Annotated in this window: 212 protein-coding genes, 3 tRNA genes, 1 other RNA gene and 1 CRISPR repeat array (1 of these 217 only partly in view); of the genes, 116 read left to right on the top strand and 100 right to left on the bottom strand. The window is 61.6% G+C overall.

Features of this window, described 5'->3' with window-relative positions:
* Positions 1-174 precede the first annotated feature (174 nt).
* Entirely contained in the window at positions 175-837 is a 663-nt protein-coding gene (locus ATY02_RS04920; protein WP_228022307.1) for a histidine phosphatase family protein, read from the top strand.
* A 98-nt stretch (positions 838-935) separates the two neighbouring features.
* Here ATY02_RS04920 and ATY02_RS04925 read toward each other — a convergent pair whose 3' ends face one another.
* Positions 936-1,319 carry a transcriptional regulator gene (locus ATY02_RS04925; protein ID WP_068577444.1) on the bottom strand — a complete coding sequence of 128 codons (384 nt, stop codon included), beginning with the start codon at positions 1,317-1,319 and terminating at the stop codon, positions 936-938.
* Positions 1,320-1,636: 317 nt separating this feature from the next.
* Here ATY02_RS04925 and ATY02_RS04930 point away from each other — a divergent pair, with 317 nt between their 5' ends.
* Complete coding sequence (locus tag ATY02_RS04930; RefSeq protein WP_068577446.1) at positions 1,637-1,969, top strand: hypothetical protein; 333 nt, start codon at positions 1,637-1,639, stop codon at positions 1,967-1,969.
* Between the two features lie 57 nt (positions 1,970-2,026).
* On the opposite strand, the gene ATY02_RS04935 is transcribed toward ATY02_RS04930, so the two are convergent.
* The 3 genes from ATY02_RS04935 to ATY02_RS04945 all read right to left on the bottom strand — a co-directional run bounded on the left by ATY02_RS04935 (position 2,027) and on the right by ATY02_RS04945 (position 4,362).
* Entirely contained in the window at positions 2,027-3,493 is a 1,467-nt protein-coding gene (locus ATY02_RS04935; protein ID WP_068577449.1) for an ArnT family glycosyltransferase, read from the bottom strand.
* 135 nt (positions 3,494-3,628) lie between these two features.
* On the bottom strand, positions 3,629-3,997 hold the full coding sequence (locus ATY02_RS04940; RefSeq protein ID WP_176719756.1) for a hypothetical protein: 369 nt from the start codon (positions 3,995-3,997) through the stop codon (positions 3,629-3,631).
* Positions 3,998-4,011: 14 nt separating this feature from the next.
* The gene (locus ATY02_RS04945; protein ID WP_068577450.1) at positions 4,012-4,362 is read right to left on the bottom strand and encodes a winged helix-turn-helix transcriptional regulator; all 351 of its coding nucleotides are present in this window, start codon (positions 4,360-4,362) and stop codon (positions 4,012-4,014) included.
* A 106-nt stretch (positions 4,363-4,468) separates the two neighbouring features.
* Between ATY02_RS04945 and ATY02_RS04950 the strand changes: the two genes are divergently transcribed.
* Positions 4,469-5,503, top strand: a complete 1,035-nt coding sequence (locus ATY02_RS04950; RefSeq protein ID WP_068577452.1) for a zinc-binding alcohol dehydrogenase family protein — start codon at positions 4,469-4,471, stop codon at positions 5,501-5,503.
* 4 nt (positions 5,504-5,507) lie between these two features.
* Here ATY02_RS04950 and ATY02_RS04955 read toward each other — a convergent pair whose 3' ends face one another.
* Positions 5,508-5,996, bottom strand: a complete 489-nt coding sequence (locus ATY02_RS04955) for a hypothetical protein (protein WP_068577454.1) — start codon at positions 5,994-5,996, stop codon at positions 5,508-5,510.
* A gap of 196 nt (positions 5,997-6,192) precedes the next feature.
* On the opposite strand from ATY02_RS04955, the gene ATY02_RS04960 reads away from it, so the two are divergent.
* Complete coding sequence (locus ATY02_RS04960; protein WP_022638972.1) at positions 6,193-6,354, top strand: hypothetical protein; 162 nt, start codon at positions 6,193-6,195, stop codon at positions 6,352-6,354.
* Positions 6,355-6,359: 5 nt separating this feature from the next.
* Positions 6,360-6,677 carry a hypothetical protein gene (locus ATY02_RS04965; RefSeq protein ID WP_068577456.1) on the top strand — a complete coding sequence of 106 codons (318 nt, stop codon included), beginning with the start codon at positions 6,360-6,362 and terminating at the stop codon, positions 6,675-6,677.
* Positions 6,678-6,728: 51 nt separating this feature from the next.
* Here the strand turns inward: ATY02_RS04965 and ATY02_RS04970 are convergent, their stop codons facing one another.
* Positions 6,729-7,511 carry an AraC family transcriptional regulator gene (locus tag ATY02_RS04970; protein WP_068577458.1) on the bottom strand — a complete coding sequence of 261 codons (783 nt, stop codon included), beginning with the start codon at positions 7,509-7,511 and terminating at the stop codon, positions 6,729-6,731.
* Between the two features lie 115 nt (positions 7,512-7,626).
* Between ATY02_RS04970 and ATY02_RS04975 the strand changes: the two genes are divergently transcribed.
* The 3 genes from ATY02_RS04975 (at position 7,627) to ATY02_RS04985 (ending at position 10,768) form a co-directional block, all read left to right on the top strand.
* Positions 7,627-8,499, top strand: coding sequence for an EamA family transporter (locus ATY02_RS04975; RefSeq protein WP_068577461.1), 873 nt, complete (start codon positions 7,627-7,629; stop codon positions 8,497-8,499).
* A gap of 112 nt (positions 8,500-8,611) precedes the next feature.
* Positions 8,612-10,252, top strand: coding sequence for an ArnT family glycosyltransferase (locus tag ATY02_RS04980; protein WP_068577463.1), 1,641 nt, complete (start codon positions 8,612-8,614; stop codon positions 10,250-10,252).
* 66 nt (positions 10,253-10,318) lie between these two features.
* On the top strand, positions 10,319-10,768 hold the full coding sequence (locus tag ATY02_RS04985; RefSeq protein WP_068577465.1) for a GNAT family N-acetyltransferase: 450 nt from the start codon (positions 10,319-10,321) through the stop codon (positions 10,766-10,768).
* Between the two features lie 68 nt (positions 10,769-10,836).
* Here the strand turns inward: ATY02_RS04985 and ATY02_RS04990 are convergent, their stop codons facing one another.
* Positions 10,837-11,775 (bottom strand): cyclase family protein, encoded by a 939-nt coding sequence (locus tag ATY02_RS04990; RefSeq protein ID WP_068577466.1) that lies wholly within the window; start codon positions 11,773-11,775, stop codon positions 10,837-10,839.
* A gap of 238 nt (positions 11,776-12,013) precedes the next feature.
* Here ATY02_RS04990 and ATY02_RS04995 point away from each other — a divergent pair, with 238 nt between their 5' ends.
* Positions 12,014-12,265, top strand: coding sequence for a helix-turn-helix transcriptional regulator (locus ATY02_RS04995; protein ID WP_022638979.1), 252 nt, complete (start codon positions 12,014-12,016; stop codon positions 12,263-12,265).
* On the top strand, positions 12,265-13,461 hold the full coding sequence (locus ATY02_RS05000; protein WP_068577469.1) for a type II toxin-antitoxin system HipA family toxin: 1,197 nt from the start codon (positions 12,265-12,267) through the stop codon (positions 13,459-13,461). The genes ATY02_RS04995 and ATY02_RS05000 overlap by 1 nt, the downstream gene beginning before the upstream one ends.
* A 48-nt stretch (positions 13,462-13,509) precedes the next feature.
* Here the strand turns inward: ATY02_RS05000 and soxR are convergent, their stop codons facing one another.
* On the bottom strand, positions 13,510-13,995 hold the full coding sequence (soxR, locus tag ATY02_RS05005; RefSeq protein ID WP_068577471.1) for a redox-sensitive transcriptional activator SoxR: 486 nt from the start codon (positions 13,993-13,995) through the stop codon (positions 13,510-13,512).
* An 87-nt stretch (positions 13,996-14,082) separates the two neighbouring features.
* Between soxR and ATY02_RS05010 the strand changes: the two genes are divergently transcribed.
* The gene (locus ATY02_RS05010) at positions 14,083-15,288 is read left to right on the top strand and encodes an efflux RND transporter periplasmic adaptor subunit (protein ID WP_068577474.1); all 1,206 of its coding nucleotides are present in this window, start codon (positions 14,083-14,085) and stop codon (positions 15,286-15,288) included.
* Between the two features lie 12 nt (positions 15,289-15,300).
* Complete coding sequence (locus ATY02_RS05015) at positions 15,301-18,459, top strand: efflux RND transporter permease subunit (RefSeq protein ID WP_068577476.1); 3,159 nt, start codon at positions 15,301-15,303, stop codon at positions 18,457-18,459.
* A 49-nt stretch (positions 18,460-18,508) separates the two neighbouring features.
* Here ATY02_RS05015 and ATY02_RS05020 read toward each other — a convergent pair whose 3' ends face one another.
* Complete coding sequence (locus tag ATY02_RS05020) at positions 18,509-18,661, bottom strand: hypothetical protein (RefSeq protein ID WP_164823610.1); 153 nt, start codon at positions 18,659-18,661, stop codon at positions 18,509-18,511.
* Between the two features lie 29 nt (positions 18,662-18,690).
* Here ATY02_RS05020 and ATY02_RS05025 point away from each other — a divergent pair, with 29 nt between their 5' ends.
* Positions 18,691-19,401, top strand: coding sequence for a hypothetical protein (locus ATY02_RS05025; RefSeq protein ID WP_068577477.1), 711 nt, complete (start codon positions 18,691-18,693; stop codon positions 19,399-19,401).
* 244 nt (positions 19,402-19,645) lie between these two features.
* Here ATY02_RS05025 and ATY02_RS05030 read toward each other — a convergent pair whose 3' ends face one another.
* From ATY02_RS05030 to ATY02_RS05040, 3 genes are all read right to left on the bottom strand, one after another.
* On the bottom strand, positions 19,646-20,701 hold the full coding sequence (locus tag ATY02_RS05030; protein WP_068577480.1) for a hypothetical protein: 1,056 nt from the start codon (positions 20,699-20,701) through the stop codon (positions 19,646-19,648).
* A 101-nt stretch (positions 20,702-20,802) separates the two neighbouring features.
* A complete protein-coding gene (locus tag ATY02_RS05035) occupies positions 20,803-21,180 on the bottom strand; it encodes a RidA family protein (RefSeq protein ID WP_068577482.1) in 378 nt (125 codons plus the stop codon).
* Positions 21,181-21,207: 27 nt separating this feature from the next.
* The gene (locus tag ATY02_RS05040; protein WP_068577483.1) at positions 21,208-22,344 is read right to left on the bottom strand and encodes an NAD(P)/FAD-dependent oxidoreductase; all 1,137 of its coding nucleotides are present in this window, start codon (positions 22,342-22,344) and stop codon (positions 21,208-21,210) included.
* Between the two features lie 164 nt (positions 22,345-22,508).
* On the opposite strand from ATY02_RS05040, the gene ATY02_RS05045 reads away from it, so the two are divergent.
* Positions 22,509-23,126 carry a helix-turn-helix domain-containing protein gene (locus tag ATY02_RS05045; protein WP_068577485.1) on the top strand — a complete coding sequence of 206 codons (618 nt, stop codon included), beginning with the start codon at positions 22,509-22,511 and terminating at the stop codon, positions 23,124-23,126.
* Between the two features lie 51 nt (positions 23,127-23,177).
* On the opposite strand, the gene ATY02_RS05050 is transcribed toward ATY02_RS05045, so the two are convergent.
* Together ATY02_RS05050 and ATY02_RS05055 are read right to left on the bottom strand one after the other, a co-directional pair.
* Positions 23,178-24,083, bottom strand: a complete 906-nt coding sequence (locus ATY02_RS05050; RefSeq protein WP_068577487.1) for a proline iminopeptidase-family hydrolase — start codon at positions 24,081-24,083, stop codon at positions 23,178-23,180.
* Positions 24,084-24,173: 90 nt separating this feature from the next.
* A complete protein-coding gene (locus ATY02_RS05055) occupies positions 24,174-24,935 on the bottom strand; it encodes a LuxR family transcriptional regulator (protein WP_068577489.1) in 762 nt (253 codons plus the stop codon).
* 164 nt (positions 24,936-25,099) lie between these two features.
* Here ATY02_RS05055 and ATY02_RS05060 point away from each other — a divergent pair, with 164 nt between their 5' ends.
* From ATY02_RS05060 to ATY02_RS05085, 6 genes are read left to right on the top strand one after another with little or no spacing between them, the layout of a single operon-like run.
* Positions 25,100-25,987 (top strand): proline iminopeptidase-family hydrolase, encoded by an 888-nt coding sequence (locus ATY02_RS05060; protein ID WP_068577491.1) that lies wholly within the window; start codon positions 25,100-25,102, stop codon positions 25,985-25,987.
* A 3-nt stretch (positions 25,988-25,990) separates the two neighbouring features.
* A complete protein-coding gene (locus ATY02_RS05065) occupies positions 25,991-26,938 on the top strand; it encodes an ABC transporter permease (RefSeq protein ID WP_068577493.1) in 948 nt (315 codons plus the stop codon).
* Positions 26,935-27,786, top strand: a complete 852-nt coding sequence (locus tag ATY02_RS05070) for an ABC transporter permease (RefSeq protein ID WP_068577495.1) — start codon at positions 26,935-26,937, stop codon at positions 27,784-27,786. Before ATY02_RS05065 ends, ATY02_RS05070 begins: the two co-directional genes overlap by 4 nt.
* The gene (locus tag ATY02_RS05075) at positions 27,783-28,769 is read left to right on the top strand and encodes an ABC transporter ATP-binding protein (protein ID WP_068577497.1); all 987 of its coding nucleotides are present in this window, start codon (positions 27,783-27,785) and stop codon (positions 28,767-28,769) included. Before ATY02_RS05070 ends, ATY02_RS05075 begins: the two co-directional genes overlap by 4 nt.
* Positions 28,766-29,737, top strand: a complete 972-nt coding sequence (locus ATY02_RS05080; RefSeq protein ID WP_068577499.1) for an ABC transporter ATP-binding protein — start codon at positions 28,766-28,768, stop codon at positions 29,735-29,737. Before ATY02_RS05075 ends, ATY02_RS05080 begins: the two co-directional genes overlap by 4 nt.
* A gap of 28 nt (positions 29,738-29,765) precedes the next feature.
* Positions 29,766-31,280, top strand: coding sequence for an ABC transporter substrate-binding protein (locus ATY02_RS05085; RefSeq protein ID WP_068577501.1), 1,515 nt, complete (start codon positions 29,766-29,768; stop codon positions 31,278-31,280).
* A gap of 185 nt (positions 31,281-31,465) precedes the next feature.
* On the opposite strand, the gene ATY02_RS05090 is transcribed toward ATY02_RS05085, so the two are convergent.
* The 4 genes from ATY02_RS05090 to ATY02_RS35890 form a co-directional block, all read right to left on the bottom strand.
* Positions 31,466-32,035: a hypothetical protein gene (locus ATY02_RS05090; protein WP_068577503.1), complete on the bottom strand. Its 570-nt coding sequence runs from the start codon at positions 32,033-32,035 to the stop codon at positions 31,466-31,468.
* Between the two features lie 540 nt (positions 32,036-32,575).
* The gene (locus ATY02_RS05095; protein ID WP_060764093.1) at positions 32,576-33,511 is read right to left on the bottom strand and encodes a restriction endonuclease; all 936 of its coding nucleotides are present in this window, start codon (positions 33,509-33,511) and stop codon (positions 32,576-32,578) included.
* 26 nt (positions 33,512-33,537) lie between these two features.
* Entirely contained in the window at positions 33,538-34,041 is a 504-nt protein-coding gene (locus tag ATY02_RS05100) for a restriction endonuclease subunit S (protein WP_164823623.1), read from the bottom strand.
* Positions 34,042-34,094: 53 nt separating this feature from the next.
* Positions 34,095-34,547 (bottom strand): hypothetical protein, encoded by a 453-nt coding sequence (locus tag ATY02_RS35890; protein ID WP_068577507.1) that lies wholly within the window; start codon positions 34,545-34,547, stop codon positions 34,095-34,097.
* A gap of 49 nt (positions 34,548-34,596) precedes the next feature.
* Between ATY02_RS35890 and ATY02_RS05110 the strand changes: the two genes are divergently transcribed.
* Positions 34,597-35,634 (top strand): IS630-like element ISPa47 family transposase, encoded by a 1,038-nt coding sequence (locus tag ATY02_RS05110; protein ID WP_011911785.1) that lies wholly within the window; start codon positions 34,597-34,599, stop codon positions 35,632-35,634.
* A gap of 22 nt (positions 35,635-35,656) precedes the next feature.
* Here ATY02_RS05110 and ATY02_RS05115 read toward each other — a convergent pair whose 3' ends face one another.
* The 14 genes from ATY02_RS05115 to ATY02_RS05185 all read right to left on the bottom strand — a co-directional run bounded on the left by ATY02_RS05115 (position 35,657) and on the right by ATY02_RS05185 (position 55,130).
* The gene (locus ATY02_RS05115) at positions 35,657-36,013 is read right to left on the bottom strand and encodes a hypothetical protein (protein WP_164823624.1); all 357 of its coding nucleotides are present in this window, start codon (positions 36,011-36,013) and stop codon (positions 35,657-35,659) included.
* Positions 36,010-37,566 carry an N-6 DNA methylase gene (locus ATY02_RS05120; protein ID WP_060764091.1) on the bottom strand — a complete coding sequence of 519 codons (1,557 nt, stop codon included), beginning with the start codon at positions 37,564-37,566 and terminating at the stop codon, positions 36,010-36,012. Before ATY02_RS05120 ends, ATY02_RS05115 begins: the two co-directional genes overlap by 4 nt.
* 66 nt (positions 37,567-37,632) lie before the next feature.
* The gene (locus ATY02_RS05125) at positions 37,633-39,144 is read right to left on the bottom strand and encodes an RNA-binding domain-containing protein (protein ID WP_060764090.1); all 1,512 of its coding nucleotides are present in this window, start codon (positions 39,142-39,144) and stop codon (positions 37,633-37,635) included.
* A 94-nt stretch (positions 39,145-39,238) separates the two neighbouring features.
* Positions 39,239-42,703: a type I restriction-modification system endonuclease gene (gene hsdR / locus ATY02_RS05130; RefSeq protein ID WP_060765271.1), complete on the bottom strand. Its 3,465-nt coding sequence runs from the start codon at positions 42,701-42,703 to the stop codon at positions 39,239-39,241.
* Positions 42,704-42,992: 289 nt separating this feature from the next.
* A complete protein-coding gene (locus ATY02_RS05135; protein WP_081095874.1) occupies positions 42,993-43,268 on the bottom strand; it encodes a hypothetical protein in 276 nt (91 codons plus the stop codon).
* Positions 43,265-44,245 carry an integrase domain-containing protein gene (locus tag ATY02_RS05140; protein ID WP_060765272.1) on the bottom strand — a complete coding sequence of 327 codons (981 nt, stop codon included), beginning with the start codon at positions 44,243-44,245 and terminating at the stop codon, positions 43,265-43,267. Before ATY02_RS05140 ends, ATY02_RS05135 begins: the two co-directional genes overlap by 4 nt.
* A gap of 954 nt (positions 44,246-45,199) precedes the next feature.
* Positions 45,200-46,456, bottom strand: a complete 1,257-nt coding sequence (locus ATY02_RS05150) for an integrase domain-containing protein (protein ID WP_032895260.1) — start codon at positions 46,454-46,456, stop codon at positions 45,200-45,202.
* A 187-nt stretch (positions 46,457-46,643) separates the two neighbouring features.
* Positions 46,644-47,037, bottom strand: a transfer-messenger RNA (tmRNA) gene (gene ssrA, locus ATY02_RS05155).
* Between the two features lie 87 nt (positions 47,038-47,124).
* Positions 47,125-47,412, bottom strand: coding sequence for a hypothetical protein (locus ATY02_RS05160; RefSeq protein ID WP_068577741.1), 288 nt, complete (start codon positions 47,410-47,412; stop codon positions 47,125-47,127).
* Between the two features lie 134 nt (positions 47,413-47,546).
* A complete protein-coding gene (locus ATY02_RS05165; protein ID WP_068577746.1) occupies positions 47,547-50,357 on the bottom strand; it encodes an FAD-binding and (Fe-S)-binding domain-containing protein in 2,811 nt (936 codons plus the stop codon).
* Complete coding sequence (locus ATY02_RS05170) at positions 50,354-51,025, bottom strand: LutC/YkgG family protein (RefSeq protein WP_068577748.1); 672 nt, start codon at positions 51,023-51,025, stop codon at positions 50,354-50,356. Before ATY02_RS05170 ends, ATY02_RS05165 begins: the two co-directional genes overlap by 4 nt.
* Positions 51,025-52,479 (bottom strand): LutB/LldF family L-lactate oxidation iron-sulfur protein, encoded by a 1,455-nt coding sequence (locus ATY02_RS05175; RefSeq protein ID WP_068577750.1) that lies wholly within the window; start codon positions 52,477-52,479, stop codon positions 51,025-51,027. Before ATY02_RS05175 ends, ATY02_RS05170 begins: the two co-directional genes overlap by 1 nt.
* Complete coding sequence (locus tag ATY02_RS05180; protein WP_068577753.1) at positions 52,476-53,300, bottom strand: (Fe-S)-binding protein; 825 nt, start codon at positions 53,298-53,300, stop codon at positions 52,476-52,478. Before ATY02_RS05180 ends, ATY02_RS05175 begins: the two co-directional genes overlap by 4 nt.
* A 135-nt stretch (positions 53,301-53,435) precedes the next feature.
* Complete coding sequence (locus ATY02_RS05185; RefSeq protein WP_068577755.1) at positions 53,436-55,130, bottom strand: lactate permease LctP family transporter; 1,695 nt, start codon at positions 55,128-55,130, stop codon at positions 53,436-53,438.
* A 260-nt stretch (positions 55,131-55,390) separates the two neighbouring features.
* Here ATY02_RS05185 and ATY02_RS05190 point away from each other — a divergent pair, with 260 nt between their 5' ends.
* A complete protein-coding gene (locus tag ATY02_RS05190; RefSeq protein WP_068577757.1) occupies positions 55,391-56,158 on the top strand; it encodes a GntR family transcriptional regulator in 768 nt (255 codons plus the stop codon).
* Between the two features lie 81 nt (positions 56,159-56,239).
* Here the strand turns inward: ATY02_RS05190 and smpB are convergent, their stop codons facing one another.
* On the bottom strand, positions 56,240-56,722 hold the full coding sequence (gene smpB / locus ATY02_RS05195; protein ID WP_022642145.1) for an SsrA-binding protein SmpB: 483 nt from the start codon (positions 56,720-56,722) through the stop codon (positions 56,240-56,242).
* Between the two features lie 117 nt (positions 56,723-56,839).
* On the opposite strand from smpB, the gene ATY02_RS05200 reads away from it, so the two are divergent.
* The 3 genes from ATY02_RS05200 to ATY02_RS05210 are packed head-to-tail and all read left to right on the top strand — an operon-like array spanning position 56,840 to position 58,995.
* Positions 56,840-58,243, top strand: coding sequence for a sodium-dependent transporter (locus tag ATY02_RS05200; protein ID WP_068577759.1), 1,404 nt, complete (start codon positions 56,840-56,842; stop codon positions 58,241-58,243).
* A 7-nt stretch (positions 58,244-58,250) separates the two neighbouring features.
* Positions 58,251-58,685, top strand: a complete 435-nt coding sequence (locus ATY02_RS05205) for a type II toxin-antitoxin system RatA family toxin (RefSeq protein ID WP_068577761.1) — start codon at positions 58,251-58,253, stop codon at positions 58,683-58,685.
* Entirely contained in the window at positions 58,678-58,995 is a 318-nt protein-coding gene (locus ATY02_RS05210; protein ID WP_068577763.1) for an RnfH family protein, read from the top strand. Before ATY02_RS05205 ends, ATY02_RS05210 begins: the two co-directional genes overlap by 8 nt.
* A gap of 61 nt (positions 58,996-59,056) precedes the next feature.
* Here ATY02_RS05210 and ATY02_RS05215 read toward each other — a convergent pair whose 3' ends face one another.
* Entirely contained in the window at positions 59,057-59,581 is a 525-nt protein-coding gene (locus ATY02_RS05215) for an outer membrane protein assembly factor BamE (protein WP_068577765.1), read from the bottom strand.
* Between the two features lie 98 nt (positions 59,582-59,679).
* On the opposite strand from ATY02_RS05215, the gene fur reads away from it, so the two are divergent.
* Positions 59,680-60,084, top strand: coding sequence for a ferric iron uptake transcriptional regulator (fur, locus tag ATY02_RS05220; RefSeq protein WP_011059185.1), 405 nt, complete (start codon positions 59,680-59,682; stop codon positions 60,082-60,084).
* Between the two features lie 99 nt (positions 60,085-60,183).
* On the opposite strand, the gene recN is transcribed toward fur, so the two are convergent.
* The gene (gene recN / locus ATY02_RS05225) at positions 60,184-61,857 is read right to left on the bottom strand and encodes a DNA repair protein RecN (RefSeq protein WP_068577769.1); all 1,674 of its coding nucleotides are present in this window, start codon (positions 61,855-61,857) and stop codon (positions 60,184-60,186) included.
* 250 nt (positions 61,858-62,107) lie between these two features.
* Between recN and grpE the strand changes: the two genes are divergently transcribed.
* The 8 genes from grpE (at position 62,108) to ATY02_RS05265 (ending at position 72,606) form a co-directional block, all read left to right on the top strand.
* Positions 62,108-62,674 carry a nucleotide exchange factor GrpE gene (gene grpE, locus ATY02_RS05230; RefSeq protein WP_068577771.1) on the top strand — a complete coding sequence of 189 codons (567 nt, stop codon included), beginning with the start codon at positions 62,108-62,110 and terminating at the stop codon, positions 62,672-62,674.
* A 102-nt stretch (positions 62,675-62,776) separates the two neighbouring features.
* Positions 62,777-64,693 (top strand): molecular chaperone DnaK, encoded by a 1,917-nt coding sequence (dnaK, locus tag ATY02_RS05235; RefSeq protein ID WP_068577772.1) that lies wholly within the window; start codon positions 62,777-62,779, stop codon positions 64,691-64,693.
* Between the two features lie 321 nt (positions 64,694-65,014).
* Complete coding sequence (gene dnaJ / locus ATY02_RS05240) at positions 65,015-66,139, top strand: molecular chaperone DnaJ (RefSeq protein WP_068577773.1); 1,125 nt, start codon at positions 65,015-65,017, stop codon at positions 66,137-66,139.
* Positions 66,140-66,149: 10 nt separating this feature from the next.
* Positions 66,150-66,956: a 4-hydroxy-tetrahydrodipicolinate reductase gene (gene dapB, locus ATY02_RS05245; RefSeq protein WP_068577774.1), complete on the top strand. Its 807-nt coding sequence runs from the start codon at positions 66,150-66,152 to the stop codon at positions 66,954-66,956.
* A gap of 256 nt (positions 66,957-67,212) precedes the next feature.
* On the top strand, positions 67,213-68,349 hold the full coding sequence (gene carA, locus ATY02_RS05250; protein ID WP_068577776.1) for a glutamine-hydrolyzing carbamoyl-phosphate synthase small subunit: 1,137 nt from the start codon (positions 67,213-67,215) through the stop codon (positions 68,347-68,349).
* 129 nt (positions 68,350-68,478) lie between these two features.
* Positions 68,479-71,700 carry a carbamoyl-phosphate synthase large subunit gene (carB, locus tag ATY02_RS05255; RefSeq protein WP_068577778.1) on the top strand — a complete coding sequence of 1,074 codons (3,222 nt, stop codon included), beginning with the start codon at positions 68,479-68,481 and terminating at the stop codon, positions 71,698-71,700.
* Positions 71,697-72,173, top strand: a complete 477-nt coding sequence (gene greA, locus ATY02_RS05260; RefSeq protein ID WP_068577785.1) for a transcription elongation factor GreA — start codon at positions 71,697-71,699, stop codon at positions 72,171-72,173. Before carB ends, greA begins: the two co-directional genes overlap by 4 nt.
* Before the next feature lie 28 nt (positions 72,174-72,201).
* Entirely contained in the window at positions 72,202-72,606 is a 405-nt protein-coding gene (locus ATY02_RS05265) for an MFS transporter (protein WP_068577787.1), read from the top strand.
* Positions 72,607-72,618: 12 nt separating this feature from the next.
* Here ATY02_RS05265 and ATY02_RS05270 read toward each other — a convergent pair whose 3' ends face one another.
* Positions 72,619-72,927, bottom strand: coding sequence for a YhbY family RNA-binding protein (locus ATY02_RS05270; RefSeq protein ID WP_068577789.1), 309 nt, complete (start codon positions 72,925-72,927; stop codon positions 72,619-72,621).
* 105 nt (positions 72,928-73,032) lie between these two features.
* On the opposite strand from ATY02_RS05270, the gene rlmE reads away from it, so the two are divergent.
* From rlmE to pnp, 15 genes are all read left to right on the top strand, one after another.
* Positions 73,033-73,662 (top strand): 23S rRNA (uridine(2552)-2'-O)-methyltransferase RlmE, encoded by a 630-nt coding sequence (gene rlmE / locus ATY02_RS05275; RefSeq protein ID WP_068577791.1) that lies wholly within the window; start codon positions 73,033-73,035, stop codon positions 73,660-73,662.
* Between the two features lie 202 nt (positions 73,663-73,864).
* On the top strand, positions 73,865-75,769 hold the full coding sequence (gene ftsH, locus ATY02_RS05280; protein ID WP_068577793.1) for an ATP-dependent zinc metalloprotease FtsH: 1,905 nt from the start codon (positions 73,865-73,867) through the stop codon (positions 75,767-75,769).
* Positions 75,770-75,777: 8 nt separating this feature from the next.
* Entirely contained in the window at positions 75,778-76,629 is an 852-nt protein-coding gene (gene folP / locus ATY02_RS05285; RefSeq protein ID WP_068577795.1) for a dihydropteroate synthase, read from the top strand.
* A 16-nt stretch (positions 76,630-76,645) separates the two neighbouring features.
* Complete coding sequence (glmM, locus tag ATY02_RS05290) at positions 76,646-77,983, top strand: phosphoglucosamine mutase (RefSeq protein WP_068577797.1); 1,338 nt, start codon at positions 76,646-76,648, stop codon at positions 77,981-77,983.
* Positions 77,984-78,049: 66 nt separating this feature from the next.
* On the top strand, positions 78,050-78,805 hold the full coding sequence (gene tpiA / locus ATY02_RS05295) for a triose-phosphate isomerase (protein ID WP_068577799.1): 756 nt from the start codon (positions 78,050-78,052) through the stop codon (positions 78,803-78,805).
* A 4-nt stretch (positions 78,806-78,809) separates the two neighbouring features.
* Positions 78,810-79,193 carry a preprotein translocase subunit SecG gene (gene secG / locus ATY02_RS05300; RefSeq protein ID WP_083235775.1) on the top strand — a complete coding sequence of 128 codons (384 nt, stop codon included), beginning with the start codon at positions 78,810-78,812 and terminating at the stop codon, positions 79,191-79,193.
* 29 nt (positions 79,194-79,222) lie between these two features.
* A tRNA-Leu gene (locus ATY02_RS05305) sits at positions 79,223-79,308 on the top strand.
* A 96-nt stretch (positions 79,309-79,404) separates the two neighbouring features.
* Positions 79,405-79,481, top strand: a tRNA-Met gene (locus ATY02_RS05310).
* A gap of 130 nt (positions 79,482-79,611) precedes the next feature.
* Positions 79,612-80,070 (top strand): ribosome maturation factor RimP, encoded by a 459-nt coding sequence (gene rimP / locus ATY02_RS05315; RefSeq protein WP_068581161.1) that lies wholly within the window; start codon positions 79,612-79,614, stop codon positions 80,068-80,070.
* Between the two features lie 47 nt (positions 80,071-80,117).
* Positions 80,118-81,599 (top strand): transcription termination factor NusA, encoded by a 1,482-nt coding sequence (gene nusA, locus ATY02_RS05320; protein ID WP_068581166.1) that lies wholly within the window; start codon positions 80,118-80,120, stop codon positions 81,597-81,599.
* Between the two features lie 26 nt (positions 81,600-81,625).
* Entirely contained in the window at positions 81,626-84,139 is a 2,514-nt protein-coding gene (gene infB, locus ATY02_RS05325) for a translation initiation factor IF-2 (RefSeq protein WP_068581169.1), read from the top strand.
* A 159-nt stretch (positions 84,140-84,298) separates the two neighbouring features.
* Positions 84,299-84,700 carry a 30S ribosome-binding factor RbfA gene (gene rbfA / locus ATY02_RS05330; protein ID WP_068581172.1) on the top strand — a complete coding sequence of 134 codons (402 nt, stop codon included), beginning with the start codon at positions 84,299-84,301 and terminating at the stop codon, positions 84,698-84,700.
* A 3-nt stretch (positions 84,701-84,703) separates the two neighbouring features.
* Complete coding sequence (gene truB, locus ATY02_RS05335; protein ID WP_068581174.1) at positions 84,704-85,621, top strand: tRNA pseudouridine(55) synthase TruB; 918 nt, start codon at positions 84,704-84,706, stop codon at positions 85,619-85,621.
* Between the two features lie 140 nt (positions 85,622-85,761).
* Positions 85,762-86,031 (top strand): 30S ribosomal protein S15, encoded by a 270-nt coding sequence (gene rpsO / locus ATY02_RS05340; RefSeq protein WP_060837491.1) that lies wholly within the window; start codon positions 85,762-85,764, stop codon positions 86,029-86,031.
* Positions 86,032-86,229: 198 nt separating this feature from the next.
* Positions 86,230-88,335, top strand: a complete 2,106-nt coding sequence (gene pnp / locus ATY02_RS05345; protein ID WP_068581177.1) for a polyribonucleotide nucleotidyltransferase — start codon at positions 86,230-86,232, stop codon at positions 88,333-88,335.
* Between the two features lie 262 nt (positions 88,336-88,597).
* Here pnp and ATY02_RS05350 read toward each other — a convergent pair whose 3' ends face one another.
* Complete coding sequence (locus tag ATY02_RS05350; RefSeq protein ID WP_010466230.1) at positions 88,598-89,578, bottom strand: IS5-like element IS1384 family transposase; 981 nt, start codon at positions 89,576-89,578, stop codon at positions 88,598-88,600.
* Positions 89,579-89,657: 79 nt separating this feature from the next.
* Between ATY02_RS05350 and ATY02_RS05355 the strand changes: the two genes are divergently transcribed.
* The 3 genes from ATY02_RS05355 to ATY02_RS05365 all read left to right on the top strand — a co-directional run bounded on the left by ATY02_RS05355 (position 89,658) and on the right by ATY02_RS05365 (position 91,440).
* Positions 89,658-89,733 (top strand) — tRNA-Thr (locus ATY02_RS05355).
* 454 nt (positions 89,734-90,187) lie between these two features.
* Positions 90,188-90,709 carry a hypothetical protein gene (locus ATY02_RS05360; protein ID WP_068585434.1) on the top strand — a complete coding sequence of 174 codons (522 nt, stop codon included), beginning with the start codon at positions 90,188-90,190 and terminating at the stop codon, positions 90,707-90,709.
* Between the two features lie 434 nt (positions 90,710-91,143).
* A complete protein-coding gene (locus tag ATY02_RS05365; RefSeq protein ID WP_031320853.1) occupies positions 91,144-91,440 on the top strand; it encodes a DUF6388 family protein in 297 nt (98 codons plus the stop codon).
* A gap of 63 nt (positions 91,441-91,503) precedes the next feature.
* Here ATY02_RS05365 and nadC read toward each other — a convergent pair whose 3' ends face one another.
* On the bottom strand, positions 91,504-92,352 hold the full coding sequence (nadC, locus tag ATY02_RS05370) for a carboxylating nicotinate-nucleotide diphosphorylase (RefSeq protein ID WP_068585431.1): 849 nt from the start codon (positions 92,350-92,352) through the stop codon (positions 91,504-91,506).
* Between the two features lie 363 nt (positions 92,353-92,715).
* Here nadC and ATY02_RS05375 point away from each other — a divergent pair, with 363 nt between their 5' ends.
* The 5 genes from ATY02_RS05375 (at position 92,716) to ATY02_RS05395 (ending at position 99,145) form a co-directional block, all read left to right on the top strand.
* Positions 92,716-94,944, top strand: a complete 2,229-nt coding sequence (locus ATY02_RS05375) for a DUF1631 domain-containing protein (RefSeq protein WP_068585428.1) — start codon at positions 92,716-92,718, stop codon at positions 94,942-94,944.
* Positions 94,945-95,007: 63 nt separating this feature from the next.
* The gene (gene ampD, locus ATY02_RS05380) at positions 95,008-95,568 is read left to right on the top strand and encodes a 1,6-anhydro-N-acetylmuramyl-L-alanine amidase AmpD (RefSeq protein WP_068585425.1); all 561 of its coding nucleotides are present in this window, start codon (positions 95,008-95,010) and stop codon (positions 95,566-95,568) included.
* Positions 95,565-96,401: a regulatory signaling modulator protein AmpE gene (ampE, locus tag ATY02_RS05385; protein ID WP_068585424.1), complete on the top strand. Its 837-nt coding sequence runs from the start codon at positions 95,565-95,567 to the stop codon at positions 96,399-96,401. The genes ampD and ampE overlap by 4 nt, the downstream gene beginning before the upstream one ends.
* Positions 96,402-97,903: 1,502 nt before the next feature.
* Positions 97,904-98,608 (top strand): methyl-accepting chemotaxis protein, encoded by a 705-nt coding sequence (locus ATY02_RS36520; protein ID WP_416220674.1) that lies wholly within the window; start codon positions 97,904-97,906, stop codon positions 98,606-98,608.
* Between the two features lie 165 nt (positions 98,609-98,773).
* Entirely contained in the window at positions 98,774-99,145 is a 372-nt protein-coding gene (locus ATY02_RS05395) for a hypothetical protein (protein WP_068585417.1), read from the top strand.
* Here ATY02_RS05395 and ATY02_RS05400 read toward each other — a convergent pair.
* Together ATY02_RS05400 and cra are read right to left on the bottom strand one after the other, a co-directional pair.
* Positions 99,131-99,922: a TatD family hydrolase gene (locus ATY02_RS05400; RefSeq protein ID WP_068585414.1), complete on the bottom strand. Its 792-nt coding sequence runs from the start codon at positions 99,920-99,922 to the stop codon at positions 99,131-99,133. The genes ATY02_RS05395 and ATY02_RS05400 overlap by 15 nt on opposite strands.
* Before the next feature lie 3 nt (positions 99,923-99,925).
* Positions 99,926-100,921 carry a catabolite repressor/activator gene (gene cra / locus ATY02_RS05405; RefSeq protein ID WP_068585411.1) on the bottom strand — a complete coding sequence of 332 codons (996 nt, stop codon included), beginning with the start codon at positions 100,919-100,921 and terminating at the stop codon, positions 99,926-99,928.
* 298 nt (positions 100,922-101,219) lie between these two features.
* Here cra and ptsP point away from each other — a divergent pair, with 298 nt between their 5' ends.
* The 5 genes from ptsP (at position 101,220) to ATY02_RS05430 (ending at position 110,471) form a co-directional block, all read left to right on the top strand.
* Positions 101,220-104,081 (top strand): phosphoenolpyruvate--protein phosphotransferase, encoded by a 2,862-nt coding sequence (gene ptsP / locus ATY02_RS05410; protein WP_068585408.1) that lies wholly within the window; start codon positions 101,220-101,222, stop codon positions 104,079-104,081.
* Complete coding sequence (gene pfkB / locus ATY02_RS05415; protein WP_068585406.1) at positions 104,081-105,022, top strand: 1-phosphofructokinase; 942 nt, start codon at positions 104,081-104,083, stop codon at positions 105,020-105,022. Before ptsP ends, pfkB begins: the two co-directional genes overlap by 1 nt.
* 11 nt (positions 105,023-105,033) lie before the next feature.
* Entirely contained in the window at positions 105,034-106,791 is a 1,758-nt protein-coding gene (locus tag ATY02_RS05420) for a PTS fructose-like transporter subunit IIB (RefSeq protein WP_164823625.1), read from the top strand.
* An 897-nt stretch (positions 106,792-107,688) separates the two neighbouring features.
* Entirely contained in the window at positions 107,689-108,066 is a 378-nt protein-coding gene (locus ATY02_RS05425; protein ID WP_068575715.1) for a DUF6124 family protein, read from the top strand.
* A 364-nt stretch (positions 108,067-108,430) separates the two neighbouring features.
* Positions 108,431-108,699: a CRISPR direct-repeat array (repeat unit 28 nt; unit sequence GTTCACTGCCGTATAGGCAGCTAAGAAA).
* Positions 108,700-108,929: 230 nt separating this feature from the next.
* On the top strand, positions 108,930-110,471 hold the full coding sequence (locus ATY02_RS05430; RefSeq protein WP_068575717.1) for an alkaline phosphatase D family protein: 1,542 nt from the start codon (positions 108,930-108,932) through the stop codon (positions 110,469-110,471).
* Positions 110,472-110,582: 111 nt separating this feature from the next.
* On the opposite strand, the gene ATY02_RS05435 is transcribed toward ATY02_RS05430, so the two are convergent.
* Entirely contained in the window at positions 110,583-113,114 is a 2,532-nt protein-coding gene (locus ATY02_RS05435; RefSeq protein WP_068575719.1) for a sulfite reductase flavoprotein subunit alpha, read from the bottom strand.
* A gap of 152 nt (positions 113,115-113,266) precedes the next feature.
* Positions 113,267-115,570, bottom strand: a complete 2,304-nt coding sequence (locus tag ATY02_RS05440; RefSeq protein ID WP_068575721.1) for a TonB-dependent receptor — start codon at positions 115,568-115,570, stop codon at positions 113,267-113,269.
* A gap of 208 nt (positions 115,571-115,778) precedes the next feature.
* Between ATY02_RS05440 and ATY02_RS05445 the strand changes: the two genes are divergently transcribed.
* From ATY02_RS05445 to ATY02_RS05460, 4 genes are read left to right on the top strand one after another with little or no spacing between them, the layout of a single operon-like run.
* Positions 115,779-116,459: a Fe2+-dependent dioxygenase gene (locus tag ATY02_RS05445; RefSeq protein ID WP_068575723.1), complete on the top strand. Its 681-nt coding sequence runs from the start codon at positions 115,779-115,781 to the stop codon at positions 116,457-116,459.
* A gap of 3 nt (positions 116,460-116,462) precedes the next feature.
* On the top strand, positions 116,463-117,248 hold the full coding sequence (locus ATY02_RS05450) for a tetratricopeptide repeat protein (protein WP_068575724.1): 786 nt from the start codon (positions 116,463-116,465) through the stop codon (positions 117,246-117,248).
* 54 nt (positions 117,249-117,302) lie between these two features.
* Entirely contained in the window at positions 117,303-117,566 is a 264-nt protein-coding gene (locus ATY02_RS05455) for a CopG family ribbon-helix-helix protein (protein WP_083236103.1), read from the top strand.
* Entirely contained in the window at positions 117,563-117,841 is a 279-nt protein-coding gene (locus ATY02_RS05460) for a type II toxin-antitoxin system RelE/ParE family toxin (protein ID WP_068575728.1), read from the top strand. The genes ATY02_RS05455 and ATY02_RS05460 overlap by 4 nt, the downstream gene beginning before the upstream one ends.
* A gap of 77 nt (positions 117,842-117,918) precedes the next feature.
* Here the strand turns inward: ATY02_RS05460 and ATY02_RS05465 are convergent, their stop codons facing one another.
* The 5 genes from ATY02_RS05465 to ATY02_RS05485 all read right to left on the bottom strand — a co-directional run bounded on the left by ATY02_RS05465 (position 117,919) and on the right by ATY02_RS05485 (position 123,228).
* Positions 117,919-119,082, bottom strand: coding sequence for a type III PLP-dependent enzyme (locus ATY02_RS05465; protein ID WP_068575730.1), 1,164 nt, complete (start codon positions 119,080-119,082; stop codon positions 117,919-117,921).
* A 677-nt stretch (positions 119,083-119,759) separates the two neighbouring features.
* Positions 119,760-120,917: a betaine/proline/choline family ABC transporter ATP-binding protein gene (locus tag ATY02_RS05470; protein ID WP_068575732.1), complete on the bottom strand. Its 1,158-nt coding sequence runs from the start codon at positions 120,915-120,917 to the stop codon at positions 119,760-119,762.
* Entirely contained in the window at positions 120,914-121,582 is a 669-nt protein-coding gene (locus ATY02_RS05475; protein ID WP_068575734.1) for an ABC transporter permease, read from the bottom strand. Before ATY02_RS05475 ends, ATY02_RS05470 begins: the two co-directional genes overlap by 4 nt.
* A gap of 12 nt (positions 121,583-121,594) precedes the next feature.
* On the bottom strand, positions 121,595-122,488 hold the full coding sequence (locus ATY02_RS05480; protein WP_068575736.1) for a glycine betaine ABC transporter substrate-binding protein: 894 nt from the start codon (positions 122,486-122,488) through the stop codon (positions 121,595-121,597).
* 23 nt (positions 122,489-122,511) lie between these two features.
* Entirely contained in the window at positions 122,512-123,228 is a 717-nt protein-coding gene (locus tag ATY02_RS05485; RefSeq protein WP_068575738.1) for an ABC transporter permease, read from the bottom strand.
* 444 nt (positions 123,229-123,672) lie between these two features.
* Here ATY02_RS05485 and ATY02_RS05490 point away from each other — a divergent pair, with 444 nt between their 5' ends.
* Together ATY02_RS05490 and ATY02_RS05495 are read left to right on the top strand one after the other, a co-directional pair.
* Positions 123,673-125,256 (top strand): peptide chain release factor 3, encoded by a 1,584-nt coding sequence (locus tag ATY02_RS05490; RefSeq protein ID WP_068575740.1) that lies wholly within the window; start codon positions 123,673-123,675, stop codon positions 125,254-125,256.
* 235 nt (positions 125,257-125,491) lie between these two features.
* The gene (locus ATY02_RS05495) at positions 125,492-125,731 is read left to right on the top strand and encodes a hypothetical protein (RefSeq protein ID WP_068575742.1); all 240 of its coding nucleotides are present in this window, start codon (positions 125,492-125,494) and stop codon (positions 125,729-125,731) included.
* A gap of 105 nt (positions 125,732-125,836) precedes the next feature.
* On the opposite strand, the gene ATY02_RS05500 is transcribed toward ATY02_RS05495, so the two are convergent.
* From ATY02_RS05500 to ATY02_RS05545, 10 genes are all read right to left on the bottom strand, one after another.
* Positions 125,837-126,805, bottom strand: a complete 969-nt coding sequence (locus ATY02_RS05500) for a peptide ABC transporter ATP-binding protein (RefSeq protein ID WP_068575744.1) — start codon at positions 126,803-126,805, stop codon at positions 125,837-125,839.
* The gene (locus ATY02_RS05505) at positions 126,805-127,773 is read right to left on the bottom strand and encodes an ABC transporter ATP-binding protein (RefSeq protein ID WP_068575745.1); all 969 of its coding nucleotides are present in this window, start codon (positions 127,771-127,773) and stop codon (positions 126,805-126,807) included. The genes ATY02_RS05500 and ATY02_RS05505 overlap by 1 nt, the downstream gene beginning before the upstream one ends.
* Before the next feature lie 10 nt (positions 127,774-127,783).
* Positions 127,784-128,695, bottom strand: coding sequence for an ABC transporter permease subunit (locus tag ATY02_RS05510; RefSeq protein WP_068575747.1), 912 nt, complete (start codon positions 128,693-128,695; stop codon positions 127,784-127,786).
* 11 nt (positions 128,696-128,706) lie between these two features.
* Positions 128,707-129,717, bottom strand: coding sequence for an ABC transporter permease subunit (locus ATY02_RS05515; protein WP_068575749.1), 1,011 nt, complete (start codon positions 129,715-129,717; stop codon positions 128,707-128,709).
* 72 nt (positions 129,718-129,789) lie between these two features.
* Positions 129,790-131,385: an ABC transporter substrate-binding protein gene (locus tag ATY02_RS05520; RefSeq protein ID WP_068575750.1), complete on the bottom strand. Its 1,596-nt coding sequence runs from the start codon at positions 131,383-131,385 to the stop codon at positions 129,790-129,792.
* 78 nt (positions 131,386-131,463) lie between these two features.
* Positions 131,464-132,840 (bottom strand): OprD family porin, encoded by a 1,377-nt coding sequence (locus tag ATY02_RS05525; protein WP_068575752.1) that lies wholly within the window; start codon positions 132,838-132,840, stop codon positions 131,464-131,466.
* 168 nt (positions 132,841-133,008) lie between these two features.
* Positions 133,009-134,610 carry an ABC transporter substrate-binding protein gene (locus tag ATY02_RS05530; protein WP_068575753.1) on the bottom strand — a complete coding sequence of 534 codons (1,602 nt, stop codon included), beginning with the start codon at positions 134,608-134,610 and terminating at the stop codon, positions 133,009-133,011.
* A 304-nt stretch (positions 134,611-134,914) separates the two neighbouring features.
* On the bottom strand, positions 134,915-136,540 hold the full coding sequence (locus tag ATY02_RS05535; RefSeq protein WP_068575754.1) for an ABC transporter substrate-binding protein: 1,626 nt from the start codon (positions 136,538-136,540) through the stop codon (positions 134,915-134,917).
* 672 nt (positions 136,541-137,212) lie between these two features.
* Positions 137,213-137,776 carry a helix-turn-helix domain-containing protein gene (locus tag ATY02_RS05540; RefSeq protein ID WP_068575755.1) on the bottom strand — a complete coding sequence of 188 codons (564 nt, stop codon included), beginning with the start codon at positions 137,774-137,776 and terminating at the stop codon, positions 137,213-137,215.
* 218 nt (positions 137,777-137,994) lie between these two features.
* Complete coding sequence (locus tag ATY02_RS05545) at positions 137,995-138,714, bottom strand: SIMPL domain-containing protein (RefSeq protein ID WP_068575756.1); 720 nt, start codon at positions 138,712-138,714, stop codon at positions 137,995-137,997.
* Between the two features lie 259 nt (positions 138,715-138,973).
* Between ATY02_RS05545 and ATY02_RS05550 the strand changes: the two genes are divergently transcribed.
* The 3 genes from ATY02_RS05550 to ATY02_RS05560 all read left to right on the top strand — a co-directional run bounded on the left by ATY02_RS05550 (position 138,974) and on the right by ATY02_RS05560 (position 142,612).
* Entirely contained in the window at positions 138,974-140,236 is a 1,263-nt protein-coding gene (locus ATY02_RS05550; RefSeq protein ID WP_068575758.1) for an ATP-binding protein, read from the top strand.
* Positions 140,229-140,789, top strand: coding sequence for a response regulator transcription factor (locus tag ATY02_RS05555; RefSeq protein WP_068575759.1), 561 nt, complete (start codon positions 140,229-140,231; stop codon positions 140,787-140,789). The genes ATY02_RS05550 and ATY02_RS05555 overlap by 8 nt, the downstream gene beginning before the upstream one ends.
* A gap of 95 nt (positions 140,790-140,884) precedes the next feature.
* The gene (locus ATY02_RS05560; RefSeq protein ID WP_068575760.1) at positions 140,885-142,612 is read left to right on the top strand and encodes an ABC transporter ATP-binding protein/permease; all 1,728 of its coding nucleotides are present in this window, start codon (positions 140,885-140,887) and stop codon (positions 142,610-142,612) included.
* A gap of 67 nt (positions 142,613-142,679) precedes the next feature.
* Here ATY02_RS05560 and ATY02_RS05565 read toward each other — a convergent pair whose 3' ends face one another.
* Both ATY02_RS05565 and ATY02_RS05570 read right to left on the bottom strand, forming a co-directional pair.
* Positions 142,680-142,871 (bottom strand): hypothetical protein, encoded by a 192-nt coding sequence (locus ATY02_RS05565; RefSeq protein WP_068575762.1) that lies wholly within the window; start codon positions 142,869-142,871, stop codon positions 142,680-142,682.
* A gap of 13 nt (positions 142,872-142,884) precedes the next feature.
* Positions 142,885-144,525 carry a phospholipase gene (locus ATY02_RS05570; protein ID WP_068575764.1) on the bottom strand — a complete coding sequence of 547 codons (1,641 nt, stop codon included), beginning with the start codon at positions 144,523-144,525 and terminating at the stop codon, positions 142,885-142,887.
* A 214-nt stretch (positions 144,526-144,739) separates the two neighbouring features.
* Between ATY02_RS05570 and ATY02_RS05575 the strand changes: the two genes are divergently transcribed.
* Positions 144,740-145,681: an AEC family transporter gene (locus ATY02_RS05575; RefSeq protein ID WP_068575765.1), complete on the top strand. Its 942-nt coding sequence runs from the start codon at positions 144,740-144,742 to the stop codon at positions 145,679-145,681.
* A 35-nt stretch (positions 145,682-145,716) separates the two neighbouring features.
* Here the strand turns inward: ATY02_RS05575 and ATY02_RS05580 are convergent, their stop codons facing one another.
* From ATY02_RS05580 to gatC, 6 genes are all read right to left on the bottom strand, one after another.
* On the bottom strand, positions 145,717-146,097 hold the full coding sequence (locus ATY02_RS05580; RefSeq protein WP_068575767.1) for a carboxymuconolactone decarboxylase family protein: 381 nt from the start codon (positions 146,095-146,097) through the stop codon (positions 145,717-145,719).
* A complete protein-coding gene (locus tag ATY02_RS05585) occupies positions 146,094-147,158 on the bottom strand; it encodes a calcium/sodium antiporter (RefSeq protein WP_083235806.1) in 1,065 nt (354 codons plus the stop codon). The genes ATY02_RS05580 and ATY02_RS05585 overlap by 4 nt, the downstream gene beginning before the upstream one ends.
* A gap of 51 nt (positions 147,159-147,209) precedes the next feature.
* The gene (locus ATY02_RS05590; RefSeq protein ID WP_068575772.1) at positions 147,210-147,617 is read right to left on the bottom strand and encodes a septal ring lytic transglycosylase RlpA family protein; all 408 of its coding nucleotides are present in this window, start codon (positions 147,615-147,617) and stop codon (positions 147,210-147,212) included.
* A gap of 81 nt (positions 147,618-147,698) precedes the next feature.
* Positions 147,699-149,144: an Asp-tRNA(Asn)/Glu-tRNA(Gln) amidotransferase subunit GatB gene (gene gatB, locus ATY02_RS05595; RefSeq protein ID WP_068575774.1), complete on the bottom strand. Its 1,446-nt coding sequence runs from the start codon at positions 149,142-149,144 to the stop codon at positions 147,699-147,701.
* A gap of 10 nt (positions 149,145-149,154) precedes the next feature.
* Positions 149,155-150,606, bottom strand: a complete 1,452-nt coding sequence (gene gatA / locus ATY02_RS05600; protein WP_068575776.1) for an Asp-tRNA(Asn)/Glu-tRNA(Gln) amidotransferase subunit GatA — start codon at positions 150,604-150,606, stop codon at positions 149,155-149,157.
* 16 nt (positions 150,607-150,622) lie between these two features.
* Positions 150,623-150,910, bottom strand: a complete 288-nt coding sequence (gene gatC / locus ATY02_RS05605) for an Asp-tRNA(Asn)/Glu-tRNA(Gln) amidotransferase subunit GatC (protein WP_022642307.1) — start codon at positions 150,908-150,910, stop codon at positions 150,623-150,625.
* A 211-nt stretch (positions 150,911-151,121) separates the two neighbouring features.
* Between gatC and mreB the strand changes: the two genes are divergently transcribed.
* The 8 genes from mreB (at position 151,122) to tldD (ending at position 162,275) form a co-directional block, all read left to right on the top strand.
* The gene (gene mreB / locus ATY02_RS05610; protein ID WP_068575778.1) at positions 151,122-152,159 is read left to right on the top strand and encodes a rod shape-determining protein MreB; all 1,038 of its coding nucleotides are present in this window, start codon (positions 151,122-151,124) and stop codon (positions 152,157-152,159) included.
* 142 nt (positions 152,160-152,301) lie between these two features.
* Positions 152,302-153,384 (top strand): rod shape-determining protein MreC, encoded by a 1,083-nt coding sequence (mreC, locus tag ATY02_RS05615; protein WP_083235801.1) that lies wholly within the window; start codon positions 152,302-152,304, stop codon positions 153,382-153,384.
* The gene (mreD, locus tag ATY02_RS05620; RefSeq protein ID WP_068575782.1) at positions 153,384-153,875 is read left to right on the top strand and encodes a rod shape-determining protein MreD; all 492 of its coding nucleotides are present in this window, start codon (positions 153,384-153,386) and stop codon (positions 153,873-153,875) included. The genes mreC and mreD overlap by 1 nt, the downstream gene beginning before the upstream one ends.
* Positions 153,876-153,918: 43 nt before the next feature.
* Positions 153,919-154,515, top strand: a complete 597-nt coding sequence (locus ATY02_RS05625) for a Maf family protein (protein WP_068575784.1) — start codon at positions 153,919-153,921, stop codon at positions 154,513-154,515.
* A gap of 56 nt (positions 154,516-154,571) precedes the next feature.
* A complete protein-coding gene (rng, locus tag ATY02_RS05630; protein WP_068575787.1) occupies positions 154,572-156,029 on the top strand; it encodes a ribonuclease G in 1,458 nt (485 codons plus the stop codon).
* 75 nt (positions 156,030-156,104) lie between these two features.
* Complete coding sequence (locus ATY02_RS05635) at positions 156,105-159,908, top strand: YhdP family protein (RefSeq protein WP_068575789.1); 3,804 nt, start codon at positions 156,105-156,107, stop codon at positions 159,906-159,908.
* A 58-nt stretch (positions 159,909-159,966) separates the two neighbouring features.
* Positions 159,967-160,806, top strand: a complete 840-nt coding sequence (locus tag ATY02_RS05640) for a carbon-nitrogen hydrolase family protein (RefSeq protein ID WP_068575790.1) — start codon at positions 159,967-159,969, stop codon at positions 160,804-160,806.
* A gap of 26 nt (positions 160,807-160,832) precedes the next feature.
* Positions 160,833-162,275, top strand: coding sequence for a metalloprotease TldD (gene tldD / locus ATY02_RS05645; RefSeq protein WP_068575792.1), 1,443 nt, complete (start codon positions 160,833-160,835; stop codon positions 162,273-162,275).
* Between the two features lie 52 nt (positions 162,276-162,327).
* Here tldD and yjgA read toward each other — a convergent pair whose 3' ends face one another.
* Positions 162,328-162,849 carry a ribosome biogenesis factor YjgA gene (gene yjgA / locus ATY02_RS05650; RefSeq protein ID WP_068575794.1) on the bottom strand — a complete coding sequence of 174 codons (522 nt, stop codon included), beginning with the start codon at positions 162,847-162,849 and terminating at the stop codon, positions 162,328-162,330.
* Between the two features lie 108 nt (positions 162,850-162,957).
* Here yjgA and pmbA point away from each other — a divergent pair, with 108 nt between their 5' ends.
* Entirely contained in the window at positions 162,958-164,304 is a 1,347-nt protein-coding gene (gene pmbA / locus ATY02_RS05655; RefSeq protein ID WP_068575796.1) for a metalloprotease PmbA, read from the top strand.
* Between the two features lie 67 nt (positions 164,305-164,371).
* Here pmbA and ATY02_RS05660 read toward each other — a convergent pair whose 3' ends face one another.
* The 4 genes from ATY02_RS05660 to ATY02_RS05675 all read right to left on the bottom strand — a co-directional run bounded on the left by ATY02_RS05660 (position 164,372) and on the right by ATY02_RS05675 (position 169,531).
* Positions 164,372-165,241: a fimbrial protein gene (locus ATY02_RS05660; protein ID WP_164823626.1), complete on the bottom strand. Its 870-nt coding sequence runs from the start codon at positions 165,239-165,241 to the stop codon at positions 164,372-164,374.
* Positions 165,242-165,451: 210 nt separating this feature from the next.
* On the bottom strand, positions 165,452-168,025 hold the full coding sequence (locus tag ATY02_RS05665; protein ID WP_083235804.1) for a fimbria/pilus outer membrane usher protein: 2,574 nt from the start codon (positions 168,023-168,025) through the stop codon (positions 165,452-165,454).
* Positions 168,026-168,045: 20 nt separating this feature from the next.
* A complete protein-coding gene (locus ATY02_RS05670) occupies positions 168,046-168,828 on the bottom strand; it encodes a molecular chaperone (RefSeq protein ID WP_164823627.1) in 783 nt (260 codons plus the stop codon).
* A gap of 166 nt (positions 168,829-168,994) precedes the next feature.
* Positions 168,995-169,531 (bottom strand): fimbrial protein, encoded by a 537-nt coding sequence (locus ATY02_RS05675; protein ID WP_068584251.1) that lies wholly within the window; start codon positions 169,529-169,531, stop codon positions 168,995-168,997.
* A 661-nt stretch (positions 169,532-170,192) separates the two neighbouring features.
* Here ATY02_RS05675 and ATY02_RS05680 point away from each other — a divergent pair.
* The 5 genes from ATY02_RS05680 to ATY02_RS05700 are packed head-to-tail and all read left to right on the top strand — an operon-like array spanning position 170,193 to position 173,973.
* Complete coding sequence (locus ATY02_RS05680) at positions 170,193-170,588, top strand: FagA protein (protein WP_068584248.1); 396 nt, start codon at positions 170,193-170,195, stop codon at positions 170,586-170,588.
* Positions 170,581-171,957, top strand: coding sequence for a class II fumarate hydratase (locus ATY02_RS05685; RefSeq protein ID WP_068584245.1), 1,377 nt, complete (start codon positions 170,581-170,583; stop codon positions 171,955-171,957). Before ATY02_RS05680 ends, ATY02_RS05685 begins: the two co-directional genes overlap by 8 nt.
* A 26-nt stretch (positions 171,958-171,983) precedes the next feature.
* The gene (locus ATY02_RS05690) at positions 171,984-172,433 is read left to right on the top strand and encodes a hypothetical protein (RefSeq protein ID WP_068584242.1); all 450 of its coding nucleotides are present in this window, start codon (positions 171,984-171,986) and stop codon (positions 172,431-172,433) included.
* 1 nt (position 172,434) lies between these two features.
* Positions 172,435-173,046, top strand: a complete 612-nt coding sequence (locus ATY02_RS05695; protein WP_068584241.1) for a superoxide dismutase — start codon at positions 172,435-172,437, stop codon at positions 173,044-173,046.
* Between the two features lie 33 nt (positions 173,047-173,079).
* Complete coding sequence (locus ATY02_RS05700; RefSeq protein WP_068584238.1) at positions 173,080-173,973, top strand: ZIP family metal transporter; 894 nt, start codon at positions 173,080-173,082, stop codon at positions 173,971-173,973.
* 16 nt (positions 173,974-173,989) lie between these two features.
* On the opposite strand, the gene ATY02_RS05705 is transcribed toward ATY02_RS05700, so the two are convergent.
* The 10 genes from ATY02_RS05705 to ATY02_RS05750 form a co-directional block, all read right to left on the bottom strand.
* On the bottom strand, positions 173,990-174,262 hold the full coding sequence (locus ATY02_RS05705) for an HPr family phosphocarrier protein (RefSeq protein WP_060837549.1): 273 nt from the start codon (positions 174,260-174,262) through the stop codon (positions 173,990-173,992).
* A 16-nt stretch (positions 174,263-174,278) separates the two neighbouring features.
* On the bottom strand, positions 174,279-175,136 hold the full coding sequence (gene rapZ, locus ATY02_RS05710) for an RNase adapter RapZ (protein WP_068584234.1): 858 nt from the start codon (positions 175,134-175,136) through the stop codon (positions 174,279-174,281).
* 2 nt (positions 175,137-175,138) lie between these two features.
* The gene (gene ptsN / locus ATY02_RS05715) at positions 175,139-175,603 is read right to left on the bottom strand and encodes a PTS IIA-like nitrogen regulatory protein PtsN (protein WP_068584232.1); all 465 of its coding nucleotides are present in this window, start codon (positions 175,601-175,603) and stop codon (positions 175,139-175,141) included.
* A 12-nt stretch (positions 175,604-175,615) separates the two neighbouring features.
* A complete protein-coding gene (gene hpf, locus ATY02_RS05720) occupies positions 175,616-175,921 on the bottom strand; it encodes a ribosome hibernation-promoting factor, HPF/YfiA family (protein WP_011059268.1) in 306 nt (101 codons plus the stop codon).
* A 158-nt stretch (positions 175,922-176,079) separates the two neighbouring features.
* Positions 176,080-177,573, bottom strand: coding sequence for an RNA polymerase factor sigma-54 (locus ATY02_RS05725; RefSeq protein WP_068584229.1), 1,494 nt, complete (start codon positions 177,571-177,573; stop codon positions 176,080-176,082).
* 182 nt (positions 177,574-177,755) lie between these two features.
* On the bottom strand, positions 177,756-178,481 hold the full coding sequence (lptB, locus tag ATY02_RS05730; protein ID WP_058436531.1) for an LPS export ABC transporter ATP-binding protein: 726 nt from the start codon (positions 178,479-178,481) through the stop codon (positions 177,756-177,758).
* Entirely contained in the window at positions 178,481-179,026 is a 546-nt protein-coding gene (gene lptA / locus ATY02_RS05735; RefSeq protein WP_068584226.1) for a lipopolysaccharide transport periplasmic protein LptA, read from the bottom strand. Before lptA ends, lptB begins: the two co-directional genes overlap by 1 nt.
* On the bottom strand, positions 179,013-179,585 hold the full coding sequence (lptC, locus tag ATY02_RS05740; RefSeq protein ID WP_068584223.1) for an LPS export ABC transporter periplasmic protein LptC: 573 nt from the start codon (positions 179,583-179,585) through the stop codon (positions 179,013-179,015). Before lptC ends, lptA begins: the two co-directional genes overlap by 14 nt.
* Positions 179,586-179,594: 9 nt before the next feature.
* Complete coding sequence (locus ATY02_RS05745) at positions 179,595-180,119, bottom strand: KdsC family phosphatase (protein WP_068584220.1); 525 nt, start codon at positions 180,117-180,119, stop codon at positions 179,595-179,597.
* The gene (locus ATY02_RS05750; protein ID WP_068584217.1) at positions 180,120-181,094 is read right to left on the bottom strand and encodes a KpsF/GutQ family sugar-phosphate isomerase; all 975 of its coding nucleotides are present in this window, start codon (positions 181,092-181,094) and stop codon (positions 180,120-180,122) included. It abuts the gene before it with no gap.
* A gap of 263 nt (positions 181,095-181,357) precedes the next feature.
* On the opposite strand from ATY02_RS05750, the gene ATY02_RS05755 reads away from it, so the two are divergent.
* The 10 genes from ATY02_RS05755 (at position 181,358) to hisC (ending at position 189,341) form a co-directional block, all read left to right on the top strand.
* Complete coding sequence (locus ATY02_RS05755) at positions 181,358-182,167, top strand: ATP-binding cassette domain-containing protein (RefSeq protein WP_068584214.1); 810 nt, start codon at positions 181,358-181,360, stop codon at positions 182,165-182,167.
* Positions 182,167-182,964: a lipid asymmetry maintenance ABC transporter permease subunit MlaE gene (gene mlaE, locus ATY02_RS05760; protein ID WP_068584211.1), complete on the top strand. Its 798-nt coding sequence runs from the start codon at positions 182,167-182,169 to the stop codon at positions 182,962-182,964. Before ATY02_RS05755 ends, mlaE begins: the two co-directional genes overlap by 1 nt.
* Positions 182,964-183,431, top strand: a complete 468-nt coding sequence (mlaD, locus tag ATY02_RS05765) for an outer membrane lipid asymmetry maintenance protein MlaD (RefSeq protein ID WP_011059277.1) — start codon at positions 182,964-182,966, stop codon at positions 183,429-183,431. The genes mlaE and mlaD overlap by 1 nt, the downstream gene beginning before the upstream one ends.
* 11 nt (positions 183,432-183,442) lie before the next feature.
* Positions 183,443-184,096 carry an MlaC/ttg2D family ABC transporter substrate-binding protein gene (locus ATY02_RS05770; RefSeq protein WP_068584209.1) on the top strand — a complete coding sequence of 218 codons (654 nt, stop codon included), beginning with the start codon at positions 183,443-183,445 and terminating at the stop codon, positions 184,094-184,096.
* Positions 184,093-184,401: an STAS domain-containing protein gene (locus tag ATY02_RS05775; RefSeq protein WP_068584206.1), complete on the top strand. Its 309-nt coding sequence runs from the start codon at positions 184,093-184,095 to the stop codon at positions 184,399-184,401. The genes ATY02_RS05770 and ATY02_RS05775 overlap by 4 nt, the downstream gene beginning before the upstream one ends.
* Before the next feature lie 113 nt (positions 184,402-184,514).
* A complete protein-coding gene (locus ATY02_RS05780) occupies positions 184,515-184,754 on the top strand; it encodes a BolA family protein (RefSeq protein WP_022642333.1) in 240 nt (79 codons plus the stop codon).
* A gap of 22 nt (positions 184,755-184,776) precedes the next feature.
* Positions 184,777-186,042, top strand: a complete 1,266-nt coding sequence (gene murA, locus ATY02_RS05785; protein WP_068584203.1) for a UDP-N-acetylglucosamine 1-carboxyvinyltransferase — start codon at positions 184,777-184,779, stop codon at positions 186,040-186,042.
* Between the two features lie 125 nt (positions 186,043-186,167).
* The gene (hisG, locus tag ATY02_RS05790; RefSeq protein WP_068584199.1) at positions 186,168-186,803 is read left to right on the top strand and encodes an ATP phosphoribosyltransferase; all 636 of its coding nucleotides are present in this window, start codon (positions 186,168-186,170) and stop codon (positions 186,801-186,803) included.
* Between the two features lie 154 nt (positions 186,804-186,957).
* On the top strand, positions 186,958-188,286 hold the full coding sequence (gene hisD / locus ATY02_RS05795; protein WP_068584196.1) for a histidinol dehydrogenase: 1,329 nt from the start codon (positions 186,958-186,960) through the stop codon (positions 188,284-188,286).
* A gap of 2 nt (positions 188,287-188,288) precedes the next feature.
* Positions 188,289-189,341: a histidinol-phosphate transaminase gene (hisC, locus tag ATY02_RS05800; protein WP_068584193.1), complete on the top strand. Its 1,053-nt coding sequence runs from the start codon at positions 188,289-188,291 to the stop codon at positions 189,339-189,341.
* Positions 189,342-189,430: 89 nt separating this feature from the next.
* Here hisC and ATY02_RS05805 read toward each other — a convergent pair whose 3' ends face one another.
* The 3 genes from ATY02_RS05805 to algW all read right to left on the bottom strand — a co-directional run bounded on the left by ATY02_RS05805 (position 189,431) and on the right by algW (position 193,515).
* Positions 189,431-190,159, bottom strand: coding sequence for a DUF4198 domain-containing protein (locus ATY02_RS05805; protein ID WP_068584190.1), 729 nt, complete (start codon positions 190,157-190,159; stop codon positions 189,431-189,433).
* 12 nt (positions 190,160-190,171) lie between these two features.
* On the bottom strand, positions 190,172-192,277 hold the full coding sequence (locus tag ATY02_RS05810) for a TonB-dependent siderophore receptor (protein WP_068584186.1): 2,106 nt from the start codon (positions 192,275-192,277) through the stop codon (positions 190,172-190,174).
* An 83-nt stretch (positions 192,278-192,360) separates the two neighbouring features.
* Complete coding sequence (gene algW / locus ATY02_RS05815) at positions 192,361-193,515, bottom strand: Do family serine endopeptidase AlgW (protein WP_068584184.1); 1,155 nt, start codon at positions 193,513-193,515, stop codon at positions 192,361-192,363.
* 103 nt (positions 193,516-193,618) lie between these two features.
* Here algW and ATY02_RS05820 point away from each other — a divergent pair, with 103 nt between their 5' ends.
* The 4 genes from ATY02_RS05820 (at position 193,619) to cysN (ending at position 197,906) form a co-directional block, all read left to right on the top strand.
* Positions 193,619-194,377: a Nif3-like dinuclear metal center hexameric protein gene (locus tag ATY02_RS05820; protein WP_068584180.1), complete on the top strand. Its 759-nt coding sequence runs from the start codon at positions 193,619-193,621 to the stop codon at positions 194,375-194,377.
* A 213-nt stretch (positions 194,378-194,590) separates the two neighbouring features.
* Positions 194,591-195,508 (top strand): sulfate adenylyltransferase subunit CysD, encoded by a 918-nt coding sequence (gene cysD / locus ATY02_RS05825; RefSeq protein ID WP_022642340.1) that lies wholly within the window; start codon positions 194,591-194,593, stop codon positions 195,506-195,508.
* Between the two features lie 104 nt (positions 195,509-195,612).
* Complete coding sequence (locus tag ATY02_RS05830; protein WP_022642341.1) at positions 195,613-195,954, top strand: four helix bundle protein; 342 nt, start codon at positions 195,613-195,615, stop codon at positions 195,952-195,954.
* Between the two features lie 53 nt (positions 195,955-196,007).
* Entirely contained in the window at positions 196,008-197,906 is a 1,899-nt protein-coding gene (gene cysN, locus ATY02_RS05835; RefSeq protein WP_068584177.1) for a sulfate adenylyltransferase subunit CysN, read from the top strand.
* 115 nt (positions 197,907-198,021) lie between these two features.
* Here the strand turns inward: cysN and ATY02_RS05840 are convergent, their stop codons facing one another.
* The 3 genes from ATY02_RS05840 to ATY02_RS05850 are packed head-to-tail and all read right to left on the bottom strand — an operon-like array spanning position 198,022 to position 201,424.
* Positions 198,022-198,927, bottom strand: coding sequence for an acyltransferase (locus ATY02_RS05840; RefSeq protein ID WP_068584174.1), 906 nt, complete (start codon positions 198,925-198,927; stop codon positions 198,022-198,024).
* Complete coding sequence (pta, locus tag ATY02_RS05845) at positions 198,928-201,027, bottom strand: phosphate acetyltransferase (RefSeq protein ID WP_068584171.1); 2,100 nt, start codon at positions 201,025-201,027, stop codon at positions 198,928-198,930. It lies immediately after the preceding gene.
* A gap of 58 nt (positions 201,028-201,085) precedes the next feature.
* Positions 201,086-201,424 carry a DUF3565 domain-containing protein gene (locus tag ATY02_RS05850; protein ID WP_083235890.1) on the bottom strand — a complete coding sequence of 113 codons (339 nt, stop codon included), beginning with the start codon at positions 201,422-201,424 and terminating at the stop codon, positions 201,086-201,088.
* On the opposite strand from ATY02_RS05850, the gene ATY02_RS05855 reads away from it, so the two are divergent.
* The 3 genes from ATY02_RS05855 to ATY02_RS05865 all read left to right on the top strand — a co-directional run bounded on the left by ATY02_RS05855 (position 201,393) and on the right by ATY02_RS05865 (position 203,795).
* A complete protein-coding gene (locus ATY02_RS05855; protein WP_022642345.1) occupies positions 201,393-201,878 on the top strand; it encodes an FKBP-type peptidyl-prolyl cis-trans isomerase in 486 nt (161 codons plus the stop codon). The two genes, ATY02_RS05850 and ATY02_RS05855, sit on opposite strands and share 32 nt — an antisense overlap.
* Before the next feature lie 117 nt (positions 201,879-201,995).
* Positions 201,996-202,478, top strand: coding sequence for a glutathione peroxidase (locus ATY02_RS05860; protein ID WP_068584168.1), 483 nt, complete (start codon positions 201,996-201,998; stop codon positions 202,476-202,478).
* Between the two features lie 213 nt (positions 202,479-202,691).
* Complete coding sequence (locus ATY02_RS05865) at positions 202,692-203,795, top strand: NADH:flavin oxidoreductase (protein WP_068584164.1); 1,104 nt, start codon at positions 202,692-202,694, stop codon at positions 203,793-203,795.
* Here the strand turns inward: ATY02_RS05865 and ATY02_RS05870 are convergent.
* Complete coding sequence (locus ATY02_RS05870; RefSeq protein ID WP_068584161.1) at positions 203,792-205,063, bottom strand: glycosyltransferase family 4 protein; 1,272 nt, start codon at positions 205,061-205,063, stop codon at positions 203,792-203,794. The genes ATY02_RS05865 and ATY02_RS05870 overlap by 4 nt on opposite strands.
* Before the next feature lie 39 nt (positions 205,064-205,102).
* Entirely contained in the window at positions 205,103-205,813 is a 711-nt protein-coding gene (locus ATY02_RS05875; RefSeq protein WP_083235885.1) for a DJ-1/PfpI family protein, read from the bottom strand.
* Between the two features lie 121 nt (positions 205,814-205,934).
* Between ATY02_RS05875 and ATY02_RS05880 the strand changes: the two genes are divergently transcribed.
* Positions 205,935-206,930 carry a GlxA family transcriptional regulator gene (locus tag ATY02_RS05880; RefSeq protein ID WP_068584158.1) on the top strand — a complete coding sequence of 332 codons (996 nt, stop codon included), beginning with the start codon at positions 205,935-205,937 and terminating at the stop codon, positions 206,928-206,930.
* Between the two features lie 14 nt (positions 206,931-206,944).
* Here the strand turns inward: ATY02_RS05880 and cysZ are convergent, their stop codons facing one another.
* Entirely contained in the window at positions 206,945-207,700 is a 756-nt protein-coding gene (gene cysZ / locus ATY02_RS05885; RefSeq protein ID WP_068584155.1) for a sulfate transporter CysZ, read from the bottom strand.
* Between the two features lie 310 nt (positions 207,701-208,010).
* Between cysZ and trxB the strand changes: the two genes are divergently transcribed.
* Entirely contained in the window at positions 208,011-208,973 is a 963-nt protein-coding gene (gene trxB / locus ATY02_RS05890; RefSeq protein ID WP_068584152.1) for a thioredoxin-disulfide reductase, read from the top strand.
* Between the two features lie 99 nt (positions 208,974-209,072).
* On the opposite strand, the gene ATY02_RS05895 is transcribed toward trxB, so the two are convergent.
* From ATY02_RS05895 to ATY02_RS05920, 6 genes are all read right to left on the bottom strand, one after another.
* Positions 209,073-209,414, bottom strand: a complete 342-nt coding sequence (locus tag ATY02_RS05895) for a HopJ type III effector protein (RefSeq protein WP_068584149.1) — start codon at positions 209,412-209,414, stop codon at positions 209,073-209,075.
* A complete protein-coding gene (locus ATY02_RS05900) occupies positions 209,407-209,703 on the bottom strand; it encodes a DUF1244 domain-containing protein (protein WP_068584146.1) in 297 nt (98 codons plus the stop codon). The genes ATY02_RS05895 and ATY02_RS05900 overlap by 8 nt, the downstream gene beginning before the upstream one ends.
* 94 nt (positions 209,704-209,797) lie before the next feature.
* Positions 209,798-210,169 (bottom strand): dihydroneopterin triphosphate 2'-epimerase, encoded by a 372-nt coding sequence (folX, locus tag ATY02_RS05905; protein WP_068584143.1) that lies wholly within the window; start codon positions 210,167-210,169, stop codon positions 209,798-209,800.
* Positions 210,170-210,730, bottom strand: coding sequence for a GTP cyclohydrolase I FolE (folE, locus tag ATY02_RS05910; protein ID WP_068584140.1), 561 nt, complete (start codon positions 210,728-210,730; stop codon positions 210,170-210,172).
* Between the two features lie 21 nt (positions 210,731-210,751).
* The gene (gene folM / locus ATY02_RS05915) at positions 210,752-211,462 is read right to left on the bottom strand and encodes a dihydromonapterin reductase (RefSeq protein ID WP_068584137.1); all 711 of its coding nucleotides are present in this window, start codon (positions 211,460-211,462) and stop codon (positions 210,752-210,754) included.
* A 117-nt stretch (positions 211,463-211,579) separates the two neighbouring features.
* Positions 211,580-212,149 carry an antibiotic biosynthesis monooxygenase gene (locus ATY02_RS05920; protein ID WP_068584134.1) on the bottom strand — a complete coding sequence of 190 codons (570 nt, stop codon included), beginning with the start codon at positions 212,147-212,149 and terminating at the stop codon, positions 211,580-211,582.
* A gap of 211 nt (positions 212,150-212,360) precedes the next feature.
* Here ATY02_RS05920 and ATY02_RS05925 point away from each other — a divergent pair, with 211 nt between their 5' ends.
* Positions 212,361-213,317, top strand: coding sequence for a MerR family transcriptional regulator (locus ATY02_RS05925; RefSeq protein WP_068584131.1), 957 nt, complete (start codon positions 212,361-212,363; stop codon positions 213,315-213,317).
* A 17-nt stretch (positions 213,318-213,334) separates the two neighbouring features.
* Here ATY02_RS05925 and ATY02_RS05930 read toward each other — a convergent pair whose 3' ends face one another.
* Together ATY02_RS05930 and ATY02_RS05935 are read right to left on the bottom strand one after the other, a co-directional pair.
* Complete coding sequence (locus ATY02_RS05930) at positions 213,335-213,940, bottom strand: hypothetical protein (protein ID WP_068584128.1); 606 nt, start codon at positions 213,938-213,940, stop codon at positions 213,335-213,337.
* Between the two features lie 52 nt (positions 213,941-213,992).
* Positions 213,993-214,466, bottom strand: coding sequence for a PAS domain S-box protein (locus ATY02_RS05935; RefSeq protein ID WP_068584125.1), 474 nt, complete (start codon positions 214,464-214,466; stop codon positions 213,993-213,995).
* A 154-nt stretch (positions 214,467-214,620) separates the two neighbouring features.
* On the opposite strand from ATY02_RS05935, the gene ATY02_RS05940 reads away from it, so the two are divergent.
* Entirely contained in the window at positions 214,621-215,076 is a 456-nt protein-coding gene (locus tag ATY02_RS05940) for a flavodoxin (RefSeq protein WP_068584124.1), read from the top strand.
* On the opposite strand, the gene ATY02_RS05945 is transcribed toward ATY02_RS05940, so the two are convergent.
* Positions 215,057-215,953 carry a LysR family transcriptional regulator gene (locus tag ATY02_RS05945; RefSeq protein ID WP_068584121.1) on the bottom strand — a complete coding sequence of 299 codons (897 nt, stop codon included), beginning with the start codon at positions 215,951-215,953 and terminating at the stop codon, positions 215,057-215,059. The genes ATY02_RS05940 and ATY02_RS05945 overlap by 20 nt on opposite strands.
* A gap of 98 nt (positions 215,954-216,051) precedes the next feature.
* On the opposite strand from ATY02_RS05945, the gene ATY02_RS05950 reads away from it, so the two are divergent.
* The 5 genes from ATY02_RS05950 (at position 216,052) to ATY02_RS05970 (ending at position 219,981) form a co-directional block, all read left to right on the top strand.
* Positions 216,052-216,438, top strand: coding sequence for a CidA/LrgA family protein (locus ATY02_RS05950; RefSeq protein ID WP_068584118.1), 387 nt, complete (start codon positions 216,052-216,054; stop codon positions 216,436-216,438).
* Complete coding sequence (locus tag ATY02_RS05955) at positions 216,428-217,114, top strand: LrgB family protein (RefSeq protein WP_053134186.1); 687 nt, start codon at positions 216,428-216,430, stop codon at positions 217,112-217,114. The genes ATY02_RS05950 and ATY02_RS05955 overlap by 11 nt, the downstream gene beginning before the upstream one ends.
* 143 nt (positions 217,115-217,257) lie before the next feature.
* The gene (locus ATY02_RS05960) at positions 217,258-218,040 is read left to right on the top strand and encodes a class II aldolase/adducin family protein (RefSeq protein WP_068584115.1); all 783 of its coding nucleotides are present in this window, start codon (positions 217,258-217,260) and stop codon (positions 218,038-218,040) included.
* Positions 218,040-218,942: an alpha/beta fold hydrolase gene (locus ATY02_RS05965; protein WP_068584112.1), complete on the top strand. Its 903-nt coding sequence runs from the start codon at positions 218,040-218,042 to the stop codon at positions 218,940-218,942. The genes ATY02_RS05960 and ATY02_RS05965 overlap by 1 nt, the downstream gene beginning before the upstream one ends.
* A 127-nt stretch (positions 218,943-219,069) precedes the next feature.
* Positions 219,070-219,981: an SDR family oxidoreductase gene (locus ATY02_RS05970; protein ID WP_068584108.1), complete on the top strand. Its 912-nt coding sequence runs from the start codon at positions 219,070-219,072 to the stop codon at positions 219,979-219,981.
* A 490-nt stretch (positions 219,982-220,471) separates the two neighbouring features.
* On the opposite strand, the gene ATY02_RS05975 is transcribed toward ATY02_RS05970, so the two are convergent.
* Positions 220,472-221,272 carry an IclR family transcriptional regulator gene (locus tag ATY02_RS05975; RefSeq protein WP_068584105.1) on the bottom strand — a complete coding sequence of 267 codons (801 nt, stop codon included), beginning with the start codon at positions 221,270-221,272 and terminating at the stop codon, positions 220,472-220,474.
* A gap of 167 nt (positions 221,273-221,439) precedes the next feature.
* Between ATY02_RS05975 and hmgA the strand changes: the two genes are divergently transcribed.
* The 4 genes from hmgA (at position 221,440) to ATY02_RS05995 (ending at position 226,221) form a co-directional block, all read left to right on the top strand.
* A complete protein-coding gene (hmgA, locus tag ATY02_RS05980; RefSeq protein WP_068584102.1) occupies positions 221,440-222,744 on the top strand; it encodes a homogentisate 1,2-dioxygenase in 1,305 nt (434 codons plus the stop codon).
* A gap of 3 nt (positions 222,745-222,747) precedes the next feature.
* The gene (fahA, locus tag ATY02_RS05985; RefSeq protein WP_068584099.1) at positions 222,748-224,052 is read left to right on the top strand and encodes a fumarylacetoacetase; all 1,305 of its coding nucleotides are present in this window, start codon (positions 222,748-222,750) and stop codon (positions 224,050-224,052) included.
* A 12-nt stretch (positions 224,053-224,064) separates the two neighbouring features.
* Complete coding sequence (maiA, locus tag ATY02_RS05990) at positions 224,065-224,703, top strand: maleylacetoacetate isomerase (RefSeq protein WP_068584096.1); 639 nt, start codon at positions 224,065-224,067, stop codon at positions 224,701-224,703.
* A 147-nt stretch (positions 224,704-224,850) separates the two neighbouring features.
* Positions 224,851-226,221, top strand: a complete 1,371-nt coding sequence (locus ATY02_RS05995) for an MFS transporter (protein ID WP_068584094.1) — start codon at positions 224,851-224,853, stop codon at positions 226,219-226,221.
* Between the two features lie 7 nt (positions 226,222-226,228).
* Here ATY02_RS05995 and ATY02_RS06000 read toward each other — a convergent pair whose 3' ends face one another.
* Positions 226,229-226,413 carry the final stretch of a GNAT family N-acetyltransferase gene (locus ATY02_RS06000; RefSeq protein ID WP_068584092.1) on the bottom strand. The gene runs 283 nt beyond the window's last position, so 185 of the gene's 468 nt are visible here — the last part of the coding sequence; the start codon falls outside the window, past its right edge; its stop codon occupies positions 226,229-226,231.

Consider the following 226,413-nt stretch of genomic DNA (forward strand, 5'->3'; position numbering starts at 1 on the left):
TTTTTTCACATTCATTTCACCGCGCCCCCACGGAGCCCGCCCTAGAGTCTTTGCGTCGCTGCCCAAGGCAGGCGGCAGCGCTCAACTGTCATCAGGTTTTTGTAGCCTTGGCACGAGCTGCTCAACGCAATGAATCACTTTGGAAAGGGCGGCTGGACTGTGACAACAAGACAGATGTTCGTGGTGGCCAAGCGTCCCTTCCTGCGGGGGGCCGTGGCCCGTTACAAAAAGCCCCTGATGCTGTTGCTGGGAGCTCTCCTGGTGCTTTTATCGAGCCTGTATCTGTTCAGGCCGGCCCAGGTGCCTGACCTGACCCGCGACAACGCGGCCGGGGTCAAGGCGTTGGCCAGCGGTTGGGCCAAGGGCGACATGATCGTCCTGGTACGCCATGTGGAACGCTGCGACCGTTCCAATGCCCCATGCCTGGGGCCGGCCGACGGCATCACCGACCGCGCCCGTGAAGTAGCGGTTGCCCTAGGCGCCAGGTTCGAACAACTGGGCCTGGAACATACCGATATCTACAACAGTCCGCTGACCCGTACGGCGCAGACCGCTGGCTTCATGTTCAGCAAGGTCAGCAGCGGTGACAACTGGTTGTTCAACTGCCGGGGCAGCATGCTGCGCGATGCGCTGGCGCATAAGGTTGCCGGGCGCAACCTGGTGCTGGTAACCCACAGCGAATGCATGACGCAAATGGACAAGGACCTGAACCTGTCGACTCCGACCTTGGGCTACGGCGCGGCCATGTTCGTTTCCACCGACACCCTCAACGGCACCCCGAAGATGCTCGGGTTGATCGAGGCCAGCGACTGGCGCTCGGTGAAGCTCAAGCCCTGAAATCGTCGATCTGCAGTGGCCCTGGCCTGATTCCTGGTGGGCTTATGGACAGGACGTGCTCTGACTCCCCCGAGCACGTCCTGGATGCTGGCGTTCGATTAACGGGAAGGATTGGCATCCAGGCGGCGGATATTGCCGATTTGCCTGAGGCTCAGGCCGTACTTGTCCGCCAGCACGCTGCGGGAAATGCCCCCCATGCTTTCCAGCTGGATGTGCTGGTTGCGGATCTGCCGGCAGAAGTGGTCAGCCTTGGGAATCTCCAGCGCCAGCCCGGCGAAGCGTTCGATCAGGGCACCGAGGGCATCGGCGGGCAGGATCAGCGCCAGCGTGGTGCGTTCGGCATGCTTGGGAATGTACTTGGGACGCCCGCCATACTCGCAGGTCAGGCGGTAGGCGTTTTCCAGGCCGATGCACTCGATAAGGGCCTGGAGCGAGTGGGGGAGTTGGCTTACATCGATGAGGCTGAGGTCTTTCACGTCCATTTGGTACCTCCTTGGAATTATGGGTAAGGCCGGTTCGATCCTAAGGAGGTGGCTCATCTTTTGTTCAGTGGGAAATCTCCCCCTTATTTATTACACAAGGTGTTGTGGCGCTGGTGTGCCGGTGCCCGTGCGATGGGGCCGCTGCGTTGATCCGGTGGCATGTACCAGGTCGGTGATCGTTGGCCTGTCGGGGAGAGATGATGGGGGCAATAAAGGCTCAAAGGATTGGCACAGCGCAATGGTCATCTGCCTTGGTCGCGAGTAAAGTGCCGGCGCCCGGGAAATGAGTTCCCGGCGTTTTTCCATGGAGTTGCGTTGTGAAGCACATCAGCAAAGTCGTTGCCTCGGCCTGCCTGGGCCTGGTTCTCGCAGGTTGCACCGGTACCCCGATGAAAACCCAGCAACTGGACAGCAGCCAGTACACCGTCATCGGTCACAGTGAGGCGAGCGCTACCGGCATCATGTTGTTCGGCCTGATCCCGATCCAGCAGAACAATCGTTTCGTCCGTGCCCAGACCGCAGCGATCCAGGCCAAGGGCGGCGACGCACTGATCAATACCCAGATCCAGGAAAACTGGTTCTGGGCCTGGGTCCTGAGCGGCTACACCACCAAGGTTTCCGGTGATGTGGTCAAGCTGAAGACTCCTTGAGCGAACCCGGTTCGCCAATGAAAACGGCACCTGTACCAGGTGCCGTTTTTTTTCGTCTCAGTGGGCCGGTGCCAGGGTGACGAAGTAATAGGGCTGGCGCCCAACCATCATGGTCTTCTGCACCTGCAAGGGCGGCTTGGGAGGCTCGGCGCCACCCAACACGGCCATATGTCCAGGTGAATCACGCAGGAATGCGATGAGCTGTTCCTCTGTCTGCAGGTCCTTGAGCAGGCTCCGGGTATAGAACACGCTGGCTCCGGCAATACGCTCGTTGGCCTGGTACAGCGCCATTTGATGACCACTGGCCTGCAACGCCATGATCTGGTCTGTAACCGGCACGAACGACAGTTCGCGGTCGGCTCTTGGCGCGGCCCATTGGGCGTTGACCAGATAGGCACCGATCACCAGAGCCATGACCGTGGTGACCAGGCCTTTGCGTCTTTGCCCCAATGCGCTCCAGAAACCTGTACTGGCCGACCGCTGTGCCAGGCGCTGGTACAGCACGGCACCATATTCGGCTGCCAGCACTGCCGCCGCCGGAGTCAGTGACATCAGATACACCGTGCGTTTACTCGACGCCAGGCACAGGAGAGTGAATTGCGCCAGCAACCAGATGACCATGAACAGCAGGTAGCGATTGTTCGCCAGGCTTTTGCGGAAATGCCACAGGCCCAGGTAGACCAGGATGTTCCAGGGCAGGAACGCCTGGGGCAGCTTGGCCAGGTAGTAATAGAAGGGCTCATAGTGCCCGGCCTCCACGAAGGAGCCGTCAAAGCGCCCAACGCTGTTGGTCCATAACACTTCCCCCAGGGCCTGCATGCCACCACGCTGGTACAGCACGGCGAGCCATATGGCCAGGGGCACCAGCCCCAGCAGCGTCAGCAGCGCAGGACGCAGCCAGTGACCCAGGGCCAGGCGCTTGTCGATCAGGCTGTCGGCCAGCAGGTAGGTGAAGATCACCACCCCAGGCATCGCCAGGCCGAGTATGCCCTTGCTCAGAGTGGCGATAGCGATCCCGCCGGCAAAGGCCAGCCAGGCCAGCAGGGCCGGATGTCCAGAGGCCTGGCGGCGATGAGCCTGGAAGAACGCCAGCAGGGCCAGGGTCACTCCCAGGCTCAGCAGGGCATCCTCTCCCACACCCCGCACGTTGCTCCAGTAACTGGCCATGGTCGCCAGCATCAAGCCGGCGATGAGCGCCAACCCGGCGGGCCGTCCGAAACGCCGCAACATGGCATACAGCAGCATCACGCTGAACAGCCCGGCAAAGGCCGAGGCCAGGCGTACCGCCAGCGGCGTGCCGCCAAAGGCGCGAATGGCACTGGCGTCGAGCCACAGGCTCAGGGGCGGCTTCTCCAAAAATGGTGTGCCGAACAGGCGCGGCGTGACCCAGTCGTCATCCAGGTGCATCTGCATGGCGATCCCGGCAACCCGGGCTTCGGTAGAGCCTTGTAGCTGGTGATTGCCCAGGGCAAAGAAAAACAGCAGGCAGGCGAGTAGGAACAACAGCGGGGCAGGTCGTGACATGGGTTATGGGCCACCAGATCCGGAGCGCAGGCAAATGCTGCGGGCAAGCCCCGGAGTATACGGAGGCAAGTCTTAACGAATTGTGAATAAGTAGGAGGTTTTGCCGCCGGTGTTCCAAGGGCCAGGGACATTGGCCTAGTCGAGCGTCTGCTGTTCGTAGGCGGCGACCGCTTCGGGAAACAGTTGCTGGTAGAGCGGGTAGGCGATGCCCAGGACGCTGACTTCGATGGCGTCCTCGCCGCATTCCTGGCGCAGGTCCAGGATGCTGACCGCCATGGCCGGCAAGGGTTGGCCCAGGTGATAGGCCACCAGGTGCAGGTCGCTCTGGTCTGTGCCATTGCGTGCCCGCACCTGTTCCTGGACCGAGGCATAGGCCGGGGTAACGAAAAACTGGCCGCAAGCGACGCCCATTGGCGGATCGCTGGACTCCAGTGCGGTCCAGCCCAACAGGGTCGAATCCTGGAAAATGGCGAACCTGGGTGGCTGGGACAAGTGGGAGGACATGCAGGCTCCAGTGTTCAGGCGCTCGCGGCCTGTTGCAGACGGGCGATGCGTCCCTGGCCCCAGGCAGACAGTGCCTCGACCACCGGCTGCAGCGATCGCCCTTCTTCGCTCAGGCGATATTCCACCCGCGGCGGGACTTCGGCGTACACCGTACGCAGCACCAGGCCGGCGGCCTCCAGGTCACGCAGCTGTTTGGTCAGCAGGCGCTGGGAAATCCCGGGCAGGCGCCTTTGCAGTTCATTGAAACGCAGGTAGTCGTTGTTGAGCAGTTGGTGCAGGACCACGCCTTTCCAGCGTCCATCGATCAGGTCCAGGGTGACCTCGACCGGGCATCCGGGAATGTCCTGGTAGTGTTTGTTCTTCATCGTCTGACGACCCTTTTGCGTAGCTGGTACGCAAAAGTACCGTACTTGTGCGGGTGGGGCATGAAGGATTTAAGTGTGCGCTTTGAGTCTTCGGGAAAGCCTTGCAATGCACGTCATCCATTATCTTCCAGGGTCGGATCTGACCGATCCCCAGGCCCTTTTCGAGCAGCAACGACCAGTACCGTCGCTCGCCCCCCATGACTTGCTGGTGGAGGTGCGCGCGGTATCGGTCAACCCGCTGGATACCAAGGTCCGGGCGGGACTGGTGGCGGTGCCCGATAGCGTGCAGGTCCTGGGTTGGGATGCCAGCGGGGTGGTGCGTGCAGTGGGCAGTGCGGTGACCCTGTTCGCACCGGACGACACGGTGTTATATGCCGGGACTTTCACTCGCGATGGCGCCAATGCCCATTTGCATCGGGTCGACGAGCGCCTGGTGGGACACAAGCACAAGAGCCTGTCCTTCGCCCAGGCGGCGGCGATGCCACTGACTTCGCTGACGGCCTGGCAGTTGTTGTTCGAGCGCTTGGCCCGGGTGCCCGGCGATCTGGCCAGCCAGGGGACCTTGCTGATCCTCGGCGGGGCTGGTGGCGTGGGCTCGGTGTTGATCCAGCTGGCGCGCAAGTTGACCGGCATGACGGTGATCGCCACCGCTTCGCGGCCCTCCAGCCGCCAGTGGTGCCTGGAGTTGGGAGCCCAGCATGTGCTGGATCATTCCCGCCCGCTGGTGCCGCAGCTGGCGCAGTTGCAACTGCCGGGCGTGACCCATGTCGCTGCCCTGGCCCACACCGCAGAGCACTTCGCCGAACTGGTGGAGATCATCGAGCCCCATGGGCATATCGCGCTGATCGACGATCACCAGTCCTTCGATGCCGTACCGCTCAAGAGCAAGAGCGTGTCCTTGCATTGGGAGATGGTCTTCACCCGGGCGCTGTTCCAGACCCCGGACATGCACGAGCAACATCGCATCCTGGAGCGTGTGGCGCAGCTGCTGGACCAGGGTGTTATCCGCCGCACCCTGCGCGAGGTCTTGAGCCCTTTTACCGTGGACAACCTGCTCTTGGCCCATGGGCAGGTGGAGCAGGGTGGCCAGCCCGGCAAGGTGGTGGTGGCCCATGATCCCGATGCCGGTCTCGGTCACTGACCGGTCAGCGCAGGTGGCGCCCGGTACGCCACCAGAACACTGCCCCGAGGAAAGCCCCTGAACCGGCGAACAGCGGCAGCATCGGCAGGTAGCTTTGCAGGCTGGTGGTTGGGGCTTCATCGTCGGGGGCGTCGGTGAAAAAGTCGGGTGAAAACAGGCTCGCCACCACGGGCATCGTCGGCAAGGACCCCAGCACTCCGCAGAACAGGTAGATCAGCACATGGCGCCAGGCGAAGCGCTGGGCCAGCCAGAAGAACAGCGCGCAAGGAAAGGCGGCCAGGATGCTGACCAGCACGATGATCAGCAGCATTGCCTGCACGGCGATGGAAAAGATATCCGCGAGGGTCTGCCACAGCGGCTCGCTACTGCTGGCCAGGATCAATATCGCTACCAGCAGGACGACCGTCAGGGCCAGCACCGCAATGCCGATGAAGTAAGTGGCAAACCATTCCAGGGGGTGCACGCTGCGAATGGCCGGGAAGTTCTGGGGCATGGGAAGAGTCCCTTTCCGGGAGTTGATGACCGGGCCAGGTTATCGATGGCGACCGCTGCGCTGGGTGGAGTTTGTGTGTGTTTTGTGTGGGAGCGTTTGCCGGTGGATGACAGCTGTCGCTGAAATACTCTATACAGGTGACGGCTCGCGGCCCCAGTCGCGGGCCTTGTGGTTTCGCCCAGCCAAGGAGATGGAGATGATCAAGTTCCTCAACGTAACCGAGTTGCCCCGCACCCCTGTGCATTGCCATGCCGGCTCCGTCAACGGAGCGATCAATGCCTGGGAGCTGAAAAATCGGGCTCTCAATACGAAGGGGTTTGTTTCATGTCCAAAGAATTACTCGGAGTTTCTGCTGTAGGGCTGATGGTGCTGGGCGAGTTCTGCGCCATCTACAGTGAAGTGGTGGTGGCGCGGCTGGCCCATGCCGGCAACACGGGGAGCAGCGGGCTGCTGGTGCCGGTGCTGATCATGTGCCTGGGCGGGTTTTGCCTGCTGGCGGCCTACTGGCTGGGGTACATGGCGGTGGGGGATATCTGGATCGTCACCGTGGTCTCGGTGACTTCGCTGCTGCTCCTGGAGCCGCTGGTGATCTGGGCGCTGTTCCAGCAGATGCCCGGGCGCGGTGCGCTGATCGGCTTCTGCCTGGGCGCACTGGGAATGTTGTCCGCGGTGTTCCTGTAATCCGGGGGCGCTCGTTTCGGCCTGGCGGGCAATCTGCCGGGCCGTTGTCCCTCAGTCCCTTGCCTGGGCGAAATAGCGGCTGGGCGCCTGTCCCAATACCTTGCGAAACACGCCACTGAAGGCGCTTGGACTGCTGTAGCCCAGGTCCGTGGCCACCCGGGTCACGGGCTGGCCATTGCCCAGGCGGACCACCGCCGCCAGCAGGCAGGCCTGCTGGCGCCATTGGACGAAGCTGACCCCTGTCTGCTGGCGAAACAGGCGGGTGAACGTGCGTCGGCTCATACCGGCCCGCCGGGCCATCTCATCGATCGTCCATTCCAGTGATGGCTGTTCCAGCAAGGCACGACAGGCCTTCATCAGGCGCGGTTCGGCGGGCAGCGGTGCGTTGAGCGGCAGGGCCACCATGGCGCCAATCTCATGCAGGAGCAGGTTCATCAACTGACCCTGTATGCCCTGGGGGGCGTAGCGGGGAGGAATGTCCACGGCACGGATCAGCAACTGGCGCAGCAGTTCGGACACCTCCAGCACCTGGCACTGGCCAGGCAGGCCCAGTCGGTTGGCCGCACGGACCCGTACATAGGTGTTGAGCATCAGCACCGGCCCGCTCATCTGCATGGCATGGGGGACATCGGCCGGCACCCAGATCGCCCGTTGCGGTGGTACGACCCAGTTGCCTTGTTCGGTGAACACGCTGATCACTCCCGAGGCGGCGTAGGCGAACTGCCCGCGTCGATGGCGATGCTCGCAAAAGTGCTGGCCGTCCTGGTAGTGCGTGGCGGTCACCACGGCATCTCGAGGCGTGTTTTCGTAGGGGTCGATATCGGTCGGGTGCATGGCCCGAATTTAATGGAATCTGACCTGATACTACAAGCGGGCCATGGCCGTACACGTTGATAGTTCGCTCCCGGTCGGGGAATGACCTGCGACTGTCTTTACCGGAGTGTGCGATATGCAGAACAAACACCTGTTCCTGGCCTTGCTGGTGACAGCTCTATGGGGGCTCAACTTTCCCGTCACCAAGCTCGGTTTGGCCAATATCGATCCGTTGTTGCTCACCGCCCTGCGCTTCACCCTGGCAGCGCTGCCCTGGGTGTTCCTGATTCCGCGTCCGCAGGTGGCCTGGGGCTGGCTGGTGGCCTATGGCTTGATTTTCGGCGTGGCCATGTGGGCTCTGATCAACCTGGGCATCGAGCAGGGCGTCGCTCCAGGAACCGCTTCGCTGTTGATCCAGTTCAGTGCCTTTTTCTCCCTGGGCTGGGGCGTCCTGCTGTTTGGCGAACGCCTGCGCCTGTCACAGGTGCTGGCCACCGGCTTGGCGGCCTGGGGCTTGCTGCGGATCGTCGGCGCCAGTCCCGGGCAGGCCACCACCTTGGGTTATGCCTTGCTGTTGGTCAGTGCATTCAGCTGGAGCCTGGGCAACGTCATCATCAAGCGCTGCGGGGTTCGGGAAGTGTTCGCCTTCGTGGTCTGGGCCAGCCTGTTCGCCCCGTTGCCCTTGCTGGTGCTGACCTGGCTGAGCCACGGCAATGCTCCTTTCGTGCAGTTGGTCGGAGAAATTTCCTGGACTTCGATCTTTTCGCTGCTGTTCCAGGTCTATGTCGCGACGCATTTCTGTTACTGGGGCTGGAACCTGCTATTGCGCGAGTACCCGGTGTCCCGAGTGGCTCCCTTGTCGTTGCTGATTCCGCTGTTCGGTACCGCAGGCTCGATAGTGTTGCTGGGGCAACAGGTGACGCTCGACGACGGGCTGTCCATGCTCCTGGTGCTGCTGGCGTTGTTGGTGGGCCAGGTGCGCTGGCGGTTTGGGGGTGTGTGGCGATAAGTGGGCGAGGAGGTTTTTTCAAGCCTCGTTCAGGCATCGTTCAGTGATCGCTCCTGCAACATTGCCAGCCTTCCGCCGGGCCTTTGGAACGGCACTTTCTGGTAGAGCGAAGATGCTTCGAGAAAATCGTTTCGTGGCCCAGGCCTGGGCTGTGTACCTGGTGGCCCTGGTGCTGTTTACCTGGGGCATCTGGGACGAGCAACCCCAGGGGTTCGATGGCCGCTGGGCGCTGTTCCTGCAGGAAATGTTCCGTCATGGCGCCAGCCTGTTTCCCACCACCTATGGCCAGCCCTACCCGGATTACCCCGGCACTGCGACGTTTTTCAGCTATCTGTTTGCCCAGGCTTTCGGGGCGCCCAATCATCTGGCCAATGTGCTGCCCACGGCCTTGGCGTCGGCCGGGGTCCTGGCGTTGTTGTACCGCCTGCTGGTGCCAATGGGGCGAACCTGGGCCTTGCTGGCGGTTTTGCTCACGGCCCTGACCAGCCAGTTGCTGGACAAGTCACGTTCGGTTTGCCTGGACCAGATGGTGTCGCTGTTGTGCCTGGGCAGCTTCTATCTGTTGCACAGCGGTGAGCAGCTTGGCTCGCGGCTGCGCCAGTGGGCCGTACTGCCGCTGATGGTGCTGGCCTTCGCCATTCGTGGCCCCCTGGGGGTGGTGGAGGTCTGTGGCGTGGCCTGTTTCTATTGGCTGCTGGGCGATGTTCGAACGCCTCAAGCGCGCAAGGCGATGTTCATGCGCGTCGTGGGTTACGGCATGGCGGGGTTGGTGCTGCTGGCCGGTTGCTGGTGGTTGTTGATGAAGCTCGCCTACATCAGTGGCGGCGACGGTTTTGTCCAGCAGGTCTATGACATGCAGGTGAGGGGGCGCCTGGATGAGAGCGGTGAGCCGTTCTACTTCTACTTCCAGCTATCGCTGTACCGCTACTTCCCGGTAGTGCCATTGGCCCTGGCCACGCTCTGGGTTCTACGGCGCCAGTGGGCACGACGCCATGTCGATGCGCAGCTGCAACTGGTCCTGCGTCTTGGGGCCTGTGGCCTGATGATCCTGTTCGGGCTTTCCGTACCGAACTTCAAGCGCGCCTATTACATCCTGCCCATGGTGCCGATGTTCGCTGCCGTGGCGGCCTACGGCCTGCTCAATGCCAAGGGGGGGATGGCCAGGTTGGGCAAGGGCTATCAATGGCTGGTGGCCCTGTTGCCGGGGTTGTGCATCGTGGTGCTGTTCATCCTGCGCCACAGCTGGGGCAAACACGGCTACTGGCCACCGGTGTCGATGCCGCTGTTGATCGTGATCTTCGCCTTGCTGCAAGCGCTGGTGTTGTACCACTGGCGGCGCACCGCAGCGGACCTGGGCAGGCGCCTGGTGCTGCTCAGCGGCCTGGCGCTGGCGGCGCAATGGCTATTGCTGGTGACGGTGGTGGACCCGGCCAAGGATTTGCAGTTCGATACCCAGGGCTTCGTCTCCCAGGTCGAGCGCTTGCGTGCACAGCAGCCAGGTGCGCTGGTGTTCTTCAAGCTCGGCCAGGACACCTGGGCGGTGCGCTACATGATGAACCTGGACTATGACGAGCGGCCGTTGTTTGTCAGTGGCGACGCGCCGGAACAACTGGATGAGCTGCCGCATGGCGCTTGGGTGATCGTGGCGCGCAAGGAGCGAGGACTGCTCCAGGGGACTTCGCTGGAGCACCTGCAACCGGTGTACGAAGGGCGCCTGAACGATAATCCCTGCCTGGTGTTCAAGCTGCCCTAGCGGCTTGGCAGCCATCGCTGCAGAACGTATTTTGGACCTTTGGCCAGGAGCAGGCAGGGAGCGCTCATGCAGTGTCAGGTACGGAAGGCCGAAGCGGCCGATGCAACGCGGATCAGCCAGGTGATCCTGGCAGCCCTGCTCACCAGCAATGCCCAGGATTACCCGGCCAGTGTGATCGAGCGGGTCAAGGCCAGCTTCACTGCGGATGGGGTACTGCACCTGATGCAGAGTCGGCGGATGTTCGTGGCCTTGGTCGATGGCGCCCTGCTGGGCACTGCGAGCCTGGATGGGCGTGCGGTACGCACGATGTTCGTCGACCCGGCATGGCAGGGGCGAGGCATCGGCCGATGCTTGATGCTGGCTTTGCAGCAAGCGGCCAGGGAGTCTGGCGAGCAGTCGCTGATCGTCCCGGCCTCGATCACTGCCGAAGGATTTTATGCGCGCCTGGGGTTTCGCACGGTGCGCGAGCAGCTCGACGGCGAGGAGCGGACGCTGATCATGGAGCGCCCGCTTTAAGGCGTGGCTACAAAAAAAGCCGCGGCCTCCAGGGAGGTCCGCGGCTTTTTCAGGTCTGGATCAGCCGATCAGTGGATCGCTACCGGGTTGATGTTGACCTGGGTCGAGCCTTTGTACAGCGGTTGGCCGAGGACGAACATGAACTCCCAGGCCTTGTCCCGCACCAGGGCGCGGCTGTCGATCAGCTCCAGGTTGTAGATACCGTTCTTGGCCAGCATGTACTGGTTGACCGGGAACTCCTGGCCATCTTTGGCCGGGTAGATTTCCGAGGCCCAGGTGTCGCCGCCGAAGGCCACGATCTGCTTGTCCACCAGCCATTTGGCTGCCTCCATGCCGATACCGGGCTCGACCGCGAGGAATTTCTGGTTGTCCTTGCCGATCAGCTCCAGCCAGCCGGTGTTGAACAGCACCACGTCACCCTTGCGGATGCTGATGCCTTGCAAGTCCAGGGCCTTCTGGATATCGGCGACGGTGAATTCGGTCTTCTCCGGGACGATGGCCTTGCCGTAGACGGCGGTCATGTCCAGCACCACGCCCCGGGTCACGATCGGCGGTACCTTCTCGATACCGAGCTTCTTCACGCCCTCGACGCTGACGAAGTCCGCCGCGCGATTGCCGTTGTAGTAGACGTTGTCGATACCGATATGGCCGATACCGTTGAGTTGGGTGCCGACCCCGGTCCAGCCCACTACCAGTTCATCGTTGAAGGTGAACTTGTTGGGGCCCAGGGAGGTGCCGCCGGCTTCGCCGGGTTGCACGTTGGTCAGGTGGAAGCTGCGATGGCGGAAGGCCGGCAGGTTCTTGTCGATGGGCACTGCCAGCGGGTAGGTCTTGCCGGTCTTGATCAGCTTCGCGGCATCGAGCACCGACTGGGCATCCAGCAGGTTGACCGCGCCGATCTCGTCTTGCGCGCCATATTTGGAGGGGTACCACTTCTGGGTATCGGCGGCATGGGCCGCACCGATGGAAAACAGCAGGGTGAAGGGCAGGATCAAACGATTGAACATGGGAAAGTCCTTGGCAAGTTGCAGTGGGGCCAAGGTACGTGGCGCAGCCTGGGGGAAACAGGCAGGTATGCTCAATACATTTGTTCGTAGAAGTCAGGAATAGCGGCTGGAATCCGTATCGCCGATGGTCAGGAGCCGCTTCTCCTGGGGCCTGGAATGCAACTGGTCTGAGTCGCTTTGATTTTTTTATAGGTAATGTATACGTTACTTTAATGTTTGACTGTTACGTATATAGAACATGGATCATGCACTCATTACATTGCGTCTAGGCGAGCAGATTCGCCAGCGCCGCCTGAACCGCGGGTTGACCCAGGCCAGCTTGGCGTCCTTGGCGGGCATTACCCGGCAGAAAGTCATAACCATCGAAAGGGGCGATTTGTCGGTGGGCATGATGGCTTACGCACGAGTACTGGCAGCCCTGGACTGTGAGTTCACTCTGATGCCTGCCGCCATGCCCACATTGGATGAGATCCAGGGAGTGTTCGAGTGATGCCGGCCATGCTGCAAGTCGCAACGCCAGAGGGTGGGAGTGGAAAGGTCTTCAATACCGCCGGGGACTATCTGTTTCGCTACCACGAAGGCGCCGTGGCCCAGGCAGCTATCAGTCTGTTGATGCCTGTGCGCCTGGAGGAATACCGCTACCGCGAACTGCACCCGATTTTCCAGATGAACCTGCCGGAAGGTTATGTCCTGGAGCAGTTGCGCAACCGTCTGGCCAAATTGGTGAGCATCGATCCCATGTTGCTGTTGGCCCTGTCTGGCAGCAGTTCTCCCATTGGCCGGGTAATGGTGCACTCCCCTGAAATCGATGCGCTCTTGCAACGCCAGCAGTTTGCCGGAGAACGGCTTGAGGAAATCCTGGCCTGGGACGGTGCCGAGGATATTTTCGCTGGCCTGGTGGATCGCTACATCCTGCGCGCCGGTATCTCGGGCGTTCAGCCCAAGGTGCTGGTGCCTGAGCAGCAGGACGCCATGTCACCGCGTTTTACCTCGAAGACTTCCGACTTGATCATCAAGAGTGGCCGGGATGAGTTTCCAGGGCTGGCGATCAACGAATTTCTTTGCATGTCCATGGCCCGGGAGGCGGGGATTGCGGTTCCGGAGTTCTATCTATCCGCCAACGGCAAATTGTTCGTCATGCGTCGCTTCGATCGGGACGAGCGGCTCGATCCACTGGGGTTCGAGGACATGGCTGCGCTGATGGGGCTGGGTACCGAACAGAAGTACAGCAAGAGTTATTCGGCGATTGCCAAGGCAGTCCGCCTATTCTGTGCGCCCGAGCAGGTGCGGGGTTCGCTGGCCCAGTTGTTTGCCATGGTAAGCCTGAGTTGCATCGTGGGTAATGGCGATGCCCACCTGAAGAATTTTGGCCTGTTGTACTCCGATCCTACCCAGCGCAACGCACGGCTTGCGCCGGCCTACGACATCGTCAATACCACGGCGTATATTCCGGAAGATGTCCTGGCACTGGATCTGCTTGGCAACAAGTCTCTGTTCTCTTCGCGCCAGGGCTTGCTGGAATTTGCCAGGGTCTGTGATGTAGCACGGCCCGAAGAGGTCATTCGCGAACAGCTACAAGTTGTGGAGCGGGTGTTGGCCCGTTCGCCAGAATGGGTTGAACAAGCGCCCCAGGTCGTCGCCGCAATCAGGCAGTGTGCCGAGCCGTTCATGAGAACCTTCGGCTAGCTCCAGGCATACGCTGGCAGTCCCGATAGCCAGTGAGCTGCCAGAAACTCAAGCTTCCCCCCGCAATTCCTCCACATCGATCTTCTCGTCGCCGATCCAGCGCCGGGCGCCGCAGCCGTTGCGCGAGTAGATGTCCCCCGGGTTGTTCATCTTGCAATGGTCCATGGACATGCAGCCGCAGCCGATGCATTCCTCCAGGCTCATGTTCAGCCGTTCCAGCTCGGCGATGCGTTGTTGCACCCGGGCTTTCCAGGTGGCGGACAGGCGCTGCCAGTCCTGGCCCATGGGGGCGTGGTTGTTGGGTAGGCCGTTGAGCTGCTCGCTGATTTCCTCCAGGGAAAACCCCACGCGCTGGGCGAACACGATATAGGCCACGCGGCGCAGTACCGAGCGAGGGTAGCGGCGGTGGCCGCTCCCGGCGCGGGCCGAACTGATCAGCCCGCGGGACTCGTAGAAGCGCAAGGCCGACGCATTGACCCCACTGCGTCGGGCGATCTCGGTAATGGTCAGGTGCGGCTCGCCTTGGGAATACATGATTGCTCCATCGAGGGCTTTACTTAAAGTTCACTTTAACTTGTACCGTGCCGACTGAAAAATCAACGTTCGATTGTCGGGGAGTGCATGTCCGTGAATTCAGCCCAGCGAGTTCTCTTTCGAGCCCGTGGTGTGTCGCGAGGTGTCGCGTTGTACGGCGTGGTCCTGGCCTTGGCGGCCTGTGGTGAAACCCAGGCGCCCCCGGCGGCGCAGGCTCCGGAAGTGGAGGTCAGTACCCTGGCCTTGCGCAGCATCCGTGAGTGGGATCAGTTCAATGGCCGGATCAGTGCGGTGGACAGTGTCGACTTGCGGCCCCGGGTCAGCGGTTACGTCGATCGCGTGGCGTTCCGCGATGGCGAGCAAGTGCGCCGGGGCCAGGTGCTGTTCGAGATCGATCCGCGTCCCTATCGCGAGGCCCTGGCCAGTGCCGAGGCGCGCTTGCAACAGGCCCAGGCCTCGCTGCGCCTGGCCAAGGCCCAGGACCTGCGCGGCCAGGCGCTGGTCAAGCAGGCGGCGATCTCCCGTGAAGAGAGCGATATTCGCAGCGCCTCCCTGGGCCAGGGAACGGCACAGGTGAACGCAGCCATCGCCGACGTCGCCATGGCCCGGCTTAACCTGGGGTTCACCCAGGTCCGGGCGCCGTTCGACGGGCGCGCCGGACGGGCGCAGATCACCGCCGGCAATCTGGCCCAGGCCGATCAGACGATATTGACCACGGTGGTTTCCCAGGACCCGGTGTATGTCTACTTCGATGCCGACGAGCACAGTTTCCTGCGCTACAGCGAGCAGGCCGCAGCTGGCGCCCGCCCGGGCATTGCCCATCAGGTGCGGGTCGGTCTGGCCAGCCAGCGCGAGAGCTTTCCCCACACCGGCAAAGTGGACTTCCTGGACAACCGGGTCGACGCCACCACCGGCACCATCCGCGCCCGGGCGGTCCTGCCCAACCCCGATGGCAAGCTGACCCCTGGGCTCTATGCCCGGGTGCGCCTGGAGGGGGCCGGGGAAACCCAGGCATTGCTGGTGGACGATCGCGCGATCCTGACCGACCAGAACCGCAAGTACGTCTATGTGTTGGGCCCGCAAGACAAGGCGCTGCGCAAGGACGTGACCCTCGGTCGCCTGCTCGATGGCCAGCGGGTGATCGAGTCGGGCCTGGCCGTCGGTGACCAGGTGGTGGTCAGCGGCGCGCAGAAGATCTTCTACCCGGGCATGCCGATCCGGCCCAAGGAGGTGGCGCCGGCTGCCGCCAAGTCGCCATTGAGCCCTGATGCACCGGCGTTGTCGGCCCATTGACGGAGACGGAACATGGATTTCTCGAAGTTCTTCATCGACCGGCCGATCTTCGCCATTGTCTTGTCGATCATCATTTTTGCCCTGGGGTTGATCTCGATCCCGTTGCTGCCGTCGGGGGAATACCCCGAGGTGGTGCCACCCAGCGTCATGGTCCGGGCGACCTACCCCGGTGCCAACCCCAAGGAAATCGCCGAGTCGGTGGCGGTGCCCCTGGAGGAGGCGATCAACGGCGTCGAAGGCATCATGTACATGAAATCGGTGGCCGGTTCCAACGGCACCCTGGCCCTGACCGTGACCTTCAACCCGGGCATCGATCCGGATGCCGCCGCGGTACGGGTGCAGAACCGCGTCAGCCAGGCGTTGTCGAGGTTGCCGGAGGAGGTGCGGCAATACGGCGTCACCACCCAGAAGCAGTCGCCGACCCCGCTGATGTACGTCAGCCTGTACTCCAAGGAAGGCCAGTACGACTCCCTGTACCTGCGCAACTACCTGATCCTGCACGTCAAGGATGCCCTGTCGCGTTTGCCCGGTATCGGTGATGTCGGGGTCTACGGTTCTGGCGACTACGCCATGCGCCTGTGGCTGGACCCCGACGCCCTGGCGACCCGGGGCCTGACGGCGGCCGATGTGCTGGGGGCGGTGCGCGAGCAGAACGTGCAGGTCTCGGCGGGCCAGTTGGGCGCCGAGCCTTCGCCGCAGACCGCCGACTTCCTGGTGTCGATCAACGTGCGCGGGCGCTTGCACAGCGAGCAGGAGTTCGGCGATATCGTGCTCAAGTCCGGCAAGGACGGCCAGGTGGTGCGCCTGGCCGATGTGGCACGCATCGAACTGGGGGCCGGCGACTACACCCTGCGTGCCTCCCTGGATGGCAAGGAGCAGGCCACGGTGGGGATCTTCCTGCTGCCCGGGGCCAACGCCCTACAGGTGGCCGATGCGGTCTACGCCAAGTTCGACGAGCTGGCGCAGAACTTCCCCGAGGACGTCGCCTACAAGGCGGTCTGGGACCCGACGGTGTTCGTTCGCGAATCCATCGCCTCCGTGCAGCACACCCTGATCGAAGCCGTGATCCTGGTGGTGCTGGTGGTGATCGTGTTCCTGCAGACCTGGCGGGCCTCGATCATCCCACTGCTGGCGGTACCGGTGTCGATCGTCGGCACGTTCGCCTGGCTCTACCTGCTGGGGTATTCGATCAACACCCTGACCCTGTTCGGCATGGTGCTGGCCATCGGCATCGTGGTGGACGATGCCATCGTGGTGGTGGAGAACGTCGAGCGCTTCATCGCCCAGGGCCTGCGCCCGCGGGAGGCCGCGCACCGGGCGATGAAGGAAGTCTCCGGGCCGATCATCGCCATCGCCCTGGTGCTGTGCGCGGTGTTCGTGCCCATGGCCTTCCTCTCGGGCGTCACGGGGCAGTTCTACAAGCAGTTCGCGGTGACCATCGCCATCTCCACGGTGATCTCGGCGATCAACTCGCTGACCCTGTCGCCGGCGCTGGCGGCCAAGCTGCTCAAGCCCCACGATGCCGCCAAGGACCCCCTGGAGCGTTTTATCCAGCGCCTGCTGGGCGGCTTCTTCCGGGTGTTCAACCGTTTCTTCAATCGCAGCTCGGAACGCTACCAGGGCTCGGTCACCGGAATCCTGCGCCATCGTGGCAGCGTCTTCGCGGTCTACGGCCTGCTGCTGGTCGCCACGGTCTGGCTGTTCCAGATCGTGCCCGGCGGGTTCATTCCGACCCAGGACAAGCTCTACCTGTTCGCCGGTACCAAGCTGCCCGAGGGCTCCTCCCTGGCGCGCACCGATGAGCTGACGCGCAAGGTCATCGAGACGGCCCTGGGGGTCGAGGGCGTCGAGACGGCGCCAGCCTTCAGTGGCCTCAATGCCTTGCAGGGAACGAACACCCCCAACGTCATGGCGGCCTACATCATCCTCAAGCCGTTCGATCAACGCACCCGCAGTGCGGCGCAGATCAATGCCGAACTCAATGCCAAGCTGTCGCAAGTACACGAGGGTTTTGCCTACGCCCTGCTGCCGCCGCCGATCCAGGGCCTGGGCAATGGTTCGGGTTATGCCCTGTACCTGGAGGACCGCGAAGGCCTGGGCTACGGTGCCCTGCAAGGGGCGATCAGCGCCTTCCAGGCGGCGGTGGCGCAGACGCCGGGCATGAGCTTTCCGGTGAGTTCCTACCAGGCCAACATCCCGCAATTGGAGGTGCAGGTGGATCGGGTCAAGGCCAAGGCCCAGGGCGTGGCCCTGAGCGATGTGTTCAACACCTTGCAGGTCTACCTGGGTTCGGCCTACGTCAACGACTTCAACCTGTTCGGGCGGGTGTACCGGGTGATGGCCCAGGCCGACAGCCGCTATCGCCAGAGCGCCGAGGATATCGGCGCCTTGCGGGTACGCAACGACCGCGGCGAGATGGTGCCGCTGGCGGCGATGATCACCGTCACCCATACCTTCGGCCCGGACCCGGTGGTGCGCTACAACGGCTACCCCGCGGCGGGAATGATCGGCGATGCCGATCCCAAGCAGCTGTCTTCGGCCCAGGCCCTGGCCAAGTTGCAGGAGATCGCCGACCGGGTACTGCCCAAGGGCATCGTCCTGGAGTGGACCGACCTGAGTTATCAACAGGTGACCCAGAGCCATGCGGCCCTGGTGGTCTTCCCCCTGGCGGTGATGCTGGTGTTCCTGGTGCTGGCGGCGCTCTATGAAAGCTGGACCCTGCCCCTGGCGGTGATCCTGATCGTGCCGGTGTGCATGCTGGCGGCGCTGAGCGGGGTCTGGCTCAGTGGCGGCGACAACAACGTGTTCGTCCAGGTCGGGCTGGTGGTACTGATGGGCCTGGCGTGCAAGAACGCGATCCTGATCGTCGAGTTCGCAAGGGAGCTGGAGGCCCAGGGCCGGGGCACTGTCGAGGCGGCGCTGGAGGCCTGTCGCCTGCGTCTGCGGCCGATCGTCATGACCTCGGTGGCCTTTATCGCCGGGGCGGTGCCGCTGCTGATCGGCACGGGCGCCGGTAGCGAAATCCGCGCCGCCACCGGGATCACGGTGTTCTTCGGCATGCTCGGGGTGACGCTACTGGGCTTGTTCCTGACCCCGGTGTTCTACGTCACCCTGCGCAAGCTGGCCGGCGGCCCGGTACATGCCCTGGGCGCCGAGCCTGTCGAGGGCTGAGGCGCTCGGCACAGGGAAGCAACGGGTGCCTGTGGCGCCCGTTGCCGGTTCAGGCCCGCTGCGCGGCGATCACCATGATCTCGATGCGGTAGTGGGGCTTGGCCATCGGTGCCTGCACCAGCACCTGGATCATGGGCGCAGAGGGTTGATCGTACTCAACGGCCTCTGGTGCAATGCCGTGATCGGCACTGACACTGAACACAACAGATCGCCCTACGGACTGGAGAGCCTATGTATCCCGACGATTTCAACTTTTCCGGTTATCTCAAGGCCAGGGTCCTGACGGGAGATATCGTTTTTTCTGCCTTGGTGGATGCGTTGAGCGAGCGAGGCTATATCACCGAGGTGGACTTTCCCGAGGGCGCCGGGCTGTGTTCCAGCCACATGGAAGCGCTCAAGCAGCAAGAGTTCGACGAGCTGTTCGAGTTCTTCTACCCCAGGCGGATCAATGACATTCGCTTGCGCTGTATCGCCACCAACGAAGGTGGAGCCTGCCCGACCGGCGCCTATGCCTATGCCTTGATCAACAGCCGCCGGCTCACGGAGCAGGAAGGGTTGCAGATCCTGGAGCGGGAGAACTACCTGAGTGAGTTCTCCGAGCATGACCTGCAATGGGCCAGGGAAGAGTTGCTCGAATGCCTGGGGGCCAGTGTGCAGCGGTTGTCCGATAGAGACGTCCAGCATGAGCTGCAAAGACGCCAGGCCCAGGTGCTGCTGATCGAAGGGCGTTTGAAGGCCCTGGGGGTGCTGCCACTGAGCGAAGAGGAGCACGCCTGGCAAGCGCTGGATGCGCAGTTCCCCAACGCCCGCAGTCGGGATGTCGTCGAGTTGGAGGGGGTGCGTTACCAGCGGGTGTTCCGCCCCGCGCAAAAGGATGCCGAGGACAAGGTGACCAAGTGGGACAAGAGCTGGCGTCGGCTTGGCCAGGCCAGCGACGCCTGATGCCAGCCAGTCAAGCGAGGTGATTCCCTGTAGGAGCAGCCGGTCGACGCTCGATTGTTCGCGAGGGTCGTTAGCGATAGCGCGTGTTTACAGGGTAAACCCGGCGCTCTGAGGTCCATCGCGGGCAAGCCTCGCTCCTACAGGTTCCTTGGCTGGTTGGCATTGGGCGTCGAGCCGGGCTGTAGTCGCGGCCCAGGCGGCCGCGACCGATAGGATCACCGGCCGCTTGTCGGCGCGATTGCGTCTACGCCAGCGCCAGTCGCCGTGGGCGCAGCCAGCCGATGATCACGGCGGCGATCAGCAGGAAGCCCAGGTAGCCGAAGAACGGGTAGACCTGGCCCACCAGGCTGATGAAGCCCACCAGGCTGCCGACGAAGGCCAGGGCCCCGGCCAGGATCGAGCCGATGCGGAACTGCCGGGTGCCGGCGGGCAGCAGCCGGGCGGAGAAGGAGTACAAGGTGCCCACGGCGGTATTGAGGATCATGCAGAAGATGATCAGCGCCATCAGCAGGCCGAGGGTCGGCGAGACTTCGCTGGCGATCGACAGCATCGGCATCGGCAGCTCCGCCACGCTGTCCAGGCGTGACAACAGGCCGAGACTCATCACCAGCATCAAGAGACCCAGCATCGCACCACCGAGGATGCCGCCCCACATCGCCTGTTTCTCGCCCCTGGCCGCACCGCCCATGATGGCCAGGATCGGTACTCCGGCGACGATGTTGTAGGAGACATAGAGCAGGGCGCCCAGCAGCCAGTGACTGGCACCGGCCTGCTGCTGGCCGGCCAGTTGGTCGAGTTGCTGGAAGTCCAGGTGGCGGGTCGCGGCGCCGTACAAAGCGATACCCACGGCGGTGACGATCAGGAACGGGGTCACCGCGCCGATCATGCCGATCACCTTGTGCACGTCGAGGCAAACGATGGCCACCACCACCAGGGTCACCAGTACGCTGCCGGTGATGGCCGGGATGCCGAACTGCTGCTCCAGCAGGGCGCCGCCGCCGGCGAGCATGACCACGGTCACGGCGAACATGAAGAAGGTGATCATCAAGTCCACCAGGGTACCCAGGCGCCGACCGCAGAGGGCATGCACCACGTCTTTATGCGAAGCGGCTCGCAGGCGGCTGCCCAGGCTGGCCAGGGCCATGCCGAGGAAGGTGAACAGCGCAGCACTGACCACGGCGCCAAGCAGGCCCCAGACACCGAAATCGACGAACATCAGCAGCAGTTCACGACCGGAGGCGAACCCCGCCCCAACAATTACGCCGACGAAGGCGCCGGCGATTTTCAGACTTTCTTTCATGACGATTGGCCTCGGATTGTTCTTGTTATGTAAGGAGGACGCCACGGCGCTGGAGGGCCGTGGTCATCCTGGGCATCGCACTTGAAGGTTGGGCGGGTGGCTCAGTTATCCCCGACCCAGACCTGGACTTCGATCTCTACGTCCACGCCCAGCGCCAGTTGCGCAGCGACGGTGGAACGCACCGGGAAACCGTTCTTGAAGTAGCCCTGGTACACCTCGTTGAAGCCGGCGAAGTGCTGCATGTCGGTGATCCAGACGGTGCTTTTCACCACCTGGTCAAAGCTGGCGCCGCACTCGGCCAGGGTGTCACCGATGCGCTGCATGGCCGCGTCGGTCTGCACGCGAATATCGCCATGTACCACTTCGCCTTCGGCGCTCATGGGGATCTGCCCGGAGAGAAACAGGAAGCCGCCGACCCGGATCGCCCTGGAGAAGGGCAGGGGTAGGGAGCTGGGGTAACGCTGGATTTCGTTGGACATGGGGCTTTCCTCGTGGACTGGGATGGATTAACGCAAGCGTGCAGGGGCCAGGTGCTGTGGATCGACGCCTTGGCTCAACAGCTCTTCGGGGACCGGTTGCCCCAGCAGCAGGGCACTGGCCAGTTGCGAGACGCCGGCCGCCGACTGGATACCGTAGCCGCCTTGGGCGGCGAGCCAGAAGAAGCCTTCGCATTCGTCGTCCCAGCCCACCACCAGGTCGCCGTCGGCGACGAAGGAGCGCAGGCCGGCCCAGCTGTGGCGTGGACGGCGGATGTTCAGCGAGGTGGCGTTCTCGATGTGATAGATGCCGGTGGCGATGTCCAGCTCCTCGGGCATCACGTCCTGGGGTGGCACCGGATCGGCATTGGCCGGGGAGCCAAGCAACTGGCCGGCGTCGGGCTTGAAGTAGAAACTTTCATCGATGCCGATCACCGCCGGCCAGCGGCTGAAGTCGGTGTCTTGCGGGCCTTCGAAGGTGAAGGCGCTGCGCCGGCAGGGTTGCAGGCCAATGGGGGCTACGCCGCACAACCGGGCCACTTCGTCGGCCCAGGCGCCAGCGGCGTTCACCAGGCTGCGGGCCTGTACCTGGCGGCCATCCTTGAGCCTGAGGTGCCAATGACGGTCTTCACGCAGGGCTTCGACGATCTCGGCGTCGCACTGCAAGGTTCCGCCGGAGCGGCGCATGGCCCGCAGGTAGCCCTGGTGCAGGGCGTGCACGTCCAGGTCCTGGGCGGCGGTTTCGAGCATGGCGCCAGCGGTGGCTTCGGGGCGCAGGCAGGGCACCAGGGCCCGGGCCTGGTCGGCATCGATCAGGCGCACATTGGCCGAACGGGCGCGGGTTTCGTCGTAGGTCTGCTGCAGTTGCTCCAGCTGTTCGTGATTGGCGACGTACAGGCAGCCCCGGGGTTCGAGCAGCGGGTGCTCGCTGAAGCCTTCCGGAGGCCGTTGATAGAAGGCCCGGCTGGCGCGGGTCAGGGCCTGGATCTGCGGTGTGCCGTAGGCCTCCATGAACATCGCCGCCGAGCGCCCGGTAGCGTGGTAGCCCGGCTGCGATTCGCGTTCCAGCACCAGCACGCTGGCCTGGCCGGCCAGGCGGTAGGCCAGGGAGGCTCCGGCAATACCGCCGCCGATGATGACGAAATCGAAGCATTGGGTGTCGTGCATGGCGAACTACCTTCATTGTCCGGAAAGGGTTGCGAGAAAATTCTCTCATACGAGAAATCTAAGATATGAGAATTTTCCAGTCAACAGGAGATCATGGGGTAATATTTCGCCATTGGCCCCGGCTCCTGTCGCGGCAGTCCTTATCCGCCAGACAGAGAGTCTCCATGAGTGCCGACCGAGCCCAGCCCGCCTCGTGCTCCCCCGCCCATCCACTGACCGACCGGACCCAGGTCGGCGCGCGCCTGCGCAGCATCCGCAAGGCGCAGAAACTGACCCTCAAGCAGCTCTCGGAGCGTTCCGGCGTGGCACTGTCGACCTTGTCGAAAATGGAGCTGGCCCAGGTTTCGGTGAGTTACGAGAAGCTTGCGGCGGCGGCCCGGGCCCTGGGTGTCGACATCGCCCAGCTGTTTGCCCCGTCGGCCATGGCCAGTCGGGCGGTACAGCCCACGGTGGTCAGTACCACCATCGCCGACGCCCCGGGCTACAGCACCGGCAACTATGACTACCACCCCATGGCCGGTGATTTCCCCGGGCGCAACATGACGCCCATGTATGCGCGGATCTTCGCCCGTGAGTTGCAGCAGTTCGAGGACTACATCCGCCACCCCGGGCAGGAGTTCGCCCTGGTGCTGTCCGGGCGGGTGCGCATCCAGTTCGAGACGGGGGAGCAGGTGAGCATCGGGCCGCAGGAAACCGCCTACTTCAACAGCAGCATCGGCCATATCTACCTGGCCGAAGGCGCGGAAGACGCCGAGGTGATGGTGGTGATGTCCGAGCGCTGAGCCCGGTGCCTGCTGGCCCAGGCCCGGGAAAGGCCTGGGGCGAGGGAGAGGTCAGCGGGCCAGGGATTCGTCGAGGAATTTCACCACGGTGCCCATGCAGGCCATGCGTTCCTCGATGTGGGGCATGTGGCTGGAGGCTTCGAACAGCGCCCAGCGAATATCCGGGACGTGGTCCAGGAACGGCTTGACCACGGTTGGCGTGGCTTCGTCGTGGCGCCCTGAAATCAACAGGGTCGGCACCTTGATCCGATGCAGGTCATCGACGATGGACAGGTCCTTGGTGTTGCCGATGATGTGGAATTCGTTGGGGCCGGTCATGGCGTGGTAGACGGTCGGATCGGCATCGACCTGGGCGAAGGTGCGCGCCACTTCGTCCGGCCAGGGGCTGATCCGGCACACATGGCGGTCGTAGAACACCCGTGATGCGGCAAGGTATTCGGCGGCCCCGTAGTGACCGACCCGCTCGTGCTCGAGCAGCGTTTGCTGCACGTCCTCTGGCAGGAGCTGGCGCAGGCGATTGGCTTCCTCGACCCAGGTGCGCATGTCCGCCGGGGAGTTGGCGACGATCAGCGCGCGCAGGCCGGCCGGCTGCCGGGCCGCATGGGCACTGGCCAGCATGCCGCCCCAGGATTGCCCCAGCAGTGTGTAGTCGTTGCTGATGCGCAGGTGGTCCAGCAGGTTGTCCAGTTCCTCGAGGAACAGCTGCAGGTTCCAGAACGCAGGGTCCTTTTCCGGCAGGTGGGTCGAGTGGCCGTTGCCCAGCTGGTCGTAGTGGATCACCGGGCGGCCGCTGCTGGCGATGTCCTTGAAGGCATCGAGGTAGTCATGTGTGCAGCCTGGGCCGCCATGTATGACCACCAACGGTGTATGGCCGCTGTCCAGGTCGCCGGTGATGCGATACCAGGTCTGGTAGGGACCAAAAGGTGCAAAGCCTTCGCGTGTTGCCAGAAGTTCCATTTCTTGCCGCTCTCTGAAAAACCCTGCAACACACGATACCGGGGCGGCGTCCCGGGAATAACTAGAGAAACAGATAGGTTTTGCCGGGCTTCAGTTGTCGAGCAGCCGGTAGTGCACGGCCCTGACCACGGCCTGGACACGGTTCTTGGCCCCCAGCTTGTGCATGGCCGAGGTCAGGTGGAGGGTGATGGTGGCCAAGGAACGGTTCAGGCGTTTGGCAATCTCGGCTGCGGTCAGGCCATCGGCGGCGAATCGCAGGCACTCGCGTTCGCGCTTGGTCAGGTGGACCGGGCTGGTGCCGGATTCTTTTTCCAGCAACGGGAAGGCGGCTTCCTGCAAGGCGTGGGAAATCAGCGTGAAGTCGCCGAGGGTCTGGCGGGCATCCTGCAGCGGGTCGCCATTACCGTCCGATCTCAGGCCCGTGAGCGTGGCAAAGCCGCCCTTGGGCAAGTGAATCGGCACGGTCACCCCGCAGGTCATTTGCGAGTCGTGCAGGTAGTCCACCACGGGAGCATGGTTTTTCCCGATGAACGATTGCAGCACGGTCTCGTCGTCCGGGCGATAGGACCAGGCAAAAGGGGAAACGGCATTGATCGCCACATGCTGGACGGGATCGATCTGATAGAAACCTTCCTGGCACCAGAGCGATTGCCAGTCACGGGGGGTGTTGCGCAGCCTGACCACCGAAGGGGTGAGCAATATTCCCTCGTGGTCCAGCGGTACCGGACTGTAGTCGTAGACCAGGGTATCGAAGCCCAGCGCCTGGGCCATGCGCAATACGTTGTCCATCTGTTCGTCCAGGCTCCTGCCGGACATGAGACGGGCATTGAAATCAGACAGCTTGGTCTGCATCCATTCAGCTCCCTTGGCAATTTCAATCCTGAAATTGGGCCGGTAGAATGCCACGCCCGGACAAAGGACTGCCAGACCAAACCTATAGGAAATACTAGGTTATGGACGTACGGCTTCCTCGGTAAGGTTGCGCCAAAAGGGCATTGACCAGATGGAGAACAAGGATGTGGCGTGAAGTAGAGCCGGACCAGCGATATGAAGTGCAGGTCGATGGCCACAAGGTGGTGGCCTATGGGTTTGGCGAAGGTGATGAGGTGCTGCTGTGCCTCAATGGCGGTCCGGGACTGCCCTGCGATTACCTTCGCGACAGCCATGGCTGGCTCAAGGAGCATGGGCTGCGAGTCATTGCCTTCGACCAGCTGGGCACCGGTGCTTCGGACCGACCCACCGACAAGGCCCTCTGGGATATCACCCGCTATGTCGCCGAGGTGGAAACCGTCCGCCAGACCCTCGACCTGGGCCGGGTGCACCTGCTGGGCCACTCCTGGGGTGGCTGGCTGGGGATCGAATACGCCATCCATCATCCCCAGGCGCTCAAGACCCTGATCCTGGAAAACACCGCCGGCGACCTGCCGCACCTGTCCTTGGAGCTGGAGCGCCTGCGCAGTGCCCTGGGCAGCGAGACCGTGGCGATGATGCAGCGCCACGAGGCCATGGGCACCCTGGAGCATCCCCAGTACCAGGCCGCTGTCACCCTGCTCAACTACCGGCACGTGTGCCGCCTGGACCAATGGCCGGCGCCGGTGAACCGTTCCCTGGGCGATTGGAATATGGGACCGTACGTCACCATGCAGGGGCCCAACGAGTTCCTATATACCGGCAATCTCAAGGACTGGAACCGCATCGAGCAGATGTCGGGCTTCCAGATGCCGGTGCTGATCACCACTGGCCAGCACGACGAGCTGACGCCCGCCTGCGCCATGCGCATGAAGATGGCGCTCAAGGATGCCGAGTTGCATGTGTTCCCCAACAGCAGCCACATGCCGTTCTACGAAGAGCCCCAGGCCTATTTTCCGGTACTGCTGGATTTCCTGCGGCGCCATCGGAGCTAGCCCATGAACCTGGCGCGTTACCGCTTCATCCTGTCGCGCCCGTTGCAGTTGTTGCCGGTGCTGTTTGGTATCAGCGTGATCACCTTCGTGCTCGTGCGCTCCATCCCCGGCGACCCTGCCAGGGCGCTGCTGGGCTCACGCAGCACGCCGGATGCGTTGATCAAGATCCGTGCCCAGTACGGTCTCGACCAGCCGTTGTGGATGCAGTACTTCTACTTTCTGAAGAACCTGCTCAAGGGTGATCTTGGCCAGTCGCTGCTCTATAAGGTCGATGCCTTGCAGTTGATCGCCACCCGCATCGAGCCGACGCTGTTCCTGGTAGCGGGCAGTGTGTTGCTGTCGTTGCTGATTGCCATTCCCCTGGCAACGCTGGCGGCCCGCAACAAGGGTGGTTGGAGCGATCACCTGATCCGCCTGTTCACCACCGCTGGCCTCGGCCTGCCGGCATTCTGGCTGGGGATCATGCTGATCCTGCTGTTGAGCGTGCAACTGGGGCTGTTCCCGGTGTCGGGTTATGGCCGTACCTGGCCGGACAAGCTGCACCATATGGTGCTGCCTTGCCTGACGATTGCCCTGGCACTGTCTGCCGTGCTGGTACGCAACCTGCGAGCCAGCATGCTCATGGAGTTGCAAGCCGACCACGCGACCGCCGCCCGGGCCCGGGGGTTGCCTGAGCGTGCGGTCTTTCGCCGGCACGTACTGCCCAACTCGCTGGTGCCGACCGTTAACCTGCTGGCCGTCAATATCGGTTGGCTGATCAGTGGCACCGTGGTCATCGAAAGCCTGTTCGCCATTCCCGGTATCGGCCAGTTGCTGGTGCGCGGCATCTTCACCCGTGACTACATGGTGGTACAGGGGGTGGCCATGGTGCTGGCCTGTGCCACGGTGATGGTCAACTTCCTGGCTGATGTGGTGACGGTGGCGATCGATCCCCGGGTGAACATGCGATGAGCGTCCATGTCTCGATCCCCGCCAGGCGCTTGGGCCTGGGTTTGCGTAATGGCCAGTTGGCCACGATGCTGGGCCTGGCCATTGTCGGCGGCTGGTTGCTGCTGGCGCTCTGCGCGCCCTGGATCGCCCCTTACGACCCTATCGTGCAGGACACCGACATCCGCCTGTTGGCGCCGAGCCTGGCCCATCCCTTTGGCACCGACAACTTCGGGCGCGACATCCTCTCCCGGGTGATCTGGGGCGCGCGCATCGACTTGCAGCTGGCGGTGATCGGCGTGTTGTTCCCGTTCCTCATCGGTACCTGCATCGGCGCCCTGGCCGGTTACATCGGCGGGCGTTTCGACACCGTGTGCATGCGCTTGATCGATGTGATCCTGGCCTTCCCGTTCCTGGTACTGATGCTGGCGATCATGGCCATCCTCGGGCCGGGCCTGAGCAACTTCTACATCGCCATGGCCCTGGTGGGCTGGGTGTCCTATGCGCGGTTGATCCGTTCGCAGATCCTGGTCCTCAAGGAGAGCGATTTCGCCTTGGCGGCCAAGAGCCTGGGGTTTGGCCATGGGCGCATCCTGTTTCGCCACTTGCTGCCCAATGCCCTGTTCGGTTCGATTGTGTTCTCCATGTCCGACGCGGTGCTGGTGCTGCTCAACGGTGCGGCGGTCAGCTACCTCGGCCTGGGCGTGCAGCCACCGACTGCGGAGTGGGGCACCATGGTCGCCGAAGGCCAGAGCTTCATCACTTCGGCCTGGTGGATCTGTACCTTCCCGGGATTGGCGATCGTGACCCTGGCCATGGGTTTCAGCCTGCTGGCCGATGGCATTGCCGAGCGTTTTGGAGAGCGTCCATGAACGCACCGGTGCTGCGTGTCGATGAGCTCAGCGTGATCGCCCATGACCATGGGCGTGAGGTCACGCTGGTGGACCGCTTGTCGTTCGACCTGGCCGAAGGCGAGATCCTTGGCCTGGTGGGGGAGAGCGGCTCGGGCAAGACCATGGCCTGTCGGGCCCTGATGCGCTTGTTGCCTTCGACGAACCTGCGGGCCCAGGGCAAGGCCGTGCACCTGGCCGGGCAGGACCTGCTGCAGCTGGATGAGGCGGGCATGCGCCGCGTGCGCGGCCGGCGCCTGGGGATGATCTTCCAGAACCCCAGCAGTCACCTCGACCCTTTGATGCGTATCGGCGAGCAGATCGGCGAGGGCATCCGCCTGCACCAGGGGGCGTCCAAGCGCGAGGCACGGGCCGAGGCCATCGAGGTGTTGCGCCAGGTGGGCATTCCCGACCCGCAACGACGGGTCGACAGTTATCCCCATGAGTTTTCCGGTGGCATGCGCCAGCGGGCGATGATCGCCGTGGCCCTGGGTTGCAACCCCCAGGTGCTGATCGCCGACGAGCCGACCACGGCCCTGGACGTTACCGTACAGGCGCAGATCCTGCGCCTGCTCCTGGACCTGCGTGACCGGCATGGGTTGTCGATCATCATGATCACCCACGACCTGGGCGTGGTCGCCCAGACCTGCGATGCCATCGCGGTGATGTACGCCGGCCGGCTCTGCGAGCACGGCAGCAAACATGAACTGCTGGCTCGCCCGCAACATCCCTATACGGCGGCGCTGATCGGTTGCCAGCCCACGAGCGCAAGTGGCGAGGCCCAGTTACGGACCATCGCCGGCCAGCCGCCGCTGCTGGACCAGTTGCCTGTGGGCTGCCGCTTCAGTCCACGCTGTTCGCGACCGGGCAGCCGCTGCAGCGAGTCGTTGCCGCAGATGCAGGCCTTGGCGACGGGGCAGCGCGTGGCCTGTCATTACCCTCTGCTGGCCGGAAGCCCGTCATGACGTTGTTGCAAGTGAAGGATCTGCAGGTGCGTTTCGCCGCACCCGGCACCGGCCTGTTCGGGCTCAACAGGCAATGGCTCAATGCAGTCAATGGCGTGTCGCTGAGCCTGGAGGCCGGGGAGGTACTTGGCCTGGTGGGGGAGTCGGGCAGCGGCAAGAGCACCCTGGGGCGAGCCATCCTGCGCCTCAATGACATCAGCTCGGGGCAGGTGCTGTTCGATGGCGTGGACGTGACTCAAGGCCGCAAGGTCGATCTCGAGCGACTGCGTCACGAGACGGCGATGATCTTCCAGGACCCTTATGCGGCGCTCAATCCACGCTTGAGCATTGGCCAGGCCATTGCCGAAGTGCTGCGGGTGCAGGGGGTGGTCGCGGCGCCACTGATTCCCCAGCGGGTCGACGAATTGCTGACCCTGGTGGGCCTGCGGCCGGAGCTCGCCGGGCGCAAGCCCGGGGCCTTGAGTGGTGGCCAGTGCCAGCGGGTAGGGATTGCCCGGGCGCTGGCGGTGGAGCCGCGCTTGATCGTCGCCGATGAATGCGTGGCGGCGCTGGACGTGTCCATCCAGGGGCAGATCATCAACCTGCTGCTGGAGCTGCGCCAGCGCATGAACCTGGCGATCCTGTTCATCGCCCACGACCTGGCGATCGTCCAGCGCCTGTGCAGCCGGGTGGCGGTGATGTACCTGGGGCAGATTGTCGAGCAAGGGCCTACCGATGCCGTGTTCGGCGCGCCGCGTCATCCCTATACCGCTGCGTTGATCCAGTCGATCCCGCATATCGACCCCCATCGGCCTTTGGCGAGCGAACCCTTGCCGGGCGAGCCGCCCAGCCCGTTGGCACTACCGGGCGGCTGTGCCTTCCATCCGCGCTGCCGGCAGGCCCGACCCGCCTGCACCGCAACACCGCCACCTAACCGAGACCTGGGTGGGCACAGCTACCGTTGTGTGCTCGCCGAACCCGTGCTTTGAAATACGTTCATCAAAAAGGAGTTTGACCATGCGTTCGAAACACCTGCGGTTGCTGACCGCCGCCACATTGACCCTCTGTTCGTTGGCCGCCGGTATCGCCCAGGCGGCTGGGGTACTGACCATCGGTTGCCGTGAGGAAAGCACCACCTTCGACCCGATCAAGAGCGCGCAGAACCGCGACAGCTGGGTCTTTGCCAACGTCTACGACGTGCTGGTGCGGGTCGACAACACCGGCACCAAGCTGCTGCCGGGTTTGGCACAAAGCTGGCAGGTATCTGCCGACGGCCTGACCTACACCTTCAAGCTGCGCCCGGCCAAGTTCTCCGACGGCTCGCCGATCACTGCCGGCGATGCCGCGTTCAGCCTGCTGCGGATTCGCGACAACAAGGGCTCGCTGTGGAGCGATTCCTACAAGATCATCGACAAGGCCCAAGCCACCGATCCGCAGACCCTGGTGGTGACCCTCAAGGCACCGTCCGTGCCTTTCCTCGCGCAACTGGCCACGCCCAACGTCTCGATCCTGTCGCAGAAGGCCATGGAGAAAATCGGCGAGGACGCCTACGCCCAGGAGCCCGTGGCCTCGGGTGCCTTCATCGTCAAGGAATGGCTGCGCGGCGAGCGCGTGGTGCTGGAGAAGAACCCGCATTTCTGGCAGGCCGACAAGGTGAGCCTGGACGGCGTGGAATGGATCTCCATCCCGGACGACAACACCCGCATGCTCAAGGTCCAGGCCGGTGAGCTGGACTCGGCGATCTTCGTGCCGTTCTCCCGGGTCGAGACCCTGAAGAAAGACCCGAACCTGGTGATCCACACCGACCCTTCCACCCGTGAAGATCATTTGTTGATCAACCACGATCACGGCCTGCTGGGCAAACCCGAAGTGCGCCAGGCCCTGGACATGGCGATCGACAAGAAATCCCTGGTCGACACCGTGACCTTCGGCCTGGGCCAAGTAGCCTATTCCTACATCCCCAAGGGCGCGCTGTATCACAACGCCAACAACCCGCAGCGCCCCTATGACCCGGTCAAGGCCAAGCAGCTGTTGAAGGATGCCGGGGCCTCGGGCCTGAAACTCAACTACGTGGTCAATGCCGGCAACGAGGCCGACGAGCAGATCGCCGTCCTGGTCCAGCAGCAACTGGCCGCCGTGGGCGTGACCACCAACCTGCAGAAAGTCGACCCGACCCAGAGCTGGCAGATGCTGGTGGATGGCGACTACGACCTGTCGGTGATGTACTGGACCAACGACATCCTCGACCCCGACCAGAAGAGCACCTTCGTCCTGGGGCACGACACCAACATGAACTACATGACCCGCTACAAGAACGACAAGGTCAAGGCTCTGGTGGCCGATGCCCGCGTCGAGGCCGACCCGGCCAAGCGCCAGCAGATGTACACCGAGCTGCAGGCCATCGCCAAGCAGGACGCCCACTGGATCGACCTCTACTACAGCCCGTACATCAACATCTCGCGCAAGAACATCGAGCACTTCCAGCAAAGCCCGCTGGGCCGCCTGTCGCTGGAAGAGACGGTGAAGAACTGAGGGTGATGGACGCTGCAGGGAGAACGCTCAGCGTTGTCCCTGCATGATTGCCTGGAGGGGGCGGCGCTGTTTGCGGTCGTCCTTGATTCGCCGGATTCCGGGCATAAAAAAAGACGTCCAAGGACGTCTTTTTTGTTTGCTGGAAGCAGCCTGGAAGGGTTGCGGAGCGTTATTTCCCAGGCTGGTTACCAGGAGCGTTTTTTAAGGCGCGGGCCACTGGACAGGAGGTTTTCTCGCCGGTTCGCTGCTGGCCGGGGCTGGTAGGCATTGGGGCCCAGGGTCCAGGCATTATCAATGTGCTCAAAGTAGGTCTTGAAGGTTGAGCGCAAACGCGGGCTCAACTCGAGAATGTACTCTTCCTCAAGCATGACGGTGACGACAAATTTGTCTTCAACGATCACTGCATCACTGATGCGCTGCCAAAAACGGCTCTGGCGTTGTCTTTCTGATTCGCCCAAATCAGGGTTGGTAATGACTGCAACATGCCCCTTGTGCTCAGCAATGCAAAAAATGCTGGGCGCGAGCAGCCCTTGGAAATAGGCGGCTTCCAGCAAGGCAATAACACGTTCATCGTGATCTTGGTCCCAAATCACAGCCAGGCGCTGCAGTTCTATTGGGCTATCGGGCTTTGCAAGCAGGGGGGCGGAGATAATCGAGTAATGTGCTTCGAGCGCACCAACATTGTGTTGCTCGTCATATTCGGTGCGGAAGAATTCAGAGTACTGCGGAAGGTCGACGCGGGAGCTTAAGCGCATAGGAGGGCACCTGTTTATTTAGTAATGGTCAATTACGACGCTGTCTTTTCGGGATCAGCGCAATCTTGGTAATGGTCAATTACGGCGCTGTCCTTTCGGGATCAGCGCGGTCGGCACGGATTAAAGTGCTTCTGCGCCTCGGTTGTCAATACGCTTGCCCAGGTTCCAGGTGACGACCTGGGTCGATGCGGTTCCCGTCCGCTAATCGTAACCTCCAGCATCTGTGGCCTAGGTCGTCGGAGGGTGGTTCGTTGTCGGGGGTAGCTTGAGCTTTTTTTAGGTTCGGTAGCGGCTTAGAGGGGCGATGGGCAAGCCGTTGAGTGGTACTGGGGGGCTGCTGGGGTAATTCCAGGCACAAAAAAGGCACTTGCGAGATTCGCCAAGTGCCTTTTTGTATCGCTTGTTTGGTGGGCCGGGGTAATCTGAAACAAGTCGGTATCTATCTGTTTTTATTGGCTAATAATCAATCTAATAAATAGCTTGGAATACCAGATGGAATGCTGGTTGATCTGGCTTTCGATGGAATGGTGCTTTTTGAACTCAGCCAAGCGACTCATCAAAGTAATCGCTGTCGAGTCTCGGCACCTTATAAAGCTGCGAGCTGACACCAACCTCGTGATCCAACATCAGATTGACCAGGCGTTTGCCGTCGACCAGCACCAGCCCCTCGACCGAGCGCGCGAAGTCAACGGCCTGGGCGGTGAAGCCGGAAGTGGTGATGAATACACCGCGTTTGGCTTTCTGCCCGGCCAATGCGCCATAGAACGCTTGCAGGTCGGGCCGGCCGACGGTGCTCTGCCAGCGTTTGGCCTGCACGTAGACTTTCTCCAGCCCCAACGCGTCCAGCGAGATCACTCCGTCAATGCCGCCGTCGCCACTGCCGCCGACTTGTTGCAGCGCCTGACGGTTCGCGCCGTAGCCCAGGCTATGCAGCACATCGAGTACGATGTGCTCGAAGCGCGTCGGGCTCGCTTGCAGCAGGCTGTCCAGCAGGTCGCCCGCGACGCTGGTACGCAGCTCGAGGATGGCTTGGTTCAAGCGCTCCTGCGGGCTGCTAGTGGCGAGGTCGGTCTGGGCAATCGGCGTTGAAGTGTCGTTGCTCTCATCCAGCGAGGCGGCGTCCGGCGCTGTCTTCAGCTTCACGCTCATGAAGTTCACAGCTAGGTGCTCGACCTGTTCTGGGCTCAACGGAGCCGGGTTGGCCTTGGCGAAGGCGCGGCCGGTGTCGGTCAGCTGCCAGTAGCCACGCTTTGCGCTGCTGGAATAGCCGGCGCGCTTCAGCCGATCATGCGCCCAGCCTGAACGGTTCTTGTAGGTGGCCTGGCCACTGGCGATGGTCTCCTGCCGCTGTGCTTCGCTTAGGCCAAGTGTCATGGCGGCCGCTTCGTGGGCCTCGCCCGCCATGGCACCCTCCGGGTGGGCGGCGAGAAAACGCAGGATGGGCTCGATGAACTGGTCGTAGGTCGGGACTGACATCGTTGGTTTTCTTCCAGAAGTAAGGCTTAGTCCGCCGTGGCGGATCTGCGACCGCGTTTGCCCTTGGGTGCAGCGGCGTGTTGGGCTTTGATGCGATCAAGCAGTACGCTGGCCGGTTCGTCGTTCGGGTCCTGCGGTACCAGCTCACCGCGGAATGCCTTCGCAAGGATGCTTTGGGTCAGGCCGTCAATGCGCGCCTGAGCTACTTTGACGCGGACTTCCAGTTGGCTGACGAAGGCGAAAAGCTGTTCGACACGCTGAATGATTTCGATTTGTTCAGTTGTGGAAGGAAGACTGATCTCGAAGACTTTCAGAAACCCGAGATTAATCCTAGGCCGTGTTGCACCATGGACTGCTTCTCTGATCTGGCGGTAGGTTTGCCTAGCTGCCAGTGAATATAGTAAAAATTTAGGTTTCGCAACTGTTTGATCGATTCGAAGACAGAAGCAATCTGCCTTATTGATGAAAGTCTCCTCGCTTTTTGGTAATTGGCAAACCCTGATCTCCTCATCGACAAATGACGAAAACAAAATATCCCCTGGCTCAAGCTTGTTCTTAGCAAGCTCTTTAAACTTTGCAGGGCTTATGAAGGTTTCTTTTTCGGAAATGAACCCCCCATATGGCCGATGTTTTCCAAGCGCACTACTCGTACTCCCTCGCTTGTATAGTCATCCGACTTGAGCTTGGAGCCAAACGGGCCGTCAAATGCGACGCTGCATACTGATTTTATTGCAGTTTTTTTCCATTCTGGATCCACGGCTTGAGCATGACGCCAATCCTCCGTCAACCGCCCGGAAACTGCGGCGGCGAGGACGGATTGGCGGAAGCGCTTGAGCAGCGCGGGGATGCTGTCGACACGGCATTTAAGGGTATCGACCTGGGCCAGTAGTTCGTCGAGTTTTTGGGCGATGCGTGCTTGTTCCGCGGGTGGTGCAATGGGTATTTGCATTCCGCCTAGGGCTTTCAGATAAATTCCCTTCTGCGCCGTCCCTTTTGCATTATTCAAGAAGAAAGACTGCGCTGCGGGGGAATCCAAAAGGTATTAACCTGGCAAATAAATAGGGCATATTAGATAATCTGTCTCCATGAAAATAGATGCCCGTAAACTCAGCCCCCAAGAACAACGTGAAAAGCGCTCCACGGCCCTACGCATGCGTGAGCAGGGTTACACCTACAAGGCTATTGGCGAAGCGGTTGGTGTTCACCCCCGCACTATTGCTCACTGGGCGCAGGTCGCAGAACATAAAGGCGAAAAGGCTGCCATTGCCGGCGGCCAGCGTGGTGTGCGCCAGGGTGATCGCCGCAGTTTGAGCTCCAGCCAGGAAGTGCTGATTCGCACCTTGATGACCGATAAGATGCCCGACCAACTCAAGCTCGGCTTTGCGCTCTGGACGCGTGATGCGGTGCGAGAACTGATCCGCCAGCGCTGTGGTTTTCTCATGCCGGTTCGAACGGTTGGTGAATACCTCAAGCGTTGGGGCTACACCCCGCAGCGCCCACTGCATCGGGCTTATCAGCAGAAACCTGAAGTGGTTCAGCACTGGCTGGATAATGAATATCCACGCATCGCACAGCGGGCCAGGGCTGAGAATGGTGAGATTCAGTGGGGCGACGAAACCGGTATGCGCAGTGACAGCCATGCTGGCCGCAGCTACGCCCCTATTGGCGAAACGCCGGTGCGCCTGGTCAGCGGCAGTCGTTTTTCCACCAACATGATTTCCACCGTGACCAATCGGGGCAAACTGCGCTTCATGCTGTATCGGGAAACGCTGACAGCCCCAGTGCTGATTCGCTTCCTGAGTCGCCTGATTCGCGATGCTCAGGGCCGCAAGGTGTTCCTGATTCTCGACAACCTGCGCGTACACCACAGCAAAAAGGTGAGCGCCTGGGTTGGCGACCGCAAAGAGCAAATCGAACTGTTCTTCTTGCCGGCCTACGCCCCGGAGTTGAACCCTGACGAGTATTTGAATTGTGATTTGAAACATCAGGTTCGCACGGGCTTGCCGGCGCGTAATCAGGACGAACTGGAAAGGCGTGTTCGCTCGGTCATGAGACGATTGCAATTACGCCCTCAAAGAATCCGTTCTTATTTCCGGCATCCACGTATCGCCTACGCAGCATGATTTGGTGTATTTGATTGCCGGGTTAATAACGGAGGTAGTTCGGGTTCATAAGGTTTGATTTTAACACTGCAACGCTACGTTGCAGTGTGAACTCAGGTGCCGTCGCTGGAACTACAGCGGTGCGGCCAATGGCTCCAACAATAGTAAGCAAGACATCCCCTGCAGAAATATTGGTCCTATTGTTTTCAAGTTCAAAGTCGTCAGTGCTCAATAAGCGCAATCCATCAAAATGTATTTTTCCATTCTGAATATTCTTAGCGCTTAACATCGGCTTTCCCGATGGCTGACCGGTAGGCGGGTTATGAGAGCCGTCAACAATCCTATAGCAAATATCTGCAAGTGTTGCTGTTTTCCAAGTTTGCGGAGATTGCCAGCTCACGATTTGAACTCCGCGCTAGTTTCCTCAGCCACCACCAATCCCATCACCTCGGCCATCAACTGCTTCTGCACCGCCACTTCATCCCCAGCACCCATCGCCCTCATCAGCTCCTCCAACTCATGCAGCGCCTCAGTCAGCTCAGCCATGGCCTCACCCGCCAACACCTCCGGCGCCGGCAAGTCATTTGCATCCAGACTGTCTCTATCCTTCAACCAGCTGATATCCAGCGAATCTCCACGCTGCTCAATGAAATCGCGCGTAAACACCCGAAAGCGACTCAGCTCACCAATCCCCTCGATATTCTCCGCACGCGGGGTATTGCCATTGGCATCCGCCCCATACGCTTCTTCGAAAGGCTTGAGATGCGCCGCTCCAAAAGGCGTACGCTTACCAAAATTTGGCATGTTGCTGCGCAAATCGTAAACCCACACACGCTGCGTACAGCCTTGCTCCTGACGTGGGTTCTCAATCGTGCCTTTCTGGAAAAACAGCACATTGGTCTTCACGCCTTGAGCATAAAAGATCCCCGTCGGCAGGCGCAGAATGGTGTGCAGGTTGCACTTGTCCATCAGATCGCGGCGTACATCGGTGCCGACGCCGGCTTCGAACAGCACGTTGTCCGGCAGCACCACGGCGGCGCGGCCGCCCGGCTTGAGGCCACGGTAGATGTGTTGGAGAAAGGCCAACTGCTTGTTACTGGTGCGGTAGGTGAGGTCATCACGAGTCGGGCCACCGCCACCCTTGGCAGTGCCGAACGGTGGGTTGGAGAGGATGAGGTCGACCTTGGGTAAGTTGGCCCCGGTCTGACCTAGGGCGTTGCCCAGGTGCACCACGCCTTCTTCGTCGCCTTCCATGCCATGCAGCAGTGTGTTCATTAGTGCCAGACGGCGAGTGCCGGGCACCAGTTCTACGCCAACAAAGGCGCGATTGCGCTGGAATGCCTGGGCTTTGGCATCGAGGTCGTAGTAATCGTCGGTTTGACTTTTGATATAGGCGTCAGCAGCGATCAAAAATCCCGCAGTACCGGCGGCCGGGTCTTGTATGGTCTCGCCTGGCTGCGGCTTGATGCAGCGGATGATGCTGTCGATCAGCGGGCGCGGGGTGAAGTACTGGCCGGCGCCGGACTTGGTCTCGCTGGCGTTCTTTTCCAGCAGACCTTCATAAAGATCGCCGAGGCCGTCTTGGCGGGCGCTGAACCAGTCGATGCCGTCGAGGCTCTTGATCAACTGCTCGAGGTGGCGCGGTTCCTTGAGGCGAGTCTGAGCGTCGGCATAGATGGCGGCGATCAGAGGGTCAGGGTTTTTGCCAAGGTCCAGCAGCATCTGCCGGTAGTGATCGAGCAGGTTAACGCCGGACTTGCCAGCCAGGTCTGGCCAGCGCGCGCCTTCGGGCAGCTTATGGCCGAAGCTGTCGTTGTTCTGCACCTGTTCGAATTCCATCTTGATGAACAGCAGCAGCACGAGCTCGGTGACGTAGTCGCTGTAGTTGATGCCATCGTCGCGCAGAACGTCGCAGAGGTTCCAGAGTTTCTGGACAATATCGGAGTTGGTCATGGGGTACCTGTGGCGAAGTGTGTAAAGCGCCAGATCGCGCTGGCGCAAAGAAATGGTTGTCTGGGCTCAGTCGTCTGAGGAGCGTTGTTCGGCCTTTAGCGCTCGGCCGGCCGCAGTCAGGCGATAGCGTTGCTTGCTGCTGTTGGGCTTGTCTGGAATGGTCATCTCGACCACGCCAAGCGCCAGTAGTGGGGCCAAAACCTGCTCGCGGAACTTGCTACGGTTGCTGCGCCCGACGAAGGTCATTAGCTCTGGCGCAGTGTGATCGCCCGTCATCTTGCACAGCAGCGTTATCTGCTCTTGCTGCAAAGACAGGCGAGTTTCGGCTTGTTCTTCTTCGACAGCGGACTCAGTCCCTACTTGGTCCCTACTTGGTCCCGACTTAGTCCCTACTTGGTCCCCACTTGGGCCCGAAAGAGGCCCTTTTTCAACGGCGCGCTGAATCACCACCTTGAACTGATTACTCTGCCGGTCGTCCTCCAGCCGGATCATTGGCCAAGCATCGATAGCGCGCGGGATGCCGGTTCCCAAACCGCGATAGGGGAGAATGTGCACAGCATGGGAGGTGAGCGTCGGGTTACGACGGTTGGACAGGCCAAATCGAATTTTCTCGGTATCGAGCACGTCAGGCAGGTGCCCGGGGCTGATCAGTTCGATGCGATCGGCGAAGATCATGATCCGAATGGAGGCGCTGACAAAGTAGTCGCGGTGGATCAGGGCATTGACCAGCAGTTCTTCAAATACCTCCTCCGGCACTTCCAGTTGGCCGAGGGTATTGAAGCCCTGCTGGCGCTGCACGTGGTGTAGGTTGCGCTTTATGAAGGCAAGGCTGCGTCGGTACTGTTCCTGCAGATTACCGTCGATATCTTCGCTGTCTAGATAGTGGCGGTCATGCAGAACCGTGCCCGGAAACGCCACGGCCTTGACATCGAACGCCGGGCACAGACGTTGTGGCGCCTGGCCGAAGAGCAGCAAACCGGCCAAATTGGGTGTGTCGCCACTGGCGAGGCCAAGATTTTCCAGGATGCGGATGGTTTCCAAACCTGTCTGTTCGGGGCTCTGCCGAAAGCGTCTTTGAAAGTACTCGCCGAGCGCCTTGGCATCTATATCCGCTACGCTGCTGCCCGCGACCGGTACTGCATCAGCACACACCAGCCCGGCCTGCTGGAACAAACGCTGCAGTTCTTCACGAGCCGTGACCCGACGCTTGTCGGCGCCGTTCTTTACCCAGATGCGACCCTGGTTGTCGACATAGGGTTTATTCAGCCCTTGTTCGACTGTCACCACCATGACCAGCCCGTGTTCGGTCTGAATGTTGCTGGACCGCGGATTAATCGCCGGGCGGACGTTCTGCGAAGCCGCATTGGAGAGGAGCTGATTGAGCCGCGCCACGTCGGCACTACTCAACCCGCTTACGGTACCGCCATCGTCTACGCCAATCAGCAGATGGCCACCAGACGTATTGGCGAACGCCACCAACTCGGCTGCCAAGGCATCGATATTGTTGAAATCTCGCTTGAATTGATGGCGGCTGTCCTCACCACAGGCAAGGATCTGGTGAAGCTCTGCAAGGGTCATTAAGCTTCTCTAGCTGTGCGGTCGATAAGTCGAGTGGCCGGGCATTATCCCTCATGAACGAGTAGGTGGCTAACCCCAGCGTTTGTGAGCGGACTTATCCGGTCTGTGCCCACAGATTGTCATTCAGGGCATCCAGCACCACGGTCAAGTTGCCGCCGAGCATTTTATTCAGCCGCGTGCTGCCGCCATCATTCTGGAACGCTTCGCCAATCTGCTTCTCGTCGATTACAACCTCATGTACTAACTGCTTGGCCAAGCGATCCAGCCACTTGCGCTGGACTTGGGTCCAAGACTGCAAGGTGTAAATCGTTTCCATTGCCTTGGTTACGCGTTGCTCGAATGGCAGCAGGGCCTCGCCGAGGGCGGCGCGGCGGATGAATCCGACGATGCTGGCAGCGATCTCCTGGTTGGTTTGATTGCGCCAGGCGCTTTGCAGGTTCACCTCGCTGTAGCCATGACCATCAAGCAGCAAGCGCACCTCGCGCAATTGCTCACGGGTCAGGTCTTGCGGACGGTTGACCACTACGCCTAGGGCCACCGACTGGTTCAACTGGTTCTTGATGAAGTCGTTGAAGCTTTCCAGATAGTCGGCAGGCCTGTGGTAATCTCCGTAGCTTTGTTCACGGACCATCAATTCGTCCGAATGGGTGGAGATCACTGGATAATTCAGCGATCCCAGCAAAGCATTAACCGTGGCGAGCTGATTGAGCAGTTGGACATGCTGTTGGATGAACTGCGCAGCTTGCTGTGGACCGAGCTGGTGCAGGTGCTGATGCAGTTTGTCCGGGGCTATGCCCCAGGTGTTCTCCAGTTCGGCGAGCTTGGCCTTTAGGGTTGGCTTTTGCTCGGCCTTATGGCTGGCCTTGCGCAGAATACGCATGATCCGCTGGCTGAGCTGGTCCAGGACGTCGTGGGCATGACTAGTGTCTGGCTGGTTACCAGGAGCATCGAGGCTGGCTGGGTTGCTTAGCTCGCTGACCAGTTGTTCGAGGCTGATGCTCGGATCCTTCACCAGCGGCTTCATTGTATCTACTGGTTCGAGGGCGGCGTACAGATCAACGGGATCGTAGATCTTGAAGACTGTCTTGCCAATATCATCGCAGCGACGAGTCGCGCGGCCCTTCATCTGTTCGTAGAGGATGCGCGAACGCACCCGGCGCATGAACACCAAGTGGCAGATGCGCGGCACGTCGATACCAGTAGTCAGCAGGTCGACCGTGATGGCGATGCTGGGGTAGCGCTCGTTCTTGTACTGGCGGATCAGTTGTTTAACCTTGTCACTCTGCCCAGTGATGATTTGTACCGCCGCTTGGTTGTAATCCTCGTCGTGAACGTCTTTGAACGCTTCGTCCAAGAGGTTTTTCACCCGCTCGGCATGGGCCTGATTGACGCAGAAGATCATTGTTTTTTCGTCGCCCAACGGGTCGAGCTCTTGTGCCAGTTGCTCGCAGATGACCTTGTCGAAACCGGGCGTAATCACGCGGCGATTGAAAGACTCGATTTCGAAGTCGAGTTCGTCCTCGAGTTCGGCGACATCCACCTCGCCGGTGCTCGTATCGATGACGCTGACGCTCTCGCCCTTGCCAAAGTGGATGCCATTATCGCTCAGCAGGGTCTTGTAGCGGATTGGCGGTTCATGATCGATCAGCCAGTCGTCAGCTACGGCCTCACGGTAGCTATAGGTGAATATCGGGGCACCGAAGACCTCGCTGGTGTGCTTGGCTGGCGTGGCTGTGAGGCCGATGCGGCAGGCGTCAAAGTAATCAAGGACGCGCCGATACTGCGACAGGTACTGGTTGAAGTCGCGCACCGCCAGTTCGCCTTCAGTCATTTCCTGGTCGAGGGTGTAACCGCGGTGGGCTTCGTCGACGATGATGCAATCGAAGGCATCGATGGGCGGCGGAGTATCCGACTGGAAGATGCGCTTGACCATGGCCTGTACGGTAGCGACCTGAACTCGTGTTTCTGCTTCGGCAGCCATGTCACCGAGTTCTTTGACGTCGTAAATTTGCGACAGTGTGTGGTTCTGTTCCAGCGTCGCCTCGTTGAAGGCTTCAATGGCTTGTTCCCCCAGTGCGCTGCGATCAACCAGGAAAAGAATACGGCGAAAGCGCTCTGCCTTCAGCAGGCGGTACATCAAGCCAATGATCGTACGCGTTTTGCCTGTCCCTGTGGCCATGGCCAGCAGGCATTGGCGGCGATTGGCGGCCAGCGCCTGCTCGACGGCGCGGATGGCGTTTTCCTGATAGTCGCGCAGCTTGAGGTAGGCGAAGCCTTCCTGCTGTAGTTTCGCCTCGGCGTCCTCACGGCTGCGTTTGAGTAGGTCGAGTAGACCGCCCGGCGTGTGGAAGTCCTGCAGCGGCCGGCGCAGGTTGGCCGGACTGCGCAAGTCACGAAACCAGATGCCAGACAGCTCAGCGAGCTGCTTAATGAAGGGCCGGCCATTGCAGGCAAAGGCAAACGGGACTTTGAAGTGGCCGCCCTGGCCATCCGCCCAGCCCGTGTTCTGCCCGGCCGGTTGCAGATTGTCAGTAACGATCAGTTGGCGTGAATAGCGCTCGGCTTGGGGAATGCGGTCCGCTATGTTGACACGCTTGCGCTTAGCTTCGACGATGGCGACTGGGATTAGGCCGGCGAACAGCACGTAATCAGCGTTTTCTTTCGGCTTGCTGGTTGGCCATTCGGCGATGGCCTTGTTCTTGCCCTTTTCGGGCCGAGCGCCCTTGCTGTAGGTAAGATCGAGCGAATCGGCTTCCCAGCCGGCATCGTTCAACTGTTGATCGATGAGAATACGGGTGAGGTCTTCATTGAGGTCGAACTGGCTGCTTGCCTGCTGAGTTTTACGCGTGACCTGCTGGGCAGCTTGCGGCTGATCTTCAAGCTGTTGTTGCAGCACTTTCAGCCGCGCCTCGAAATCGACTCGGGCCTTCGATAGTTCTGCCTCGCGTTCAAGGGCAATCTGCTCGTAGACGCGGGCTTCCTCGTTCATCTGCCCAACAAGACTGGCTTGCTCATGCTTTTCTTGCGCCAGTAGCTCGGCTAATTGGTGGTTGTTCTCCAATTGCTGGCGACTGTCGCCCAGCTCTGCGCGAAGTTTTTCGATCTGCCCCTGCAGCTCACGTAGAGGCTCACTCGGATCGACCGGAACCATGAAAGGCCCAGGCTTAAAGGTGTTGCCGCCCGTGCCAAATGACTGGTGATACCAGATCGCCAAGGCGCGGGCGACCCTCAGCCCGTCCAGTGCCTCACGATGCTGGGTGCGGAATTCATGGGTAGCCTTATTGCCTTCGATGCGCAGCGTATGGAATAGGTTACGGATGTTACCGTCGAGCTGGATTTCACGACTCAGGCGGAACAGCAGATCAGCTTGGGAAGTAGTGGCGTCGAACTCAATGCCTGCTCTTACCGCCAGATCCTGGGCGAGCGCTTCGCCCAACTGGCGCAGTTTGATCAGCGTCGTGTTGGGGTCGCTGGAAAATACTCGCTCGGCCGCATTGGCAAGTTGGAAAAAAACCGGATCGTGTTCTTTGAAAAAGGCGAAGTTGCTGTTCTCTGCCATGTTCCATCCCTTGAGTTCGTCACCAGCCATCCCGAGAGTGGTGGCGCTATAAAGGCATAATGCCAGACGAAGCGGGGTGCGTGTATAATCGTATGCCGTCGGTCCAGCGTGACCAGCTTCTGGTCGAGGGCGAGATGTTACGCTTGTATGCGGCGCGACTTGCGCATAATCGGGCTGACCTTTAAAAGTCATGATTTCCTCAGCACTGAGGAGATTGCTTATAGGCGCGTCGACGCCATGATTTTCCGAGGCGGTGGCGATTACCGATGGGTAGGAACGGGAGCTCCACTCAACGCTTAAAAACCCATGGCCTTTCCAGGCGTCGTGCGAGCAGTTGGACAGTAAGCAAATAGTAATACTGTGTTGCTTCACTGCGGCCGGTGAGGAAGTGTTCAAGAAACCAAACCAAATGCTTTCGCTGCCAGGCCCAAGGAGTTGATCGCTGCCAGCGTTTTGCGATTTCAGATTGGATGATTCTCGCCTGCCGCAAATGCCGGTGCCGCGTCGCATGCGACCCTGTCAGCACGGCACTCAAGAACAACTCCATATCAAACGCCTTAGTCATACCCTCCCCCCTATGTAGGCAGCGACCACTTCAATCCGTCCATGCCCCAGCTCATCGCTGATCTGCATGCGAGCCTCAAGATCTAGGCGCCGGTCTATGGCGTAGCACTGACCACCATTTACAGGCGCACGGTGATGTGTGATCTGTTCATAGCGCTCACATGCAAACGCCGCCCGAAGTTCGTGAAAGCCTTTGAGGTCGTGTGCTTTCAGGACCTCTCTCGCTGGCTGTGCTATTTCCTGCAGAACGTTCAGATAGCTCTCGTTTGGAGCAATCAGGTTGCGGCTATCCGTGGGGGATACTTGCAATGCAAATCTAAGTGCGCCACGAATATGGTCATCCACCTTAATCCAGCGGGGGGCAGATGCACCGGCGCGGCCGCCTTTTGTGCCATCCTGAATATTGATTTTGCCGTAGAGCGCGGCTTCACGGCTCAGCCGTGGCAGGTCAGCCAGGATGGCCTCGCGCAAACGCATCCCCGTGGCTCGCGTCAACTGAACTATCGCTGCTGCTCGCATCTGACCACGGCTACAAAGCATCTCGACGATCTGCTGTACCTGTTCGCGGTCTTGGCCTTGCGGCGCCGATTGACGTACCCCGGTGCGCTGCATACCCAAGGCCTTGCTCGGACTTGGCAATTTTACATATTGATCACCGCGAAGCGCTGCCATGGTTCGGTTAACGCTGGATAGCCGGTTTTGGGCAGTGCTGATTGCTAGGTCGCTGTGCTCAACGAGGCCGCGAAGGTATGCGGCATAGTTCGACAACACCTCGCGGTCAATCTGCCGCGCATCGTTGACCCCGGGTCCCGCTTCAGACCGGCACCACTTCACGAATGCCCGCCACCGATCGCTGTGCGCCTTGACCGTGCCGTAATGGCCACCACCGAACATATCTTTCAGCGCCTGCTGACCCGCATAGCTCAACTGCCTGCCGTAACCGAAATTGCGGCCATCGCGTCTACCTACCAATGCCATGTCAGTCACCTCATCATCCGATCTCCAACCCTCGCCCCACGTCATCCCGCCAAGAATGCTGAGTGTTATCAGGGATCAAGGCCCCTGCGACCTGTGGGGATGTCCTCTAACGCGGGACTGGCGGCTCCTTACGACCAGGAGCAAGGGCATCTCATGATCTGGCCTCCTGAGCACCGTTACCGGTGGGCGGGTGGAGGCTGCATTGGCTAACGAGACCAGTGCCGCGAGATCCTGAGCCAGGTGCAAGCAGCAATGCGATGACCGGGGCATGCCTGACTGTCAGTCAGGTGCAGTCCATTCCTTGGTCTGCGGCACCATCATCTACATCGCTGTTGCTGGTGACATCGGCGTTTGTCACGCCGATTGTCACGAGGAGGAATGCCGCAAAGCCATGTGCGATCAGGGCTGCAGCAGTGGTGGAAGTGCCCGTCTCTTTCCAGAAGAAAGAGACGGGCACAGGTTGGCGCAAGATTCGGCCAAGCGGATAGGTTGCTGCAGGGCAGCGAAGTAGGAAGTGTCGTCTGGCGCACGAGGGCCATGATCTGAAGTAGGCATCCATCACCGGGGAGGTGACCGGGCGAGCTGCCGGACGCGAATCGCCATTTGGGGGGAGAACCACCGCAGGAGCGGCGTGGCCTTCAAGGTTCGGACCACCTGGGTTGCTGTCATCGACAGCGGTTGCACGGCCAGTTCTACGCCTGTGGAAAAATCTGGTCAAGGTTCGAAATTCAGCGCCACTTTGGACTTCAAGAGCAGTTATCCACCGGTGGAATTCCGTGGTAAATCCTGGACAACGTCGTGGCTTTTAGCTCTTCAAAGTAAGGTCCATCCAAACAGGGCGGCTTTGCAGCCCTGTTTGGATGGACCCGCGCTGACAAGCGGATAAACGAGGCTGCTTTCCCTGATTCCTGAGCGCTCAGTTGCTGTCGCCACCGTTACCGCGCCTGTACAGCGCTAGCGGATCGGCACCACGTTCCTGTCTCTGGCTTGGCCATATGCTGAGGCGAGCAGGCTGCCGGTGGCGGCGTTTTGGATGTACTCGCTCCACCAGGCCATCATCGGGCGTCGGCGCTCAATGTAGTCGGCTCGGTTGTAGGCGCTCCGCACCTCATCCTTGTCGACATGCGCCAGTGCAACCTCAATCAGCTCCGGGTCCCAGCCATGCTCATTTAAGATGGTGCTGGCCATCGAGCGCATGCCGTGGCTGACCAACCGATCCTGGAACCCCATGCGCTTCAACGCCATGTTGGCGGTTTGGCTATTGGCGTGGGTACGTGGATTTCTGTCTGCCGGGAATACGAATTCGCGATGGCCGCTGTGAGTTTTCAGTGACTCCAACAGAGCGACAGCGTGATCACTCAACGGAATGCTGTGAGGGCGGCGCTTTTTCATCCGCTCCGGTGGGATAGTCCAGACACGCCTTTCAAAGTCGATGTCTGCCCAGCGAGTAGTCGCCGCCTCGGCGGGGCGAGTCATCGTGTGCAACTGCCATTCGATGAGGCAACGGGTTGTGCGTTTGATGCTGGCGTTAGCGATCTCCAGCATGAGCTCGGGGAGCTCTTCGGGCGGTAGCGCTGCCATGTTTTCTTTCTTGGGCTTTTTGAACACCGCCCTTATACCGGTGAGAGGGTTTGCGAAGATCAGGCCGGAGTTGACGCCGTAGGTCATGATCTCGTTTAGCCGTTGGCTAAGACGTTTGACAGTCTCCAGGCTGCCTTTCGCTTCGATTGGACGAAGCAATGCGATCACCATCGGCGCCGTGATTTTCGTGAGTGGTGTCGTCTTCAAATCGGGGAACACGTGCAGCGTGAGCGACCGCCAAATGTCCTCGGCGTAGGCAGGGGTGACCGAGTCCTTCTTGAGTTCGAACCAAGCGGTGGCCACGTTCTCGAAGGTGTGTTCCGTTTCTGCGCGCTTGGCTTCATTCAGCGTATTACGCTGCACCTTCGGATCGATGCCCTGGGCGAGCAGCTCCCGCGCATCGACTGCCATCTTTCGTGCGTTCGCCAACGACAGTTCGGGGTAGGTCCCGAAGCCGATGTTGATGCGCTTTTTGGTCACTGGTTCGCGGTAGTTAAAATTCCACAGCAACGAGCCGTTGCTGCGTACGCGGAGCTGCAAACCGTCACCGTCTGTGAGGACGTAATCCTTGGACGCCGGTTTGACTCCCTTGAGCTGTCGATCGGAGAGGCGGAGGTTTTGAGCTGGCATGAGATTGTCCTCAGGCACTAATTCGGTATTCCAAAGATTAGCACCGGACGGACTGGAATACCGTCTGGAATACCCGAATGGCTGGAACTCAAAAACTCTCAAAAGACCGAAAAAGCGCTGGATGCCTCGTATTTACTGGATTCCAGGCACAAAAAAAGACGTCCGTGGACGTCTTTAGATGATGAAATGGTGGAGCCGGGGGGATTTGAACCCCCGTCCGCCAGTACTCCGCTGTCGGTCCTACATGCTTAGCCGTGTCTATTGAGTTAACCCTCAGCGACCCGACGGGCAGGGTGCTTTGGGCGAGTTGTGTAAGTTTTAGCCGCTTCGTCCACAACGTACTGCACGGCGATTCTGTTCTATATGACAATCATTTTGGGTTTACAGACATCCCCTGATGATTGCTGGACCCGAAGGTACCAGGGGGGAAGGGCTAGCGCCGCTTACGCAGCGAGAGCGTAATCCCCGTAGGTTTCGTCATTGGCAACTATAGGAAGTTGCAACAGTGGATTTACGAGTTCTGTTACCAACTCGGCATGCACCTAAAGTTTCGCAACCGGCGTCGAATCCAAAACGGCCCCGAGCCTGTCATGCATCGACAACAGGTTGGCGGATTCTACGCTAATCGTCGCCAGAAGGCCAACCCGAAGGTTGGCCTTGGTGGTGGGCTACTGATCGCCCTTGGTGTTGTTCTGCAACATCTGGATCGCCTGGGTGGTCAGGGAGATACAGTTCTTGGTGCCCTGCTCGGTGCCCTTGGCCTGTTCGGCGGTGGCTTGCTGGACCTTGGAGTCGATGTCGCTGCTAAGGTCCGAGCTCATGGCTTCGGTGCTGACCTTGGCGTCGCGAATCTTTTGCAGGTTGATCTGGCACAGGTCTTCTTGCCCGGCGGCGAACGCCGGTGAGGCCAACATTGCAGCAGTGATGAACAGTCCAGCCAGTGCAGAGCGCTTCATGGTCGTCTCCTTGGATCACAGGGGGGAGGCCCACTTTTATCGTGGGCCTGGAGAATGGACTGCGCCCGTGGGCCGGGGTTCTCTTTTTGTACGAAAAGGCCGGCGCGGGCGCCCGTTGCCGGGCACCCTTGGCCTCAAGCGGACTTGGCGCGAGTGACCCGGTCCACCAGGTACACCAGCCCGTGGTAGTCGATCCCGCCATGCTGGCTGAGGCCGATTTCACAGGTGCGGCTGGTGGAGATGCCTTCGCTGCAGTACTGCACCGCGTCCTTGAGGCTGCGCAGCGAGTGGGCATTGAGCTCCGGGGTGGTGAAGCCCTTGTCGCCGGCGAAACCGCAGCAGTGGATGCCTTCGGGGATCACCACATTGTTGCTGCAACGCCGGGCCAGTTCGATCAGCGCCTGGCTTTCCCCCAGGTGCTGGGTGCTGCAGGTGACGTGCACGGCGATTGGCGCTTCCTGGGGGGTGAACTCCAGGCGATCCAGCAGGTGGGTGCGGATGAAGCGCACCGGGTCATAGAGGTCCAGGCGCACGTCGCCCAGGTCCTGCACCAGGCGCAGGGTGCAGGGGCTGGTATCGCAGTAGATGGGGTCGAGGCCGCCACGGCTGGCGTGGAGCAGGGCGCCGATCAGTTCCTGGCGCTTGTCCTCGGCCTGGGTCGCATACCCCTTGGAGGCGAACGGCTGGCCACAGCAGAGGTTGTCCAGGTTGTCCGGCAGCACCACCTGGTAGCCGGCTTTCTCCAGCAGGCCGCGGGTCTTCTCGTACAGCGAACCTTGCTCCTTGTCGCCCGCCGCCGGCCCCATCACCCGCGACACGCAGGCCGCCAGGTACACCACCTTTGGGCGTGAGTCCGGCACGGCCGGGCTGAAGCGAATGGCTTTCTCCGGCTGAGGCATGGCGTTGGTCCATTGTGGCACCCGCCCTTTGGACAGCCGGGTCAGGCCCGCCGACAGCTTGCCCAGGCGCGGTGCCCCCAGCAGCAGGCGTGCGCCATTGGCCACATGCAACGTAAAGCGAGCGCCTTGCAAGGTGCTGGCGAAGTGGGTGCTGAGCCAGTCGGCGGTGCCGTTATGAGTGGCGTGCTCGCTGCGCAGTTTCTTCACCAGCTCGCCAGTGTTGATGCCCACCGGGCAACGCTGGGCGCACAGGCCGGTGGCGGCGCAGGTGTCGACGCCCTGGTACTGGTAGGCCGCCTCCAGCTCCCTGGTATCGATGCCGGCACGCTTGCGGGCCTGGATATCACGCCAGATGACGATGCGCTGGCGTGGGCTCAGGGTCAGCCCTTTGGACGGGCACACCGGCTCGCAGAAGCCGCACTCGATGCACTTGTCCACAATCTCGTCGGCCGCCGGTAGCGGCTTGAGGTGCTTGAGGTGGATCTGCGGATCTTCGCTGAGCACTACGTCGGGGTTGAGAATACCGTTGGGGTCCAGCAGGCGCTTGAGCTGCCACATCAGCTGGTAGGCATCGCTGCCCCACTCCAGCTCGACGAAGGGCGCCATGTTGCGCCCGGTGCCGTGCTCGGCCTTGAGCGAACCACCGAACTCCACGGCCACCAGTTGCGCCACGTCGTCCATGAAGGCCTGGTAGCGCTCCACCTCCTCGGTGCTGTTAAAGCCCTGGGTGAAGACGAAATGCAGGTTGCCTTCCAGGGCATGACCGAACAGGATCGCCTCGTCGTAGCGGTGCTTGTCGAACAGCTCGATCAGGCGATTGACGCCGATGGCCAACTGTTCGACGGGGAAGGTTACGTCCTCGATGATCACTGTGGTGCCGGTCTTGCGCACTGCGCCGACGGCCGGGAAGGTGTCCTTGCGGATCGCCCAGAGCTTGGCGTTTTCCTGCGGGTCCTCGCTGAAATCCACCTGTTTTTCCACCGCGAAGGCGGCCAGGGAATCCATGATCTGCGCCAGTTGCTCATGCAGCAGTGACGAGGACGCGGCGCGGGACTCGATCAGCAGGGCGCAGGCGTTGGCCGAGATCTGCTGGACGAAGGCCGGCATGCCGGGCTTGTCCTGCACCGAGCGCAGGCTGCGGCGGTCCAGCAGCTCCACCGCCGACACTGGCTGGCTCTTGAGTACGGTCACCGCGTTGCAGCAGGTCTCCACATCGGGGAAGACGATCAGGGCCGAGGCCTTGTGCGGATGGTCGACCACGGTGTCGTAGGTCACCGCGCTGATGAAGCCCAGAGTGCCCTCGGAGCCCACCAGCAGGTGGCTGAGGATCTCCAGCGGCTCGTCGAAGTCCACCAGGGCATTGAGTGACAGGCCGGTGGTGTTCTTCAGCCGATACTTGTGGCGGATGCGGCTGGCCAACTCGCTGTTGGCGCGGGTGGCGCGGCCCAGTTCCGCCAGGCGTTGCAGCAGCGCAGCGTGGCTGTGGCGAAAGGCGGCGACGCTGGCGGCGTCCTCGGTGTCCAGGCGGGTGCCATCGGCCAGGACCACGCGGATGCCGGCCAGGGTGTGATAGCTGTTCTGGGCGGTGCCGCAGCACATGCCGCTGGCGTTGTTGGCGACGATGCCGCCGATCTTGCAGGCGTTGATCGAGGCCGGGTCGGGGCCGATCTTGCGTCCGAACGGCGCCAGCCAGGCGTTGGCCTGGGCGCCGATGACCCCGGGTTGCAGGCGGATCTGCGCGCCCTGGTCGCGGATCTCCCGGGCGTTCCAGTTATCCCCGAGGACAATCAGCACCGAATCGCTGATGGCCTGCCCGGAAAGACTGGTGCCGGCGGCGCGGAAGGTCACCGGTACCCGGTCGCGCTGGGCCAGTTGCAGCAGGGCGACCACTTCGTCCTCGGATTCGACGCGGATCACCAGCTTGGGGATCAGCCGGTAGAAGCTGGCGTCGGTGCCGAAGGCCAGGGTCGAGAGCGGGTCATCGAAGCGCCGTTCCTGGGGAATCAGGCGCTGGGCATCACGCAGAAAAGCGGCTGGCAGGCTCATTGGTCCTCCAGGATCAGCACCACCAGGTCTTTCGGGCCGTGGGCGCCGTAAGCCAGGACTTGCTCGATATCAGCGGTTTTCGACGGGCCGGACACCAGCAGCGCATTGGTCGGCATGCCGCAAGCCCAGTTCATCTGTTGCTGCACCTGGTAGAAGTTGTCGCGGATCTCGCTGGCCTTGAGCAGGGCGAAATGCACCGGTGGTACCAGGCTCATCAGTCGCGGTTCCTCGCGGGTTGGCCAGAGGATCAGGCTGCCGGTGGCGGCGATGGCGCCCAGGGTGCCGGTGAGGCTGGCTGGGGTGTCGTTGAACAGCTCGGCCTTCCATTCTTCCACCGGCCGATCGTAGGCCTTGAGTTCGGGCAGCTCGGGATGCGCCGCCCAGTGCTGCTGCACCTGCTGGCCATGGGCGGTACCCGGGGCGATCAGCAGGCTGGGCAGTTGGCGCTCCTTGAGCAGACGGGCGAGCAATTCGGGCCACTCGGCCGCGCGGCTCAGGTGGATCTCGGTGTGCACCGCTTCCATCTGTTTGCGCAACTGCGGGATGCGTTGCTCGGCGGTGTAGGTATAGGGCTCGGTGACCAGCGCCTCGTCGAAGTTATCCACAATGGGCGTGGTGCCGCTCAGGCTGTTACGCAGCTTGGCGAGGATGTTGTGCTTGGCGCTCATCAGCGATCTTCCTGCTTGGCCAGGTGCTCGCGGGCCAGGTCGTGCAGCGACCGGGCGGCGGGTTTTGGCGCACTGTGGTTCTGGGTCCAGGGGCCGACGTTGCTCGGGGCCAGCGCCCGCAACCGGGTGGCCGCCAGGGTGAACAGGCGATATAGGGTGGGCGAGCTGTTCAGCCGCGCCCAGGCGTTCCAGATGAAACGCTCCTTGCGCGAGAACTTGCTGCCCTGGCCACGCATCACCGGGTGCGGGCTGTCCGGGGCCTTGACGTTCTCTTCGCGCAGGCGCCGCAGCAACGCCGGGATTGGGATCTTCACCGGGCAGACTTCGCCGCAGGCACCGCACAGCGACGAAGCGCTGGGGTGATCCGGGACCTTGGCCAGGCCCACCATGTGCGGAGTGATGATCTTGCCGATCGGCCCCGGGTAGACCTCGCCATAGGTGTGGCCGCCGACCCTCGTGTACACCGGGCAGTGGTTCATGCAGGCGCCGCAGCGGATGCAGTTCAGGGTCTGGCGCAGTTCGCTGTCGGCAAACGCCTGGCTGCGGCCGTTGTCCAGCAGCACCAGGTGCACTTCCCGGGGGCCGTCGAGCTCATGCTCTTTGCGCGGGCCGGAGATCATGTTGACGTAGGTGGTGATCGGCTGGCCCAGGGCCGAGCGGGTCAGCAGCGACAACAACGGCACTACGTCGCGCAGGTTCTCGACCACTTTCTCGATCCCGGTGACAGCGATGTGCACCGGCGGCACGGTGGTGGACATGCGGCCGTTGCCTTCGTTTTCCACCAGCAGCAGGGTGCCGGTCTCGGCCACGGCGAAGTTGACGCCGGAGACGCCGATGTCGGCTTCGAAGAATTTCTGCCGCAGGACCCTGCGACCGATCTGGATGAGTTGGTCGACGTCCTTGGTGTACTCCACGCCAAGTTTGTCGTGGAACAAGGACGCGACCTGACCGGCATTCTTGTGGATCGCCGGCATAATGATGTGTGAAGGCTTCTCGTGGTCGAGCTGGACGATGAACTCGCCCATGTCCGACTCAAGGCATTCAATGCCTTGTTCAGCGAGGACATGGTTCATTTCCATTTCCTCGCTGACCATCGATTTGCCCTTGATCACTTGCCGTGCCTCGTGAGCACGGATGATCGAAAGAACGATGCCATTGGCCTCGTCCACCGTTTCCGCCCAGTGCACTGTCACACCGTTGCGGGTCAGGTTCTGTTCCAGGCGCTCGAGCAGGTCGGGCAGCTTGGACAACGCCCGGGCGCGAATCGCATTGCCCAGGGCGCGCAGGTGTTCGCGCTCAAAGGCATCGCTGAACGATGCCGCACGCTTGGCCATGAGTGAATCCATGGCGCTGCGAAAGTTGTTTCGCAGTTGCTGGTCGCCCAGGGCCTGGTGGGCCCGGGTGCGAAAATCGTCCGCCATCGTCGTGGTCGGAATCAGCTCGGGAGTGCTCATTGGGCACCTCCGGTACGCTGCCAGAGGAAGCTCGCCAGGTGCTGGCCGCGCAATGCCTCTCTTTGTTTCTCCAGGGCGCCGTTGATGTTCATCAAGCAGCCGCAGTCGGCACTGACCACCTGGTGCGCGCCGGAGTCCTTCAGTGCGCGGGTCTTGTCCGCGACCATGGCGCCAGAGATATCCGGCATTCGGACGCTGAAAGTCCCGCCAAAGCCACAGCATTCGCTTTCGTGGCTGTGTTCTACCCGTTCCACGTTGCCCAGTTGTGACAGCAGCTCACGCCCGTGCAGGTGGGTGTTCATTTCCCGGCGCGCCGAGCAGGAAGTGTGCAAGGCCACCTTGATCGGCTCACCGCTGTCCTTGAGTTGCACCTTGCACACATGCAGGAGGAACTCGGCCAGCTCGTAGGTGCGTGCGGCCAGGGCCTGCACCTGTGCCAGGGTCTGGGGCTCGTCCTTGAACAAGTCCGCGTAGTGCTCGCGAATCATCCCGGCGCAGGAGCCCGAGGGCACCACCACCGGATAATCCCCGGCGAACAGCGCCAGCTGCGCGCGTGCCACGGTGCGTGCCTGCTCGGTGTAACCGCTGGTGTAGGCCGGTTGTCCGCAGCAGCTTTGCCCCTGTGGGTATTCCACGCGAATGCCTTCGCGCTCCAGCAGGTGGATCGCATCCATCCCGGCTTCGGGATAGAACAGATCGACCACGCAAGTGCCGAACAGGTAAACCCGCGCCGGCTTGGCGCCAGGGTACTGCCGGGGCTCGGCCAAGGGTGGCGCGACACGGGTCGCATTGGGCACGGCGTTGTAGAAAAGCTCGCTCATCAGGCGTGTCTCCGGGTGGTCCCGGTTATTCGTCTGTCGCGGCGGCTGAAAGATAAACCAGCAAGCTTTCAGCAGCCTTGCAGACCGGGTGTGAATGACTGGCGCCGCGACTCCTTGCGGCGCCATCAGTATTGCCTAGTGCACCAGCATGCCGGTGAACCAGTAGGCCTGGGCCAGGGTGATCAGACCGACGATAGTGGCAAAGAACAGACTGTGCTTGAGGGTGAAGCGGAACAGATCGGACTCCTTGCCCACCAGGCCGGTGGCGGCGCAGGCCACGGCGATCGACTGCGGCGAGATCATCTTGCCGGTCACGCCACCGCTGGTGTTGGCCGCCACCAGCAGGGTGTCGTTGACCCCCAGTTGATGCGCGGTGGTGGCCTGCAGCGAACTGAACAGGGCGTTGGACGAAGTATCGGAACCGGTGAGGAATACCCCCAGCCAACCCAGGAACGGCGAGAAGAACGGGAAGGCCGCGCCGGTGGCCGCCAGGACCAGGGCCATGGTCGAAGACATGCCCGAATAGTTGGTGACGAAGGCGAAGGCCAGCACCATGCCGATGGACAGGATCGGCCAGCGCAGCTCGTAGAAGGTTTCCTTTAAAGTGGTCAGACCAGTTTTAAAGTCGATCTTCAGTACCAGCATGGACAGCAGTGCCGAGAAGAAGATCGCGGTGCCAGTGGCCGAGATCGGGTCGAACTTGAACACCGCAGGAATGGCTGTGGGCGTGGTGACGATCGGCGCCACCTTGATCACCAGCTGATCCAGGTGCGGGATGGCGAAGTTGAACACCCAGGCGTACATCGCGCCGCCGGCGGCGAACATCGCCTTGAACGGCTTGAGGGTCCAGAGGGTGACCAGCACGGTGAGGATCAGGAAGGGCGACCAGGCCTTGAAGATCTGGCCCAGGCTGTAGGGCGAGGCCAGGGTCCTGCGTGGCTGGCCGAAGCCGCCGGCGCTGGCGGTGATGGCGATGTCGGCGCTGACTCCGGGAATGCGTGCACCGGCGCTGCGCTTGGGCTGCCAGATCTTCAGGAACAGCGTCAGGGCGATCAGGCTGGCCAGGGCCGAGGTGATGTCCGGCAGCTCCGGGCCGATGAAGTTCGAGGTGAAGTATTGGGTCACGGCGAAGCTCAGACCGGCCACCAGTGCCGCTGGCCAGGTCTCCCTGACGCCGCGCAGGCCGTCCATCATGAACACCAGCCAGAACGGCACGAACAGCGACAGCAGGGGCAGTTGGCGGCCGGTCATGGCGCCGATCTTGAAGGCGTCGATACCGGTCACCTGGCCGGCGACGATGATCGGGATGCCCAGGGCGCCGAAGGCCACTGGCGCGGTGTTGGCGATCAGGCACAGGCCCGCGGCGTACAGCGGGTTGAAGCCCAGGCCCACCAGCAGGGCGGCAGTGATCGCCACGGGGGCGCCGAAGCCTGCCGCGCCTTCGAGGAAGGCGCCGAAGCAGAAGCCGATCAGCAGTACCTGCAGGCGCTGGTCGTCGGTGATCGACAGCACCGAGCTGCGGATGATTTCGAACTGGCCGCTCTTCACGGTCAGCTTGTAGAGGAATACGGCGGCGACGATGATCCAGGCGATGGGCCATAGACCGTAGGCAAATCCATAGCCAGCGGCAGCGAAGGCCATGTCGGCGGGCATCTGGAAGGCGAAGATCGCCACCAGGATCGACAAGGCGAGGGTGATGCTCCCGGCGACATGTCCCTTGAGGCGGAACACGGCCAGAGCCAGGAAGAAGAACACGATCGGGATGACGGCAGCGAGAGCGGACAGGCCGAGGCTGCCAAGCGGGCTATAGAGCTGTTGCCAGGTTTGCATAGTGGGGTGGCCCCTAATTGTTGTTGGTCAGGCACTGCTAGCGTCTTGGTTAATTGGTAAGACCAATTTACAATCGCTGTTGGCTAGGGTAAAAGCCCGATGCTCGGTGTGTCAATTTGCCGCCCTAAAACTTTTGTAGCAGGCCGTTAGGGCGACTCATCTGTTCGCTGGAAATGGCAGTGTTCTGCTAGGTGTGGGCAGGGCCTGAATAGGCCAGAATAGAGCCCCCCGACGATGGGTCGGAGGGTGGGGAGTGAGTGATGGGGTTTGACCAGATACGCCAGCGCCGTTTGTCCGACGATATTGTCGAGCGCCTGGAAGCGATGATTCTCGAGGGCACCTTGAAGGCGGGCGAGCGCTTGCCGGCCGAGCGAGCCCTGGCCGAGCAGTTTGGGGTTTCACGGCCATCGCTGCGTGAAGCGATCCAGAAGCTGACCGCCAAGGGGTTGCTGATCAGCCGCCAGGGCGGCGGCAATTATGTGGTGGAAGGCCTGGGCTCGACCTTCAGCGACCCACTGCTGCATCTTCTGGAAAACAATCCCGAGGCCCAGCGCGATCTATTGGAGTTCCGCCACACCCTCGAAGCGTCCTGCGCCTATTACGCGGCGTTGCGGGCGACCCCGGTGGATCGCGAGCGTCTGACCCAGGCCTTCGAAGAACTGCAGGATTGCTATGCCCATGCCAATGACGACAGCCGCAGCGAGGAGGGGGCGGCGGATGCGCGGTTCCACCTGGCGATTGCCGAGGCCAGCCATAACGCGGTGCTGTTGCACACCATTCGCGGGCTGTTCGATCTGCTCAAGCGCAACGTGGTGACCAATATCGGTGGCATGTACAAGCAGCGCACGGAAACCCGCGAGATGCTGATCAGCCAGCACCGTGACCTGTACCTGGCGATTATCGAGGGGCGTGCGGAGGAGGCGCGTGAGGTCTCCAGCCGGCACATTCTCTATGTGCAGGAGGTGCTTGAGGAAGTGCGTCAGGAAGTACAGCGAGTGGCCCGGGCCGAACGGCGCAAGGGCATCTGATGCAAATCGCCGGTACTGCGGTTTCTGCAGCGATGGCGCAGAAACCGCAGTACCGGCGATGACGGCTTCAGGGCAGGACGGTCAGTCTTCCTTGCCCTTGGTCCGCACGGCGCGCTGCAATTCCCGGTCGGAATCGCGCTCGCGCTCGGTGTGCCGCTTGTCATATTCCTTCTTGCCCTTGCCCAGTGCGATCTCGCACTTGACCAGGTGCTTGCTCCAGTAGAGCGAAAGGCAGACGCAGGCATAACCCTTCTGCTGCACTGCGGCGAACAGCTTTTCCAGCTCGCGCTGGTTGAGCAGCAGCTTGCGCGTGCGCGTCGGGTCGGCGATGACGTGGGTGCTGGCGGTGGTCAGCGGGGTGAAATGGCTGCCGAACAGCCAGGCCTCGCCATCCTTGAGCAGCACGTAACTGTCCACCAGTTGCGCCTTGCCCGCCCGCAGACTCTTTACTTCCCAGCCGGCCAGGACCAGTCCAGCCTCGAACCTGTGTTCGATGAAGTAATCGTGACGCGCCTTTTTATTCTGCGCGATGGTCCCTGTTGGGTGTTTCTTCTGTTTAGCCATAGGGGCGGCATTATAGGGAGTTGCGCGGCCGCCCGCTACGGTGATGCAGCGTGCTTGAGCAGGTTGATCGAATCCCGGACAATGCGCGCTCTTTTTTTTCGGTTGGGCGTGTTAACGATGTCGACAGACAGGGTCTCTGTCCATGGCGGTTGGGCAAGCCGCTGGGTCTTTATACTCGCTGCAACTGGTTCGGCCGTGGGCCTGGGGAGCATCTGGAAATTCCCCTATATGGTCGGCGTCTATGGTGGCGGTGCTTTTGTCCTGGTGTTCCTGGCGTGTATCGCGCTGATCGGCTTGCCGGTGATGTTGGCCGAGACATTGATCGGGCGACGGGCTCGGCAGAGTCCGGCGAATGCGCTGAAAGTCCTGGCCCAAGAGGCCGGGCATTCGGCTAAGTGGTCCTGGGGCGCTTTTGCCGGAATGATCACGGCCTTGTTGATCCTTTCCTTCTATAGCGTGGTGGGTGGTTGGTCGCTGGACTACATCATCGACATGGGGCGTGGGGATTTCAGCGGCGTCACGGCGGAGCAGGTAGGGGCCTACTTCGCTTCCGTGACCGCCGACCCTTGGCGCCTGACGCTCTGGCACACGTTGTTCATGCTGCTGTCGGCGCTGGTGATTGCCAAGGGCGTGGTCGCCGGGCTCGAGCGTAGCCTGCGGATCATGATGCCGCTGCTGTTCGTGATGCTGCTGGTGCTGCTGGGCTACAGCATGACCACCGGGCACTTCATGCAGGGTTTGCACTTCATGTTCGACTTCAGCCTGGAGCGGCTGCTGGATGGCCTGTTGCCTGCCATGGGCCATGCCTTCTTTTCCCTCAGTGTGGGGGTTGGCTCGATCATGATCTACGGCGCCTACATGCCCAAGCATTCGTCCCTGGCCGGAACGGTGGTTGGCGTGGCGCTGCTGGACACCTTTGTCTCGTTGTTGGCCGGGATGGCGCTGTTCCCCATCGTCTTCGCCGCGGGACTGAATCCCAGTGAAGGGCCGGGGCTGATGTTCATCAGCCTGCCATTCGCCTTTGGAAATGTGGCGTTCGGCCAGCTCATGGGCGTAGTGTTCTTTATCCTGGTGGCCATTGCTGCATGGAGTTCAGCCATTTCCCTGCTGGAGCCCATGGTGGCTTATCTTGTGGAGAAGACTAAAATCCGCCGCGCCTGGGTGACGTTCTGGTTGGCGTTCAGTTGCTGGTTCGTGGGATTGGGAACAGTGTTTTCCTTCAACATCTGGCAACAGGCCAAGTTTTTCGTGAACGATGGCGGCGCTTTCCACCTCTACCAATGGGGGGCGGCCGGCGGCCTGGACTTCTTCGGCGTGATCGACTTCTTCACCTCGCGGATCATGTTGCCCCTAGGCGGTTTGTGCTTCGTGGTATTTGCAGGTTGGGTGATGGGCCGTGAGGCAGTGCGTGATGAGTTGTCGCTGCGCAGTCCCTTGTTGTTCGCCCTGGCCTTGTTTTTGATGCGCTATGTGGCGCCCGTCGGCATTCTTGTGGTGTTTGCCGCCCAGTTGTGGAAATGAAGCTCACATGACGACCCATATTCAACGTTCGGCCCTTTTGCCTTATCCGGCGCAGTTTCTTTATGACCTGGTCAACGATGTGGCCCGGTATCCGGAGTTTCTCCCTTGGTGCTCTTCGTCCACGGTGCTGGAGAGCAGCTCCGAGCATATGCGCGCCAGCCTGGAGGTGGCCAAGGGAGGGTTGAGCCAGCATTTCGTCACGCGTAATGCTCTGGTGCCGGGGCAGTCCATCGAGATGAATCTGGAGGAGGGGCCGTTCAATCAGTTGCACGGTCTGTGGGTATTCAAGCCGCTGGGCGAGAAGGCCTGCAAGATCAGCCTGGACCTGTCGTTCGACTACGCTGGGCCGCTGGTGCGCGCTACCCTGGGGCCGCTGTTCAATCAGGCGGCGAATACCCTGGTGGATGCATTCTGCCAGCGCGCCAAGCAATTGCATGGCTGAGGCGATGATGCGGATCGAAGTGGTGCATGCCGCGCTCGATCGCCAGTTGCTGGTCGAGGTGCAGGTGCCTGAGGGTACGACCTTGCGAGGGGCATTATTGGCTTCTGCCTTGGGCGAGCATTTTCCCGGTTTGGACCTGATGGCTTGCCCGGTCGGGATCTTCGGTCGGCAGGTCAACGACCCTGAACGGCACGTGCTCCAGGCAGGGGATCGGATCGAGGTCTATCGTCCGCTGCTGGCGGACCCCAAGGAAGTGCGCCGGATGCGGGCGGCCAAGGCTGCCGAGGCACGTAAGCGCGAAGAGCCGTGACCGGTTTCGCCAAGCAATAAAAAAGCCCGGGTAGATCCGGGCTTTTTTGTGGGCTGCAGTTTTACTGCGGCGAGGTGTCCAGCGGCTCGGGTGTAGGTACGGGAACGGTCTCGACACCGTCCACATCCTTCTGGATCTGATCCAGCAGGGAGCCTGGCTTGACCGGTTTCTCGGCCTTGGGCTTCTCGGCGTTTTCGGGGGTGGTAACGGTGTTGCCGCTTTCCTTGCCCAGCAGGGCTTCGTCGCGGCTTACGCCCGGCATGAAATCGCCAGCGAGGCTGACCAGCTGATCGTTATTGTTGAAGATCAGGCTGACGCGTTCCTGTTGGCGCTCGCCGCCGCCAGGTTGCAGGCTATAGAGATAATCCCAGCGATCGGCATGGAACGTGTCGGTCAGCAGAGGGTTGCCCATGATAAACCGTACTTGCCGTCGGGTCATTCCAGGGCGCAACTGGTCTATCATGTCCTGCGTCACGACATTGCCCTGCTGGATGTCGATTTTGTAAACCCCGGGGAATGAACAACCGGCGAGTGCGAGCAGTCCCACGAAGGTGAAACTGGTTAGCAAGAGCTTGGTGTTTTGCATCGGTGGGCGACTTCCACTATCTTGGCTGGGACAACGTAAACCCCGATCATACCCGCATTAAGAGAAGCTGCGAAGCAGCATCGGCGAGAAAGCTGACCATGGTTGAAAATAGCGAACTACGTAAAGCCGGCCTTAAAGTGACTCTGCCACGGGTCAAAATTCTACAAATGCTCGACTCCACCGAGCAGCGGCACATGAGCGCTGAAGATGTCTACAAGGCGCTGATGGAGGCTGGTGAAGATGTCGGGTTGGCCACGGTCTACCGTGTACTGACTCAATTCGAAGCCGCCGGACTGGTGGTGCGCCATAACTTCGATGGCGGTCATGCTGTATTCGAGCTGGCTGACGGCGGCCACCACGACCATATGGTCAACGTGGAGTCTGGTGAAGTGATCGAGTTCTTCGACGAGGAAATCGAAAAGCTTCAGAAGGCGATTGTCGAAAAGCACGGTTTTGAATTGGTGGATCACAATCTTGTGCTGTACGTGCGCAAGAAGAAGTAAGCCCTTACGCGACCTTCATGGTCGTGAAACGATCGAAGGCGACCCTAGGGTCGCCTTCGTGTTTTCTGGAGCTTTCTATATATAGGAGAGGTCCAGGTATCAGGCTTTGGTGGTTACCACCATTTTCCTGGCGTGAGCCAGGGATTCCTTGGTCAGGTCGATGCCTCCCAGCATCCGGGCAATTTCCTCGACCCTCTCGTTCTTGTGCAGCTTGGATACAGCGGTGTGGGTCGCGTCGCTGCCACGTACCTTGTGTACGAACAGGTGCTGGTGTCCTTGGGCTGCCACTTGTGGCAAGTGGGTAACGGTCAGTACTTGGCCGCGCTCGCCAAGGCGGCGCAAGAGCTGGCCGACGATCTCGGCGGTCGGGCCACCGATCCCTACGTCAACTTCGTCGAACACCAGGGTTGGAACCCGCGATGTCTGGGCGGTAATGACCTGGATCGCCAGGCTGATGCGTGACAGCTCGCCACCCGAGGCTACCTTGGCCAAGGCCTTGAGTGGTTGTCCGGGGTTGGCGCTGACCAGTAGCTCGACCTGCTCCAGGCCATGGGGTAGCAGTTCGTCGCTGGTGTTGGGGCGCAGTTCAATGGTGAAGCGCCCCCCGGGCATGCCCAGGCGCTGGATTTCCAGCTCCACCGCACTGGCTAGCCCGGTTGCGGCCTGTTGGCGCAGCTGGCTTAGTTCCAGGGCTTTTTCGTGGTAGTGGCGAGCGAAGGACTGCAGCTCTTCGCCCAGGCGCTCGATGGATTCGTCGTTGGCATCCAGGGTCTCTATTTCCTCGAGCAGGGTTTGCTGCATCGCGGCTAACTCGAAAGGCTGGATGCGGTGCTTGCGGGCAAGGGTGTAGATGGCGTCGAGGCGCTCCTCCAGCTGTTGCAGGCGTGCTGGGTCGGCATCGAAGTTGTCGACGAAACGGTTCAGTTCGCCCACGGCCTCTTCAACCTGGATCTGTGCGCTTGCCAGCAGGTTGGTGGCCTCCGCGAGGGAGCCTGAAGAACTACCGATACTGGAAAGGCGGTTGAGGCTGACGGTCAGGGCGTTGAGGACATTGCCGGAATCACTCTCGCTGCATTGTTCTACCACTTGTCGGCAGATACCCAGCAGGCTTTCGGCATTGGTCAGGTTCTTGTGTTCCTGCTCCAGGTCCTCAAGTTCGCTCTCGCCGAGGCCAAGGTTTTCCAGTTCTTCCAGTTGATAGCTGAGCAGTTGGTGGCGAGCTCGCTGTTCGTCCCCGGAGTTGGATAGCCGTTCCAGTTCCTGGCGGGTTTGGCGCCAGCGCTGTGCGGCGAGCTGCACCTGGCGGGCCAGGTCGGTGGCGCCGGCGTATTCGTCCAGGAGGCGGCGGTGGGTATCGGTCTTGAGCAGGGATTGATGCTCATGCTGGCTATGGATGTCGATGAGGAGCTCGCCCAGTGCCTTGAGATCGCCAAGCGGGCAGGGGGTGCCATTGATATAGCCACGGGAGCGACCTTCGGCAGTGATCACCCGGCGCAGGATGCAGGGGCCGTCGCTGTCCAGGTCTCGCTCCGCCAGCCAGGTGCGGGCCTCGGGGATGTCCGCAAGGTCGAAGGTGGCAAGGATATCGGCCTTGTCTGCCCCGGGTCGTACCACGCCGCTGTCGGCGCGATCACCCAGGGTCAGGCCGAGTGCGTCGAGCATGATCGACTTGCCGGCACCGGTCTCGCCTGTGATGACGCTCATCCCGCGGTCCAGCTCGAGGTCCAGGTGTTCGACGATGGCGTAATTGTGTACGGACAGGTGCACCAGCATTAAGGCCGCTCCCAAACTAGATGTCTGGTTATTTATACAGTGTTTTGTTTCGGGCTGACAATGCCTTCCTTTAGCTCGATTCGCTTGATGGATGGGGCTGGTTAGTGCGTTCGGGAATGTGAGCGTGGGCTGTTCGTCAGGGGCGGGCGACTTTTACCCGGGGCTTGGGCTTGAACCCTGAAAATACGTCCCCATATAGCTGGGCAGAAGAGTGGGCTTGGCCCGCAGACGATATTGAAAGGAGAGTTTCATGGCTGACGAACAGACCCTGGATACGCAAAACCCTGACACCAACCAGGCCCCCGAGGCGTCGGGTGAAGATCTGGCGGCACGTGTACAAGTGCTCGAAGAGCAACTGGCTACTGCGCAGGACCAGGCTTTGCGTGTTGCGGCTGATCTGCAGAACGTCCGCCGCCGCGCCGAGCAGGATGTGGAAAAGGCTCACAAGTTCGCCCTGGAGAAGTTTGCGGGCGACCTGTTGCCGGTCATCGACAGCCTGGAGCGGGGGCTGGAGTTGTCCAATCCGGATGACGAGAGCATCCGTCCGATGCGTGAAGGCATCGAGCTGACCCTGAAGATGTTCCACGACACCCTCAAGCGCTATCAGTTGGAAGCGATCGACCCGCACGGCGAGCCTTTCAATGCCGAGCAGCATCAGGCCATGGCCATGCAGGAAAGCGCGGACGTCGAGCCCAACAGTGTTCTGAAGGTGTTCCAGAAGGGTTACCAGCTCAATGGTCGCCTGCTGCGCCCGGCCATGGTCGTGGTCAGCAAGGCCCCGGCACCGGTTTCGCCTTCGATTGACGAGAAGGCTTGAAATCGGCTGTAGAGCCCCCATTTATCAGTCAAGCGTTTAAGTGCTACCGCAGTTTGCCAAGACAGCTGCGGCATCCAAATCCAAAGTTTCGGGAGAGTTAACATGGGCAAGATTATCGGTATCGACTTGGGGACCACCAACTCGTGCGTCTCCATTCTTGAAAACGGCAACGTAAAAGTTATCGAAAACGCCGAAGGCGCGCGTACCACGCCGTCGATCATCGCGTACGCCAACGATGGCGAGATCCTGGTAGGTCAGTCGGCCAAGCGCCAGGCTGTGACCAACCCGCACAACACCCTGTACGCGGTAAAGCGTCTGATCGGTCGTCGCTTCGACGAAGAAGTTGTGCAGAAAGACATCCAGATGGTCCCTTACAAGATCGTCAAGGCTGACAACAGCGACGCCTGGGTTGAAGTGAACGGCCAGAAAATGGCTCCGCCACAGATTTCGGCTGAAATCCTCAAGAAAATGAAGAAGACCGCCGAAGACTACCTCGGCGAGGCCGTGACCGAAGCGGTCATCACCGTTCCGGCCTACTTCAACGACAGCCAGCGCCAGGCGACCAAAGACGCCGGCCGCATCGCGGGCCTGGACGTGAAACGTATCATCAACGAACCAACCGCAGCCGCTCTGGCCTACGGCATGGACAAGGCCAAGGGCGACCACACCGTGATCGTCTACGACCTGGGCGGTGGTACTTTCGACGTTTCCGTGATCGAGATCGCTGAAGTCGACGGCGAGCACCAGTTCGAAGTGCTGGCCACCAACGGTGACACCTTCCTGGGTGGTGAAGACTTCGACATCCGCCTGATCGACTACCTGGTAGACGAGTTCAAGAAAGAAAGCGGCATGAACCTCAAGGGTGACCCGCTGGCCATGCAGCGCCTGAAGGAAGCTGCCGAGAAGGCCAAGATCGAGCTGTCCTCGAGCCAGCAGACCGACGTCAACCTGCCGTACATCACTGCAGATGCCACCGGTCCTAAGCACCTGAACGTGAAGATCTCCCGCGCCAAGCTGGAGTCGCTGGTCGAAGACCTGGTTCAGCGCACCATCGAGCCATGCCGTATCGCCCTGAAAGACGCCGGTATCGATGTGGGTTCGATCAACGACGTGATCCTGGTCGGCGGTCAGACCCGTATGCCGCTGGTGCAGAAAGCCGTGACCGATTTCTTCGGCAAGGAAGCTCGCAAGGACGTCAACCCTGACGAAGCCGTTGCCATGGGTGCTGCCATCCAGGGCGCTGTACTGGCCGGTGACGTGAAGGACGTACTGCTGCTGGACGTCAGCCCGCTGACCCTGGGTATCGAAACCATGGGTGGCGTGATGACTGCGCTGATCGAGAAAAACACCACCATCCCGACCAAGAAGTCGCAGGTGTTCTCGACTGCCGATGACAACCAGGGCGCCGTGACCATCCACGTGCTGCAGGGCGAGCGCAAGCAAGCCGCGCAGAACAAGTCGCTGGGCAAGTTCGACCTGGCCGACATTCCACCTGCTCCACGTGGCGTGCCGCAGATCGAAGTGACCTTCGACATCGACGCCAACGGCATCCTGCACGTAGGTGCGAAGGACAAGGCGACCGGCAAGACCCAGTCGATCGTGATCAAGGCCAACTCTGGCCTGTCGGATGAAGAAATCCAGCAGATGATCCGTGACGCTGAAGCCAACTCGGAAGAAGACCGCAAGTTCGAAGAGCTGGCCACTGCCCGTAACCAGGGTGATGCGCTGGTGCACTCGACTCGCAAGATGGTGGCTGATGCCGGTGACAAGGTGACCGCTGAAGAGAAGACTGCTATCGAAGCTGCCGTGGTTGCCCTGGAAGCCGCCGTCAAGGGCGACGACAAGGCTGCCATCGAAGCCAAGGTCGAAGAGCTGTCCAAGGTCTCCGCTCCGGTTGCCCAGAAGATGTACGCCGAACAGGCCCAGCCTGCAGAAGGCGCGGCACCGAACGCCGAGTCCGCTCAAAAAGCCGACGACGTGGTCGATGCCGAGTTCGAAGAAGTAAAAGATCACAAGTAATGTCTTGTTGGTCGGCCGGTTGACTGCCTTTGGGCGGTGACTGGTAGGATGTCGCCGCGCGGGAGCTTGCTCCCGCGTTGGCGTGTCTGGAGTCAGTGAATTTTCAACGGCATGCAGCTCCGTTTGCGTGCTGGCGGTCGGCTCGGAGAAGCTCCTGCTTTCCGGCTGCGATGACCGCAATCGTCGACCTGCAATCGGGTCGGCTTCCAAGACCAGGATCGTTGAATTGACGTGAGTTGGGTCCGGGCCTGTATTGGGGCTCAGCGAGTTTGGCGGAGCTCAGGAGGGGTTTGCCGGACGTCCTTAAGAGTGCAAAGACTTATGGCAAAGCGTGACTATTACGAAGTGTTGGGTGTGGAGCGAGGCTCCAGCGAGGCGGAGCTGAAGAAGGCTTACCGCCGCCTGGCGATGAAGCACCACCCAGACCGTAATCCCGGCGACAAAGCGTCGGAAGATCTGTTCAAAGAGGCCAACGAGGCCTACGAAGTACTGTCCGATTCCAGCAAACGCGCTGCCTACGACCAGTATGGTCATGCTGGCGTGGATCCGAGCATGGGTGGCGGCGGTGCCGGTTTCGGTGGGCAGAATTTCTCCGATATCTTCGGTGATGTGTTCAGCGACTTCTTCGGTGGTGGTCGTGGCGGCTCCCGTGGCGGCGCCCAGCGCGGCAGCGACCTGCGCTACACCCTGGAGTTGAACCTGGAAGAGGCGGTGCGCGGTACTACGGTCAATATCCGTGTGCCGACGCTGGTCAACTGCAAGCCATGTGATGGCTCGGGGGCCAAGAAGGGCTCGTCTCCAGTTACTTGCCCTACCTGTGGTGGTATCGGTCAGGTGCGCATGCAGCAGGGCTTCTTCTCGGTGCAGCAGACCTGCCCGCGTTGCCATGGCCAGGGCAAGATCATTTCCGATCCTTGCGATTCGTGCCACGGCGAAGGCCGTGTCGAAGAGTACAAGACCTTGTCGGTGAAAGTGCCGGCTGGTGTCGATACCGGCGACCGTATCCGCCTGTCGGGTGAGGGTGAGGCTGGGACCCAGGGTGGCCCGACTGGTGACCTGTACGTGGTGATCAATGTGCGTGAGCACGCGATCTTCCAGCGTGATGGCAAGCATCTGTTCTGTGAAGTGCCGATCAGCTTTGCCGATGCGGCGCTGGGCGGTGAGCTGGAAATCCCGACCCTGGATGGCCGGGTCAAGTTGAAGATCCCCGAGGGCACCCAGACGGGCAAGCAGTTCCGGGTACGTGGCAAGGGTGTTGCGCCGGTGCGTGGCGGTGGCGCGGGCGACCTGATGTGCCGTGTGGCGGTAGAGACTCCGGTTAACCTGAGTCGTCGCCAGCGCGAGCTGCTGGAAGAGCTGCGTGGGTCGCTGGAAGGCGACAATTCGCATTCGCCCAAGACCGCAGGCTGGTTCGAGGGCGTCAAGCGCTTCTTCGGCGACCTGTAAGGAGTAATGCATGCGACGTATAGCTGTGATGGGCGCCGCTGGGCGCATGGGCAAGACTCTGGTCGAGGCTGTGCAGTTGCGCTCGCCGCTCTCTGGCCTGACTGCGGCCATCGTGCGTCCGGGCAGTTCCCTGGTGGGGGCGGATGCTGGTGAGCTGGCGTCCTTGGGGCGCCTTGGCGTGCCAATGTCCGACAGCCTGGAGAAGGTGGTCGATGAGTTCGACGTGCTGATCGACTTCACCCTGCCTGAAGTGATGCTCAAGAACCTGGCTTTCTGCCGCAAGGCCGGCAAGGCCATGGTGATTGGCACTACGGGGTTGGGGGTCAAGGAAAAGCAGTTGCTGGTGGAGGCGGGCAAGGATATTCCGATCGTCTTCGCGGCCAACTTCAGTGTCGGGGTGAACCTGTCGTTGAAGCTGCTGGATATGGCGGCCCGGGTGTTGGGCGATGATGCGGACATCGAGATCATCGAGGCTCATCACCGTCACAAGATCGATGCGCCGTCGGGTACTGCCCTGCGCATGGGTGAAGTGATCGCCAGTGCCCTGGGGCGCGATCTGCAGCAGGTCGCGGTGTACGGTCGTGAAGGTCACACCGGGGCTCGCGAGCGTGAAACCATCGGTTTTGCCACGGTCCGTGGTGGTGATGTGGTGGGTGATCACACCGTGTTGTTCGCCACTGAGGGCGAGCGCCTGGAGATTACGCACAAGGCCTCCAGTCGCATGACCTTCGCCAAGGGGGCGGTTCGCGCAGCCTTGTGGCTGGATGGTCGTGAGCCTGGTCTTTACGATATGCAGGACGTTTTGGACCTGCGTTGAGATGTCTCTGGGGCGGGGCTGGGGTTTGTGCTTCAGTCCTGTCTTCGGCCGCTAAGCGATCTCCTGTCGCATTCCCCTGCCTTTAAGGCTCATTAGCGGTGGACCGAAAAAGCCTTTTTCTGTAAGCTACAGCTTTAGTGTGTCCACTAAAAGCGCGCAGATAATTCGATGAAGAAGCGGGGTGACGTGTCTATACGTCATTCCGCTTTTTTGCAACCTGCGATCGCCCCTTCAGGCTCTATATACGGGAGGTCTCTTGACTAAGCCAGCCATACTCGCCCTTGCTGATGGCAGCATTTTTCGCGGCGAAGCCATTGGAGCCGACGGTCAAACCGTTGGTGAGGTGGTGTTTAACACCGCAATGACCGGCTATCAGGAAATCCTTACCGATCCTTCCTACGCCCAGCAAATCGTTACCCTGACCTACCCTCACATCGGCAACACTGGCACCACGCCGGAAGATGCCGAGTCCGATCGCGTCTGGTCGGCCGGCCTGGTCATTCGCGACCTGCCCCTGGTCGCTAGCAACTGGCGTAACACCCTGTCCCTGTCCGATTACCTGAAAGCCAACAATGTGGTGGCGATCGCGGGTATCGATACCCGTCGCCTGACCCGGATCCTGCGCGAGAAAGGCGCTCAGGACGGCTGCATCATGGCGGGTGACAACATCTCCGAAGAGGCAGCCATCGCCGCTGCTCGCGGTTTCCCTGGCCTGAAGGGCATGGACCTGGCGAAAGTCGTCAGCACCAAGCAAAGCTACGAATGGCGCTCGACTGTCTGGGACCTGAAGACCGACAGCCACGCCACCATCGAGGCCTCCGAATTGCCTTACCACGTGGTCGCCTATGACTACGGGGTCAAGCTGAACATCCTGCGCATGCTGGTAGAGCGCGGTTGCCGCGTCACCGTGGTGCCTGCCCAGACGCCGGCGAGCGAAGTCCTGGCGCTCAAGCCTGATGGCGTGTTCCTGTCCAACGGCCCTGGTGACCCCGAGCCTTGCGACTACGCGATCAAGGCGATCAAGGAAGTCCTTGAAACCGAGATCCCGGTGTTCGGTATCTGCCTGGGCCACCAGTTGCTGGCCCTGGCCTCCGGCGCCAAGACCGTGAAGATGGGCCATGGCCACCACGGCGCCAACCATCCTGTTCAGGACCTGGACACCGGTGTGGTCATGATCACCAGCCAGAACCATGGCTTTGCGGTGGATGAAACCTCCCTGCCGGGTAACGTCCGGGCGATCCACAAGTCGCTGTTCGACGGCACCTTGCAAGGTATCGAGCGTACCGATAAGAGCGCGTTCAGCTTCCAGGGCCACCCAGAGGCCAGCCCAGGCCCGAACGATGTCGCGCCGCTGTTCGACCGCTTCATCAACGAAATGGCCAAGCGACGCTAAGCGTTCGCCTTGAAAGTGTAGCGAGTAGCGCCTGAGGGCGGCCCCGGCGAGTCCGGTGGAGTCCCCTTAGGCGCCTCAGAGATTGTTCAAGACGGCTTGCCGACTGACCTGCGGATTTGAGTGACAACCATGCCAAAACGTACAGACATTAAAAGCATCCTGATTCTCGGCGCTGGCCCGATCGTGATCGGCCAGGCCTGCGAATTCGACTACTCCGGCGCCCAGGCCTGCAAGGCCCTGCGCGAGGAAGGTTTTCGCGTCATCCTGGTGAACTCCAACCCGGCCACCATCATGACCGACCCGGCCATGGCCGACGCCACCTACATCGAGCCAATCAAGTGGCAGTCGGTGGCCAAGATCATCGAGAAAGAGCGCCCGGACGCGGTGCTGCCGACCATGGGCGGCCAGACTGCACTGAACTGCGCCCTGGACCTGGAGCGCCACGGCGTTCTGGAGAAGTTCGGCGTGGAGATGATCGGTGCCAACGCCGACACCATCGACAAGGCCGAAGACCGTTCGCGCTTCGACAAGGCCATGAAAGACATCGGCCTGGAGTGCCCGCGCTCCGGTATCGCCCACAGCATGGAAGAGGCCAACGCGGTGCTCGAGAAGCTTGGCTTCCCTTGCATCATTCGCCCGTCCTTCACCATGGGTGGCACTGGCGGTGGTATCGCCTACAACCGTGAAGAATTCGAAGAGATCTGCACCCGCGGCCTGGACCTGTCGCCGACCAAAGAGCTGCTGATCGACGAATCGCTGATCGGCTGGAAGGAATACGAGATGGAGGTGGTCCGCGACAAGAAGGACAACTGCATCATCGTCTGCTCGATCGAGAACTTCGACCCGATGGGCGTGCACACCGGTGACTCCATCACCGTTGCACCGGCGCAGACCCTGACCGACAAGGAATACCAGATCATGCGCAACGCCTCGCTGGCGGTGCTGCGTGAAATCGGTGTGGAAACCGGTGGTTCCAACGTGCAGTTCGGTATCTGCCCGGACACTGGCCGCATGGTCGTGATCGAGATGAACCCTCGCGTTTCGCGCTCCTCAGCCCTGGCCTCGAAAGCTACCGGCTTCCCGATCGCCAAGATCGCCGCCAAGCTGGCCATCGGTTACACCCTCGACGAGTTGCAGAACGACATCACTGGCGGCCGTACCCCGGCGTCGTTCGAGCCATCGATCGACTACGTCGTCACCAAGCTGCCACGCTTCGCCTTCGAGAAATTCCCGAAAGCCGACGCCCGCCTGACCACCCAGATGAAATCCGTCGGTGAAGTCATGGCCATTGGCCGTACCTTCCAGGAATCCCTGCAGAAAGCCCTGCGCGGCCTGGAAGTCGGCGCCTGCGGCCTCGACCCGAAAGTCGACCTGGCCAGCCCTGAGGCTGCCGGCATCCTGAAGCGCGAGCTGACCGTGCCGGGCGCCGAGCGTATCTGGTACGTGGCCGACGCCATGCGTTCGGGCATGAGCTGTGAAGAAATCTTCGCGCTGACCGGTATCGACATGTGGTTCCTGGTGCAGATGGAAGATCTGATCAAGGAAGAAGAGAAGGTCAAGACCCTGGCCCTTTCGGCGATCGACAAGGACTACATGCTGCGCCTCAAGCGCAAGGGCTTCTCCGACCAGCGTCTGGCCAAGCTGCTGGGTATCACCGACAAGAACCTGCGCCGTCACCGTCACAAGCTGGAAGTGTTCCCGGTGTACAAGCGCGTCGACACCTGCGCCGCCGAGTTCGCCACCGACACCGCCTACCTCTACTCGACCTATGAGGAAGAGTGCGAGGCCAATCCGTCGACCCGTGACAAGATCATGATCCTCGGCGGTGGCCCTAACCGTATCGGCCAGGGCATCGAGTTCGACTACTGCTGCGTGCACGCGGCGCTGGCCCTGCGTGAAGACGGTTACGAGACCATCATGGTCAACTGCAACCCGGAAACCGTCTCCACCGACTACGACACCTCCGACCGCCTGTACTTCGAGCCGCTGACCCTGGAAGACGTGCTGGAAGTCTGCCGAGTCGAGAAGCCGAAGGGCGTCATCGTTCACTACGGCGGCCAAACCCCGTTGAAACTGGCCCGCGCCCTGGAAGAAGCCGGCGTGCCGATCATCGGTACCAGCCCTGACGCTATCGACCGCGCCGAAGACCGCGAGCGCTTCCAGCAGATGGTTCAGCGCCTGAACCTGCTGCAGCCGCCAAACGCCACCGTGCGTAGCGAAGACGAAGCCATCAAGGCCGCCGGTGGTATCGGCTACCCGCTGGTGGTGCGCCCGTCCTATGTATTGGGTGGCCGCGCCATGGAGATCGTCTACGAGCTGGACGAGCTCAAGCGCTACCTTCGTGAAGCGGTACAGGTGTCCAACGACAGCCCGGTACTGCTCGACCACTTCCTCAACTGCGCCATCGAGATGGACGTGGATGCGGTGTGCGACGGCACCGACGTGGTCATCGGTGCCATCATGCAGCACATCGAACAGGCCGGTGTTCACTCCGGTGACTCCGCTTGCTCGCTGCCACCTTACTCGTTGAGCAAGGAAGTGCAGGACGAAGTCCGCGTACAGGTCAAGAAAATGGCCTTGGAACTGGGCGTGGTTGGCTTGATGAACGTGCAGCTGGCCCTGCAGGGCGACAAGATCTACGTGATCGAAGTCAACCCGCGCGCTTCGCGTACCGTGCCGTTCGTTTCCAAATGCATCGGCACCTCGCTGGCCATGATCGCTGCCCGCGTCATGGCCGGCAAAACCCTGAAAGAGCTGGGCTTCACCCAGGAAATCATCCCGAACTTCTACAGCGTCAAGGAAGCCGTCTTCCCGTTCGCCAAGTTCCCAGGTGTCGACCCGATCCTCGGCCCAGAGATGAAGTCCACGGGTGAAGTGATGGGCGTCGGTGATAGCTTCGGCGAGGCATTCGCCAAGGCCCAGATGGGCGCCAGCGAAGTGCTCCCGACCGGCGGTACCGCGTTCATCAGTGTCCGTGATGACGACAAACCCCTGGTTGCCGGCGTGGCCCGTGATCTGATCCACTTGGGCTTCGAAGTGGTGGCTACCGCGGGCACTGCCAAGGTGATCGAGGCCGCTGGCCTGAAAGTGCGCCGCGTGAACAAGGTGACTGAAGGTCGCCCGCATGTGGTCGATATGATCAAGAACGACGAAGTCACCTTGATCATCAATACCACTGAAGGTCGCCAGTCGATTGCTGACTCCTACTCCATTCGTCGTAACGCCTTGCAGCACAAGATCTACTGCACCACTACGATTGCTGCTGGCGAAGCTATCTGTGAAGCGCTGAAGTTCGGCCCTGAAAAAACCGTTCGGCGCTTGCAGGATCTACACGCAGGATTGAATGCATGAATAAATACCCAATGACCGTCCAGGGCGCTCGCGCCCTGGAAGAAGAGCATGCTCACTTGACCAAGGTCGTGCGTCCGAAGCTCAGCCAGGACATCGGCACGGCCCGAGAACTGGGCGACTTGAAGGAAAATGCCGAATACCATGCCGCGCGCGAGCAGCAAGGCATGGTCGAGGCTCGGATCCGTGATATCGAAGGCCGCCTGCAGAACTCGGTGGTTATCGATGTCACCACCATTGCTCATACTGGCAAGGTTATCTTTGGCACTACGGTCGAGATCGCCAACGTCGAAACAGACGAGAGCGTGACCTATCAGATCGTTGGTGAGGACGAGGCTGACATCAAGCTCGGCAAGATCTCCGTTGCCTCTCCGATCGCCCGTGCCTTGATTGCCAAGGAAGAGGGTGATGTGGTGGTCGTCAAAACGCCAGGCGGCGTTATCGAGTACGAGATTGTCGAAGTCCGTCACATCTGAAAGAAGGCGCCCGCTGCATGCGGGCGCCATGCTTTGGCAGCTGACCCAGATGTTGTGGGTCGGCGGCTTATGGTTATTGCATCTCGGGTTGCTGCCTGCCTTGGGGCAAATCGGTCTGGCACCGTTGCTGATCGATGAGATCTCGACGCTACTAAGTGCATTGCTGGTGGCTTTCGCCGCCGTTTGTGTCGCTCTCCAGGTTCTGGTCTTGATCCAGTCCGAGGGGTTGCAGAGCGTGTGGCGGGATATTCGGGGGCAACTGCTGTTGATGGCGATGTATGCGTGTGCAATGTATTTCACTGTGCACAAGTTATTGCCGGAAGCTCAGCGCTGGCAGTTGTTCAGCTACTTGGTCCTGGGATTCTCCGGCCTGTTGCTGGTCTTGCAGCCAGTGCCAGGGTGGGGTGGAAGGGTGCGCCAGGCACACCCTTGACCTGGATCGACGTCAATTGAAACGATGGACGTTCGAGAGTTGCTTGTTTACCTTGGCGTTCTTGCGGTAGATCAACGCCATCTTGCCGATGACTTGTACCAGATCCGCCTTGCCGGTCTTGCACAGTTCGGCGATGGCTTCCAGGCGCGACTCGCGCTCAAGGATATTGAGCTTGATCTTGATCAGCTCGTGATCGCTCAAGGCGCGTTCAAGTTCGGCTAGTACACCTTCGGTCAAACCATTGTCAGCCACAGTCAATACTGGTTTCAGATGGTGGCCAATGGATTTGTACTGTTTCTTCTGCTCTTGAGTGAGCGGCATAATCTGACCCCTGCGTCTGATCTTGTAAAAAGCGGCGGCCAGTTTACCCGAGCGAGTCCGGGACCGCCCAGTTAATCACGACGCGTTTTATTTTTGAGGTGGCCCGTGGCCCGTTCCAAGACAAGCCATAACTGGCTAAAAGAACATTTCAACGACCCATTCGTCAAAATGGCGCAAAAAGATGGGTACCGTTCCCGTGCCAGCTACAAGCTACTGGAAATCCAGGAAAAAGATCGTCTCATCCGCCCGGGCATGAGCGTTATCGACCTGGGAGCTGCCCCGGGTGGCTGGTCGCAGGTGACCAGTCGTCTGATTGGCGGCCAGGGGCGCTTGATCGCTTCCGATATCCTGGAGATGGACAGCATTCCCGATGTGACCTTCATTCAGGGGGATTTCACCGAGGATGCCGTGTTCGCGCGAATTCTCGAAGCGGTGGGAAATTCCGAGGTCGACCTTGTGATTTCCGATATGGCCCCCAATATGAGTGGGTTACCAGCCGTAGATATGCCTCGAGCGATGTTTCTCTGCGAGCTGGCGTTGGATCTCGCGAGCCGTGTGCTTCGTCCAGGCGGCGATTTCCTGATCAAGATCTTCCAAGGGGAGGGTTTTGATGAGTTCCACAAGAATGTCCGGCAGAGCTTCGAGAAAGTGCAGATGCGCAAACCGACCTCTTCCCGCGATCGTTCTCGGGAGCAGTACCTGCTAGGGCGCGGCTTTCGTGGGCGTTCGGAGTAAGTAGGAGTTTTGAGCGGGGTGATAGGATTTTCATATTTCGCCCCCGCGGTATTAAGCGCATATTGTGTAGTCTAGGTTTCACATAGGGTTACAGACAGCGCCTGCCAGAGCTGTAGGTAATGTAGTAAGTTAGGCCGGTGAATATCATGCGAAGCGCGCGCCAGTAGCGGAGCTTGCTTCAGAGGGTAGTTAATTGAACGACATGGCAAAGAATCTAATCCTTTGGTTGATCATCGCGGCTGTCCTGGTGACGGTGATGAACAACTTCTCCAGCCCTAACGAGCCGCAGACCCTCAACTATTCAGACTTTATTCAACAAGTTAAGGATGGCAAGGTCGAGCGCGTTGCCGTTGACGGTTATGTGATTACCGGCAAGCGCAACGACGGCGACAGCTTCAAGACCATCCGCCCGGCGATCCAGGACAACGGCTTGATTGGCGACCTGGTTGATAACCATGTAGTGGTCGAGGGCAAGCAGCCTGAGCAGCAGAGCATCTGGACCCAGTTGCTGGTGGCCAGCTTCCCGATCCTGGTGATCATTGCGGTCTTCATGTTCTTCATGCGCCAGATGCAAGGTGGCGCAGGCGGCAAGGGCGGCCCGATGAGCTTTGGCAAAAGCAAGGCGCGCCTGCTGTCCGAGGATCAGGTAAAAACTACCCTGGCTGATGTCGCAGGTTGTGACGAAGCCAAGGAGGAAGTTGGCGAGCTGGTCGAGTTCCTGCGTGACCCAGGCAAGTTCCAGCGCCTGGGCGGGCGGATTCCTCGTGGCGTACTGATGGTCGGCCCTCCAGGTACTGGTAAGACCCTGCTGGCCAAGGCTATCGCTGGCGAAGCGAAAGTGCCGTTCTTCACCATTTCCGGTTCCGACTTCGTCGAGATGTTCGTCGGTGTGGGTGCCAGCCGTGTTCGCGATATGTTCGAGCAGGCCAAGAAACATGCTCCTTGCATCATCTTCATCGACGAGATCGATGCCGTCGGTCGTCACCGTGGTGCCGGCATGGGCGGTGGTCATGATGAACGCGAGCAGACCCTCAACCAGTTGCTGGTTGAGATGGACGGCTTTGAAATGAACGATGGCATCATCGTGATCGCTGCTACCAACCGCCCTGATGTGCTGGACCCTGCGTTGCTGCGCCCTGGTCGTTTCGACCGCCAGGTGGTGGTAGGCCTGCCGGACATTCGCGGTCGTGAGCAGATTCTCAAGGTGCATATGCGCAAAGTTCCGATGGGTGACGATGTCGCTCCAGCGGTTATCGCGCGTGGCACGCCAGGTTTCTCCGGTGCCGACCTGGCCAACCTGGTGAACGAGGCTTCGCTGTTCGCAGCTCGTGGTGGCAAGCGAATTGTCGAGATGAAGGAATTCGAGCTGGCCAAGGACAAGATCATGATGGGCGCAGAGCGCAAATCCATGGTCATGTCCGAGAAGGAAAAACAGAACACGGCTTACCACGAGGCGGGTCACGCTATTGTGGGTCGAGTGGTGCCTGAGCATGATCCTGTCTACAAGGTGTCGATCATTCCTCGCGGGCGAGCCCTTGGGGTCACCATGTTCTTGCCGGAAGAGGACCGCTACAGCTTGTCCAAGCGTGCCCTGATCAGTCAGATCTGCTCGCTCTACGGTGGTCGTATCGCTGAAGAGATGACCTTGGGTTTCGATGGCGTGACCACTGGGGCATCCAACGACATCATGCGGGCCAGTCAAATTGCCCGGAACATGGTGACCAAGTGGGGGCTTTCCGAGAAATTGGGTCCGCTGATGTATGCGGAAGAAGAGGGCGAGGTGTTCCTGGGGCGCAGTGCCGGTTCCCAGCATGCGAGCCTGTCTGCCGAGACCGCAAAGCTCATCGACTCCGAAGTGCGTAGCATCATCGATCAGTGCTATGGCACCGCGAAGCAGATCCTGACTGACAACCGCGACAAGCTGGATGCCATGGCGGACGCCTTGATGAAGTACGAAACCATCGATGCCGATCAGATCGATGACATCATGGCGGGGCGCACCCCGCGTGAGCCTCGTGATTGGGAGGGCGGTTCGGGTACTACTCCTCCAGTGGTACAAAACGAACGTCCGGAAACTCCTATTGGTGGCCCTGCGGCTGACCACTAAGGTTCTAAATGACTTCTGTTTCTTCCTCTACCCGGTTGCCTTGCGGCAACCGGGTTCTTGATTTGGCCCGTGCGCATGTCATGGGTATCTTGAATGTCACCCCTGATTCCTTTTCCGATGGCGGCCGTTTCAACCAGCTAGATGTCGCCTTGCGTCATGCTGAAGCCATGGTTGTGGCAGGGGCTACGCTGATCGATATAGGTGGCGAGTCGACCCGGCCCGGGGCGCGAGTGGTGTCGCCTTTGGAGGAGTTGGGGCGAGTGGCTCCTGTGGTCGAGCGCATTCATCGCGAGTTGGATGTCATCATCTCCGTTGACACCTCGACGCCCGCCGTCATGCGTGAAACCGCCCGTCTTGGTGCAGGGTTGATCAATGATGTTCGGTCTCTACGTCGTGATGGTGCCCTGGATGCGGCGGCTGCCACGGGGCTGCCGGTGTGCCTTATGCACATGCTCGGTGAGCCGGGAAACATGCAGGATGACCCTCGTTATCAGGATGTTACCCACGAAGTAGGTGTCTTCCTGGCTGAGCGCATGGCGGCATGTGCATCGGTAGGAATTGGTGCCGAGCGGATCGTCCTTGATCCTGGCTTTGGTTTTGCCAAGACCTTGCAGCACAACCTGAGCCTGTTCAAGCATATGCAAGCCTTGCACTCGCTGGGGTGTCCGTTGCTGGTTGGCGTATCCCGCAAGAGCATGATTGGCCAGGCATTGAATCGCCCTGTAGCTGAGCGCCTGCACGGCAGCTTGGCGCTAGCCGCGCTGGCGGTAGTCAAGGGGGCAAAAATTATCCGCGTGCACGATGTTGCCGAGACCGTGGATGTAGTGCGAATGATTGCGGCAGTGGAATCGGCCGAATAAGAATGATGGAGTACTTATGACTAAGAAATACTTTGGCACCGACGGTATTCGTGGCCGCGTGGGTGAATACCCTATTACTCCTGATTTCATGCTCAAGCTTGGTTGGGCTGCGGGCATGGCTTTCCGTAGCATGGGTGCCTGTCGCGTCCTGGTGGGCAAGGACACGCGTATCTCCGGCTACATGTTCGAGTCGGCTCTGGAGGCCGGTTTATCCGCTGCTGGTGCGGATGTGATGTTGCTGGGGCCTATGCCGACTCCGGCAATCGCCTACCTGACACGCACCTTCCATGCCGAGGCCGGTATTGTTATCAGTGCTTCGCACAATCCCCATGATGACAATGGCATCAAGTTCTTTTCGGGTGAGGGCACCAAGTTGCCCGACGAAGTCGAGCTGATGATTGAAGAGCTACTGGATGCTCCGATGACCGTGGTGGAATCCAGCAAGCTTGGCAAGGTATCGCGAATCAATGACGCCTCGGGGCGCTACATCGAGTTCTGCAAGAGCAGTGTGCCCTCCAGTACCAGTTTTTCAGGTCTGAAGGTCGTTCTCGATTGCGCGCACGGCGCGACTTACAAAGTGGCTCCAAGTGTATTTCGTGAGTTGGGGGCCCAGGTTACCGTCCTGTCGGCACAACCCAATGGCTTGAATATCAACGAGAACTGCGGTTCTACCCATATGGCGCAGTTGCAGGCTGCGGTCCTGGCTGAGCATGCCGACCTGGGTATTGCCTTTGACGGCGATGGCGATCGGGTGCTGATGGTTGATCAGACCGGCGCGATTGTTGATGGTGATGAGCTGTTGTTCATCATTTCCCGAGACCTGCATGAGCGCGGCAAGCTCCAAGGTGGCGTGGTCGGCACGCTCATGAGCAATCTGGGGCTGGAGTTGGCCTTGGCTGAACTGGGTATTCCTTTTGTTCGGGCCAATGTCGGTGACCGTTATGTGATCGCCGAGCTGCTAGAGCGGAACTGGTTGGTGGGTGGAGAAAATTCGGGGCATATCGTGTGCTTCCGTCATGCCACCACTGGCGATGCGATCATTGCCGCTTTGCAAGTGCTGATGGCGCTCAAGGCGCGTGGCGAAAGCCTGGCTCAATGCCGGCAAGGGTTGCGCAAGTGCCCCCAGGTGCTGGTCAATGTGCGTTTTGGTGGCGGTGAGAATCCGGTCGAGCACCCTGTGGTGAAAGAGGCTTGTGAGCGTGTTACTGCTGCCATGGCTGGGCGAGGGCGAGTTCTCTTGCGCAAGTCCGGTACAGAGCCTCTGGTGCGTGTCATGGTCGAGGGTGACGATGAAACCCAGGTCCGCGCCTATGCCGATGAACTGGCAAAACTGGTTGCTGAAGTTTCTGCCTGATTTCAGCTTGCCAGTGGTGTTTTGGTTGGGTAACATCTGCGCCCACTTTGACCGACGAGGTAAAGCATGCGTCGCCCTATGGTAGCTGGTAACTGGAAGATGCACGGTACCCGCGCCAGCGTCGCTGAGCTGATCAACGGCCTTCGTCATCTGGCCTTGCCAAGCGGTGTTGACGTCGCGGTGTTCCCGCCTTGCTTGTATATCAATCAGGTGATTGATGGCTTGAAAGGCAAGTCGATTTTTGTCGGCGCACAGAACTCCGCGGTGGAACCCATGCAGGGTGCGTTGACGGGCGAGATCGCTCCGAGTCAGTTGGTCGATGCAGGTTGTTCCCTGGTGCTGGTTGGGCACTCTGAGCGCCGCCAGATGATGGGTGAGCGTGATGCGGTCCTCAATCGCAAGTTCGCAGCGGCACAGGCCTGCGGTTTGAAGCCGATCCTGTGTGTAGGGGAAACCCTGGAGCAGCGCGAAGCCGGTAAGACTCTTGAGGTTGTCGGGCGTCAGCTTGGCAGCATCATCGAAGAGTTGGGTGTTGGTGCTTTCGCCAATGCTGTTATTGCTTACGAGCCGGTCTGGGCCATTGGTACCGGGCTGACTGCGACACCGCAGCAAGCTCAGGATGTGCATGCAGCCATCCGGGCGCAGTTGGCGGCAGAAAATTCTGAAGTGGCACGAGGTGTGCGGCTTCTATACGGCGGCAGCGTGAAGGCGGCCAATGCGGTCGAATTGTTCGGCATGCCGGATATCGATGGGGGGCTCATTGGTGGAGCTTCCCTGAATGCAGATGAATTCGGTGCGATTTGTCGCGCCGCGGGAAACTGAGAAAATGCTGGAAACAGTCGTAGTCGTTTTTCATCTGCTGGGTGCCCTGGGCGTAGTTGCTCTGGTTTTGCTGCAGCAGGGTAAAGGTGCGGAAGCTGGCGCGTCTTTCGGTGCAGGTGCTTCAAATACTGTGTTCGGAAGCCAAGGTTCCTCTACCTTTCTTAGTAAGTTTACTGCTATACTTGCCGCCGGTTTCTTCATAACCAGCTTGGGGTTAGGTTACTTTGCTAAAGAGAAAGCTCATCAGCTGACTCAAGTAGGTTTGCCAAATCCAGCAGTACTTGAAGTACCAAAGCAAAAACCGGCTTCTGATGATGTACCGGTGCTCCAAGAGCAAAAGTCGGCTAACAGTGCGACTGACGTACCTCCAGCTCCAGAGCAGAAGTAAGAAGAGTTTCACGCAGTAACGTAGTCTATGCCGAGGTGGTGGAATTGGTAGACACGCAACCTTGAGGTGGTTGTGCCCATAGGGTGTAGGGGTTCGAGTCCCCTTCTCGGTACCAATTATCAGGAGAGCCCGCTGTTGCGGGCTTTCTTGTAGGTGGAAGGTTACATTGACCCTATTTGGGATCAGTCGTATACTTCCGCCCCAGCTTTGTCGCGGGGTGGAGCAGTCTGGTAGCTCGTCGGGCTCATAACCCGAAGGTCGTCGGTTCAAATCCGGCCCCCGCAACCAGTTTTAGCGGAGCCCCTTTTCAGGGGCTTTTTGTTAGCTGGACACTTTATAGCGCCGATGTTCAACGGCGTTTCCGGGATGGGCGCTTCGCCCATTTTTTATTTGCACAAGCATGCACGAGGGGGTTCAGGTGTCGAGCAAGCTAGAACAGTTGCAGGCCTTGTTGGCCCCGGTGGTCGTGGCCCTTGGCTATGAATGCTGGGGTATCGAGTTTTCGGCCCAGGGCCGCCATTCATTGTTGCGCGTTTACATCGATAAGGAAGGCGGCGTGCTGGTGGACGATTGCGCCATCGTCAGCCGTCAGCTCAGCGGTGTCCTGGATGTTGAAGATCCAATTTCCGTTGAGTACACCCTAGAAGTTTCCTCTCCTGGCATGGAACGCCCGCTGTTCACCCTTGAACAGTTTGCCAAGTATGTCGGTGAGCAAGTGAAGATCAAGCTGCGCTCGCCCTTCGAAGGTCGGCGTAATTTTCAGGGCTTTCTCCGCGGGGTGGAGGAACAGGATGTCGTGGTGCAGGTGGATGACCATGAATTCTTGTTGCCGATCGATTTGATCGACAAGGCCAACATTATTCCCAGTTTTGACTGAGACGCGGATCCCGCGGATCCAATGGCTTGCGAAAGGCGAGGCGTACGATGAGCAAAGAAGTACTGCTGGTTGTTGAGTCGGTATCCAATGAAAAAGGTGTACCGGCAAGCGTAATTTTTGAAGCGCTGGAGCTGGCCCTGGCCACTGCTACCAAAAAGCGTTTTGAAGACGAAGTGGACCTGCGTGTGGAAATCAATCGCCACAACGGTTCCTATGAGACTTTCCGTCGCTGGACGGTAGTCGATGAAGCCGATCTGGATGATCCAGCGGTGGAAACCTGGCTGAGCAAGGCCCGCGAAACTCATCCCGATGCCAAAGTCGGTGATGTGATCGAAGAAAAAATCGAATCCATCGAGTTCGGCCGTATCGCTGCCCAGACTGCCAAGCAAGTCATTGTGCAGAAGGTTCGCGAAGCCGAGCGCGCGCAAGTGGTCGATGCCTACCGCGAGCGCCTGGGCGAGATCATTTCCGGCACCGTGAAAAAGGTGACGCGTGACAACGTGATCGTCGACCTGGGTAACAACGCCGAAGCGTTGCTGGCCCGTGAAGACATCATCTCCCGTGAGACTTTCCGCGTTGGTGTGCGTTTGCGCGCTCTGCTCAAGGAAATCCGCACCGAGAACCGTGGCCCGCAGTTGATCCTGTCGCGTACCGCTCCGGAAATGCTGATCGAGCTGTTCCGTATCGAAGTGCCGGAAATTGCCGAAGGCCTGATCGAAGTCATGGCCGCCTCCCGTGATCCGGGCTCGCGGGCCAAGATCGCCGTCCGCTCCAAGGACAAGCGCATCGACCCGCAAGGCGCGTGCATCGGTATGCGCGGTTCGCGCGTCCAGGCTGTTTCCGGCGAGCTGGGTGGCGAACGTGTGGATATCGTCCTGTGGGACGAGAATCCGGCGCAGTTCGTGATCAATGCCATGTCGCCGGCTGAAGTCGCGGCCATCATCGTCGACGAAGATGCCCATGCCATGGACATCGCCGTTGGTGCAGACAACCTGGCCCAGGCCATTGGCCGTGGCGGTCAGAACGTACGCCTGGCCAGCCAGCTGACTGGCTGGACCCTGAACGTGATGACCGAGTCGGACATCCAGGCCAAGCAGCAAGCGGAAACCGGCGACATCCTGCGCAATTTCATCGAAGAGCTGGAAGTCGATGAAGAGCTGGCACAGGTTCTGGTTGACGAAGGCTTTACCAGCCTGGAAGAAATTGCCTACGTACCGTTGGAAGAAATGCTCAACATCGATGGTTTTGACGAAGACATCGTCAACGAGCTTCGTGCTCGGGCCAAGGATCGCCTGTTGACCAAGGCCATCGCTACTGAGGAAAAGCTGGCAGACGCCCATCCGGCCGAAGACCTGCTCTCGCTTGAGGGTATGGACAAGGATTTGGCGATGGAACTGGCGGTGCGCGGCGTGATTACCCGCGAAGACCTGGCCGAGCAGTCTATTGACGACCTGCTCGACATCGACGGCATCGACGACGAGCGTGCCGGCAAGTTGATCATGGCCGCCCGAGCCCATTGGTTCGAGTAATAGGCGCGGCCTGAGGAGAGAAGTGCATGACGCAAGTCACGGTGAAACAACTGGCCGATGAGGTCAAAACACCGGTAGAGCGCCTGCTGCAGCAGATGCGTGAGGCAGGTCTGCCGCACACCGCCGCCGAGGAACATGTGAGCGACAGTGAGAAGCAATCGTTGCTGACTCACCTGAAGAGCAGTCACAAGGCGAAGGTGGAAGAACCACGCAAGATCACTTTGCAGCGCAAGACCACCAGTACCCTGCGTGTCGCTGGCAGCAAGAGCATCAGCGTTGAAGTGCGTAAGAAGAAAGTCTTCGTACAGCGCAGCCCCGAAGAAATCGAGGCCGAGCGCCAGCGTGAGCTGGAAGAACGTCGCGCAGTAGAGAATGCTGCCCGTCAAAAGGCCGAAGAAGAAGCCAAGCGCCGCGCCGAAGAAGAGGCACGTCGCCAGCCAGCTCCGGTTGTCGAGCCTGTTGTCGAGGCGGTAGCCGCTCCTGCGCCTGTCGCGGCCGAGCGTGTGCAGGAGGCGCCAGCAGCGGCCCCGGCACCAGCAGTGGAAGCCCGTAAGAAAGACGAGCCTCGCCGTCCGGACAAAACCCGTAACGACGACAGCCGTCGTGGCAGCGATGGTGAGCGCAAGAACGCTCCGCACCGTGCTTCGGTCAAGGAAAAGGCTCCGGCGCCTCGCGTCGCGCCCCGCACGACCGATGAAGAAAGCGACGGTTTCCGTCGTGGCGGTCGCAGCAAGGGCAAGCTGAAGAAGCGTAATGCCCACGGTTTCCAGAACCCGACAGGGCCGGTTATCCGTGACGTACAGATTGGCGAGACCATCACTGTGGGCGAGTTGGCCCAGCAGATGTCGGTCAAGGCCGCTGAAGTCATCAAGTTCATGTTCAAGCTGGGCACTCCAGCCACCATCAACCAGGTACTGGATCAGGAAACTGCCCAGCTGGTAGCCGAAGAACTGGGCCACAAAGTGACCCTGGTCAGCGACACCGCCCTGGAAGATTCCCTGGCCGAGTCCCTGAAGTTTGAAGGTGAGGCTGTTGCCCGTGCTCCGGTCGTGACCGTAATGGGCCACGTTGACCATGGTAAGACCTCGCTGCTGGACTACATCCGTCGCGCCAAAGTGGCCGCGGGCGAAGCCGGTGGCATTACCCAGCACATCGGCGCCTACCACGTAGAAACCGAGCGCGGCATGGTCACCTTCCTCGACACCCCGGGTCACGCCGCGTTTACCGCAATGCGTGCCCGTGGTGCCAAGGCCACCGACATCGTGATCCTGGTGGTCGCGGCGGACGACGGCGTGATGCCTCAGACCGTCGAAGCCGTTCAGCACGCCCAGGCTGCTGGCGTACCGCTGGTGGTCGCGGTGAACAAGATCGACAAGCCGGGTGCCGACCTGGATCGCATTCGCAGCGAACTGGCGGCCCATGGCGTGACGCCGGAAGATTGGGGTGGCGATACTCCGTTCGTTCCAGTCTCCGCGAAAATGGGTACCGGCGTTGACGATCTGCTCGAAGCCGTCCTGCTGCAAGCCGAAGTACTGGAACTCACCGCAACCCCTTCGGCCCCTGGTCGTGGTGTGGTGGTCGAGTCCCGTCTCGACAAGGGCCGCGGCCCGGTGGCTACCGTGCTGGTCCAGGACGGTACCCTGCGTCAAGGCGACATGGTGCTGGTCGGCTCGAACTATGGCCGCGTGCGCGCCATGCTCGACGAGAACGGCAAGCCGATCAAGGAAGCGGGCCCGGCCATTCCGGTCGAGATCCTCGGCCTGGACGGTACTCCGGATGCTGGCGACGAGATGAGCGTGGTGGCTGACGAGAAGAAGGCCCGTGAGGTTGCCCTGTTCCGTCAAGGCAAGTTCCGCGAAGTCAAGCTGGCTCGTGCCCACGCTGGCAAGCTGGAAAACATCTTCGAAAGCATGGGCCAGGAAGAGAAGAAGACGCTCAACATCGTCCTCAAGTCCGACGTCCGTGGTTCGTTGGAAGCCCTGCAAGGCGCCTTGAACGGCCTGGGTAACGACGAAGTGCAAGTGCGTGTAGTTGGCGGCGGCGTCGGTGGTATCACCGAGAGCGATGCCAACCTGGCACTGGCCTCCAATGCAGTCGTGTTCGGCTTCAACGTGCGTGCCGATGCCGGTGCGCGCAAGATCGTCGAGCAGGAAGGTCTGGATATGCGTTACTACAACGTAATCTACGACATCATTGAAGACGTCAAGAAAGCCCTGACCGGTATGCTGGGCAGTGATGTCCGGGAGAACATCCTGGGTATCGCCGAGGTTCGTGACGTGTTCCGCTCGCCGAAGTTCGGTGCGATCGCCGGTTGCATGGTCATCGAAGGTGTCGTGCACCGTAACCGTCCGATCCGCGTACTGCGCGAAGACATCGTTATCTTCGAAGGCGAGCTGGAATCCCTGCGCCGCTTCAAGGATGACGCTTCCGAAGTGCGTGCCGGCATGGAGTGCGGTATCGGCGTCAAGAGCTACAACGACGTCAAGGTTGGTGACAAGATCGAAGTCTTCGAGAAGGTCCAGGTTGCTCGCAGCCTCTAACTCGCGCACTTCAAGAGCCCCGATGGATCGCTGCATGCAAATGCACGGCATCGCTGGCGGGCTCTAAACGCAACGCCCGGTCTGGTTTTTTCCAGGCCGGGCGTTTGCCGCTTTCAGACCACACGGGTTTCACCGTGAGGCAGTAACAGGTAGCAAGACATGGCAAAAGAATACAGCCGTACCCAACGTATCGGTGACCAGATGCAGCGCGAGCTGGCGCAACTGATCCGCCGTGAAGTCAAGGACCCACGTGTTGGCCTGGTGACGATCACCGCCGTGGAAGTCAGTCGTGACGTCGGTCACGCAAAGATCTTCATCACCGTGATGGGCCAGGAAGGTGCCGAAGAGATCGCCCAGAGCATCAAGGTGCTGAACTCGGCGGCAGGTTTCCTGCGCATGCAACTGGCGCGTGAAATGAAGCTGCGCAGCGTGCCGCAATTGCACTTCCATTATGACGAGAGCGTGGCCCGTGGTGCCCACCTGTCGGCCTTGATCGAGCGTGCCGTGGCCGAAGACAGCCAGCATGGCGACGCCTCCGCCCCTGAAGACACCAAGGAGTAAGCGGTGGCTCAGGTCAAGCGTATCCGTCGTAATGTCAGTGGGATCATCCTGCTGGACAAGCCCCTGGGGTTTACCTCCAATGCGGCGCTGCAGAAGGTCCGTTGGTTGCTCAATGCCGAGAAGGCCGGGCACACCGGTAGCCTCGATCCCCTGGCCACCGGCGTATTGCCGTTGTGCTTTGGAGAGGCCACCAAGTTCTCGCAGTACCTGCTCGATTCCGACAAGGGTTATGAAACCCTGATGCAGTTGGGAAAGACCACCAGCACGGCGGATGCCGAAGGCGAGGTCCTGCAAACCCGCGAGGTGACCGTTGGTCGTACCGATATTGAAGCGGTATTGCCGGAATTTCGTGGTGAAATCAAACAGATACCCCCCATGTACTCTGCCCTCAAGCGTGATGGCCAGCCACTCTACAAGCTGGCTCGTGCAGGGGAAGTGGTGGAGCGTGAACCGCGTTCTGTTACTATTGCGCGCCTGGAATTGCTCGCCTGTGAAGGCGACACCGCCCGCTTGGCGGTGGATTGCAGCAAAGGCACCTATATCCGTACCCTGGTGGAGGATATCGGCGAGAAACTCGGTTGTGGTGCGTACGTCGCGGAACTGCGACGGACCCAGGCCGGACCTTTCAGCCTGGCCCAGACGGTCACCCTGGAAGAGCTCGAGGCCGTGCATGCCGAAGGTGGTAACGAAGCGGTGGATCGTTTCCTGATGCCATCGGACAGTGGCCTGCTGGATTGGCCGTTGCTGCAGTTCTCGGAGCACAGTGCGTTCTACTGGCTCAATGGCCAGCCGGTACGTGCCCCCGATGCGCCGAAGTTCGGCATGGTGCGAGTACAGGATCACAATGGTCGCTTCATCGGTATCGGTGAAGTGAGCGAAGACGGGCGCATCGCGCCGCGTCGACTGATTCGGTCAGAGTGACCGAAACCAGCCTGTGTCACAGCAGGTTGGCGAGTGTGGCTGTCAGCAGGCACGGTCACTACTCTTTTTTTGATACAGGGATTTGTCCCTGGCCTGTTGAAACTGTTCTTGAACAGTTTCCTGATATAAGGAATGCCCACATGGCACTCAGCGTTGAAGAAAAAGCTCAGATCGTAACCGACTACCAGCAAGCTGTTGGTGACACTGGTTCGCCAGAAGTGCAAGTTGCACTGCTGACCGCCAACATCAACAAGCTGCAAGGTCACTTCAAGGCCAACGGTAAAGACCACCACTCGCGTCGTGGCCTGATCCGCATGGTAAACCAGCGTCGTAAGCTGCTGGACTACCTGAAGGGCAAGGACCTGAGCCGTTACAGCACCCTGATCGCTCGTCTGGGTCTGCGTCGCTAATCAGCGATTGCGCTATGAGGTTGGTTGCTTGCCATGCGTCAGCGGTTTTTCCGCCGGCGTATGGCAGGCTTCCAGCCTCAAGTTTTATCTGGGCTGTAGTTTTACCTGGACAATAAAGGCTGGGCCGATTCCCACCGTTGCCCAAGAATTTCGCAAGAACACAAGTTTCCCCAAGAGCCACAAAGAAGGTAGGACACCGTGAACCCGGTAATCAAGAAATTCCAGTTCGGTCAGTCGACCGTCACTCTCGAGACTGGCCGTATCGCCCGTCAGGCCTCCGGCGCAGTATTGGTCACCGTTGACGACGACGTCAGCGTATTGGTGACCGTAGTCGGTGCCAAGCAAGCCGATCCAGGCAAAGGCTTCTTCCCTCTGTCTGTCCACTACCAGGAAAAAACCTACGCCGCCGGCAAGATCCCTGGTGGTTTCTTCAAGCGTGAAGGCCGTCCTTCCGAGAAAGAAACCCTGACCTCGCGTCTGATCGACCGCCCGATCCGCCCTCTGTTCCCAGAAGGCTTCATGAACGAAGTGCAGGTTGTCTGCACCGTGGTTTCCACCAGCAAGAAGACCGATCCGGACATCGCTGCGATGATCGGTACCTCTGCTGCCCTGGCCATCTCCGGCATTCCTTTCGACGGCCCGATCGGCGCTGCCCGCGTCGCTTTCCACGAAAGCACCGGCTACCTGCTGAACCCAACCTACGAGCAACTGGCTGCTTCGAGCCTGGACATGGTCGTAGCCGGTACCGAAGAAGCGGTACTGATGGTTGAGTCCGAAGCCAAGGAACTGACCGAAGACCAGATGCTGGGCGCCGTGCTGTTCGCCCACGACGAATTCCAATCGGTGATCAAGGCCGTCAAGGAACTGGCCGCCGAAGCCGCCAAGCCAACTTGGGACTGGGCGCCTGCCGCCGAAGCCACCGAGCTGCTGGGTGCCATCCGCGCCGAGTTCGGCGACGCCATCTCCCAGGCCTACACCATCACCGTCAAGGCCGACCGTTATGCCCGCCTGGGCGAGCTGAAGGACCAAGTGGTCGCCAAGCTCTCCGGCGAAGAAGGCCAGCCATCGGCTTCCGACGTCAAGGCCGCTTTCGGTGAGATCGAATACCGCACCGTTCGCGAAAACATCGTTAACGGCAAGCCACGTATCGACGGCCGCGACACTCGTACCGTACGTCCTCTGAATATCGAAGTTGGCGTCCTGGCCAAGACCCACGGTTCGGCCCTGTTCACCCGTGGCGAAACCCAGGCCCTGGTCGTTGCGACCCTGGGTACTGCCCGTGACGCACAGCTGCTGGACACCCTGGAAGGCGAGAAGAAAGACCCCTTCATGCTGCACTACAACTTCCCACCGTTCTCGGTAGGCGAATGTGGTCGCATGGGTGGTGCTGGTCGTCGTGAAATCGGTCACGGCCGCCTGGCCCGTCGTTCCGTCCAGGCCATGCTGCCGGACACCGACTCGTTCCCTTACACCATCCGCGTGGTATCGGAAATCACCGAATCCAACGGCTCCAGCTCCATGGCTTCGGTCTGCGGTGCTTCCCTGGCCCTGATGGACGCCGGTGTACCGATGAAGGCTCCGGTTGCCGGTATCGCCATGGGTCTGGTGAAGGAAGGCGAGAAGTTCGCCGTCCTGACCGACATCCTGGGTGACGAAGACCACCTGGGCGACATGGACTTCAAAGTAGCCGGTACCGCCAAGGGTGTGACCGCGCTGCAGATGGACATCAAGATCAAGGGCATCACCGAAGAAATCATGGAGATCGCCCTGGGCCAGGCCCTGGAAGCTCGCCTGAACATCCTCGGCCAGATGAACCAAGTGATCGGCCAGTCGCGTACCGAACTGTCGGCCAATGCTCCGACCATGATCGCGATGAAGATCGACACCGACAAGATCCGTGATGTCATCGGTAAAGGCGGCGCCACCATCCGTGCGATCTGCGAAGAAACCAAGGCTTCGATCGATATCGAAGACGACGGTTCGATCAAGATCTTCGGCGAAACCAAGGAAGCGGCAGAGGCAGCTCGCCAGCGCGTCCTGGGCATCACCGCAGAGGCCGAGATCGGCAAGATCTACGTCGGCAAGGTTGAGCGCATCGTCGACTTCGGCGCCTTCGTCAACATCCTGCCGGGCAAGGACGGCCTGGTGCACATCTCCATGCTGAGCGACGCTCGCGTAGAGAAAGTCACCGACATCCTGAAAGAAGGCCAGGAAGTGGAAGTGCTGGTACTGGACGTGGACAACCGCGGCCGTATCAAGCTCTCCATCAAGGACGTGGCAGCAGCCAAGGCTTCGGGCGTTTAATCTCCCTTTAGCCTCACGCTGAACAAGCAAGCGCCCCGACTGGTTCGGGGCGTTTTGCTATCTGCGCTTGATATCTCTTTGCCCTCTTGCCTGGCGCGCCCCAGGCGCCGGTGCTAGGGATGGTCTGAAGTAGCCATGTATTTCCCCGGCATACCACCTAGCGCAACTTTTAAACTCGCCAAATGATCAAAAAACAATCAATTCGACGAGTATTTCTTACGTTTTCGCCACCCGGACCCCACTCCGGTGGCCATTTCCCGCATTACAGGCGCACCTCTCCTGCATTCGTCAGTAAATGTCGGCGCGCCATCCACAGGTTCGACAGAGCGAACAGTGTCACCAGTTGCGCCGTGTTTTTGGCCAAGCCGCGAAAGCGCACCTTGGTGTAACCGAACTGGCGCTTGATTACCCGGAACGGATGCTCGACCTTGGCGCGCACCTGAGCCTTGGCCTTTTCAATCTTGCGCTTGGCTTTGTACAGCACGCTGCGCTTATCGAGTTTTTTGTAGGTGCTGCGGCGTGCCGCCACCTGCCAGATAACTTCACGTCCTTCATGCTCGGGCCGCTTTTCGACACCGGTGTAGCCTGCATCGGCGCAGACCACGTTTTCGTCGCCATGCAGCAATTTGTCCACCTGGGTGACATCCGCCACATTGGCCGCCGTGCCCACTACGCTGTGCACCAGACCCGATTCGTCATCGGCGCCGATGTGGGCCTTCATGCCAAAATAATACTGGTTTCCCTTCTTGGTCTGGTGCATTTCCGGGTCGCGCTTGCCGTCCTTGTTCTTGGTCGAACTGGGCGCATTGATCAGCGTTGCATCGACGATGGTGCCCTGGCGCAGCGACAGGCCGCGGTCGCCCAGATAGCCATTGATGACAGCGAGGATGCCGGCCGCCAGCTCGTGTTTCTCCAGCAAGCGGCGGAAGTTGAGAATGGTGGTTTCGTCGGGGATGCGCTCCAGGTTCAGCCCGGCAAACTGGCGCAGGATCGTGGTTTCGTACAGCGCTTCCTCCATCGCTGGATCGCTGTAGCCGAACCAGTTCTGCAGCAGATGCACACGCAGCATCGCCATCAACGGGTAGGCCGGACGGCCACCTTCACCTTTCGGATAATGTGGCTCGATCAAAGCAATCAAGCCCTTCCACGGCACCACCCGATCCATCTCGATCAGGAACAACTCCTTGCGGGTTTGCTTGCGCTTGCCAGCGTACTCGGCGTCGGCGAAGGTCATCTGCTTCATCGGGAAACTCGGTGGGTGGGGTCGCGGTATTTTGCCAAATCAGAAAGTCTTTTTCAGAGTTTCCCTAGGTTTAGCCCACGCCGGTGTAGCTCAGTCGGTAGAGCAGCGCACTCGTAACGCGAAGGTCGCAGGTTCGATTCCTGTCTCCGGCACCAGAGAGCAAGCCAGGGCAGTTCATGACTGCCTACCCCCCCTAAATGAACGCTCTCGAAAGACACCGAACTACAAAACATCGGCAGGCCACTTCAGCCACTATGTCGAGTTCGCAGGTTGTATCTAAAACCATGCTAAATGGTCGTCATAGCTTGCTCTGTAAGTTCCAGAGCTTTCCTGCTCAATTCAGTTGAGCGCCTTCTAGTTGCCTGTTGAAGTGCGTCTGATGTTGCAGATGCCGATAAGCCAGAAACAAATACATCAACTAAGCGTTTGCTTGTACTTAACCGGCATCACGTACTGGGATCCGCAGTTTGTTCAATGCTATTGGGTTATGCACTTTGTAGCTCGATGAGCTTTGGGCTTGGTTGTTCATGCTCGGGTTGGTCATGAAGTGGATGGTAGCCGCTAGGGGCATTACGCATAATGACGGCCAGGGATCATGGAGCGTCCGGTGTGAAGAAGTGGAAGTTGGCTGTGTTCGGCGTGGTATCGCTGTTGCTTGCAGGCTGTGAGAAAGGGCCTTCCTATGAGTTCGAGGGGCAATACTTCGCCACTGAAGGCGAAGAGTGCACGACTCCAGTGAGTACGAAAGACCTGGAACACTATCTTCTTGAGATAACCAAACAGGTGAGTTGGGGGCGTGTGATGTATTCCGCCACGTTGCCAGCGGCGGCCAAGGCCGGGCTGCCTGTTGTCAGTGCGCAAGACGTCTCGCCCAATGATGATAATCAGCTCACTTTCAATTTCAGCAAAGCCAGGGTGTACGGGGTTCCTCCAGAGAATCCGGACTTTACTATCGTCGTTACCGTAATCCCCAATCAAAATAAGGAAGGGCATCTTTGGCTGATCAAGGAAAAGATGATTATCAACAAGGATGGGAAAGTGAAGGAGGTCGATATCCTTGAGCGTCTGAGAGACCTTATCGAAGTCGGGCAGGCAGGCGCTTGCTTGAGAAAAGCAGCGGTGACGGGTTGATTCTTGTGGTCCTGATTGGCTAATGCCGATCAGTCAAGACGCTTGTAGGAGCGAGGCTTGCCCGCGATGCGCGCTACCGTTAACAAGCGTCGACCGGCTGCTCCTAAAGGGGATCACCTCGCTTAACTGACTGGCATTACTCTCTTTGAAACACCGATAGAGCCCATCGCTTTGGCGGGATCTGCGAAATCCTGTTTCGCAAGGTTCTGGTGGGCTGGTGTTTGGCGATGCTCCGCAAAACCTCCGATTTTTCTGCAATGGGTGCATCAGGTCATATAAATCGTGGGCCAAAGCCCCTATATTCGGTCCCTGTCTGAGTACCAGCATGCTGTTTTCAGATGATCCCGAATGGCTCTGCAGGCCGGTTGAATCGAGCGGCCCAGAGATCCCAGCGACCCCGATCCATTTCCATTCCCAAGATCAGAGAGAACGAGATGATTCCTAAAGAGGCAAGAATCGACGTAGCGCTTGAAAGGTACTTGGCTGCCACGCCTTCCTTGCAAGAAGAAATCAGTGCCCTGAGCCCTGAGGAGCAGAAGCAGCAGGCGCAATGGGCCTTTGAAGACGAGGCGGAGTCTCGTGGCATCGAGCCGTGGGAGCTGGTGCTCGACCTGGTGGCCGAGACACCCGAGGAGCTGAAGGCCATGCGCCTGGAAGTGCACCAGGAGGTTGCCGAAGCACTGGGCATGGATCTTCAGGACTACCTGGAACTCAACGAAATCGACGATTGAGCATTAGCGGCGACCAGCTTCAAGAACGCTTCTTGAAGCTTGTCGCCAAGCCCGCCGCCGTTTTCAGAGGCTCAGGCGCATGGACAGGTCCAGGGCTTTCACGTCCTTGGTCATGGCGCCGATGGAGATGTAGTCCACGCCAGTCTCGGCGATCGGACGCAAGGTGCTCTCGTTGATCCCGCCGCTGGCCTCGAGCTTGGCCTGGCCAGCATTCAGGCGCACGGCCTCGCGCATATCGTCCAGGCTCAACTCGTCGAGCATGATGATGTCGGCACCCGCCGCCAGCGCTTCTTTCAATTCCCCAAGGCTTTCCACTTCCACTTCCACCGGCTTGCCCGGGGCGATCTTGTGGGCGGCGCTCACGGCCTGGGCGATACCGCCACAGGCGGCGATATGATTTTCCTTGATCAGGAAGGCGTCATACAGGCCGATGCGGTGGTTGTGGCAGCCGCCACAGGTGACTGCATATTTCTGTGCCAGGCGCAGGCCGGGGAGAGTCTTGCGGGTATCCAGCAGCTTGACCTGGGTATCGGCGACAAAGTCCGCCAGGTAGCGAGCACGGGTGGCGACCCCCGACAGCAGTTGCAGGAAGTTCAAGGCACTGCGTTCACCCGTGAGCAGCGAGCGGGCCGGGCCTTCCAGGTGGAACAACACTTGATTGGCGACCACCCGTTCACTGTCTGCCACCTGCCAATGCACGGCGACCCTTGGGTCCAGCTGGCGAAACACCGCGTCGACCCAGGCGGTACCGCTGATCACCGCGGCTTCGCGGGTGATGATGGTGGCCTTGGCCAGCCGCTCGGCCGGGATCAATTGCGCTGTGATATCGCCGCTGCCGACATCTTCCAGCAATGCACGGCGCACGTTGGCTTCGATTTCAGCGGTCAGGTCGGCGAGGCGTAGATTCGGCATAACGGACTCCACAAACAAGGTGCGCCGATTATAGAGGCATGGGATCGACGAACCCAAGGCGGCTAATCCGGCAAGCCCAGGCCGAACCTGTGTTTCGTCGCTTTGTCTGAATAGATGAGAGATTTTTCCTAGAAACCTAAGGGTTATTTCCGAGGAGTCGACAGAGTCTGCTGGCGCAACAGGGGAGTTTTACAAGATAATGCGACTTGTAATTGACGTCATAGCTTTGACGTGTCTTTGGCTTCCCCTTACATGAAGTGCAGTGGAGTGCATTTGTGCCTCCGCTCAGAGCCGGCTGTGAGCGTCAGCGGCTCGGCAGAACCTTGATATCGAACCGAAGAAACACCTTTGCAGGAGGCTTGGATGCACAACGACGGGAATGTAGTGCCTTTGCACAAGGTCGCTACAGATCAAGCGACGTCCTCGCCGCTCGCCCGCCTGCCGGTGATTCTGCTTCAGGTTCGTGACAAGGCTGCCCAGCAATTGCGCCACGGCCTGCAGGAGTTGTTCGATAACGCCGACGATACCCTGTTCGAGATGGCCGACCGGGCGCAGAACAATGTCGAGCAGAACATCCTGTTCGAGGCCATGCGCGACCTGCGATTGAAGCGCAAGAGCATCGAGCGCGGCTTCCTCGAGAAGTTCTTCGAGGCCTTTGCTTGCCTGGTCCAGTACGACCCGGCCCAGGTCATCGCCCATGCCGCCTCCTATGACCCGAACCTGCAGCCGAGCCATGACGACCTGGAAAAAACCGTGGCCGTGGATGCCATGGTGGCCAAGGTGCTCAACCGCAGCGGTTTTGCCCTGGGCCACCTGAGTGCACGTCTGGGGATGCTGCTGGGGCGGCGTCTGGCCGACGCTGAAAACCCCTTGGGGCCCGCCATGCTCTGCGACTACTTCCTGCAGGCCGGACGCAACCTGGGGGTGGGGATCAAGGTCAAGCTGATCATCCTCAAGCTTTTCGAGCGCTACGTGCTCAGCGATGCCGAACAACTCTATGCCGAGGCCAATCAACTGCTGATCGCCACCGGCATTCTCCCGGACCTGCTTCCTGCTCCCGCCCGCCGGGCCTCGGACCGTGCCCGGGCCGAGATCCAGAGCGAGGCCGGGCCAGGCGGGCCAGGCAAGGCCGGGCAGCATCCCTTCGACGAGAGTGTCCAGGAAGTCTTCGCCGCCTTGCAGACGTTGCTGCTCCACGTGCGCGGTAGCGTGGCGCCGACCCTGGAGGCCAGCGCCGAAACCCAGCCGATCTCCACCCGCGACCTGCTGCGGCTGTTGTCGCATCTGCAGCAGTACGTGCCGGCCCCCAGCGTCCAGGATGACTTCGACCTGCGTAACCAGCTCGAACAGCTGCTGACCCGGGTCAGCGTCAAGAGCGGTAAATCCCGGGTCGTGGATGTGGCCGACGAAGATGTGATCAACCTGATCGCCATGCTGTTCGAGTTCATCCTCGATGATCGCAACCTGCCGGATTCGCTCAAGGCGCTGATCGGGCGCTTGCAGATCCCCATGCTCAAGGTGGCGGTACTGGACAAGAGTTTCTTCAGCCGCGGCAGCCACCCGGCCCGGCGGTTGCTCAATGAGATTGCCGCTGCCGCCATGGGCTGGGGCAGTTGCGATGACCATCAGCGCGACAGCCTGTACCTGCGTATCGAGCAGGTGGTGCAGCGCCTGTTGAGCGAGTTCACCGACGATCCGGCGATCTTTTCCGAGCTGCTGGCCGACTTCCTGGCCTTTACCGCCGATGAGCGACGTCGAGCCGAACTGCTGGAGCAGCGCACCCGCGACGCCGAAGAAGGTCGCGCCAAGGCGGAGCTGGCCCGGCGCCGGGTGGAGCAGGCGCTCAATACCGCGTTGCTGGGCAAGGTGCTGCCACAGGCAGTGGTGGACTTCGTCCGGGATACCTGGAGCCAGGTACTGCTGCTCAGCTACCTCAAGCACGGTGACGAGTCGCAGGAATGGCGGGCTGGCGAACACACCATGGAGCAGTTGATCTGGAGCGTGCAGCGACATGCCCAGCCGGACACCGCCATGCGCTTGCTGGCGGTGGTGCCGGGTTTGCTCAAGGGCCTGCGCGAGGGCTTGAGCGGCGCGGCGTTCGATCCGTTTGCCGCTAGCGAATTCTTCGCGCAGCTGGAGCTGCTGCACCTGCAGGCCTTCGAGCATCAAGCCCAGGAGGTGCAGCCACAGGTGTCCAGCCTGGCGCCCACAGGCACGGGAATGGTCGAAGTGGCCCAGGAGATCGTCCTGCCCAGTGCCGAGGAAGGCCCGCTGGAGGCCGCTCCCCTGGCGCTGCCGGCCAATGACGCCAGCCTGCAGGTGGTGGATCAGTTGCGCCTGGGGGCCTGGGTCGAGTTCCAGGAGGATGAAGACAGCGTCCTGCGTTGCAAGTTGGCGGCGGTCGTCCCCCATCCCGTGGCCAAGTATGTGTTCGTCAATCGCACCGGGATGAAGGTGCTGGAGCGCACGCGCATGGGCCTGGCCCTGGAATTTCAGCGTGGCGCGGTACGTACCCTGGACGACACCCTGTTGTTCGATCGCGCCCTGGAGTCGGTGATTGGCAATCTGCGGCGACTCAATCACGGCAAGTGATCGCAACCAGGGTAGGGATCGCGGCATACTGGGCTTCTCAAGGCTTTAGTTGAAGGAATCGGTATGCGGCTGGACCCTGCCACGGGTTGGTGTCATGGCGTACGTCACTGCCCGTCACCCAATTTCAATGAGCGTCCGGCAGGCGAGATCTCGCTGCTGGTGATTCATAACATCAGCCTGCCGCCGGGGCAGTTCGGCACCGGCAAGGTGCAGGAATTCTTCCAGAATCGCCTCGATGTCACGGAGCATCCGTATTTTGCCGGGATCGCCGACTTGCGCGTGTCCGCGCATTTTCTGATCGAGCGTGACGGCGCAGTCACCCAGTTTGTCTCCTGCCTGGACCGGGCCTGGCATGCCGGGGTGTCGAGTTTCGAAGGGCGCGAGACCTGCAACGACTTTTCCCTGGGCATCGAGCTCGAAGGCACCGACGAATTGCCATTCACCGATGCCCAATACCAGGCGTTGAGCCTGTTGACCGGACAATTGCAGGCGGCGTTCAGCGCCATCACGCCACACAGGATTTGTGGCCATAGCGACATAGCGCCCGGACGCAAGACCGATCCGGGCCAGGCTTTCGATTGGGCGCGCTATCGTGTCGCCCTGGAAGAGGGGGAAGGACCATGAGTTTTCTGGTGTTGCTGCTGGCGGTGTGGATCGAGAAGTTCTCGGCCCTGCGCCAGAAAGTGCAGCGCGACGGCTGGTGGCTGACGCGCCTGGCACGATTGGAGTCGAGCCCGCGCACGGCCGGGCATCCCTGGGGGCAACTGGCGTTGCTGGTGCTGCTGCCGGCGGTGGCGCTCGGCCTGTTGTTGCTGGTATTGCAACCGCTGGCCTATGGCCTGTTGGCGCTGCCGGTGCACCTGCTGGTGGTGATCTATGCCCTGGGGCGGGGCGACCTGCTGGGTGGCTTGGGTCCCTTCCGCGATGCCTGGCGACGTGAAGACCTGCAAGCGGCGCTGCATGTGGCCAAGCGCGACCTGGACATCTGCGCCGACTCCGGCGAGCAGTTGCTGGAACGGGTCCAGGGCCACCTGCTGTGGCAGGCCTACCAGAGTTTCTTCGCGGTGATCTTCTGGTACTTCCTGCTGGGTCCGGTGGCGGCCCTGAGCTATCGCCTGCTGGCGCTGGCCGCCGAACATGGCAAGAGCCCGGCCCTGGTGGAACGTGCCGCGCAGTTGCGGCATGCCTTCGACTGGCTGCCGGTGCGCCTGTTGGCGGCGAGTTTCGCCCTGGTGGGCAACTTCGTCGCCGTGGGCCGAGTGATGCTCCACGAGCTGCTCAACTGGCATATCAGTGCCGCACAACTGGTGGAAAAGGTCGGCCTGGTGGCCGGGGAAATCCCGGCCCCGGTCACCGGCCCCGAGGGCATCAACAGCCTGGATCGCATCTGGGAGCTGCTGCTGCGCGCCGCCGTGCTCTGGTATGCCGGCTTTGCCCTGTACACCGTTCTGCTCTGAGGCACCTGGCGAGGGAGTCCTCCCTCGCCACCCCCAACGGGCTTGGTCCCGGCGCGGTTAACTTTAAGTTACAAAACCTCCCCCTAAATTACGCTATACAGACGGAGCGCCGAATAGTGGCTATCTGCTGCCTTCGCCTGCCTGCCAATAAAAATAAAAGAAAGGGAGAATTCTTTGTGAAGAGCTTGCTCTATCCCTCCATAGCGCTGATGAATCGCCTGAGCTTCGGCATGAAGTTCAGCCTGATCAGCGTGCTGTTCTTTGTGCCCATGCTGGTGACCAATTTTTACCTGGTACGCGACTCCTATCGCGAATTCCAGGGCACCCGGATCGAACTGCAAAGCCTCGATCTATTGGGCAGTAGCCTGGCCCTGCGCCGCGATCTGGAAACCCTCAACAACCTGGTGCAGATCAACGCCGGCCTCGGCCAGTCCGGCAAGGCAGGGGACCTGGAGAGCAGGATCGTCGCCCTGGAACAATCCGTGCTCCAGCGCCTGCAAGCCATGCAGGCCGTGACTGCCGAGCCCCAGCAGGTGGAGGTTTTCAACGCCAAGCGCGAGGAGCTGGTCGCAGCCTTCAAGGCCCAGCAAGTGGAGAATTCGCTGCTGAACAAGAGCGGGCTGATCGGCAAGCTGCTGAGCAGTGCACAGTTGTTCAGCCAGATCATCGCCAGCCAGTCGGGTCTCAGCCGTGACGGCCAGGGCGATATCCGCCAGCTCAGCGAACTGATCACCAGCATCACCCCACAGGTCACCCAGACCCTGGGCGAGGGGCGGGCCATGGGTGCCTTCTCCCTGGGCCAGGGTTTTCTCAATTCGTCTTCCAGCACCCGTTTCGATGAATTGCTGGTGCAGATCGAAAAACTTCAGGCCGAGTACGGCCTCAAGTTGCAGGATGCCCTGGGCTCCAGCCGTGCCGCCCACGATGCCCTCGACGGCGCGGCCAATGCCAGCAAGGCCAGCCTCAAGCAGGCCAGCGAGCTGTTCGAAGAGCAGGTGGTGATGGCCGAGACCCTGGAGGCGCCCTGGCCGGCGTTCTATGACCAGGCCAGCACGCTGATGGCCCAGACCTACCAGCTCAACGAAAGCACCCTGAAATTCCTCGATGTCGAACTGCAAAAGCGCCTGGCGCAGAACCGCAGCCACATGGTGCTGCTGGTGGCGGCCCTGGCCTTGGTGTTCCTGTCGATCGTCTACCTGTATGGCGGTTTCTACGCCTCGACCCGCACCACCCTGCGTCGCCTGGGCGTGATGATGGACAAGGTCGCGGCCGGCGACATGACCGTCACCTTCACCGCCCACAGCCGCGACGAGTTGGGCGACCTGGGCAGCCTGTTCAACGGCACGGTGCTGAAGATCCACGATTTGATCGAGCGGGTCGGGCATACCGTGAGCGAGGTCGAGCGCCAGGCCGGGCAAGTGGAAAACGTCTCGGCCCAGAGTAACCAGGCAGTGGCTGGCCAGCGCAGCCAGATCGAGCAGGTGGCTACGGCAATGAACCAGATGTCCGCCACCTCCCAGGAAGTGGCCCGCAGCGCCGCGGCAGCGGTCAGCAGTGCCCACAGCGTCAACGACGAGACCATCAATGGCCGGGGCCTGGTGGAGTCCCAGCAAGGCAGCATTGCCCGACTGGCCAGTGAGATCGACCAGTCGGTGCGGGTGATCAACCAACTGGCCAGCGACAGCCAGTCCATCAGCCGGGTATTGGAGGTGATCAAGAGCATCGCCGAACAGACCAACCTCCTGGCCCTCAACGCCGCCATCGAGGCGGCGCGGGCCGGCGAGCAGGGGCGCGGGTTCGCGGTGGTGGCCGATGAAGTGCGCACCCTGGCCAAGCGCACCCAGCAGTCCACCGAAGAAATCGAAGACATGATCGGCAAGCTGCACGGCGGGGTCAGTGCGGCGGTCAAGGCCATGGGCAGCAGCCATGCCATGGCCAATGGCACGGTCGATCAGTCGGAGAAGGTCCAGCAGGCCCTGGAGAACATCCTCGGTGCGGTGGGCATGATCGTTGACCAGAACCAGCAGATCGCCGCGGCGGTGGAGCAGCAGACGGCGGTGGCCCACGACATCGACCAGAACATCGTCGAGATCAATCGTGCTGGCGAGCGCACTGCTGAAGGCGCACACCAGACCGAGGATGCCAGTCGCCAGCTCTCGGCCCAGGTGGTCCAGCTCAAGCAGTTGATCGGCGCGTTCCGGGTCTGAGCCCGCCCTGCAGTGCAGCCCTGCCCAGGCCGGGCTGCCACAAGCTGTAGTAATTAATCGCTTTGTCTGGGGTGTTTTTCCTGCTTTCCTGCGCGTTTTTTCCGGGCGCCGCCTGCGCCCGGCCAGTCAGCCATGGCGTGTCCATGGCCCTGAGGAAATACGCCGATGACCGTTTCTTCCGGAGTCCTGGGACGCTGCGCCCACTGCCAGGCTCTGCTCGATCTCGAACCCTGGCAACTCAACGCCATGGCCATGCAGGAACCCTTCGCCTGCAAGCACTGCCACAAGCCGCTCAAGCTCGACTGTCCGGAGCAGATCAAGCGCCTCAAGACCCTGGGCTCGTTCGCCACCCTGCGGGCGCTGTTGATCGTGCTCTGTGCCACGGTGCTGCTGGTGAGCCTGACATTGCAGTGGATCGGGCTGCTGGAGCGGAGCCTGCAACTGGGCATCTCGGCACTGGTGCTGGTGGGGTACCTGCTGGTGATGACCATCGCCCGGCGCCGGCAGCGCCGGCCCTTGCTGCTACAGGCCGGCTGAGGGCCAGCCGAACACTGCGCAGGCGTTACGGGTGCTGGTGCTGGCCAGGTGCTCGGCACTGACGCCGATGATTTCGGCCAGGGCCGCGCAGATCTCCGGCAGGTGCTGGGGGCTGTTGCGCTGATGGGGGTACATCGCTGGGGCCATGTCCGGCGCGTCGGTCTCCAGCACCAGGGCTTCCAGCGGCAGTTCGGCGAGTACCTTGCGCAGGCGCAGGGCCTGGGGCCAGGTCGCGGCGCCGCCCAGGCCCAGCTTGAAACCCAGCTTGAGGTATTCCCGGGCCTCCTCGCGGCTGCCAGCGAAGGCGTGGATGATCCCGCCGCGCTGGAGCTTGAAGCGCTTCAGGGTGGCAATCACCGCCGCATGGCTGCGCCGCACATGCAACAGCGCTGGCAGTTGGAAGTCCGCCGCCAGCTGCAGCTGGGCCTCGAACAGCGCCTGCTGGCGCTCGCGGTCCAAGTGCTGGAGAAAGTAGTCCAGGCCAATCTCGCCCACTGCGCACAATTGTGGATGCCCGGCCAGGCGCGCCAGCCAATCGCCCAGGTGCTGCAGGTCGGCAGGCTGGTGATCGTCCAGGTACACCGGGTGCAGGCCGAAGGCCGCGTAGAGCTGCGGGTCGCCTTGCACCAGGTCCCAGACCCGCTGCCAGTTACCCTGGTAGACCCCCAGCACCACCATCCGGCCGACGCCCCGGGCGCGGCTGTCGGCCAGCAGCGCCCCACGATCGGCGTCGAAATCCGGAAAGTCCAGGTGGGTGTGGCTGTCGATCAGCTCCACGGTTCAGCCCTGCTGGATACGCTGTTTGAAGGTCCGCGGGATGGCCTGTACGCCGGGCTGGTACTGGCCTTCTTCAATGGCCGCCAGGGCCAGTTGCAGGACGGTGTCGGCGATCAGCTGATGTTGCTGGGCCATGGCGTTGACCGGCAGCGGCAGGAAGTCCAGCAGCTGGGTGTCGCCGAAGGTCCCCAGGCGCAGTGGCCGGGACTTGAGCGGGAAGTCGTGCAAGGCATCGAACACCCCTTGCAGCAGCACATAGGAGGTGGTCACCAGGGCATCGGGCAGATGGCCCAGGCGCTGCAGCAACTCTTCCATCAACTGCCGGCCGCAATCGCGGCTGAAGGCCTCGCCGTGCTCGATCACCACGTCGCCGCCGAACCCCTCCAGGGCCTGGCGGAAACCCGCGGCCCGCTCCTGGCTGATACTCAGCTCCGGGCGGGCGCCGAGCAGCACGATCTGCCGGGGCTCGGGTTGCAGCAGGCTTTGGGTCAGGTGCAGGCTGGCTTGCAGGTCGTCGCTGATCACCGAGCAGAACTGCCCGGCCGGCATCATCCGGTCGATGGCGATGATCGGCAGCCCCTGGGCCTGCAATTGCAGGTAGCTGTCGTCTTCCGGCGGCAGGCAACTGGCGACGATCAAGGCATCGCAGCGGCGCGCGCGAAACAGCTGCAGCAGTTGCCGTTCGCTGTCCGGCGCATCGTCGGAGCTGGCGATCAGCAATTGGTAGCCCCGGGCCCGCGCGCCTTGCTCGAGCAACTTGGCGATCCGCGCGTAGCTGGGGTTCTCCAGGTCCGGGAGAATGAAGCCCAGGGTCCGGGTATGGCGGCTGCGCAGGCCGGCCGCCTGGGGGTTGGGAGTGAAGCCGTGCTCTTCGACCACCGCCCGCACCCGTTCCACGGTGGCGTTGCTGATGCGCTGCTGTTCGGCCTTGCCGTTGATGACGTAACTGGCGGTGGTGACGGACACACCGGCCAGTCGAGCGATATCACTGAGTTTCAACCCGGGATTTCCTTATTTTTGGTGCTTGCCCCGACATTTTCGCCAATCCTACCTGATCTGGGCACGCGACCAACGTCGGAACCGGCAATCGACCAGCAGGACTTCAAGAGGCGAAGATTATCGAGTAACTTGCCGATCCTGCTAGATTAAACGTTTCAGCAGGCGTATTTTCTGGGCCAAAGCGTAAACGTAGAAGCGCTTCCGCCCGCTGGCCAGTCCCATTTTTGGCCATGACAGCGCCTACGCTGCTGACTTAAAACAATACCTAGCGCTGCCCCCGCGCTAAATAGGAGAACCCATGCTCGAACTCACCGTAGAGCAGATATCCATGGGCCAGACGGCTGTGGATAAGTCCGCAGCATTGCGCTTGCTGGCCGACAAACTGGTGGCTGACGGCCTGGTGGCTGCGGGTTACCTGAGCGGCCTCGAACAGCGCGAGGCCCAGGGCTCGACCTTCCTCGGCCAAGGCATCGCCATCCCCCACGGCACCCCTGAAACTCGCGACCAGGTCTTCGCCACCGGCGTGCGCCTGCTGCAGTTTCCCGAAGGCGTGGACTGGGGCGACGGGCAGATCGTCTACCTGGCCATCGGCATTGCCGCCAAGTCCGACGAGCACCTGCGCCTGCTGCAACTGCTGACCCGCGCCCTGGGCGAGACCGACCTGGGCCAGGCCCTGCGGCGCGCCAACTCGCCGCAGGCGTTGCTCAAACTGTTGCAGGGCGCGCCCCAGGAACTGGCGCTGGATGCGCAGATGATTGGCCTCGGGGTGGCGGCGGAAGATTTCGAAGAACTGGTGTGGCGCGGCGCACGCCTGCTGCGCCAGGCCGAGTGCGTGAGCAACGGCTTTGCCGCCGTACTGCAGCAGGTCGAGGCGCTGCCCCTGGGGGATGGCCTGTGGTGGCTGCACAGCGAACAGACCGTGTTGCGTCCGGGCCTGGCCTTCGTCACCCCGGACAAACCCATCCGTTACCTGGGCCAGCCGCTGAGTGGCCTCTTCTGCCTGGCCAGCCTCGGTGAAGCCCACCAGGCCCTGCTCGAACGCCTGTGCGCCCTGTTGATCGATGGGCGTGGCCAGGAGTTGTGGCGCGCCACCAGCACCCGCGCGGTGCTCGAAGTACTGGGCGGCGAGTTGCCGGCGGACTGGCCCAGCGCCCGGATCGCCCTGGCCAACGCCCATGGCCTGCACGCGCGCCCGGCCAAGGAGCTGGCGCAACTGGCCAAGGGGTTTGACGGCGAGATCCGCATTCGTCTCGCCGACGGCAACGAACCGGCGGTGTCGCTCAAGAGCCTGAGCAAGCTGCTCAGCCTCGGCGCCCGGCGTGGCCAGGTGCTGGAACTGATCGCCGAGCCGAGCATCGCCGCCGAGGCCTTGCCGGTATTGCTGGCGGCCATCGAGCAAGGGCTGGGCGAAGAGGTCGAGCCCTTGCCGACCGTTGCGGCGCCCGTGGATGTACCGCAAGAACTCGCCGCCCCGGTCAGCGCCCCAGCTGCCGGTAGCCTGGTCCAGGCCGTACCGGCGGCCCCCGGGATCGCCATCGGCCCGGCCCATGTGCAGGTCCAGCAGGCCATCGACTATCCGCTGCGTGGTGAGTCCGCCGCCATCGAGCGCCAGCGCCTGCAGAAGGCTCTGGGCGAGGTGCGCGAGGACATCCAGGGCCTGATCCAGCGCAGCCAGGCCAAGGCCATCCGCGAGATTTTCATCACCCACCTGGAAATGCTCGACGACCCCGAGTTGGTGGACGAGGTGCAGGCCCGTCTCAAGCAGGGCGAAAGCGCCGAGGCCGCGTGGATGAGCGTGATCGAAAGCGCCGCCCGGCAACAGGAGTCCTTGCAGGATGCGCTGCTGGCCGAACGCGCCGCCGACCTGCGCGACATCGGCCGCCGGGTGCTGGCCCAGCTGTGTGGTGTGCTGGCGCCGGTGGAGCCGGAGCAACCCTACATCCTGGTGATGGATGAGGTCGGCCCCTCGGACGTAGCTCGCCTGGACCCAGCCCGGGTGGCCGGGATTCTCACCGCCCGTGGTGGCGCCACGGCCCACAGCGCCATCGTCGCCCGGGCCCTGGGCATCCCGGCACTGGTGGGGGCTGGCGCCGGGGTACTGCTGATGGCCTCCGGCACCGCCTTGCTGCTGGATGGCCAGCGCGGCCGGCTGCATGTCGCCCCGGACCCGGCGACCCTGCAGCGGGCGGTCGAGGAACGCGACAACCGCGAACAGCGGCTCCAGGCCGCCGCCGAACAGCGCCACCTGCCGGCCCAGACCCGCGACGGTCACGCGGTGGAAGTGTTCGCCAACGTCGGGGAAAGCGCCGGCGTCGCCGCAGTGGTGGAGCAGGGCGCCGAAGGCATTGGCCTGCTGCGCACCGAACTGATCTTCATGGCCCATCCCCAGGCCCCGGACGAAGCCACCCAGGAAGCCGAATACCGCCGCGTGCTCGATGGCCTGGACGGGCGGCCGCTGGTGGTGCGCACCCTCGATGTGGGCGGCGACAAACCGCTGCCCTACTGGCCGATCGCCCAGGAGGAAAACCCCTTCTTAGGCGTGCGCGGCATCCGCCTGACCCTGCAACGCCCGCAGATCATGGAAGCGCAGTTGCGGGCGCTGCTGCGCTCGGCGGACAACCGGCCGCTGCGGATCATGTTCCCCATGGTCGGCAGCGTCGAGGAATGGCGCCAGGCCCGGGACATGACCGAGCGCCTGCGCCAGGAAATCCCCGTGGCCGACCTGCAACTGGGAATCATGGTCGAGGTGCCCTCGGCGGCCCTGCTGGCCCCGGTACTGGCCAAGGAAGTGGACTTCTTCAGCGTCGGCACCAACGACCTCACCCAGTACACCCTGGCCATCGATCGCGGCCATCCGACCCTTTCGGCCCAGGCCGACGGCCTGCACCCGGCGGTGCTGCAACTGATCGACATCACCGTGCGCGCCGCCCATGCCCAGGGCAAGTGGGTCGGCGTCTGCGGCGAGCTGGCGGCCGACCCGCTGGCGGTGCCGGTGCTGGTGGGCCTGGGCGTGGATGAACTGAGCGTCTCCGGACGCAGCATCGCCGAGGTCAAGGCGCGCATTCGCGAACTCAGCCTGGCCCAGGCCCGAACCCTTGCTCAACAGGCCCTGGCCGTCGGCAGCGCCAACGATGTGCGCGCCTTAGTGGAGGCCATGTAATGGCGAAGATTCTCACCCTGACCCTCAACCCGGCGCTGGACCTGACCGTGCCCCTGGCGCGCCTCGAGGTGGGGCAGGTCAACCGTAGCGAGGCCCTGCACGTGCATGCCGCCGGCAAGGGGGTGAACGTGGCCCAGGTCCTGGCCGACCTGGGCCATCGCCTGACCGTCAGCGGCTTTCTCGGTGCCGGCAATCCCCAGGCTTTCGATGAGTTGTTCGCCCGCCGTGGGTTCGTCGATGCCTTCGTCCGCGTGCCGGGGGAAACCCGCAGCAACATCAAGCTGGCCGAGGCCGATGGGCGGGTTACCGACGTCAACGGCCCGGGCCCGCGGGTCGACGCCGTCGCCCAGCAAGCGCTGCTGGCGCGCCTGGAGCAGATCGCCCCCGGGCATGACGCGGTGGTGGTCGCCGGCAGCCTGCCCCAGGGCGTGAGCCCGCAATGGTTCCAGGCCCTGCTGCTGCGCCTGAAGGTCATGGGCCTGAAGCTGGCCCTGGACACCAGCGGCGCCGCCTTGCGTGCCGGGCTGGCGGCCGGGCCCTGGCTGGTCAAGCCCAATGGCGAGGAACTGGCCGATGCCCTGGGCCGGCGGGTGGCCACGCCGGATGACCAAGCCGCCGCTGCACGCCAGTTGCAGGGCCAGGGTGTCGAGCATGTGGTGGTCTCCCACGGCGCCGACGGCGTCCACTGGTTCGCCGCTGGCCAAGCCTTGCAGGCGCTGCCGCCCAAGGTTGCGGTGGTCAGTACCGTGGGCGCCGGCGACTCGTTGCTGGCCGGGGTGCTGCACGGCCTGCTCGCCGGCCAGGACGCTGCCCAGGCCCTGCGCACGGCCACGGCCATCGCCGCCATGGCGGTGACCCAGATCGGTTTCGGCATCGGCGACCGGGCACAACTGGCCCGGCTGGAACAGGGGGTGCGCGTGCAGCCCCTGGCAGAACAATAAGAGAGGTGCCCATGAAGTTAGCCATCGTTACTGCCTGCCCCAACGGGATGGTCACCAGCGTGCTCTGCGCACGCCTGCTGGACGCCGCGGCCCAGCGCCAGGGCTGGAGCACCAGCGTCGAGGTCCACGACCCGGCCCGTCCTGAGCGCCAGCTGTCGGCCGCGACCCTGGCGGCGGCCGAGTGGGTGCTGGTGGTCAGCAGCGGGCCTGTGGATCTGTCGCGTTTCGTCGGTAAGCGGGTGTATCGCAGCAGCCCGTCCCAGGCCCTGCAGGATGTGGATGCCTTGTTGCGCCGGGGCGCCGAGGACGCCCAGGTGCTGATGGCCGCGCAAGAGCGGGGCGAGCCCGCGCCCAGCATCGAACAATCAATGCCACGGTTGGTGGCGATCACCGCTTGCCCCACCGGGGTGGCCCACACCTTCATGGCCGCCGAGGCCTTGCAGCAGGCGGCCAAGCGCCTGGGTTACCAGCTGCAAGTGGAAACCCAGGGTTCGGTGGGCGCGCGCAATCCGCTGAGCGCCGAGGCCATCGAGCAAGCCGATGTGGTGCTGCTGGCGGCGGACATCGAAGTGGCCACCGAACGCTTTGCCGGCAAGCGCATCTATCGCTGCGGCACCGGCGTGGCGCTGAAGCAGGCCGAGGCGACCCTGGACAAGGCGCTGGCCGAAGGCCGGCCGGAGTCCGTGGCCAGTGGCGCCCAGGCACCGGCCAAGCCAGACAAGGCCGGGGTCTACAAGCACCTGCTGACCGGGGTTTCGTTCATGCTGCCGATGGTGGTGGCGGGCGGCTTGATGATCGCTCTGTCGTTCGTCTTCGGCATCACGGCCTACAAGGAGGAGGGCACCCTGGCCGCGGCCTTGATGCAGATCGGTGGTGATACCGCCTTCAAGCTGATGGTGCCGTTGCTGGCTGGCTACATCGCCTACTCCATCGCCGACCGGCCGGGGCTGGCCCCGGGGATGATCGGTGGCCTGCTGGCCAGCACCCTGGGCGCGGGGTTCATCGGCGGTATCGTCGCCGGGTTTCTGGCCGGGTATGCGGCCAAGGTGATCAACCGCTACCTGCATTTGCCCCAGGGCCTGGAAGCCTTGAAGCCGATCCTGATCATCCCGTTGCTGGCCAGCCTGTTCACCGGCCTGGTGATGATCTACGTGGTGGGCAAGCCGGTGGCGGGCATGCTCGGGGCCCTGACGCATTTCCTCGACAGCATGGGCACCACCAACGCGATCCTGCTGGGGGTGTTGCTGGGGGCGATGATGTGCGTGGACCTGGGCGGTCCGATCAACAAGGCGGCCTATGCGTTTTCGGTGGGGCTGCTGGCGTCCCAGAGTTATGCGCCGATGGCCGCGGCCATGGCGGCGGGGATGGTGCCGCCCATTGGCCTGGGCATTGCGACCTTCATCGCTCGGCGCAAGTTCGCCCAGACCGAGCGGGAGGCGGGCAAGGCGGCGCTGGTGCTGGGGTTGTGCTTTATCTCCGAGGGGGCGATTCCGTTCGCGGCCAAGGACCCGTTGCGGGTGATCCCGGCGAGCATTGCCGGTGGGGCGTTGACCGGGGCCTTGTCGATGTATTTTGGCTGCAAGTTGATGGCGCCCCATGGGGGGTTGTTCGTGATGTTGATTCCGAATGCGATCAATCATGGGGTGTTGTATTTGCTGGCGATTGTGGCGGGGAGTTTGTTGACGGCGGGGGTGTATGCGGTGGTGAGGCGGGGGGATATGGGGGTGGAGCCTGAGCCTGGGGCGGGGCAGGTGGACGGGGCGGCCTGAGAGCCGGCCCGGGCTCTTTGGGTTTGTGTACATATCCGTTGTTGGTGGGGTGGCTTGCTTATGGTTCCGCCCTTACGGCGGGTCACTTTTTTCAAACGCCAAAAAAGTAACCAAAAACGCTTGCCCCCACGTCCGGCCGCTCGCTGCGCTCGGGTTCCCTCGTTCCGGTACTTCTCAGGGGGCATCGCTTCCAGCGATGTCCTCGACTGCGTCGAGGGGCGCTGCGCGCCATTCCCCTGATAAGCACCTGCACTCGGCCTTCCCAGGGGGCGGGTGAATCAAGATCACCAGCGTACGGCGCGCCCTACCGGGCGGCGCATCGCGGGTGGGGTGTGCGTGTTTGGCATCGCTTTGTGTAGCCGCTGCCGGAGGCTGCGTACGGGCACGCAGCGGCCGCCCGGTTCTTGAATCCGCTGAAGGCCTTGCGGTCCTTGTCGCAGCCTCGCCCCGGCTCGACAGCGGCTACAGACTCGCTTTGTGTAGCCGCTGCCGCAGGCTGCGCACGGGCGCGCAGCGGCCGCTGGATCTTGAATCCGTCGAAGATTTTGTGGCCTTTTCATAACCTTCGACAGGCTCAACACCCATCCAAATCTCTTTCTTTTGTAAGGGGTTTCCGAGAGACTCCAGTGCGCTTGTGCCTGAAGAATCTGCTGGCTAGTCTCCGGTCGTCACTGATCATCAGTGACCGGGTTTAGCAGCCCGACCAAACTCAGGCACGCCAAGCTCCATCTCCATCCGACCAGCATGCGAATGCTGGTCAATGCGTTATGGCAGCTGTACGCGGGGCACCTTCGGGTGCGCTGGGCTTGCCTGACTGCCTGGTCTGCTAACCCGCGTCCAGCTGCCACCCTCCGTTTAGCAGCGATGGGTGAAAGCTCCATAGTCAGGAGTGCCACCATGAAAAAGCTCGTCCCCGATCCCCCCGTTTTCTCTTCTGTTTCACGTCGCAACCCGGAGCATGACCGGGCCAACGAGGTGATTCTCCATGCTCTGGTCAACACCCGTACCGGTTCGCTGATCCGGACTCTGAAACCCACGGTCGCCGCAGCGGTGGGGCGCGATTCATTGTTCGACGTTCGCTCCGGCATCAGTGCCGAGGAGGCCCTGGTCCATGTGTCCATGCTGCTCAAGGCCGCCGAGGAGGTGTCCGATGAGATCACCGAGCAGGCCAGCGGCGTCGAGCGTGGGTTGATCTGGTCCCTGGTGCATTCGGTGGAGATGGCTCGCGGCGTGGTGGATGCCTTGCTCGATGGCCATCGTCTTTCCCCTGACTGAATACGCATCACCTGTGGCGAGGGAGCTTGCACCCGCTGGGGCGCATAGCGACCCTAAACCTGATAGAGGCGGTCGCCTCGATTGTTCGGGTGGAATTCAGCATCCTCGCCACAGCTACAAATCGTGTCAGGCATAGGCCTAGCGCTAAATTGCCGCTTATCGTTGTTGGAAAAGAACCACTAACCTACTGATGCCAAGACGACTAGAGCGCTATAACTACCCACATGGTGCCGACCCTCTTTTTGAGGTGGTGGGGTACGCCTTGTAAAATTAATAAGTTACAAGCACCCACAAAAAGAGGGTTAAACACGCTGTAGAGTCGTATCTTTCTTTAAAATCTTGGGGTTAGAGTAGAAGTGCTCTAGTTCACTGCCGCATAGGCAGCTAAGAAACGGATCAATCTTGAACACCGCGCTAAGCAGGATGTTCACTGCCGTATAGGCAGCTAAGAAAGCTATCACCAGCCATGGGCGGCTTGAGCTGTAGTTCACTGCCGTATAGGCAGCTAAGAAAAGTTCCCTTCGAATCAAATCAGCGGCAAGGGCGTTCACTGCCGTATAGGCAGCTAAGAAATTTTGCAGTACCAGGGCGCGCTTTTCGCGTCCGTTCACTGCCGTATAGGCAGCTAAGAAACCAGGCCTTCAGCGTTCATCGGTGCTGTTCATCTCGATTGCCGAACAGGCAGGCAACACACAATCCATCATCAATCCATCGGCACCCGTTACTGCCGTAGAGGCAGCTTGAGAGACTTGATGCACTAATCGCTGGCTGGCCTGGGGCTCCCGGGCCAGGCGCGTCTTTGTCACATCCCCTTCATCGGCGCTGGCTAAGGTGGCCTCTTTTGACCATGTCAGGGAGTCACCATGAGCGAGTTCAACCTCGGCCGTCGACGGATCATGCAAATCGCCGGGGCGGGGATGTTGATGCCCAGCCTGGCGCCGGCGGTGATCGCCTCGGTCAAGGATCGACCCAAGCTCACCGATGGCGTGCAGTCCGGGGACTTGCAGGGCGATCGGGCGATTATCTGGAGCCGCAGCGACCGCCCGGCGCGGATGGTGGTGGAGTGGGACACCCGCAGCATGTTCACCAACCCGCGGCGCCTGGTCTCGCCGCTGGCCGATGCCCGCACCGACTTCACCGCCCGGGTGGACCTGAGCGGGTTGCCGCTCAACCAGGCGATCTTCTATCGGGTGACCTTCGAGGACGCCCGCACCGGGGTGGCCAGCGAACCCTGGTTCGGCCATTTGCGCAGCGCCCCGAGCCAGCGCCGGGATATCCGTTTCGTCTGGAGCGGCGACACCGTCGGCCAGGGTTTCGGCATCAACCCGGACATCGGCGGCATGCGCATCTACGAGGCAATGCGCCTGCGCCTGCCGGACTTTTTTATCCACAGCGGCGACACCATTTACGCCGATGGCCCGGTGCCGGCTCAATTGACCACCGAGGGTGGGCGCATCTGGCGCAATATCACCACCGAGGCCAAGAGCAAGGTGGCCGAGACCCTGGACGAGTATCGCGGCAACTACCGCTACAACCTGCTGGACGAGAACCTGCGCCGATTCAACGCCGAGGTGCCGCAGATCTGGCAGTGGGACGACCACGAGGTGGTCAACAACTGGTCGCCGAGCAAGCAGCTGGACGAGCGCTACATGGTCAAGGACATCCAGACCCTGGTGGGCCGTGCGCGCCAGGCCTGGCTGGAGTACGCGCCGATGCGCCGGCAGAGCGCCGACGGTGGCGGGCGGATCTATCGCAAGCTCAGCTACGGGCCGTTGCTGGATGTGTTCGTGCTGGACATGCGCAGCTACCGCGGGCCCAACGACGACAACCTCGGCGGCGAGAAGCCGTTCCTCGGCCGTGAACAGCTGGACTGGCTCAAGCGCGAGCTCAAGGATTCCCAGGCGCAGTGGAAGGTGGTGGCGGCGGACATGCCCATCGGCCTGGGCGTGCCTGACGGTGAGGTCAGCCCCGGCGTGGCGCGCTGGGAGGCCATCGCCAACGGCGACCCGGGCCCGGCCCAGGGTCGCGAGCTGGAGATCGCCGAGTTGCTGGCCTACCTGCGCAAGCACCGGGTGCGCAACCATGTGTGGCTGACCGCCGACGTGCATTACTGCGCGGCCCACCACTACCACCCGGACCGGGCAGCGTTCCAGGATTTCGAGCCGTTCTGGGAATTCGTCGCCGGCCCGTTGAATGCCGGCAGCTTCGGGCCCAACGTGCTGGACAAGACCTTCGGCCCCGAGGTGGTGTTCCAGAAGGCGCCGCCGACCCAGAACGCCTCGCCGTTCGCCGGGTTCCAGTTCTTTGGCGAGGTGCAGATCGATGGCCAGACGACGGAGATGAGCGTGATCCTGCGTGATCTCGATGGCGTGGCGGTGTTCGAGCGCAAGCTGCAACCGGCCTGATACACGCCTATGGCCCAGGGGTAGGAGAGGGGCTCGCCTGCGATGAATGCTAACGCGGTGTCCTGGACACACCGCATCGCGCTTATCGCAGGCGGGCCTTGCTCCTGCAGGTCAGTAGACGTCGCGGCGGTAGCGGCCTTGTTCGATCAGGCGCTCGACCTGTTCGGCGCCCAGCAGCTCGTTGAGCACTTGGTCCACCCCCGAGGCCATGCCTTGCAGGCTGCCGCAGATGTAGAGCGCGGCGCCGTCGTCGAGCCACTGTTGCAAGGTCGCGGCGGCTTCGCGCAGGCGATCCTGGACGTAGATCTTCTGCTCCTGATCGCGGGAGAAGGCCAGGTCCAGGCGGCTCAGGTCGCCCCGGGCCAGCCATTCCTGCAGCTCGTCCTTGCAGTAGAAGTCATGCTCGGCGTTGCGCTCGCCAAAGAGCAGCCAGTTGCGTTGCTGGCCCTCGGCGATCCGCGCCTTGAGCAGGCTGCGCAGCCCAGCCAGGCCGGTGCCGTTACCCAGCAGGATCAGCGGGCAGGGCTCGGCCGGCAGGTGGAAGCCGCTGTTGCGGCGTACCCGCAGGCTGATGCTCGCGCCCACCTGGACATGCTCGGTAAGCCAGCCGGAGCCGATGCCCAGGCTGCCGTCGGCGTGGCGTTCCTGGCGCACCAGCAGTTCCAGGCAGCCGTCGGCGGCGATCGAGGCGATGGAGTACTCGCGCTGGGTCAGCGGCACCAGCGCATCCACCAGGGCCTGGGCATGCAGGCCCACCAGGTGGGCGCGGTTCTCCGGGAGCTGGCGGCTGCCCAGGGCCTGTTCCAGGCTTTCCTCCAGGCCGTCGAGCTGCACCGGGGTCTCGCCGGAAAGCCCCAGGCCCTCGAGGAAGTGGTCCACCAGCCACGGGCAGTTGCGCGGCATGACTTCCACCAGGTCGCCGGCCAGCCAGCTGCTGGTGCCGGGCGGCTGCAATTGTAAGAGATAGACCCCGGAGCCGCTGCTCTCGGGGTTGAGCAGGCGGCGCTGGCTCAAGGTCCAGTTGGCGAAGGCCGGGGCTTGCCACAGGTCCACCGGGGCATGGCCGGTGAGCTGGCCCAGTTGTTGTTGCCAGTGGCGCAGGGCGTAGCTGTCGCCACTGTCGACTTCCACCGGGGTGAACAGGTTGCTGGCGCCCTGGCTCGACAGCCAGGTGTGCAGGCGCCGGGCGAAACCGCAGAACTGCGGGTACTGGCGGTCACCCAGGCCCAGCACCGCATATTCCAGGCCGTCGAGGGCCAGTTCGCGGCCCAGCAGCTTGCGCTCGAAGCCCCGGGCGCTATCCGGTGCCTCGCCATCGCCGAAGGTGCTGACCACGAACAACGCCCGCTGGGCACTGCGCAGCTCCTGCTCGCCAAGGCTGGCCAACGGGCGGACCCGGGCGCCGATGCCGGCGGCCTGCAATTGCCCGGCGGTCTGCCAGGCCAGTTGTTCGGCGAAACCGCTCTGGCTGGCAAAGCCGATCAGCCAGCCGTGGGCATCGTCGGGGGCCTGTTCCAGGCCTTGGCGGGCGTCCTTGATCTGGCGTTTCTTGCGCCGCCGATCCAGGTACAGCAGCCAGCCGGTGATGAAGAACAGCGGCATGCACAGCGAGGCCAGGGTTAGCACGATGCGTCCCACCAGGCCGAAGTAGCTGCCCACGTGCAGGGCGTAGACACTGGTCAGCAATTGCGCCTTGAAGCTCTTGTCGGCGTAGCGCTCATGTCGGCTGATGACGCCGGTGGCCGGGTCCAGGGTGATCTGGTTCAGGGCGCGCTCGTGGGGCGAGTCCTTGAGCAGGTAGAACACCGTCGCTGGCTGCCCGGCCACGGGCGGCATGCGCACATTGTAGGCGCTAAGGTCCTTGCCGGCGGCGCTGTAGATGCTGCTCCACATGGCGTTGTAGTCGGCCACCGGGGCTGGGCCCTTGGCCGGCGGGCCGCCACGTCCGCCCCGGGCGCGCTCGCTGTGTGGCGAGTCGGACAGCAAACGGGTCAGCCCCTTGCTGTACCACTCGTACGACCAGTACAGGCCGGTAAGGGCGAACAAGAGGTAGAACAGCAAACACCAGGTGCCGAACACCGCGTGCAGGTCCCAGTTGAAGGCCCGGCCTTTCTTGGCCCAGTCCAGGGTCAGCCAGGCGCGCCAGCTGGCGACCTGGCGCGGCCAGCGCAGGTACAACCCGGACAGGCAGAAGAAGATCAGGATCAGGGTGCAGGCGCCGGTGATCTGCCGGCCGCTGTCGCCCATGGCCAGGAACCGGTGCAGTTGCAGCATGAAGCCGAAGAAGCCCTGGCCCACAGCCTCGCCGGTGAACTGGCCGGTGTAGGGGTCGAAGTAGCGCATCTGCCCACGGCGTTCCCCGGGCGGCGGGGTGTAGAACACCCGCGCGGCATTGCCGCTGTCGGTCTCGACCCAGAGCATGGACACGTCCTTGCCCTCGGCCGCCTGGAGCTTGGCCACCAGCTCGGCCGGCGGCAGGGTGCCGGCGGGCAGCTTGTCGACCTGCAGCACCGAGGGGTTGAGCGCGCGCAGGATCTCGTCCTCGAACGATACCGTGGCCCCGGTGATGCCCATCAGGGCCAGGACCAGCCCGGCGCTGATGCCGAAGAACCAGTGCAGCTGGAACAGGGTTTTCTTCAACACATCGACCGCCTTGTTCGTCCTAAGAGGTGAAACACGGCGCGCATTATGCCGTGTGTGAGCGAGAAGCATTCTTCTTTACATGCAAAAGCCCCAGGCAGCGGATGCATGGGGCTTGGGCACCTGTGGCCGGGGCCACAGGGTGTCGCGATGGATCAGAAGTGGAAGTTGGCACTCATCAGGGCGGTACGGCCTGCTGCCTGGTTGGCGAAGTGCGCCGCGTATGCCTTGTCGTAGTAGGTCTTGTCCGTCAGGTTCTGCACGTTCAGTTGCAGGTCGACGTTCTTGGTCAGCTTGTAGCTGGCCATGGCGTCGTAGCGGGTGTAGGACGGTACGTACAGGGTGTTGTTGTTATCACCCCAAACCTTGTCGACGTAGAAGGCACCACCACCGATGGTCAGCTTCTGGGTCAGGTTGTAGGTGGTCCAGAGGCTGAAGCTGTTCTTCGGCGTGTTGGGCAGCTCGTTGCCTTTGGCCGGGTTGTTAAGGTTAGTGATCTTGCCGCTGCGATCACCAGCGGCACCTGGATCGACGATGGTGCTGTCCAGATAGCTGTAGCCGGCGAACACTTGCCATTTGTCGGTCAACTTTCCGCTGGCCGTCAGCTCGAGGCCGTCGACGCGGGTCTTGCCGGCGTTTTCGTAGGTGTAGTTGCTACTCAAGACTCGGGTGTTTTCTTTCTCGGTGCGGAAGATCGCTCCGGTCAGCGACAGCCGCTCGTTGAACAGATCCCACTTGGTACCGATTTCGTAGTTGGTGGTTTCCTCGGGCTTCATGTCGCTGACGATGCTGGTTGGCGTCCCGGCGGTGGTCGCGAAGGGGTTGGTTTCAGCCCCGTTATCCAAGGTGCTGCCCACCGGTGTTGCGGAAGTGGCATAGGAGATGTAGACGCTACCGTTGTCCTGGGGCTTCCAGATCAACCCCAGCTGGCCGGTCACGAATTCACTGGTGTCCTCAGCCTTGAAGGTGGTGGCACGAGCGCCGTTCTTGGTCTTGGCTTGGGTTTCGAAATGGTCGTAGCGCAGGCCCATGTTGACCAGCCACTGCGGGGTCAGCTCCAGGGTATCTGCGAAGTAGATGGCACGAGTGGTGCCCTCGGTATCGGTGCCCGCGTAGTTACGACTGATAGTGCCGGCGTAGATGTCATCCGGCGTCGGATTCGACAGCGAGGTACAGACGCCCGATGGCTGCGGCACGTTGCACTTGATACTCGAGTTATTGGAAACGTTGTAGCCGCTCTTCTTCGAGGACTCGTCGGACAGTTCGATACCGGTGGAGAAGTTGTTCTTGAAGCCACCCAGGACGAACTCACCATAGAGATCGGTCTGGTTGGTGGTGGTCTCGGTATTCGAGACCCGGGTGTTGGCCCGGCGCCAGACCGTGCCGCTGCGTACGTTACCCTGGCTATCGTCCGGCTGGGTCAGGATGTAGTCCTGCATGCTGGTGCCGTGGCGGAAGGTGTTCTTGAGGGTCAACGAGTCGTTCAGGTCGTGCTCGAAGGCGAAGGTCGCCGTGTCCACCCGGGATTTGCGGAAGTCGCGATCGGTCAGGCCGTAGAAGTTGCTGCTATCGCCACCGTTGACTGGTTTGTCCGGATGCGCGGCGGTGTGGGCCGTGCCCATGGAGTAGCCGTAGGGAATGCCCGAATCCGGCAGGTCGTCGCTTTCCAGATGGTAGTAGTCGAGGAATACCCGGGTGTCGGTACCCAGGCCGAAGGCCAGGGACGGCGCGACGCCCCAACGGTCGTAGTTGACCTTGTCCCGTCCAGCGACATTGCTTTCATGGCTCATCAGGTTCAGGCGGCCCGCAACGGTGTCGCTGAACTGATAGTTGCCGTCCAGGGTGTAGCGTTGAGTCTGGTCGGAGCCCCAGGTGAAACCACCGTCGAGGGAGTTGCCCAGGTGAGCTTTCTTGCTGACCAGGTTGATGCTGCCCCCTGCTGCGCCACGACCACCCATGGCCGAGTTCGGGCCTTTGCTGACCTCGATATTTTCCACGGCGAAGACTTCCCGGCTTTGAGCGCCGGTATCGCGTACGCCATCCAGGTAGGTGTCGCTTTGTGCATCGAAACCACGAATGAAGGGACGGTCACCTTGTGGATTGCCACCTTCACCAGCGCCGAAGGTGATACCTGGAACGGTGCGCAGTGCGTCTTGCAGCGAGGTCGCCGCCGTGTCCTTGAGGACTTGCTGCGGTACTACAGTTACCGAGCGCGGGGTGTTGACCAGCGGTGCCGTGTACTTCTTCGAGGAGGAGTTGTCGACCTTGTAGGACGTCGCATCCTGGGCTTCACCGGTGATGCTGGTGGCTTCCAGGGCAATCGCTCCCGAGGCTTTCTTGCCGGTGTCCTCGGCAGCCTGGACCATGTGCGCAGCAGAGCCGGCGGTGATGGCGACGCCGATGGCGGATGCCAGCAGGCGTGGCGAACTGACAGCGGATAGTGGTTGTTGGCGTGTCATGTTTTTTCCCCTCCCCGAGGATTTGAGGCCGCGGAATATAGGTGAAAGAAACATTCGTTATCAATTGCGAAACATTACTATTCGCAGTGAATTTACATTCTTTACAATTTCTCTTTACGGTTTTTGCGTTCTCGTTCGTCCCCGGCGTTTTACATGGGCAATAAGAATCAATACCATTGCCGGTCTTTCGCTTCCCAGGTACCTGGCCATGTTGCTGCACATTCCCGGCGTGTTCACCCGTGATGAAGTAGGGCGCATTCGCGAAGCCCTGGAGCAGGCGGATTGGGCCGATGGCAAGATCACCGCCGGTTACCAGTCGGCCAAGGCCAAGCACAACCTGCAACTGCCCGAGAGCCATCCGCTGGCCCGGGAGATCGGCGAGGCGATGCTCGAACGCCTCTGGCAGAACCCACTGTTCATGTCCGCCGCCTTGCCGCACAAGGTGTTCCCGCCGCTGTTCAACTGCTACACCGCAGGGGGCAGTTTCGACTTCCATATCGACAATGCCGTGCGCCAGCCCAAGGGCAGCGCCGAGCGGGTGCGCACCGACCTGTCCTCGACCCTGTTCTTCAGCGACCCGGAGGACTACGACGGCGGCGAGCTGGAGATCCAGGACACCTACGGCGTGCAACGGGTCAAGCTGCCGGCTGGCGACCTGGTGCTGTACCCGGGCACCAGCCTGCACAAGGTCAACCCGGTGACCCGGGGTGCCCGCTACGCTTCGTTCTTCTGGACCCAGAGCCTGGTGCGCGAAGACAGCCAGCGGGCACTGTTGTTCGAGATGGACGGGGCGATCCAGGAGCTGACCCGGGACATGCCCGAACACCCCTCGCTGATCCGCCTGACCGGCACCTACCACAACCTGCTGCGTCGCTGGGTCGAGGTGTAGAGCGTGACTTTTCAACTACGCCGCGAGGAAAGCCTCGATGGCGGGCAACTGAGCGCCATGCTCGAAGAGAGCCCGGCCCGCGCGGCCCAGGCAATCCTGCTGGCTGCTGGCGAAGGCCTGGTGGATGCCCAGGCCCTGCTGGGGCAAATCCTCCTCGACGGCCGGGGTATCGAGCAGGACCAGGCCCTGGCCCTGCGCTGGTTCGGCATCGCCGCCCAGCGCGGCCACCTGATGGCGCGCAACATGCTCGGCCGCTGCCATGAACACGGCTGGGGCTGCCCGGCGGACGTCGGCATCGCCGCCGGGCATTACCACCAGGCCGCCACAGCCGGGCTGGACTGGGCCCTGTACAACTACGCCAACCTACTGGCCACCGGTCGTGGCGTGGAGCAGAACCATGCCCAGGCCCTGGCCTGCTACCGCCGTGCGGCGCAGCTGGGCCATGCCAAGTCGATGAACCTGCTGGGGCGTTACCTGGAAGAGGGGCTGGTTTGCCCGGCCGACCCCCAGGCGGCCCGGGATTGGTATCGTCGCTCGGCCGAGGGCGGTGACTTTCGTGGGCAGTTCAGCCATGGGGCGATCCTCGCCGATGCCGGGCGCATCGACGAGGCGGTGGATTGGCTGAAACAGGCCCTGGCGGGCGGCAATCTGAATTTCCTGCGAGTGGCTTGCGCCGAGTTGCTCAATGCCACGCATCCCGAGATTCGCCAACTGGCCCAAGCTTATCATCAGCGCGCCGCGCAATTGGGTGATGAACGGGATGCAGAGCGGCTTGCTGTGTTGGATTAAATCACTATGATTCAAAGATAATCGCTTTTAATCATTCTGATGCAGGTCTGCCTCATGCCCGCGACAAAAGTACTGACCGCCCACATTCCCTTGGATCTGGCGGATAAGGTCGATCAACTGGCTTCTCGCCTGGAGCGCTCCCGTGCCTGGATCGTGAAGCAAGCATTGGTAGCCTGGGTTGACCAGGAAGAAGAGCGCCGCCGACTGACGCTTGAGGCCTTGGCAGATGTCGATGCTGGAAGGGTTGTCGATCATCAGTCCGTGCTGGCTTGGGCAGAGAGTCTGTCTGGCGACAACCCTCTGCCTTTACCAAAATGAGACAGCTGAAATGGACGAGCAAGGCGCTATCCGATCTGGCTCGGCTTTTTGAATTTCTCGCTCAGGTTAATCGCTCGGCTGCTGCTCGGACCGTGCAATCTCTCGTGCGGGCTCCAGATGCGCTGCTATCTAACCCTCGATTGGGAGAGCAGTTGGAGGAGTTCAAGCCGAAGGATGTTCGACGGTTGTTGGTGGGGCATTACGAGGTGCGTTATGAGATTCAAGGCATGGTCTTGTCCATCCTGCGTATTTGGCATGTCCGGGAAGATCGTTGAGCCACTGAATCGCACGCATAAAAAAGCCCATGACAGGTCATGGGCTTTTTCTTGCCGCTTGTCGCTAGCAGCTGCCTTTAAACGTAGTAGGCCTTCAGCGGTGGGAAACCGTTGAACTCCACGGCGCTGTAGCTGGTGGTGTAGGCACCGGTGGACAGCCAGTACAGGCGGTCGCCGATGGCCAGGTTCAGTGGCAGGCCGTACTTGTAGTTCTCGTACATGATGTCGGCGCTGTCACAGGTAGGGCCTGCGATCACCACTTCTTCGGTCTCGCCTTTCTTCTCGGTCCAGATCGGGAACTTGATGGACTCGTCCATGGTTTCGATCAGGCCGGAGAACTTGCCCACGTCGGTGTAGATCCAGCGCTCCACCGCGGTACGCGACTTGCGGGCCACCAGGACCACTTCGCTGACCAGGATGCCGGCGTTGGCGATCAGCGAACGGCCTGGCTCGAGGATAATTTCCGGCAGGTCGTCACCGAAGTCTTCCTTGAGGAAGCGGATGATTTCCTCGGCGTAGGTTTCCAGGCTGTTGGTGCGGGTGATGTAGTTGGCCGGGAAGCCACCGCCCATGTTGATCAGCTTCAGTTCGATGCCGTCTTCTTCTTTAAGACGCTCGAAGATCACCTTGACCTTGGCGATGGCCGCGTCCCAGACGCTGATGTCGCGCTGCTGGGAGCCGACGTGGAACGATACGCCGTAAGGCACCAGGCCCAGGTCGCGGGCCAGGATCAGGAGGTCCATGGCCATGTCGGTCTGGCAGCCGAACTTGCGCGACAGCGGCCAGTCGGCGGTGGTGGAGCCTTCGGTGAGGATGCGCACGTAGACTTTGGAACCCGGGGCGGCCTTGGCGATGTTGCGCAGGTCGGCTTCGGAGTCGGTGGCATACAGGCGCACGCCCTTCTCATAGAAGTAGCGGATGTCCTTGGACTTCTTGATGGTGTTGCCGTAGCTGATGTTGGCCGGGTTGACGCCGCGCCCCAGCACCTTGTCCAGCTCGTAGATCGAGGCGATGTCGAAGCTCGAACCTTTTTCGTGCAGCAGGTCGATGATTTCCACGGCCGGGTTGGCCTTGACCGCGTAGTAGACCTTGGCGAACTCGAACCCGGCGCGCAGGTCGTCATAGGCCTGGGCGATCATCTGGGTATCGATCATCACGAACGGGGTTTCTTTCTGGTCGGCGAACGCCTTCATTTTCTGAAAGGTTTCGCGCGCGAAATAGTCTTCGACGTTAATCGACATGCGTGGAAGCTCCTGATGGCAAACGTTGGTAATCAATGGGTGGCAGGCAATGCCAGGGTCGACACTGCCTTGTGAACGTCCTCCGTATCCCCACTTTGGTTCGCCTACTTCCCAAGGCATGTCGCCGAAAGCAAAAAGGCCATGGGAAATCTGCCCTTGGCCTTGCTGTCTCGTCGTCAGTACTTGAGCCGGATGGATCGTTTCCAGCATGGACGTTCGGCGCGAACTTTAGGCGGTGAGGGGGCTTAGATCAACAAAAAATGTCGCGTTTTTGCACTTGTCTGACGTGCGTCGCAGACGCCTCTCTTTGTAGCCGACACAGATGACGGACAGATGTTCCCGAAGAATTCCCAGGTGTTAAAAATACCTGCACGTTCGACTCTTTTGCGTGCCAAGTGGCTGGTAAGTATGAAGGCGTCAACATCGGCGACGTTAGCGGCGAGAGGGCGGTGCAAGGGGGATTTTGACTGTTTCGCAACCGCTCGCTGGAGGGCTGCCAGAGGCGCGAGTGTTGATATTTTTTTTCGGCACGTGGGAGCGCCAAAAATCGGTTGGCGAGGGTGCTGGTTTGCGCTGGACCGCGCAGCGGTTCCCTTCCTTCATGAAAAGAAGGGTCGCTGCATGGCCCAGCGCGAGCAGGCCACCGCGCCATAGGGGCGCTGTTGGTTATTTATTGATCAGGAGGCCGCTATTTCAGCCGGCGAGACGATATGGGTCTTCATCCCCCGGGAGCGACCCGAGCTGAGGTAGGCGGCAATGGATTCCTGGGTCACTTCGCCGAGGAACACCCGCTCGGCGTCCATCACCGGCAGCCACGAGCGGTTGAACTCGTACATGCGTGACAGAAGAATCCGTAGATGCTCGTCATAGACGGCGGTGGCGTTGAACTCCCGCAGGAATTGGCCGCAGGTGCCGTTCTGACGGTGCAGGTCACGGCGTCGTACATAACCCAAGGCTTTGTTCTCGGTGCAGGTCACCACCACGTAGCGTCGGTCGTGCTCGTCCATCAGCTCCAGGGCCTCGGTCACCTGGGTGTCCGGGCTCACCGACGGGGCGTTGTCCGCGGCGTCCTCGGCCTTGACCAGCAGCAGGCGCTTGAGGGTGCTGTCCTGGCCGACGAAGTTGCTGACGAAGTCGTCCGCCGGGTGGGCCAGCAGGGTATCCGGGTGGTCGATCTGCAGCAGTTTGCCGGCGCGGAAGATGGCGATCTTGTCCCCCAGCTTGATGGCTTCGTCGATGTCGTGGCTGACCATGATCACGGTCTTGTTCAGTGCCCGCTGCATCTCGAAGAACTCGTTCTGGATCATCTCGCGGTTGATCGGGTCCACTGCACCGAAAGGCTCGTCCATCAGCAGCAGCGGAGCCTCGGCGGCCAGGGCGCGGATCACCCCGATCCGCTGTTGCTGGCCGCCGGACAGCTCGCGTGGGTAGCGATGCAGGTACTGCTTGGGTTCGAGCTTGATCATGCTCATCAGCTCGCGGGCGCGGTCGTGGCACTTCTGCTTGTCCCAGCCCAGCAGGCGTGGCACCACGGTGATGTTTTCCTCGATGGTCATGTTGGGAAACAGGCCGATCTGCTGGATCACGTAGCCGATGTTGCGGCGCAGGGTCACTTCGTCCAGGCCGGTGGTGTCCTCGCCGTTGATCAGCACCTTGCCCGAGGTGGGCATGATCAGGCGGTTGATCATCTTCAGCGTGGTGCTCTTGCCGCAGCCGGAGGGGCCGAGGAATACGCAGATCTCGCCTTCGTTGACGGTCAGGCTGACCGAGTCGACGGCTTTGACATCCTTGCCGTTGCTGCGAAAGGTCTTGCTCAGGTTCTGTAGTTCGATCATTTCAGGGCTCCTAGTGGGCTCAATCCTTTTGGCGTCAGCGAACGTTGCAGCCATTGCAGAAGCAGGTCGGCAAAGATGGCCAGGAGGCTGACCAGCACGGCGCCGACGATCAGCATCGACATGTCGCTGCGGCTGATGGAGGCCAGGATCAGCACCCCCAGGCCGCCGGCGCCGATGGTGGCGGCGATGGTCATGACGCCGATGTTCATCACCACCGCGGTGCGTACTCCGGCGAGGATCACCGGCACCGCAATGGGCAGCTCGACCATGCGCAGGCGCTGGCCGAAGGTCATGCCGATACCCCGGGCGGCCTCGCGGATGCCCGGTTCAACGCCGGTCAGTGCCAGGTAGGTGTTGCGCATGATCGGCAACAGGGAGTAAAGGAACACGGCGGTGATCGCCGGCAGCGGCCCCAGGCCCTGGCCGAACGTGGAGTAGAACGGCAGCAGCAGGCCGAACAGGGCGATGGACGGGATGGTCAGCAACACCGTGGCGCTGGCCTGCAAGGGCCCGGCGAGGCTGGGAAAGCGGGTCATCAAAACGCCCAGGGGCACGCCAAAGACGATGGCCAGGGTGACGGCGATGCCCACCAGGGTGATGTGTTGCCAGGTCAGGTGCAGTACCTGGGCCCAATCGAGATGGGAAAAGGCGTTCAAGAATTCCATGTCTTCTCCTCTTTAATCGAGTGGGTGCTGGCGCAGGAAATCTGCGGCCACGGCGGAGGGGCTTTCATGGTCGACGTCGACCCGCGCGTTCAGCTGGCGCATGGTTTCGTCGTCGAACAGCGCCGCCAGCGGCTCGAGTTCGGCGGCCAGTTGCGGGTGGGCGTCGAGGTAGACCTGGCGCACCACGGGAGCGGCGGTGTAGTCCGGGAAGTAGTGCTTGTCGTCCTCCAGCAATTTGAGCTTGAAGGCGCTAAGACGCCCGTCGGTGGTGTAGACCAGGCCGGCAAACACCTGGCCATTGCGCAAGGCGGTGTAGACCAGGCCGGCGTCCATCTGCCGGGTGTTCTTGCGGGTCAGGGCCATGTCATACAGCTTGACCATCCCGGCCATGCCGTCGGAACGGTTGGCGAACTCGGTGTCCAGGGCCACCAGGCGATTTTCCCGGGTGTTTTCGGCCAGGGCCCGGGTCAGGTCGCTGATGCTGTTGATTTGTGGATGTTCCTTGGCCACGTTTTCCGGCAGCGCCAGGGCATAGGTGTTGCTGAACTTGGACGGCGACAACCAGACCAGGCCTTTTTTCGCGTCGAGTTCTTTCACCCGGGCGTAGGACTGCTGCTTGTCGAGCTTTTCGTCGATGTGGTTGTAGGCCACCAGCGACACCCCGGTGTATTCCCAGATCAGGTCCAGCTGGCCGCTTTCCTGGGCACTGCGGGCCAGGTTGCTGCCCAGGCCGCCGGTGACCCGGGTGTCGTAGCCCTTGCTGCGCAGGTACTGGGAGGTGATTTCCGCCAGCAGGGTCTGTTCGGTGAAGACCCGGGCGCCGATGCGGATCAGGGGTTTTTCCGCGGCGTGCGCCAGGCTGGCAAACAGCAGGACGCAGCCGAGTAACAGGCTTGTTTTCTTCATGTTCACTCCAAGGCTCGTGCTGGTCAGGACGGACGCAGGCCGCGCTCCAGCCAGAGGCGGCTGGCCAGGGTCACCAGGCCGTCCAGAAGCAGCGCCAGCAGCGCGGTGCAGGCGGCGCCGAGCAGCAGTTGCGGCTGGTTGTTCAGGGCTATGCCGGGGAAGATCAGGCTGCCCAGGCTGTTGGCACCGATCAGGAAAGCCAGGGGCGCGGTGCCGACGTTGATCGCCAGGGCTACCCGCACGCCGCCGACGATGATCGGCACGGCATTGGGCAATTCGACTTTCCACAGCACCTGGCGCGGGGTCATGCCGATGCCGATGGCGGCTTCCTTGAGCGAGCCCTGGACGTTCTTCAGGCCTTCATAGGTATTGCGCACGATGGGCAGGAGGGAGGCGAGGAACAGGGCGAAGATCGCCGGTCCGCTGCCGATGCCGAGGACCCCGAGGGCGATGGCCAGGACGGCCAGGGGAGGCACGGTGTTACCGATGTTGAACACTTGCATGAAGCGCTCGGCGCGCCTGGCCATGGCAGGGCGGCTGAGAAGGATGCCGGCGGGCAGGCCCACTAGCAGGGCGGCGAACATGGACGCCAGGACCAGGAACAGATGAGCTTGCAGGTAGAACAACAGATCGTCGCGGTAGTGTTCGATCGTATCGATGCCGATCCAGTGGACCAGCAGGGCCAGGAGGGCGATAACCGCAGCCCCTCCTATCAGCCCTTTGCCATAGCGAATAGCCACGGGCGGACTCCTTTTTTCTTATCGGTCGGCGGGCGCTTTCCCCTGTGGCAGGGCCGTGGCCGACTGCCGGGAAAATCCCCGCGAAAAGCAGTTCGTCGAGTGCCGGCAGGGCGGCGGTGAACGAACCATGAGCGCAGCTTCGTCAAGCTAACTTGCTGAAATTCCAGGCATCTGATGCGCGCCTGGCAGGGAAGTGGACGTCTCCACCTTTTAAAAGGTTCCATAGTTAACGGCGTTTGGCCACCCTTGTGGCCGCTACCTTGCGGCGCGAGGCGGTGATCCAGGGGAGGGATGGCCGGGTTGCGGGCGCTGCGCGCCGGGTCGCAGTTTGCGCTGGCGCTAGACAGCGGCTACAGGGGGGGGGGCGGGGCTGAACGGTGGTTCGAGGAGTGTGCTTTGCGCTATACTCGCCGCCCTTTTTTGATCACCGCCAGGCGATTTCCCATGACCCAACAGGCCGCCGAAGTCGCGAAACGCCGCACTTTCGCCATTATTTCCCACCCGGATGCGGGTAAGACCACCATCACCGAAAAGCTGTTGCTGATGGGCAAGGCCATTGCGGTGGCGGGTACCGTCAAGTCGCGTAAGTCCGACCGCCACGCCACCTCCGACTGGATGGAGATGGAGAAGCAGCGCGGCATTTCCATCACGACGTCGGTCATGCAGTTCCCCTATCGCGAACACATGATCAACCTGCTGGACACCCCCGGCCACGAAGACTTCTCGGAAGACACCTACCGCACCCTGACTGCGGTGGACTCGGCGCTGATGGTGCTCGACGGCGGTAAGGGCGTAGAGCCGCGGACCATTGCCCTGATGGACGTCTGCCGCCTGCGGGATACGCCGATCGTCAGCTTCATCAACAAGCTGGACCGCGACATCCGCGACCCGATCGAACTGCTGGACGAAATCGAGGCGGTACTGAAGATCAAGGCCGCGCCGATCACCTGGCCGATCGGTTGCTACCGCGACTTCAAGGGCGTGTACCACCTGGCGGGCGACTACATCATCGTCTACACCCCGGGCCACGGCCACGAGCGCACCGAGACCAAGATCATCGAGAAGCTCGACTCCGCCGAAGCCCGTGCCCACCTGGGCGACGAGTACGAGCGTTTCCTCGAGCAGCTGGAGCTGGTGCAGGGCGCCTGCCACGAGTTCGACCAGCAGGAGTTCCTCGACGGCCACCTGACCCCGGTGTTCTTCGGCACCGCCCTGGGCAACTTCGGGGTCGACCATGTGCTCGACGCCGTAGTGGACTGGGCCCCGCTGCCGCTGCCTCGGGCGGCCAACGAGCGCAGCGTGGCGCCCCAGGAAGAGAAGTTCTCGGGCTTTGTGTTCAAGATCCAGGCGAACATGGACCCCAAGCACCGCGACCGCATCGCCTTCATGCGCATCTGCTCGGGCAAGTACGAAAAGGGCATGAAGATGCGCCATGTGCGCACCGGCAAGGACGTGCGCATCGGCGACGCCCTGACCTTCTTCTCCTCCGAGCGTGAGCAACTGGAAGAAGCCTTCGCCGGCGATATCATCGGCCTGCACAACCACGGCACCATCCAGATCGGCGACACCTTCACCGAAGGCGAGGCCCTGGGTTTCACCGGTATCCCGCACTTCGCCCCGGAACTGTTCCGCCGTGTGCGCCTGAAGGACCCGCTCAAGTCCAAGCAACTGCGCCAGGGCCTGCAACAGCTGGCCGAAGAGGGCGCGACCCAGGTGTTCTTCCCCGAGCGCAGCAACGACATCATCCTCGGCGCCGTCGGTGTGCTGCAGTTCGATGTGGTGGCCAGCCGCCTGAAGGAGGAATACAAGGTCGAATGCGCCTACGAGCCGATCACCGTGTGGTCCGCTCGCTGGATCAGCTGCGACGACAAGAAGAAGCTGGAGGAGTTTTCCAACAAGGCGGTGGAGAACCTGGCACTGGACGGCGGCGGTCACCTGACCTACCTGGCGCCGACCCGGGTCAACCTGGCGTTGATGGAAGAGCGCTGGCCGGACGTGAAATTCCGCGCGACCCGCGAACACCACTAAGTTCGTCTGCCACACCCCAAGCCCCGCGGTGCAGACCGCGGGGCTTTTTTGTGCCTGCTGGCAAGCTCATGGCACCCCTCACCGTTAGTCGGGCGGGGACTCCTGGCGAGGGGATCGATAGCTGGCTATCTGGAAAGTCCCGGGTATCGCGACTAGGTTTCAGGTTGTGCTGTGGCCGTTGCAAGGCACGGTTTGCAGCCTTCGATGATTCACCTTTGAAGGGATGGAATCGGCTATGAGAATTTTTCAACGCGTGGTGTTGCTGATCAAAGTGCTGGTGCTGCTATCGCTGGGCATGTCGGCGGCCTGGGCCAACAACCTGTTGCAGGTCAAGGAGCCCGGTTACTCGTCGAGCCAGGGCACGCCCGTGCAGATGCTGGCCAAGTCCGAGTCGGAGCCGGGGGATGAAGGGCAGGGCGGCAGCTCGGGCGATGACGACCAGACCACCGACGACGGCGAGCCTGACCAGGGCTGAAAAAAAACCCCTCGCAACGGATCGATGCGCAATCCGTCGGGAGGGGCCGGTGCAACAAGGTTCAGGCGCTCCCGCAGGTTCCGGGGGGCGCCTTTTTCATGCTCGTTACAAGAACTGCTCGGCGTAGTGGCAGGCCACCTGGCGGCTGTCGAGCTGGCGCAAGGCTGGCTCTTCGGTGCTGCAACGCTCGGTGGCGTACGGGCAGCGCTTGTGGAAGGCGCAGCCGGGCGGCGGGTTCAGCGGGTTGGGCAGCTCGCCGGCGATCTTGATCTTCGGCTTGTCCGGGTCCGGATGGATGGCCGGGGTGGCCGAGAGCAGGGCCTGGGTGTAGGGGTGCAGGGGACGGGTGTAGATGTCCTCCTTGGGGCCCATTTCCACTGGCCGGCCCAGGTACATCACCAGCACCTGGTCAGCGACGTGGCGCACCACCGCCAGGTTGTGCGAGATGAACACGTAGGCGGTATTGAATTCCTGCTGCAGGTCCATGAACAGGTTCAGAACCTGGGCCTGGATCGATACGTCCAGGGCCGAGGTCGGTTCATCCGCCACCAGCACCTTGGGTTGCAGCATCATCGCCCGGGCCAGGGCGATACGCTGGCGCTGGCCGCCGGAGAACATGTGCGGGTAGCGCTGGTAATGCTCGGGGCGCAGGCCCACCTGCTTCATCATCGCCTGGACTTTCTCGCGGCGCTCGGTGGCCGACAGCTTGGTGTTGATCAGCAATGGCTCGGCCAGCTGGTCACCGATCTTCTGCCGTGGGTTGAGCGAGGCGTAGGGGCTCTGGAACACCATCTGCACGTCGCGGCGCAGTTGCTTGCGCTGCTCCTTGGTGGCGCCCTTGACCTCATGGCCGGCGATCTGCAGCGAGCCCGAAGATGGCTCCTCGATCAGGGTCAGGGCCCGGGCCAGGGTGGACTTGCCGCAACCGGATTCGCCCACCACGGCCAGGGTCTTGCCGGCCTCCAGTTCGAAGGACACGCCATTGAGTGCGCGAACGGTGGCGTGGCCCTTGAACAGGCCCCGGGACACTTCGTAGTGACGGGTCAGGTCGCGGGCGGTTAGAACGACGGCCATCACGCCACCTCCTGGTTCAGCGGGTAGAAGCAGCGCACCAGGCTGGCGGCTTGCGGATCGAGACTAGGCCGCTGCTGGCGGCAGTTTTCCTGGACGTAGGGGCAGCGTGGCGACAGCAGGCAGCCTTGGGGCCGGTCGTAGCGACCGGGAACGATGCCCGGCAGGGTCGAGAGCCGCGAGGCGCCCAGGCTGTGCTCGGGAATCGCCGCCAGCAGGGCTTCGCTGTAAGGGTGCGCGGGGATGTCGAACAGCTCCGGCACCTTGCCCACTTCCACCGTCTGGCCGGCGTACATCACGCAGACGCGCTGGGCGGTCTCGGCCACCACGGCCAGGTCGTGGGTGATCAGCACCAGGCCCATGTTCTGCTCTTTCTGCAGGCTCAGCAGCAGGTCCATGATCTGTGCCTGGATGGTCACGTCCAGGGCGGTGGTGGGTTCGTCGGCGATCAGCAGCTTGGGTTCGCCGGCGATGGCCATGGCAATCGCCACGCGCTGGCTCATGCCCCCGGACAGCTGGTGCGGGTAGGCGTCCATGCGGCTGGCGGCGCCGGGGATCTCGACCTTCTCCAACAGTTCGATGGCGCGCTTGCGGGCAGCCTTGCCGGACATCTTCAGGTGCAGGCGCAGCACTTCCTCGATCTGGAAGCCCACGGTGTAGCTGGGGTTCAGCGCGGTCATCGGGTCCTGGAAGACCATGGCCAGGTCCTTGCCGACGATCTGCCGGCGCTGGCGGGCGCTGAGCTTGAGCATGTCCTTGCCGTCGAAGTTCATGGCGTCGGCGGTGACGATGCCGGGGTGCTCGATCAGGCCCATCAGGGCCATCATGGTCACCGACTTGCCGGAGCCGGACTCGCCGACGATGGCCAGCACTTCGCCCTTGTCGACCTTGAGGTCCAGGCCGTCCACCACGGGAACAGCCTTGGCGTCGCCGAAACGGACATTGAGATTCTTGATTTCTAACAGTGACATGGGAATCTCCTCAGGCGGCATTCTTGAGTTTCGGGTCCAGCGCATCGCGCAGGCCGTCGCCCATCAGGTTGATTGCCAGCACGCTGAGCAAAATGGTCAGGCCGGGCAGGCTCACTACCCACCAGGCGCGTTCGATGTAGTCGCGGGCCGAGGCCAGCATGGTGCCCCACTCAGGGGTAGGCGGCTGGACGCCGAGGCCGAGGAAGCCCAAGGCGGCGGCGTCGAGGATCGCCGAAGAGAAGCTCAAGGTGGCCTGGACGATCAGCGGTGCCATGCAGTTGGGCAGCACGGTGATGAACATCAGGCGCGGCAGGCCGGCACCGGCCAGGCGCGCGGCGGTCACGTAGTCGCGGTTGAGTTCGCCCATCACCGCGGCGCGGGTCAGGCGCACGTAGGACGGCAGCGAGACCACAGCAATGGCGATCACGGTGTTGATCAGGCCTGGGCCGAGGATGGCGACGATGGCCACGGCCAGCAGCAGCGAAGGCAGGGCCAGCATGATGTCCATCAGGCGCATGATGCTTGGGCCCAGCAGGCGCGGGAAGAAGCCGGCGAACAGGCCCAGCAGGATCCCCGGGATCAGCGACATCACCACCGACGACAGGCCGATCAGCAGCGACAGGCGCGAACCCTGGATCAGGCGCGAGAGCAGGTCGCGGCCCAGCTCGTCGGTGCCCAGCAGGAACTGCAACTGCCCGCCTTCGAGCCAGGCCGGTGGGGTCAGCAGGAAGTCGCGGTATTGCTCGCTGGGGTCATGGGGGGCCACCCAGGGTGCGAAGATCGCGCAGAACACGATCAGCAGCATGAACATCAGGCCGGCGACGGCGCCCTTGTTGTGGGAGAAGTGTTGCCAGAATTCTTTGTAGACGGACGGATAGAGCAGGCTTTGATCGACTGCTACCGAGGAAGTTGGAGTACTCATGTGTCTTGGCCTCAGCGCTGATGACGGATGCGTGGGTTGGCAAAGCCGTAGAGGATGTCCACCACGAAGTTGACCATGATCACCAGGCAGGCGATCAACAGGATGCCGTTCTGCACCACGGGATAGTCCCGGGCGCCGATGGCTTCGATCAGCCATTTACCGATGCCGGGCCAGGAAAAGATGGTTTCGGTCAGGACCGCACCGGCCAGCAGGGTGCCGACTTGCAGGCCGACCACGGTCAGTACCGGGATCAGCGCGTTGCGCAGGCCGTGGACGAAGACCACCCGGTTGGGCGACAGGCCCTTGGCCTTGGCGGTACGGATGTAGTCCTCGCGCAGCACTTCGAGCATCGAGGAGCGGGTCATCCGCGCGATCACCGCCAGGGGAATGGTACCCAGCACGATGGAAGGCAGGATCAGGTGCTTCAGTGCGTCGAAGAAGGCACTGGTGTCGCCGGCCAGCAGGGTGTCGACCAGCATGAAGCCGGTCTTGGGCTCGATGTCGTAGAGCAGGTCGATACGTCCGGAAACCGGGGTCCAGCCCAGGCTCACCGAGAAGAACATGATCAGGATCAGGCCCCACCAGAAGATCGGCATCGAGTAGCCGGCGAGGGAAATCCCCATCACCCCGTGGTCGAACAGCGAGCCGCGCCTGAGGGCGGCGATGACCCCGGCCAGCAGGCCGATGACGCCGGCGAACAGCAGGGCGGACATGGCCAGCTCCAGGGTCGCGGGGAACAGCGAGGAGAACTCGCTCCATACGCTGGTACGGGTACGCAGGGATTCGCCCAGGTCACCGTGGGCCAGCTTGCCGATGTAGTCCAGGTACTGGGCGTACAGCGGTTTGTTCAATCCAAGGCGTTCCATTGCCTGGGCATGCATCTCGGGGTCGACCCGACGTTCGCCCATCATGACTTCCACGGGATCGCCGGGGATCATGCGTATCAAGGCGAATGTCAGCAAGGTGATGCCGAAAAATGTGGGGATCAGCAACCCCACACGGCGGGCAATAAAACTAAACATCTTCTGAAGTACCTCAGTCAGCCGGTTAGGCGTTTCCGCCGCCCCTGGGTCAGGGACGGCGGGCGTTTCTTATTACTTCACCTGGGTGGTAGCGAAGTTATTGGTGGTCAGGGGGCTCTGGTGATACCCCTCGACGTTCTTGCGCATGGCGGTGAACATTTTCGGATAGGCCATGGGGATCCAGGGTTGATCCTGCTCAAAGACCAGCAGGGCCTTCTCATAGAGTTCGGCGCGCTTGGCCGAGTCGGCGTCGGAGCGAGCCTGGTCGATCAGGTCCTGGAAGGTCTTGTTGCACCAGCGGGCATAGTTTTCGCCGTTTTTCGCCGCGTCACAACTCAGGTTCGGGGTCAGGAAGTTATCCGGGTCACCGTTATCCCCGGCCCAGCCGGCCGAGACCATGTCGTGCTCGCCGTTCTTGGCGCGCTTGAGCATCTCGCCCCATTCCATCACGCGAATATCCAGCTTCAGGCCGATCTTGGCCAGGTCGGCCTGCATCATCTGGGCCCCGAGCAGCGGGTTGGGGTTGGTCGGGCCGCCGCCGTTGCGGGTGAACAGGGTGATCACGGTGCCTTCGGGCACGCCGGCTTCCTTGAGCAGGGCGCGGGCCTTGTCCAGGTCCCGTGGCGGGTTCTTCAGGCTGGTGTTGAAGCCCAGCAGGGTCGGTGGGTACGGGCCGGTGCCGACCAGGGCGTTGCCCGGGCCATACAGGCTGTTGACGTAGGCTTCCTTGTCGAAGGCGATATTGATCGCCTTGCGTACCCGCACGTCGCTCATGTACTTGCGGGTGGTGTTCATGGCGATGTAGCCGGTGGTCATGGCCGCCAGCTCATGCACCTGCAGGTTCGGGTCGGCCTTGATGCTGGGGATGTCATCGGGCTTGGGATACAGGGCGACCTGGCACTCGTTGGCCTTGAGCTTTTGCAGGCGCACGTTGTTGTCGGTGGTGATCGCCAGGATCAGTGTTTCGGCTGGAGGCTTGCCGCGGAAGTAGTCCGGGTTGGCCTTGAAGCGCACCTGGGCGTCCTTGGCATAGCGGGTGAAGATGAATGGGCCGGTGCCGATCGGCTTGCTGTTGAGCTCAGAGGTCTTGCCTTCCTTGAGCAGCTTGTCGGCGTATTCGGCCGGGAAGATCGAGGAGAAGGCCATGGCCACGTCGGCCAGGAACGGAGCTTCGCGGCGGGTCAGTGTGAAGACCACGGTGTGGTCGTCGACTTTCTCTACACTCTTGAGCAGTTCCTTGAAGCCCATGCTTTCGAAATAGGGGAAACCCACGCTGGACTTGTCATGCCAGGGGTGTTTCGGGTCCAACTGGCGCTGGAAACTCCAGAGCACGTCGTCGGCGTTCAGGTCGCGGGTCGGGGTGAAGTAGTCGGTGCTGTGGAACTTGACGCCCTTGCGCAGGTGGAAGGTGTATTGCAAGCCGTCTGGGCTGATGTCCCAGGATTCGGCCAGGGCTGGCTCGATGTCCGTGGTCCCCGGCTTGAAGTCCACCAGCCGGTTGAAAATGGTTTCCGCCACTGCGTCGGCAGTGACCGCGGTCGTGTATTGGACCATATCGAAACCTTCCGGGCTGGCTTCGGTACAGACCACCAAGGGTTTGGCCGCGGCGCTTATGGCGACGCTCAACAATGCGGCACTCAAGGCCGCTTTCATGGGAAGAATTTTCATCATGGACCCCCTGCAAAGGAATGAACCAGAGTAGCTTGAACGGCGGATTCGTCATGAACCCGCCCTTCAACTGGCGGGTTAGAGAATGTTGAACGGAACCGTGGTCACCAGGCGGAACTCGTTGATGTTGCCATCGGCCTGGTACTTGCTCGCGCGGTGGGTGGTGTAGGTCGCGCGGATCGCGGTGGCCTTGAGCGGGCCGCTCTGCACCGCGTAGCTGGCGCCGATGCCGTATTCGTAGTGGGTTTCGCCGTCCATCTTGTTCACGTCGTAGGCGGTACCACGGTAGTGGGTACCGTCGATGCCCCAGCCGCGGGCCTGGTAGATGTTGAACTTGAGGCCGGGCACGCCGTACTCGGCCATGTTCAGGCCGTAGGCGATCTGGAACGACTTCTCGTTCGGTCCGTTGAAGTCCGAGAGCAGGGAGTTGGCCAGGTAGATGCCGTTGGTTTCGTGCAGGTAGTCGAAGTACTCGTTACCGTTCACCGCCTGGTAGGAGAAGGTCAGGCTGTGGGCCTGGTGGGCCAGGCCCATGGACAGGGAGTAGGTATCGTTGTCGATCTCGCCCATCTCTTTCTTGCCGGTATCGACGGTCTTGTAGTAGTTCAGGCCGGTGGTCAGGGCCAGTACCGAGCTGTCACCCAGTTCGTGGGTGGCGCCGAAGTAGTACTGGTTCCAGAAGTCTTCCACCTTGGAGGCGTAGAGGCTGGTCTTCAGGCTCTTGAGTGGCTGGTAGTTGGCGCCGATCAGACTGACGCGGTCGGTCTCGGCGTTGTTGTTGGTGTATTCGGAGCGGAATTTCGACAGGCTCTGCTCGGTCCGTGGCGATACCCGGTCATAGCTACCGGCGTCGAACGACAGGTTGTTGAATTCCTCACTGTGGATGCTGGCCCCTTCGAAGCTCGAAGGCAGTGGACGGTTGCCGATGACGTCGACGATCGGCGTGCTGACGTTCTGCCGGCCGACGGTCAGGGTGGTGTTGGATACGCGGAACTTGACGTTGGCCAGGCCCAGCTTGCTCCACTGGCCTACGGCGTCACCGTCGGAGTGGGTCAGGGTACGGTTGTTCTTGCCGGCGATGTCCTTGCGGTCACGGTCCAGAGCAATGGCGTTGTAGGCGGCGACTTCGGTGCTGACCCCAACGGTGCCTTCGGTGAAGCCGGAGGTGTAGTTGAGGATGGTGCCCTGGACCCAGTTGATACGGCGTGGGGTCGAGGTCGGCTGGCCGTTGTGGTTGTAGGAGAAGCGGTCGTTGCGACGCTTCAACTCGTTGGCGTACCAGTTACGGGTGCTCCCGGACAGGCTCTGGCCTTCGATGAACCCCTTGGACTCAGCCTGGGCATTCTTGCTGTTCAGTTCAGTCGGGACGAAGTCCTGGCTGACGTTTTCTGCATAGGCCGTAGCAGTGATGCTGCTGATGGCCAGGGCTAACAACGCGCTGTTGCTCAGTTTCATGGGTGACGCTCCTTTGTTTTATTTTTTTACATACCGGTTTTTTTCGGCCGGCTGGTTTTTGGAACTCATTCAAGGCATCGCAAACGTTTGCATTCGGTTCGTTCGCCGAATTCAGGCAATACGCCTGCATGAGGACGAAAATCGTCCTCGCGGTTCTAGGCTCGTCGGTTATGGGGTCAGGCTGACACCGGAGAAGGAATTGCGTCCAAAGGGGCTGACCTTGAAGTCTTCGACTTTCGCGCTCAGCGGTTGGTTGATCGTCGAATGGGCCACCGGGGTGATCGGCACTTGCTGCTTGAGCAATTGCTGGGCCTGCTTGTACAGCACGCTGCGTTGTTCACGATCGGTGACGATCTTGGCTTGCTTGATCAGCTTGTCGTACTGCGGGTCGCACCACATGGAGTAGTTGTTGCCGCCAATGGCGTCGCAGCTATACAGAGTGCCCAGCCAGTTGTCCGGGTCACCGTTGTCGCCGGTCCAGCCGATCAGGCTGATGTCGTGCTCACCGTTCTTGGTGCGCTTGATGTACTCGCCCCATTCGTAGCTGACGATCTTCACCTTCAGGCCGATCTTCGCCCAGTCCGCTTGCAGCATTTCAGCCATCAGCTTGGCATTGGGGTTGTAGGGGCGCTGCACGGGCATGGCCCAGAGGTTGATTTCGGTGCCTTCCTTGACGCCGGCGGCCTTGAGCAGTTCGCGGGCCTTTTCCGGGTTGTAGGCGGCGTCCTTGATGCTGTCGTCGTAGGACCACTGGGTGGGGGGCATGGCGTTGACCGCCAGTTGCCCGGCGCCCTGGTACACGGCGTTGAGGATGGCCGGTTTGTTCACCGCCATGTCCAGCGCCTGGCGTACTTCGAGGCGATCGAAGGGCTTGTGCTGCACGTTGTAGGCGATGTAGCCGAGGTTGAACCCGGGCTTCTCGATCACCTGCAGTTTCGGATCGTTCTTCAAGGCCTCGATATCCGCAGGGCGCGGATGCAGGGTGATCTGGCATTCGCCGGCGCGCAGTTTCTGCACCCGTACCGAGGCGTCGGTGTTGATGGCGAAGATCAGCCGATCGAGCTTGACCCGGCTCGGGTCCCAGTAATGTGGGTTGGCGGCGTAGCGGATCTGCGAATCTTTCTGGTAGCGCTGGAACACGAAGGGCCCGGTGCCGATGGGCTTCTGGTTGATCTGGCTGGGCGTGCCGGCCTTGAGCAGTTGCTCGGCGTATTCGGCGGAGAGGATCGCGGCGAAGCTCATGGCCAGGTTCTGGATGAACGCTGCATCCACGGTGTTGAGGGTCATGACCACGGTCAGTGGGTCGGTTTTCTCGACCTTGGCGATGTTCTTGTTCAGGCTCATGCCGTTGAAGTAGGGGAACTCGGTCGGGTAGGCCTTACGGAACGGGTGTTCGGCGTCGAGCATGCGGTTGAAGGTAAACAGCACGTCGTCGGCATTGAAGTCACGGGTTGGCTTGAAGTACGAGGTGCTGTGGAACTTCACGCCCTCGCGCAGGTGGAAGCTGTACTTGAGGCCATCCTCGGAGATGTCCCAGCGGGTGGCCAGGGCGGGCAAGACGTTGGTCGCGCCTCTCTCGAATTCCACCAGGCGGTTGTACAGCGGCTCGGCGGCATCGTTGTCGGTGGCGGTGGTGTATTGCGCGGTATCGAAGCCGGCCGGGCTGCCTTCGGAGCAGAACACCAGGCTGCGCTCGGCAGCGACGCTTGAAGCGGTGGCAGCCAACAGGCCGCAGCCCAGCAAAGCCGGGAGAATCAAGGAGTGACGCATGATGATCCATCTCCATTTTTTGTTGTGATGATCAATGGGCCATGGCTCCTTCCTGGAGCCTGTATAGGCCATTGATGCCAAACCATGTCAGCTATTGCCCGCTGGCAGGCACGGTCTTGCCTCGCGTCGAGGTTCGAGGGCGAAAACGAGGGCCGTGGTCGGCTCCATGCCTGCAGCTTTGTTCGAATCGCCTTGGAGTTCACTGGGCTGGGTGTCGATTGACACCTTTCCCTGGTCCGGGTTGGATTCTTTCAATGGGCCAGTCCAGCCATGGCGACGTCAGGGACGTCGCCATGGCCGCGCTTTATTTGGCGATGCTCACGCCGTAGAAAGCGTTCAGACCGAACGGGCTGATCTTGAAGTCCTGCACGTTGGCGCGCATGGGTTGGAACACCGTCGAGTGTGCGATCGGTGTCATCGGGACTGCATCTTTGAGGATATGTTGCGCCTGCTTGTACAGCTCGGTGCGCTTGGCCACGTCCGAGGTGGCCCGTGCTTGCTTGATCAGTGCGTCGTATGGCTTGTCGCACCACTTGGAGAAGTTGTTGCCGTTCATGGCATCGCAGCCGAACAGGGTGCCCAGCCAGTTGTCCGGGTCACCATTGTCGCCGCTCCAACCGATGATCATCGCCTGGTTCTCACCGCCTTTGGAGCGCTTGATGTACTCGCCCCACTCGAAGCTGACGATGTTCACCTTCAGGCCGATCTTCGCCCAGTCGGACTGCAGCATCTCGGCCATCAGCTTGGCGTTCGGGTTGTATGGACGCTGGACCGGCATGGCCCACAGGGTGATCTGGGTGCCTTCCTTGATGCCGGCTTCCTTGAGGAGCTGGCGGGCCTTCTCAGGATCGTACTTGGCATCCTTGATGGTGGTGTCGTAGGACCACTGGGTTGGCGGCATGGCGTTGACTGCCAGTTGGCCGGCGCCCTGGTAGACCGAGTCGATGATCTGCGGCTTGTTCACTGCCATGTCCAGCGCCTGGCGGACCCGCAGGTCGGCCAGCGGGTTGGCATCGGTGCGGTCCTTGAGGACCGGCATCACGTTGTAGGCGACGTAGCCCAGGTTGAAGCCTGCCTGTTCAGGCATCTTCAGGTCCTTGTCTTCCTTGAGGGCCTTGAGGTCGGCCGGACGTGGGGAAAGGGTGACCTGGCACTCGTTCTTCTTCAGCTTCTGGATGCGCACCGACGGGTCGGTGGTGATGGCGAAGATCAGGTTGTCGATCTTCACGTCTTCAGGCCGCCAGTAGTCCTTGTTGCCGGTGTAGCGAATGTTGGAGTCTTTCTGATAGCTCTTGAAGACGAACGGACCGGTGCCGACCGGCTTCTGGTTGATGTCGCTGGTCTTGCCTTCCTTGAGCAGCTTGTCGGCGTACTCGGCGGACTGGATGGAGGCGAAGCTCATGGCCAGGTTCTGGATGAACGCGGCATCAACCGACTTGAGGATGAACTTGACGGTCTTGTCGTCGATCTTCTCGATCTTGGTGATGTTGGTATCCATCCCCATGTCGGTGAAGTACGGGAATTCGGTTGGGTACGCCTTACGGAACGGCATGTTCTTGTCGATCATGCGGTTGAAGGTGAACAGCACGTCGTCGGCGTTGAAGTTGCGAGTGGGAGTGAAGTACGGCGTGGTGTGGAACTTGACGCCTTCGCGCAGGTGGAAGGTGTAGGTCAGGCCGTCTTCCGAGATGTCCCAGCTGGTGGCCAGGCCTGGGACGACCTTGGTGCCGCCACGTTCGAACTGGCTCAGGCGGTTGAAGATGGTTTCCGCAGAGGCGTCGAAGTCGGTTCCGGTGGTGTACTGGCCCGGGTCGAAACCGGCAGGGCTGCCTTCGGAGCAAAACACCAGGTTAGTCGCGGCCTGGGCGAAGGGGGCGCTGGCCAGCAGACCGGCGCTGACTAAAAACGGAATGACTGCTTGTTTGAACATGGTGGCCTCATGATTTGTTGTCATTGTTTGTGTTGAGGGCGACCTTGTGAGTCGACCCGCCGATACTTATGCAGGCCCCATACCCAATGCAAGGTGCGGGGCCGACACAAGCCTCAAAGAGTGGCACGAACGTACAGGAATGACGCATTTGTATAAAACTTGACGCATTTGACCGTTTGCGCCGGTTCTTTATGGTGCATTTGCTGCCTTTTTAGCGTGCAGCCAGGGGCGGTTACGCCTCGTATTGGTGCGTTGTCCAGGCGGATGCCGAGCTGTTTCTGCCCGAGCTGGCGGGGCTGGCCGGCCAGATGGCGATGACGGGGAATACGGGTGGCGCGGGGGCGCGGAGAGTCGAAAGACGGGCCTGTTGCCTGCCAGGACTGGTGCTGGAAAATCTTACACATGCAAACCTCTTTTTTTCTTTTTCTAGGGCGCATCTGAGGATTGGCCTTGTGGGCCGTGGTCACTCGCCTTTCTATCTCGATGGGGATGGATGGAGCCCCACGGACCCTATGCGGCGATGGCGAGTACTTGTTGTGTTCTTGATCGACGACTCGCTGGTGCGGAAATTAAGTCATGCTGAAATTGTGGTCAACGAAAATTAAGCATGACTAACATTTCTATCGTGTGAAGGTTTGCCCAGGATGTTCGGCAAGCCCTTGTATGTAGGGATCAGGAGGCCGGGCGGTCGTCGAAAAGGCCCATGGTGGTAATGGTCAGGACTTCTGCCGGACCGTCGCCGACGTTGGCCAGGCAGTGGGTCTTGGTGGCGTCGAAGTGCACCGAGTCGCCAGGGCCCAGGGGGTATTGGCGACCTTCGATGGTGTAGACGATTTGTCCCGAAAGAACGTAAGAAAATTCTGAGCCGTCGTGGGAAATCAATTCCGATTGGTAGCCCACCGAGATGTTCATCTTCACGGCGTTGATCAGGTTGCCGGGAAAGGAACTGGAGAGTCGTTCGTAGGCCAGGGGCTGGCCCTCAATGGTATAGCGCACTCGCTCGCCATCATGGGAGTCGGGCTGGGCCTGGCTCGGTTGGTCGAACAGGGCATTGAGTGGCACGTTTAACGACTTGGCGATGTTGACCAGGGAAGAGATGGATACGCCTGTCAGATTACGCTCTGCCTGGGATAGGAAACTGGCTGTCAGACCGGATTCACTAGCAATCTGGCGCAGGGTTTTCTTGGCGGCGCGGCGATAGCGACGCAGGCGTTCGCCGATGCGGTCAGCGGTCATTGAGGAGACTCTTATAGGAAAAAAGCAATTTACCTGTCAGGCGTCAGTAATACCTGACAGGCGCAATACTAAGGTTCGACACTTTAACATCCCGAACTCGCCAAACTCATGGGCAGCAAGGTGAATTCTCCTGAGCTGGCTTGAAACAGTCTGTAACGAAAAACGGCGGTAACCTCGCTTTGGAGGTTACCGCCGTTTGCAGGAAGGCCGGAAGCGTTTTACTGCATCAGCACTTCGATGGCGCCGTCGGCGGTCATGTTGACCTTGCTGGTACCGGCCTCGACTTGCGGGGTGACGGAGGAGGACGCATCTGCGCTGGCAGCCTTCATCATCATGGGACCACGCATATAGGGCTGCGGATAACCATCGGCGTTGAGATTCAGGCTGACGATCTTGTAGCCCTTGCCGCCCAAGGCTTCGGTTGCCAGTTGTGCCCGAGCCTTGAACGCCTGCACGGCATCCTTGAGCAGGGCATCCTCGCTGGCCTTGCGGGTCGCGGGGGCGATGGCGAAGTCCATGCCGTCCATCTTCAGGTCGGTCAGCAACTCGCCGGTGAGCTTGGACAGGGCGGCGAAGTCGGCGCTTTCCAGGCGCAGTTCGGCACGCTCGCGCCAGCCGGTGATCTTCTGGCCTTTGCTGTCGTAGATCGGATAGCTGTTGCGGCTGCCCTGGCTCAGGGTGATGCCCTTGACTTGGCGTGCCTGTTCCAGGGCCTTGTTCATGGTGGTGCTGATTTCTGCTGCCAGCTTGGCCGGATCGGCGTTCTGCGACTCGCTGTAGAGGGTCACGATCATCAGGTCGCGGGCCACTTCCTGGCTGGCCTCGGCGCGCAGGGAAACCTGGTTGTAGTGCAGCTCATCGGCGGCCTGCGCTGGAAGGCTGGCGAGGGAGGCGACGCCGAGGGCGAGAAGGGCGAGGTTGCGACTGAAAGGCTGCATGGGATCTCCTTGAGTACGGTTCGCAAGCCAAAGGTTCGCGCTTGCGTTGAGCGATAAGACTCTAGCTTTTACTCCCAGTTGCACCCATTACAACTTTGATACACCTTGGCCTCCCTTATCCCGGGACTTCTGCTTGTAGCTGAAAGCTTGCCACTTGCCGCTGCTTTTTCCTGTGGCGCTTTGCCGCAGTTTTGCCTGTGTCGGGGGCGGCATGGTTATACTCCCGCCGATTATCCTGGAGCGCTCATCAGGAGAGCTCATGCTCGCCCCCGTAAAATTGCTGTCTGCGACCCGCCAGAACCTCTGGCGCCTGACCTTCATCCGCACCCTGGTTCTGGCCGCTCAGGCCGGTTCGGTGGGGCTTGCCTATTGGCTCGAACTGCTGCCGCTGCCCTGGCTGCAACTGGGGATTACCCTGGTCTTCTCCATGGTGCTGTGCGCCTTTACGGCCATCCGCCTGCGCACCTCCTGGCCGGTGACGGAACTGGAATATGCCCTGCAGCTGGCCTGTGACCTGTTTATCCACAGCGTGCTGCTGTATTTCTCCGGTGGCTCCACCAACCCCTTCGTGTCCTATTACCTGGTGCCCCTGACGATCGCTGCGGTGACCTTGCCCTGGCGTTACTCCGTGGCGCTCTCGGGGATCGCCCTGGCCCTCTATACCTTGTTGCTGGCCTGGTTCTACCCGTTACAGACCTTGCCCATCGCCCGGGAAAACCTGCAGGTCTACGGCATGTGGCTGAGCTTTGCCCTGGCTGCGGCGGTAATCACTTTCTTCGCGGCGCGGATGGCCGAGGAGTTGCGGCGCCAGGAAGAACTACGGGCGATCCGCCGCGAGGAGGGCCTGCGTGACCAGCAATTGCTGGCCGTGGCTACCCAGGCCGCCGGCGCCGCCCATGAGTTGGGCACGCCCCTGGCGACCATGAGCGTGCTGCTCAAGGAGATGCGCCAGGACCATCCCGATCCGCTGCTGCAGGACGACCTCAGCGTGCTCCAGGACCAGGTGAAGCTGTGCAAGGAAACCTTGCAACAACTGGTGCGCGCCGCCGAGGCCAACCGGCGGATGGCGGTAGAGATGCAGGATGTCACCCAGTGGCTCGACGAGGCCCTGAACCGCTGGCACCTGATGCGCCCGGAAGCCAGCTATCGCTTCCATTTGCTGGGGCAGGGTGAAATGCCGCGCCTGGCGCCGCCACCGGACCTGACCCAGGCCCTGCTCAACCTGCTCAACAATGCTGCCGATGCCTGCCCGGAGGGCCTGGAGGTGCGCCTGGACTGGGATGCCGAAGACCTGACCATCAGTATTCGCGATCACGGTGCTGGAGTACCCTTGGCTATCGCCGAGCAGATTGGCAAACCGTTTTTTACCACCAAGGGCAAAGGCTTCGGCCTGGGCCTGTTCTTGAGCAAGGCCAGCGTGACCCGCGCCGGTGGCTCAGTAAAACTCTACAGTCATGAGGAAGGCGGTACGCTCACCGAGCTGCGCCTGCCCCGTGCCGCCCGAGGAGACGACCATGAGTGAAGAGATCCAAGTCGAAGGTGAAGAACTGCCGCATCTGTTGCTGGTGGATGACGACGCTACCTTTACCCGAGTGATGGCCCGTGCCATGAGCCGTCGTGGCTTTCGCGTCAGCACCGCAGGTTCCGCCGAGGAGGGCCTGGCCCTGGCCCAGCAGGACTTGCCGGACTATGCCGCGCTGGACCTGAAGATGGATGGCGATTCCGGACTGGTTCTGCTGCCCAAGCTGCTGGAGCTGGACCCGGAGATGCGGGTACTGATCCTCACCGGTTATTCGAGCATCGCCACCGCCGTGGAGGCCATCAAGCGCGGTGCCTGCAACTACCTGTGCAAGCCGGCGGACGCCGATGACGTGCTGGCTGCGCTGCTGTCCGAGCATGCCGACCTGGATAGCCTGGTGCCGGAAAACCCGATGTCGGTGGACCGCCTGCAATGGGAGCATATCCAGCGGGTCCTGACCGAGCATGAAGGCAACATCTCCGCCACTGCCCGAGCTCTGGGCATGCATCGCCGCACCTTGCAGCGCAAATTGCAGAAGCGTCCGGTTCGTCGCTGATACGCGATTGAATCCCTCTCTTCTCGACAGGAAAAAGCGAGCCGTTCGACTATGATCGGCTCAACGCTTCTTCGCTTCCCAATAGAGCCTCGATAATGAATCAGAACGCTGAATACTCCGCGGTCAACGATGTTGTGCGCGGGCAATTCTTCCGTCGGGTGTGGGCCATGATCACGCCTTACTGGCGCAGCGAAGAGAAGGGCAAGGCCTGGCTGCTGTTGGCCGCGGTGATCGGCCTGTCGTTGTTCAGTGTGGCGATCTCGGTGTGGATCAACAGCTGGTACAAGGATTTCTACAACGCTTTGCAGAAGAAGGACGAAGCGGCGTTCTGGCATCTGATCCTGTATTTCTGCGGCATCGCCGCAGTGGCGATCCTGGGCGCGGTGTACCGCCTGTACCTGACCCAGATGCTGACCATCCGCTGGCGGGCCTGGCTCACCGAGAAGCACTTCGCCCGTTGGCTGGGCAGCAAGAACTATTACCAGCTGGAGCAGGGCGGTTACACCGACAACCCCGACCAGCGGATTTCCGAAGACCTCAACAGCTTCACCACCAACACCCTGGCGCTGGGCCTGGGGCTGATCCGCAACCTGGTCAGCCTGGTGTCCTTCTCCATCATTCTCTGGGGCGTGTCCGGCAGCATCGAGGTGCTGGGCTATACCATTCCCGGCTACATGTTCTGGTGCGCCCTGGTGTATGCCCTGGTCGGCAGTTGGCTGACCCATCTGATCGGGCGCCGCTTGATCGGGCTGAACAACCAGCAGCAACGCTTCGAGGCCGACCTGCGTTTCTCCATGGTACGGGTCCGGGAGAACGCCGAGAGCATTGCCTTGTATGACGGCGAGAAGAACGAGAACCAACGCCTGAGCGGCCGTTTCAGCAAGGTCTGGCACAACTTCTGGGACATCATGAGGGTGTCCAAGCGCCTGACGTTCTTTACCGCCGGTTATGGCCAGATCGCGATCATCTTTCCGTTCATCGTGGCTGCTCCCCGTTACTTCTCCGGCAAGATCGAGCTGGGCGAGCTGATGCAGATCAACTCGGCTTTCGGCAACGTCCAGGAGAACTTCAGCTGGTTCATCACGGCCTATTCGGACCTGGCCGCCTGGCGCGCTACCTGCGACCGTCTGCTGAGCTTTCGCCAGGCCATGAGCGATAACGAGGAGCGTCCGGCAGCCATCGACGTACAGGCCGAAGGTGAGCAGTTGCAGGTGCGTGACCTGGGCCTGGACCTGGCCGATGGCCGGCATTTGCTGGCCGGCGCACAGTTGACCGTGAACCCCGGCGAGCGCCTGATGCTCAGTGGCCGCTCCGGCAGTGGCAAGAGCACCTTGCTGCGCGCCATGGGCCGGCTATGGCCCACGGGCCACGGCAATATCCGCCTGCCGAACCAGCGTTCCCTGTTTCTGCCGCAGAAGCCCTACTTGCCTATCGGTAGCCTACGCGACGCCTTGAGTTATCCACAGTCGGGCGACAGCTATCCCCAGGAGCGCTACGACCAGGTACTGCAGACCTGCCGCTTGCCGCACCTGGTGGCACGCCTGGACGAGCGCAATCACTGGCAGCGCATGCTGTCGCCGGGGGAACAGCAACGCCTGGCCTTTGCCCGTGCCCTGCTTTATGCACCGCAGTGGTTGTACATGGACGAGGCCACTTCAGCGATGGACGAGGAAGACGAAGCCACGTTGTACCAGGCGTTGATCGATCAACTGCCGGGATTGAGCATCGTCAGTGTCGGGCATCGCAGTAGCCTCAAGCACTTCCATCCACGGCATATCCGCATCGACCAGGGGCATCTGGTCGAGCAGGCACAGAACGCCTGACCTGCGGTTACATGGACAAAGACCCGCCACGGCAGTATTGCCGGGCGGGTCTTTTTTTGGGGATGAGTCAGGCGTTCTTCAGGATCGAGCGGTCGACCCTTACCGCCAGTTGACCCTTGCCCGGCTTGGCGTTGAAGGCGACGTTGCCGCGCTCATCGACGCTGGCACGGGCGATGGGGGTGCCATTGAGCAGCAGCTCCAGTGGCGCGTCCTTGAGGGACTGGCCGGAGGCCAGTTGCAGATTCAGATTGATAGCCATGGTGATTTCCTTATCAAGCGTTGCGGTCGATGAAGCGAGTGGCGTTCTTGTCGATGGAGCCGATCAGCTCCGGTGAGCCGCCACGGAACTGGCGGAAGACATTACGCCCGCTGGCCGCACTGTTGGTGGTGCCGGCCGGGATGGCCAGGGTCGGCTGGAAGCTGTCGCCGAGCTCGACATAGCTAGACCAGGGACCGATGTAGGACTCGTTGAGGCCGTTGGTTTCGCTGACGGCATAGCGCACCGCATGCCCGGGCAGCCAGTTGGGCTCGCTGGGAGCATGGCTCTGCCAGCCGTCGGCGAGGATCGAAGGTACGGCGCTTGGCGTATCCAGGTAGCCTGCCGGTTTGTTCGGGCTGTAGTTCTTGAGCAGCAGGTAGGTGCTCCAGCCCCACCAGTTGTCGATGGTCTTGCTGTCATTGAGGTTATTGACGTCGCTGCGGCGCAGGACCTCACTGCCCTTGGTCACGAACAGCGGCGAGAAGTTGCCGGTCTTGGCGGCGTTCAGGTCGGGAACCACTTTCAACGCAGCATAGCTCGCCGGGGCCGGCAGGCTGCCGCTCAGGTAACTGGCGAAGATTTCATCCGCCGAGCGTTGTACCGCGAGCTTCACCTGTTGGCGATTGCGGTGGTCGACGCTATCGAAGTAGCGCTTGTCGCCATAGGAGTGCCAGCGATCGCCCTGGCCATTGCTGACATTGAGGCCGAACTTGCTGTCTTCATCGTGCATGAAGCGGGTGATCAGCGAGCCCAGGTCGCTGGGCGTGACCACTGCGGCCACCTGTTTGCGCGGTACGCGCACATGGCCGGCGGAGAACAGGTCGGTCAGGAAGTGGTCGGCGAAGGCGTTCATCGCATAGGCCAGCTCCAGTTGCTTGTCTTCCGCGCTCTTGCCTGCCAATACCGCTTGTTGCAGCGCGGCGGTATGGCCGGCGATGTAGGCCGCCAGGGCCCACTCGCCAAAGTGGTCGGCGTTGTTGGCTGCAAGCTTGAGATAGCGACCCAGGGGGAACAGGGCGGAAACGGCGCTGCCGCCACCGGTGATCCTGTTCCACTCTTCGGACAAGGTATCGCCCAGGGCGTCATAGGCTTCGTGGGGCTGCTTGCCATCACGGATGGCCTGGTTGGCGGCGACGATTTCCTTTTGCATCACGGCCAGGATTTGCCGGGCCTCGTCCTTGGCGCCAGGGAGTACCGCCAGGGAGTTGAAGGCGGCGCTGAAGCGCTGTACCCGATCCACCGGCGTCGCACCATCGCAGATCGGCTGGTCGGGAATGCCATAGAAGTCACCGCCCAGGGCGATCACCTGGCCGTAGGTCAGGGCCAGGCCATTGGGCAGGTGCAGCTCGACCTGCCAGGCCGGGACGGGGGCGGCATCCTTTACGAAGCGCAGCAGTGTGCTGTCGCCAATCGCGGTGTGCTCACCGCCTTCGAAGCGCAACTGGGGGGCGTTGCCGAGCGGTTTTTGCGGGTTGTGGGGCAGGTGTTCCGGACGATGGTACTTGATGGTGTGGTGACCGTCGGCGACCAGTACCAAGGCATCGCCGTCGCCAGTGATGGCGATGCCTTGTTCGCTGAACAGGCGATCCAGATCGGCGACGATCTTGCCTGCATGTTGAGGTTGTTGCTGCGTCTGTGCAGAGAGTCCTGACATTTCTAGCTCCTTGATATGTCATTGGATATTCATATTTAACTGTATGTATATACAGTTGTTTTGAGGATAAACGAAAACCATTTCCCGTCAAGGCAGGAATGATCTGGCCGGTGGTTTTTCTTCGTGGCACGCAAGTGTCGTTGATCGGGGGGTGTTCCCCCGAGGGATTGGATTATCATTAGCGCCCTAACGACAGGCTCAAGGTTCCCTGCGCATGCTGGCTATTTTTCTCGAAACGCTGACGATCACGGCGCCGGTCTTTGCCATGCTGTTCCTTGGCCTGATGCTCAAGCGCGTGGGTTGGATCAATGACAACTTCATCCATACCGCCTCGGCCCTGGTGTTCAACGTCACCATGCCGGCACTGTTGTTTCTGGGCATCGTGCACGCCGACCTGCATTCGTCGCTCAAGCCTGGGGTGCTGGTCTATTTCTCGGTAGCGACCCTGGCGTGTTTCGCCCTGGCCTGGCTCTGGGCGATCTGGCGTTGTCCGCGGGAGGATCGCGGCATCTATACCCAGGGCGCCTTTCGCGGCAACAACGCGATCATCGGCCTGGCCCTGGCGGCCAGCATGTATGGCAGCTATGGCATTTCCCTGGGGGCGGTGCTGGCGGCGCTGGTGATCCTTTTCTACAACACCCTGTCGACCATCGTCCTGGCCGTGTACAGCCCGGTGATCAAGTCCGACCCCTGGAGCATCTTCAAGAACGTGATCAGCAACCCGCTGATCGTCAGCGTGCTGGTGGCCGGGCCATTCGCCTATTGGCAGATCGGCCTGCCTGGCTGGCTCGAGACTTCAGGGCAGTACCTGGCCCAGATGACCCTGCCGCTGGCGCTGATCTGCATCGGCGGCACCCTGTCCATGGCGGCCTTGCGCAACAGTGGGCGGATGGCCGTCAGTTCCAGCCTGATGAAGATGATCAGCTTGCCGACACTGGCGACTTTCGGTGCCTGGTTGTGCGGCTTTCGTGGTGCCGAACTGGGGATCCTGTTCCTGTACTTCGCCAGCCCCACCGCGGCGGCGAGCTTCGTCATGGCCCGGGCGGCCAATGGCAACCATGAACTGGCAGCGGCGATCATCGTCATCACTACGGTGATGGCGGCGGTGACCACCAATATCGGGATTTTCCTGTTGCAGTGGGGCGGCTGGATCTAAGGTGGCTCGCCGGCCAGGTGGCCGGCGAGGAGTTGTCACTGGTCTTGCTGGTAGGTGTCTATCACTTCCTGGGCGGCGCGAAATGCATCGACGGCCGCTGGCACTCCGGCATACACCGCGCAGTGCAGCAGCGCTTCGCGAATCTCTTCGACCGTGCAGCCGTTGTTCAGCGCGCCGCGTACGTGGCCCTTGAGTTCTTGCGGGCACTTGAGGGCGGTCAGGGCCGCCAGGGTGATCAGGCTACGGGTCTTGAGCGGCAGGCCTTCGCGGTTCCACACCCCGCCCCAGGCATGTTCGTTGACGAAGTCCTGCAAGGGTTGGCTGAACTCGGTGGCGTTACCCAGGGCGCGGTCGACGAAGGCATCGCCCATTACCTGGCGACGCATCTTTAGACCGCTTTTATTGTTCTCGCTCATGGCGTTTCCTTCTTGTGTTGGCGGCGCCAGGCCCGTAGCGAACTGAACAGCAGGAACGCCACCAGCGCCGGCAGGATGAAAAACAGCATCAGGTGTTCCAGCTTGCCCGCCAGGGGCATGCCGGTCGTGAAGGACATCACGTGCAGCCCATAGGCCAGGTACAGGCCAAGAAACAGCAAGCCTTCGGCACGGGTCACGCGATAGCCGGAATAGAACACCGGCAGGCACAACAGGGCCACGCCAAGCAGTACCGGCAGGTCGAAGTCCAGGGCGTTGGGTGAGACCGAGAGCGGCGTGGGGGCTACCAGCGCGGTGAAGCCCAGGACGCCCAGCAGGTTGAATAGATTGCTGCCGATCACGTTGCCCACGGCGATATCGCGCTGGCCCCGCAGGGCGGCAAGCAACGAGGTGGCCAGTTGGGGTAGCGAAGCGCTGATGGCGATCACGGTCAGGCCCATGACCCGTTCCGACAGGCCCAGGTCGTCGGCCACGGTCACGGCGGCGCCCAGCAGCAAGTGCCCGGCAAATACCAGCAGGCCCAGGCCGAGAAGGATCAGCAGCAGGCTACTGAACCATGGCGCGGCCTTGCGGCGGCCGCTGGGTTCGGGGGCGTGCAGGCGTGTGGAGTGACGTGACTGGCGCAGCAACAGGCCCAGGTACAGCACCAGGGCTGCCAGCAGTACCGCGCCGTCGAGGGGTGTGAGGTGTTCGTTGTAGGCGAGGGCGAATACCAGCAGGCTGGCGCCGATCATCAGTGGAATATCCAGGCGTACCAATTGCCGGGAAACCCGCAGCGGAATGATCAGTGCCGAGAGGCCCAGAGTCACCAGGATGTTGAAGATGCTGCTGCCGATCACGCTGCCTACGGCGATATCGGTGCTGCCGCCCAGCGTCGCTTGCAGGCTGATGGCCATTTGTGGGGCGCTGCTGCCGAAGGCCACGATGGTCAGGCCGATGAGCAGTGGGCGCACATGCAGGCGGGCCACCAGGCGCACGGCCGCGCGGACCAGCAGCTCGGCGCCGGCGATCAGCATCAGCAAACCGCTGATGAGCTGGATCAGGCTGAGCAGGGGCAGTTCGGCAAAGGCAGTGATGGCTAGGCTCCGGAAAGGTCAGTCGCTGAGGGCTTGGACGCGCACTTTGGCGGTGCCGCTCTGTAGCATGTCCAACTGCTGTGCTGCCGCGCGGGACACGTCGATCAGGCGTCCACGGGTATGCGGGCCCCGGTCGTTGATGCGCACCACGACACTTTTGTCATTGGCCAGGTTGGTGACTTGCACCCGGGTGCCGAATGGCAATTGGCGGTGGGCGGCGGTCAGGCCGTGCTGGTCGAATGGCTCGCCACTGGCAGTGTGCTTGCCGTGATGGCGGGCGCCGTAATAGGAGGCGGTTCCGGTCTCGTCATAACCCCTGGGGTCGATGATGTGACGGTTGGCACAACCGCTGAGCAGTACGAGCAGGGCGCAGGCGCCGAGCAGGTACTGCCTTAAAAATCGTAGGGGAGAAAAGCTGGCAGGCATCGATGGAAGAGGCGGGCTTGCCAGCGAAGACGGCGGTACGCGGACCGCGTTTCGACTGGCAAGCCACGGCTTCATGCCCGATCAGCCCTCGAGCTTGCTTTTCAGCAGCTCGTTGACCTGTTGCGGGTTGGCCTTGCCCTTGGACGCCTTCATCGCCTGGCCGACGAAGAAGCCGAACATCTTGCCGCGCTTGGCTTCGTCCGCGGCGCGATATTGTTCGACCTGCTCGGCGTTGGCCGCGAGCATCTCGTCCAGCACCGCGGAGATCGCGCCGGTATCGGTGACCTGCTTGAGACCGCGCTTGTCGATGATTTCGTCGGCGCTGCCTTCACCGTTGGCCATGGCTTCGAACACGGTCTTGGCGATCTTGCCGGAGATGGTGTTGTCCTTGATGCGCAGGAGCATGCCGCCCAGTTGCTCGGCCGATACCGGTGCTTCGTCGATCTCCAGGCCCTGCTTGTTCAGCAGGCTGCCCAGCTCGACCATGACCCAGTTGGCCGCCAGCTTGGCGTCGCCGGCGATGTTGGCGACCTTCTCGAAGTAGTCCGCCTGCTCGCGGCTGGAGGCCAGCACGCTGGCATCGTAGACCGACAGGCCGAACTGCTGCTGGAAGCGCTCGCGCTTCTGCGGTGGCAGCTCTGGCAGGGTGGCGCGCACCTGGGCGAGGAAGGCGTCCTCGATGACCACTGGCAGCAGGTCCGGATCGGGGAAGTAACGGTAGTCGTTGGCTTCTTCCTTGCTGCGCATCGGACGGGTCTCGTCCTTGTTCGGATCGTACAGGCGCGTCTGCTGGATCACCTTGCCGCCGTCCTCGATCAGGTCGATCTGGCGCTGGATCTCGGAGTTGATCGCCTTCTCGATAAAGCGGAACGAGTTGACGTTCTTGATCTCGCAGCGGGTGCCGAATTCGACCTGGCCCTTGGGGCGGATCGAGACGTTGCAGTCGCAGCGCAGGGAGCCTTCGGCCATGTTGCCGTCGCAGATGCCCAGGTAGCGCACCAGGGCGTGGATCGACTTGACGTAGGCCACGGCCTCCTTGGCGCTGCGCAGGTCAGGCTCGGAAACGATTTCCAGCAGCGGCGTGCCGGCCCGGTTCAGGTCGATGCCGGAGGCACCGCTGAACTCCTCGTGCAGGCTCTTGCCGGCGTCTTCTTCCAGGTGCGCCCGGGTGATGCCGATGCGCTTGACGGTGCCGTCTTCCAGGGGGATGTCCAGGTGGCCCTTGCCGACGATCGGCAGGTCCATCTGGCTGATCTGGTAGCCCTTGGGCAGGTCCGGATAGAAGTAGTTCTTGCGGGCGAACACGTTGTGCTGGCCGATCTCGGCGTCTACCGCCAGGCCGAACATCACCGCCATGCGCACCGCTTCCTGGTTCAGCACCGGCAGTACGCCAGGCATGCCCAGGTCCACCAGGCTGGCCTGGGTGTTGGGCTCGGCACCGAAGGCGGTGGAGCTACCGGAGAAAATCTTCGATTGGGTGGTGAGCTGGGTATGAATCTCCAGCCCGATCACGACTTCCCATTGCATGTGTGTCTCCTCAGAAGCCGGTTGGGGTGCGGGTGTGCCAGTCGGTGTTCAACTGGTACTGGTGCGCAACGTTGAGCAAGCGGCCTTCCTGGAAATACGGGGCAAGCAGTTGCACGCCTACCGGCAGGCCATCGACGAAACCTGCCGGCATGGACAGGCCCGGCAGACCGGCGAGGTTGGCGGTGATGGTGTACACGTCTTCCAGGTACGCAGCGACCGGGTCGCTGTTCTTGGCGCCGAGTTTCCAGGCCGGGTTCGGCGTAGTCGGGCCGAGGATGACGTCGACTTCGTTGAAGGCGTTCATGAAGTCGTTCTTCACCAGGCGACGGATCTTCTGCGCCTTGAGGTAGTAGGCGTCGTAGTAGCCGGCGGACAGCGCGTAGGCACCGACCATGATCCGGCGCTGTACTTCGCTGCCGAAGCCTTCGCCACGGGAGCGGGTGTACAGGTCTTCCAGGTCCTTGGGGTTCTCGCAGCGATAGCCGAAGCGCACGCCGTCGAAACGCGACAGGTTGGAGGAGGCTTCCGCCGGGGCGATCACGTAGTACGCCGGAATCGCGTGCTGCATGTTCGGCAGGCTGATTTCCTTGATGACCGCGCCGAGCTTCTCCAGCTCCTTGATGCTGGCGTGGATCAGGTCGGCGATGCGCGGGTCGAGGCCGGCGCTGAAGTACTCCTTCGGCACGCCGATGCGCAGGCCCTGCAACGAGCCATTGAGGCCGGCGCTGTAGTCCGGTACCGGTTCATCGATGCTGGTGGAGTCGTTCGGGTCGAAGCCGGCCATGCCTTGCAGCAGGATCGCGCAGTCTTCGGCGGTGCGTGCCAGCGGGCCGCCCTGATCCAGGCTGGAGGCGTAGGCGATCATGCCCCAGCGGGACACGCGACCATAGGTCGGCTTCAGGCCGGTGAGGTTGGTGAAGGCTGCGGGCTGGCGGATCGAGCCACCGGTGTCGGTGGCGGTGGCGGCGGGCAGCAGGCGCGCGGCCACGGCAGCGGCGGAACCACCGGACGAGCCGCCCGGTACGTGCTCCAGGTTCCACGGGTTCTTCACCGCGCCATACCAGCTCGACTCGTTGGCCGAACCCATGGCGAATTCGTCCATGTTGGTCTTGCCCAGGGTCACCGTGCCGGCGGCGGCGAGCTTGGAGACCACGGTGGCGTCGTAGGGTGCCTTGAAGTTGTCGAGCATCTTCGAGCCACAGCTGGTGCGGATGCCCTGGGTGCAGAACAGGTCCTTGTGGGCGATCGGCGCGCCCAGCAGGGCACCGTTCTCACCGTTTGCGCGACGGGCATCGGCGGCCTTGGCCTGGGCCAGCGCGAGGTCTTCGGTGAGGCTGATGAAGCTGTTGATCTGCGGGTCGAGCTGGGCGATGCGCGCCAGCAGGGTCCGGGTCAGTTCTTCGGAGGAGAATTTCTTGTCGGCGAGTCCGCGGGCGATCTCGGCCAGGGTCATGTGGTGCATTGCAGGCTCTTTCCCTTTAGTCGATGACTTTCGGAACCAGGTACAGGCCGTTTTCGACCGCTGGCGCGATGGACTGGTAGGCCTCGCGATGATTGGACTCGGTCACAACGTCTGCGCGCAGGCGCTGGCTGGCTTCCAGGGGGTGGGCCAGGGGCTCGATACCATCGGTATCGACTGCCTGCATTTCATCCACCAGCCCCAGAATGCTGTTCAGGGCGGAGGTGATGTGTGGAAGATCGCCTTCATTGAGCTTGATGCTGGCCAAATGAGCGATTTTTTCCACATCGGAGCGTTCAAGCGCCATGGGATTCTCCAGTGGAAAACAAAAGCGGATATCGTCCGCGTGTCAGATTGTCGGAACACTACCGCAGTTCTACGGTCTTACGGCCGCGATTGTGGGCTTTGGTGCACAGAAAAGCGGCCAATTTAACATATTGGCGCCTTGCCCAAAATCCCTGTCGTTGTTAGAGTTTGCCGCACTTTTTTACCCACGCGTTGCCTAGGGTCCCTTTCCCATGTTCAAGAAACTGCGTGGCATGTTTTCCAGTGATCTCTCCATTGACCTGGGCACTGCCAACACCCTTATTTACGTGCGCGAGCGCGGTATTGTCCTTAATGAGCCATCTGTCGTTGCCATCCGGACCCACGGTAATCAGAAAAGTGTTGTGGCGGTTGGTACCGAAGCCAAGCGCATGCTCGGTCGTACTCCGGGCAACATTGCTGCCATTCGTCCGATGAAGGACGGCGTGATCGCCGACTTCAGCGTCTGTGAAAAGATGTTGCAGTACTTCATCAACAAGGTTCATGAAAACAGCTTCCTGCAGCCCAGCCCTCGTGTGCTGATCTGCGTTCCATGCAAGTCCACCCAGGTTGAACGTCGCGCCATCCGTGAATCGGCCCTTGGCGCCGGTGCTCGCGAAGTGTTCCTGATCGAAGAGCCGATGTCCGCCGCTATCGGTGCCGGCCTGCCGGTCGAGGAAGCCCGTGGCTCGATGGTCGTGGATATCGGCGGTGGTACCACCGAGATCGCCCTGATCTCCCTGAACGGTGTGGTCTACGCCGAATCCGTCCGTGTGGGCGGCGACCGTTTCGACGAAGCCATCATCACCTACGTACGCCGCAACTACGGCAGCCTGATTGGTGAATCCACCGCCGAGCGCATCAAGCAGGAAATCGGCACCGCCTACCCAGGTGGCGAAGTGCGTGAAGTCGACGTGCGCGGCCGTAACCTGGCCGAAGGCGTGCCACGTGCCTTTACCCTGAACTCCAATGAAGTGCTGGAGGCTCTGCAGGAGTCCCTGGCCGCCATCGTTCAGGCAGTGAAGAGCGCCCTGGAGCAATCGCCTCCAGAGTTGGCGTCGGATATCGCCGAGCGTGGCCTGGTGCTGACCGGTGGTGGCGCCTTGCTGCGTGACCTGGATAAGCTGCTGGCCCAGGAAACCGGCCTGCCGGTGATCGTCGCCGAAGATCCGCTGACTTGTGTTGCGCGTGGCGGTGGCCGTGCATTGGAAATGATGGACAAACACACCATGGACCTGCTCTCCAGCGAATAACTTCGCTGTTGGCATCTATGCTGTTGCGCTCACAGGCAGCACTTTGCAGTGCTGCCTGTGGCGTTTATCTTCTGTCAATCTGCATCCAGGCCGGTTCGACGCCTTATGAATAGACACAACATTTGCCTGGGAGGAGCGGCTTATTAAACCGCTTTTCGCCAAAGGCCCCTCACTGGGCGTGCGCCTGTTGGTGCTGGTCGTGTTGTCGATCACACTGATGGTGGTCGACGCGCGCTTCACGCTGCTCAAGCCGGTGCGTAGCCAGATGTCGCTGGTGCTGATGCAGTCCTACTGGATCACCGATCTGCCGCAACGGCTATGGCAAGGCGTGGCCAGCCAATTTGGCAGCCGCACTGAACTGGTCGCCGAGAACGAAAAACTCAAGACCGAGAACCTGCTGCTGCAGGGGCGCCTTCAGAAGCTTGCGGCCCTGACCGAGCAGAACGTACGTCTGCGTGAGCTGCTCAATTCCTCTGCACTGGTCAACGAGAAGGTCGAAGTGGCCGAGTTGATCGGCATGGACCCCAATCCCTTCACTCACCGCATCCTGATCAACAAGGGAGAGCGTGACGGCGTGTTCCTCGGCCAGCCGGTGCTCGACGCCCGTGGCCTGATGGGCCAGGTGGTGGAGTTGATGCCCTATACCTCGCGCGTGCTGCTGCTGACCGATACCACCCACAGCATTCCCGTCCAGGTGAACCGCAATGGCTTGCGCGCCATTGCCAGTGGTACTGGCAACCCCGAGCGCCTGGAGCTGCGGCATGTGGCCGATACCGCCGACATCAAGGAAGGCGACCTGTTGGTCAGTTCCGGCCTGGGGCAGCGTTTTCCTGCCGGGTATCCCGTGGCCACGGTCAAGGAAGTGATCCACGACTCGGGCCAGCCGTTTGCTATCGTCCGTGCAATTCCCACTGCCGCATTGAATCGCAGCCGTTACCTGCTGCTGGTTTTCAGCGACTCGCGCACCGCCGAAGAGCGCGCCAATGATGCCGCCCAGGCCCAAGAGGCCCAGGACCAGCAAGGAGGCAATACCGCCCCCGCAGCACCGGCCACGGCGCCCAAGCCTGTGGCTGCGCCAGTCGCCGCGCCGAGTGCTCAAGCAGCCCCGGCGGCCCCGGCCAAGCCTGCGTCCCATGCCCCGGCCAGGCCGGTTCATAAACCTGTGAAACCGGCCGCCGCCAAGCCGCCGGTGGCAGCACCGGCCACCACCGGAGGAAGAGAATAATGGCGGGCACGACCTATTCGAGTAATGGCTGGATCGTTTGGTTGACGTTCCTGGTGGGCATCCTGCTCAGCGTGTCGCCGATGCCTCAGTTCATGGAAATCCTGCGCCCGCTGTGGCTGGCCCTGCTACTGGCGTTCTGGACCTTGGCCCTGCCGCACAAGGTGGGGATGGCGACCGCCTGGTGCCTGGGGTTGCTCGAGGATGTGCTCTACGGAACCCTGCTGGGTCAGAACGCGCTGATCCTCACCTTGATCACCTTCCTGGTGCTGTCCTTGCAGCAGCGCCTGCGAATGTTCCCCATGTGGCAGCAGAGCCTGGTGATCCTCGTGATATTCGGCCTGGCCCAGCTGGTGCAGCTATGGCTCAGCGCCCTGACGGGCAACCGCCAGCCTACCCTGGCAGTGGTGCTCCCGGCCCTGGTCAGCGCTTTGCTGTGGCCATGGGTCAGTTTCGGCCTGCGCGGCCTGCGCCGACGTTTCAAGATCAACTGAGCCGGTCAGGCATTGGCCCGCACCTCGACAGGGAGATGTCTTGATGAATCCGCTCTACCTCGCTTCCGGTTCGCCGCGTCGGCGTGAATTGCTCACGCAGATCGGCGTGCCATTCACTGTCATTGGCGCGGACATCGACGAGACTCCGCTCGCCGATGAGTCTCCCGTTGCCTATGTCGAGCGCCTGGCCCGGGGCAAGGCCGCAGCCGGTCGCGCGTTGCTGGTCGGTCAACCCACGGCCTGCGTGCTGGGGGCCGACACTGCGGTGGTCCTGGATGGCCAGATCCTTGGCAAGCCGCTGGACCAGGCCCATGCCCAGGCAATGCTGATGGCTCTTTCAGGGCGTGAGCATGAGGTGCTGACGGCCGTTGCCCTGCTCGATGGCGAGCGTTGCCAGTCGCGAGTGGTGAGCAGCCTGGTGCGGTTCAGAACGATCGACGAACAGGAGGCGGCGCGCTACTGGGCTAGCGGCGAACCCCGGGACAAAGCTGGCGGTTATGCGATCCAGGGGCTTGCAGCGGTGTTTGTGGCAGGGCTCAATGGGAGTTACTCCGCCGTGGTCGGCTTGCCGGTATGCGAAACCGCAGAACTGCTCGGTGAATTCGGCATTTCCTGCTGGCAAGACATTCCAGCGCACTAAGGCATTCAACCCGAACCATGCGGCCCTCCATGAACACGTCCGAACGAGACCTTGCCATGAGCGAAGAGATTCTGATCAACATCACGCCGATGGAGTCACGGGTGGCGGTGGTTGAAAACGGAGTGCTGCAAGAGGTCCATGTCGAGCGCACCCAGCGCCGAGGCATCGTCGGCAATATCTACAAGGGCAAGGTGGTACGGGTCCTGCCGGGTATGCAGGCGGCCTTCGTCGACATTGGCCTGGATCGCGCGGCTTTCATCCATGCCTCGGAAATCTCCACCCGTGAAGGGACGGCGGTGGAAAGCATCAGCGCCCTGGTGCACGAAGGGCAGAGCCTGGTGGTGCAAGTCACCAAGGACCCCATCGGCACCAAGGGCGCGCGCCTGACCACCCAGCTGTCGATTCCCTCGCGCTACCTGGTGTACATGCCGCGCACCGCCCATGTCGGTATTTCGTTGAAGATCGAGGATGAAGCCGAGCGCGAACGCCTCAAGCAGGTGGTCAGCGATTGCGTGGCCCAGGAAGGTATACAGGAGGCAGGCGGCTTCATCCTGCGCACCGCGGCCGAAGGCGCCGGAGCCGATGAAATCCTGATGGACATCCGCTACCTGCGCAGGCTGTGGGACCAGATCGGCACGCAGATCAAGACCATTGGTGCGCCCAATGTGATCTACGAGGACCTGGGCCTGGCCCTGCGTACCTTGCGCGACCTGGTGAGCCCGAAGATCGAGAAGATCCGCATCGACTCTCGCGAAACGTTCCAGAAGACCACGCAGTTCGTTGCCGAGTTGATGCCGGAGATCGCCGATCGCCTGGAGCATTATCCTGGCGAGCGCCCGATTTTCGACCTGTATGGGGTCGAGGACGAAATCCAGAAAGCCCTGGAACGCAAGGTGCCGCTCAAGTCCGGAGGCTACCTGGTGGTGGACCCGGCCGAGGCGATGACCACCATCGACGTCAACACGGGGGCCTTCGTCGGGCATCGCAATCTCGAAGAGACTATCTTCAAGACCAATCTGGAGGCGGCTACCGCCATCGCTCGGCAACTGCGCCTGCGCAACCTGGGCGGGATCATCATCATCGACTTCATCGACATGGAGGACGAGGAGCACCAGCGCCAGGTGTTGCGGACCCTGGAAAAGCAACTGGAGCGCGATCATGCCAAGACCAACATCATTGGCATTACCGAGCTTGGGCTGGTGCAGATGACCCGCAAGCGCACTCGGGAAAGCCTGGAGCAGGTGCTCTGTGAGCCCTGCAGCAGTTGCCAGGGGCGGGGTAAGTTGAAGACTCCGGAAACCGTATGTTACGAAATATTCCGTGAAATCCTTCGCGAGGCCCGGGCATACCAGGCGGAAGGATATCGGGTGCTGGCCAATCAGAAAGTGGTCGATCGACTGCTGGACGAAGAGTCAGGCAATGTTGCGGAATTGGAGGGTTTCATCGGCCGAACCATCAGGTTCCAGGTCGAAACCATGTATTCCCAGGAACAATACGACGTGGTGCTGCTCTGATTCCGCGTGTTCTACATGATTGGAAACGGCTGGCTTCAGCTTTTTGCATGACTTTTGCCATGGGAGCCAACTGAAATGGAGCGGCTGATGCGCTTGTTCACCACACTGACCCGCTGGGGGCTGGGCCTCTGTGCGTTGGCGCTGGTGATGACAGCCCTGTATGTCAGCCTGGGGCGGGAGCTGACCCCGTTGGTGGCTGAGTACCAGGCCGAGGTCGAGACCCGGATCCAGGACGCCGTCGGCCTGCCCGTACATATCGGCAGCCTGGAAGGACGCTGGAGCGGTTTCTCGCCGATCCTGCTGGCCCATGATGTGATGGTGGGCGAGGGCGCCAATGCCCTGCGCCTGGATCGGGTGAGCGTAGTGCCGGACGTGCTTGGCAGCCTGCTGGCCCGCGATCTGCGAGTCGGTCACCTGGAACTCAGCGGGTTGAGCCTGAGCCTCAAGGAGAATCCGGACGGCCAGTGGCAGCTCGAAGGCTTGCCGACGCAGCAGGACGAGCCGATGGACCCCGGCCAGTTGCTGACCCGCCTGCAGCAAGTGGCGGAACTCTCGGTGCTGGACAGCCAGGTCACCCTGTCGCCGCAGAAGCATCCGCCCATGACCCTGACTTACGTCGGCCTGAATGTGCGCAGTGGCCCGAGTCGCCAGCGCCTGGACCTGCGGCTGACCCTGCCGGATGGCCAGCCCTTGGCCTTGAACCTGCGTAGTCGGATTCGCGCCGATGCCTGGCGGGACGCCCAGGCTGATCTCTACCTGAGCTTGCCGCAAAGTGACTGGTCGCGTTGGCTGCCGGCTGGCCTGACCCAGCAATGGAAGCTGTCCGAACTCAAGGCGGGCGGCGAGCTCTGGCTAAGTTGGGGCCAAGGCACGGTGCAAAGCGCGACCCTGCGCCTGAATGCCCCGCAACTGACCGGCGCTTATGCCGAGCGCACTCCGGCCACCGTGAAAAACCTGGCCCTCAACGCTTACTTCCAGCGCAGCGCCGAGGGCCTGCAGGTACAACTCGACTCCCTGGCCCTGAACTTTGGGCAAACGCGCTGGGAGTCACGCTTGTTGTTGCAACAGCGCAACGCTACCGCGCAGAGCGAGGAGCTATGGCATGTCCAGGCTGACCGCCTGGACCTGACCCCCATCACCCCGATCCTCGATTCGCTGGCGCCACTGCCCGAAGGCCTGGCTACGGCCATTGATCACCTCAAGGTCACCGGTGGCTTGCGCAACGTATTGCTCGACTATCGGCCCCAGGTGACGGGCGACGAGCGCTTGAGCTTTGCCGCCAATCTCGACCGGGTGGGCTTCGATGCCTATCACGGTGCCCCCGCAGCCCGTAACGTCAGTGGCAGCATCAGCGGCAACCTGGGCAAGGGTGAGTTGCGCATGGACAGCAAGGATTTTTCCTTGCACCTGTATCCGATCTTCGCCAAGCCCTGGCAGTACATCCAAGCCAATGCCACCCTGACCTGGAAGCTCGACAAGGAAGGCTTCACCCTGATCGCGCCGTACCTGAAGGTGCTGGGCGAGGAAGGCAAGATCGCCGGCGATTTCCTGATCCGCCTGCACTTTGAGCATGACCAGGAAGACTACATGGACTTGCGGGTCGGCCTGGTGGATGGCGATGGGCGCTATACCGCCAAGTACCTGCCCCAGGTGCTCAACCCAGCGGTGGACGAGTGGCTGCGCACGGCGATCCTCAAGGGCGCGGTGGACCAGGGCTTCTTCCAGTACCAGGGATCGTTGAACCACGACGCCATCGAGGCGGCTCGCAGCATCAGCCTGTTCTTCAAGGTGCATGACGCCGAACTGGCTTTCCAGCCGGGCTGGCCCCACCTGAGCAAGGTCGATGGCGATGTGTTCATCGAAGGTAGCCGGGTGCGCATCGTCGCCAGCAAGGGGCAGTTGCTGGACACCAAGGTGCGCGACGTCTTCGTCAACATCCCCCATGTGCCGGAGGGGCAGAGCTCCCACATGTACATCGACGGCGATTTCGCCGGGGGCCTTGGCGATGGTCTGAAGATTCTCCAGGACGCGCCCATCGGTACGGGCTCGACCTTTGCCGGTTGGCAGGGCGAGGGTGACCTGCGTGGCCAGGTGGATCTGGATATTCCACTGGCCAAGGGCGAAGAGCCGAAGATCGTGGTGGATTTCAAGACCGACAAGGCCCGCCTCAAACTCAGTGAGCCAGAGCTGGAGCTGACCCAGCTCAAGGGCGATTTTCGCTTTGACAGCAGCAAAGGCCTGAGCGGCGACGGCATCAGTGCCCAGGCCTTCGAGAGGCCACTGACGGCGCAGATCTTTGCCGATGGCCGGCCTGGAAAGCCCAATACCCGGGTGGTGGCCAAGGGGCAGGTGACGGTCAAGAAACTCACCGACTGGCTCAAGGTAGGCCAGCCATTGCCGGTCTCCGGTGAGTTGCCGTTCCAGTTGCAGTTGAACCTCGATGGCGCCGATAGCCAGCTGATGGTCAGTTCCAGTCTCAAGGGCGTTGCGGTGGATTTGCCCGCGCCGTTCGGCATGCCTGCCAGTACCGGGCGCAACAGCGTGTTGCGCATGACCCTGCAAGGCGCCGAGCGCCGCTACTGGTTCAGCTATGGCGACCTGGCCGGCTTCACCTTCGCCGCGCCCAGCGGCAAGTTCGCCGAAGGCCGGGGCGAGTTGTTCCTGGGGGGCGGCGAAGCCCAGTTACCGACCGTCAAGGGGCTGCGGGTGCGGGGCGTGCTGTCCGAACTGGATGTCGAGCCCTGGAAGGCCCTGGCCGATCGCTACGCTAGCCAGGACCCGGGAGGCAGCGCCAAGCAGTTGCTCAGCAGCGCGGACTTCAAGGTCGGCAAGCTCAGTGCCTTCGGTACCACCCTGGATCAGGTCAACCTGCTGCTGACCCGCAAGCCTTCGGCATGGGAGCTGCAGATCGATAGCCAGCAGGCCAAGGGTAATGTCGGCATTCCTGACGCCAAGGCCGCGCCAATGGCCATCGACATGCAGTATGTGCGCCTGCCGGCTGTCGACCCGACGGTACAGGCCGATGAGAATGCACCCGATCCGTTGGCATCGGTGGACCCGAAGAACGTGCCGCCACTGGACATTTCCATTGTCCAGCTGTTCCAGGGGCCGGATCTGATTGGCCGTTGGGCGCTCAAGGTTCGGCCGACGCCCAAGGGCATGACGTTCAGCGGCCTGAACCTTGGCCTCAAGGGCATGCTGCTCGAGGGTGAAGGGGGCTGGGAAGGCCAGGCGGGTGCCAGCACCAGTTGGTACCGGGGCCGCATTGGCGGCAAGAACCTGGCCGATGTGCTCAAGGGCTGGGGCTTTGCACCCACGGTGACCAGTGAAGACTTCCATCTGGACGTCGATGGCCGTTGGCCCGGCTCACCGGCCTGGGTGGGCCTCAAGCGTTTCTCCGGCAGCCTGGACGCCACGTTGAACAAGGGCCAGTTCGTCGAGGTCGAGGGCGGTGCCCAGGCATTGCGAGTGTTCGGCCTGCTCAACTTCAACTCCATTGGCCGGCGCTTGCGCCTGGACTTTTCCGACCTGTTCGGCAAGGGCCTGAGCTATGACCGGGTACGCGGAGTACTGGCGGCGAGCAATGGTGTGTATGTCACCCGCGAGCCGATCACGCTCACCGGCCCATCGAGCAACCTGGAGCTCAACGGCACACTGGACATGGTGGCCGACCGGGTAGACGCCAAGCTGCTGGTGACCTTGCCGGTGACCAACAACCTGCCGATTGCCGCGCTGATCGTCGGAGCGCCGGCGGTGGGCGGGGCGTTGTTCCTGATCGACAAGCTGATCGGTGACCGCGTGGCCCGTTTCGCCAGCGTCAAGTACAACGTCAAGGGCCCGTGGAAAGAGCCGAAAATCACCTTCGACAAGCCATTTTGAGAATCCTCGTTCCATGTCCATGGAGTAGCATGGCGACCTACCCAACACGGAGTTCGCCATGTCTCTTGCGGTGATTCAAATGGTCAGCCAGAGCGATGTGCTGGCCAATCTGGCACAGGCTCGCCGCCTGTTGGAGCAAGCCGGCGCCGGTGGTGCGAAGCTGGCGGTGCTGCCGGAAAACTTCGCCGCCATGGGCCGCCGGGACATGGCGGCCATCGGTCGCGCCGAGGCGCTGGGTGAGGGGCCGATCCTGCCCTGGTTGAAACAGGCCGCCCGCGACCTCAAGTTATGGATAGTTGCCGGTACCCTGCCACTGCCGCCAAAGGATCAGCCCGAAGCCAAGTCCAATGCGTGCTCGTTGCTGGTGGATGACCAGGGGCAGGTGGTCGCGCGCTACGACAAGCTGCACCTGTTCGATGTCGATGTTGCGGACAATCGTGGGCGCTATCGCGAATCCGATGACTATGCTCATGGCAACCGGGTGGTGGTGGCGGACACGCCAGTGGGGCGCCTGGGGCTCACGGTCTGCTATGACTTGCGCTTTCCCGAGCTCTACAGCGAGCTTCGGTCTGCCGGAGCGGAGCTGATCACTGCGCCCTCGGCCTTTACCGCCGTGACCGGGGCGGCCCACTGGGAAGTATTGATTCGCGCCCGGGCCATCGAGACCCAGTGCTACGTGCTGGCGGCGGCCCAGGGCGGGGTCCACCCCGGTCCTCGCGAGACCTACGGGCATGCGGCTATCGTCGATCCCTGGGGACGGGTGTTGGCAGAGCAGGATCAGGGTGAAGGCGTGCTGCTGGCCGAGCGTGACAGCAGCGAACAGGCGTCCATCCGGACGCGGATGCCGGTGTTCAGCCACCGGCGCATTTTCTCGCAAGGCGTTCAACGGCTTGCATAAGTACGACGAATTTAAGGCCAAAGCATATGAGCGGGTTGTTGTCCTCAGTCAGTGAACACCTTCTAGCCCCTGGCGGCGTGACCATCGAAAGCCTGCAAGGCGTGCTGGGCGATCTGGCCGGTCCGGGCATCGATGCTGCCGACCTGTATTTCCAGGGACAGATCTCCGAGTCCTGGTCCCTGGAGGACGGGATCGTCAAGGAAGGCAGCTTCAACCTCGACCAAGGGGTCGGGGTGCGCGCGCAGTCCGGTGAGAAGACCGGGTTCGCCTACAGCAACGCCATCACCCTGGAAGCCCTCGGGCAGGCGGCGCGGGCTGCGCGTTCGATTTCCCGGGCCGGGCAGAACGGCAAGGTGCAGGCTTTCAGTGCCCAGGATGTGGCGCAGCTGTATGCCCCGGACAATCCGCTGGAAGTCATCAGTCGTGCCGAGAAGGTCGAGCTGCTCAAGCGGGTGGACGCTGCGACCCGGGCCCTGGACCCACGTATCCAGCAGGTCAGCGTGAGCATGGCCGGGGTCTGGGAGCGAATCCTGGTGGCCTCCACCGATGGTGGCCTGGCGGCGGATGTACGGCCCTTGGTGCGCTTCAACGTCAGCGTCATCGTCGAGCAGAACGGCCGGCGCGAGCGCGGCGGTCATGGCGGCGGCGGGCGTACCGACTACCGCTATTTCCTCAGCGAGGACCGGGCCATGGGTTACGCTCGCGAGGCGCTGCGCCAGGCGCTGGTCAATCTGGAAGCAGTACCGGCTCCAGCCGGTACCTTGCCGGTGGTGCTGGGCTCCGGTTGGTCCGGGGTGCTATTGCACGAAGCCGTGGGGCACGGCCTGGAAGGCGACTTCAACCGCAAGGGCAGCTCGGCCTATAGCGGACGCATTGGCGAGAGGGTCGCCTCCAAACTCTGCACCATCGTCGACGACGGTACCCTGGCCGGGCGTCGTGGCTCGCTGAGCGTGGACGATGAGGGCACTCCCACCCAGTGCACCACCTTGATCGAGAACGGCGTGCTCAAGGGCTATATGCAAGACAAGCTCAATGCCCGCCTGATGGGCGTGGCGCGTACCGGCAATGGTCGTCGTGAGTCTTATGCCCACTTGCCCATGCCGCGCATGACCAACACCTACATGCTGGGCGGCGAAAGCGATCCGGCGGAAATCATCGCCTCGGTGAAGAAGGGCATCTACTGCGCCAACCTGGGGGGCGGCCAGGTGGACATCACCAGCGGCAAGTTCGTGTTCTCCACCAGCGAGGCGTACCTGATCGAGGACGGCAAGATCACCGCTCCAGTCAAGGGCGCGACCTTGATCGGCAATGGTCCGGAAGCCATGAGCCGGGTGTCGATGGTGGGTAATGACCTGGCCCTGGACAGTGGCGTCGGCACCTGTGGCAAGGACGGGCAGTCCGTACCGGTAGGCGTCGGCCAGCCGACCCTGAAGATCGATGCGATCACGGTAGGCGGCACGGGGGCGTGATTGCAGGACGAGCGGCGCAGGGGCTGCGTGGGCAGCCCCTGCGCAGCAAGGCTCAGCGCAGGCCGCGCTGGGTCTCGTCCACGTCGCGGATGTACTTGAAGATCTTGCGGCTGGTAGCGGGTGGCTTGTTATGGGCCACCTCGTGCTGGGCCTGGCGGATCAGCGAGCGCAGTTGCTGGCGATCGGCCTCGGGGTATTCGCTGACGAACTTGTCCAGTACGTCATCGCCGCCGCCGATCAGGCGGTCGCGCCAACGCTCCAGGTTATGGAAGCGTTCGTTGTACTGGCGAGTGGAGGCATCGAGTTGATCGAGCAACTGCAAGATGGCGTCGATGTCCTGGTCCCGCATCAGCTTGCCAATGAACTGCAAGTGGCGTTTACGGGCGATATGGGCGACATGCTTGGGCGCCTCCGCCAGGGCCCGGCGCAAAGCGTCGGTCAATGGCAGTTTGGCCTGCAAGTCGGGCTTGAGAGTGGTAAGGCGCTCGCCGAGATCAACCAGAGCATGCAGCTCGCGTTTGACCTGGGATTTGCTTTTCTCCCCATCGAGGGAGTCGTCGTAAGAATCAACCATGGTGGCAGTCCGCAAAGAAACGCCGCCATGATAACCAGTCGAGGGCCGCTTGTCCGGCCCGGTCGCTCGCCGGCCTTAATCGAAAGCAGAATTTGAGTGGAGAACACCATGAGTGCAGCACAAAGCGTCGGCCCACAGGCTTTGCCGGCATTGCAGGAGCAGGTCGAGCAGATCATCGCCGAAGCAAGACGCCAGGGAGCCAGCGCCTGTGAAGTGGCGGTATCCCTGGAGCAGGGCCTGTCGACCTCGGTGCGCCAGCGGGAAGTGGAGACGGTGGAGTTCAACCGCGACCAGGGCTTTGGCATCACCCTCTATGTGGGCCAGCGCAAGGGCTCAGCCAGTACCTCCGCCAGTGGCCCGGACGCCATCCGTGAAACCGTGGCCGCGGCCCTGGCAATTGCCAAGCACACCTCCGAAGACGAAGCCTCGGGCTTGGCCGATGCGTCCCTGATGGCCCGTGAGTTGATGGATTTCGACTTGTTCCATGCGTGGGATATCACCCCTGAGCAGGCGATCGAACAGGCCCTGGCCTGCGAAGCAGCGGCGTTCGCCGCGGATGCGCGGATCAAGAATGCCGACGGCACCACGCTGAACACTCACCAGGGCTGCCGGGTGTATGGCAACAGCCACGGTTTTATTGGTGGCTACGCGTCCACCCGCCACAGCCTGAGTTGCGTGATGATTGCCGAGGCCGACGGCCAGATGCAGCGCGACTACTGGTATGACGTCAATCGCCAGGGCCAACTGTTGGCGGACCCGGTGAGCATCGGCCAGCGTGCGGCCCAACGTGCTGCCAGCCGCCTGGGCGCCCGTCCGGTACCAACCTGCGAAGTACCGGTGCTGTTTTCTGCCGAGCTGGCTGGCGGCTTGTTCGGCAGCTTCCTGGGGGCGATTTCCGGCGGCAACCTGTATCGCAAGTCGTCGTTCCTCGAGGGCGCCCTGGGCCAGCAGTTGTTCCCGCAATGGCTGACTATCGATGAGCGCCCGCACCTGCTGCGTGCCATGGGCAGCTCGGCATTCGACGGTGATGGCCTGGCCACCTACGCCAAGCCCTTCGTCAAGGATGGCGAGCTGGTGTCCTATGTATTGGGCACTTATTCGGGACGCAAGCTGGGCATGCCAAGCACCGCCAACGCCGGTGGGGTGCACAACCTGTTCGTCACCCATGGCGATGAAGACCAGGCAGCCCTGCTGCGACGCATGGGGCGCGGGCTGTTGGTCACCGAGCTGATGGGGCAGGGCTTGAACATGGTCACTGGGGATTACTCCCGTGGCGCCGCAGGGTTCTGGGTCGAGAATGGGGAAATCCAGTTCCCGGTGCAGGAAGTGACCATTGCCGGCAACCTGCGGGATATGTTCAAGCAGATCGTGGCCGTAGGTAATGACCTGGAGCTGCGCAGCAATATCCGCACCGGCTCGGTGCTGATCGAGCGCATGACCGTCGCTGGTAGTTGATTACGGCAAGCCTCGATAAACAAACGCCACCTTTGCAGGTGGCGTTTTTTATTCGGCCCGGCTCAGGCTATTTATATTCGATGGTGAAGGAAGCTGTGCCCTTTGCCTCACCGGGTGAAATTGAGCTGAGTGTTTGAATGTACTTTGCGGTGTAGTTGAGCTCGTATGTGTTGACTGTGGACGAGCCAACTAGAATATCCTGCCCAAACCTGATGGGGATCTGTTGGGCGTCTGATATTTGAATTCCCACGCCTTTTGCACTTGCTTGGCTTACATCCAGCAAGATAACGCCATCCCTGCCGTTGGGGTCTTTTTTATTGGCATCGAATTTTAAGTAGACCGTGCTGATGACCGCGCTGGAGTTGGTGTTGCACTGTAAGCGGATTTTAAAGTTGCTTCCTCCGGCGGTACTGTTCACACCATTGAACGCGGACTGAGGAACTTTACCTAGTGGAACTGAAACAAATTTTGAACCATCGGGTACGCTGCATGCGGGGGTGACGATGACTGACGAGGTTCCGCCTCCCAGCATTAATCGCACAGCAACCTTGTTATCACCGTTGCCGAACTGTTCAGCATATACACCTGCGGCTAATGAGCCAGAGCCGGTTTGGTTTGAGGTTTTAATGATCTCGATGCTCGACGTAATAGCTGGATGGTAGAGCCAGTGGCCCGCCATCGCGGTAATTCTATAGGGTATTGGTTGCATGCTTTGAGTAAACCAAGAAAGGCGTACTCCAATGCCAGGAATATCTGTCGTATAAACATCCCGAAAGCCTGGAGCCAGTCCGTAGTTTTTAGTTAGCCTGAATGTTATATAGCTAAGTGTGCCGCATCTGAATACTGTTTGGGATGAAGTGAAAGGGTTGAAGGTTTTCTTTAATAAAACCTCCCCTACCCTGGCAGAGGGCGGAACATTCAATCTGCCAATATCCATGATTACGGTTCTCATGGTCCATGCTGGGTCCAAATAGCACTCCGCATTAGCGGTGGATATCCCGATAAAAATCAATAAAGCAGTGGCTAATATTCTTGAGCACCTAGGGAGTAATCTAGTCATCAACGTCATTCCTTGGTGTGGGTTTTATAAATCGATTTTAACGAAATTAATGCTGAAGATTTTGTATCGTTTAATAGCAGGAGGCGGTTAGCCACATTGTCCTTTCAACTCACGAATGGGTAATGGGCTCTTTTCTTTAGGTAGTTGATATGACAACGTGCACTGGTCTGTTTCGCTGCGACCCCACACCACCCTTAACTTTCCTTTCTCGCCCGCACCGGTAACAAAGGCCTGTCCCTCTGGACCGACAATGCCAACTTCCTGCCCGAGTTCATTCTCGATCTTGGAACCGAATGGCAACGGCGAGCCGTCCTTGTTTGTCAGTGTCATCATCAGGCGGTAGCCGACCGATGTAGCGAACTTGGCCTTCACCACGGCACCTCGGGTCGGTACTACGTCCAGGGCCGCGTTCTTGACTTCTACCTCGTCGCCCAAATCGCCGGTCAGCAGTGCCAGGCGGTTGGCTCGGTATGGGCTCAGGTTGGGAATCACGGCATCACCGGATTTGTCGGTACGCACGCCAGGGCGGATCTCGAAGCCGACATCATTGGCCTTGGGGGCCTGGGCCAATGCAATGGTCTCACCCAGTGGCTGGGAAAGAGTCAGGCCATCGCCATGCACCAGCACACCTCCGGCCATGCCTACGGTGGTCTGGCCGTAGCCACGGCCTTGCGAGCGTCCAAGGTCAAGGCGGCCAATGGATGAGAGGTAGCTCATGTTCGCGCTACTGCTGGTGCCCGATTGATTCGAGTCGTCGCCCGTCACGTTGTAGGTCAGGCGATTATCGTCAAGGGCCGAGCCGTACACGCTCGCCTGCTGGACGAGCTGGTCGTTGTTGTCCTTCATCACCATGTACTGCGCGCTGGCACGTGTATCGCCCAGTGGAAGGGACAGCGTCAGCATGAGCTGGCGATTGGAGGCAGCGTCCAGGTTGGTACTGTGGTTATAGAACAGGTTGAAGTTCAGCTTCTGGTAGGAGCCGGAGTAACCGATCTGGACCAGGCGATCCCTGGAGTTGCTGTTCCAATAGCTCTGCTGGCGAGCCGAGGTGTGAAGCGTTCCCCATTGGCCCAGCGATTGCGCCAGTTCAAAGCGCAATTCGTTGCGACGGTTGTTGAAGGGGCGCCTATCCAGCATATCCTGCATCTGAACCGCTTCCTGGAGCGTGCGGTAGTCACTGGTGGAATATCGATAGCCGGCCACGCGGAAGTTGGTATTGGTCTTCTCGAACGTCTTGGCGTACAAAAAACGCAACGACTGGCCGTTGAACGTTTGGTCATCTCGGTCAGTAGTGCGGGCATGGGAGATGTCGAGCGAGAGTGCGCCGAAACTGCTCAGGTTCTTACCTACCCCAGACAATGCGGATTGATATTTATCCGCGAGGATGGTCCCACCATAGATCGAGAAGTCCTGTGCCAGGCCGCGGGCCAGAGTGCCCTGTACGAGAGACGGGCGTTCTTTGCCTCGCGATGACCCGTAGCCACTACGATACTGGCCAGCTGTGGCGCTGTAGCGCCAGGTGCCTTCGCGTAACAGTGTTGGCACGGCGGAAAATGCCTGTGCATAACGCGTTTCGCGCCCATCGGATTCAGTGATGATGACTTCGAGGTCACCACTCGACGAAGTAGGGTAGAGGTCGTCCAGGACGAAAGGCCCGGGGGCGACATAGGTGCTGTAGATGAGGTAGCCGTTCTGGCGTACTTCTACCCGCGCATTGGTTTGTGCCACGCCTCGGATGGTCGGCGCGTACCCCTGTTGACTGTCCGGCAGCATCGCGTCATCGGAACTAACCTGCACGCCACGAAACTGCACACTGTCAAAGAAGTTGCCGGGTGTGTTGCCGTCGCCAATGAGCAACTGACCGCGAATTGATGCGATATCACGTTGCAAATAGGTATTGATGGCTTGCCAGCGACCCTGCCCATCCAGGCTGCGGTTATAAGTCGAGAAATGCCGGAAGCGCCAATCATCTATGTTGAAGCCGCCACGCAATCCGCCGAAGTAAGTATCGCGCTCCAACTTGTTAGGCGCCGATGTATTGTCGAAAACATTTTGCTGCACAGGGCTCACTGTATTTCCGCGCAGGTTGTTACCGTCGTAGCGCGAGAAGCTGAGCTGATAATCCAACATGGCCGCATTGATGCCTTTGTCCCAGCGATCCGGGCTGATGGCACCGCGTGCAGAGCGCTTGAGGGCTGCTTGCGGGATGCTCAGGAAAAGACGCTGGTTACCTGCGTCGTAACTTACAGTGGCTTGTGCAATGACCTTGTCCAGATCAACGCAGGTCTCTGGCGAGCTGTTTGCCAATGCGGGGAAGACACTCGTCTTCACGCCCCAACCGTCGAGCAGGGCTGGCGTCAGGCAAGGCGTCGCATCTTGTGCGTCGTCCGCCTGTTTGTTGAAGCGCACTTCGTTTTGCCCGATGTTGCTGTCGTTGAGCACCGTATCCACGGTGTAGGTGCCCGGTAGGACGCGGTTGCCAAACGAGAACACCGACAGGTCGGCACTTGGCTGGTCGCCACCGATGTTGAGGAACTGTTCGTTGAATACAGTTCCTGCCTGATTCTTGCCGAATGCACCTTGGCTGGCCATTGCGACGACGAGGGCACATAGCGGCAATCCCACCGTGCGTGAGGAGCAAGGGCTGAGATAAGAGGTCATCGCCATGACCTTGCAAGCCGTCATTGTTTAACGGTCAGTGTCGTGACCGGCTCTAGTGGTAGGACAATCGGATGGACTGCAACAGGTACTGTTGCCCGCTCTTCGGGTGTTTCTCCTCCATAGTCATTAATGGTGGTAAATCTGACGTCGATGTCTTTTTGTATGTTTACGGAACTTAATGAATAAACAGACTCCCCTTTGGGTGGCACCATCTGCGCATTGATTTCCTGCTGCCCCTGATTGATCTTAAAACTGGTGAATGTAATGTAATAAGGGGTCGGGTTTTCTATTTTAAGTACTGAGCCAGTGCTGCTATTCCCGGGAATGACTGCCCACTTTAATTGATGGCGTGATTCTGCAGGTTTTCCTTCTAGTGCTGATGGTCGGTAGAACAATTTGATACGTGTGCGCATTGCAATTTGAAGAACGTTGTCTTCCTTTGCTTTTTCTGGAATTTCCTTGACGTTCAACCAGAATACGGACTCTCGATCGGTTGGCAGGTTATTTGAGATCCGCATGATCCGTAGAATGTTCTCCATTCCTGGATCAAGGCGTGACAGCGGAGGGGTGACTACGAATGGAGTCTTGGTCTTTCCTTCGCCGGCATCGATCCATGCCTGTATCACATAGGGTGCTCGACCAGCGTTCTTTACCGGAATGGAGGCTTCTCGATCCTGCTCGCCGAGAATCACTCGTGTACCGCCAAGCGTCACGCTTGCGAAAACAGGTGCTGCTGCACAAACTACTAAGCTGGCACCCAATAAAAGTTTGTTGGCCAATCTCAAGCCATTCTTGTTCAGCATGAATCTATCCCGATAGTTGCTGGCCGCCAAACACGCGTCATCGCAGGAGTTAAGGTTCCTGGGTTGCTATATATCCACTTGTTAAAGCGATCTGGCGAAAGTATGTACTTGTTAATACGCAAAAAAATCGCCCAGTCGTCTGCGAGACAACTGGGCGAATACGGTATTACTTGTAGTTAACTGTGAACTGCGCCGTTGCGTTACCAGTACCGACCGTTACTTTGTCGGCAGTGGAAACATAGACCGCTTGGAACTTCAGGGGGTTGTCACCCTGGACCAGGGTGTATTGGGTCGATTCGGAACCTACCGGGATTTTGGTGCCAGCGGAGTCACCGAGTTCTATCGCTACACCAGTGGCTGCCCCGCCTGCCGTTTCACCGACGCCAACGCGCAGATTGTCTGTTACGGTCGTATCGGTGGTGCCGTTAAAGGTCAGTGTCGCCCCTTTGGCACTTGCGCCGCAATTCAGCAGCTCAATGTTGAAGCGTGCTGGTGTGGCTTTCTTACCCGCACCGCCATCCAGGGTAGTACGTGAAACTTTGCCTAGTGGAACAGTCATGACTTGGCTGTTGGGAGAGATCGAGCATGGGGCATCGACGATTTCTCCAAAGAAGTTGATCGTTCCGTCGGCAGCAAAGGCTGTTTGTGACAAGAGAGCAATGACTGCGGTGGCGGAAAGTTTGGTGATAAGGAGCTTCTTCATTTTTTTCTCGACGTATTAAGTTCTTGGGTGGGTTTGAAGGGTAAGTTCTATGGCGTGTACTTCTCCTGGGAAATGGCTTGTTTTCGTTGGTGGGAATGATTCTGTAGGCAGGGACTTAAATGTATTTTTAGTTTTGATTTGGTAATGGATGGGGCTGGACTTTTAGTGTGTTTTAAATTGCCTGTCTGGATGCGGTGAGAGAATCGATGTTTTATTGTTTTATCGATATGAGGCGATTCTTTATGTTTGAGTAGAACTTTCCTCGAAAGGCTGTAAGCAACGTAGGGCAAAACTAAAGCGGATGTTTCACAGCAAACTCAGGTTGAACTTTTGCGTCGCGCATCAAAATTCATCGAGCCAGAGGTTGCCTTGATAAGCCTCTAGCCCCTGCTCTGAATAACGTCGTTGGTGTGGGTGTCCTGACGCAGGCATTGAATCGGTGGTCTGTTCGGCTGCGTGCTCTGCTGCAGGATGTTGGGATGGGATGGGATGGGATGGGAGGGGTGTAGGGCTCAGCGTGGCGGCATGAATCGAGGGGCTTCAGCCGCCAGGCCAATCACGAGGGTGGCGGTTGCAAACATGGACAAAATTCGTACAGCCAGATTGCGTTGATTCTCAATATCATTTAATAATGAAAATCATTATTCAATGGGCCCAGGTCATGAGCACTGCCTTGCACGAGCAGCCGTACCTTGAAAGCTGGCGCTGGATGAGCCGCCAGATCCGCTGCGCACTGGATCCCGACGAACCGCGTCTGATCGAGCATTACCTGGCCGAGGGACGATACCTGGCCTGTTGCACTGCCATGTCCGCCTGGACCGTTGCCGAAACCTCCTTCCGTTTATTGATCGATACCGCTACCGATACCGCGTTGCCCTGGCATTGGCGCAGCCTGTGCCTGGACCAGGCCTGGCGTCCGCTGCGCGATATGGAGCGTTTGTCGCTGTGCAAGTGCCGACTTGAGCGTTGGCAAAGCCATGCCTGGCGATTGGCGACGTGTTCGCTGTTGCCTTCCATTCCTCTGATTGAACTGGTGCAAGGATTTCCCGATGAGTAATACCCGTATCGAACGCGACAGCATGGGAGAATTGCAGGTCCCGGAGCAGGCGCTGTATGGCGCACAGACCCAGCGTGCAGTGGATAACTTTCCCATCAGTGGGCAACGGATGCCGGCGGCCTTCATCCGGGCGCTGATCCTGGCCAAGGCTGCCGCGGCGAAGGCCAACGTCGAACTCGGGCAGCTCAGCGAGTCCCAGGGCAAGGCCATCGTCGATGCCGCCCAAGGGTTGCTGGAGGGGGACTTCATGCAGCACTTCCCGGTGGATATCTTCCAGACCGGGTCCGGCACCAGCTCCAATATGAACGCCAACGAAGTGCTGGCAACCCTGGCCAGTCGCCTGCTGGGTGAGGCAGTCAACCCCAATGACCATGTCAATTGTGGCCAGAGCAGTAACGACATCATTCCCACCACCATCCATGTCAGTGCTGCGTTGACCCTGCATGAGCAGTTGTTGCCAGCGTTGGTGCATCTGGTGGAGGTCATCGAGCACAAGGCGCTGCAGGTGCACCCCTTTATCAAGACAGGGCGTACTCACCTGATGGATGCCATGCCTGTGCGCATGAGCCAGGTCCTTGAGGGCTGGGCGCAGCAGCTCAAGGCCAATATCGCGCACCTGCAGGACTTGCTGCCGAGCCTGCAGTCTCTTGCCCAGGGCGGCACGGCGGTAGGTACCGGGATCAATGCGCATCCGGAGTTCGCCGGGCGCTTCAGTCAGCAGTTGAGCAAGCTCACCCAGGTGCAATTCACTCCGGGCAAGAACCTGTTCGCCCTGATTGGCTCCCAGGACACTGCGGTGACTGTCTCCGGGCAGCTCAAGGCTACGGCGGTATCGTTGATGAAGATCGCCAACGATTTGCGCTGGATGAACTCGGGGCCATTGGCCGGGTTGGGGGAAATCGAGCTGGAAGGGTTGCAGCCGGGCTCGTCGATCATGCCAGGCAAGGTCAACCCGGTGATCCCGGAAGCCACGGCGATGGTGGCGGCCCAGGTCATTGGCAACGACAGCACCATCACGGTGGCAGGGCAGTCGGGCAACTTCGAGCTCAATGTGATGTTGCCGATCATTGCCCAGAACCTGCTGAGCAGCATCGAGTTGCTGGCCAACTCCAGCCGCCTGCTGGCGGACAAGGCGATTGCCAGTTTCAAGGTCAACGAACCCAAGCTCAAGGAAGCACTGTCGCGCAATCCGATCCTGGTGACGGCCTTGAACCCGATCATTGGTTACCAGAAGGCAGCGGAAATCGCCAAGACCGCCTACAAGCAGGGGCGCCCGGTGATAGACGTTGCGCTTGAGCATACCGACCTGCCCCGCAGCCAGCTTGAAGTCCTGCTGGACCCGGAGAAGCTTACGGCGGGTGGCGTGTAACCCCCTTATTGCTCTGGAGGCTCACCATGGAACATTGGAAACGCACGATCGAAAGGGCCAATCGCCTGTTCATGCAGGGCGAGCTGGTCGATGCCCGTGAGTGCTATCTGCAGGCGCTGGCCTTGGCCCAGGTGTTGTTCGAGCGCTGGCCCAATGCCGACGAAGCAGTGGCGGCCTGTGTGATTTCCCATCACAACCTGGCGGACTTGCATTTGCAGTTGAACCAGCCGGAGGAAAGCGCGGAATACCTCTGTGCGATCCACCAGCGTCTGTTGCAGACGATGCAGGACGGCCGGTTACCCCTGATGTTGCGCGAGGCTGCCCTGCGCCAAAGCAGCAAGACCTATGTCGAGCTGCTCAATTTCATTGGTGAGCACGGCGAATACCCACGTTCCCACCGTTTGCTGGAGAGCAGCATCGTGCGCCTGTCGTGCGATGGCTCGCTTCCCGGCAGCCCCTCTTATGGAGTGCACTGATATGTCCTTTACCTTGCCTGCCTTGCCTTATGCCTACGATGCCCTGGAGCCGCACATCGATGCGCAAACCATGGAGATTCACTACACCAAGCACCACCAGACCTATATCAACAATCTCAACGCTGCGGTGGAAGGTACTGAGTGGGCCGAGTGGGAAGTGGAGAAGCTGGTGGCCAGTGTCCAGCAGCTGCCAGAGCAACTGCAGGCCGCAGTGGTCAATCAGGGAGGAGGGCATGCCAACCATTCGCTATTTTGGGCGGTCATGACCCCGACGGGAGGCGGCAAGCCCGGTGGCGCGCTGGCGCAAGCGATCGAACAGGATATCGGTGGTTTCGAGCGTTTCAAGGAGGCCTTCACCAAGGCCGCACTGACTCGCTTTGGTAGTGGCTGGGCCTGGCTCAGCGTGACGCCTGAGAAAACACTGGTGGTCGAGAGCAGTGGCAACCAGGACAGTCCCCTGATGAAGGGTAATACGCCAATTCTTGGCCTGGACGTCTGGGAGCACGCCTATTACCTGCGTTATCAGAACCGTCGGCCGGAATACATCAATGCGTTCTATAACGTCATCAATTGGCCGGAAGTCGCCCTGCGCTATCAGGCAGCGGTGGCCTGATCCCTCCTTGGAAAACAATCAATAAGGCCGACTATGGGCACTGAGACATTGGCGATCAGCAGTGGGCGAATGTTTCGCTACGCCTTCGGTTCGCTCCTGTTATTGGCGGGCACCGCGTTGCTGGTGGCTCAAGGATTGAGCTGGTTGAACCTGGAGCCCAGGCTGCTGCGAGCCTTGCAGGGCGGCTCGATCTGCGCGCTGGGTACGGCGCTGGGGGCCGTTCCGGTGTTAGTGATTCGCAAGATGCCCATCGCCGTAGGCGACACCTTGCTGGGTTTTGGGGCTGGGGTGATGTTGGCCGCAACGGCATTCTCGTTGATCGTACCGGGCATTGCTGCGGCACAGGGATTGGGGCTGTCCGCCTGGGGAGCTAGCGGCCTGGTCTGCGTGGGTATCATGCTCGGGGCTTTTGGCCTGTTTCTCGTGGACCTCAAGGTGTCCGGCGGCAACCCGGAAACTCTAGTTGGGACACCTGAGCATCCAGTGATTGCCCCACGTATCTGGTTGTTTGTCTTTGCCATCATTGCCCATAACATTCCTGAAGGCATGGCGGTGGGGGTGTCGGCCGGTGGAGGCATGCCGGATGCGGATAGCCTGGCCATGGGCATCGCCTTGCAGGATGTGCCGGAAGGCTTGGTTATTGCCCTGGTGTTGGCAGGGGCAGGAATGTCGCGCGCCAAGGCGTTCTTGATCGGCGCTGCCTCAGGCCTGGTAGAGCCCGTATTCGCGTTGCTCTGTGCGTGGCTGGTGAGCCTGGCGGAGTTGCTTCTACCCTTGGGGCTGGCACTGGCCGCTGGTGCCATGTTGCTGGTGGTGACTCATGAGGTGATTCCCGAGTCCCGACGCAACGGTCACGAAAAACTGGCCAGTCTCGGCTTGTGTATCGGCTTCTGCCTGATGATGGTGATGGATACGGCGCTCTCTTGAGTGCCGTACGAAGACGTCATTCGCCTTCGTCAAAGTAGTTGTTGATCAGGGCTACCAGTGCGTCCAGTGCTTCCTGCTCTTGCTCACCTTCGGTCTTGAGATGAATCTTGGTGCCCTTGCCGGCGGCGAGCATCATCATGGCCATGATGCTCTTGCCATCGACCATGCTCTCAGGCGTTCTACCGGCGCGGATCTGGCAGGGGAACTGGCCGGCCACGCCGACGAACTTGGCCGAGGCACGGGCATGCAGGCCCAGTTTGTTGATGATCTCGATTTCCAAAGCTGGCATCGCGGGGTAGGTCCTTTCAGCTAAGGTCGCGGTGGCGAACCTGGACGTTCTTCAGGGATTTTTGCAGGACCTGGCCCAGGCGCTCCGTCAGGTAGACGGAGCGGTGGTGCCCACCGGTGCAGCCGATGGCAATGGTCACATAGGCACGGTTGCTGGCGGCAAATCGTGGCAGCCATTTGAGCAAGTAGCTGGAGATATCCTGGAACATCTCCTCGACATCAGGTTGGGCGGCCAGGTACTCGGCTACGGGGGCATCCAGCCCTGATTGGGCGCGCAGCTCGGGTTTCCAGTACGGGTTGGGCAGGCAGCGCACGTCGAACACCAGGTCGGCATCCACGGGCATGCCACGCTTGAAACCGAAGGACTCCACCAGAAAGGCGGTGCCGGGTTCTGGCTGGTTCAACAGCCGCAGCTTGATGGTGTCGCGCAGTTGATAGAGGTTCAGGTTGGTTGTGTTGACCTTGAGGTCGGCCAGGTCGACGATGGGGCCCAGCAGATGGGTCTCGTCGCGAATGGCCTCGGCCAGGGAACGGTTGGCGCTGCTGAGTGGATGGCGGCGTCGGGTTTCCGAGAAGCGCTTGAGCAGGGTTTCTTCGTCGGCATCCAGATAGAGCACATCACACTGGATATGCCGACTGCGCACTTCCTCGAGCAACTCGGGGAAACGTGACAGATGGCTGGGCAAGTTGCGGGCATCGATGGAGACCGCGACCAACGGCTGGGCCAGCTCGGTGTGGATCAAGGCACGTTCGGCCAACTCTGGGAGCAGGCCGGCGGGCAGGTTGTCGATGCAGTAGTAGCCGTGGTCCTCAAGAACATCGAGGGCGGTGCTTTTGCCTGAGCCGGAACGGCCGCTGACGATGATCAAGCGCATGGTTACTGCCTGTTTTGCTCGTCCAGGACGACCTGATACAAGGCTTCGTTGCTGGTAGCACTGCGCAACCGGTCACGAACTTCCTTGCGATCGAGCATGCTGGCGATCTGCCGAAGCAGTTCCAGGTGCGCATCGGTCGCAGCTTCCGGGACCAGCAGAACGAACAGCAGGTCCACCGGAGCGCCATCGATGGCGTCGAAGTCGATCGGAGCGTCCAGGTGCATCAGTGCGCTGATGGGCGATTCGCAACCCTTTAGGCGGCAGTGAGGAATGGCGATGCCGTTGCCAAAACCGGTGGAGCCGAGTTTTTCGCGGGCAATCAGGCTCTCGAAGACATCCTGCATCTCCAGATCGGGCACTTCACGGCTGATCAGGTTGGCAATTTGTTCGAGGGCGCGTTTTTTACTGCCTCCCGGCACGTTCACCAGGGAACGGCCGGGGGTCAGGATGCTTTCAAGTCGGATCATGGGAGGGGAGTATCAGCGACCCGTGCCTTGGAGAAGGTGGAGTTGCTTTTCCTTGTGCTTTTTCAGTTGGCGGTCAAGCTTGTCCGTGAGCAGGTCGATTGCGGCATACATATCGTCATGTTCTGCATTGGCGACGACCTCCCCACCGTGAATGTGCAGCGTAGCCTCGATCTTCTGCTTCAGCTTCTCGACGGCCATGGTGACCTGCACATTGGTAATCTTGTCAAAATGGCGTTCCAGTCGGTCGAGTTTTTCGCCGATGTAGACGCGCAGAGGTTCAGTCACTTCGAGTTGGTGTCCACTGATGTTGACTTGCATACAGCTTCTCCTTCGTTGCCAGTGCATGACGCGGCAGGCCATTTTGCCTGCCACCTGGACCGTGTCTGAAGCCTGCTGCGCATCGATCAGGCGGTTTGCCTGGTCGCCGTTTGGCGAGCATTCAGACACACTCCGAAACGCTGTGGCCAGCCCTACGGCTACATCAGCCGCTTACGTTCGCTAGAAGGCGCGATCCCAAGGGATTCGCGGTACTTGGCGACGGTACGGCGGGCTACCTGAATACCTTGTGCCTCCAGTAAACCAGCGATCTTGCTGTCACTCAACGGCTTTTTCTGATTTTCCGCCGCCACCAGTTTTTTGATGATTGCGCGGATCGCGGTGGATGAGCATTCACCGCCTTCCGAGGTGCTGACGTGGCTGGAGAAAAAGTATTTCAGTTCATATATACCCCGTGGGGTGTGCATGAATTTCTGCGTAGTGACCCGGGAAATCGTCGATTCGTGCATGCCCACCGCTTCGGCGATGTCATGCAGGACCAGGGGCTTCATCGCCTCGTCGCCATACTCGAGAAAGCCGCGCTGATGCTCGACGATCTGGGTGGCGACTTTCATCAGGGTTTCGTTGCGACTTTGCAGGCTCTTGATGAACCAGCGGGCCTCCTGCAGCTGATTGCGCATGAAGGTGTTGTCTGCGCTGGTGTCGGCACGACGTACAAAGCCCGCATATTGGGCATTGACTCGCAGGCGTGGTACCGACTCCTGGTTCAGCTCCACCAGCCAGCGTTCGTTGTCCTTGCGCACAATGACGTCCGGGACCACGTACTCGGCTTCGCTGGATTCGATCTGCGAGCCCGGGCGCGGGTTGAGGCTTTGCACCAGTTCGATGACCTGGCGCAGTTCGTCTTCCTTGAGCTTCATGCGCCGCATCAGTTGGCTGTAATCGCGGCTGCCCAGCAGGTCTATGTAGTCGCTGACCAGGCGCTGAGCTTCGCTCAGCCAAGGCGTCTTGGTCGGTAGCTGGCGCAGTTGCAACAGCAGGCATTCACCCAGGTTGCGAGCACCGATGCCGGCGGGTTCGAATTGCTGGATGCGATGCAGGACTGCTTCGATTTCGTCCAGCTCGATATCCAGTTCGGGGTCGAAGGCCTCGAGGACTTCTTCAAGGGTCTCGTCGAGGTAGCCCTGGTCGTTGATGCTGTCGATCAGGGTCACCGCGATCAAGCGGTCGGTGTCCGACATCGGGGCCAGGTTCAGTTGCCAGAGCAGGTGGCTCTGCAGGCTTTCGCCAGCGGAGGTGCGGGTGGTGAAGTCCCACTCGTCATCATCGCTGCTGGGCAGGCTGCTGGCGCTGGTCTGGTAGACATCTTCCCAGGCGGTATCCACCGGGAGTTCGTTGGGAATGCGTTCGCTCCATTCGCCATCCTCGAGGCTGTCCACCGTCGGGGCGGTTTCCTGGTAGGAGGGTTCCTGGATTTCGGTATTGGGTTTGGACTCGGTGTTGTCGGCCAGGGGGTCGCTGTTGTCGAAGTCGTCGCCATCTTCCTGGCGTTCGAGCATCGGGTTGGACTCCAGGGCTTCCTGAATTTCCTGTTGCAGGTCCAGGGTCGACAATTGGAGCAGGCGGATGGCCTGTTGCAGCTGCGGTGTCATCGTCAGCTGCTGGCCCATTCTCAGGACTAGCGATGGTTTCATGGCAGGGGCTTAACACCTTAATTGCCGGCGCACATGCGCCATCCACTACAGGGCGCCGAAGCGCCAAACATAAGCAAATTATATGCCTGAAACTGAAGTGTTTGCCTAGAGCGTCGTAACAATAAACTTTGTAGGGATTTACTGTTTTCGGCGCCCTGGCTACTAGCCCAACACGTCAGCCTTTACAGGCGGAATTCGTGGCCCAGGTAGACTTCCTTGACCAGCTCATTGGCCAGGATAGTCGCAGAATCGCCTTCGGCGATCAGTTGCCCGTCATTGACGATGTAGGCGGTTTCGCAGATGTCCAGCGTTTCGCGGACGTTGTGGTCGGTGATCAGTACCCCGATGCCCTTGGCTTTGAGGTGATGGATGATCTGCTTGATGTCGCCGACGGAGATCGGGTCCACGCCTGCGAACGGTTCGTCCAGCAGGATGAACTTGGGTGCGGTGGCCAGCGCGCGGGCAATCTCCACGCGACGACGCTCGCCGCCGGACAGGCTCATGCCGAGGTTGTCGCGGATATGGTTGATGTGGAACTCCTGCAGCAGGCTTTCCAGTTCCTGGCGACGACCTGCTTTATCGAGTTCCTTGCGGGTCTCGAGGATAGCCATGATGTTGTCGGCCACCGACAGCTTGCGGAAGATCGAGGCTTCCTGGGGCAGGTAGCCGATGCCCGCGCGAGCGCGCCCGTGCATGGGCTGATGGCTGACATCCAGGTCGTCGATCAGCACCCGGCCCTGGTCGGCCTGGACCAGGCCGACGATCATATAGAAACAGGTGGTCTTGCCTGCACCGTTGGGGCCAAGGAGGCCGACGATCTGGCCGCTGTCGATGGACAGGCTGACGTCGCGCACGACCTGTCGGCTCTTGTAGCTCTTGGCCAGGTGCTGGGCTTTCAGAGTTGCCATTACTGGGCCTTTTGCTCGTCGGTTTTCTTTTTCGGCTGGATGACCATGTCGATCCGCGGACGGGGAGCGGTAATCGAGCTGCCGTTGGCGCGACCGGCATTGGCCACTTGCTTGACGGTGTCGTAGATGATCTTCTCGCCTTCGGTGGTATTACCGTCGTTGATGACCTTGGCCTTGTCGATCAGTACGACGCGGTTTTGCTGGGCGTGGTACTGGATGGTCACGGCGTAGGCCTGGACCGGCTTGGGATCGGTCTGCTTCTGCAGTTGCTCGAAGTAGGCCAGGTTGCCCACCGAGGTCACGACGTCGATTTCACCACTCTTGGCCCGGGTGATGGTCACGGTGTTGCCGGTAATCTTCATCGAGCCCTGGGTGATGATCACGTCGCCTTTATAGGTGGCTACGCCATTCTTGTCATCGAGCTGGGCATCGTCGGCCTGGATGCGGATCGGCTGTTGGCTATCGTTCGGCAGAGCCCAGGCGCTCACGCTTCCCAGTGCTGCGCCCAGACTGAGCAAAATAGGGAGGGTTTTAATGAGCCTCATACTGTCCTCTTACGTTCGATAGCAGGTCCATCCTGCCGTCTTTCAAATACGCTTTCATTCCCGTAGCCGTGGTCACGCCGTCGGCGCCGTCGATTCTAACGGCTTGCTCGGTTTGCGCATATTGCTTCTGTGGGAATACTGTCATGCGACTGCTGGTGATCAGCAGGTTGCGATTCTTCTCGTCAGTGCGCGAAACCCGTACCGAGTCGATGAGTTCGACCTGAGTGCCATCCGGGTTGACCTCGCCGCGTTCGCTCTGGACGTGCCACGGATAGGCGGTGCCACGGTACATGTGCAGGTCCGGCTGGGTCAGCAGGGTTACCTGGCTGGCCTTGATGTGCTCGACCTTGTCCGAGGTCATCTCGTATTGCAGCTTCCCATCGGGCAGGTACTGCACGCTGTGGGCATTGATCGCGAAATAGTCGATGGCGCTTTCATCGACCTGGACCACCGGCTTGTCGAGGAAGCGCTCGGGGCTGATATTCCAGTAGCCCACCGCAGCGAATAGCAAGGCAATGGTCCCGAAGATCAGTATGTTGCGAATCTTTTTACTCAGCATTGGCGGACTCTATAGATAAGCGGCATTGGCTGCTTCGAGGCGGCCCTGGGCATGCAGGATCAGTTCGCAAAATTCGCGAGCCGCTCCTTCGCCGCCGCGGGCCACGGTGATGCCGTGGGCGTGCTCGCGAACGAAGGCGGCGGCATTGGCGACTGCCATGCCCAGGCCGACACGACGGATCACGGGTAGGTCGGGCAGGTCGTCGCCCAGGTAGGCGACCTCTTCATAGCTTAGGCCCAGTTGTGCAAGAAGCTCGTCCAGTACGACCAGCTTGTCTTCGCGGCCCTGGTAGAGGTGGGGGATTCCCAGGTTCTTGGCCCGGCGCTCGACCACGGGGGTCTTGCGCCCGGTGATGATCGCGGTTTGTACTCCGGCGGCCATGAGCATCTTGATGCCCTGGCCGTCGAGGGTACTGAAGGATTTGAATTCGCTGCCGTCCTCGAGGAAGTACAGGCGACCGTCGGTCAGCACGCCGTCGACGTCGAAAACCGCCAGCTTGATGTTCTTGCCGCGCTGCAGCAGGTTCTCATTCATTTACATCACTCCTGCGCGCAACAGGTCGGACAGGTTGAACGCGCCTATGGGGCGATCCTCCTGGTCGACGACGACCAGTGCGTTGATTCGATTGTCTTCCATGATTTTCAGGGCTTCGGCCGCCAGCATCTCGGCACGTGCGGTCTTGCCGTGGAGGGTCATGACTTCGTCTATGGTGGTGTGGTGGATATCGATGCTGCGGTCCAGGGTGCGGCGCAGGTCGCCGTCAGTGAAGACCCCGGCCAGGCGCCCGTCCGCCTCGACAATGACGGTCATGCCCAAGCCCTTGCGGCTCATCTCCATCAGGGCATCGCGAAGCAGGGTGCCACGCTGGACCTGAGGCAGTTGTTCGCCGGCGTGCATGACGTTCTCGACCTTCAGCAGCAGGCGACGTCCCAGGGCGCCACCGGGGTGCGAGAAGGCGAAGTCTTCGGCGGTGAAGCCGCGGGCCTCCAACAGTGCCACGGCCAGGGCGTCGCCCATGACCAGGGCGGCGGTGGTCGAAGAGGTGGGGGCCAGGTTCAGCGGGCAGGCTTCTTGCTCGACATGCACGTTGAGATTGACGTCGGCGGCCTTGGCCAGCGGTGAGTCCGGGTTGCCGGTGATGCTGATCAACTGGATGCCCAGGCGCTTGATCAGCGGCAACAGGGTCACGATTTCATTGGTGGAGCCGGAATTGGAGAGGGCCAGGATCACGTCTTCGCGGGTAATCATGCCCATGTCGCCATGGCTGGCTTCAGCCGGGTGGACAAAAAAAGCCGTGGTTCCCGTACTGGCCAGGGTGGCGGCGATCTTGTTGCCGATATGTCCGGACTTACCCATGCCGACCACTACCACTCGGCCTTTGCTGGCCAGAATCATCTCGCAGGCGCGCACGAAATCTGCGTCGATATGGGGCAGCAAGCCTTCTACGGCCTGTATTTCGAGGCGGATGGTGCGCTGTGCTGATTGAATCAGGTCGCTGGTTTGGCTCATGTCTGAAATCGTATAGCCCGATGAAAAGGCGGCGATTATAGCGGTAATGAACAAATCCCTCACGCAAGTTCGTCAGCCTTTGCCGACTGTTGCCAGGAATCGAACTATTTTGCCTGTCGTCGACCTGAACGGTGACGGCTTCGGCCTTGGGGGCTAAGCATCAGCAGTGATATAGTTCGCCGCCAGTTCGGCCTGCCCAGAGGCACGAGCTCCCGGGAGGGAGCCTAGCGTCCGAGTGTTAGGTTGCATCGCAAGGAGTTTAGATGAGTGCCGATAACGCTTACGCGGTCGAGCTGAAGGGCGTTTCCTTCAAGCGCGGTACGCGCAGCATATTCAATAACGTGGATATCCAGATTCCGCGGGGCAAGGTCACCGGCATCATGGGACCTTCCGGCTGCGGGAAAACAACCCTGCTGCGCCTGATGGGCATGCAATTGCGGCCTAGCGCTGGTGAAGTGTGGGTCAACGGCCAGAATCTGCCGAAGCTTTCGCGCAGTGACCTGTTCGATGCTCGCAAGCAGATGGGCGTCCTGTTCCAGAGCGGTGCGCTGTTCACTGATCTGGATGTCTTCGAAAACGTAGCCTTTCCGCTGCGGGTGCATACCCAGCTGCCTGACGAAATGATTCGCGACATCGTCCTGCTCAAGCTACAGGCTGTGGGGTTGCGAGGAGCCATCGACCTGATGCCCGACGAGCTGTCGGGTGGGATGAAGCGCCGGGTCGCCTTGGCTCGCGCCATTGCCCTGGACCCGCAGATCCTCATGTACGACGAACCGTTCGTGGGCCAGGACCCTATTGCCATGGGGGTGCTGGTACGCCTGATCCGGCTGCTCAACGATGCCTTGGGTATCACCAGTATCGTGGTTTCCCATGATCTGGCCGAGACCGCAAGCATCGCCGACTACCTCTATGTAGTGGGTGATGGCCAGGTACTGGGCCAGGGAACTCCTGCCGAGCTCATGGACTCCGACAATCCGCGTATTCGTCAATTTATGAAGGGCGATCCCGACGGTCCCGTGCCGTTTCATTTTCCAGCGCCGGATTACCGCGCAGATCTTCTGGGGAAGCGCTGATGCGCAAGATATCGCTAATCGAAAGGGTTCGTCTCTTCGGTCGCTCAGGCATCGATGTCCTGGCGGTACTGGGGCGTTCCACCCTGTTCCTGTTTCACGCGCTGCTCGGGCGCGGCAGCATCGGCGGCGGATTCGGCCTGCTGGTCAAGCAACTGCATTCAGTGGGCGTGATGTCACTGGTGATCATTGTCGTGTCCGGGATCTTCATCGGCATGGTGCTGGCACTGCAGGGATTCAATATCCTTTCCAGCTACGGTTCGGAGCAGGCGGTGGGCCAGATGGTTGCCCTGACCCTGCTGCGTGAGCTGGGGCCGGTGGTGACTGCGTTGCTGTTCGCCGGGCGAGCTGGTTCGGCGCTGACGGCCGAAATCGGCAACATGAAGTCCACCGAGCAACTCTCCAGCCTGGAGATGATCGGTGTCGATCCGCTCAAGTACATCATTGCCCCGCGCCTCTGGGCTGGCTTCATTTCCCTGCCGCTGTTGGCGATGATCTTTTGTGTCGTGGGTATCTGGGGCGGTTCGTGGGTGGCTGTCGACTGGCTGGGGGTCTATGAAGGTTCCTACTGGGCGAACATGCAGAACAGCGTGAACTTCAGCAGCGACGTGCTCAATGGTGTGATCAAGAGCATTGTCTTTGCATTTGTAGTGACCTGGATCGCCGTATTCCAAGGCTACGACTGTGAGCCCACCTCAGAGGGGATCAGCCGTGCCACTACCAAGACCGTGGTGTATGCCTCGTTGGCCGTACTCGGCTTGGACTTTATTCTGACCGCCTTGATGTTTGGAGATTTCTGATGCAAAACCGCACCCTGGAAATCGGTGTCGGCCTTTTCCTGCTGGCTGGCATCCTGGCTTTGCTGTTGCTTGCCCTGCGAGTCAGTGGCCTGTCTCCGACGGCTAGCACCGATACCTATAAACTTTACGCCTACTTCGACAATATCGCCGGTTTGACGGTCAGAGCCAAAGTGACCATGGCCGGCGTGACCATCGGCAAGGTCACGGCGATCGATCTGGACCGTGACAGCTTCACCGGCCGGGTGACGATGCAACTGGAAAAGCGCGTGGATAACCTGCCGACCGACTCCACTGCATCTATCCTGACTGCTGGCCTGTTGGGTGAGAAATACATCGGTATCAGCGTGGGTGGGGAAGAGGCCCTGCTCAAGGATGGTGGAACCATCCACGACACCCAGTCGTCGCTGGTGCTGGAGGACCTGATCGGTAAATTCCTGCTCAATACCGTTAGCAAAGACGCCAAATGAGGAGTTTTTCGATGATTTCTATCTTGCGACGTGGCCTGTTGGTGCTGCTCGCTGCCCTGCCGTTGCTGGCAAATGCGGCGAGCCCCACGTCCGCCCATGACCTGGTGCAGGACACTACCAATCGGTTGTTGGCCGATCTGGCAGCCAATAAAGAGAAGTACAAGCAAAGCCCATCCGACTTCTATAACGCCCTGAACGGCATTGTCGGCCCGGCGGTGGATGCCGACGGGATTTCCCGCAGCATCATGACGGTGAAGTATTCGCGCAAGGCCACCCCGGAGCAGATGTCGCGCTTCCAGGAGAACTTCAAGCGCAGCCTGATCCAGTTCTATGGCAATGCGTTGCTGGAGTACAACAACCAGGGCATCACCATTTCTCCTCCCAAGGATGAAAGCGGCACCCGTACCAGCGTCGACATGCAGGTGAAAGGCAATAACGGGGCGATCTACCCGGTGTCCTACACCTTGGAGAAGATCAACGACGAATGGAAGATTCGTAACGTGATCATCAATGGCATCAATATCGGCAAGCTGTTCCGCGATCAGTTCGCCGATGCGATGCAGCGCAACGGCAACAACCTGGACAAGACCATCGACGGCTGGGCCGGCGAAGTGGCCAAGGCCAAGGAAGCCACCGATAACGCTGCGCCAAAGGCCGAGCAATGAGCGAGGCGGGCGTACGTTTGGGTGAGGCCGGAGAGCTGCTGATCAGCGGCGTGCTGGACTACCGCAGTGGCCCGGGCCTGCGCAAGCAGGGCCAGACACTGATCAAGTCGAGCAAGGCGCCAGCCTTGGTGCTCGATTGCTCGGCGGTCCAGCGCTCCAGCAGTGTCGGCCTGGCCTTGCTGCTGGCCTTCATGCGCGATGCCCAGGGCCTGGGCAAGAATGTCAGCATTCGTGCATTGCCCGATGGCATGAAGGAGATTGCCGAGGTTTCCGGCGTTACCGAGATTCTCGCGCAACCCCAGTGACTCCAGAAACATGGAAGCCCCCCGTCAGAGTCCTGCTATGCGGGGTTCGCAGGCGCGGGGCTTTTTTGTATGATGTCCGACCCGCGCGCACAGGGCGCCGATTGAGGTTGAGCATGCAGGCCAACGAAGTGAAGAGCTTTCTCGAGGGAAAGCTGCCCGGAACTCAGGTAGAAGTTGAGGGCGAAGGCTGCAACTTTCAGCTGAACGTGATTAGCGACGAACTGTCGGCCTTGAGCCCGGTTAAGCGTCAGCAGAGCATCTATGCCCATTTGAACCCATGGATTGCCAATGGCAGCATCCACGCGATCACCATGAAATTTTTCAGCCGCGCGGCCTGGGCCGAGCGCACCTGAGCCCAAGGGCGTCGAGACTCTTATGGATAAATTGATTATTACCGGCGGCGCTCGCCTTGATGGCGAGATCCGCATTTCCGGGGCCAAGAACTCCGCGCTGCCTATCCTGGCGGCAACCCTGCTGTGCGATGGCCCGGTTACCGTGGCCAACCTGCCGCACCTGCACGACATCACCACCATGATCGAGCTGTTCGGTCGCATGGGCATCGAGCCTGTGATCGACGAGAAGCTCAGCGTCGAGATCGACCCGCGCAGCATCAAGACCCTGGTGGCGCCTTACGAGCTGGTCAAGACCATGCGCGCCTCGATCCTGGTGCTGGGCCCTATGGTCGCGCGCTTCGGTGAAGCCGAAGTGGCGCTGCCAGGCGGTTGCGCCATTGGTTCGCGTCCAGTGGACCTGCACATCCGCGGCCTGGAGGCCATGGGCGCGCAGATCGATGTCGAAGGTGGCTACATCAAGGCCAAGGCGCCAGAAGGCGGCCTGCGCGGCGCTAACTTCTTCTTCGATACCGTGAGCGTGACCGGTACCGAGAACATCATGATGGCTGCTGCCCTGGCCAAGGGCCGCAGCGTACTGCAGAACGCCGCTCGCGAACCTGAAGTGGTGGACCTGGCGAACTTCCTGATCGCCATGGGCGCGAAGATTGCCGGTGCCGGCACCGACACCATCACCATCGATGGCGTCGAGCGCCTGCACTCGGCTATCTACAAAGTCATGCCCGACCGTATCGAGACCGGTACCTACCTGGTAGCTGCCGCAGTCACCGGTGGTCGGGTCAAGGTCAAGGACACCGATCCGACCATCCTTGAGGCCGTTCTGGAGAAACTCAAGGAAGCCGGGGCCGAGATCACCACCGGTAGCGACTGGATCGAGCTGGACATGCACGGCAAGCGCCCCAAGGCGGTCAACGTGCGTACCGCTCCATACCCGGCGTTCCCGACCGACATGCAGGCGCAGTTCATTTCCCTGAACGCGATTGCCGAAGGCACTGGCGCGGTGATCGAGACCATCTTCGAAAACCGTTTCATGCACGTGTACGAGTTGCACCGCATGGGCGCCAAGATCCAGGTCGAAGGCAACACGGCCATCGTCACCGGCGCTGAAATCCTCAAGGGTGCGCCCGTGATGGCGACCGACCTGCGGGCTTCGGCCAGCCTGGTGATCTCGGCCCTGATGGCCGAAGGCGACACCCTGATCGATCGCATCTACCACATCGACCGTGGCTACGAGTGCATCGAAGAGAAACTGCAGATGCTGGGCGCGAAGATTCGCCGCGTACCGGGCTAACCTGCCAAGGGCACAGGGAGGTGCCACACGATTTTGTTTCACGTCGAGCCTGTCTTCAGGCTCGACGCATGTCTGGCGCCATTTGCGTCCGGGCATCAGTCGCCGCATAAGGACTTACGTTACTCATGTTGACCATCGCACTGTCCAAGGGCCGTATCCTCGACGACACGCTGCCGCTTCTGGCTGAAGCGGGCATCGTGCCAACCGAGAATCCGGACAAGAGCCGCAAACTGATCATTCCCACGACCCAGGAAGATGTACGCCTGTTGATCGTGCGGGCCACTGATGTGCCGACCTACGTCGAGCATGGCGCTGCCGACCTCGGCGTGGCTGGCAAGGACGTCCTGATGGAGTACGGCAGCCAGGGCCTGTACGAGCCGCTGGATCTGCAGATCGCCAAGTGCAAGCTGATGACCGCCGGTGCCATCGGCGCCGAGGAGCCCAAGGGCCGCCTGCGGGTTGCCACCAAGTTCGTCAACGTGGCCAAGCGTTACTACGCAGAACAAGGCCGGCAAGTGGACATCATCAAGCTCTACGGTTCCATGGAGCTGGCCCCGCTGATCGGCCTGGCGGACAAGATCATTGACGTGGTCGATACCGGCAACACCCTGCGGGCCAACGGCCTGGAACCCCAGGAAATGATCGCCACCATCAGCTCCCGCCTGGTGGTCAACAAAGCATCCATGAAGATGCAGCACGCGCGTATCCAAACGCTGATCGATACCCTGCGCAAGGCAGTGGAATCGCGACACCGCGGCTGACTCACATGCGTGGCCCCGAGCCGCGCCCATCTATCCGCGTCATAACCAGAATGCTCAGGTGCCCACGCGGATGGCCTGGTAGTCTTGCGGCGCCTGAGTCATGCAAAACCAAGCTTGTCCTTTTGTGCATTCGCCAATCAATGAGGCCTTCGCTATGACCGCTCCCACTGCAATTCGCCGACTCAACGCTGCCGATGCGGATTTCGCCCGACATCTGGATCATCTGCTGAGCTGGGAAAGCGTGTCCGACGACGCGGTCAACCAGCGTGTGCTCGATATCATCAAGGCCGTACGCGAGCGCGGTGACGCGGCGCTGGTGGAGTTCACCCAGCGCTTCGATGGCGTCGAGGCCAAGGTCATCGGTGACCTGATTCTCGATCGTGCCCGCCTGGAGCTGGCCCTGACCCGCATCACCCCGGTACAGCGCGAGGCCCTGGAAAAGGCCGCCAATCGCGTGCGTGTCTATCACGAGCGCCAGAAGCAGGACTCCTGGCAGTACACCGAGGCCGATGGCACCGTGCTTGGCCAGAAGGTCACGCCCCTGGACCGCGCCGGCTTGTACGTGCCAGGCGGCAAGGCGTCGTATCCGTCCTCGGTGCTGATGAACGCGATCCCGGCGAAAGTCGCCGGTGTCTCCGAGGTGGTGATGGTGGTGCCGACTCCTCGTGGCGAGGTCAACGAGCTGGTGCTGGCCGCTGCTTGCATTGCTGGGGTCGACCGGGTCTTCACCGTTGGTGGTGCGCAGGCTGTCGCCGCGCTGGCCTATGGCACCCAGAGCGTGCCCCAGGTGGACAAGATCGTCGGCCCGGGCAACATCTATGTGGCCACCGCCAAGCGTCATGTATTCGGCCAGGTCGGTATCGACATGATCGCCGGTCCCTCGGAGATCCTCGTGGTGTGCGACGGCCAGACCGATCCGGACTGGATCGCCATGGACCTGTTTTCCCAAGCCGAGCACGACGAAGATGCCCAGGCGATCCTGGTCAGCCCGGATGCCGAGTTCCTCGATCGGGTAGCTGCAAGCATCGCCAAGCTGCTGCCGACCATGGAGCGCGCCGAGATCATCAACACCTCGATCAATGGCCGGGGCGCACTGATCCAGGTCCGCGACATGCAGCAAGCCATCGAAGTGGCCAACCGCATCGCTCCCGAGCACCTGGAGTTGTCGGTGGCCGACCCGCAAGCCTGGCTGGGGCAGATCCGCCACGCCGGGGCGATCTTCATGGGGCGCCACACTTCGGAAGCCTTGGGCGACTACTGCGCCGGCCCGAACCACGTGCTGCCGACTTCCGGCACCGCGCGTTTCTCCTCGCCGCTGGGGGTGTATGACTTCCAGAAGCGCTCGTCGATCATCTTCTGTTCCGAGCAGGGCGCATCCGAACTGGGCCGCACGGCCTCGGTACTGGCCCGTGGCGAGTCGCTGACCGCCCACGCCCGCAGCGCCGAATACCGCATCGTCGACGACCAAGATCAGGGGCAATGAGCATGAGCAAATTCTGGAGTCCGTTCGTCAAGAACCTGGTGCCCTACGTGCCGGGCGAACAACCCAAGCTGACCAAGCTGGTCAAGCTCAACACCAACGAAAACCCCTATGGTCCGTCGCCCAAGGCCCTGGCCGCGATGCAGGCCGAGCTCAATGACAACCTGCGGCTGTACCCCGATCCCAACAGCGACCTGCTCAAGCAGGCGGTGGCCAGCTACTACGGGGTGCCGGCCAACCAGGTGTTCCTCGGCAACGGCTCCGACGAAGTCCTGGCGCATATCTTCCATGGCTTGCTGCAACAGGACCTGCCGCTGCTGTTCCCGGACATCAGCTACAGCTTCTATCCGGTGTATTGCGGCCTGTATGGCATCGATTTCGAAGCGGTGCCGCTGGACGAGCAATTCCAGATCCGCGTGGCCGACTACGCCAAGCCCAATGGCGGCATCATTTTCCCCAACCCGAACGCGCCGACTGGCTGCCTGTTGGCCCTGGAGGCGGTGGAGCAAATCCTCAAGGCCAGCCCCGATTCGGTGGTGGTCGTGGATGAGGCCTACATCGACTTCGGCGGCCAGACGGCCATCAGCCTGGTGGACCGCTACCCGAACCTGCTGGTGACCCAGACCCTGTCCAAGTCCCGTTCCCTGGCGGGGTTGCGGGTGGGCCTGGCGGTAGGGCATCCGGACCTGATCGAGGCCCTGGAGCGGGTCAAGAACAGCTTCAACTCCTACCCCCTGGATCGCCTGGCGATCGTCGGTGCGGCCGCGGCCTTCGAGGACCGCGAATACTTCCAGAAGACGTGCCAGCAGGTAATTGAAAGTCGCGAATGGCTGGTGGCGCAGTTGCAGGCCAAGGGCTTCGAGGTGTTGCCTTCGGCGGCCAACTTCATCTTTGCCCGCCACCCGCAACACGATGCCGCGGGCCTGGCCGCCAAGCTGCGGGAGCAAGGCGTGATCGTGCGTCACTTCAAGCAGCAGCGGATCGCCCAGTTCCTGCGGATCAGCATCGGCACGCCGGAGCAGAACCAGGCCCTGGTCGACGGATTGGGGCAACTCTAAGCGGCAAGCTGGAAGCCCTGAGCCTGTGCCTGGGGCTTCTTCCTTGCAGCTAAAGGCTTGCCGCTTGCCACTGCAGCCTGCGGCTGCGCTTATTCGTGGTGCGGTTCTCCCAGGAAGGTCAGGGAGCTGAACAGGCCACGGGAGGCAGCGTCGGGGTTGTCCTTGAGGGGCACCTCGACCTGCGCGGCGATCACATTCAAGCCCTCGTTGCGCACCAACACCTGGGCGCGACCCTGGGCATCGGTCTCGGTGCTCAGGGTATTGGGTGCATTGCGGTAATCCCCCACCAGCTTCACTCCCGCAGCAGGTCGGCCGTCGAGCAGGACTCGTACTGGCAGGCTCTTGCCGGGCCCCACAAGGAGCGGGTCGGTCTCGGGCAGGATCACCAGCTTGAGCTGCTCGAGGTTGGGCAGCTTCGCTCCAGGCTGATAGATCGCCAGGCTGTACTTGAAGGTATGGGTCGAGGCGATGGCACCAGGCACCTGGCTGCGCCCCTGGTTGACCCACTGTTTGTCGGCGGTTTGCGACCAGGGCCCGTTGTCCAGGGCCACGGCCATTACGGCCGGGTGCTTGAGCGGTTGCAGCCGGGCGTGATCGGCAAGGCGCTGCACCGTCACCGGGATCATCCGTCCCTGGCTGTCATAGGCCCAGGCGCCGCTGATCTTGCTCGGCTTGAAGGCATCGTCCTCGGCGCCGTGGCCGTACACCACCTCGATGTTGCCGCGTCGCTGTTCGGTCCACAGGCCATGGGCCACGGCCTGGGTGGCCCCCAGAGTGCCGAGCAGGCCCAGCAGGGCAATGGTTTGCAAAGGTTGCATGGCGGTTCTCTTCTACAGGTTGAGTGTCAGGCTGACGGTGAAGTTGCGTGGCTCTCCCGGGGTGACCCAGTAGTTGCTGTAGGAGCGCTCGTAGTACTTCTCGTCGAACAGGTTGTTCAGGTTCAGACCCAGGGTCAGGTTGTCGCTGGCCTTGTAGTGGGCCAGCAGGTCCAGGGTGCGGTAGGCGGGAAGTTCGAAGCGGCCTCCGGCCTCGCCCGAACGGTCGCCGACGTAGGTCAGGGCCGCGCCGATATCCGAGCCCTTGAGGCGACCGTCCTGGAATTCATAGACCCCCAGCAGGCTGCCACTGTGCTTGGCCACCCCGAGAATGCGGCTGCCGGCGGGAATTGCCTGGTCGCCCTTGGTGACTTCGGCGTCGACCAGCGCATAAGCGCCAATCACCCGTACGGCGTCGGTCAACTGCCCACTGAATTGCAAGTCGAAGCCCTGGCTGCGGGCCTTGCCCATGGCGCGACTGGAGTCGGTGCCCGGGTCCAGGGCGAGCACGTTCTCCTTATCGATATGGAAAGCTGCGAGGGTCGCGCTCAAGCGCTCGTCGAACAGTTCGCTCTTGATCCCCACTTCATATCCGACGCCTTCTTCTGGCTTGAATGATTTGCCGGCGGCGTCCAGGCCGTTGTTGGGCTTGAACGAGGTGGAGGCGTTGGCGAACAGGCCGAGCTGCGGAGTCAGTTGATACAGGAGCCCGGCGCGTTGGGTCAGGGCATCGTGGTTCTGGCGGCTGCGCTGGCCGGTGGCGTGGTCGTCGATTCGTTGCTCGAAATGTTCAAAACGCGCGCCCAGCATGCCGCGCAGGCGTTCGCTGAAGATGATCTGGTCCTGGAGGTTCAGGGCGCGGCTTTCGACGTGCTCGAAAAAGTCAGTGCCGGAACGTTTGCCGTTGGGTTTAGCCTGGCCGTAGATCGGGTTGTAGATATCGATGGCGTAGGGGCTGCCGGCAATGGCGGTGACTCGCTCGTTCTTGCGGTAGTTTTCGTATTCGCTGCCGAGCAGCAGTTCGTGCTGCCAACTGCCGAGGTCGAACAGGCCATGCAGTTCCAGTTGGGTGATGCTGTCGTGCCAGTTGTTGTCGCGTTCGCGGTAGCGCCGGTCAACGGTATGCCGGTCGGCATTCAGGGGGCGGGTTTCCGAGGCGAAGCCCCACAGCTTGCCCTCCTTGTAGTGGCTGGCCAGGCGCAGCTTCCAGTTGTCGTCGAGGTGATGTTCCAGGCTGGCCTGGAGCATGTTGTTGTGGTTGTCGATGTTGCCGTCGCTGGGCTCGCCGAGGAAGGTCGAGCGCGATACGCCACTCCAGCGGTTGCCGGGGGCGACGATGCCGCGGTCGAAGGTCGAGCTGTGGCGGACGAACTCGCTTTCCACCAGCAGGCTGGTGTCCGGGTTCAACTGCCAGCTCAGGGAAGGGGCGACGAATACCCGGCGACTGTCGACGTGGTCTCGGAAGCTGTGGTTGTCCTCCACCGCCAGGTTGACCCGCGACAGCAGGTCACCCTGATGGTCGAGGGGGCTGTTGAGGTCCAGTTCGGTGCGGTAGCGATCCCAGCTACCGGCTCGGGTGCGCAGGGTGGCGAAGGCCTGTGGCTGGGGCTTCTTGGTGACGATGTTGACCATGCCTCCGGGATCGCCGCGTCCGTAGAGGCTGGCGGCCGGGCCCTTGAGTACTTCGATGCGTTCGATGCTAGCCGTGTCCGGGGTGCTGGGGTAGCCACGATTGGCGCTGAAACCATCCTTGTAGAACTCCGAGGTGGTGAAGCCGCGGATGCTGTACTCATACAGGGTCAGGCCGCCGAAGTTGTTCTGCTTCGACACGCCGCCGGCGAAGTCCAGGGCCCGCTCGACATTGCTGCTGCCCAGATCCTGGAGCACGCTGGCAGGGATCACGCTGATGGACTGCGGGATTTCGCGAATCGCCGTATCGGTCTTGGTGGCGCTGGCGGAACGGGTGGCCCGGTAGCCCTTGACCGGACCCGTGGCGGATTCTGATTCGCCGCTGATGCGAATAGTCTCCAGTTCCACCGGCTGCGGTTCTTCGGCGTACACAGGATCGGTCAGCAGGCCCAGGGCCAGGCCTGCCAGGGGGAGGATTCTTCGGGGCGTCATGGGTTGTTCCAATAGCGATATTGAAACAATATAACATGACCAATGAGAATGTATATTGTTAGCCCGGCATGGCCGGGCTCACGTCATTCCTCTTCCTTGACGGGCGCGGGGGGCGGTCGCAGGCCGATCTCGGCAGTCAACTTGAGCTCCTTGCCATTACGCATGACCTGGATCGCCACCTTCTCGGTGGGCTTGATCCGGGCAACCTGGTTCATCGAGCGGCGACCGTCGCCGGCGGGTTCGCCATCGATGCTGAGGATTACGTCGCCCAGTTGCATGCCGGCCTTTTGCGCCGGGCCATCACGTAAGATGCCCGCCACCACGATGCCCGGGCGTCCGGCCAGCCCGAAGGACTCCGCCAGCTCCTGGGTCAGGGGTTGTACCTCGATGCCCAGCCAGCCACGGATGACCTGGCCGTGTTCGATGATCGATTTCATCACTTCCATGGCCAGCTTGATCGGGATGGCGAAGCCGATGCCCTGGGAGCCACCGGACTTGGAAAAGATCGCGGTGTTGATACCGGTCAGGTTGCCGTTGGCGTCCACCAGCGCACCACCGGAGTTGCCCGGGTTGATCGCTGCGTCGGTCTGGATGAAGTCTTCGTAACTGTTCAGGCCCAGTTGGTTGCGGCCAGTGGCGCTGATGATGCCCATGGTTACGGTCTGGCCCACCCCGAACGGGTTGCCAATGGCCAGGGCGACATCGCCGACGCGGATGTTTTCCGAGTGACCGACAGTGATCGAGGGCAGGTTCTTCAGGTCGATCTTGAGCACCGCCAGGTCGGTTTCCGGGTCGCTGCCGATGACCCGAGCCAGGGTTTCCCGGCCGTCCTTGAGGGCCACCACGATTTGCTCGGCGCCGGACGTCACGTGGTTGTTGGTCAGCAGGTAGCCTTCGGGGCTCATGATCACCCCGGAACCCAGGCTCGACTCCATGCGTTGCTGCTTGGGCAGGTTGTCACCGAAGAAACGCCGGAACTGCGGGTCCTCGAACAACGGGTGGGCCGGTTTATTGATCACCTTGGTGGTGTACAGGTTGACCACCGCAGGGGCAGCGATGACCACCGCATCGGCGTAGGACACCGGCCCCTGTTGGGTGCTGGTGGTTTGTGGCGCTTGTTGCAGATTCACATCCAGGCTGGGCAGGCCGACCCATTGCGGGTAACGCTGAATAATCAATAACGCGATAAGCACGCCGGCCAGTAATGGCCAGCCGAAAAAACGCAGAGCCTTGAGCATCGGGCAAGTCCTGGGTGGTTACGAAGGGCTGCGCACGGCCCCATAATGTCGCGCATTATACGAGGCCGCACGTGCCTCTGGACGGGATATTTAGGAGTCTTTCATGGCCGTTGCCCTGAGCACACTGGTAGAAGAAGCGGACCGCTACCTGGGCAGTTCGCGAATCGCCGACTATTGCCCCAATGGCCTGCAGGTCGAAGGGCGCCCGCAGGTGATGCGTATCGTCAGCGGCGTGACTGCCAGCCAGGCCCTGTTGGATGCCGCGGTGGAGGCCAAGGCCGACCTGGTACTGGTGCACCACGGTTACTTCTGGAAGGGGGAAGACCCCTGCGTCACGGGTATGAAGCAGCGTAGGTTGAAAACCCTGCTCAAGCACGATATCAGCCTGTTGGCCTACCATCTGCCCCTGGACCTGCACCCTGAGGTGGGTAACAACGTGCAGCTGGCCCGGCAGTTGGATATCACCGTGGAAGGCCCGCTGGCCCCGGAAAATCCCAAGGTCGTCGGTCTGGTCGGGTCTCTGGAAGAACCCATGAGTCCGCGGGACTTTGCCCGGCGGGTACAAGAGGTGATGGGCCGCGAACCGCTGCTGATCGAAGGCAGCGAGATGATTCGTCGGGTCGGTTGGTGTACCGGTGGCGGCCAGGGCTACATCGACCAGGCGGTACTGGCCGGTGTCGACCTGTACCTGAGTGGCGAGGCCTCGGAGCAGACGTTCCACAGTGCCCGGGAAAACGACATCAGCTTCATCGCCGCGGGGCACCACGCCACCGAGCGCTATGGCGTTCAGGCGCTGGGTGACTACCTGGCCCGGCGCTTTGCCCTGGAGCACCTGTTCATCGATTGCCCGAACCCGATCTGAGGGCGCTTCATCGCCGCTGCGCCGGGGCTTCGAAGGAGCGTCCTTGCGCAGCCAGGGGCGCTGTTGCAGGGCGTGAATCCAGCAAACAGGCGGGTATATTCATATACCGTTTCGTTCTAGTTGGCTCCCTGATTAGAAGCAGGTCGCTGTGCTAGCATGCCCCGCTCGAACACGGCCCGCAGGCCGTCCATAAGAAAGCTTTCGTGAGTAGCCATGGTCGACAAACTGACGCATCTGAAACAGCTGGAGGCGGAAAGCATCCACATCATCCGCGAGGTGGCGGCCGAGTTCGACAATCCGGTGATGCTGTATTCCATCGGCAAGGACTCCGCGGTGATGTTGCATCTGGCCCGCAAGGCGTTCTTCCCCGGCAAGCTGCCGTTCCCGGTGATGCACGTCGATACCCGGTGGAAATTCCAGGAGATGTACAAGTTCCGCGATCGCATGGTCGAGGAAATGGGCCTGGACCTGATCACCCACGTCAACCCCGATGGCGTGGCCCAGGGCATCAACCCCTTCACCCACGGCAGCGCCAAGCACACCGACATCATGAAGACCGAGGGCCTCAAGCAGGCCCTGGACAAGCACGGTTTCGACGCCGCGTTCGGCGGGGCTCGCCGCGATGAAGAGAAGTCCCGCGCCAAGGAGCGCGTCTACTCGTTCCGCGACAGCAAGCACCGCTGGGACCCGAAGAACCAGCGTCCCGAGCTGTGGAACGTGTACAACGGCAAGGTCAACAAGGGCGAGTCGATCCGCGTGTTCCCGCTGTCCAACTGGACCGAGCTGGACATCTGGCAATACATCTACCTGGAAGGTATCCCGATCGTGCCACTGTACTTCGCCGCCGAGCGCGAAGTGATCGAGAAGAATGGCACCCTGATCATGATCGACGACGAGCGCATCCTCGAGCACCTCAGCGATGAGGAGAAGGCGCGCATCGTCAAGAAGAAAGTGCGTTTCCGTACCCTGGGCTGCTACCCGTTGACGGGCGCGGTCGAGTCCGAAGCCGAGACCCTGACCGACATCATCCAGGAAATGCTCCTGACCCGTACGTCGGAGCGCCAGGGCCGGGTCATCGACCACGATGGCGCAGGCTCGATGGAAGACAAAAAACGCCAAGGGTACTTTTAAGCTTCGAGTTACAAGCGGCAAGCAGCAAGTTAAAGGCGGTATGCGTAACGCCGTGGTTTGTTGCTTGCAGCCGGTTGTTGCGAGCCGGAATCGGAACACTCGTCATGGATTTCGAGAAACTGATTGTTTGGCAGCGAAGCAAAGCTTTGGCGGTGGGGATTTATAAAGAGTTTGCGCAGTGTGGGGACTTTGGATTCAAGGACCAGATCACTCGCTCTGTTCTTTCGGTGCCTTCCAATATTGCCGAGGGCATGGAGCGTCGTAGCAATAGAGAAAAAGTCCATTTTCTCTGGATCGCGAAAGCTTCCTGCGGCGAACTCCGGACTCAAATCCTTATCGCTCGTGAAATTGCCTACATCGCGAACCCGCTGGCTGAGAATTGGATTAAAGAAACCCGCGAGCTATCGAAGATGCTCAGCGGCTTGATCAAAAAAATTTCTGACTAGCTGTACGCCGACAAGCTTGCCGCTTGAAGCTTACAGCTTGGAGCTTGAACGCTATGAGCCACCAATCCGATCTGATCAGCGAGGACATCCTCGCCTACCTGGGCCAGCACGAACGCAAGGAACTGCTGCGCTTCCTTACCTGTGGCAACGTGGATGACGGCAAGAGCACCCTGATCGGGCGCCTGCTGCACGACTCGAAGATGATCTACGAAGATCACCTGGAAGCCATCACCCGTGACTCGAAGAAGGTCGGCACCACCGGTGACGACATCGACCTGGCCTTGCTGGTGGATGGCCTGCAGGCCGAGCGCGAGCAGGGCATCACCATCGACGTGGCCTACCGTTACTTCTCCACCGCCAAGCGCAAGTTCATCATCGCCGACACCCCGGGCCATGAGCAGTACACCCGCAACATGGCTACCGGTGCCTCCACCTGCGACCTGGCGATCATCCTCGTGGACGCCCGCTACGGCGTGCAGACCCAGACTCGCCGGCACAGCTACATCGCCTCCCTGCTGGGGATCAAGCACATCGTCGTGGCCATCAACAAGATGGACCTCAAGGGGTTCGACCAGGATGTGTTCGAGTCGATCAAGGCCGACTACCTGCAGTTCGCCAAGGGCCTGAAGATCCAGCCCACCAGCCTGCACTTCGTGCCGATGTCGGCACTCAAGGGCGACAACGTAGTGAACCGCAGCGAGCGTTCGCCGTGGTACACCGGCCAGTCGCTGATGGAAATTCTCGAGACCGTTGAGGTCTCCGGCGACCGCAACCTCACCGACCTGCGTTTCCCTGTGCAGTACGTCAACCGTCCGAACCTGAACTTCCGCGGTTTCGCCGGCACCCTGGCCAGCGGCATCGTGCACAAGGGCGACGAAGTGGTGGTGCTGCCTTCGGGCAAGAGCAGCCGCGTCAAGTCCATCGTCACTTTCGAGGGCGAGTTGGAACAGGCCGGGCCCGGCCAGGCCGTGACCCTGACCATGGAAGACGAGATCGATATCTCCCGGGGCGATTTGCTGGTGCACGCCGACAGCGTGCCACCGGTGACCGATAACTTCGAAGCCATGCTGGTGTGGATGGCCGAGGAGCCGATGCTGCCGGGCAAGAAGTACGACATCAAGCGCGCCACCAGCTATGTGCCGGGTTCGATCGCCAGCATCGTTCACAAGGTCGATGTGAACACCCTGGAAGAGGGCGCGGCCAGTGCCCTGCAACTGAACGAGATCGGCAAGGTCAAGGTCAGCCTCGATGCATCGATTGCCCTGGACGGTTACGAAAGCAATCGCACCACGGGCGCCTTCATCGTCATCGATCGCCTGACCAACGGCACCGTCGGCGCGGGCATGATCATCGCCCAGCCAGTGGCCCACGGCAGCGCTACCCACCATGGCAAGCTGGCCCATGTCGCCACCCAGGAGCGTGCCCAGCGCTTTGGCCAGCAGCCAGCCACCGTGCTGTTCAGCGGCTTGTCGGGCGCCGGCAAGAGCACCCTGGCCTATGCCGTGGAACGCAAGCTGTTCGATATGGGGCGTGCGGTGTTCGTCCTCGACGGCCAGAACCTGCGTCACGACCTGAACAAGGGGCTGCCCCAGGATCGTGCCGGACGTACCGAGAACTGGCGGCGTGCGGCTCACGTTGCCCGTCAGTTCAACGAAGCCGGCCTGCTGACCCTGGCAGCGTTCGTGGCCCCAAGTGCCGAAGGGCGCGAGCAGGTCAGGGACTTGATCGGCAAGGAGCGTCTGCTGACGGTCTATGTCCAGGCCTCGCCAACGGTTTGTGCCCAGCGTGATCCCCAAGGCCTGTACGCGGCCGGTGGCGATAACATCCCTGGCGAGTCCTTCCCGTATGACGTGCCGCTGGATGCCGACCTGGTGATCGACACCCAGGCGCTGACCGTGGACGAGGGCGTCAAGCAGGTGCTGGACCTGTTGCGCAGCCGTGGCGCGATCTAAGGTAAGGGCAGCGGCGAGCTTCTAGCTGCAAGCTGCAAGAAAAAGCCCGCGGACAGGTGACTGTCTGCGGGCTTTTTTGTGTCTGTTCGAACGCGAAGAGGCCCTTACAGGCGCTTCATCGCTTGCCTGGATACTGCTGGTGCAGTTGCTCCAGCAGCGCATCCTTGGCTTGCCAGCGCTGGTTGATCCAGTCCTGGAAGGCCTGCCGATAAACCGCGTCCTGTTCATAGTTGCGTCCGATGAACTGCTGCGCAATCGGTACTTCTTCGAAATTCACCACCACCTCCCTGACCTTGCCGCTGAGCAAGTCCCAGAAGCCGGGACGGCCGGCAGGGTAGTGGATGGTCACGTCGACGATCGATTGCAGCTGCTCGCCCATGGCATCCAGCACGAAGGCGATGCCGCCGGCCTTGGGCTTGAGCAGGTACTTGAATGGCGATTGCTGCTGGGCATGCTTGGCCTCGGTGAAGCGCGTGCCCTCGACGAAGTTGAAGATACCCACCGGATTGCTGCGGAATTTCGCGCAGGTCTTGCGGGTGGTTTCCAGGTCCTTGCCCTTTTTTTCCGGATGCTTCTCCAGGTAGGCCTTGGAGTAGCGCTTCATGAAGGGAAAGCCCAGGGCCCACCAGGCCAGGCCGATCACCGGCACCCAGATCAGTTCCTGCTTGAGGAAGAACTTCAATGGGCGGATACGTCGGTTGAGAACGTACTGCAATACCAGGATATCGACCCAGCTCTGGTGGTTGCTGGTGACCAGGTAGGAGTGCTGGTAGTCCAGGCCTTCGAGGCCCTGCACATGCCAGCGAGTGCGGCACACCAGCTGCATCCAGGCTTTGTTGTTACTGATCCAGGCCTCATGGGTATGGTTCATCAGCCAGTGGGTGAAACGCTGGGTGAAGGCAAAGGGCAGGGCCTTGAAGATCGCCACGCAGAACAGGAACGAGCACAGCAAAATGGTGTTGAGCGCCAGCAACAGCGACGCGATGGTGCCGCGTACGGCACCCGGTAGAAAGTCCAGCATTCAGGCATCCATGGGTCGGTTGGCGGCTTGGATCGCCGTCAGGGCGATGGTGTAGACGATATCGTCCACCTGGGCCCCGCGGGGCAGGTCGTTCACCGGCTTGCGCAGGCCTTGCAGCATCGGCCCCAGGCTGACGCAGTCGGAGCTGCGCTGCACGGCCTTGTGGGTGGTGTTGCCGGTATTCAGGTCGGGGAACACGAACACCGTGGCCTTGCCCGCCACCTGGCTGTTGGGAGCCAGTTGCCGGGCGACGTTCTCGTTGGCGGCGGCGTCGTACTGCAGCGGGCCGTCGATCAACAGCGAGCGCTGGGCCTCGTGGGCCAGCAGGGTGGCCTCGCGGACCTTCTCCACCTCTTCGCCACTGGCCGAGTCGCCGCTGGAGTAGCTGATCATCGCGACCCGTGGAGGGATGCCGAAGGCCGCCGCCGAATCGGCGCTCTGCAGGGCGATCTCTGCCAGTTCGCTGGCACTGGGGTGCGGGTTCATCACACAGTCGCCGTAGACCAGCACCTGCTCGGGAAACAGCATGAAGAACACCGAGGACACCAGGGTGCAGCCCGGCGCGGTCTTGATCAGTTGCAGGGCAGGGCGGATGGTGTTGGCGGTGGAGTGGACGAGCCCGGAGACCAGACCGTCGACCTCGTCCAGAGCCAGCATCACCGTGCCGATCACCACCGGGTCTTCCAGTTGTTGCTCGGCCATCGGGGCGTTGAGGCTCTTGCTCTTGCGCAGGGCCACCATGGGCTCGACATAACGCTCGCGAATCAGGTCCGGGTCGAGGATCTCCAGGCCCTCGGGCAGCTCGATGCCCTGGGCCCTGGCCACGGCGTGCACGTCGTCCGGCTTGGCCAGCAGCACGCAGCGGGCGATGCCACGGGCCTGGCAGATGGCAGCAGCTTGCACGGTCAGCGGCTCGCTGCCCTCGGGCAGGACGATGCGCTTGTCGGCTTGCTGGGCGCGCTGGATCAACTGGTAGCGGAACACCGCGGGCGACAGGCGCATTTCCCGTGGGGTGCCACAACGCTGGTGCAGCCAGTCGGCATCCAGGTGGCTGGCGACGAAGTCGGTGATGATTTCCGCGCGCTCGCGGTCATCGATGGGGATTTCCTTGTTCAGGCCGTTGAGCTGGTTGGCGGTGTCGTAGGAGCCGGTGCTCACCGACAACACGGGCAGGCCGGCATTCAGGGCGCCACGGCACAGCTCCATGATCTTCGGATCGGGCAGGGTGCCGCTGGTCAGCAGCAGGCCGGCCAGGGGCACGCCGTTGATGGCCGCCAGACTTACGGCGAGGATGATGTCGTCGCGATCGCCCGGGGTCACCACCAGCACTCCGGGCTTGAGCAGCTCCACGGTGTTGCGCATGGTGCGCGCACAAATGATGATCTTGGTCATGCGCCGGTTTTCGTAGTCCCCGGCGTTGAGTACCTGGGCGCCCATCAGGTCTGCCACGTCACGGGTGCGCGGAGCATTGAGTTCCGGCTGGAACGGGATGCAGCCCAGCAGGCGGAAGTCACCGCTGCGCAGCAGTGGCGAATGCTCTTTCAGGCGGGCGCTGAACGCCTCGATGCTTTCGTCGGTACGCACCTTGTTGAGGATCACCCCCAGCACTTTCGGATCCCGTGGGCCACCGAACAACTGCGCCTGCAACTCGACCCGCCCGGACAGCTCGGTCAACACTTCGTTTTCCGGGGCCGATACCAGGATCACCTCGGCATCCAGGCTCTTGGCCAGGTGCAGGTTGACCCGGGCCGCGTAGCTGGCGGCACGGGTCGGGACCATGCCCTCGACAACCAGCACGTCCTTGCCGATGGCAGCCTGCTGGTAGAGGGTGATGATTTCTTCCAGCAGCTCGTCCAGCTGGCCATCGCCCAGCATCCGTTCCACGTGGGCCAGGCCCAGGGGCTGTGGTGGCTTCAGGCCGTGGGTCCGCGCCACCAGTTCAGTGGAGCGCTCCGGACCGGTGTCGCCAGGGTGTGGTTGGGCAATGGGCTTGAAGAAACCGACCTTGAGGCCGGCGCGTTCCAGGGTGCGTACCAGCCCGAGGCTGATAGAGGTCAGGCCCACGCCAAAGTCGGTGGGCGCGATAAAGAAAGTTTGCATGCGAATTCTCGAAGGGTGCATGGCAAGGGCGACGGTCCATGGCCGCCTACCGCGATAGTCAGGGGCTAAGGTTATCGTTTCCCGCGTCTTGAGCACACCAGCCACACGCAAAGGGGCGACCTATTTTTTCTGCCCGCTGCGTTGGGTCCAGCACCCAGGCACGTGATTGCCATGGCGGCTGGTGGCGCAGGTGCTGGGTATGGCCGCAGGACAGTTCGACCACCCAGTGGCCGTCCTCATCCTGGTGAAAGCCGCAGATTGTCGAGGGCTGCTTCTGATTCCGGTTGTCCGGGTTCCGTTCGCTTTCGAGCGATTGCTTCGCTAAACTTGGACGTTCTTCATTCTTATGCAAAAGGTCCCGCCCCATGCTGATCGCCGCCAATAAGGCTGTCTCCATCGACTATACCCTCACCAACGACGCTGGTGAGGTCATCGACAGCTCTGCCGGCGGCGCCCCGCTGGTCTACCTGCATGGCGCAGGCAACATCATTCCGGGCCTGGAAAAGGCCCTGGAAGGCAAGCAGGTCGGTGACGAGCTGAAAGTCGCCGTGGAGCCTGAAGACGCCTACGGCGAATACGCCGCCGAGCTGGTCAGCACCCTGAGCCGCAGCATGTTCGAAGGCGTCGACGAACTGGAAGTGGGCATGCAGTTCCACGCTTCGGCTCCGGACGGCCAGATGCAGATCGTGACCATTCGCGATCTGGACGGCGACGACGTGACTGTCGACGGCAACCACCCACTGGCCGGCCAGCGCCTGAACTTCCAGGTCAAGGTCGTTGCCATCCGTGATGCCAGCCAGGAAGAAGTTGCCCATGGCCACGTCCATGGCGAAGGTGGTCATCACCACTGAGTTTCTGCGCTAAGCTCAAGATTGCTGGAAAGGCGCCCGAGGGCGCCTTTTTAGTCTGCGGCTTTTGGCTGTACTGTCGAGAGGCTGTCTTAAGAACACGGGAATTTGGAGTTCGTCATGAGTGCTTTTCACGACCTTAAACTGAAAGCCCTGGATGGTCAGGAACTGCCGCTCGCGCCCTTCAAGGGACAAGTCGTGCTGGTGGTCAACGTCGCGTCCAAGTGCGGCCTGACTCCCCAGTATGCGGCGCTGGAGAACCTCTACCAGCAGTACAAGGGCCAGGGGTTCAGTGTGCTGGGCCTGCCGTGCAACCAGTTCGCCGGACAGGAGCCTGGTACCGAACAGGAGATCCAGGAGTTCTGCAGCCTTAACTACGGAGTGAGCTTTCCACTGAGCAGCAAGCTCGAGGTCAACGGCCCGGAGCGCCATCAGCTGTACCGCCTGCTGGCGGGCGAGGGCGCCGAGTTTCCCGGGGACATCACCTGGAACTTCGAGAAGTTCCTGCTTGGCAAGGATGGCCGGGTTCTGGCGCGTTTTTCACCGCGTACCGCTCCCGATGACCCCACGGTGGTCCAGGCCATCGAGAAAGCCTTGAGCTGAAGCGACCTGGCGGGCTTGTCGCCGCGCCCGCTGTTCGCGCCTCATCCACGCCGCCGTATGGCGGCGTTTTTGCGCCAAGATCACTCAAATCAATAGTGCTGTGCAGGGTCTTGAGTGAAGAATATTATCCTCATCATAAGTGCGTCGGGCCTCGGCCTGGCGTTGCCTTGTGCGTCGATTCTCGACTCCAGTCCTTTCCTGTCGGAGTGCAGCATGTCTGTCCAAGCCTTGTTCAAACCCTTTCAGCTGGGCGCGTTGGAATTGCCCTCCCGAGTCGTGATGGCCCCGATGACCCGGTCGTTCTCCCCAGGTGGCGTGCCCAATGCGAAAGTCGTCGAGTACTACCGTCGGCGGGCGGCGGCAGGTGTCGGCCTGATCATCACCGAAGGCACCACCGTCGGGCACCAGGCGGCCAATGGCTATCCCAATGTGCCGCAGTTCCATGGCGAAGCCGCGTTGGCGGGCTGGAAGAAAGTCGTGGATGCGGTGCATGCCGAGGGCGGCAAGATCGTCCCGCAGCTGTGGCATGTGGGCAACGTGCGGCGCCTGGGCACCGAGCCGGATGCCAGCGTGCCGGGCTACGGTCCCAGCGAGAAGCTCAAGGATGGCAAGGTCGTGGTGCACGGCATGACCCACCAGGATATCCAGGAGGTGATCGCAGCGTTCGCCCAGGCCGCCAAGGACGCCCAGAGCATTGGCATGGATGGCGTGGAGATCCACGGTGCCCACGGGTACCTGGTGGACCAGTTCTTCTGGGAAGGCAGCAACCAGCGCACCGACGAGTACGGCGGCGACCTGGCCCAGCGCTCGCGCTTTGCCATCGAGCTGATCCAGGCGGTCCGCGCCGCCGTGGGTGCGGATTTTCCGATTATCCTGCGCTTCTCCCAATGGAAGCAGCAGGACTACACTGCCCGGCTGGTACAGACACCAGAGGCCCTGGAGACATTCCTCAAGCCATTGGTGGCGGCTGGCGTAGATATCTTCCACTGCTCGACCCGGCGTTTCTGGGAGCCGGAGTTCGAAGGCTCCGATCTCAACCTGGCGGGCTGGACCCGCAAGCTCACTGGCAAGCCCACCATCACCGTCGGTAGCGTTGGCCTGGATGGCGAGTTCCTGCAGTTCATGGTCAATACCGACAAGGTGGCCCAGCCGGCCAGCCTGGAGAACCTGTTGCAGCGCCTGGGCAACGACGAGTTCGACCTGGTGGCCGTGGGCCGCGCGCTGCTGGTCGATCCGGACTGGGCGCAGAAGGTTCGTGAAGGTCGCGAGCAGGACATCCGGCCGTTCAGCCGCGAAGCCTTGATGACCCTGGTCTAACGCGCGCTGCCGGGCGGCGAGGGTGGCAAGCCCCTTGCCGCACCGAGCTTGCCAAGGGTGCTGGCCGAGGTCTCGATGCTGCTGGTACCGGAAGGTGCCAGCGAGTGCTGGCAGGCGCTGCGCAGTTGATCCTCGAACTGCTCGATCACCGCAGGCCAGCCTTGGCGGCTGGCATGCTGGCGAGCGTTGAGGCGCACCCGGCGCAAGGTTTCAGTTTCTTCGAGCAGCCAGTTGGCGGCATCGCAGAACGCATTTTCATCCCCCGGCATCGCCAGCACGCCGTTGTAGCCGTGGCGGATATGCTGAGCCGCTGCTGCTTGATCGTAAGCCACCACGGCCAACCCCGAGGCCAGTGCTTCGAGTACCACGTTGCCGAAGGTCTCGGTCAGGCTGGGAAACAGAAACAGGTCGCCGCAGGCATAGTGTGCCGCCAGCGCCTCGCCTCGCTGGCTACCGCAGAACAACGCATCGGGCAGGCTTTTCTCCAGGGCCGCCCGCTGCGGGCCATCGCCCACCACGATCAGTTTCATCCTCTGCTGTGGATAACTCGCTTGCAGGCGCTCGAAGCAACGCTTGAGCAGGCCCAGGTTCTTCTCCGGTGCCAGGCGCCCGACATGGATCACCGCCAGGTCGTCGTTATCCAGCCCCCAACTGGCCCGCAGTTCGGCGACCCGCTTGGCCGGGTGAAACAACTGGCTGTCGACCCCGCGGGAGAGCAGCGCCAGGCGCTCGAAGTGGCGGCGCTCCAGTTCCAGGCACTGGCTGGCACTGGGTACCAGGGTCAGCTTCGAGCGGTTGTGGAACCAACGCAGGTAGTGGGTCAGCAGGCGTGTCAGCAGGCCCAGGCCGTACTGGCTGGAGTACTGCTGGAAGTTGGTATGGAAGCCACTGACCACCGAGATTCCCAGGCGTTTGGCCGCCCGCAGCGCGGACAGGCCCAGCGGTCCTTCGGTGGCGATATAGAGCACATCCGGGCGCTGGCGTTTCCAGCGGCGTAGCAGCTTGTGCATCGATGACTGGCCCCATTGCAGCCCCGGATACCCCGGCAGTGGCCAACCTCGGCACAGCAGCAGGGCTTCGTCGCTGCTCCGGCTCTGATCGCAGCCTTGGCGCGGGCGCACCAGTTCCACCTGGTGCCCACGGGCCCGCAGGCCATCGCACAGGCGGCCAAGGGTATTGGCCACGCCGTTGATTTCCGGCGGGAAGGTCTCGGTGATGAGGGTGATATGCAGGGCTGGGCTCATGACCCCAGTGTCGGCTGGGGCCATGTCGTCATTGTGACTTCGCAGTGATGGATTTATGACCGCTCAGCGCTGCGGTTCCAGAGCGCTGCGATAGTGCTCCAGGGCGGTCTCGGTGCTCCGGCGGAAAAAATCCGCGTACAACTCCAGGGTCTGGCGGGTCAGTTCGGGGCCGGCCAGCTCCGGGGTGCCGACATTGAAAGGCGCGCGAGGGTGGTACTCGATGGTCAGCTCCAACAGCTTGGCGATCTGCTCGCCCCGCAAACGGGCCAGAACCATCAACGCCGTCTCGAAGGAGCCGGTGGCGGGGCCTGCACTGTACAGCGGGCCGTCGATCACCACTTCGCCACCGCTGATCGCCGTGGCACCGAATGCCTCCAGGGTATGGATCAGGTGCAGGTTGGTGGTCGCCCGGCGTCCCTGCAGGAAACCGGCGGCGCCCAGCAGCAGGGCGCCGGCGCAGATGGAAATGACGAAGCGCGTACGCGGGCACTGTTCACGCAGGAACTGGATCAATTGCGGGTCTTCGATCGCTGATGTGCCCACTGCGCCTATCACCAGCACATCGAGGTCGGGCGGGCATTCGTCGAACGTCGTGCTGGCATGGCAGGGGAAGTCCGGCATGGCCATGACCAGATGGCGATCCTTCCACAGCACATGCAGTTCGGTATTGGGCGCCATGCCGAACACCGAGTGGGCGCCGGCGATATCCATCAGGGCGAACCCCGGGGCGATGAGAATCCCGACTTTTAGAGGTGTACCTGGTTCGAGCAGCATCTGAGGTTCCTTGGATTGGGCCGCGGCGGGTGCCGGGCTGGACGTACCTTAATCAGCCTGCACTTGGCGTTTTTGCCAAAAATGCGACAATTCACGCCAACTCCTTCCAGGTATCCAAGTCATGTCGCAGCCACCCAGGCTCATTCAGTTTCTGGTGTTTCCCGCAGTGAACATGCTCGATCTATCGGGCCCTCTGCGGGTGTTCGCTACCGCCAATGAGTTGCTGGCATTCGCCGGCCAAGCCGCGGCCTATGACGTCACTGTGATTGCTGCCCAGGCACCGTTGCTGTCTTGCGAGGGGCTGGAGTTCAACCCGCTGCCATTACCTGATGTCCAGTCGCCTTGCGACACTTTGCTGGTGATCGGTGGCCAGGGAGTGGGGGCGGCCTGCCGGGATGGCGCCCTGCCTCGCTGGATCGGACAGAGGGCACCGGTGGCCCGCAGGTTGGTGTCGATCTGCAATGGCGCCTTTCTGCTGGCGGCCGCCGGCCTGCTCGATGGTCGGCGTGCCGTGACCCACTGGAGCCGCTGCGAGGCGCTGGCCCGGCGCTTTCCCCTGGTCCGGGTCGAGCCCGATTCGATCTTCGTCAACGACGGGCCGATCTGGACTTCAGCCGGGGTCACGGCCGGCATCGACCTGGCCCTGGCCCTGGTGGAAGAGGACCTGGGTCATGAGCTGGCCCTGGAAATCGCCCGCTACCTGGTGGTTTTCCTCAAGCGTCCAGGCGGTCAGGCGCAGTTCAGTGTGCCGCTGTTCCTGCAGCATCGTGCTGGTGGTTTTGCCCAGTTGCATGCCTGGATCACCGAACATGTCGCCCAGGATCTGTCAGTGGCGGTGCTGGCGCAGCGGATGGGAATGAGCGAGCGCAGTTTCCTGCGTCACTACCGAGAGCAGACCGGCACTACGCCGGCCAAGGCGGTGGAGCGGATCCGGGTGGAGGCGGCACGGCAGTTGTTGGATGAAACCCCGTGGCCGCTCAAGCGGATCGCCCTGCGTTGCGGCCTGGGCAGCGAGGCGACATTCCGTCGTGCATTCCAGCGAGTTTTCGGCATCAACGCCCAGGATTACCGCCAGCGCTTCAGCTCTCGCGATGAGGCCAAAGCGCAGGTTCTCTGAGGTGCAAGATGGGGTCAGCGTGGTTGGCCCGGCAAGTTATCCACACCGCGCTCGCGGACCCAGAACAGCGTCGCCCCGGCCACGGCGGCGGGCATCATCAGGATGTTGACGAAGGGAATCATCAGCGCCAGGTAGACGATGCCGCCGAAACCCAGGCTCTGCCAGCGCTTCTGGCGTAGCCAGGCGAGCATGTCCTGCCAGCTCATCTTGTGGTTGTCCGCCGGGTAGTCGATGTACTGGATCGCCATCATCCAGATGCCGAACAGCAGCCACAGCGGTGCGGCCACCAGGTTGACCACCGGAATCAGCGAGAGGATGAACAGGCCGATGGCCCGGGGCAGGAAATACCCCAGCTTGCGCATTTCCCGGGACAGGGTCCGAGGGATCATCGCCAGCAGCTCCCCCCAGCTGAACGGTGGAAAGTCATCGGTGCCACGCACCACGGTCTCGACCTTTTCCGCGAGGAATCCGTTGAACGGAGCGGCAATGATGTTGGCCAACATGGTGAAGGAGAAGAACACCATCAGCACCACCAGCACCACGAACAGCGGCCACAGGATGTAGCTGAGAAAGCTCAGCCACTGCGGCAGGGTTGGCATCAGGGCGTCGACCCAGAGGCTGAACTGGTGGCCGGCGAAGTAGATCAAGCCGACGAACAGCACCAGGTTCACCAGCAGTGGCAAGAGCACGAACAGGCGCAGGCCGGGCGTGAGGATCAACTTGAGGCCCTCGCGCAGGTATTGCGGGCCGGACAGGACAGGGGCGGGCATAGAAGGCTCCGAGCAGAAGGAAAATGCGCCGACCTTACCGGCTTTGCACAAGGGGCGAAAGCACGGCGCACAGGGCGACATCAACGGTAACAAAGACCCTTTCAAATAGATGGCCAGAGAATAGAGACCGCCTATGAGCTGGATTGTTAAACCGTATTTCCTTAATCTTCGCCCCCTCTATACGCTGCACCCATTATTTTTTGGACGGACGAGTTTTAGCCTTCCCCAAGGTTTCGCCGTCCTTTTTTATTCCAGCCGGCAATCCGGCGTTCCGCGCCAGGGCATCCGGGCCGGTCGATAGGAGTGAGTCATGTCTGATGTACGTCATTCGCGTGTGATTATTCTCGGTTCCGGCCCTGCCGGTTACAGCGCCGCGGTCTATGCCGCCCGCGCCAACCTGAAGCCACTGCTGATCACTGGCATGCAGGCCGGCGGCCAGCTGACCACCACCACCGAAGTCGACAACTGGCCCGGCGACGTGCACGGCCTGACCGGCCCGGCGCTGATGGAGCGGATGCGCGAGCACGCCGAGCGTTTCGAAACCGAAATCGTCTTCGACCACATCAATGCCGTGGACTTCGCCGCCAAGCCCTACACCCTGACCGGTGACAGCGGCACCTACACCTGTGATGCCCTGATCATCGCCACCGGCGCCAGCGCTCGCTACCTGGGCCTGCCATCGGAAGAGGCGTTCATGGGCAAGGGCGTTTCGGCCTGCGCCACCTGCGATGGTTTCTTCTACCGCAACAAGCCGGTGGCCGTGGTCGGCGGCGGCAACACCGCTGTCGAGGAAGCCCTGTACCTGGCCAACATCGCCAGCAAGGTCACTCTGATCCACCGTCGCGATACCTTCCGCGCCGAGAAGATCCTGATCGACAAGCTCCACGCCCGGGTTGCCGAAGGCAAGATCGAACTCAAGCTCAACGCGACCCTGGACGAAGTGCTGGGCGACAACATGGGCGTGACCGGTGCCCGCCTGAAGAACAACGATGGCAGCTTCGACGAGCTGAAAGTCGACGGTGTGTTCATCGCCATTGGCCATACCCCGAACACCTCGCTGTTCGAAGGCCAGCTGGAGCTCAAGGACGGTTACCTGGTGGTACAAGGTGGCCGTGAAGGCAATGCCACCGCTACCAGCGTCGAGGGTATCTTCGCCGCCGGCGACGTGGCCGACCACGTCTACCGCCAGGCCATCACCTCGGCCGGCGCCGGTTGCATGGCAGCCTTGGACACCGAGCGTTACCTGGACGGCCTGCAGAACGCTTCGTTCTGATCGTCCTGGAATGAAAAAAACCGGCGCAAGCCGGTTTTTTCATGCCTCATGGAAAGCCTCGCGCAGCTGCCGCAGGCCCGGCAGCCCGTGGTAGCCGGATCAGGCCTTGCGCACCAGGGGCTGGGCGCTGAACTTCACTCCGGCCAGGCCATGGGCGATCAGGGCGCGGATATTGCCGTGGTCGCTGCCCTCGGGGGTGGCCAGTACCGAGCGGTAGTGCTCGCCGAAGGCCAGCAAGGCCTCCTGGTCGCTCAGGCCTTCGAGCAGGGCCAGGCCCAGGGTCTTGCACGAGCCTTCGTTCTGCCCGGCGGCATTGTCCACGCCGCCGTTGTTGAAGGCCTGGGGCTGGTAGTCATAACCGCTGGCGACAAAGGCCAGGGTATCGGCAAACGGGTGTTCGCCGCTGTTCAGGCTGGCGCGCAGGGTGTTGAGGTCAGTCATTGGGTTTTCCTTTGGCGAACGCCGCTTGCTGCTCGGCGCTGGCTTCTTTCTGGTAGAGATTTTTCCATTCGGCATAGGGCATGCCATACACCACTTCACGGGCCTCATCGAGGCTCACTTCGATCTGGCGCTGGTCGGCCTCGGCCTTGTACCACTTGGACAGGCAGTTGCGGCAGAACCCGGCAAGGTTCATCAGGTCGATGTTCTGCACGTCCTTGCGGTTGTCCAGATGGGCCACCAGACGGCGAAAGGCCGCCGCTTCCAGTTCCAGGCGTTGTTGAGGGGACATAAGACTCTCTGCACATAGAGGGGTGGGAACAGCTGCAAGCTACAAGCTACGAGCGGCAAGTCAAAGCCGAACCGCTTTTACTTGCCGCTTGCCGCTAGCGACTTGCCGCTAACGTGATGGACACCGATTCGGCAAAGCGCAGGGCGTGGGGTTTGTCGACTTCGACCTCGGCGTACTGCACCGAGGCATTGCCCATCACCAGGTCCAGCAACTCCTGGGTCAGTCGTTCCAGCAGCGCAAAGCGGTTGCCTTCGACATGGGCGATGATCGCCTTGGTAATGGTGCGATAGTTCAGCGCGTGATCGATGTCGTTGTCGCGCACCGCATCCTGGGCCGGATACAGGATGGTCAGGTTGATCAGCACATCCTGCTTGTTGAGGATCTCTTCCTCGTTGATTCCGATGTAGGTCCGCAGGAGCAGGTCCTTGACTCGGATACGAGCCATTCCAGGCTGAAGTTGTGGCATTTACTTGCTCCGTCCAATCAATTGCAGGAATTCCTGGCGAGTGGTGCTCAAGTCGCGGAAGGCGCCGAGCATCACCGAGGTATGCATGGTGGAATTCTGTTTCTCGACGCCGCGCATCATCATGCACATGTGCTTGGCTTCGATGACCACCGCGACGCCGGCGGCCTGGGTTACGCTTTGTACGGCGTCGGCGATTTCCCGGGTGAGATTTTCCTGGATCTGCAGGCGCCTGGCGAACATGTCGACGATCCGTGCGATCTTCGACAGGCCCAGCACCTTGCCGGTGGGAATATAAGCCACATGGGCCTTGCCGATGAAGGGCAGCAGGTGATGTTCGCACAGTGAGTACAACTCGATGTCGGCGACGATCACCATCTCGTCGCTGTCGGAGGCGAACAGCGCGCCGTTGACGATTTCTTCCAGGGACTGGCTGTAGCCATGACACAGGTACTGCATGGCCTTGGCCGCGCGCTTGGGGGTATCGAGCAGGCCTTCGCGCTCGGGGTCTTCACCGAGCCCCTTGAGGATGGCGCGGTAGTGCTGGGACAGGGAAAGGCTCATGCAAGGTCCTCGCGGGGCGGTCTACTTGACGTGCCGCCCGCCATTGACGGTCAGGGTGGTACCGGTGACGTAGGGGTTGTCCAGCAGATAACGCAGGCTCTGGTAGACCACTTCGGCGCCGGGTTCGATCCCCAGCGCGGACTTGGCCAGGGTCTTGGCGCGGTACTGCGCATCGTCGTCGGCATTGAACAATAGCAGGGCCGGGGCGATGCCGTTGACCTTGATCTGCGGTGCATATTTCGCGGCGAAGGACAGGGTCAGGCTATCCAGGCCTGCCTTGCTGGCGCAGTAGGCGATGTGCTTGCTGCTGCCCTTGCGGGTCACGTCGTCGCTGATGTGGATGATGTCCGCCGGGCTGGAGTGTTGCAGCAACTCGGCACAATGCAGGTTGATCAGGTAGGGCGCCAGCATGTGCACGCCGAACATCCGGGCAAAAGCGTCGCTCTCCTGGCCCGGGTTTTCCGGCAGCCATTCCGAGGCATTGTGGATGATTGCCCGCAGCCGATCGGTGTGCCGCTTGAGCTCGGCGATCAGGGCCATGATCCCGTTCTCGCTGGAGAGGTCGGCGAACAGCAGGGTCGCGCCCTTGTCGCGCAGGGTCTCGAGCCCCGGGCGCTGGCTGCGATAAGTGACGATCAGCGGATGCCCGTCCTCCAGCAGGCGCAGGGCGCAATGCAGGCCGACACGCTGGCTGGCGCCGGTGATCAGGATCGGGGCAGTGGAGGCGTTCATGGTGGGCTCGCGTCGCGGGTAGAGCCGAACTATACCAGCGGCGGTGCTGCGCCGTGGGGTGGATCGCTGGAGGGCCGGTGCCGCCACATGCGGTGTGGCACCGGTCTGCACCAGGCTTTACGGGTTCTGCGTCGAGGGTGTCGCCGGCAGTGGGCGGGCCGGGGCGGCATTGAGCCAGTTGGCCAGCAACCTTGTGGACAGCGGGATGAAGAAATAGACCATCAGCGGGGTCAGGGCCAGGGTGCTGACGAATACCCGTGCCAGCATGCCGAGGTCGTTGAGCAGCGGCCCGAGGACGAAGTTGAACAACAGCGAGACCGGAAAGAACGCCAGCCAGATGGCTACGGCCTGTTTCCAGCGTGGTGGGCGTTGTCCGGCGGCGCCGAACCAGCCATCGATGCCGCTGACCCGGTGCTCCGAAGGATGGGCGAACAGGTCGCTACCCCGGGCCAGCCAGGCGGTGCGAGAGGCGGAGTGTTCCCAGGTATGCAGGGTCTGTTCGTCGACGAAGCGGAAGATGATCTGGAATTCATCGTCGCCGGGCGGTGGGGCCAGGACGCCGGAGCCCAGGTAGCCGGGAAAGTCGGTGGCCAGTTGTTCGCCTTCGCGCAGCCAGGCGATCAGGTCCTGGTAGCGGCCGTCGGCAACGCGCCGGGCCACCATCAGGGTGACAGGTGAGGTAGACATCATGTATCTCCGTAAAACCAATGCGTTGCCTGGGTAAGGCAATCGCTGACGGGGCACCGGGGTGTCGGGCCGCGTTCGGGACAAGCAAGGATTATTCCTGATTGGCACTGGAGTACCAAAGACAATGGTCGGATTTTCCCATGCTTGAAGCATCGCTACCCGGGCAGAGTAGAATGGCGACCATTTTGTTTACCGGTGTTTTCTCCTCCAGATGCCCGCCACCACTGAACTTGCCGTCGCCGCTCAAGCGCCCGATCCCCTTCGACCGGAGGCGCTGTTTCCGATTCGCGAAGTTGCACGCCTGACCGGGATCAACCCGGTGACTCTACGGGCTTGGGAACGACGCTACGGTCTGATCCAGCCGACACGCACCGAAAGTGGGCATCGCCTGTATTCCATGCACGATGTTGAGGCAGTGCGCGAGATCCTCGGCTGGATCGAACGTGGCGTGGCGGTGAGCAAGGTCGGCAAGATCCTGGCCAAGAGCCGGATGGCCCAGTCCCAGTGCCTGGCACCTGTCAATGAAGGGCTGCTGGGCGAATACGGCCGGTGGCGCGATCAGTTGAAGTTGGCAGTGAGCGCCTTCGATGAAGCGCAACTGGATCGCCTCTATGGCCAGGTGTTTTCCTGCTATGCGCTGCCGGTGGTGTTCCAGGAAATCTTCCTGCCGTTCTGGAAGCAGTTGCTGCAGGATCGGGAAGTGTTTGGCCAAACCAGCGAGTGGCTGTTCCTGGATGGCTTCTTGCGCGGGCGGATACTGCAACGCCTGGCACTGCAACGGGCGACGCCGCAGCACCTGTTGCTGACGGCATTCAACCAGCAATGTCGCGAGTTGGAACTGCTGGTGGCAGCGCTGTTGCTGGGGCATGACCAATTGGGCGTGCGCGTGCTGGGGCCCGGCGTGCCATTACAGGAGCTGACCCTGGTCTGTGAACAGCTCAAGCCCCAAGCCCTGGTGGTGTTTTCCAACCACGCACCCACGACGGAATTGCCCAAGCGTCTCAAGCGCCTGGCGCTGACGTTGGATTGTCCATTGATGCTGGCAGGTGATGCTGCGGACCTGGCCCAGGACAGCTTCATCGATTCGCCGGTGGTGTGCCTGGGAAGCGAAGGGCGCGTGATGCAGCAGCGCCTGCGGCAGTTTCTCGGCGGGTACCTGGATACCTGAGGCCGAGTCGGCTGGTCTCAGGCGTGCAGGGCAGGATGGGTATGGCGATGCTGCTGGAGGATGAACTGGCGCAAGCGCTCGGTTTCCTCGGTATCGCTCTGGTCCAGGCGATAGGCATAGAAGCCGGCCTCGGTCGCCCGTTCGAACTGCCCGTGCAGGGCAATCCGCTCATATCCCGAAGGGCTGAACCACTGGGCGAACTGCCGAGGTGGTCGGGTTTTGTTGCGGATTTCCAGCAGGACGCCCTTGAACGACACTTCACGCACCCATAGGCGCCCGGGCTGGCCCTTGGCGTTTTCCAGGGCCACGGGCTCCGGCAGCGCCAGGCGCCATGGCCGCACCATGGGACCTTCCTCGAAAATACTGGGCACCCCCAGGCGCAGGTGCAGGGCGTGGAACTCGTCCTCCACCAGGTGCAGGGGGAAGGTCATCTGCTGATTGTCGAAATGAGCCTGGATGGTGACCTTTTCGTTGGCCGCCAGGCGGGTCAGCAAGTCACGGATCTGCGAGCCGCCGTTGACCAGCAGGCTGGAGGTGGTGTCGCGCACATTGAGGTGCGGGTTGTGTTGCATGGTCCGGATGAAGTCCAGCTCATCCTGGGTGAGAAGGGCGTCGCGCTGCATGATGATGCTCGAAAGGTGAAAGACAGATCCGCAGGAGATACCCCTACGACCACTAAACCTGCGACTTATTAGCGCCGTTGGTCGCCTTGAGGGCGGCCAGTTCGGCCTGGGCTGCGGCCAGTTGCTGTTCCAGTTGCAACAAGCGCTGCTGTGCCTTGACCTGCACACTGACATCTTTTTGCACACCGATGAAATAGTTCAGCTGATCAGCATCGTTGAACACCGGGGTGATCGACAACTCGTTCCAGAAGTGGCTGCCGTCCTTGCGATAGTTGCGCAGCACCTCGCGGCACGGCCTGCCTTCCCTCAACGCCTGGCGAATCACCTGCAGGGCTGGCTGGTCACGATCGCCGGACTGCAGGAAGCGGCAGTCCTGGTAGAGCACTTCATCGGCGCTGTAGCCGGTCAGTCGTTCGAACGCCGGGTTCACATAGATCACGATGTTGTCCTCGCCTTCCTGTTCGGCGACCACGATGCCGTCGTTGGAGGCGTTGATCATCCGTTGCAGCAAGTGTGCATTGATCATTCCGAGGGTCCGTCATCGATCGGCGAGGGCTGGATTCTAAGGCATGCTGGCATTGTGTCTACAGGTGCTTTGCAGTGCACGACACGCCAGCGACGGGATTTTACTCCGTAGCTGTTAATATCCCAGGCTTTTAGTCAGCTTCAGGATCAGATTGATGAAAGTCGCCATCCTTTCCGGCACGGTGTACGGCACGGCTGAAGAAGTCGCCCGGCATGCCGCCAAGCTTCTCGACGCCGCGGGCTTCGAGGCCTGGCACAATCCGCGCGCGACCCTGGCGGATGTCCAGGCATTCGCTCCCCAGGCATTTCTCGCGGTGACCTCCACCACTGGCATGGGTGAGTTGCCGGACAACCTGCAACCCCTGTACTCGAGCATTCGCGATCAGTTGCCAGCGGCCTGGCGCGGTTTGCCCGGGGCGGTGATCGGCTTGGGCGACTCCAGCTATGGCGACACCTTCTGCGGCGGCGGCGAGCAGATGCGTGAACTGTTCGCCGAACTGGGTGTACGGGAGGTGTTGCCGATGCTACGCCTGGACGCCAGCGAGAGCGTGACCCCGGAAACCGACGCCGAGCCTTGGCTGGCACAACTGGTCAGCGCACTGCGGGGCTGACCGGCTGTTCCCGTAGCAGCGCCAGCCAGGCCTGTGCAGCCTTGGACAGATAGGCGCCTTCGCGCCAGATGAAGGCGATGTCCCAGCGCAGGTATTGCGGGGCCGTCAAGGTCAGGCGCACCACCCCCGGGCGCACCAGGGCCCGCGCCACCACGCTGGGCAGCAGCACCACACCCTGGCCGGCCGCTACCAGCGCCGCGAGGAAGTCCGCCTGGCCGCTGCGCCCGCCTTCCCTGGGGGTGAAGCCCACTTGCTGGCAGGCCTGGAGCAGGCGGTCGTTGAGCACGAAGCTGCGCTGATACAGCAGGAACGGGGTATCGGCCAGTTCCTCCAGGCGCACCTTGGCATTCATCGCCAGCGGATGATCGGCGGGCAGCAGGGCATCCAGCGGCTCATCGCAGAACGGCTGGTAGGCGAAGGCCGGGTCCTTGGGGGTCAGGCTGCCGCCCAGTTCCAGCTCGCCGCTGCGCACCGCCTGCTCGACGTTCAGGCTGCCGCCCTCGAGCAAATGCACCTGGATATTCGGATAGCGCCGCCGGTACTCGGCGAAGCGACTGGCGAACAGCGTATCGCTGCCCAGCATCGGCAGGCCCAGGCGCAGCTCGCCCCGGGTCATGTGGCTCAGGTCGTCCAGTTCGCTGAGCAACTCGTTGCGCAGGCGCAGCATGCCCTCGGCCCTTTGCAGTACCACGTTGCCAGCGGCAGTGAGATGAATGTGCGAGCCCTGGCGCTCCAGCAACGGCGTGCCCAGGCTCTGTTCCAGCTGGGCGACCTGCTTGCTCACCGCCGACTGGCTGATATGCAGGGTCTTGGCGGCCTGGGTGAAGCCGCCCTGATGGATCACTTCGACGAAGCTGCGCAGTTGCTTGAAATCCATGGTTGGAATTCCAGTTTGGAATGGCTTCCAGTCTAACAATTCGCTTCGGTGATGGCGGGGCTTTTTATAAAATAGGCCCCTGAGAGGACCGAACCCCCATGAACATTCCCACCTTCAAACGCCTTGGCCGCCTGCTGTGCGAGCTGGCGGTGCTGCTGGCCATCTATTTTCTCGGCTGCCAACTGGCTACCTGGTTGCCCTGGCCGATTCCCGGCGGGGTCATCGGCCTGGCCATGCTGTTGCTGGCCTTCGCCCTGGGCTGGGTCAAGCCGGCGGCCCTGCAACTGGGCGCTGGCCTCTTGATGGCGGAGATGCTGCTGTTCTTCATCCCGGCGCTGATGAGCCTGCTGGACTACGGCGGCCTGCTGCGCCAGGACGGCTGGCGGATCCTGCTGGTGATCGGCGTCAGCACCTTGCTGGTGATGTTGGTGACTGCGCTGACCGTGGAGCTGGTGTGCCGCTGGAGGATACGCCATGAAGCTTGAGGCGATGCCGATGTTCTGGCTGGCGCTGACCCTTGGCGCCTATCTGTTCAGCCGCTGGATCTACCGTCGCACCGGGCGCTACCTGTTGTCGCCGCTGATCCTGGTGCCGGCGTTGCTGCTGGCGGTGGCGGTGCCGCTGCATACGGCCTACGCCGAGTATGCCGCCAATACCCACTGGCTGATGCTGGTGCTGGGTCCGGTGACCGTGGCTTTCGCCATTCCCATCTGGCAGCAGCGCCAGTTGCTGATGCGCCATTGGTCGGCGCTGTTGCTGGGCATGCTGGCCGGTAGCGCGGCGTCCATCGGCAGCTCCTTCGGCCTGGCCCGGCTCTTGGCCCTGGACAGTTCGGTAACCCTGTCGCTGGTGCCGCGCTCGATCACCACGCCATTCGCCATGCCCCTGGCCCATGACTTGGGCGGCGTACCCGAACTGACGGCGGTGTTCGTGATGTTCACCGGGGTGTTCGGAGCGATGCTCGGTGGCGTGCTGTTGCGTTGGCTGCCCTTGCGCAGTGCCCTGGCCCGGGGCGCCCTGTTCGGGGTCGGTGCCCATGGCGCCGGGGTCAGCCGGGCCCACGAAGTCGGTGGCGAGGAAGGGTCGGTAGCGGGGCTGGTGATGGTGCTCACCGGGTTGTTGAATCTGTTTGCCGCTCCTTTGCTGGCGTCGCTGCTTTGACGTGAAGGCGCTGTGGCGCAACCCGGCCGCCGGCTGACCCGCTCGGTCATCAAGCTGGCTGCCAAGGCGACTCCGTGGTGTGGCTGGGGTGTCTAGACTCCGAGGGTCCTCCTTCCAATAAAAGCCAACATGAGGTCCCTGCCGTGAGCCTAGCCCCCGTTCAATCCACCGCGAGCGTCAAAGACCAGGTCAGCGCCCTGGAGTGGCAAACCCGCCAGGACCTGGCTGCCTGCTACCGACTGGTGGCGATGCATGGCTGGGATGACCTGATCTTCACGCACATCTCGGCCAAGGTGCCGGGCACCGACGAGTTCCTGATCAATCCGTTCGGCATGATGTTCCATGAGATCACTGCGTCCAGCCTGGTGAAGGTCGACCAGGCCGGCAACAAGCTGATGGACAGCCCCTACGAGATCAATCCGGCGGGCTACACCATCCATAGTGCGGTCCATGCCGTGCGCCACGATGTGCTCTGCGTGCTGCATACCCACACCGCGGCAGGGGTGGCGGTGTCGGCCCAGCAGCAGGGCGTGTTGCCCATCAGCCAGCAGTCGCTGTTCGTCCTTGCCAGCCTCGGCTACCACCCCTACGAGGGCGTGGCCCTGAACCCCGAGGAGAAGATCCGGTTGCAGGCGGACCTGGGCGACAACAATTTCCTGATGCTGCACAACCATGGCCTGCTCACCTGTGGTGCGAGCATCGCCGACACCTTCCTGATGATGTTCATCTTCCAGCGTGCCTGTGAGATCCAGGTGCTGGCACAGAACGGCGGTGCCGAGTTGATTGCCATTCCCGCGCCGGTCCTGACCGGGGCCAAGGCAATGATCGCCGGAGTCACCCGCAGTGCCCAGGGCATGGGCGGGGTGCTGGCCTGGCCGGCCCTGCTGCGCAAGCTCGATCAACTCGATACAGGTTACAAATCCTGATGCCTATCGCCGAGATCCCCCTGAGTGTCTGGCGTACGCACGGACAGGACTTCGTGTTCCGTGGCCAGGCCATCCGCTATTGGGTAGCAGGGCAGGGAGAGCCGCTGCTGTTGATCCATGGTTTCCCCACCGCCAGTTGGGACTGGCACTACCTGTGGCAACCCCTGGCGCGGCGCTATCAGGTGATCGCCTGCGACATGCTCGGTTTCGGCGATTCGGCCAAGCCCCTGGAGCATGACTACAGCCTGCTGGAACAGGCGGACCTGCAGCAGGCCCTGCTGGCGCACCTGGGGATTGTCGAGCCGCTGCACCTGTTGGCTCATGACTATGGCGACAGCGTTGCCCAGGAACTGCTGGCGCGTCACTACGAGGAGCGCCTGGAGATCGCCAGTTGTGTGTTTCTCAATGGCGGCCTGTTTCCGGAAACCCATCGCCCGGTGTTGACCCAGAAACTGCTGCTCAGCCCGCTGGGCTGGATGCTCGGACGGGTCTTCAGTCGCGAGGGGCTGGCCAGGAGCCTGCGCCAGATCTCGGGCCCGCAAAACCGTCCCAGCGAGACGGTACTGGACGACTTCTGGAGCCTGGTGCAGAGCAACGATGGCCCGCGCATCCTGCACAAGCTGATCGGCTACATCCCTGAGCGCAGGCAGCGGCGTGATCGCTGGGTCGAGGCCATGCAGCGCGGCGAGGTGCCGTTGCGGGTGATCGACGGCGCCCATGATCCGATCTCCGGGGCGCATATGGTGGAGCGCTACCGGCAACTGGTTCCGCGACCGGATACCGTGCTGCTGCCAGGTATTGGCCACTACCCGCAGATCGAGGCGCCCCTGGCAGTGCTCAAGCACTACTTGGCCTTTCGCGGCGGCCTGTTGGTCCCGGCGCAGCGTGTCGTGGGCTCCTGAGCGGCCAGTTGGGGCGACTATCCCGCTGTCTTATCGCGCACCATTCAGCTCTGGGCGTGTTCGTTGTGGGCATCGGCCGGCTGCCTGACACTCAGGGCCTTGTCCATTGGCCCTGCTGGAGTTCGGTATGAGTGAGTCTGTGCGCTTGGAAGATAAAGTAGTGATCATCACCGGGGCCGGCGGGGGCCTGGGACGGGCTCATGCGTTGTTGTTCGCTCGCCACGGCGCCAGGGTACTGGTCAATGACCTGGGGGGTTCGGCCCAGGGCGAGGGCGCCAGTGCCTCGGCGGCCGATCGGGTCGTGGCGCAGATCCGCGAGGCCGGAGGGATCGCCGAGGCCAACCATGACTCGGTCACCGATGGCGAGAAGATCGTGCAGAACGCGCTGGATGCCTTTGGCCGGGTCGATGTGGTGGTCAACAACGCCGGGATCCTGCGGGACAAGACCTTCCACAAGATGGACGATACCGATTGGGACCTGGTGTACCGGGTACATGTGGAGGGTGCCTACAAGGTCACTCGCGCTGCCTGGCCGCACCTGCGCGAGCAGGGTTACGGGCGGGTGATCTTTACCGCTTCCACCTCGGGCATCTACGGCAACTTCGGCCAGTCCAACTACGGCATGGCCAAGCTGGGCCTGTACGGCCTGACCCGGACCCTGGCGCTGGAAGGGCGCAAGAACAACATCCTGGTCAACGCCATTGCCCCCACTGGTGGCACGCGGATGACCGAGGGGCTGATTCCGCCCCAGGTGTTCGAGCAGCTCAAGCCGGAGCTGGTCAGCCCGCTGGTGGTGTACCTGGGCAGCGAACAGTGCCAGGAAACCTCCGGACTGTTCGAAGTCGGTGGTGGCTGGATCGGCAAGGTGCGCTGGGAGCGCAGCCTGGGGGCCGGTTTCGATCCGCGCCAGGGTTTCTCGCCGGAGGATGTCGCGGCCCATTGGCGAGAGATCTGCGATTTCGACGGCGCGGTCCACCCCAAGGACAACATCGAGGCGCTCGGGCAGATGATGCAGAATCTGCAAAAGTACGCGATCTGAGTGCCCATGGCGGCCGCTTCGAACACTCTCTTGCAGGCCGCGCCAGTTCTCTGGAACGGCGGCCGCGATTGCTCTTCTCGGGCGTCCTGCCCGGTCATTTCCCAGGCATAAAAAAGGCCGCTGCAAGAGCAGCGGCCGAAGTAAGACGTTAGATCAAGGAGCTACAAAATCAACGTCGGTGAACCTGGGTGGGCGGCTTGAACCGGGTCGTTTCAAGCCTGCCGAAATCTGTTGCCGAAAAGCCCTGGACAGCACTTTCATCGGGGGTGGAGCCAGGCTGTTTGCCCTGACTGCGAAAGAAGAATAAGCCCTGGCCGGTATTGGAAAAATAGCGATTCAGGACAAGGACTATTACAGCCAGAGCAATAGTCGTGGTGCTCGGCAGGTGTGCGCCGAGGCTGTTTGCCAGGCGCCACCGCCCGTGTGCAGAAGTCGGTGGATGGCCTGGCAGCAGGGGCCAGGTGCCGAGGCTGGCGAGTGGGCTGGGGGGTTATTCCGGCTGGGCCTGGTAACCCATGCGCCAGCTCGCGGCGCGGCAGGCCGCCAGCAGGCGTTGCGCCGCCGGACCATGCTCGTCGGCATGGAACAGCGATGTCGGCCCGACCACCGTCAGGACGGCGGCGATCTTGCCGGTGGCATCGAACACCGGCGCCGACAGGGCATCGACCCCGGGCATCAGCAGGCCATGGATGTGATGCAGGCCGCGCTGGCGGATCTGTTCGGCCAGGGCATCGTGGGCCTGTGTCTCGGCCAGGGTGTGGGAACTGGCTTCGGCCAATTCCTGCTGGCGCAGATCGAGGGTTTCCCGCTGCGGCAGGTAGGCGTTGAACACCAGCCCGGTGGACGAGCTGAGCAGGGGCAGAACCGAACCCAATTGAGTGACCACGGTCACCGCGCGCACCGCCGGTTCGATATGCACCACGGTGGCGCCGCGGTTGCCCCACACCGCGAGAAAACAGGTTTCGTTCAATTCATCGCGCAGTTCCGCCAGGGGCAGGGCGGCGACTCTCAGCACATCCATGCTGCCCAGGGCCGCCAGGCCCACCCGCAGGGCTTCACGGCCCAGGCCATAGTGGTTGGTGGCACTGTTCTGTTCGGCGAAACCGCTGGCGATCAACGCTTGCAGATAGCGATGAACCTTGCTCGCGGGCATCTGCACATGTTCGGCCAGGCGCGAGAGGGAGGTGCTCGGCGACAGTTCGGCCAGGGCCTTGAGGATGTCGGTCCCGACCTCGGCCGAGCGGACTTTCTGTTTACCGTTGCTATCGCTGCTGCTGGGCGATTTTTCCATGGAGGTGTAGGGGTCCCGTGACAAGTGGCGGTCTTTATAGCTTGACGCTCCCGGGCAATCAAATTACGTTATGCGTAATTGGATTACGATAAAAATAACCCAGGCGTGCCGATAACTCTTGTGAGGGAGTGGTGGGCCCCTGCCTACTCCAACTTCCAGGAGGCTCCATGAACCTCGATTCTTCGGCGTCCGCCCTCAGTTACCAATCCGGCTTCGGCAACGAATTTTCCAGCGAAGCCCTGCCGGGCGCATTGCCCATCGGCCAGAACTCCCCGCAGAAAGCCCCCTACGGCCTGTATGCCGAGCTGTTTTCCGGCACCGCGTTCACCATGACCCGCAGCGAAGCCCGGCGTACCTGGATGTACCGTATCCAGCCTTCGGCCAAGCATCCGGCTTTCGCCCGCCTGGAACGCCAATTGGCCGGTGGCGAGCTGGGCGAAGTGACGCCCAACCGCCTGCGCTGGAGCCCGCTGCCGATCCCCGCGCAGCCGACGGATTTCATCGATGGCCTGGTGGCCATGGTGGCCAACTCGCCCGCGCAGAAACCTGCGGGTATCAGCGTCTATCACTACCGCGCCAACCGCTCCATGGAGCGAGTGTTCTTCAACGCCGACGGCGAGTTGCTGCTGGTGCCCGAACTGGGCCGCCTGCGCATCGTCACCGAACTGGGCGTGCTGGAGCTCGAACCGCTGGAGATCGCCGTGCTGCCGCGCGGCCTGAAGTTCCGCGTCGAGCTGCTGGACCCGCAAGCCCGTGGCTACATTGCCGAGAACCACGGCGCGCCGCTGCGCCTGCCCGACCTGGGGCCGATCGGCAGCAACGGCCTGGCCAACCCCCGGGACTTCCTGGCCCCGGTGGCCCATTACGAAGACCTGCGCCAGCCCACCGCCCTGGTGCAGAAGTACCTCGGCGAGCTTTGGGGTTGCGAGCTGGACCACTCGCCGCTGGACGTGGTGGCCTGGCACGGCAACAACGTGCCGTACAAATACGACCTGCGCCGCTTCAATACCATCGGCACCGTCAGCTTCGACCACCCCGACCCGTCGATCTTCACCGTCCTGACCTCGCCCACCAGCGTGCCGGGCATGGCCAACCTGGACTTCGTGATCTTCCCGCCGCGCTGGATGGTGGCCGAGAACACCTTCCGTCCACCATGGTTCCACCGCAACCTGATGAACGAGTTCATGGGTCTGATCCAGGGGGCCTACGACGCCAAGGCCGAGGGCTTCCTGCCCGGCGGTGCTTCGCTGCACAGCTGCATGAGTGCCCACGGCCCGGATGGCGAGACTTGCACCAAGGCGATCAACGTCGAGTTGCAGCCGGCCAAGATCGACAACACCATGGCCTTCATGTTCGAGACCAGCCAGGTGCTGCGCCCGAGCGGCTTCGCCCTGGAATGCGCGCAACTGCAGAACGACTACGATGCTTGCTGGGCTTCGCTGCCCGTCACCTTCAACCCGAATCGGAGATAACCCATGACCTTGTCCACCATCACCCGTAGCTGGGTCGAGTCTGCCAACGGTCACCCCGACTTCCCGTTGCAGAACCTGCCCCTCGGCGTCTTTAGCACCCAGGGTTCGGCCCCCCGCAGCGGCGTGGCCATCGGTGAGCAGATCCTGGACCTGGAGGCGGCGCTGGACGCCGGCCTGTTCGAGGGCCTGGCCAAATCCGCGGTGGAGGCTACCCGTGGCGGCCAGTTGAATGCCTTCTTCCAGCTCGGTCGCCCGGCTCGTGTGGCCCTGCGCGAGCGCCTGCTGGAACTGCTGGCCGAAGGCAGCAGCCTGCAAGGCAAGATCCAGGCCCTGGGGGCGAAGCTGCTGCCCCAGGCCACTGATTGCCAGATGCATGTGCCGGCCAGGATCAACGACTACACCGACTTCTACGTGGGCATCGAGCATGCGCAGAACGTCGGCAAGCTGTTCCGCCCCGACAACCCCTTGCTGCCCAACTACAAGTACGTGCCGATCGGCTACCACGGCCGGGCCTCGACCATCCGCGCCTCCGGTGCCGACGTGCGCCGGCCCAAGGGCCAGACCCTGCCGGCGGGGCAGAGCGAGCCGACCTTCGGCCCTTGCGCACGCCTGGACTATGAACTGGAACTGGGGATCTGGATTGGCCAGGGCAACGAGATGGGCGAGTCGATCGCCATCGGCGATGCCGCCGAGCACATCGCCGGTTTCTGCCTGCTCAATGACTGGTCGGCACGGGATATCCAGGCTTGGGAATACCAGCCGCTGGGGCCGTTCCTGTCCAAGAGTTTCATCACCAGCATCTCGCCCTGGGTGGTGACCGCCGAGGCCCTGGAACCTTTCCGCCAGGCCCAGCCGGCGCGCCCCGAAGGCGACCCGCAGCCGTTGTCCTATCTGCTGGACAAGCGTGACCAGGCCGCAGGCGCCTTCGATATCGAACTGGAGGTGCTGCTGATCACCCAGGCCATGCGCGAGCAGGGCTTGCCGGCCCATCGCCTGACCCTGAGCAATACCCAGTACATGTATTGGACCGTGGCCCAGATGGTGGCTCACCACAGCGTCAACGGTTGCCAATTGCAGGCCGGCGACCTATTCGGCTCGGGTACCTTGTCCGGCCCGCAGAGCGGCCAGTTCGGTAGCCTGCTGGAGATCACCGAGGGTGGCAAGAAGCCGGTCGAGCTGGCCTCTGGCGAGGTACGCAAGTTCCTGGAGGATGGCGACGAGATCATCTTGCGCGGGCGCTGCCGCCGCGAAGGCTTCGCCTCCATCGGCTTCGGCGAATGCCGGGGCACCGTCCAGCCAGCCCGCTAAGGGGAGTGCAGCATGGAGCTCTATACCTACTACCGTTCCACCGCGTCGTACCGGGTGCGCATCGCCTTGGGCCTCAAGGGCCTGGACTACCAGGCTGTCCCGGTCAACCTGCTGGTGCCCAAGGGCGGCGCCAACCGCCTGCCGGAGTACCTGGAGATCAATCCCCAGGGTCGGGTCCCGGCCCTGCGCACCGACGAGGGCGACCTGCTGATCCAGTCGCTGGCGATCATCGAGTACCTGGAGGAGCGTTATCCACAGGTGCCGTTGTTGCCCGAGGACCTGGTCGGCCGTGCCCGCGCCCGGGCAGTGGCGGCAATCATCGGTTGCGACGTGCATCCGCTGCATAACTCCAGCACGCAGAACCTGCTGCGGGAGTGGGGCCATGAGGAAGCGCAACTGCTGGTGTGGATCGATCACTGGATCAGCCAGGGCCTGGCGGCCCTGGAACAGCTGATCGGCGATGAAGGCTTCTGCTTCGGCGAGCAGCCGGGGCTGGCCGATGTGTTCCTGATCCCGCAGTTGTACGCCGCCGAGCGCTTCAAGGTGTCGCTGGAAGCCTATCCACGGATTCTTCGGGTAGCGGCGCTGGCCGCCGAGCACCCGGCGTTCCAGGCCGCCCACCCGGCCAACCAGCCCGACACTCCGGCCTGACCCTGGACGCCCTGATCCAGGGCGCACCCGGCCCCTGCAGTCGCCTTAGAGCGGCTGCAGGATCTTGAGTCCCACCACCAGAGGATCTGCCCAGGCGCCTCTCGCATCACCTTCCATAACCATAAGAAACCGAACAGGTACCTTGCGATGCAAAACCAGATTGCCAGCTTTCGTGCTGCGCTCGACGCCCGCCCGGTGTCCGGCTACCAGTGGTCGCTATTGTTGCTGCTCGCCTTGTTGTTGGTCACCGACGGCTATGACGCCCAGGTCCTGGGCTACGTGGTGCCGGCCCTGGCCCAGGACTGGGGGCTGGAAAAAGCCGCTTTCGGCCCGGTGTTCAGTGCCAACCTGCTGGGCCTGACCCTGGGCTCCCTGGCAGTGACACCCCTGGCGGATCGTTTTGGCGTACGCCGGATTCTCCTGTGTTGCGTGCTGATCTACGCCAGCCTGACGGTGCTGATGGTGTTCAGCCAATCCCTGGACAGCCTGATGGCCGCGCGTTTTATCTGCGGCATCGGCATGGGTGGGGCGATGCCCAGTGCCATGGCGCTGATGTCTGAATATTCCCCGCCGCGCCTGCGCACCCTGATGGTGACCCTGGCTGCCTGCGGTTTCTCCTTCGGTGGCGCGGCCGGTGGTTTCGTCGCGGCCGGTTTCATCGACCAGTTCGGCTGGGAGGCGGTGTTCCTGGCGGGCGGCGTAACGCCGTTGCTGCTGTTTCCGTTCCTGTTCTGGTGGTTGCCCGAATCCCTGCCGCGGCTGTTGCGTGATGCTCCGCCCTATGCGCGCTTGCGCAAGGTCAGCGCGCGGATGTTGCCGGACTGGCAGCCACCAGCGGCGACTGGCGATGAGGGTCAGCAACAGGCTGCTGGCAAATTCACGGTGGTGGAGTTGTTCCGCCAGGGGTATGCGCGGCCGACACTGCTGATCTGGTCGACCTTTTTCGTCAGCCTGATCCTGCTGTATTTCATGATCAGCTGGCTGCCGACCCTGTTGCTGGAAAGCGGCCTGGCCCTGAAACAGGCCAACCTGGTGACGTCGATGTTCCTGTTCGCCGGCACACTGGGGGCCATTTGCATGGCCTGGCTCGCCGATCGCCTCAAGCGCAAGGTGCGGCTGTTGTCGGCGGTGCTGGCGGTGGCGGCGTTGTGTACCGTCCTGCTGGGGCTGAACCACGACAATCCGCGCTACCTGGTGGTGTTCGTATTCGCGGCGGGGTTCTGCATCATTGGTGGGCAACTGACCCTGAATGCCTTCGCCAGTAACTTCTATCCGGCCCAGGTGCGCGCCACCGGCACCGGCTGGGCGTTGGGGGTAGGGCGCTTCGGTTCGATCCTCGGGCCGCTGCTGGGTAGCATGCTGCTGGCGATGCATATCCCGGTGCAGCAGATTTTCTTCTTTTGCGCGGTGCCCGCCGTGCTGGCCGCGTTGCTGATCATCCGGGTGCGTGCACCCTCCGAAGGGACCGGCGGCGGCACAGGTGCGGCGCAGCCGTTGCAGGCACCGCTCAAGTCCTGAGGCGGGGTTAGCAGGCCAGGTGCTTGATCATCGGTACGCAGGCCAGGGTCAGGCCCCGGGGCGACTGGTACTGGGCGATGCGTTCGCCGACGAAGCCGCACTGGCGGTAGAAGTCCGCGGCATTCAGGGTCGAGTCCAGGATCAGGTGCGACAAGCCGGCCTGCACGGCCTGCTGTTCGATGTAGTTCATCA

The organism is Pseudomonas sp. BIOMIG1BAC (assembly GCF_001705995.2).
GTDB classification, from domain to species: domain Bacteria; phylum Pseudomonadota; class Gammaproteobacteria; order Pseudomonadales; family Pseudomonadaceae; genus Aquipseudomonas; species Aquipseudomonas sessilinigenes.

Coding starts and splice junctions, on each gene's coding strand:
- ATY02_RS04965 (WP_068577456.1), top strand. CDS start 6,360: ATGGTGCTGGGCGAGTTCTGCGCCATCTACAGTGAAGTGGTGGTGGCG.
- ATY02_RS05425 (WP_068575715.1), top strand. CDS start 107,689: ATGAAAAAGCTCGTCCCCGATCCCCCCGTTTTCTCTTCTGTTTCACGT.
- ATY02_RS05895 (WP_068584149.1), bottom strand. CDS start 209,414: ATGACTGACCTCAACACCCTGCGCGCCAGCCTGAACAGCGGCGAACAC.
- carB (WP_068577778.1), top strand. CDS start 68,479: ATGCCAAAACGTACAGACATTAAAAGCATCCTGATTCTCGGCGCTGGC.
- secG (WP_083235775.1), top strand. CDS start 78,810: ATGCTGGAAACAGTCGTAGTCGTTTTTCATCTGCTGGGTGCCCTGGGC.
- ATY02_RS05440 (WP_068575721.1), bottom strand. CDS start 115,570: ATGACACGCCAACAACCACTATCCGCTGTCAGTTCGCCACGCCTGCTG.
- ATY02_RS05070 (WP_068577495.1), top strand. CDS start 26,935: ATGAGCGTCCATGTCTCGATCCCCGCCAGGCGCTTGGGCCTGGGTTTG.
- ATY02_RS05185 (WP_068577755.1), bottom strand. CDS start 55,130: ATGCAAACCTGGCAACAGCTCTATAGCCCGCTTGGCAGCCTCGGCCTG.
- ATY02_RS05575 (WP_068575765.1), top strand. CDS start 144,740: ATGCTGGCTATTTTTCTCGAAACGCTGACGATCACGGCGCCGGTCTTT.
- ATY02_RS05875 (WP_083235885.1), bottom strand. CDS start 205,813: ATGCTGCTCGAACCAGGTACACCTCTAAAAGTCGGGATTCTCATCGCC.
- ATY02_RS05580 (WP_068575767.1), bottom strand. CDS start 146,097: ATGAGCGAGAACAATAAAAGCGGTCTAAAGATGCGTCGCCAGGTAATG.
- fahA (WP_068584099.1), top strand. CDS start 222,748: ATGACCTTGTCCACCATCACCCGTAGCTGGGTCGAGTCTGCCAACGGT.
- ATY02_RS04985 (WP_068577465.1), top strand. CDS start 10,319: ATGCAGTGTCAGGTACGGAAGGCCGAAGCGGCCGATGCAACGCGGATC.
- ATY02_RS05080 (WP_068577499.1), top strand. CDS start 28,766: ATGACGTTGTTGCAAGTGAAGGATCTGCAGGTGCGTTTCGCCGCACCC.
- ATY02_RS05055 (WP_068577489.1), bottom strand. CDS start 24,935: ATGCAGACCAAGCTGTCTGATTTCAATGCCCGTCTCATGTCCGGCAGG.
- ATY02_RS05690 (WP_068584242.1), top strand. CDS start 171,984: ATGGAACATTGGAAACGCACGATCGAAAGGGCCAATCGCCTGTTCATG.
- ampE (WP_068585424.1), top strand. CDS start 95,565: ATGAGTTTTCTGGTGTTGCTGCTGGCGGTGTGGATCGAGAAGTTCTCG.
- ATY02_RS05685 (WP_068584245.1), top strand. CDS start 170,581: ATGAGTAATACCCGTATCGAACGCGACAGCATGGGAGAATTGCAGGTC.
- ATY02_RS05670 (WP_164823627.1), bottom strand. CDS start 168,828: ATGCTGAACAAGAATGGCTTGAGATTGGCCAACAAACTTTTATTGGGT.
- ATY02_RS05270 (WP_068577789.1), bottom strand. CDS start 72,927: ATGCCGCTCACTCAAGAGCAGAAGAAACAGTACAAATCCATTGGCCAC.
- ATY02_RS05050 (WP_068577487.1), bottom strand. CDS start 24,083: ATGGAACTTCTGGCAACACGCGAAGGCTTTGCACCTTTTGGTCCCTAC.
- ATY02_RS05205 (WP_068577761.1), top strand. CDS start 58,251: ATGACGACCCATATTCAACGTTCGGCCCTTTTGCCTTATCCGGCGCAG.
- hisD (WP_068584196.1), top strand. CDS start 186,958: ATGACCGCTCCCACTGCAATTCGCCGACTCAACGCTGCCGATGCGGAT.
- ATY02_RS05495 (WP_068575742.1), top strand. CDS start 125,492: ATGAGAATTTTTCAACGCGTGGTGTTGCTGATCAAAGTGCTGGTGCTG.
- ATY02_RS05475 (WP_068575734.1), bottom strand. CDS start 121,582: ATGGAATTCTTGAACGCCTTTTCCCATCTCGATTGGGCCCAGGTACTG.
- ATY02_RS05015 (WP_068577476.1), top strand. CDS start 15,301: ATGGATTTCTCGAAGTTCTTCATCGACCGGCCGATCTTCGCCATTGTC.
- ATY02_RS05085 (WP_068577501.1), top strand. CDS start 29,766: ATGCGTTCGAAACACCTGCGGTTGCTGACCGCCGCCACATTGACCCTC.
- ampD (WP_068585425.1), top strand. CDS start 95,008: ATGCGGCTGGACCCTGCCACGGGTTGGTGTCATGGCGTACGTCACTGC.
- ATY02_RS05570 (WP_068575764.1), bottom strand. CDS start 144,525: ATGTCAGGACTCTCTGCACAGACGCAGCAACAACCTCAACATGCAGGC.
- ATY02_RS05860 (WP_068584168.1), top strand. CDS start 201,996: ATGAGTGCTTTTCACGACCTTAAACTGAAAGCCCTGGATGGTCAGGAA.
- tpiA (WP_068577799.1), top strand. CDS start 78,050: ATGCGTCGCCCTATGGTAGCTGGTAACTGGAAGATGCACGGTACCCGC.
- nusA (WP_068581166.1), top strand. CDS start 80,118: ATGAGCAAAGAAGTACTGCTGGTTGTTGAGTCGGTATCCAATGAAAAA.
- ATY02_RS05850 (WP_083235890.1), bottom strand. CDS start 201,424: ATGGAGACAGCCTTATTGGCGGCGATCAGCATGGGGCGGGACCTTTTG.
- pta (WP_068584171.1), bottom strand. CDS start 201,027: ATGCAAACTTTCTTTATCGCGCCCACCGACTTTGGCGTGGGCCTGACC.
- ATY02_RS05975 (WP_068584105.1), bottom strand. CDS start 221,272: ATGGAAAAATCGCCCAGCAGCAGCGATAGCAACGGTAAACAGAAAGTC.
- ATY02_RS05510 (WP_068575747.1), bottom strand. CDS start 128,695: ATGAGTACTCCAACTTCCTCGGTAGCAGTCGATCAAAGCCTGCTCTAT.
- ftsH (WP_068577793.1), top strand. CDS start 73,865: ATGGCAAAGAATCTAATCCTTTGGTTGATCATCGCGGCTGTCCTGGTG.
- ATY02_RS05160 (WP_068577741.1), bottom strand. CDS start 47,412: ATGAAGCGCTCTGCACTGGCTGGACTGTTCATCACTGCTGCAATGTTG.
- ATY02_RS05430 (WP_068575717.1), top strand. CDS start 108,930: ATGAGCGAGTTCAACCTCGGCCGTCGACGGATCATGCAAATCGCCGGG.
- ATY02_RS05880 (WP_068584158.1), top strand. CDS start 205,935: ATGTCGCAGCCACCCAGGCTCATTCAGTTTCTGGTGTTTCCCGCAGTG.
- grpE (WP_068577771.1), top strand. CDS start 62,108: ATGGCTGACGAACAGACCCTGGATACGCAAAACCCTGACACCAACCAG.
- ATY02_RS04980 (WP_068577463.1), top strand. CDS start 8,612: ATGCTTCGAGAAAATCGTTTCGTGGCCCAGGCCTGGGCTGTGTACCTG.
- ATY02_RS04945 (WP_068577450.1), bottom strand. CDS start 4,362: ATGAAGAACAAACACTACCAGGACATTCCCGGATGCCCGGTCGAGGTC.
- ptsP (WP_068585408.1), top strand. CDS start 101,220: ATGCTCGAACTCACCGTAGAGCAGATATCCATGGGCCAGACGGCTGTG.
- gatB (WP_068575774.1), bottom strand. CDS start 149,144: ATGCAATGGGAAGTCGTGATCGGGCTGGAGATTCATACCCAGCTCACC.
- mreD (WP_068575782.1), top strand. CDS start 153,384: ATGGCGGGCACGACCTATTCGAGTAATGGCTGGATCGTTTGGTTGACG.
- ATY02_RS04990 (WP_068577466.1), bottom strand. CDS start 11,775: ATGTTCAATCGTTTGATCCTGCCCTTCACCCTGCTGTTTTCCATCGGT.
- cysD (WP_022642340.1), top strand. CDS start 194,591: ATGGTCGACAAACTGACGCATCTGAAACAGCTGGAGGCGGAAAGCATC.
- greA (WP_068577785.1), top strand. CDS start 71,697: ATGAATAAATACCCAATGACCGTCCAGGGCGCTCGCGCCCTGGAAGAA.
- ATY02_RS04950 (WP_068577452.1), top strand. CDS start 4,469: ATGCACGTCATCCATTATCTTCCAGGGTCGGATCTGACCGATCCCCAG.
- ATY02_RS05665 (WP_083235804.1), bottom strand. CDS start 168,025: ATGACCTCTTATCTCAGCCCTTGCTCCTCACGCACGGTGGGATTGCCG.
- ATY02_RS05830 (WP_022642341.1), top strand. CDS start 195,613: ATGGATTTCGAGAAACTGATTGTTTGGCAGCGAAGCAAAGCTTTGGCG.
- ATY02_RS05490 (WP_068575740.1), top strand. CDS start 123,673: ATGACCCAACAGGCCGCCGAAGTCGCGAAACGCCGCACTTTCGCCATT.
- ATY02_RS04995 (WP_022638979.1), top strand. CDS start 12,014: ATGGATCATGCACTCATTACATTGCGTCTAGGCGAGCAGATTCGCCAG.
- ATY02_RS05550 (WP_068575758.1), top strand. CDS start 138,974: ATGCTCGCCCCCGTAAAATTGCTGTCTGCGACCCGCCAGAACCTCTGG.
- murA (WP_068584203.1), top strand. CDS start 184,777: ATGGATAAATTGATTATTACCGGCGGCGCTCGCCTTGATGGCGAGATC.
- ptsN (WP_068584232.1), bottom strand. CDS start 175,603: ATGATCCGACTTGAAAGCATCCTGACCCCCGGCCGTTCCCTGGTGAAC.
- ATY02_RS05125 (WP_060764090.1), bottom strand. CDS start 39,144: ATGACCCTTGCAGAGCTTCACCAGATCCTTGCCTGTGGTGAGGACAGC.
- ATY02_RS05000 (WP_068577469.1), top strand. CDS start 12,265: ATGCCGGCCATGCTGCAAGTCGCAACGCCAGAGGGTGGGAGTGGAAAG.
- ATY02_RS05110 (WP_011911785.1), top strand. CDS start 34,597: ATGAAAATAGATGCCCGTAAACTCAGCCCCCAAGAACAACGTGAAAAG.
- ATY02_RS05035 (WP_068577482.1), bottom strand. CDS start 21,180: ATGTCCAACGAAATCCAGCGTTACCCCAGCTCCCTACCCCTGCCCTTC.
- ATY02_RS05395 (WP_068585417.1), top strand. CDS start 98,774: ATGACCGTTTCTTCCGGAGTCCTGGGACGCTGCGCCCACTGCCAGGCT.
- dnaK (WP_068577772.1), top strand. CDS start 62,777: ATGGGCAAGATTATCGGTATCGACTTGGGGACCACCAACTCGTGCGTC.
- ATY02_RS05770 (WP_068584209.1), top strand. CDS start 183,443: ATGATTTCTATCTTGCGACGTGGCCTGTTGGTGCTGCTCGCTGCCCTG.
- ATY02_RS05820 (WP_068584180.1), top strand. CDS start 193,619: ATGGCCGTTGCCCTGAGCACACTGGTAGAAGAAGCGGACCGCTACCTG.
- ATY02_RS05555 (WP_068575759.1), top strand. CDS start 140,229: ATGAGTGAAGAGATCCAAGTCGAAGGTGAAGAACTGCCGCATCTGTTG.
- ATY02_RS05190 (WP_068577757.1), top strand. CDS start 55,391: ATGGGGTTTGACCAGATACGCCAGCGCCGTTTGTCCGACGATATTGTC.
- ATY02_RS04940 (WP_176719756.1), bottom strand. CDS start 3,997: ATGTCCTCCCACTTGTCCCAGCCACCCAGGTTCGCCATTTTCCAGGAT.
- ATY02_RS05540 (WP_068575755.1), bottom strand. CDS start 137,776: ATGACCGCTGACCGCATCGGCGAACGCCTGCGTCGCTATCGCCGCGCC.
- ATY02_RS05530 (WP_068575753.1), bottom strand. CDS start 134,610: ATGCGTCACTCCTTGATTCTCCCGGCTTTGCTGGGCTGCGGCCTGTTG.
- ATY02_RS05855 (WP_022642345.1), top strand. CDS start 201,393: ATGCTGATCGCCGCCAATAAGGCTGTCTCCATCGACTATACCCTCACC.
- cysZ (WP_068584155.1), bottom strand. CDS start 207,700: ATGCCCGCCCCTGTCCTGTCCGGCCCGCAATACCTGCGCGAGGGCCTC.
- ATY02_RS05660 (WP_164823626.1), bottom strand. CDS start 165,241: ATGGATATTGGCAGATTGAATGTTCCGCCCTCTGCCAGGGTAGGGGAG.
- ATY02_RS05535 (WP_068575754.1), bottom strand. CDS start 136,540: ATGTTCAAACAAGCAGTCATTCCGTTTTTAGTCAGCGCCGGTCTGCTG.
- ATY02_RS05505 (WP_068575745.1), bottom strand. CDS start 127,773: ATGTCACTGTTAGAAATCAAGAATCTCAATGTCCGTTTCGGCGACGCC.
- ATY02_RS05970 (WP_068584108.1), top strand. CDS start 219,070: ATGAGTGAGTCTGTGCGCTTGGAAGATAAAGTAGTGATCATCACCGGG.
- mreB (WP_068575778.1), top strand. CDS start 151,122: ATGTTCAAGAAACTGCGTGGCATGTTTTCCAGTGATCTCTCCATTGAC.
- ATY02_RS05480 (WP_068575736.1), bottom strand. CDS start 122,488: ATGAAGAAAACAAGCCTGTTACTCGGCTGCGTCCTGCTGTTTGCCAGC.
- nadC (WP_068585431.1), bottom strand. CDS start 92,352: ATGCCGAATCTACGCCTCGCCGACCTGACCGCTGAAATCGAAGCCAAC.
- ATY02_RS05695 (WP_068584241.1), top strand. CDS start 172,435: ATGTCCTTTACCTTGCCTGCCTTGCCTTATGCCTACGATGCCCTGGAG.
- ATY02_RS04955 (WP_068577454.1), bottom strand. CDS start 5,996: ATGCCCCAGAACTTCCCGGCCATTCGCAGCGTGCACCCCCTGGAATGG.
- ATY02_RS05150 (WP_032895260.1), bottom strand. CDS start 46,456: ATGCCAGCTCAAAACCTCCGCCTCTCCGATCGACAGCTCAAGGGAGTC.
- ATY02_RS05065 (WP_068577493.1), top strand. CDS start 25,991: ATGAACCTGGCGCGTTACCGCTTCATCCTGTCGCGCCCGTTGCAGTTG.
- ATY02_RS05175 (WP_068577750.1), bottom strand. CDS start 52,479: ATGAGCACTCCCGAGCTGATTCCGACCACGACGATGGCGGACGATTTT.
- ATY02_RS05750 (WP_068584217.1), bottom strand. CDS start 181,094: ATGAGCCAAACCAGCGACCTGATTCAATCAGCACAGCGCACCATCCGC.
- ATY02_RS05455 (WP_083236103.1), top strand. CDS start 117,303: ATGCCCGCGACAAAAGTACTGACCGCCCACATTCCCTTGGATCTGGCG.
- ATY02_RS05165 (WP_068577746.1), bottom strand. CDS start 50,357: ATGAGCCTGCCAGCCGCTTTTCTGCGTGATGCCCAGCGCCTGATTCCC.
- ATY02_RS04960 (WP_022638972.1), top strand. CDS start 6,193: ATGATCAAGTTCCTCAACGTAACCGAGTTGCCCCGCACCCCTGTGCAT.
- folX (WP_068584143.1), bottom strand. CDS start 210,169: ATGCCACAACTTCAGCCTGGAATGGCTCGTATCCGAGTCAAGGACCTG.
- gatC (WP_022642307.1), bottom strand. CDS start 150,910: ATGGCGCTTGAACGCTCCGATGTGGAAAAAATCGCTCATTTGGCCAGC.
- rpsO (WP_060837491.1), top strand. CDS start 85,762: ATGGCACTCAGCGTTGAAGAAAAAGCTCAGATCGTAACCGACTACCAG.
- lptC (WP_068584223.1), bottom strand. CDS start 179,585: ATGCTGAGTAAAAAGATTCGCAACATACTGATCTTCGGGACCATTGCC.
- ATY02_RS05465 (WP_068575730.1), bottom strand. CDS start 119,082: ATGTCGATTAACGTCGAAGACTATTTCGCGCGCGAAACCTTTCAGAAA.
- ATY02_RS05680 (WP_068584248.1), top strand. CDS start 170,193: ATGAGCACTGCCTTGCACGAGCAGCCGTACCTTGAAAGCTGGCGCTGG.
- ATY02_RS05950 (WP_068584118.1), top strand. CDS start 216,052: ATGAACATTCCCACCTTCAAACGCCTTGGCCGCCTGCTGTGCGAGCTG.
- ATY02_RS05945 (WP_068584121.1), bottom strand. CDS start 215,953: ATGGATTTCAAGCAACTGCGCAGCTTCGTCGAAGTGATCCATCAGGGC.
- ATY02_RS05210 (WP_068577763.1), top strand. CDS start 58,678: ATGGCTGAGGCGATGATGCGGATCGAAGTGGTGCATGCCGCGCTCGAT.
- ATY02_RS05135 (WP_081095874.1), bottom strand. CDS start 43,268: ATGACTAAGGCGTTTGATATGGAGTTGTTCTTGAGTGCCGTGCTGACA.
- ATY02_RS05565 (WP_068575762.1), bottom strand. CDS start 142,871: ATGGCTATCAATCTGAATCTGCAACTGGCCTCCGGCCAGTCCCTCAAG.
- ATY02_RS05745 (WP_068584220.1), bottom strand. CDS start 180,119: ATGAATGAGAACCTGCTGCAGCGCGGCAAGAACATCAAGCTGGCGGTT.
- ATY02_RS05095 (WP_060764093.1), bottom strand. CDS start 33,511: ATGTCAGTCCCGACCTACGACCAGTTCATCGAGCCCATCCTGCGTTTT.
- ATY02_RS05590 (WP_068575772.1), bottom strand. CDS start 147,617: ATGCCTGCCAGCTTTTCTCCCCTACGATTTTTAAGGCAGTACCTGCTC.
- ATY02_RS05520 (WP_068575750.1), bottom strand. CDS start 131,385: ATGAAAATTCTTCCCATGAAAGCGGCCTTGAGTGCCGCATTGTTGAGC.
- ATY02_RS05965 (WP_068584112.1), top strand. CDS start 218,040: ATGCCTATCGCCGAGATCCCCCTGAGTGTCTGGCGTACGCACGGACAG.
- ATY02_RS36520 (WP_416220674.1), top strand. CDS start 97,904: ATGTCCGCCACCTCCCAGGAAGTGGCCCGCAGCGCCGCGGCAGCGGTC.
- ATY02_RS05725 (WP_068584229.1), bottom strand. CDS start 177,573: ATGAAACCATCGCTAGTCCTGAGAATGGGCCAGCAGCTGACGATGACA.
- algW (WP_068584184.1), bottom strand. CDS start 193,515: ATGCTCAAGGCTCTGCGTTTTTTCGGCTGGCCATTACTGGCCGGCGTG.
- ATY02_RS05375 (WP_068585428.1), top strand. CDS start 92,716: ATGCACAACGACGGGAATGTAGTGCCTTTGCACAAGGTCGCTACAGAT.
- ATY02_RS05500 (WP_068575744.1), bottom strand. CDS start 126,805: ATGGCCGTCGTTCTAACCGCCCGCGACCTGACCCGTCACTACGAAGTG.
- smpB (WP_022642145.1), bottom strand. CDS start 56,722: ATGGCTAAACAGAAGAAACACCCAACAGGGACCATCGCGCAGAATAAA.
- infB (WP_068581169.1), top strand. CDS start 81,626: ATGACGCAAGTCACGGTGAAACAACTGGCCGATGAGGTCAAAACACCG.
- hsdR (WP_060765271.1), bottom strand. CDS start 42,703: ATGGCAGAGAACAGCAACTTCGCCTTTTTCAAAGAACACGATCCGGTT.
- ATY02_RS05445 (WP_068575723.1), top strand. CDS start 115,779: ATGTTGCTGCACATTCCCGGCGTGTTCACCCGTGATGAAGTAGGGCGC.
- ATY02_RS05075 (WP_068577497.1), top strand. CDS start 27,783: ATGAACGCACCGGTGCTGCGTGTCGATGAGCTCAGCGTGATCGCCCAT.
- ATY02_RS05635 (WP_068575789.1), top strand. CDS start 156,105: ATGGAGCGGCTGATGCGCTTGTTCACCACACTGACCCGCTGGGGGCTG.
- ATY02_RS05140 (WP_060765272.1), bottom strand. CDS start 44,245: ATGGCATTGGTAGGTAGACGCGATGGCCGCAATTTCGGTTACGGCAGG.
- mlaD (WP_011059277.1), top strand. CDS start 182,964: ATGCAAAACCGCACCCTGGAAATCGGTGTCGGCCTTTTCCTGCTGGCT.
- folM (WP_068584137.1), bottom strand. CDS start 211,462: ATGAACGCCTCCACTGCCCCGATCCTGATCACCGGCGCCAGCCAGCGT.
- dnaJ (WP_068577773.1), top strand. CDS start 65,015: ATGGCAAAGCGTGACTATTACGAAGTGTTGGGTGTGGAGCGAGGCTCC.
- ATY02_RS05925 (WP_068584131.1), top strand. CDS start 212,361: ATGCCCGCCACCACTGAACTTGCCGTCGCCGCTCAAGCGCCCGATCCC.
- ATY02_RS05215 (WP_068577765.1), bottom strand. CDS start 59,581: ATGCAAAACACCAAGCTCTTGCTAACCAGTTTCACCTTCGTGGGACTG.
- ATY02_RS05900 (WP_068584146.1), bottom strand. CDS start 209,703: ATGTCCCCTCAACAACGCCTGGAACTGGAAGCGGCGGCCTTTCGCCGT.
- ATY02_RS05640 (WP_068575790.1), top strand. CDS start 159,967: ATGTCTCTTGCGGTGATTCAAATGGTCAGCCAGAGCGATGTGCTGGCC.
- ATY02_RS05805 (WP_068584190.1), bottom strand. CDS start 190,159: ATGCAACCTTTGCAAACCATTGCCCTGCTGGGCCTGCTCGGCACTCTG.
- ATY02_RS05525 (WP_068575752.1), bottom strand. CDS start 132,840: ATGAAACTGAGCAACAGCGCGTTGTTAGCCCTGGCCATCAGCAGCATC.
- ATY02_RS04920 (WP_228022307.1), top strand. CDS start 175: ATGTTCGTGGTGGCCAAGCGTCCCTTCCTGCGGGGGGCCGTGGCCCGT.
- ATY02_RS05170 (WP_068577748.1), bottom strand. CDS start 51,025: ATGAGCGCCAAGCACAACATCCTCGCCAAGCTGCGTAACAGCCTGAGC.
- ATY02_RS05560 (WP_068575760.1), top strand. CDS start 140,885: ATGAATCAGAACGCTGAATACTCCGCGGTCAACGATGTTGTGCGCGGG.
- ATY02_RS05870 (WP_068584161.1), bottom strand. CDS start 205,063: ATGGCCCCAGCCGACACTGGGGTCATGAGCCCAGCCCTGCATATCACC.
- ATY02_RS05935 (WP_068584125.1), bottom strand. CDS start 214,466: ATGATCAATGCACACTTGCTGCAACGGATGATCAACGCCTCCAACGAC.
- ATY02_RS05940 (WP_068584124.1), top strand. CDS start 214,621: ATGAAAGTCGCCATCCTTTCCGGCACGGTGTACGGCACGGCTGAAGAA.
- hmgA (WP_068584102.1), top strand. CDS start 221,440: ATGAACCTCGATTCTTCGGCGTCCGCCCTCAGTTACCAATCCGGCTTC.
- ATY02_RS05265 (WP_068577787.1), top strand. CDS start 72,202: ATGCTTTGGCAGCTGACCCAGATGTTGTGGGTCGGCGGCTTATGGTTA.
- folE (WP_068584140.1), bottom strand. CDS start 210,730: ATGAGCCTTTCCCTGTCCCAGCACTACCGCGCCATCCTCAAGGGGCTC.
- ATY02_RS05840 (WP_068584174.1), bottom strand. CDS start 198,927: ATGCTGGACTTTCTACCGGGTGCCGTACGCGGCACCATCGCGTCGCTG.
- ATY02_RS05200 (WP_068577759.1), top strand. CDS start 56,840: ATGTCGACAGACAGGGTCTCTGTCCATGGCGGTTGGGCAAGCCGCTGG.
- ATY02_RS04925 (WP_068577444.1), bottom strand. CDS start 1,319: ATGGACGTGAAAGACCTCAGCCTCATCGATGTAAGCCAACTCCCCCAC.
- hisC (WP_068584193.1), top strand. CDS start 188,289: ATGAGCAAATTCTGGAGTCCGTTCGTCAAGAACCTGGTGCCCTACGTG.
- fur (WP_011059185.1), top strand. CDS start 59,680: ATGGTTGAAAATAGCGAACTACGTAAAGCCGGCCTTAAAGTGACTCTG.
- ATY02_RS04970 (WP_068577458.1), bottom strand. CDS start 7,511: ATGCACCCGACCGATATCGACCCCTACGAAAACACGCCTCGAGATGCC.
- ATY02_RS05180 (WP_068577753.1), bottom strand. CDS start 53,300: ATGAGCGAGCTTTTCTACAACGCCGTGCCCAATGCGACCCGTGTCGCG.
- yjgA (WP_068575794.1), bottom strand. CDS start 162,849: ATGGTTGATTCTTACGACGACTCCCTCGATGGGGAGAAAAGCAAATCC.
- mlaE (WP_068584211.1), top strand. CDS start 182,167: ATGCGCAAGATATCGCTAATCGAAAGGGTTCGTCTCTTCGGTCGCTCA.
- pfkB (WP_068585406.1), top strand. CDS start 104,081: ATGGCGAAGATTCTCACCCTGACCCTCAACCCGGCGCTGGACCTGACC.
- soxR (WP_068577471.1), bottom strand. CDS start 13,995: ATGTATTCCCAAGGCGAGCCGCACCTGACCATTACCGAGATCGCCCGA.
- rbfA (WP_068581172.1), top strand. CDS start 84,299: ATGGCAAAAGAATACAGCCGTACCCAACGTATCGGTGACCAGATGCAG.
- hisG (WP_068584199.1), top strand. CDS start 186,168: ATGTTGACCATCGCACTGTCCAAGGGCCGTATCCTCGACGACACGCTG.
- rng (WP_068575787.1), top strand. CDS start 154,572: ATGAGCGAAGAGATTCTGATCAACATCACGCCGATGGAGTCACGGGTG.
- ATY02_RS05060 (WP_068577491.1), top strand. CDS start 25,100: ATGTGGCGTGAAGTAGAGCCGGACCAGCGATATGAAGTGCAGGTCGAT.
- ATY02_RS05470 (WP_068575732.1), bottom strand. CDS start 120,917: ATGATCGAACTACAGAACCTGAGCAAGACCTTTCGCAGCAACGGCAAG.
- ATY02_RS05810 (WP_068584186.1), bottom strand. CDS start 192,277: ATGACGCCCCGAAGAATCCTCCCCCTGGCAGGCCTGGCCCTGGGCCTG.
- ATY02_RS05780 (WP_022642333.1), top strand. CDS start 184,515: ATGCAGGCCAACGAAGTGAAGAGCTTTCTCGAGGGAAAGCTGCCCGGA.
- glmM (WP_068577797.1), top strand. CDS start 76,646: ATGACTAAGAAATACTTTGGCACCGACGGTATTCGTGGCCGCGTGGGT.
- ATY02_RS05700 (WP_068584238.1), top strand. CDS start 173,080: ATGGGCACTGAGACATTGGCGATCAGCAGTGGGCGAATGTTTCGCTAC.
- maiA (WP_068584096.1), top strand. CDS start 224,065: ATGGAGCTCTATACCTACTACCGTTCCACCGCGTCGTACCGGGTGCGC.
- ATY02_RS05675 (WP_068584251.1), bottom strand. CDS start 169,531: ATGAAGAAGCTCCTTATCACCAAACTTTCCGCCACCGCAGTCATTGCT.
- ATY02_RS05775 (WP_068584206.1), top strand. CDS start 184,093: ATGAGCGAGGCGGGCGTACGTTTGGGTGAGGCCGGAGAGCTGCTGATC.
- ATY02_RS05365 (WP_031320853.1), top strand. CDS start 91,144: ATGATTCCTAAAGAGGCAAGAATCGACGTAGCGCTTGAAAGGTACTTG.
- hpf (WP_011059268.1), bottom strand. CDS start 175,921: ATGCAAGTCAACATCAGTGGACACCAACTCGAAGTGACTGAACCTCTG.
- cysN (WP_068584177.1), top strand. CDS start 196,008: ATGAGCCACCAATCCGATCTGATCAGCGAGGACATCCTCGCCTACCTG.
- lptA (WP_068584226.1), bottom strand. CDS start 179,026: ATGAGGCTCATTAAAACCCTCCCTATTTTGCTCAGTCTGGGCGCAGCA.
- ATY02_RS05010 (WP_068577474.1), top strand. CDS start 14,083: ATGTCCGTGAATTCAGCCCAGCGAGTTCTCTTTCGAGCCCGTGGTGTG.
- lptB (WP_058436531.1), bottom strand. CDS start 178,481: ATGGCAACTCTGAAAGCCCAGCACCTGGCCAAGAGCTACAAGAGCCGA.
- ATY02_RS05025 (WP_068577477.1), top strand. CDS start 18,691: ATGTATCCCGACGATTTCAACTTTTCCGGTTATCTCAAGGCCAGGGTC.
- ATY02_RS05090 (WP_068577503.1), bottom strand. CDS start 32,035: ATGCGCTTAAGCTCCCGCGTCGACCTTCCGCAGTACTCTGAATTCTTC.
- ATY02_RS05120 (WP_060764091.1), bottom strand. CDS start 37,566: ATGACCAACTCCGATATTGTCCAGAAACTCTGGAACCTCTGCGACGTT.
- trxB (WP_068584152.1), top strand. CDS start 208,011: ATGTCTGATGTACGTCATTCGCGTGTGATTATTCTCGGTTCCGGCCCT.
- ATY02_RS04975 (WP_068577461.1), top strand. CDS start 7,627: ATGCAGAACAAACACCTGTTCCTGGCCTTGCTGGTGACAGCTCTATGG.
- ATY02_RS05995 (WP_068584094.1), top strand. CDS start 224,851: ATGCAAAACCAGATTGCCAGCTTTCGTGCTGCGCTCGACGCCCGCCCG.
- pmbA (WP_068575796.1), top strand. CDS start 162,958: ATGAGTGCAGCACAAAGCGTCGGCCCACAGGCTTTGCCGGCATTGCAG.
- ATY02_RS05865 (WP_068584164.1), top strand. CDS start 202,692: ATGTCTGTCCAAGCCTTGTTCAAACCCTTTCAGCTGGGCGCGTTGGAA.
- ATY02_RS05040 (WP_068577483.1), bottom strand. CDS start 22,344: ATGCACGACACCCAATGCTTCGATTTCGTCATCATCGGCGGCGGTATT.
- recN (WP_068577769.1), bottom strand. CDS start 61,857: ATGCTGGTGCACCTGTCCGTACACAATTACGCCATCGTCGAACACCTG.
- ATY02_RS05420 (WP_164823625.1), top strand. CDS start 105,034: ATGAAGTTAGCCATCGTTACTGCCTGCCCCAACGGGATGGTCACCAGC.
- ATY02_RS05755 (WP_068584214.1), top strand. CDS start 181,358: ATGAGTGCCGATAACGCTTACGCGGTCGAGCTGAAGGGCGTTTCCTTC.
- gatA (WP_068575776.1), bottom strand. CDS start 150,606: ATGCACCACATGACCCTGGCCGAGATCGCCCGCGGACTCGCCGACAAG.
- folP (WP_068577795.1), top strand. CDS start 75,778: ATGACTTCTGTTTCTTCCTCTACCCGGTTGCCTTGCGGCAACCGGGTT.
- ATY02_RS05515 (WP_068575749.1), bottom strand. CDS start 129,717: ATGTTTAGTTTTATTGCCCGCCGTGTGGGGTTGCTGATCCCCACATTT.
- rapZ (WP_068584234.1), bottom strand. CDS start 175,136: ATGCGCTTGATCATCGTCAGCGGCCGTTCCGGCTCAGGCAAAAGCACC.
- tldD (WP_068575792.1), top strand. CDS start 160,833: ATGAGCGGGTTGTTGTCCTCAGTCAGTGAACACCTTCTAGCCCCTGGC.
- ATY02_RS04935 (WP_068577449.1), bottom strand. CDS start 3,493: ATGTCACGACCTGCCCCGCTGTTGTTCCTACTCGCCTGCCTGCTGTTT.
- ATY02_RS05920 (WP_068584134.1), bottom strand. CDS start 212,149: ATGTCTACCTCACCTGTCACCCTGATGGTGGCCCGGCGCGTTGCCGAC.
- ATY02_RS05955 (WP_053134186.1), top strand. CDS start 216,428: ATGAAGCTTGAGGCGATGCCGATGTTCTGGCTGGCGCTGACCCTTGGC.
- ATY02_RS05460 (WP_068575728.1), top strand. CDS start 117,563: ATGAGACAGCTGAAATGGACGAGCAAGGCGCTATCCGATCTGGCTCGG.
- ATY02_RS05705 (WP_060837549.1), bottom strand. CDS start 174,262: ATGCCAGCTTTGGAAATCGAGATCATCAACAAACTGGGCCTGCATGCC.
- ATY02_RS05625 (WP_068575784.1), top strand. CDS start 153,919: ATGAATCCGCTCTACCTCGCTTCCGGTTCGCCGCGTCGGCGTGAATTG.
- ATY02_RS05030 (WP_068577480.1), bottom strand. CDS start 20,701: ATGAAAGAAAGTCTGAAAATCGCCGGCGCCTTCGTCGGCGTAATTGTT.
- ATY02_RS05350 (WP_010466230.1), bottom strand. CDS start 89,578: ATGAAGCAGATGACCTTCGCCGACGCCGAGTACGCTGGCAAGCGCAAG.
- ATY02_RS05045 (WP_068577485.1), top strand. CDS start 22,509: ATGAGTGCCGACCGAGCCCAGCCCGCCTCGTGCTCCCCCGCCCATCCA.
- dapB (WP_068577774.1), top strand. CDS start 66,150: ATGCGACGTATAGCTGTGATGGGCGCCGCTGGGCGCATGGGCAAGACT.
- ATY02_RS05545 (WP_068575756.1), bottom strand. CDS start 138,714: ATGCAGCCTTTCAGTCGCAACCTCGCCCTTCTCGCCCTCGGCGTCGCC.
- ATY02_RS05930 (WP_068584128.1), bottom strand. CDS start 213,940: ATGCAGCGCGACGCCCTTCTCACCCAGGATGAGCTGGACTTCATCCGG.